At 67.3% G+C, this 226,297-nt stretch carries 219 protein-coding genes and 1 tRNA gene (2 of these 220 running past the window's edge); 92 read left to right on the top strand and 128 right to left on the bottom strand.

What is annotated here, in order from left to right; translation table 11 throughout:
- On the top strand, positions 1-1,351 hold the 3' portion of the coding sequence (locus BLU38_RS23115) for a GNAT family N-acetyltransferase (protein WP_091527820.1). It extends 299 nt beyond the left edge of the window; the window shows 1,351 of its 1,650 coding nt (coding positions 300-1,650); its start codon lies off the left edge, out of view; it ends in the stop codon at positions 1,349-1,351.
- Positions 1,348-2,352 carry an endonuclease/exonuclease/phosphatase family protein gene (locus BLU38_RS23110; RefSeq protein WP_157683637.1) on the top strand — a complete coding sequence of 335 codons (1,005 nt, stop codon included), beginning with the start codon at positions 1,348-1,350 and terminating at the stop codon, positions 2,350-2,352. The genes BLU38_RS23115 and BLU38_RS23110 overlap by 4 nt, the downstream gene beginning before the upstream one ends.
- 24 nt (positions 2,353-2,376) lie before the next feature.
- On the opposite strand, the gene BLU38_RS23105 is transcribed toward BLU38_RS23110, so the two are convergent.
- From BLU38_RS23105 to leuS, 4 genes are all read right to left on the bottom strand, one after another.
- Positions 2,377-3,078, bottom strand: coding sequence for a helix-turn-helix transcriptional regulator (locus tag BLU38_RS23105; RefSeq protein WP_091527814.1), 702 nt, complete (start codon positions 3,076-3,078; stop codon positions 2,377-2,379).
- Between the two features lie 36 nt (positions 3,079-3,114).
- Positions 3,115-3,474 carry a nuclear transport factor 2 family protein gene (locus BLU38_RS23100; RefSeq protein ID WP_157683636.1) on the bottom strand — a complete coding sequence of 120 codons (360 nt, stop codon included), beginning with the start codon at positions 3,472-3,474 and terminating at the stop codon, positions 3,115-3,117.
- Between the two features lie 121 nt (positions 3,475-3,595).
- Positions 3,596-3,889 (bottom strand): hypothetical protein, encoded by a 294-nt coding sequence (locus BLU38_RS23095; RefSeq protein ID WP_091527809.1) that lies wholly within the window; start codon positions 3,887-3,889, stop codon positions 3,596-3,598.
- A gap of 249 nt (positions 3,890-4,138) precedes the next feature.
- Positions 4,139-6,661, bottom strand: a complete 2,523-nt coding sequence (gene leuS / locus BLU38_RS23090) for a leucine--tRNA ligase (protein ID WP_197679823.1) — start codon at positions 6,659-6,661, stop codon at positions 4,139-4,141.
- Positions 6,662-6,917: 256 nt separating this feature from the next.
- On the opposite strand from leuS, the gene BLU38_RS23085 reads away from it, so the two are divergent.
- Positions 6,918-7,634, top strand: a complete 717-nt coding sequence (locus BLU38_RS23085) for an HAD family hydrolase (protein ID WP_157683635.1) — start codon at positions 6,918-6,920, stop codon at positions 7,632-7,634.
- Here BLU38_RS23085 and BLU38_RS23080 read toward each other — a convergent pair.
- The 5 genes from BLU38_RS23080 to BLU38_RS23060 form a co-directional block, all read right to left on the bottom strand.
- Entirely contained in the window at positions 7,600-8,544 is a 945-nt protein-coding gene (locus tag BLU38_RS23080; RefSeq protein ID WP_091527803.1) for a carbohydrate ABC transporter permease, read from the bottom strand. The two genes, BLU38_RS23085 and BLU38_RS23080, sit on opposite strands and share 35 nt — an antisense overlap.
- On the bottom strand, positions 8,541-9,413 hold the full coding sequence (locus BLU38_RS23075) for a carbohydrate ABC transporter permease (protein WP_091527800.1): 873 nt from the start codon (positions 9,411-9,413) through the stop codon (positions 8,541-8,543). Before BLU38_RS23075 ends, BLU38_RS23080 begins: the two co-directional genes overlap by 4 nt.
- Positions 9,414-9,471: 58 nt before the next feature.
- On the bottom strand, positions 9,472-10,800 hold the full coding sequence (locus tag BLU38_RS23070; RefSeq protein WP_091527798.1) for an ABC transporter substrate-binding protein: 1,329 nt from the start codon (positions 10,798-10,800) through the stop codon (positions 9,472-9,474).
- A gap of 87 nt (positions 10,801-10,887) precedes the next feature.
- Complete coding sequence (locus BLU38_RS23065) at positions 10,888-11,694, bottom strand: helix-turn-helix domain-containing protein (protein ID WP_091527796.1); 807 nt, start codon at positions 11,692-11,694, stop codon at positions 10,888-10,890.
- Positions 11,687-14,095, bottom strand: coding sequence for an FAD-dependent oxidoreductase (locus tag BLU38_RS23060; protein ID WP_091527794.1), 2,409 nt, complete (start codon positions 14,093-14,095; stop codon positions 11,687-11,689). The genes BLU38_RS23065 and BLU38_RS23060 overlap by 8 nt, the downstream gene beginning before the upstream one ends.
- Before the next feature lie 110 nt (positions 14,096-14,205).
- On the opposite strand from BLU38_RS23060, the gene BLU38_RS23055 reads away from it, so the two are divergent.
- The 3 genes from BLU38_RS23055 to BLU38_RS23045 are packed head-to-tail and all read left to right on the top strand — an operon-like array spanning position 14,206 to position 17,548.
- A complete protein-coding gene (locus tag BLU38_RS23055; RefSeq protein ID WP_091527793.1) occupies positions 14,206-15,624 on the top strand; it encodes an MFS transporter in 1,419 nt (472 codons plus the stop codon).
- Positions 15,621-16,388 carry an ArsR/SmtB family transcription factor gene (locus BLU38_RS23050; protein ID WP_231919999.1) on the top strand — a complete coding sequence of 256 codons (768 nt, stop codon included), beginning with the start codon at positions 15,621-15,623 and terminating at the stop codon, positions 16,386-16,388. The genes BLU38_RS23055 and BLU38_RS23050 overlap by 4 nt, the downstream gene beginning before the upstream one ends.
- Before the next feature lie 11 nt (positions 16,389-16,399).
- Complete coding sequence (locus BLU38_RS23045) at positions 16,400-17,548, top strand: winged helix DNA-binding domain-containing protein (protein ID WP_091527790.1); 1,149 nt, start codon at positions 16,400-16,402, stop codon at positions 17,546-17,548.
- Here BLU38_RS23045 and BLU38_RS23040 read toward each other — a convergent pair whose 3' ends face one another.
- Genes BLU38_RS23040 through BLU38_RS23025 form a run of 4 tightly spaced genes read right to left on the bottom strand, consistent with a single transcriptional unit; the run spans position 17,549 to position 22,430 of the window.
- Complete coding sequence (locus BLU38_RS23040) at positions 17,549-18,907, bottom strand: sulfatase-like hydrolase/transferase (RefSeq protein WP_091527788.1); 1,359 nt, start codon at positions 18,905-18,907, stop codon at positions 17,549-17,551.
- Between the two features lies 1 nt (position 18,908).
- Entirely contained in the window at positions 18,909-19,820 is a 912-nt protein-coding gene (locus BLU38_RS23035) for a carbohydrate ABC transporter permease (protein WP_091527786.1), read from the bottom strand.
- Positions 19,817-20,824 carry an ABC transporter permease gene (locus BLU38_RS23030; RefSeq protein WP_091527784.1) on the bottom strand — a complete coding sequence of 336 codons (1,008 nt, stop codon included), beginning with the start codon at positions 20,822-20,824 and terminating at the stop codon, positions 19,817-19,819. The genes BLU38_RS23035 and BLU38_RS23030 overlap by 4 nt, the downstream gene beginning before the upstream one ends.
- The gene (locus BLU38_RS23025; protein WP_091527781.1) at positions 20,811-22,430 is read right to left on the bottom strand and encodes an extracellular solute-binding protein; all 1,620 of its coding nucleotides are present in this window, start codon (positions 22,428-22,430) and stop codon (positions 20,811-20,813) included. Before BLU38_RS23025 ends, BLU38_RS23030 begins: the two co-directional genes overlap by 14 nt.
- 154 nt (positions 22,431-22,584) lie before the next feature.
- On the opposite strand from BLU38_RS23025, the gene BLU38_RS23020 reads away from it, so the two are divergent.
- The gene (locus BLU38_RS23020; RefSeq protein ID WP_231919998.1) at positions 22,585-23,349 is read left to right on the top strand and encodes a FadR/GntR family transcriptional regulator; all 765 of its coding nucleotides are present in this window, start codon (positions 22,585-22,587) and stop codon (positions 23,347-23,349) included.
- A 16-nt stretch (positions 23,350-23,365) separates the two neighbouring features.
- Here the strand turns inward: BLU38_RS23020 and BLU38_RS23015 are convergent, their stop codons facing one another.
- The gene (locus BLU38_RS23015; protein WP_091527779.1) at positions 23,366-24,340 is read right to left on the bottom strand and encodes an ArsR/SmtB family transcription factor; all 975 of its coding nucleotides are present in this window, start codon (positions 24,338-24,340) and stop codon (positions 23,366-23,368) included.
- A gap of 146 nt (positions 24,341-24,486) precedes the next feature.
- Here BLU38_RS23015 and BLU38_RS23010 point away from each other — a divergent pair, with 146 nt between their 5' ends.
- Together BLU38_RS23010 and BLU38_RS23005 are read left to right on the top strand one after the other, a co-directional pair.
- Positions 24,487-26,586 (top strand): dihydrodipicolinate synthase family protein, encoded by a 2,100-nt coding sequence (locus BLU38_RS23010; RefSeq protein ID WP_091527777.1) that lies wholly within the window; start codon positions 24,487-24,489, stop codon positions 26,584-26,586.
- Between the two features lie 58 nt (positions 26,587-26,644).
- Entirely contained in the window at positions 26,645-27,508 is an 864-nt protein-coding gene (locus BLU38_RS23005; RefSeq protein WP_091527775.1) for a sigma-70 family RNA polymerase sigma factor, read from the top strand.
- On the opposite strand, the gene BLU38_RS23000 is transcribed toward BLU38_RS23005, so the two are convergent.
- Complete coding sequence (locus BLU38_RS23000; protein ID WP_091527772.1) at positions 27,509-27,955, bottom strand: carboxymuconolactone decarboxylase family protein; 447 nt, start codon at positions 27,953-27,955, stop codon at positions 27,509-27,511. It lies immediately after the preceding gene.
- Positions 27,956-28,062: 107 nt separating this feature from the next.
- Here BLU38_RS23000 and galE point away from each other — a divergent pair, with 107 nt between their 5' ends.
- A complete protein-coding gene (gene galE, locus BLU38_RS22995) occupies positions 28,063-29,064 on the top strand; it encodes a UDP-glucose 4-epimerase GalE (RefSeq protein ID WP_091527769.1) in 1,002 nt (333 codons plus the stop codon).
- 2 nt (positions 29,065-29,066) lie between these two features.
- Entirely contained in the window at positions 29,067-29,570 is a 504-nt protein-coding gene (locus tag BLU38_RS22990; protein ID WP_091527767.1) for a GNAT family N-acetyltransferase, read from the top strand.
- A gap of 39 nt (positions 29,571-29,609) precedes the next feature.
- Here BLU38_RS22990 and BLU38_RS22985 read toward each other — a convergent pair whose 3' ends face one another.
- Positions 29,610-29,957, bottom strand: a complete 348-nt coding sequence (locus tag BLU38_RS22985) for a hypothetical protein (RefSeq protein ID WP_091527764.1) — start codon at positions 29,955-29,957, stop codon at positions 29,610-29,612.
- Positions 29,958-30,180: 223 nt separating this feature from the next.
- Between BLU38_RS22985 and BLU38_RS22980 the strand changes: the two genes are divergently transcribed.
- Positions 30,181-30,804 carry a peptide deformylase gene (locus tag BLU38_RS22980; RefSeq protein WP_091527761.1) on the top strand — a complete coding sequence of 208 codons (624 nt, stop codon included), beginning with the start codon at positions 30,181-30,183 and terminating at the stop codon, positions 30,802-30,804.
- Between the two features lie 65 nt (positions 30,805-30,869).
- On the opposite strand, the gene BLU38_RS22975 is transcribed toward BLU38_RS22980, so the two are convergent.
- A complete protein-coding gene (locus BLU38_RS22975) occupies positions 30,870-31,856 on the bottom strand; it encodes an arginase family protein (RefSeq protein WP_091527759.1) in 987 nt (328 codons plus the stop codon).
- The gene (locus BLU38_RS22970) at positions 31,853-33,184 is read right to left on the bottom strand and encodes an MFS transporter (protein WP_091527756.1); all 1,332 of its coding nucleotides are present in this window, start codon (positions 33,182-33,184) and stop codon (positions 31,853-31,855) included. The genes BLU38_RS22975 and BLU38_RS22970 overlap by 4 nt, the downstream gene beginning before the upstream one ends.
- A gap of 118 nt (positions 33,185-33,302) precedes the next feature.
- Here BLU38_RS22970 and BLU38_RS22965 point away from each other — a divergent pair, with 118 nt between their 5' ends.
- Together BLU38_RS22965 and BLU38_RS22960 are read left to right on the top strand one after the other, a co-directional pair.
- A complete protein-coding gene (locus BLU38_RS22965) occupies positions 33,303-34,082 on the top strand; it encodes an FCD domain-containing protein (RefSeq protein ID WP_172836204.1) in 780 nt (259 codons plus the stop codon).
- A gap of 216 nt (positions 34,083-34,298) precedes the next feature.
- Positions 34,299-35,033 (top strand): DUF4386 domain-containing protein, encoded by a 735-nt coding sequence (locus tag BLU38_RS22960; RefSeq protein WP_091527751.1) that lies wholly within the window; start codon positions 34,299-34,301, stop codon positions 35,031-35,033.
- A 19-nt stretch (positions 35,034-35,052) separates the two neighbouring features.
- On the opposite strand, the gene BLU38_RS22955 is transcribed toward BLU38_RS22960, so the two are convergent.
- Positions 35,053-35,670 carry a hypothetical protein gene (locus tag BLU38_RS22955; RefSeq protein ID WP_091527748.1) on the bottom strand — a complete coding sequence of 206 codons (618 nt, stop codon included), beginning with the start codon at positions 35,668-35,670 and terminating at the stop codon, positions 35,053-35,055.
- Positions 35,671-35,771: 101 nt separating this feature from the next.
- Between BLU38_RS22955 and BLU38_RS22950 the strand changes: the two genes are divergently transcribed.
- The 5 genes from BLU38_RS22950 (at position 35,772) to BLU38_RS22930 (ending at position 42,299) form a co-directional block, all read left to right on the top strand.
- Positions 35,772-36,335: a TetR/AcrR family transcriptional regulator gene (locus BLU38_RS22950; protein ID WP_091527746.1), complete on the top strand. Its 564-nt coding sequence runs from the start codon at positions 35,772-35,774 to the stop codon at positions 36,333-36,335.
- Positions 36,336-36,514: 179 nt separating this feature from the next.
- Entirely contained in the window at positions 36,515-37,894 is a 1,380-nt protein-coding gene (locus BLU38_RS22945; RefSeq protein WP_091527744.1) for an ammonium transporter, read from the top strand.
- Positions 37,891-38,229: a P-II family nitrogen regulator gene (locus BLU38_RS22940; protein ID WP_091527742.1), complete on the top strand. Its 339-nt coding sequence runs from the start codon at positions 37,891-37,893 to the stop codon at positions 38,227-38,229. The genes BLU38_RS22945 and BLU38_RS22940 overlap by 4 nt, the downstream gene beginning before the upstream one ends.
- Entirely contained in the window at positions 38,163-40,574 is a 2,412-nt protein-coding gene (locus tag BLU38_RS22935; RefSeq protein ID WP_197680269.1) for a [protein-PII] uridylyltransferase, read from the top strand. Before BLU38_RS22940 ends, BLU38_RS22935 begins: the two co-directional genes overlap by 67 nt.
- A gap of 114 nt (positions 40,575-40,688) precedes the next feature.
- Positions 40,689-42,299: a hypothetical protein gene (locus tag BLU38_RS22930; protein ID WP_091527736.1), complete on the top strand. Its 1,611-nt coding sequence runs from the start codon at positions 40,689-40,691 to the stop codon at positions 42,297-42,299.
- 71 nt (positions 42,300-42,370) lie between these two features.
- Here the strand turns inward: BLU38_RS22930 and BLU38_RS22925 are convergent, their stop codons facing one another.
- Positions 42,371-43,261 (bottom strand): class I SAM-dependent methyltransferase, encoded by an 891-nt coding sequence (locus BLU38_RS22925; protein ID WP_231919996.1) that lies wholly within the window; start codon positions 43,259-43,261, stop codon positions 42,371-42,373.
- A 70-nt stretch (positions 43,262-43,331) separates the two neighbouring features.
- On the opposite strand from BLU38_RS22925, the gene BLU38_RS22920 reads away from it, so the two are divergent.
- From BLU38_RS22920 to BLU38_RS22910, 3 genes are read left to right on the top strand one after another with little or no spacing between them, the layout of a single operon-like run.
- Positions 43,332-44,186, top strand: a complete 855-nt coding sequence (locus tag BLU38_RS22920; protein WP_091527733.1) for an HIT family protein — start codon at positions 43,332-43,334, stop codon at positions 44,184-44,186.
- A 56-nt stretch (positions 44,187-44,242) separates the two neighbouring features.
- Complete coding sequence (locus tag BLU38_RS22915; protein ID WP_091527731.1) at positions 44,243-45,340, top strand: glycoside hydrolase family 172 protein; 1,098 nt, start codon at positions 44,243-44,245, stop codon at positions 45,338-45,340.
- 56 nt (positions 45,341-45,396) lie between these two features.
- Positions 45,397-45,741 (top strand): cupin domain-containing protein, encoded by a 345-nt coding sequence (locus BLU38_RS22910; protein WP_091532990.1) that lies wholly within the window; start codon positions 45,397-45,399, stop codon positions 45,739-45,741.
- A gap of 6 nt (positions 45,742-45,747) precedes the next feature.
- Here BLU38_RS22910 and BLU38_RS22905 read toward each other — a convergent pair whose 3' ends face one another.
- Together BLU38_RS22905 and BLU38_RS22900 are read right to left on the bottom strand one after the other, a co-directional pair.
- The gene (locus BLU38_RS22905) at positions 45,748-46,770 is read right to left on the bottom strand and encodes a carbohydrate kinase family protein (protein ID WP_091527728.1); all 1,023 of its coding nucleotides are present in this window, start codon (positions 46,768-46,770) and stop codon (positions 45,748-45,750) included.
- 26 nt (positions 46,771-46,796) lie between these two features.
- Positions 46,797-47,906 carry a DUF4192 domain-containing protein gene (locus BLU38_RS22900; RefSeq protein WP_172836203.1) on the bottom strand — a complete coding sequence of 370 codons (1,110 nt, stop codon included), beginning with the start codon at positions 47,904-47,906 and terminating at the stop codon, positions 46,797-46,799.
- 165 nt (positions 47,907-48,071) lie between these two features.
- Here BLU38_RS22900 and BLU38_RS22895 point away from each other — a divergent pair, with 165 nt between their 5' ends.
- The 3 genes from BLU38_RS22895 to BLU38_RS22885 all read left to right on the top strand — a co-directional run bounded on the left by BLU38_RS22895 (position 48,072) and on the right by BLU38_RS22885 (position 51,217).
- Positions 48,072-48,746 carry a DUF4352 domain-containing protein gene (locus BLU38_RS22895; RefSeq protein WP_157683634.1) on the top strand — a complete coding sequence of 225 codons (675 nt, stop codon included), beginning with the start codon at positions 48,072-48,074 and terminating at the stop codon, positions 48,744-48,746.
- 63 nt (positions 48,747-48,809) lie between these two features.
- Complete coding sequence (locus BLU38_RS22890; protein ID WP_091527721.1) at positions 48,810-50,165, top strand: MFS transporter; 1,356 nt, start codon at positions 48,810-48,812, stop codon at positions 50,163-50,165.
- Positions 50,166-50,233: 68 nt separating this feature from the next.
- Positions 50,234-51,217: a DUF4432 family protein gene (locus BLU38_RS22885; RefSeq protein WP_091527718.1), complete on the top strand. Its 984-nt coding sequence runs from the start codon at positions 50,234-50,236 to the stop codon at positions 51,215-51,217.
- Positions 51,218-51,226: 9 nt separating this feature from the next.
- Here BLU38_RS22885 and crcB read toward each other — a convergent pair whose 3' ends face one another.
- Entirely contained in the window at positions 51,227-51,601 is a 375-nt protein-coding gene (crcB, locus tag BLU38_RS22880) for a fluoride efflux transporter CrcB (protein WP_172836202.1), read from the bottom strand.
- Positions 51,598-52,032, bottom strand: coding sequence for a fluoride efflux transporter FluC (locus BLU38_RS22875; RefSeq protein WP_091527716.1), 435 nt, complete (start codon positions 52,030-52,032; stop codon positions 51,598-51,600). The genes crcB and BLU38_RS22875 overlap by 4 nt, the downstream gene beginning before the upstream one ends.
- A gap of 183 nt (positions 52,033-52,215) precedes the next feature.
- Between BLU38_RS22875 and BLU38_RS22870 the strand changes: the two genes are divergently transcribed.
- Both BLU38_RS22870 and BLU38_RS22865 read left to right on the top strand, forming a co-directional pair.
- A complete protein-coding gene (locus BLU38_RS22870; RefSeq protein WP_091527713.1) occupies positions 52,216-52,602 on the top strand; it encodes a VOC family protein in 387 nt (128 codons plus the stop codon).
- Positions 52,603-52,610: 8 nt separating this feature from the next.
- Positions 52,611-53,159 carry a nucleoside/nucleotide kinase family protein gene (locus tag BLU38_RS22865; protein WP_157683633.1) on the top strand — a complete coding sequence of 183 codons (549 nt, stop codon included), beginning with the start codon at positions 52,611-52,613 and terminating at the stop codon, positions 53,157-53,159.
- Here BLU38_RS22865 and BLU38_RS22860 read toward each other — a convergent pair.
- Positions 53,140-53,565: a hypothetical protein gene (locus tag BLU38_RS22860; protein ID WP_091527707.1), complete on the bottom strand. Its 426-nt coding sequence runs from the start codon at positions 53,563-53,565 to the stop codon at positions 53,140-53,142. The two genes, BLU38_RS22865 and BLU38_RS22860, sit on opposite strands and share 20 nt — an antisense overlap.
- Before the next feature lie 37 nt (positions 53,566-53,602).
- Here BLU38_RS22860 and BLU38_RS22855 point away from each other — a divergent pair, with 37 nt between their 5' ends.
- Positions 53,603-54,754, top strand: a complete 1,152-nt coding sequence (locus tag BLU38_RS22855; RefSeq protein ID WP_157683632.1) for a phosphotransferase — start codon at positions 53,603-53,605, stop codon at positions 54,752-54,754.
- Here BLU38_RS22855 and BLU38_RS22850 read toward each other — a convergent pair.
- From BLU38_RS22850 to BLU38_RS22830, 5 genes are all read right to left on the bottom strand, one after another.
- Complete coding sequence (locus tag BLU38_RS22850) at positions 54,730-55,212, bottom strand: hypothetical protein (protein WP_091527702.1); 483 nt, start codon at positions 55,210-55,212, stop codon at positions 54,730-54,732. The two genes, BLU38_RS22855 and BLU38_RS22850, sit on opposite strands and share 25 nt — an antisense overlap.
- Positions 55,213-55,278: 66 nt before the next feature.
- A complete protein-coding gene (locus tag BLU38_RS22845) occupies positions 55,279-56,496 on the bottom strand; it encodes a Gfo/Idh/MocA family protein (RefSeq protein ID WP_091532986.1) in 1,218 nt (405 codons plus the stop codon).
- A gap of 71 nt (positions 56,497-56,567) precedes the next feature.
- Positions 56,568-57,590, bottom strand: a complete 1,023-nt coding sequence (locus tag BLU38_RS22840) for a Gfo/Idh/MocA family protein (protein ID WP_091527700.1) — start codon at positions 57,588-57,590, stop codon at positions 56,568-56,570.
- Positions 57,587-58,624, bottom strand: coding sequence for a Gfo/Idh/MocA family protein (locus BLU38_RS22835; protein WP_231919995.1), 1,038 nt, complete (start codon positions 58,622-58,624; stop codon positions 57,587-57,589). Before BLU38_RS22835 ends, BLU38_RS22840 begins: the two co-directional genes overlap by 4 nt.
- Positions 58,621-59,805: an ROK family transcriptional regulator gene (locus BLU38_RS22830; RefSeq protein WP_091527697.1), complete on the bottom strand. Its 1,185-nt coding sequence runs from the start codon at positions 59,803-59,805 to the stop codon at positions 58,621-58,623. Before BLU38_RS22830 ends, BLU38_RS22835 begins: the two co-directional genes overlap by 4 nt.
- Before the next feature lie 173 nt (positions 59,806-59,978).
- Between BLU38_RS22830 and folP the strand changes: the two genes are divergently transcribed.
- The 3 genes from folP (at position 59,979) to BLU38_RS22815 (ending at position 64,121) form a co-directional block, all read left to right on the top strand.
- Complete coding sequence (folP, locus tag BLU38_RS22825; protein ID WP_231919994.1) at positions 59,979-60,917, top strand: dihydropteroate synthase; 939 nt, start codon at positions 59,979-59,981, stop codon at positions 60,915-60,917.
- The gene (locus BLU38_RS22820) at positions 60,914-61,552 is read left to right on the top strand and encodes a class III extradiol ring-cleavage dioxygenase family protein (RefSeq protein ID WP_091527691.1); all 639 of its coding nucleotides are present in this window, start codon (positions 60,914-60,916) and stop codon (positions 61,550-61,552) included. The genes folP and BLU38_RS22820 overlap by 4 nt, the downstream gene beginning before the upstream one ends.
- Positions 61,553-61,751: 199 nt before the next feature.
- Positions 61,752-64,121, top strand: a complete 2,370-nt coding sequence (locus tag BLU38_RS22815) for a PA domain-containing protein (RefSeq protein ID WP_157683631.1) — start codon at positions 61,752-61,754, stop codon at positions 64,119-64,121.
- Here the strand turns inward: BLU38_RS22815 and BLU38_RS22810 are convergent.
- The 3 genes from BLU38_RS22810 to BLU38_RS22800 all read right to left on the bottom strand — a co-directional run bounded on the left by BLU38_RS22810 (position 64,080) and on the right by BLU38_RS22800 (position 66,593).
- A complete protein-coding gene (locus BLU38_RS22810; RefSeq protein WP_091527685.1) occupies positions 64,080-65,114 on the bottom strand; it encodes a helix-turn-helix domain-containing protein in 1,035 nt (344 codons plus the stop codon). The two genes, BLU38_RS22815 and BLU38_RS22810, sit on opposite strands and share 42 nt — an antisense overlap.
- 120 nt (positions 65,115-65,234) lie before the next feature.
- The gene (locus BLU38_RS22805) at positions 65,235-66,068 is read right to left on the bottom strand and encodes a phosphotransferase (RefSeq protein WP_157683630.1); all 834 of its coding nucleotides are present in this window, start codon (positions 66,066-66,068) and stop codon (positions 65,235-65,237) included.
- A gap of 252 nt (positions 66,069-66,320) precedes the next feature.
- Entirely contained in the window at positions 66,321-66,593 is a 273-nt protein-coding gene (locus BLU38_RS22800) for a type II toxin-antitoxin system PemK/MazF family toxin (RefSeq protein WP_157683629.1), read from the bottom strand.
- Positions 66,594-66,632: 39 nt separating this feature from the next.
- On the opposite strand from BLU38_RS22800, the gene BLU38_RS22795 reads away from it, so the two are divergent.
- Positions 66,633-67,289 (top strand): dihydrofolate reductase family protein, encoded by a 657-nt coding sequence (locus BLU38_RS22795; protein ID WP_091527678.1) that lies wholly within the window; start codon positions 66,633-66,635, stop codon positions 67,287-67,289.
- Between the two features lie 162 nt (positions 67,290-67,451).
- On the opposite strand, the gene BLU38_RS22790 is transcribed toward BLU38_RS22795, so the two are convergent.
- The 5 genes from BLU38_RS22790 to BLU38_RS22775 form a co-directional block, all read right to left on the bottom strand.
- Positions 67,452-68,579: a glycosyltransferase family 4 protein gene (locus BLU38_RS22790; protein ID WP_091527675.1), complete on the bottom strand. Its 1,128-nt coding sequence runs from the start codon at positions 68,577-68,579 to the stop codon at positions 67,452-67,454.
- Positions 68,580-68,606: 27 nt separating this feature from the next.
- Positions 68,607-69,794, bottom strand: coding sequence for a glycosyltransferase (locus BLU38_RS22785; protein WP_091527672.1), 1,188 nt, complete (start codon positions 69,792-69,794; stop codon positions 68,607-68,609).
- A complete protein-coding gene (locus BLU38_RS22780) occupies positions 69,791-70,867 on the bottom strand; it encodes a DMT family protein (RefSeq protein WP_157683628.1) in 1,077 nt (358 codons plus the stop codon). The genes BLU38_RS22785 and BLU38_RS22780 overlap by 4 nt, the downstream gene beginning before the upstream one ends.
- Positions 70,868-70,878: 11 nt before the next feature.
- Positions 70,879-71,019 (bottom strand): hypothetical protein, encoded by a 141-nt coding sequence (locus BLU38_RS31005; protein ID WP_157683627.1) that lies wholly within the window; start codon positions 71,017-71,019, stop codon positions 70,879-70,881.
- 240 nt (positions 71,020-71,259) lie between these two features.
- A complete protein-coding gene (locus BLU38_RS22775; protein WP_091527667.1) occupies positions 71,260-72,144 on the bottom strand; it encodes an alpha/beta fold hydrolase in 885 nt (294 codons plus the stop codon).
- A 63-nt stretch (positions 72,145-72,207) separates the two neighbouring features.
- On the opposite strand from BLU38_RS22775, the gene BLU38_RS22770 reads away from it, so the two are divergent.
- A complete protein-coding gene (locus tag BLU38_RS22770; protein ID WP_091527664.1) occupies positions 72,208-72,837 on the top strand; it encodes a rhomboid family intramembrane serine protease in 630 nt (209 codons plus the stop codon).
- A 51-nt stretch (positions 72,838-72,888) separates the two neighbouring features.
- Here the strand turns inward: BLU38_RS22770 and BLU38_RS22765 are convergent, their stop codons facing one another.
- Together BLU38_RS22765 and BLU38_RS22760 are read right to left on the bottom strand one after the other, a co-directional pair.
- Complete coding sequence (locus BLU38_RS22765) at positions 72,889-74,193, bottom strand: uracil-xanthine permease family protein (protein ID WP_091527661.1); 1,305 nt, start codon at positions 74,191-74,193, stop codon at positions 72,889-72,891.
- Positions 74,194-74,249: 56 nt separating this feature from the next.
- Positions 74,250-74,885: a lysoplasmalogenase family protein gene (locus tag BLU38_RS22760; protein WP_157683626.1), complete on the bottom strand. Its 636-nt coding sequence runs from the start codon at positions 74,883-74,885 to the stop codon at positions 74,250-74,252.
- Positions 74,886-75,077: 192 nt separating this feature from the next.
- Here BLU38_RS22760 and BLU38_RS22755 point away from each other — a divergent pair, with 192 nt between their 5' ends.
- Entirely contained in the window at positions 75,078-75,629 is a 552-nt protein-coding gene (locus BLU38_RS22755) for a gamma carbonic anhydrase family protein (RefSeq protein ID WP_091527656.1), read from the top strand.
- A 5-nt stretch (positions 75,630-75,634) separates the two neighbouring features.
- Entirely contained in the window at positions 75,635-76,135 is a 501-nt protein-coding gene (locus BLU38_RS22750; RefSeq protein ID WP_091527654.1) for a YbaK/EbsC family protein, read from the top strand.
- An 18-nt stretch (positions 76,136-76,153) separates the two neighbouring features.
- Here the strand turns inward: BLU38_RS22750 and BLU38_RS22745 are convergent, their stop codons facing one another.
- On the bottom strand, positions 76,154-76,645 hold the full coding sequence (locus tag BLU38_RS22745) for a sugar isomerase domain-containing protein (protein WP_269458196.1): 492 nt from the start codon (positions 76,643-76,645) through the stop codon (positions 76,154-76,156).
- Between the two features lie 23 nt (positions 76,646-76,668).
- Here BLU38_RS22745 and BLU38_RS31000 point away from each other — a divergent pair, with 23 nt between their 5' ends.
- Positions 76,669-76,842 (top strand): hypothetical protein, encoded by a 174-nt coding sequence (locus tag BLU38_RS31000; protein WP_157683624.1) that lies wholly within the window; start codon positions 76,669-76,671, stop codon positions 76,840-76,842.
- A 188-nt stretch (positions 76,843-77,030) separates the two neighbouring features.
- The gene (locus BLU38_RS22740; RefSeq protein ID WP_091527651.1) at positions 77,031-78,587 is read left to right on the top strand and encodes a hypothetical protein; all 1,557 of its coding nucleotides are present in this window, start codon (positions 77,031-77,033) and stop codon (positions 78,585-78,587) included.
- Positions 78,588-79,018: 431 nt separating this feature from the next.
- Here BLU38_RS22740 and BLU38_RS22735 read toward each other — a convergent pair whose 3' ends face one another.
- From BLU38_RS22735 to BLU38_RS22720, 4 genes are all read right to left on the bottom strand, one after another.
- The gene (locus tag BLU38_RS22735; protein WP_091527650.1) at positions 79,019-80,236 is read right to left on the bottom strand and encodes a sugar ABC transporter permease; all 1,218 of its coding nucleotides are present in this window, start codon (positions 80,234-80,236) and stop codon (positions 79,019-79,021) included.
- Positions 80,233-81,063 carry an ATP-binding cassette domain-containing protein gene (locus BLU38_RS22730; protein WP_091527649.1) on the bottom strand — a complete coding sequence of 277 codons (831 nt, stop codon included), beginning with the start codon at positions 81,061-81,063 and terminating at the stop codon, positions 80,233-80,235. The genes BLU38_RS22735 and BLU38_RS22730 overlap by 4 nt, the downstream gene beginning before the upstream one ends.
- A 118-nt stretch (positions 81,064-81,181) precedes the next feature.
- Positions 81,182-82,285: a substrate-binding domain-containing protein gene (locus tag BLU38_RS22725; RefSeq protein WP_091527648.1), complete on the bottom strand. Its 1,104-nt coding sequence runs from the start codon at positions 82,283-82,285 to the stop codon at positions 81,182-81,184.
- Positions 82,286-82,393: 108 nt separating this feature from the next.
- Entirely contained in the window at positions 82,394-83,410 is a 1,017-nt protein-coding gene (locus tag BLU38_RS22720; protein ID WP_091527647.1) for a LacI family DNA-binding transcriptional regulator, read from the bottom strand.
- A 148-nt stretch (positions 83,411-83,558) separates the two neighbouring features.
- Here BLU38_RS22720 and BLU38_RS22715 point away from each other — a divergent pair, with 148 nt between their 5' ends.
- Positions 83,559-84,464: a phosphotransferase enzyme family protein gene (locus BLU38_RS22715; protein WP_231919993.1), complete on the top strand. Its 906-nt coding sequence runs from the start codon at positions 83,559-83,561 to the stop codon at positions 84,462-84,464.
- 14 nt (positions 84,465-84,478) lie between these two features.
- Here BLU38_RS22715 and BLU38_RS22710 read toward each other — a convergent pair whose 3' ends face one another.
- From BLU38_RS22710 to BLU38_RS22700, 3 genes are read right to left on the bottom strand one after another with little or no spacing between them, the layout of a single operon-like run.
- Complete coding sequence (locus BLU38_RS22710) at positions 84,479-85,789, bottom strand: D-arabinono-1,4-lactone oxidase (RefSeq protein WP_091527645.1); 1,311 nt, start codon at positions 85,787-85,789, stop codon at positions 84,479-84,481.
- Positions 85,786-87,069, bottom strand: a complete 1,284-nt coding sequence (locus BLU38_RS22705; RefSeq protein ID WP_091527644.1) for an amino acid deaminase/aldolase — start codon at positions 87,067-87,069, stop codon at positions 85,786-85,788. The genes BLU38_RS22710 and BLU38_RS22705 overlap by 4 nt, the downstream gene beginning before the upstream one ends.
- 6 nt (positions 87,070-87,075) lie before the next feature.
- Positions 87,076-87,723, bottom strand: coding sequence for an FMN-dependent NADH-azoreductase (locus BLU38_RS22700; RefSeq protein ID WP_091527643.1), 648 nt, complete (start codon positions 87,721-87,723; stop codon positions 87,076-87,078).
- Positions 87,724-87,833: 110 nt separating this feature from the next.
- Between BLU38_RS22700 and BLU38_RS22695 the strand changes: the two genes are divergently transcribed.
- Positions 87,834-88,244, top strand: a complete 411-nt coding sequence (locus BLU38_RS22695; RefSeq protein ID WP_091532983.1) for a VOC family protein — start codon at positions 87,834-87,836, stop codon at positions 88,242-88,244.
- Positions 88,245-88,248: 4 nt separating this feature from the next.
- Here BLU38_RS22695 and BLU38_RS22690 read toward each other — a convergent pair whose 3' ends face one another.
- Positions 88,249-88,833: a TetR/AcrR family transcriptional regulator gene (locus tag BLU38_RS22690; RefSeq protein ID WP_157683623.1), complete on the bottom strand. Its 585-nt coding sequence runs from the start codon at positions 88,831-88,833 to the stop codon at positions 88,249-88,251.
- An 89-nt stretch (positions 88,834-88,922) separates the two neighbouring features.
- On the opposite strand from BLU38_RS22690, the gene BLU38_RS22685 reads away from it, so the two are divergent.
- Both BLU38_RS22685 and BLU38_RS22680 read left to right on the top strand, forming a co-directional pair.
- Complete coding sequence (locus BLU38_RS22685) at positions 88,923-89,876, top strand: DNA polymerase domain-containing protein (protein WP_091532980.1); 954 nt, start codon at positions 88,923-88,925, stop codon at positions 89,874-89,876.
- Positions 89,876-90,904 (top strand): DsbA family protein, encoded by a 1,029-nt coding sequence (locus BLU38_RS22680; RefSeq protein WP_091527641.1) that lies wholly within the window; start codon positions 89,876-89,878, stop codon positions 90,902-90,904. Before BLU38_RS22685 ends, BLU38_RS22680 begins: the two co-directional genes overlap by 1 nt.
- A gap of 9 nt (positions 90,905-90,913) precedes the next feature.
- On the opposite strand, the gene BLU38_RS22675 is transcribed toward BLU38_RS22680, so the two are convergent.
- On the bottom strand, positions 90,914-92,128 hold the full coding sequence (locus tag BLU38_RS22675) for an MFS transporter (protein WP_197679822.1): 1,215 nt from the start codon (positions 92,126-92,128) through the stop codon (positions 90,914-90,916).
- A 234-nt stretch (positions 92,129-92,362) separates the two neighbouring features.
- Here BLU38_RS22675 and BLU38_RS22670 point away from each other — a divergent pair, with 234 nt between their 5' ends.
- Both BLU38_RS22670 and BLU38_RS22665 read left to right on the top strand, forming a co-directional pair.
- The gene (locus BLU38_RS22670) at positions 92,363-93,187 is read left to right on the top strand and encodes an ankyrin repeat domain-containing protein (protein ID WP_091527639.1); all 825 of its coding nucleotides are present in this window, start codon (positions 92,363-92,365) and stop codon (positions 93,185-93,187) included.
- 34 nt (positions 93,188-93,221) lie between these two features.
- Positions 93,222-94,277 carry a hypothetical protein gene (locus tag BLU38_RS22665; RefSeq protein ID WP_197679821.1) on the top strand — a complete coding sequence of 352 codons (1,056 nt, stop codon included), beginning with the start codon at positions 93,222-93,224 and terminating at the stop codon, positions 94,275-94,277.
- Positions 94,278-94,293: 16 nt separating this feature from the next.
- On the opposite strand, the gene BLU38_RS22660 is transcribed toward BLU38_RS22665, so the two are convergent.
- The 5 genes from BLU38_RS22660 to BLU38_RS22640 all read right to left on the bottom strand — a co-directional run bounded on the left by BLU38_RS22660 (position 94,294) and on the right by BLU38_RS22640 (position 98,194).
- Positions 94,294-94,743 carry an SRPBCC family protein gene (locus BLU38_RS22660; protein ID WP_091532977.1) on the bottom strand — a complete coding sequence of 150 codons (450 nt, stop codon included), beginning with the start codon at positions 94,741-94,743 and terminating at the stop codon, positions 94,294-94,296.
- A 10-nt stretch (positions 94,744-94,753) separates the two neighbouring features.
- Positions 94,754-95,935, bottom strand: a complete 1,182-nt coding sequence (locus tag BLU38_RS22655) for an Nramp family divalent metal transporter (RefSeq protein ID WP_197680267.1) — start codon at positions 95,933-95,935, stop codon at positions 94,754-94,756.
- Between the two features lie 70 nt (positions 95,936-96,005).
- On the bottom strand, positions 96,006-96,614 hold the full coding sequence (locus tag BLU38_RS22650; RefSeq protein WP_091527637.1) for a ferritin-like domain-containing protein: 609 nt from the start codon (positions 96,612-96,614) through the stop codon (positions 96,006-96,008).
- Between the two features lie 24 nt (positions 96,615-96,638).
- Entirely contained in the window at positions 96,639-97,313 is a 675-nt protein-coding gene (locus BLU38_RS22645; RefSeq protein ID WP_091527636.1) for a ferritin-like domain-containing protein, read from the bottom strand.
- Positions 97,314-97,447: 134 nt separating this feature from the next.
- Positions 97,448-98,194 (bottom strand): sortase, encoded by a 747-nt coding sequence (locus tag BLU38_RS22640; RefSeq protein WP_091527635.1) that lies wholly within the window; start codon positions 98,192-98,194, stop codon positions 97,448-97,450.
- A gap of 253 nt (positions 98,195-98,447) precedes the next feature.
- Between BLU38_RS22640 and sigK the strand changes: the two genes are divergently transcribed.
- From sigK to BLU38_RS22620, 4 genes are all read left to right on the top strand, one after another.
- Positions 98,448-99,092 carry an ECF RNA polymerase sigma factor SigK gene (gene sigK, locus BLU38_RS22635; RefSeq protein WP_091527634.1) on the top strand — a complete coding sequence of 215 codons (645 nt, stop codon included), beginning with the start codon at positions 98,448-98,450 and terminating at the stop codon, positions 99,090-99,092.
- Positions 99,089-99,841 carry an anti-sigma factor gene (locus BLU38_RS22630; RefSeq protein ID WP_091527633.1) on the top strand — a complete coding sequence of 251 codons (753 nt, stop codon included), beginning with the start codon at positions 99,089-99,091 and terminating at the stop codon, positions 99,839-99,841. Before sigK ends, BLU38_RS22630 begins: the two co-directional genes overlap by 4 nt.
- Before the next feature lie 184 nt (positions 99,842-100,025).
- Positions 100,026-100,778: a 3-hydroxybutyrate dehydrogenase gene (locus BLU38_RS22625; protein ID WP_091527632.1), complete on the top strand. Its 753-nt coding sequence runs from the start codon at positions 100,026-100,028 to the stop codon at positions 100,776-100,778.
- 28 nt (positions 100,779-100,806) lie between these two features.
- Positions 100,807-101,202 carry a PRC-barrel domain-containing protein gene (locus BLU38_RS22620; RefSeq protein ID WP_331715049.1) on the top strand — a complete coding sequence of 132 codons (396 nt, stop codon included), beginning with the start codon at positions 100,807-100,809 and terminating at the stop codon, positions 101,200-101,202.
- A 42-nt stretch (positions 101,203-101,244) separates the two neighbouring features.
- On the opposite strand, the gene BLU38_RS22615 is transcribed toward BLU38_RS22620, so the two are convergent.
- Positions 101,245-102,261 (bottom strand): hypothetical protein, encoded by a 1,017-nt coding sequence (locus BLU38_RS22615; protein WP_231919992.1) that lies wholly within the window; start codon positions 102,259-102,261, stop codon positions 101,245-101,247.
- A 112-nt stretch (positions 102,262-102,373) separates the two neighbouring features.
- Here BLU38_RS22615 and BLU38_RS22610 point away from each other — a divergent pair, with 112 nt between their 5' ends.
- A complete protein-coding gene (locus tag BLU38_RS22610) occupies positions 102,374-103,021 on the top strand; it encodes a TetR/AcrR family transcriptional regulator (protein WP_197679819.1) in 648 nt (215 codons plus the stop codon).
- Positions 103,022-103,113: 92 nt separating this feature from the next.
- On the opposite strand, the gene BLU38_RS22605 is transcribed toward BLU38_RS22610, so the two are convergent.
- A tRNA-Ala gene (locus tag BLU38_RS22605) sits at positions 103,114-103,186 on the bottom strand.
- Positions 103,187-103,258: 72 nt separating this feature from the next.
- Here BLU38_RS22605 and BLU38_RS22600 point away from each other — a divergent pair.
- Positions 103,259-103,924, top strand: coding sequence for an SGNH/GDSL hydrolase family protein (locus BLU38_RS22600; protein WP_091527629.1), 666 nt, complete (start codon positions 103,259-103,261; stop codon positions 103,922-103,924).
- A 46-nt stretch (positions 103,925-103,970) separates the two neighbouring features.
- Here the strand turns inward: BLU38_RS22600 and BLU38_RS22595 are convergent, their stop codons facing one another.
- From BLU38_RS22595 to BLU38_RS22580, 5 genes are read right to left on the bottom strand one after another with little or no spacing between them, the layout of a single operon-like run.
- Positions 103,971-104,606: a histidine phosphatase family protein gene (locus BLU38_RS22595; RefSeq protein WP_157683622.1), complete on the bottom strand. Its 636-nt coding sequence runs from the start codon at positions 104,604-104,606 to the stop codon at positions 103,971-103,973.
- On the bottom strand, positions 104,603-104,971 hold the full coding sequence (gene rsfS / locus BLU38_RS22590) for a ribosome silencing factor (protein WP_091527627.1): 369 nt from the start codon (positions 104,969-104,971) through the stop codon (positions 104,603-104,605). The genes BLU38_RS22595 and rsfS overlap by 4 nt, the downstream gene beginning before the upstream one ends.
- A complete protein-coding gene (gene nadD / locus BLU38_RS22585; protein WP_407939622.1) occupies positions 104,968-105,732 on the bottom strand; it encodes a nicotinate-nucleotide adenylyltransferase in 765 nt (254 codons plus the stop codon). The genes rsfS and nadD overlap by 4 nt, the downstream gene beginning before the upstream one ends.
- A gap of 34 nt (positions 105,733-105,766) precedes the next feature.
- Positions 105,767-105,931, bottom strand: coding sequence for a hypothetical protein (locus BLU38_RS30995; RefSeq protein ID WP_157683621.1), 165 nt, complete (start codon positions 105,929-105,931; stop codon positions 105,767-105,769).
- 11 nt (positions 105,932-105,942) lie between these two features.
- Positions 105,943-106,545 (bottom strand): TetR/AcrR family transcriptional regulator, encoded by a 603-nt coding sequence (locus tag BLU38_RS22580; RefSeq protein WP_172836201.1) that lies wholly within the window; start codon positions 106,543-106,545, stop codon positions 105,943-105,945.
- Between the two features lie 46 nt (positions 106,546-106,591).
- Here BLU38_RS22580 and BLU38_RS22575 point away from each other — a divergent pair, with 46 nt between their 5' ends.
- Positions 106,592-107,800: a DUF418 domain-containing protein gene (locus tag BLU38_RS22575; RefSeq protein ID WP_091527625.1), complete on the top strand. Its 1,209-nt coding sequence runs from the start codon at positions 106,592-106,594 to the stop codon at positions 107,798-107,800.
- On the opposite strand, the gene BLU38_RS22570 is transcribed toward BLU38_RS22575, so the two are convergent.
- Entirely contained in the window at positions 107,775-109,028 is a 1,254-nt protein-coding gene (locus BLU38_RS22570; RefSeq protein WP_091527624.1) for a glutamate-5-semialdehyde dehydrogenase, read from the bottom strand. The two genes, BLU38_RS22575 and BLU38_RS22570, sit on opposite strands and share 26 nt — an antisense overlap.
- A 78-nt stretch (positions 109,029-109,106) precedes the next feature.
- Positions 109,107-109,793, bottom strand: coding sequence for a hypothetical protein (locus BLU38_RS22565; protein ID WP_091527623.1), 687 nt, complete (start codon positions 109,791-109,793; stop codon positions 109,107-109,109).
- Between the two features lie 571 nt (positions 109,794-110,364).
- On the opposite strand from BLU38_RS22565, the gene BLU38_RS22560 reads away from it, so the two are divergent.
- Positions 110,365-111,324, top strand: coding sequence for an ABC transporter substrate-binding protein (locus tag BLU38_RS22560; protein ID WP_157683620.1), 960 nt, complete (start codon positions 110,365-110,367; stop codon positions 111,322-111,324).
- Here the strand turns inward: BLU38_RS22560 and BLU38_RS22555 are convergent.
- The 7 genes from BLU38_RS22555 to BLU38_RS22525 all read right to left on the bottom strand — a co-directional run bounded on the left by BLU38_RS22555 (position 111,312) and on the right by BLU38_RS22525 (position 120,018).
- On the bottom strand, positions 111,312-113,549 hold the full coding sequence (locus BLU38_RS22555; protein ID WP_091527621.1) for an FAD-dependent oxidoreductase: 2,238 nt from the start codon (positions 113,547-113,549) through the stop codon (positions 111,312-111,314). The two genes, BLU38_RS22560 and BLU38_RS22555, sit on opposite strands and share 13 nt — an antisense overlap.
- Positions 113,550-113,554: 5 nt before the next feature.
- On the bottom strand, positions 113,555-114,541 hold the full coding sequence (locus tag BLU38_RS22550; protein ID WP_091527620.1) for a MurR/RpiR family transcriptional regulator: 987 nt from the start codon (positions 114,539-114,541) through the stop codon (positions 113,555-113,557).
- A gap of 14 nt (positions 114,542-114,555) precedes the next feature.
- On the bottom strand, positions 114,556-115,932 hold the full coding sequence (locus BLU38_RS22545; RefSeq protein ID WP_231919991.1) for a hypothetical protein: 1,377 nt from the start codon (positions 115,930-115,932) through the stop codon (positions 114,556-114,558).
- A gap of 38 nt (positions 115,933-115,970) precedes the next feature.
- Entirely contained in the window at positions 115,971-116,795 is an 825-nt protein-coding gene (locus BLU38_RS22540) for a carbohydrate ABC transporter permease (protein ID WP_091527618.1), read from the bottom strand.
- On the bottom strand, positions 116,788-117,741 hold the full coding sequence (locus BLU38_RS22535) for a carbohydrate ABC transporter permease (protein WP_091532972.1): 954 nt from the start codon (positions 117,739-117,741) through the stop codon (positions 116,788-116,790). The genes BLU38_RS22540 and BLU38_RS22535 overlap by 8 nt, the downstream gene beginning before the upstream one ends.
- A 2-nt stretch (positions 117,742-117,743) precedes the next feature.
- Positions 117,744-119,066: an ABC transporter substrate-binding protein gene (locus BLU38_RS22530; RefSeq protein ID WP_231919990.1), complete on the bottom strand. Its 1,323-nt coding sequence runs from the start codon at positions 119,064-119,066 to the stop codon at positions 117,744-117,746.
- Positions 119,067-119,169: 103 nt separating this feature from the next.
- Positions 119,170-120,018 carry a LysR family transcriptional regulator gene (locus BLU38_RS22525; protein WP_091527617.1) on the bottom strand — a complete coding sequence of 283 codons (849 nt, stop codon included), beginning with the start codon at positions 120,016-120,018 and terminating at the stop codon, positions 119,170-119,172.
- A gap of 105 nt (positions 120,019-120,123) precedes the next feature.
- Between BLU38_RS22525 and BLU38_RS22520 the strand changes: the two genes are divergently transcribed.
- The 3 genes from BLU38_RS22520 to BLU38_RS22505 all read left to right on the top strand — a co-directional run bounded on the left by BLU38_RS22520 (position 120,124) and on the right by BLU38_RS22505 (position 122,120).
- The gene (locus BLU38_RS22520) at positions 120,124-120,849 is read left to right on the top strand and encodes an SDR family oxidoreductase (protein WP_091532968.1); all 726 of its coding nucleotides are present in this window, start codon (positions 120,124-120,126) and stop codon (positions 120,847-120,849) included.
- Positions 120,850-120,910: 61 nt separating this feature from the next.
- The gene (locus BLU38_RS22515; protein WP_091527616.1) at positions 120,911-121,261 is read left to right on the top strand and encodes a VOC family protein; all 351 of its coding nucleotides are present in this window, start codon (positions 120,911-120,913) and stop codon (positions 121,259-121,261) included.
- A 136-nt stretch (positions 121,262-121,397) separates the two neighbouring features.
- A complete protein-coding gene (locus tag BLU38_RS22505) occupies positions 121,398-122,120 on the top strand; it encodes a hypothetical protein (RefSeq protein WP_231919989.1) in 723 nt (240 codons plus the stop codon).
- Between the two features lie 38 nt (positions 122,121-122,158).
- Here BLU38_RS22505 and BLU38_RS22500 read toward each other — a convergent pair whose 3' ends face one another.
- The 6 genes from BLU38_RS22500 to BLU38_RS22475 all read right to left on the bottom strand — a co-directional run bounded on the left by BLU38_RS22500 (position 122,159) and on the right by BLU38_RS22475 (position 130,670).
- A complete protein-coding gene (locus tag BLU38_RS22500; protein ID WP_172836200.1) occupies positions 122,159-125,338 on the bottom strand; it encodes a DEAD/DEAH box helicase in 3,180 nt (1,059 codons plus the stop codon).
- A 58-nt stretch (positions 125,339-125,396) separates the two neighbouring features.
- On the bottom strand, positions 125,397-126,608 hold the full coding sequence (locus BLU38_RS22495; protein ID WP_091527612.1) for an ADP-dependent glucokinase/phosphofructokinase: 1,212 nt from the start codon (positions 126,606-126,608) through the stop codon (positions 125,397-125,399).
- Positions 126,608-127,468 carry a ketose-bisphosphate aldolase gene (locus tag BLU38_RS22490; RefSeq protein WP_091527611.1) on the bottom strand — a complete coding sequence of 287 codons (861 nt, stop codon included), beginning with the start codon at positions 127,466-127,468 and terminating at the stop codon, positions 126,608-126,610. Before BLU38_RS22490 ends, BLU38_RS22495 begins: the two co-directional genes overlap by 1 nt.
- Before the next feature lie 96 nt (positions 127,469-127,564).
- Entirely contained in the window at positions 127,565-128,407 is an 843-nt protein-coding gene (locus BLU38_RS22485) for a carbohydrate ABC transporter permease (RefSeq protein ID WP_091527610.1), read from the bottom strand.
- Positions 128,404-129,354, bottom strand: a complete 951-nt coding sequence (locus BLU38_RS22480) for a carbohydrate ABC transporter permease (protein ID WP_091527609.1) — start codon at positions 129,352-129,354, stop codon at positions 128,404-128,406. Before BLU38_RS22480 ends, BLU38_RS22485 begins: the two co-directional genes overlap by 4 nt.
- A 17-nt stretch (positions 129,355-129,371) precedes the next feature.
- Complete coding sequence (locus tag BLU38_RS22475; protein WP_091527608.1) at positions 129,372-130,670, bottom strand: ABC transporter substrate-binding protein; 1,299 nt, start codon at positions 130,668-130,670, stop codon at positions 129,372-129,374.
- A 183-nt stretch (positions 130,671-130,853) separates the two neighbouring features.
- On the opposite strand from BLU38_RS22475, the gene BLU38_RS22470 reads away from it, so the two are divergent.
- Positions 130,854-131,663: a DeoR/GlpR family DNA-binding transcription regulator gene (locus BLU38_RS22470; protein WP_091527607.1), complete on the top strand. Its 810-nt coding sequence runs from the start codon at positions 130,854-130,856 to the stop codon at positions 131,661-131,663.
- A gap of 3 nt (positions 131,664-131,666) precedes the next feature.
- Here the strand turns inward: BLU38_RS22470 and BLU38_RS22465 are convergent, their stop codons facing one another.
- On the bottom strand, positions 131,667-132,161 hold the full coding sequence (locus BLU38_RS22465) for a methylated-DNA--[protein]-cysteine S-methyltransferase (RefSeq protein WP_091527606.1): 495 nt from the start codon (positions 132,159-132,161) through the stop codon (positions 131,667-131,669).
- A 231-nt stretch (positions 132,162-132,392) separates the two neighbouring features.
- On the opposite strand from BLU38_RS22465, the gene BLU38_RS22460 reads away from it, so the two are divergent.
- The 5 genes from BLU38_RS22460 to BLU38_RS22440 all read left to right on the top strand — a co-directional run bounded on the left by BLU38_RS22460 (position 132,393) and on the right by BLU38_RS22440 (position 139,170).
- A complete protein-coding gene (locus BLU38_RS22460; protein WP_231919988.1) occupies positions 132,393-133,994 on the top strand; it encodes an ABC transporter substrate-binding protein in 1,602 nt (533 codons plus the stop codon).
- A 91-nt stretch (positions 133,995-134,085) separates the two neighbouring features.
- Positions 134,086-135,171, top strand: coding sequence for an ABC transporter permease (locus tag BLU38_RS22455; protein ID WP_091527604.1), 1,086 nt, complete (start codon positions 134,086-134,088; stop codon positions 135,169-135,171).
- 14 nt (positions 135,172-135,185) lie between these two features.
- A complete protein-coding gene (locus BLU38_RS22450; protein WP_231919987.1) occupies positions 135,186-137,822 on the top strand; it encodes an ABC transporter ATP-binding protein/permease in 2,637 nt (878 codons plus the stop codon).
- 129 nt (positions 137,823-137,951) lie between these two features.
- Positions 137,952-138,362: a VOC family protein gene (locus tag BLU38_RS22445; RefSeq protein ID WP_091527603.1), complete on the top strand. Its 411-nt coding sequence runs from the start codon at positions 137,952-137,954 to the stop codon at positions 138,360-138,362.
- 178 nt (positions 138,363-138,540) lie between these two features.
- Positions 138,541-139,170, top strand: a complete 630-nt coding sequence (locus BLU38_RS22440; protein ID WP_231919986.1) for a TetR/AcrR family transcriptional regulator — start codon at positions 138,541-138,543, stop codon at positions 139,168-139,170.
- Positions 139,171-139,172: 2 nt separating this feature from the next.
- On the opposite strand, the gene BLU38_RS22435 is transcribed toward BLU38_RS22440, so the two are convergent.
- Entirely contained in the window at positions 139,173-140,855 is a 1,683-nt protein-coding gene (locus BLU38_RS22435) for a glycosyltransferase family protein (protein WP_157683618.1), read from the bottom strand.
- A gap of 174 nt (positions 140,856-141,029) precedes the next feature.
- Between BLU38_RS22435 and BLU38_RS22430 the strand changes: the two genes are divergently transcribed.
- Complete coding sequence (locus tag BLU38_RS22430; protein WP_091527601.1) at positions 141,030-142,505, top strand: mannitol dehydrogenase family protein; 1,476 nt, start codon at positions 141,030-141,032, stop codon at positions 142,503-142,505.
- A 10-nt stretch (positions 142,506-142,515) separates the two neighbouring features.
- On the opposite strand, the gene BLU38_RS22425 is transcribed toward BLU38_RS22430, so the two are convergent.
- From BLU38_RS22425 to rplU, 7 genes are all read right to left on the bottom strand, one after another.
- Positions 142,516-143,667: a mandelate racemase/muconate lactonizing enzyme family protein gene (locus BLU38_RS22425; protein WP_091527600.1), complete on the bottom strand. Its 1,152-nt coding sequence runs from the start codon at positions 143,665-143,667 to the stop codon at positions 142,516-142,518.
- A 74-nt stretch (positions 143,668-143,741) separates the two neighbouring features.
- Positions 143,742-144,665, bottom strand: coding sequence for an NADP-dependent oxidoreductase (locus tag BLU38_RS22420; protein ID WP_091527599.1), 924 nt, complete (start codon positions 144,663-144,665; stop codon positions 143,742-143,744).
- A gap of 30 nt (positions 144,666-144,695) precedes the next feature.
- The gene (locus BLU38_RS22415) at positions 144,696-145,634 is read right to left on the bottom strand and encodes a phosphotransferase (RefSeq protein WP_091527598.1); all 939 of its coding nucleotides are present in this window, start codon (positions 145,632-145,634) and stop codon (positions 144,696-144,698) included.
- 15 nt (positions 145,635-145,649) lie between these two features.
- A complete protein-coding gene (gene proB, locus BLU38_RS22410; protein ID WP_091527597.1) occupies positions 145,650-146,768 on the bottom strand; it encodes a glutamate 5-kinase in 1,119 nt (372 codons plus the stop codon).
- Positions 146,752-148,227, bottom strand: coding sequence for a GTPase ObgE (gene obgE / locus BLU38_RS22405; protein ID WP_091527596.1), 1,476 nt, complete (start codon positions 148,225-148,227; stop codon positions 146,752-146,754). Before obgE ends, proB begins: the two co-directional genes overlap by 17 nt.
- Positions 148,228-148,338: 111 nt before the next feature.
- Positions 148,339-148,620, bottom strand: coding sequence for a 50S ribosomal protein L27 (rpmA, locus tag BLU38_RS22400; RefSeq protein WP_091527595.1), 282 nt, complete (start codon positions 148,618-148,620; stop codon positions 148,339-148,341).
- Positions 148,621-148,630: 10 nt separating this feature from the next.
- The gene (gene rplU / locus BLU38_RS22395) at positions 148,631-148,939 is read right to left on the bottom strand and encodes a 50S ribosomal protein L21 (RefSeq protein ID WP_091527594.1); all 309 of its coding nucleotides are present in this window, start codon (positions 148,937-148,939) and stop codon (positions 148,631-148,633) included.
- 255 nt (positions 148,940-149,194) lie between these two features.
- Here rplU and BLU38_RS22390 point away from each other — a divergent pair, with 255 nt between their 5' ends.
- Entirely contained in the window at positions 149,195-152,716 is a 3,522-nt protein-coding gene (locus tag BLU38_RS22390; protein WP_231919985.1) for an ATP-binding cassette domain-containing protein, read from the top strand.
- Between the two features lie 54 nt (positions 152,717-152,770).
- On the opposite strand, the gene BLU38_RS22385 is transcribed toward BLU38_RS22390, so the two are convergent.
- On the bottom strand, positions 152,771-153,793 hold the full coding sequence (locus BLU38_RS22385; protein WP_091527592.1) for a glycoside hydrolase family 43 protein: 1,023 nt from the start codon (positions 153,791-153,793) through the stop codon (positions 152,771-152,773).
- 92 nt (positions 153,794-153,885) lie between these two features.
- Positions 153,886-155,418, bottom strand: coding sequence for an arylsulfatase (locus BLU38_RS22380; RefSeq protein WP_231919984.1), 1,533 nt, complete (start codon positions 155,416-155,418; stop codon positions 153,886-153,888).
- Between the two features lie 44 nt (positions 155,419-155,462).
- Here BLU38_RS22380 and BLU38_RS22375 point away from each other — a divergent pair, with 44 nt between their 5' ends.
- From BLU38_RS22375 to BLU38_RS22365, 3 genes are read left to right on the top strand one after another with little or no spacing between them, the layout of a single operon-like run.
- Complete coding sequence (locus BLU38_RS22375; protein ID WP_231919983.1) at positions 155,463-156,254, top strand: HipA family kinase; 792 nt, start codon at positions 155,463-155,465, stop codon at positions 156,252-156,254.
- Entirely contained in the window at positions 156,251-156,637 is a 387-nt protein-coding gene (locus BLU38_RS22370; RefSeq protein ID WP_091532959.1) for a DUF3037 domain-containing protein, read from the top strand. The genes BLU38_RS22375 and BLU38_RS22370 overlap by 4 nt, the downstream gene beginning before the upstream one ends.
- 56 nt (positions 156,638-156,693) lie before the next feature.
- Positions 156,694-157,728, top strand: coding sequence for a phosphotransferase enzyme family protein (locus tag BLU38_RS22365; protein WP_157683617.1), 1,035 nt, complete (start codon positions 156,694-156,696; stop codon positions 157,726-157,728).
- Positions 157,729-157,737: 9 nt separating this feature from the next.
- On the opposite strand, the gene BLU38_RS22360 is transcribed toward BLU38_RS22365, so the two are convergent.
- A complete protein-coding gene (locus tag BLU38_RS22360) occupies positions 157,738-158,991 on the bottom strand; it encodes a sodium:proton exchanger (protein ID WP_091527590.1) in 1,254 nt (417 codons plus the stop codon).
- 102 nt (positions 158,992-159,093) lie between these two features.
- Between BLU38_RS22360 and BLU38_RS22355 the strand changes: the two genes are divergently transcribed.
- On the top strand, positions 159,094-159,429 hold the full coding sequence (locus BLU38_RS22355) for an ArsR/SmtB family transcription factor (RefSeq protein WP_091527589.1): 336 nt from the start codon (positions 159,094-159,096) through the stop codon (positions 159,427-159,429).
- A 10-nt stretch (positions 159,430-159,439) separates the two neighbouring features.
- On the opposite strand, the gene BLU38_RS22350 is transcribed toward BLU38_RS22355, so the two are convergent.
- Positions 159,440-160,378 (bottom strand): AraC family transcriptional regulator, encoded by a 939-nt coding sequence (locus tag BLU38_RS22350; protein WP_091532957.1) that lies wholly within the window; start codon positions 160,376-160,378, stop codon positions 159,440-159,442.
- A 107-nt stretch (positions 160,379-160,485) separates the two neighbouring features.
- Between BLU38_RS22350 and BLU38_RS22345 the strand changes: the two genes are divergently transcribed.
- Complete coding sequence (locus tag BLU38_RS22345) at positions 160,486-161,319, top strand: NAD(P)H-binding protein (RefSeq protein ID WP_091527588.1); 834 nt, start codon at positions 160,486-160,488, stop codon at positions 161,317-161,319.
- The gene (locus BLU38_RS22340) at positions 161,316-161,768 is read left to right on the top strand and encodes an anthrone oxygenase family protein (RefSeq protein WP_091527587.1); all 453 of its coding nucleotides are present in this window, start codon (positions 161,316-161,318) and stop codon (positions 161,766-161,768) included. The genes BLU38_RS22345 and BLU38_RS22340 overlap by 4 nt, the downstream gene beginning before the upstream one ends.
- On the opposite strand, the gene BLU38_RS22335 is transcribed toward BLU38_RS22340, so the two are convergent.
- The 6 genes from BLU38_RS22335 to BLU38_RS22310 all read right to left on the bottom strand — a co-directional run bounded on the left by BLU38_RS22335 (position 161,762) and on the right by BLU38_RS22310 (position 169,564).
- Positions 161,762-163,159, bottom strand: a complete 1,398-nt coding sequence (locus BLU38_RS22335) for an FAD-dependent oxidoreductase (protein ID WP_091527586.1) — start codon at positions 163,157-163,159, stop codon at positions 161,762-161,764. The genes BLU38_RS22340 and BLU38_RS22335 overlap by 7 nt on opposite strands.
- A 121-nt stretch (positions 163,160-163,280) precedes the next feature.
- Positions 163,281-166,106, bottom strand: a complete 2,826-nt coding sequence (locus BLU38_RS22330; RefSeq protein ID WP_091527585.1) for an Rne/Rng family ribonuclease — start codon at positions 166,104-166,106, stop codon at positions 163,281-163,283.
- A 289-nt stretch (positions 166,107-166,395) separates the two neighbouring features.
- Positions 166,396-167,100, bottom strand: coding sequence for a TIGR03936 family radical SAM-associated protein (locus tag BLU38_RS22325; protein ID WP_091527584.1), 705 nt, complete (start codon positions 167,098-167,100; stop codon positions 166,396-166,398).
- A gap of 18 nt (positions 167,101-167,118) precedes the next feature.
- Positions 167,119-167,763, bottom strand: coding sequence for a pyridoxamine 5'-phosphate oxidase family protein (locus BLU38_RS22320; protein WP_091527583.1), 645 nt, complete (start codon positions 167,761-167,763; stop codon positions 167,119-167,121).
- 252 nt (positions 167,764-168,015) lie between these two features.
- Complete coding sequence (locus tag BLU38_RS22315; RefSeq protein WP_157683616.1) at positions 168,016-168,915, bottom strand: hypothetical protein; 900 nt, start codon at positions 168,913-168,915, stop codon at positions 168,016-168,018.
- A complete protein-coding gene (locus BLU38_RS22310) occupies positions 168,908-169,564 on the bottom strand; it encodes a DUF222 domain-containing protein (RefSeq protein ID WP_091527581.1) in 657 nt (218 codons plus the stop codon). Before BLU38_RS22310 ends, BLU38_RS22315 begins: the two co-directional genes overlap by 8 nt.
- 116 nt (positions 169,565-169,680) lie before the next feature.
- On the opposite strand from BLU38_RS22310, the gene BLU38_RS31455 reads away from it, so the two are divergent.
- On the top strand, positions 169,681-170,088 hold the full coding sequence (locus tag BLU38_RS31455) for a hypothetical protein (RefSeq protein WP_197679815.1): 408 nt from the start codon (positions 169,681-169,683) through the stop codon (positions 170,086-170,088).
- On the opposite strand, the gene BLU38_RS22300 is transcribed toward BLU38_RS31455, so the two are convergent.
- From BLU38_RS22300 to BLU38_RS22285, 4 genes are all read right to left on the bottom strand, one after another.
- Entirely contained in the window at positions 170,070-170,459 is a 390-nt protein-coding gene (locus BLU38_RS22300) for a tautomerase family protein (RefSeq protein ID WP_091527580.1), read from the bottom strand. The two genes, BLU38_RS31455 and BLU38_RS22300, sit on opposite strands and share 19 nt — an antisense overlap.
- A 24-nt stretch (positions 170,460-170,483) precedes the next feature.
- Complete coding sequence (locus tag BLU38_RS22295) at positions 170,484-171,251, bottom strand: SDR family NAD(P)-dependent oxidoreductase (RefSeq protein ID WP_197679814.1); 768 nt, start codon at positions 171,249-171,251, stop codon at positions 170,484-170,486.
- On the bottom strand, positions 171,232-172,707 hold the full coding sequence (locus tag BLU38_RS22290) for a cytosine permease (protein ID WP_091527579.1): 1,476 nt from the start codon (positions 172,705-172,707) through the stop codon (positions 171,232-171,234). Before BLU38_RS22290 ends, BLU38_RS22295 begins: the two co-directional genes overlap by 20 nt.
- A 189-nt stretch (positions 172,708-172,896) precedes the next feature.
- Entirely contained in the window at positions 172,897-173,691 is a 795-nt protein-coding gene (locus tag BLU38_RS22285) for a FadR/GntR family transcriptional regulator (RefSeq protein WP_157683615.1), read from the bottom strand.
- Positions 173,692-173,801: 110 nt separating this feature from the next.
- Here BLU38_RS22285 and BLU38_RS22280 point away from each other — a divergent pair, with 110 nt between their 5' ends.
- The 5 genes from BLU38_RS22280 (at position 173,802) to BLU38_RS22260 (ending at position 177,815) form a co-directional block, all read left to right on the top strand.
- Entirely contained in the window at positions 173,802-174,467 is a 666-nt protein-coding gene (locus BLU38_RS22280; protein WP_091527577.1) for an isochorismatase family protein, read from the top strand.
- Between the two features lie 6 nt (positions 174,468-174,473).
- Complete coding sequence (locus tag BLU38_RS22275) at positions 174,474-175,322, top strand: NAD-dependent epimerase/dehydratase family protein (RefSeq protein ID WP_091527576.1); 849 nt, start codon at positions 174,474-174,476, stop codon at positions 175,320-175,322.
- A complete protein-coding gene (locus BLU38_RS22270; protein ID WP_091527575.1) occupies positions 175,319-176,692 on the top strand; it encodes an amidohydrolase family protein in 1,374 nt (457 codons plus the stop codon). The genes BLU38_RS22275 and BLU38_RS22270 overlap by 4 nt, the downstream gene beginning before the upstream one ends.
- Positions 176,693-176,726: 34 nt before the next feature.
- Positions 176,727-177,104 carry a RidA family protein gene (locus tag BLU38_RS22265; RefSeq protein ID WP_197679813.1) on the top strand — a complete coding sequence of 126 codons (378 nt, stop codon included), beginning with the start codon at positions 176,727-176,729 and terminating at the stop codon, positions 177,102-177,104.
- Positions 177,105-177,170: 66 nt separating this feature from the next.
- Entirely contained in the window at positions 177,171-177,815 is a 645-nt protein-coding gene (locus tag BLU38_RS22260) for a LysE family translocator (RefSeq protein WP_091532952.1), read from the top strand.
- Between the two features lie 3 nt (positions 177,816-177,818).
- On the opposite strand, the gene BLU38_RS22255 is transcribed toward BLU38_RS22260, so the two are convergent.
- From BLU38_RS22255 to ndk, 11 genes are all read right to left on the bottom strand, one after another.
- Positions 177,819-179,780 (bottom strand): TIGR03960 family B12-binding radical SAM protein, encoded by a 1,962-nt coding sequence (locus BLU38_RS22255; protein ID WP_091527574.1) that lies wholly within the window; start codon positions 179,778-179,780, stop codon positions 177,819-177,821.
- 8 nt (positions 179,781-179,788) lie between these two features.
- Complete coding sequence (locus BLU38_RS22250; protein ID WP_091527573.1) at positions 179,789-180,709, bottom strand: hypothetical protein; 921 nt, start codon at positions 180,707-180,709, stop codon at positions 179,789-179,791.
- Positions 180,710-180,765: 56 nt separating this feature from the next.
- Positions 180,766-181,182 (bottom strand): monovalent cation/H(+) antiporter subunit G, encoded by a 417-nt coding sequence (gene mnhG / locus BLU38_RS22245; RefSeq protein WP_091527572.1) that lies wholly within the window; start codon positions 181,180-181,182, stop codon positions 180,766-180,768.
- Complete coding sequence (locus tag BLU38_RS22240; protein WP_091527571.1) at positions 181,157-181,480, bottom strand: monovalent cation/H+ antiporter complex subunit F; 324 nt, start codon at positions 181,478-181,480, stop codon at positions 181,157-181,159. The genes mnhG and BLU38_RS22240 overlap by 26 nt, the downstream gene beginning before the upstream one ends.
- Positions 181,477-182,028: a Na+/H+ antiporter subunit E gene (locus tag BLU38_RS22235; protein WP_091527570.1), complete on the bottom strand. Its 552-nt coding sequence runs from the start codon at positions 182,026-182,028 to the stop codon at positions 181,477-181,479. Before BLU38_RS22235 ends, BLU38_RS22240 begins: the two co-directional genes overlap by 4 nt.
- Positions 182,025-183,527: a Na+/H+ antiporter subunit D gene (locus tag BLU38_RS22230; protein ID WP_091527569.1), complete on the bottom strand. Its 1,503-nt coding sequence runs from the start codon at positions 183,525-183,527 to the stop codon at positions 182,025-182,027. Before BLU38_RS22230 ends, BLU38_RS22235 begins: the two co-directional genes overlap by 4 nt.
- The gene (locus BLU38_RS22225; protein WP_091527568.1) at positions 183,524-183,979 is read right to left on the bottom strand and encodes a Na(+)/H(+) antiporter subunit C; all 456 of its coding nucleotides are present in this window, start codon (positions 183,977-183,979) and stop codon (positions 183,524-183,526) included. The genes BLU38_RS22230 and BLU38_RS22225 overlap by 4 nt, the downstream gene beginning before the upstream one ends.
- Complete coding sequence (locus BLU38_RS22220; RefSeq protein WP_269458195.1) at positions 183,976-186,777, bottom strand: Na+/H+ antiporter subunit A; 2,802 nt, start codon at positions 186,775-186,777, stop codon at positions 183,976-183,978. The genes BLU38_RS22225 and BLU38_RS22220 overlap by 4 nt, the downstream gene beginning before the upstream one ends.
- Positions 186,778-186,864: 87 nt before the next feature.
- Complete coding sequence (locus BLU38_RS22215; protein ID WP_091527566.1) at positions 186,865-187,530, bottom strand: response regulator transcription factor; 666 nt, start codon at positions 187,528-187,530, stop codon at positions 186,865-186,867.
- A 1-nt stretch (position 187,531) separates the two neighbouring features.
- On the bottom strand, positions 187,532-188,809 hold the full coding sequence (locus BLU38_RS22210) for a sensor histidine kinase (RefSeq protein ID WP_091527565.1): 1,278 nt from the start codon (positions 188,807-188,809) through the stop codon (positions 187,532-187,534).
- A 5-nt stretch (positions 188,810-188,814) separates the two neighbouring features.
- Entirely contained in the window at positions 188,815-189,240 is a 426-nt protein-coding gene (gene ndk, locus BLU38_RS22205) for a nucleoside-diphosphate kinase (RefSeq protein WP_091527564.1), read from the bottom strand.
- Positions 189,241-189,459: 219 nt separating this feature from the next.
- Here ndk and BLU38_RS22200 point away from each other — a divergent pair, with 219 nt between their 5' ends.
- From BLU38_RS22200 to BLU38_RS22175, 6 genes are read left to right on the top strand one after another with little or no spacing between them, the layout of a single operon-like run.
- A complete protein-coding gene (locus tag BLU38_RS22200) occupies positions 189,460-190,623 on the top strand; it encodes an extracellular solute-binding protein (protein WP_091527563.1) in 1,164 nt (387 codons plus the stop codon).
- Positions 190,623-191,558, top strand: coding sequence for an ABC transporter permease (locus tag BLU38_RS22195; protein WP_091532950.1), 936 nt, complete (start codon positions 190,623-190,625; stop codon positions 191,556-191,558). Before BLU38_RS22200 ends, BLU38_RS22195 begins: the two co-directional genes overlap by 1 nt.
- A complete protein-coding gene (locus BLU38_RS22190) occupies positions 191,558-192,376 on the top strand; it encodes an ABC transporter permease (protein ID WP_091527562.1) in 819 nt (272 codons plus the stop codon). The genes BLU38_RS22195 and BLU38_RS22190 overlap by 1 nt, the downstream gene beginning before the upstream one ends.
- Positions 192,373-193,404 carry an ABC transporter ATP-binding protein gene (locus BLU38_RS22185; RefSeq protein ID WP_091527561.1) on the top strand — a complete coding sequence of 344 codons (1,032 nt, stop codon included), beginning with the start codon at positions 192,373-192,375 and terminating at the stop codon, positions 193,402-193,404. The genes BLU38_RS22190 and BLU38_RS22185 overlap by 4 nt, the downstream gene beginning before the upstream one ends.
- The gene (locus tag BLU38_RS22180) at positions 193,401-194,108 is read left to right on the top strand and encodes a glycerophosphodiester phosphodiesterase (protein WP_091527560.1); all 708 of its coding nucleotides are present in this window, start codon (positions 193,401-193,403) and stop codon (positions 194,106-194,108) included. Before BLU38_RS22185 ends, BLU38_RS22180 begins: the two co-directional genes overlap by 4 nt.
- Positions 194,105-194,746 (top strand): TetR/AcrR family transcriptional regulator, encoded by a 642-nt coding sequence (locus tag BLU38_RS22175; protein ID WP_091527559.1) that lies wholly within the window; start codon positions 194,105-194,107, stop codon positions 194,744-194,746. The genes BLU38_RS22180 and BLU38_RS22175 overlap by 4 nt, the downstream gene beginning before the upstream one ends.
- A 5-nt stretch (positions 194,747-194,751) precedes the next feature.
- Here the strand turns inward: BLU38_RS22175 and BLU38_RS22170 are convergent, their stop codons facing one another.
- Positions 194,752-195,582: an LLM class flavin-dependent oxidoreductase gene (locus BLU38_RS22170; RefSeq protein WP_091527558.1), complete on the bottom strand. Its 831-nt coding sequence runs from the start codon at positions 195,580-195,582 to the stop codon at positions 194,752-194,754.
- 80 nt (positions 195,583-195,662) lie between these two features.
- Here BLU38_RS22170 and BLU38_RS22165 point away from each other — a divergent pair, with 80 nt between their 5' ends.
- A complete protein-coding gene (locus BLU38_RS22165; RefSeq protein WP_091527557.1) occupies positions 195,663-196,493 on the top strand; it encodes an inositol monophosphatase family protein in 831 nt (276 codons plus the stop codon).
- Here BLU38_RS22165 and BLU38_RS22160 read toward each other — a convergent pair.
- Complete coding sequence (locus BLU38_RS22160) at positions 196,433-196,789, bottom strand: DUF4233 domain-containing protein (protein ID WP_091527556.1); 357 nt, start codon at positions 196,787-196,789, stop codon at positions 196,433-196,435. The two genes, BLU38_RS22165 and BLU38_RS22160, sit on opposite strands and share 61 nt — an antisense overlap.
- Positions 196,786-198,387 carry a bifunctional folylpolyglutamate synthase/dihydrofolate synthase gene (locus BLU38_RS22155; RefSeq protein WP_091527555.1) on the bottom strand — a complete coding sequence of 534 codons (1,602 nt, stop codon included), beginning with the start codon at positions 198,385-198,387 and terminating at the stop codon, positions 196,786-196,788. Before BLU38_RS22155 ends, BLU38_RS22160 begins: the two co-directional genes overlap by 4 nt.
- Positions 198,388-198,475: 88 nt before the next feature.
- Here BLU38_RS22155 and BLU38_RS22150 point away from each other — a divergent pair, with 88 nt between their 5' ends.
- Positions 198,476-199,021: a hypothetical protein gene (locus BLU38_RS22150; RefSeq protein ID WP_091527554.1), complete on the top strand. Its 546-nt coding sequence runs from the start codon at positions 198,476-198,478 to the stop codon at positions 199,019-199,021.
- Here the strand turns inward: BLU38_RS22150 and BLU38_RS22145 are convergent.
- Together BLU38_RS22145 and BLU38_RS22140 are read right to left on the bottom strand one after the other, a co-directional pair.
- Complete coding sequence (locus BLU38_RS22145) at positions 198,999-201,329, bottom strand: arylsulfatase (RefSeq protein WP_091527553.1); 2,331 nt, start codon at positions 201,327-201,329, stop codon at positions 198,999-199,001. The genes BLU38_RS22150 and BLU38_RS22145 overlap by 23 nt on opposite strands.
- Positions 201,330-201,451: 122 nt before the next feature.
- Positions 201,452-202,504, bottom strand: coding sequence for an iron-siderophore ABC transporter substrate-binding protein (locus tag BLU38_RS22140; protein WP_091527552.1), 1,053 nt, complete (start codon positions 202,502-202,504; stop codon positions 201,452-201,454).
- Between the two features lie 118 nt (positions 202,505-202,622).
- Between BLU38_RS22140 and valS the strand changes: the two genes are divergently transcribed.
- The 4 genes from valS (at position 202,623) to BLU38_RS22120 (ending at position 208,730) form a co-directional block, all read left to right on the top strand.
- The gene (valS, locus tag BLU38_RS22135; RefSeq protein ID WP_091527551.1) at positions 202,623-205,253 is read left to right on the top strand and encodes a valine--tRNA ligase; all 2,631 of its coding nucleotides are present in this window, start codon (positions 202,623-202,625) and stop codon (positions 205,251-205,253) included.
- Positions 205,254-205,504: 251 nt separating this feature from the next.
- Positions 205,505-206,476, top strand: coding sequence for a carbohydrate ABC transporter permease (locus tag BLU38_RS22130; protein WP_091527550.1), 972 nt, complete (start codon positions 205,505-205,507; stop codon positions 206,474-206,476).
- A complete protein-coding gene (locus BLU38_RS22125) occupies positions 206,473-207,324 on the top strand; it encodes a carbohydrate ABC transporter permease (protein ID WP_091527549.1) in 852 nt (283 codons plus the stop codon). Before BLU38_RS22130 ends, BLU38_RS22125 begins: the two co-directional genes overlap by 4 nt.
- 32 nt (positions 207,325-207,356) lie before the next feature.
- On the top strand, positions 207,357-208,730 hold the full coding sequence (locus tag BLU38_RS22120) for an ABC transporter substrate-binding protein (RefSeq protein ID WP_091527548.1): 1,374 nt from the start codon (positions 207,357-207,359) through the stop codon (positions 208,728-208,730).
- A gap of 15 nt (positions 208,731-208,745) precedes the next feature.
- Here the strand turns inward: BLU38_RS22120 and BLU38_RS22115 are convergent, their stop codons facing one another.
- Positions 208,746-209,432, bottom strand: coding sequence for an anti-sigma factor family protein (locus BLU38_RS22115; protein ID WP_157683614.1), 687 nt, complete (start codon positions 209,430-209,432; stop codon positions 208,746-208,748).
- Positions 209,429-209,959: a sigma-70 family RNA polymerase sigma factor gene (locus BLU38_RS22110; protein ID WP_091527546.1), complete on the bottom strand. Its 531-nt coding sequence runs from the start codon at positions 209,957-209,959 to the stop codon at positions 209,429-209,431. Before BLU38_RS22110 ends, BLU38_RS22115 begins: the two co-directional genes overlap by 4 nt.
- 167 nt (positions 209,960-210,126) lie before the next feature.
- On the opposite strand from BLU38_RS22110, the gene BLU38_RS22105 reads away from it, so the two are divergent.
- The gene (locus BLU38_RS22105; RefSeq protein WP_197679812.1) at positions 210,127-210,630 is read left to right on the top strand and encodes a COG4315 family predicted lipoprotein; all 504 of its coding nucleotides are present in this window, start codon (positions 210,127-210,129) and stop codon (positions 210,628-210,630) included.
- A gap of 15 nt (positions 210,631-210,645) precedes the next feature.
- Positions 210,646-211,101, top strand: a complete 456-nt coding sequence (locus BLU38_RS22100; protein WP_091527544.1) for a DUF2231 domain-containing protein — start codon at positions 210,646-210,648, stop codon at positions 211,099-211,101.
- A 13-nt stretch (positions 211,102-211,114) separates the two neighbouring features.
- On the opposite strand, the gene BLU38_RS22095 is transcribed toward BLU38_RS22100, so the two are convergent.
- Positions 211,115-211,567, bottom strand: a complete 453-nt coding sequence (locus BLU38_RS22095) for a DUF2000 domain-containing protein (RefSeq protein WP_091527543.1) — start codon at positions 211,565-211,567, stop codon at positions 211,115-211,117.
- Positions 211,568-211,586: 19 nt separating this feature from the next.
- Positions 211,587-212,453 carry an alpha/beta fold hydrolase gene (locus BLU38_RS22090; RefSeq protein WP_091532948.1) on the bottom strand — a complete coding sequence of 289 codons (867 nt, stop codon included), beginning with the start codon at positions 212,451-212,453 and terminating at the stop codon, positions 211,587-211,589.
- A gap of 90 nt (positions 212,454-212,543) precedes the next feature.
- On the opposite strand from BLU38_RS22090, the gene BLU38_RS22085 reads away from it, so the two are divergent.
- Positions 212,544-213,140, top strand: coding sequence for a TetR/AcrR family transcriptional regulator (locus tag BLU38_RS22085; protein ID WP_091527542.1), 597 nt, complete (start codon positions 212,544-212,546; stop codon positions 213,138-213,140).
- Positions 213,137-213,943, top strand: coding sequence for an AraC family transcriptional regulator (locus BLU38_RS22080; protein WP_091527541.1), 807 nt, complete (start codon positions 213,137-213,139; stop codon positions 213,941-213,943). The genes BLU38_RS22085 and BLU38_RS22080 overlap by 4 nt, the downstream gene beginning before the upstream one ends.
- Here BLU38_RS22080 and BLU38_RS22075 read toward each other — a convergent pair.
- Positions 213,913-214,881, bottom strand: coding sequence for an AraC family transcriptional regulator (locus BLU38_RS22075; RefSeq protein ID WP_197679811.1), 969 nt, complete (start codon positions 214,879-214,881; stop codon positions 213,913-213,915). The genes BLU38_RS22080 and BLU38_RS22075 overlap by 31 nt on opposite strands.
- A gap of 115 nt (positions 214,882-214,996) precedes the next feature.
- On the opposite strand from BLU38_RS22075, the gene BLU38_RS22070 reads away from it, so the two are divergent.
- On the top strand, positions 214,997-215,677 hold the full coding sequence (locus tag BLU38_RS22070) for a class I SAM-dependent methyltransferase (RefSeq protein ID WP_091527540.1): 681 nt from the start codon (positions 214,997-214,999) through the stop codon (positions 215,675-215,677).
- 65 nt (positions 215,678-215,742) lie between these two features.
- Positions 215,743-217,476, top strand: a complete 1,734-nt coding sequence (locus tag BLU38_RS32090) for an acyltransferase (protein ID WP_091527539.1) — start codon at positions 215,743-215,745, stop codon at positions 217,474-217,476.
- Here BLU38_RS32090 and BLU38_RS22060 read toward each other — a convergent pair.
- The 7 genes from BLU38_RS22060 to BLU38_RS22030 form a co-directional block, all read right to left on the bottom strand.
- A complete protein-coding gene (locus tag BLU38_RS22060) occupies positions 217,451-219,112 on the bottom strand; it encodes a DUF4091 domain-containing protein (protein WP_091527538.1) in 1,662 nt (553 codons plus the stop codon). The genes BLU38_RS32090 and BLU38_RS22060 overlap by 26 nt on opposite strands.
- Before the next feature lie 11 nt (positions 219,113-219,123).
- Positions 219,124-220,893, bottom strand: a complete 1,770-nt coding sequence (locus tag BLU38_RS22055; protein ID WP_157683613.1) for a DUF2264 domain-containing protein — start codon at positions 220,891-220,893, stop codon at positions 219,124-219,126.
- Positions 220,894-220,895: 2 nt separating this feature from the next.
- Positions 220,896-222,551 (bottom strand): extracellular solute-binding protein, encoded by a 1,656-nt coding sequence (locus BLU38_RS22050; protein ID WP_091527536.1) that lies wholly within the window; start codon positions 222,549-222,551, stop codon positions 220,896-220,898.
- Positions 222,552-222,642: 91 nt separating this feature from the next.
- A complete protein-coding gene (locus BLU38_RS22045) occupies positions 222,643-223,581 on the bottom strand; it encodes a carbohydrate ABC transporter permease (protein ID WP_231919981.1) in 939 nt (312 codons plus the stop codon).
- Positions 223,578-224,477, bottom strand: coding sequence for an ABC transporter permease subunit (locus BLU38_RS22040; protein ID WP_091532942.1), 900 nt, complete (start codon positions 224,475-224,477; stop codon positions 223,578-223,580). The genes BLU38_RS22045 and BLU38_RS22040 overlap by 4 nt, the downstream gene beginning before the upstream one ends.
- 279 nt (positions 224,478-224,756) lie before the next feature.
- Positions 224,757-225,632 carry a carbohydrate ABC transporter permease gene (locus tag BLU38_RS22035; protein WP_091527535.1) on the bottom strand — a complete coding sequence of 292 codons (876 nt, stop codon included), beginning with the start codon at positions 225,630-225,632 and terminating at the stop codon, positions 224,757-224,759.
- 1 nt (position 225,633) lies between these two features.
- Positions 225,634-226,297, bottom strand: partial view of a carbohydrate ABC transporter permease gene (locus BLU38_RS22030; RefSeq protein ID WP_091527534.1) — the 3' portion only. It continues 260 nt past the right edge of the window; only the last 664 of its 924 coding nucleotides appear in the window; its start codon lies off the right edge, out of view; the stop codon is at positions 225,634-225,636.

The following is a 226,297-nucleotide window of genomic DNA, read 5'->3' as shown; positions in this document are numbered from 1 at the left end:
CAGCGATCAGGCGACCAAGGACCAGGCAACCAAGGACCAGGCAACCAAGGACCAGCCGACCACGAAGTCCACGACGGACGCGCCGTTCAAGGCGCAGCCGGCCAACGAGGAGCCGGCACCCGCCGCTGCCCGAGACACCGCAGCCGACCCCGAGTCGGCCGACAACAGGACTGACGCCGCTGAGGAGAGCGAGTCCGAAGCCGGCGACGACACCGCCGAGATCGCGAAGGTCGCCGCCGGTGCGGGCGACCGAAGCTCGCAGACCGATGCCGGCGAGAGCGACGACGACACGGTCGTACCGTCCGGCGCCGACAACCCGAAGCCTGCCGAACAGGCCGCACCGAGCGTCCCGGTCGACCCGTCCGCGACCGAGCCCCGTCGGGTCTGGCGTTGTACCCGCAGCACGATCGTCCTGGTCATCGTCCTGATGGTGGTGATCGGCATCGCGATCCCGGCCGCGGCCGCACTCAGCCTCTGGCTCGGTGTGACCGGATTCGGCGACCAGCAGGTGCTGGTGCTGTCGGTGATCGGTGGGCTGGCGTTGCTGACCTTGTTCTTCGGCTGGCGGCTGGGGCTGCATCCCCGGTTGATCGCCGACGGCGCGGAACTCACCATCGTCAATCCCTTCCGTACCCATCGGCTGGACTTCGCCGACGTGACCCATTTCGCGCCCGGTGGTGACGGCCTGATGGTCGGGACAGCCGAGCAGGAGATCGACGCCTGGTGTATCCAGAAGCCGACCGGAGCGATCAAGGCGGAGCGACACACCCGGGCCGACAAGATCACCGAGGAGCTCTGGAGGATCCGCGACGGCTACCACCGGCCGGTCGAGCCCGCGGTCGACGAACCCCATCCGGCCGAGATCCGGTTCGCCCATCAGGACGATGCCGAACTGCTGACCCAACTCGAACGATCGGCCAGTCTTGCTCGGCTCGGTCACATCTTCCCGCCGGATCGCTACGGGTTCCCCGAGGACGACATTCGTGAACGGTGGCAGGCCGTGCTCGACGATCGCACCCGACAGACCATGATCGCCGAGGTCAACGGCGAACCGGCGGGCTACGTCAGCATCGGCATCGACACCATCCACCACATGGGGGTCGGCGAGGGTTATCAGCGTCAGGGCATCGGATCGGAGTTGATGGCGGCCGCCGAGGACGAGCTGTTCGCCGACGTCTCGACCCCGGAGATCGAGCTGTGGGTGCTGGAGGACAACGAGGTCGCCCGCGGCTTCTACCGGGCTCACGGGTGGACCGACACCGAGGACGAACGCGACGCCGAGTTCCCGCCCTACCCCAACGAGATCCGGATGCTCCGCCGCAACCCGCACCTGGCCCGTCGCGGCCGATGACGGGACCGCCCCCACCTGTCAGCGTCTACCGCTCGCCCGAGGCACGTCCACTGCAGTCGCTCTGGGTGTCGATCGGCATCCTCACGATCCTGCCCGGGATCGCCGCCGGATTCCTGTATCTGGTGCCGCCGGAGAACAACACCGCGGCGATGGTGGCGGCGTTCATCCCGTACGGCCTGGTGGCCGATCTGATCGCGACCGTCTGTTTTGCGATCGCTCTGGTGCGTGCACGCCGGCGACTCGCATTGGCGCTGTTGACCGGCGTCAGCGCGCTGCTGTTGATCATGCAGCTGATCTGGATCGGCCCACAGTTCGTCGCGGACCGGCGTCCGGCCCGGACGGCACCGTTCACGGTGGCCAGTCTCAACATGAAGATCGGGTCGGCCGATGTGGATCAGATCCGCAGCATCGCCGAGCGGGTCGACATCCTGATCCTGGTCGAGGTGACGCCGACCGCCTACACCGCAGTCCGGGACGCGACCGCCGACAGGTTGGACTCGGTGGTCCCGGCGGGTATCTCGTCGGGCAACCAGTCGATGATCCTGTCCCGGTTTACGTTGACCGACGCGAAGGAGTTGCGATCGACCAGCCCGCAGTGGTCGGCAACTGTGGCGGTGCCCGGTATCGGCCCGGTGAACCTGATCGCCGCCCATCCGTGCAATCCCTTCTGTGGCGGGGATCTGTGGGTCACCGAGCATCGGTCGCTGCTGAGCCGTGCTGAGCAGCTCGACGGTCGCCCCGAGGTGATTGCCGGTGACTTCAACGCCACCAGCGACCACCGGCCACTGCGCCGGCTCGAACGCCACGGTTTCGTCTCCGCCACCGACATCGTCGGCCGCGGCTGGCTGCCGACCTATCCGGCGAACGTGCGGCTGCTGCCACCGCTGATCCAGATCGATCATGTGTTGGTCAACCGACGACTCACCGTCACCGCGATCGACACCTTCCCGATCGACGGCACCGATCACCTCGGGCTGATCACCCGGTTGGCCGGCGCCTGAACAGCTGGTGACGTCCGGCAGTCCTCATCGGTCGTCGGCGAGATTGTGGGCTGCCCATCGCTCCAGGTCCGCGGCGATCACCGCCTCGGGTCGTTGCGGCGCATGCTCGTCAGTCACGTCGACCGACCGGATCCGATCGGTGCGGAAACCTCGTACTCCGCCCCGGGCGCGACACCAGCCGATCAGATACCACTGGTCGCCGCCGTGCAGCAGTCCGAGCGGCTCGACCGACCTCTCGGAGATCGCACCGTTCGCATCGCTGTAGCTGATCCACAGCACCGCGCCATCGACGATCGCCCGCGGCAGGACGCGATCCCGGGTGAGGAGGTCCCGCCCGGCCCCGATCAGATAGGTGCGGGACAACAGCTCTGTCGCCTTCCGGTGTCGGCGTTCGGGCAGCGCCGAGATGATCTTGTCGATCGCAGCCTGTGTCTCGCCGCCGAAGGGTGACCCGGCGAGCAGCGAGAGCCCGGCGATGATCGCCGTGGCTTCGGTCGCACTGAACTGCAGTGGGGGCAGCGAGAACTCCCGATCGATCACATAGCCTCCGGTGCGCCCCGGCTCGGCATAGATCGGGACTCCCGACTGCTGCAGGGCCAGGATGTCCCGTTCGATGGTCCGGACGGTCACCTCGAACGTGTCCGCCAGTGTCCGGCCCGGGATCGGGCGCGGCGACCGCGCGCGGAGATGATCGACAAGGGCGTACAACCGTTCCGAACGTTTCACCGCATCTCCGATCCTCGACTTCTGGGTCCGCCCGGATCAACCGGACATCGGACGCTGCCCGGTCACAGAGTAGACGTGGCTGATCAACCCGTCGTCGAAGTCGAAGACATCGATCCCACCGACATGGAGATCGTTCCGGTCGGCGTTCCAGATCGAGACACCATGATCACCGCCGTCGATCAGTCGGACGTGGCCGTAGCCCAAACCGGGGCGGTCCGCACGGAACGAGCCGATGAGTCGACGGAGTCCCGCTGGTGTCCTGATCGTGTCCGCCTCGTCAGCGATGCCCAGACCACCGAAGTGGATGCTGAAGTCCGGGCGGCAGATCTGCTCGGCCTGATCGAGATCGCCGTTCCACAGCCGGGTCCAACGGGCCAGGGTATCCAGATTGCTCATGATCATCTCCTCGGTTCCGGGCACGCTCGGTACGGGCCCGGAACCGATCCTGGCGTCCCGGGACGACAGCGGTATGTCGGTGTTTCTGACCCGCTTGTCAGTGGCTTCGGCCAGGCGATGATCACTTCAGCTTGGGGTACACCTCGGCGAGCGTTTCCTCGAAGGCGTCAGTGAAATCGTTCACGATGGCGCGCAGCAGCCGCGCCTTGTGCAGCGCATTGCGGGCGTCACCGACGTTGTAGGCGCTCAGATCGAGCGAGGTGACACGGGAGCAGTCGGCGATCGTCAGATCGGCGTCGACCGTGCGTTCGCCGGAGGTGTCCTTGAGGATCTGAAGGTCGGCGAGCACGTATGCGCCCGCGTGATAGCCCCGCCGGTTGAGGAACCGGCGGCGGTAGAAACGGCGAGTAGCCATGATGAAGCTCCTTCCGCCGACAAGGACTGTCGGCTAGATCGGGGACTTCATGGCCGATCGCCTCCTTCCCCCGATGTCGTTGGTCTGACGTTCCACAGCAGCCCACGACTGTACGCCGCTCCCCGTGCGCGTGCACCCGCTTTTGTGCGCGCAAAGCCAACAGCCGCACCGGTTCCGTACCTCCGCACCGGGTATACCTGGTGCGGACGTACGCAAATGGTGCGGCTGTTGGGAAGCAGGTCGGCCAGGCTAGGCGGGGACGATGCTGACCAGCTTGGGCGCCCGGACGATGATCTTGGCGATCTCACGGCCGTCCAGAGTGCGTTGGACGTTCTCGTCCGCCAGCGCCAGCTCGCGCAGGTCGTCCTCGCTGATCGTCGGGGAGACCTCCAGCCGGGCCCGGACCTTGCCCTTGACCTGGACCACGCAGGTGACCTGCTCGGTGACCAGCAGGCTCTGGTCGACCTCCGGCCAGCCGGAGTCCGCGACCGACGGCCGGTGTCCCAGCAGCTCCCACATCTCCTCGGTGACGTACGGCGCGAACAGGCTCAGCGCCTTGGTGATCATCTCGGCCGACTCACGAACGGCCGGATCGTCGCCCCCGGAACCGTTGTCGATCACCTTGCGGGTGGCGTTCACCAGCTCCATGATGCGGGCGATGGCGACGTTGAACCGCTGGCCCTCGATACAGTCGGTGATGTCGGCGAACAGCTTGTGCGCGGTCGACCGCAGGCCGGCGTCACCGGCCGCGAAGTCGACGCCCGGATCGCTGGTCACGTCGGCGGCCAGCCGGTACGCGCGCTGCAGGAAGCGCAGCGAACCACCAGGTGACACGTCGGCCCAGTCGACGTCCTCCTCCGGCGGGCTGGCGAAGACGACGGTCAGCCGGACGGCGTCGACACCGAATTCGTCGATCTGCGCACCCAGGTCGACCCCGTTGCCCAGCGACTTGCTCATCGACTTGCCCTTGTTGATCACCTGGCCCTGATTCAGCAGCCGCTTCATCGGTTCGGTGAAGGTGATCAGCCCCATGTCGTACAGCACCTTGGTGAAGAAGCGCATGTACAGCAGGTGCAGGATCGCGTGCTCGACGCCGCCGACGTACTGCGCGACCGGCATCCACCGGGCAACGGCCTCGGGGTCGAACGCCTGGTGATCATCGGTCGGCGAGCAGTAGCGGAAGAAGTACCAGGACGAGTCGACGAAGGTGTCCATCGTGTCGGTGTCCCGGGTCCCCGGTCCCCCGCATTGCGGGCAGTCGACATTCACCCAGTCGGTCGCCGCGGCCAGCGGCGAGGTTCCCTTGGGGTTGAGGTCCGTGCCCGTCAGATACGGCAACTCGACCGGCAGCTGATCTTCGGGCACGGGCACCTCCCCACACTTTTCGCAGTGGATGATCGGGATCGGGGCACCCCAGAACCGCTGTCGGCTCAGCAGCCAGTCCCGCAGCCGGTAGGTGATCGCTTCCCGACCGACGCCCTGCTCGGTCAGCGCCGAGATGATCTTGGCCACCCCGGTCGCCTTGTCGGTGATCCCTTCCAGGGCAGGAGAATTGACGTAACTTCCGTCGCCGGCGGTCGCGATCCCGGTCTCGTTGGGATCCGGCTCGCCGGTGTCGACCACAACGCGGACGTCGATGCCGAACTTCCGGGCGAACTCCAGGTCGCGTTGATCATGGGCCGGGACCGCCATCACCGCGCCGGTGCCGTAGTCGGCCAGCACGTAGTCGGCGGCGTAGACCGGGATCTGTTCGCCGTTGATCGGGTTGATCGCGTGCACGCCCAGGAAGACGCCGGTCTTCTCCCGGTCGGTGGACTGCCGCTCGATCTCGGTCTCCGACTTCGTCTTCTCCAGGTACGCCTCGAACTCGTCCCGTCGATCATCGGTGACGATCTGCGAGGCCAGCGCACCGTCGGGAGCGACGACGAAGAAGGTGGCGCCGTACAGGGTGTCGGGTCGGGTGGTGAACACCGTCACCGGCTCCTCCCGGCCCTCGATCCGGAAGTCGACATAGGCGCCGGAGGACCGGCCGATCCAGTTGCGCTGCATGGTCAGCACCCGCTCGGGCCAACCGCCTTCCAGCTGCTCCATGTCGTCCAACAGCCGGTCGGCGTACTGGGTGACCTTGAAGAACCACTGGGTCAGCTCGCGCTTGGTGACCTGGGTGCCGCAGCGCTCGCACAGCCCCTGGACGACCTGTTCGTTGGCCAGCACCGTCTGGTCCTTGGGGCACCAGTTGACGTAGCTCGCCTTGCGATAGGCCAGACCCTGCTCCCGGAACTTCAGGAACAGCCACTGGGTCCACCTGTAGTACTCCGGGTCGGAGGTGTGCAGCTCTCGGGACCAGTCCAGGCTCAGCCCGTAGCGCCGGAACGAGTTGGCCTGGGTGTCGATGTTGGCATAGGTCCACTCCGCCGGGTGCGAGTTGCGCTTGATCGCGGCATTCTCGGCCGGCAGCCCGAAGGAGTCCCAGCCGATCGGATGCATCACGTCGAAGCCGCGGAACCGCTGGTAGCGGGCGACCACGTCACCCATCGCGAACGCCTCGGCGTGCCCCATGTGCAGGTCACCGGACGGGTAGGGGAACATGTCGAGGACGTACCGGCGTTCCTTCGACCCGTCATCGCGGGCCTTGAACGTCTGGTGCTCGTCCCAGTACTGCTGCCAGCGTTCCTGGGCGGCACCGGCGTCGTACCGCGCTCGCTCGTCGGCAACCGCTCTCTCGTCGGCAACCGGACTCGCGGCGCCGGCTCCCTCTGCGACCTGCGTCACTGCTCTCACTCCTCGATCACTGCATCGTCCTCGACCATGAACCGCCGACCCTTCGAGGTCGGACTCCCAGACATGAAAAGACCCCTCGGCCCGAAGGCATGAGGGGCAGCCGCACAGACCGGGTCCGTGCGGCTAACTAAGGAGCTCCTGACGATACATAGCACTCATGCTACCGCAGCTCGGTACGGCGCCGCCCGCAGCTACGGCCTCGGCCACGGCTACGGTGGGCCCTGCCGTCCAGCGACCAGGAGTCCCGATGTCAGCGAGTTCGTCGAAGTCAGCGTTGTTGGTCGATGTCGGCGGCGTTCTGCTGCTGCTGAACCGCCGTGAGTTGGCGCCGGTGATCGCCGACTTCGGCGGCGTCCGGACGTCCGAGGACTTCTATCGTGCCCACTGTGCCGCGCACAATGCGGCGCACCCGGCGCACGGAGACTCTCGCGACTACTACGAGATCCTGCCCGAGTATGCCGGTGTGCCGGAGGATCGCCGATCGGAGTGCAGCCGCGCCTACCGGGCCGCCTGCGCCACCCGCAACATGTGGCACGACCCGGACCCGCAGTCGAAGGCCGCGCTGGCCGACTTCACCGCCGGCGGCGTGAAGGTGGCGATCGTCTCGCAGGCCGACGGTCGGATCGCCGACATGCTGCGGACGGCTCGGATGTGTCAACAGGGCCCCGGTCCCGGGGTCGAGGTCGACCAAGTGTTCGACAGCGCTGTGGTCGGATTGAACAAACCCGACCCGCGGTTCTTCCTGCACGCGACCACCGCTCTTGGCGTCACCCCGGACCAGGCCGTGCATGTCGGCGACACCGTGCCCGCCGACGTCGTCGGCGCCCGCAATGCGGGCATCCTGGCCGTGCACTACGACCCGTTCGACGACTGCGACGCCGCCGGCGACCATGATCATGTACGGGAGCTGGCCGAGATGTCGCGCTACCTCACTTCAGACCGGAGCTCGCCAGCGCCGCGATGAAGTGCCGCTGGAAGAGCAGGAAGATGATCATGATCGGGATCACCGAGGACACCGAGCCGGCCATCGCGTAGCCGGCGGACAGACCACCGTCGGCATCGACGAATCGGGTCAGCCCGAGCGGCACGGTGAACAGTTCCTTGTCCGACAGCATGATCAACGGGCTCTCGTAGTCGTTCCAGGATCCGACGAAGCTGATGATGCCCAGGGCGGCCAGCGTCGCCTTGGCCTGAGGCAGGTAGACCCGGGTGAAGACCCGCCACTCCCCTGCCCCGTCGATCCGGGCCGCCTCACCGTATTCGGCCGGCAGCGACAGGAACGTCTGCCGCATCAGGAAGGTGCCGAACACGGTGAAGATGCCGGGCAGGATCAGCGCCCACAGGGTGTTGTACAGGCCGACCTGCTGGAAGAACATGAACCGGGGCACCAGCAGCAACTGGTTGGGCACGATCGCCGTTGCCAGGTAGAGCAGGAACACCTTGTCCCGACCGGCGAAGCTGAGCCGGGCGAAGGCATAACCGGCCATCGCCGACGTCGTCAGGTCGCCGACCACGCCGAGCAGCGAGACGGTGATCGAGTTGGAGAAGAAGACCGCCATCGAGGGCGACCCGTTGAGCCACACCTCGGCGTAGTTCAGCCACTCCACCGGATGCGGCAACCACTGCATCGGGATCGCGAAGACCGCCAGGTTCTGCTTCAACGACGAGGAGAGCATCCAGACGAACGGCAGGATGAACAGCACCGCCAACAGCCACAACGCCACCGACTTGATCAGATAGCGGCGACGCGCTCGGCGCCGGCGCAGCGACAGCCGGGGCCGATTCTCCCCGACCGCGCCGGTCGAGACGCGACGCCGGTCGGCGGTTGCGTCCGACGTCGTCGACACTGCTTCGGGTGCGGTCGATGCGGTCATGAGTGCAGCCCCCTGCCGCGCTGGAACCGCCAGAACACCGCGCTGAGCAACAGCACGCCGACGAAGCTCATCATCCCCATCGCCGCCGCCGACCCGAACTGGTAGTTCTGGAAGCCGGTCTTGTACATCAGGTACGACAGCGTCGTCGATGACTCGCCGGGACCGCCCCGCGTCAGGAACGCGATCAGGCCGAATCCCTGCGAATGCCCAATCAACGACATGATGAACAGGAATGTCGTCGTCGGCATCAACGCCCGCCAGGTGATGGTCACGAACCGGGTCCAGCTGCCGGCGCCGTCGAGCTCGGCGGCCTCGTACAGCTCGGTCGGCATCGCCTGCAGTGCGGACAGGAAGATCACCGCGTGGAAGCCCATCCCGGCCCAGGACGTGATGAACACCAGGGAGATCAGGCTCCAGTCCTGCGACACCAACCAGGCCGGCGGATGCCCGAAGCCGACGGTCCGCAACACCAGATTGACCAGGCCGCTGGTCGGATGCAGCAGGATCAACCAGACGAACCCGAGCGCGATCGAGCTGACGATGTGCGGGATGAAGAAGATCACCCGCAGTGCTGCCCTGCCGAAGACCGGACCGTTGAGCAGCATCGCGAGCACCAACCCGCCGGCCATCGTCAGCGGGACGCCGACGCCGGCGTACACGATCGTCCGACCGACCGCGCGCCAGAAGGCACCGCTGTTGATCAACGCGACGAAATTGTCGAAGCCGACGAACTGGATACCGGACAGGCCGGACACGACATTCCAACTGGTGAAGGAGATCCCGACCCCACTGATCAGCGGCACCAGGGTGAAGGCGAGAAATCCGACCAGGTTGGGCAGGATGAACAACCAGCCCGCGCGGGTCGACATCCCGCCGGGACCGCGCGGCCGACCTCGGGTCCGCACCCCCGCCAACGCGACCGCCACCTCAGGCGCCCGCCTTCTTGATCGCCGCGTCGCTCTGCTTCACGGCCTGGCTCACCCAGGACTTGACGGTCCGATCACCGAGCAGCGTCTCGTCGTTCAGGTCCTTGATCAACAAGTCGATCTCGGTACCGGCGGTGAAGATCGTGTCCACCGGATACTTCACCGCGGGCCCGAGCAGCGCGTTCTTCCAGGACGGGACGTCGTACAGCGTGTCGGCCTTGTCGGTGAGCAGTTGCTTCAGGACGTCGTCCTCGCTGGTCGAGCCGGGCATGCTCGGCAGCCGGCCGCCCTTCACCATGTACTTGCCCGCGTTCCGCATCCAGAATTTGGTCAGCTCCCAGGCCTCGTCCTGGTGCTTCGACTTCGGGCTGATCGCCATCAGGTCACCGATCGAGCCGGTGTTCCAGCCCTGCTTCCCTTTCTCCGGCGACGGGATCGGCATCCCGACGGTGACGAAGTCGTGCGGGTAGCCCTTGGTGTCGTTGATCGATCGGATGATCTGTCCGGACGAGATCAACATCGCCACCCGTCCGGCGATGAACGGCGCCTGGCTGAAGACGTCCAACTTCTCGGCGATGATCGTCTGCTGATCCATCGCGATCTTCGACTTCTGCAGCTTGAGCGCCAACTCCAGTTCCTTGCTGAACCAGGGATCGGCGAAGTTGGAGGCCTTCCCACCGTCGGTGTAGCGGTAGTCCGGGCCGAGCGCGGGCCGGGCCAGCGACGGCGAGTTGAGCGTGCCGAACCGTCCCTTCCTGGTCAGTTCGGTGGCGACGTCGACGAACCCGTCGACGGTCCAGTTGTCGCCCAGCTTGATGCCCGCGTCGTCCAGCATCGACTTGTTGACGTAGACCGTCACCGGGGCCAGTGCCGCCGGAAGGCAATGCAGCTTGCCGTCGAAGACGAAGTTGCCCTGCGGCGATGCGTCTGCGGTGAACGGCGCCAGGTCCTTCTCGGCGTTGATCTTGTCGGTCAGGTCCAGGGCGAGACCGTTGTGCGCCCGCTGTGCCACCCGCTGCGGCGCGTAGCTGAAGTAGATGTCGATCGGCACACCGCCGCTCAGAGCCGTGTCCAGCTTGATGTTTCCGTCGTCGTCGTTGACATAGCGGGTGTAGGTCACCTTGATGTCGGGGTGTTCGGACATGAACGCCGCACACAGGTCGTCCGGACCGGTCTCGTTCGGCACCCCGCCCCAGACGTTGAGAGTCGTGCCCGAACCGCCACCTCCTCCCTTGGCGAGGTTGCATCCGCTCAGACCGGCAGCTCCGGCGGCGGTCGCGAGCGCTCCGCCGAGCATCCGACGTCGGCTGATGGTGGTTGGTTCGACCATGGTTCACTCCTCATCGAGCAACTGATGGGCATGCTTGCCTGGCCCCGTGGTTGGGCTGGGTGGCTTGTGGAGTTGTGGATGGGCTGATCAGCCTGTCTCGTCCGGTTCGACGAAGCTGCGTTCGATCCGTCGCCGGGCCTGATGCAGCAGCACCGTGAGTCGTTCCGGGGACAGCCGGCCGTCGTCGACCAGGGCGAGCGCCACCGGATGCGGTTCGGGTGTCTCGATCGCGATCGCGCCGCCGGTCAGCTGGGGTTCGTACCAGCCCTTCAGGATGATCACGTCGTCGACCAGCAGCCCTCGGGCGGCCTGCAGGGTCGCTTCCTCGGTCGCCGGTGCGACGCCAGGTCGCCCGCCCCAGCCGTGCCGGCGACGGGATGCGGCGAGGATCGCTCGGGCATCGGCGTCATCGAGGTCGACCAACAGGCGCAGGGCGGGGCTGGAGATGTTCAGCGGGAAGCCGCCGGACCAGTAGTAGTTCAACGGTTCGCCGCCGCTGCGGGCCCGGAGCAGGTAGATCATCTCGTCGCGCCAGAGCATGCACATCGAGACGCCGATCTGCGGATGCTCGGCGATCAACTCCTCGAACACCTTCCGCGGCCGACGCAGCAGCGGCATCCTCGTCGTGGCCGACGCCAGCGCGAGGACACCGTAGTCGGGAACGAAGCGCCCGGCGTCGTTCTTACGGACGTGTCCGGCCTCGGAGAGGGTCGCCAGGATCCGTGACACCGAGCTCTGGTGCAGGCCGACCCGCCTGGCGATCTCGGTCGCCGTCATCGGCGCCCCCTCGTCGACCAACATCCGCAGGATGTGCAGCCCGCGTGCCAGGGCTTGGCTGCCGGTGGTTGCCGGGACCGCTGCGGACTGGTCCTCGGCCGCGACCGGCTCAGCCATCGCCGTCCCGTTCCGGTCCGGCGGAGCGAAGGATCCGGCTGTCGGGATCGGCGTAGCAGCGGACGGCCATGATCGCGGCCGGCGCGTTCCCGTTGACGGCCTGCACGGTGATCACCACCTCCGACAGCAGCGTCGGCTGATCCAGCACCAGGGTGTAGGCGGACTGGTGATGATCATGGACCGCGCCGAGCACGCGTCCGTCGCCGAGGACGGTGAAGTCCCGGACGCACTGCGGCATCGGTGACTCGGGCTGGGTGTAGAGGACCGACTCCATCGCATGATCGAAATCGGTGTCGAACCGCAACTCGATCCGACCGATCCGCTGTGGACTCGGCCAGGTCAGTCGCAGCGTCGGGAGTTCGTCGTCGAGTGCTGCGATCCAGGCGTTGGTCCGGTCGGTCGGCCGGTCGAGTCCGTTGAGCACCGATGCTGCCGGTCCGGGCACGATCGGCGGGTCGAGGGTGAGAGCGAGATTGCGGCCCGCCGGCCGCCGGACCGGCGTCCAGAACTCCAGGCCCGGCCAGCCGATCGAGGGATCGGCCAGCTGGTCCTTGCTGTGCTGCAGCGGGATCAGCCCGGTGATGATCGTTTCCGTCGTGTGGACGCTCACCGCGTCGTTGGCCAGCAGGCAGAGCACGGTGTACGCGTCCTCGGTCAGCTCGGCGTCGAAGTCGAGTTTGATCAGTTGATCATCGCCGGGATCGAGCGGCACCCGGCAGTGGCCGAGGACTACGTCGGGTGTGTAGTCATCGGCGCGGGCGCCGCGCCGCAGTTCGGCCCGCAGCTCGGTCGCGGCGGTCACGTCGACCCGCAGCAGGACCTGCGGAACCGGCCCGGCCGGCAGCGGCAACAGTTGGCCGCGGTCGGTATCCAACCCGACCGGTCCCGATGCCGCGAGTGCCCCGAGGGAGAGTTCGGAGGAGGCACTGGCCGTCGCGGTCCGAGCAAGATCATCGGGATCGTCCAGCGATCGCTGCGGGATGTGCTGACCGGCGCGCAGCAAGGCCCGCTGCAGCTCCGCCATCGCCGTCGGGTCGAGCAACTCCGCAGGCCGTCTGCCGTCCCGCAGGCAGAGCGCGGCCGCCAGCGCCACGGCCTGAGCACCGTGTGCCGAGGTCGCCATCACCCTGGTCGAACCGAAGGCGACGTGGCTGGCGCTGATGATCCGGCCGGCGAAGAACAGATTCTGCACGTCCTTGCTGACCAGGCAGCGGTACGGGATCTGGTAGGTGCCGCGGGAGTGCAGGTGGGTGGAGCCGGGCTTCTCGCTGAACACGCCGTCGGCGGGATGCAGATCGATCGACCAGCCGCCGAATGCGACCGCATCGTCATGCTGAGCCTGATCGATGACGTCACTCTGCCGCAGCCGGTAGAGACCGTCGAAGCGGCGACTCTCCCGCTTGCCGGGGATGGTGCCCACCCACTCCAGGGTCAGGTTCTCCGCATCGGGGAACTCACCGGAATTCTTCAGGTGGTCCCAGACCCCGTAGACGACCTGCCAGAGCTTCCATTTGATCGTCTCGGTCTCGTGCACCGTGTCCAGCCGACCGCCCCACTCGATCCACCACAGCCGGCAGCCGTCCTCCTTGGTGTTGAAGCTGCGGGCTCGCGGGATGTCGCTCAGGTCGGACAGAGCGTAGGACGGCGCGACGAACTTCACCGGATGACCGACATCCTTGGTGTAGAAGTACATCGAGTGGCCCAGCAGGTCGCCGAACTCCTCGCTCGGAGCGAACAGTTCGCCGTACTCCGCTGACGCCTCGGCGCCCATCCGGAAACCGGCGCCGGCCAGGAACGCCAGCGCGCCGTCACCACTGGAGTCGAGGAACAGGTCGGCGCTGACCTCGTAACGGGTGGAGTTCTGGCTGCAGAACGCGGCCACCGCCCCGATCGCCCGCTCCTTCATCGTGACCTCGGTCAGCGCGGTGTTCAGCAACAGCCTGATATTGGGCTCCTGCACGACCTTCTCCAGCAGGATGGTGTCGAAGATCAACGGGTTGCCGTCGGGATTGCGGTAGGTGTTCTCGACCAGGATCTCGTCGACCACGCCACCTTCGCGGGCAAACCGATTGTTGTTGGTCATGTGGGCGGTCGCGCCGAGTACCCACAGCCGGACCTCGGAGGAGGAGTTGCCGCCGAGCACCGGACGATCCTGCACCAACACCACCTCGACGCCGGCCCGAGCAGCCGTGATCGCAGCACAAGTGCCTGCCAGACCACCGCCGACGATGGCCAGGCCGGCGGTGAGCTGCTCGGTCCGGTAGCTGCGGGAGCCGGTTGCCGGCTCCACCAGCAGCCGCGGGCGTCCCGGGTCCGAAACGTCGGTAGCTGGGGCGTCGATGGCGGGTGAGTCGGTGCCGGACGACTGAGATGCTGTCGACCGTCGTTGGTCAGTGCGCATGCAGGCAGTATGGCCATGCACATTATGCATAGTCAACCCTTCGATTCGGCATCGACTGTGCCCCGCTCGATTCGTCGGCCGACGAATCATTCCCGGTGCAGGCTGGCGCCATGCCGTACGACGCCACACCAGCAGCAGCCGAGGACGGGACCTCGATGGAGCCCGGGGGCCCGCCGGCCACCGGGGTGCTCCGGTCGACCGCACTGATCGCCCTGTCCCTCACCTTCGGGCTGGTGCAGTTCGACGCCACGGTCGTCAACGTCGCGTTGCCGACCCTGCGCCGCGACCTGGGCGGCAGCATCGGAGCCGCGCAGTGGGTGGTCGACGGCTACGCCGTACCGTTCGCGGCCTGCATGCTGGCCGCCGGCGCCTGGGGCGACCGCATCGGCCACCGGCGCAGCTGCCTGATCGGCTTCGGCCTCTTCGGACTGTCCTCGCTACTCTCCGGGCTGGCCGCCGGGTGGCAGTTGTTGATCATCGGCCGAGTACTGCAGGGGGTCGCAGCGGCGATCATGCTGCCACCGTCACTGGCGATGATCGGCCGACTCTATCCCGAGCGCCGGTCCCGTTCGCGGGCCCTGGGGATCTGGGGCGGGGTGGCGACCTCGGGCTTTGCCGCCGGTCCGATCGTCGGCGGTCTGTTGATCACACACGCCGGCTGGCCGGCGATCTTCTTGATCAACATCCCGATCGTGATCTTGGTCGGTGCGGCGATCGCGATCACCGCACCGCCGGACCGGCCTCGGCCGCGTCGACTCGATCCGGTCGGCACACTGCTCGGCACCGGAAGCCTTGCAGCGTTGGCCGGAGCCATCATCGAAAGCGGTCAGGGACGGCCGGCTGTCGGTCTCGGGCTGCTCGTCCTGGCGGTGATCACCGCCACCGGCTTCGTCGCCGTCGAACGCCGCAGCGCCGGTCCGACGATGCCGCCCGGCTTGTTCCGGCCAGCCGGGTTCCGTTGGGCGATCGTCACCGGCTTCGGCTTCAACTTCGCGATGTACGGCGCATTGTTGTGCGTATCGCTGGTGCTGCAGAGCGACTTCGGCTTCTCCGCCTTGGACGGCGGCCTGGCGGTGCTGCCGATGGCGCTGGTGGTGAGCATCGGGGCGACCGGCAGCGGCTTCCTCGCCGCCCGCCTCGGCCCGCGCCGACCGATGCTCGCCGGCTTCGGGCTCGCCGCCGCCGGCAGCGTCGTGATCGCGCTCGGCACCTGGCAGCGCTCACCGGTGTTGATCATCACCGGGCTGACCGTGATCGGCCTGTGTTCCCTGGCGATGCCGGCGATGACGTCGGTCGCGTTGAATGCAGCACCGGCGGATCATGCCGGGCTGGCCGGTGGCGCTCTGAACACTGCTCGACAACTCGGCGGCGCGATCGGTGTCGCGGTCCTCGGTGCGTTGCTGAATGCAGGCGGTCCCCGCGACGGCGCGACGGTTGCGCTGTTGGTGGGGACAATGGTGTGCGGGCTCGCCGTCGTCAGTGCGGTCCGGGCCACCACCGACGACGAATCCGCAGGGAGGGCACGATGATGACCGGCGACGCTGACCTGTCCCGGATCGGTGAACTCCTCGCCGATCGCGCCCGGAGCAGGATCCTGCTGGCCCTCAGTTCCGGACGCGAGCTGTCGGCCAGTCTGTTGGCCACCGAGGCCGGAGTCAGTCGGTCGACGGCCAGCGCCCACCTGCGCAGACTCACCGAGGGCGGACTGATCACCGTCCGCGCCGACGGACGGAACCGACATTTCCGGCTGGCCGGTCCGCAGGTGGCCGACATCCTGGAGCGGCTGACCCAACTCTCCCCTGCCGAGCCGATCACCTCCTTGCGATCCAGCACCCGCGCCGGCCAACTGCGCCTGGCCCGCACCTGCTACGACCACATCGCCGGCCGGGTCGGCGTCGGCATCATGCGCAGCATGCTGGATCGCGGTCTGATCGTCGGTGGCGACGGGACCTTCGACCGGCAGCACGCCGAGGCCGATCATCCGGCCGGGTCCGGTCAGGACATCGACTACGAACTCACCGCCGACGGGCGACGGTTCCTTGATCGACTTCGGATCACGTTGCCCGGCGGACGCCGCCGGCTGGTGCGCTACTGCGTCGACTGGACCGAGACCCGTCATCACTTGGCCGGCCAACTGGGACGCGGCATCCGGGACCGGTTCCTGGACGCCGGCTGGCTCGAACCACGCGACACCCATCGTGCGCTGCGCCTCACCGGCAGCGGGACGACCGTCCTCCGCACCGAATTCGGCCTGGACCTGCTCTCCGCACCCGACAGCGGTCGGGAACACTAGGGTTGTCGATCATGAAACTGACTCGGGAGCGGCTGGCTGGGATCACGCTGGGGCGGCAGTTCCCGACGATCCGAGGGCGAGGACGGGCAGCGGTCCGGGAGCTGTTCGATCGGGTCGGACCGATCCAGTCGCAGGTGCCACGGGCGCCGTTCCTGACTGCGGCCGCGCGGCTGCCCGGAGTGAGCTACGCGACCGTACGGGATGGGTTCGTCGACGGCGATCTGATCAAGACCACCAATCTCCGCGGCACCGTGCACACCAGTCGGCCGGCGCCGTTCGGTGCACTGGACGCGGTCTCCCGTCAGGCCCGGGCGGTCGATCTGCGGCGAGTCCTCGGGCTCACCGACGCGGGGCTGACCGTTCCGGATCTGATCACCGAGATCGAGGCATTCTGCACCGGTAACTGGCGGCCCCGCGCCGAGCTGACTGAGCAGATCTTCGGCTGGCTGGCCGACCGTGGAGCGTCCGTCCGACCGGGCGCCAGTTCCAGCCAGGCCGGCAATCTGATCTGGGGCCACAGTGGTCTGCTGCGACGGCCTCGTGATGACCACTGGGAACGACGCATCGACACCCTGCATCGGACCGCGATTGATGTCGTCGGACCGGAACTCGCGCCGCGTTCCGCTGAGCAGGCGATGATCGAGTTGGTCCGGGTCCACCTGTCCGCCTACGGCCCGGCCACCCGCCGGGACATCGCCTGGTGGGCCGGCAGTGCGTTGACACCGGTGGACCGCGCACTGGCGAGCATGACCGACGAGCTGGTTCGGCATCCGGTGTCGAACGGTGAGGACCTGATCGACCTGGCCGAGCTGCCGCAGCGTCGGGGCAGCGACCCAGGCCTCCGGCTGTTGCCCGAGTTCGACGGACTGCTGCTCGGCTATGCACCGGCCAACCGGGACCGCTTCATCGACCGCGAGCACCTGGACCGGATCTGGACCCGGGCCAACGGGATGTTCCTGCCGATGATCCTGCTGGACGGCCGGATCGTCGGCGGCTGGCGGACGATGCCCGGTCGCCCCTCCGCCGACACCGTGATCGAGTTGCGCCCCTTCACCGCCGGTTCGGGCCTGACCGCCGAACGCGCCTCCGAACAGATCACGGCCGCGGCCACCGCGCTCGATCTCACCGTCACCGACGTCCGGATCCTGCCGCCGGGGTGATCATCGTCGGGCGACGACGGTCCGCTCGGCCTGGTCCGCCCGGGCCCGTCGGTCGACCTCGTCGATGTCGATGATCATCGCCAATTCGGTCTGCAGCCGGTCCAACACCTCGGCGTAGGCAGCATCTCCGGCCAGGTCGGTCAGCTCCTCCGGATCATCGACGAGGTCGAAGAGTTGCGGCGATCGGCCCGCGTAGGCACACAGTTTGTAGCAACCGGAGCGCAGCATGAAGCCGCCGGTGAGCTGGCCCTGGGCGTGATACTCCGCGAAGACCGGGACCGGGGACAACGGACCCAGCAGGCTCCGCCCCGGCAGCTCCGGGTCGCCGGGCAGTCCGGCGAGATCACGAAGCGTCGGCAGTAGGTCGACGGTGCTGACCGGGGTGGACTCCCGTCGTCCCGCGCCATCGGGCGATCGGCCGTCGCGGATGATCATGGGCACCCGGACCGCCGGTTCGTAGAAGCACTGTTTCTGCCAGATCCCGTGCCGGCCCGCCATCTCACCATGATCACTGGTGTAGATCACGACCGTGGCGTCGGTCAGACCGGTGTTCTCCAGGGCAGCCAGCAGCAGCCCGATCTGATCGTCGAGGTGCGTGATCAACGCCCAGTAGGCGGCCGTTGCGGCACGCACCTGGTCCGCCGCGAGCGGCTCGTCGTTACGGAAGCTGTGTCGCAGTTGGGCAATCACCGGATGCTGCATTCGCACCGGAGTGTCCCATCCGGTCGGCAACGGTACCTGATCGGCGTCGTACAGATCGGCGTAGTCCGGCGGCACCACGAACGGGAAGTGGGGATGCATGTAGCCGACGTAGAGCAGGAACGGCGCCGCCCGCTGCCGACCCTGCAGGAAGTCGACCGCCGCCCGGGTGGTGGCCCGATCGCTGTCGGTGTGGTGATGTGGACCGACAGCGACCTCACTGACGTGGGAGTTGCTGCCCCGTTGCCAGTCCGCTGTCCGCGGCACCGGACGGCCACTGCTGGCCAGCCAGTCGGGATGATCATCGACCAGTCGCCCATCGAACCCGACCAGCCGGTCGTCGCCGTTGACGTGCGTTCGCCCGTCCAGCACGCTCCGGTAGCCGGCCGGCCGGAGATGATCACCCCAGGTCGGGAATTCCGGCGACGGACTGACCTCGTTGTCCCAGGCGCCGATCCGGTGCACGTAACGACCGGTCAGCATCGACAGCCGGGACGGCACACACATCGGGCTGGTGCAGTAGGCGTTGTCGAAGGTGACCCCCGATCGGCTGAGTCGGTCCAGCTGCGGTGTCCGGACCTGGGGGTGTCCGGCAAATCCTGCTGCATCGGCGGCGTGCTCGTCGGAGAGGATCACCACGATGTTCGGCGGGCCGTCCATCTCAGCCCTTCACCGCCCCGGTCAGCACACCCTTGGCGAAATGCCTTTGCAGCAAGGGGTAGACGATCAGGATCGGCACGATCGAGATGACCAGGATGGCCATCCTGATCGCCGGCTGTGGTGGCAGTTGCTCGGTCGCCAGCTCCGCGCTGCCCAGCGCGGTGTCGTTGACCACATAGGTGCGCAGCACCAGCTGCAGTGGCCAGAGTCGGGAGTCATTGAGGTAGAGCAGGGCATTGAAGAACGCGTTCCAGTAGCCCACCGCGTAGAACAGACCGACGACGGCCAGCACCGCCTTGGACAGTGGGAGCATGATCCGTCCGAAGATCTGCAACTCCCCTGCCCCGTCCACCCGGGCGCTCTCGGTGATCTCGGCCGGCACCCCGGTGAAGAAGGCCCGCAGCACCACCACGTTGAAGGCGTTCACCATGGTCGGGATGATCAGGGCCCAGAGGCTGTCCAGCAGTCCGGCCTGTTTGACGACCAGATAGGTCGGGATGATGCCCGGCGAGAACAGCATGCTGACCAGCACGATGATCAGGATCGGTCGGCCGGCGACGAACTGCCGACGGGACAACGCGTAGGCCAGCAGGCAGGAGACGGTCAGGCTCAGCACGGTGCCGACCACGGTGACCAGAACACTGACGATCAGGGCACGCGTCACCACGCCGCCGGCAAAGATCGACTCGTACGCCGTCAGCGTTACCGCTCGTGGCCAGAGCACCAGCCCACCGGATGCAGAGATCTGTTCGGCCGGAGCAATCGATGTGGCGAGCACACCGATGAACGGGAAGATCACCAGTAGGCAGGCGATCGCGAGCACGACTCCCTTGCCGATCCGCACCGGCCAAGGTGGTGCCTGTCGCAGGGACCGGGGCCGCCCCGGTCGTCGGGACAGCGCTTGAGTCGTCATCGCTGGTACACCCCTTCCTCACCGAAGATGTGGGCGATCTTGTTCGCGGTCAGCACCAGTACCACGCCGACGATCCCCTTGACCAGACCGACGGCGGCCGACGCTCCCCAGTCACCGGCGATGATGCCGTTGTTGTACACATAGGTGTCCAACACCTCCGAGACGTCCCGGCCGACCGCCTGCTGCTGCAGGATGATCTGCTCGAAGCCGACGGTCAGGGAGTCACCGAGCCGGAGGATGAAGAGCAAGATGATGATCGGTTTCAGCCCGGGCAGCGTGACGTGCCAGAGCTGTCGGGTGCGGCCGGCCCCGTCGACGCTGGCTGCTTCGTAGAGCTGTGCGTCGATCTGGGACAATGCCGCCAGGAACAGGATGGTCGCCCAGCCGGTGTCCTTCCAGATCACCTGCGAGGTCAGCAGGATCCGGAAGGTGTCGGGGTTGCCGATGATGCTCAGGGTGTCGAGATCATGCGCCCGGAGGAAATTGTTCAGTAGCCCGCTGCCGCCGAGCACGGACTGGAACAGGGCGACCACCATCACCCAGGACAGGAAGTGCGGCAGGTAGAGCACACTCTGCACGATCCGCTTGATCGACTCCGACAGCAGCGAGTTGAGCAGCAGGGCCAGCAGGATCGGCGCCGGAAAGACAAACACCGATTGCAGCGCTGTCAGGATCAGTGTGTTCTTCAGGGCGTTCAGGAACTGGGAATCGCCGCCGAAGATCACCGCAAAGTTGTCCAGTCCGGACCAGTCACTGCCGGCGATGCCGAGGAACGGCTGATAATCCTTGAAGGCGATGACGTTGCCCAGCAGCGGCAGGTAGTGGAAACCGATGATCACCGCCAACCCTGGTAGGCAGAACAAGATCAACACCCGATCCCGCCAGAGCTTGGACCAGACGCCGCGACGGCGGGCCGCGGTGGGCCGGCTCGCCGCGGGCGACGCTGTGACCGGGTCGTGATCGGGAGCCGAGGACCGCTCAACAGATCGGCTAGCCAGCGACATCGGCGTGGGCCTTCTGCAGCTCGGCGCGGATCCTTTCACCACCGCCGGCCAGCCAGTCCTGTACACCCTGTTTCCAGGCCGACACCGGTTTCCGGCCGGCGATGATCTGGGTCTGCAGGTCGTTCAGGGTGCCGTCGATCGTCGGCCCCGTCTTCGACATCGTCTCCGAGTACAGCCCGTACGACTCGTCGCGGACCAGTCGCGGCTTGACCGAACGCTGGCGCTGCTGCTGCTTCTTCGGCACCTCGGGCTTGCCGGCCAGGTAGAGCGCCATCCGGGAGTCGCAGATGTACTGCAATCCGATCCCGGTCTCCAGGACTCCCTTGGCGTTGGGGACCGGATCGCTGCCCTGCAAGGAAAAATCGGTGCCCGGCACGCCGTACTTGCGAAACAGGTATTCCTCGGTGCCGAACGGTGCGGCCATCCAGTCGGCCAACGCCAGCAGGGTGTCGATCTTGTGGTCGGATCCCTGGGTGAAGGCGGTCAGATTGTTCAGCGCAGCACCCATCCACGGCGTACCGTCGCCGCCGTCGAAGCCCGGTACGTCGAGCATGTTGACCTCGAATCCCTTCACCGAGGTGTTGTCGGCGTAGAACTGGTTCCAGGCGACGTAGGAGTCGTAGACGAAGCTGACGATCCCGCCGCCGAACCACTCCTTCTGTGCGCTGGCACCGGAGGTCAGGGCGTCGGGATTGATCAGATTGTCGGCGTACATCGTGCGCACCGCCTCCAACGCCTGCGGCACCTTGTCGGACTCGTTGGCGTGGGTGAAGGTGCCGCCCTTCTCGGTCCAGCCCGGCCCGATCCCCAGCATCTGCTTGACGTAGTTCGTCGGCGGCACTGCCCAGGACCAGCGGTTCCGTTTGGTGTCGGTCATCTCCACGCAGATGTCGCGGAAGGCGGCGAAGTCCTTCGGCGCCGGATCGGTGATGCCGTGTTCGGCCAGCAGATCCTCCCGGTACAGCGGTCCGGACGTACGCGACATCAACCGCACCACCGGCACTCCGTAGATCGCGCCGTTGAAGACACAGCCGCGCCATGCCTCGGTCGGGAGGTTGGCCAGATTCGGATACTTCTTGATCGCGTCCCCGCTGAGTTGCTCGGTCAGGTCGACACACTTGGCCTTGACCAGCGCCGGTAGCTGCGGCGTGGTGGTAGGGATGTTCAGGATGTCGGGAAGATCATCTCCGGCGATCCTGGTCGCGAACTTCTTCGGGTACTCGTCGTTGGAGGACATGCTGATCTGCAGCTCGCTGCCGAGCCGATCGTTGAGCTGCTGCCAGAACGCGTTCTTGTCCACCGACGGCGGGATGGCGCCGGGGATGTTGGTCATGAAGGTGATCGGTTTGCCGTCACCCATGGTGCCCTGCACCGACCGTCGGGGATCGGCGGGATAGGACAGGAATCCGTCCAGGATCACATCGTCGCCGGGCAGATCCGGCTTGACCGTCGACAACGGCCGATAGCTCGGCAACGTCACCTTGGCGTTGGCCACCGCCTGGTCGGACTTGCTGCTGGAACATCCGGTGAGGCCGCCGAGGCCGGCCACCGCCGCGATCGAGACACTGCCGGCGAGTGCGGTCCGGCGACTGAATGCATACGACATGAAAGACCATCTCCCTCGATGGAACGACGCCGACCTGTCGGTCTGCCTCGGCAGCATGACATAGTACGTCCTATGTCATCAACCCTTCGCCGTCGCAATTCGTCCGGCCCGGCAGCGCCAGCAGCACGGCGTCCGGTGTGCTAGAGGTGTCCCTGTGAGTCCACCGCCCGACAGTAAGCAGACCGCCGCAGAAACGGCCGAGACCTCCACCACCCGGAGCCGTCCGCGGACGGCGCTGGACAACCAGAACTTCATCAAGAAGCAGGTCAAGTCCCTGATCCTGACCGGCGATCTCGGGCCCGGCGACCCACTGCCCACCGAGCAACAGTTGATGAACCAGCTGGGTGTCGGCAGGCATCCGCTGCGGGAGGCGATGAAGGCGCTGGAAGCCGTCGGCATCGTCGAGATCAGACATGGTCACGGCACCTACGTCGGGACCCTCTCGCTGCGATCACTCGAGGACGGGCTCGCCTTCCGGATGACCCAGTCGATGGCCGGCGACCTCCGTGACGTCCGCGACGTGCTCGACGTCCGCGAAGCCCTCGAGGTCGGCCTGGCCGACCAGGTGATCGCGCATTATCGGGGCACCGGCTACGAGCGGCTCGCCGAGATCGTCGACACGATGGAGCAGATGGCCGCCCGGGGGCAGACCTTCGCCGAGCAGGATCTGGACTTCCACCGCACCCTGTACGCACCGTTGGACAACCGGCTGATCATCGACCTGCTGAGCGTCTTCTGGCGCACCTTCGCCGAGGTCAACGAGCGACTACCCGGTGATCATTACACGCCGGCCGACGCCGCCCGCTGGCATCGCAATCTGCTGGAAGCGATCAAGAAGAACTCGGCCGCTGACTTCACCCGCGCGATGAAAGATCATTTCACCGGCATCCGGGTCCGCTTCGACGCCACCGAGACGTGATCTCGGGCCGACGCTGTCAGTCCTGCGCACTGACCAGGGAACGCGCCAGCGCGGTCTGACTGTAGAGCACCGAACGACCTTGCCTGTTACTTTCCAGCAGGCCGCTGTCGCGCAGCAGTGTCAGGTGCTCGTTGACCGACCCGAGGCTCTGACCGAGCTCGCGGGCGAGCTGAGTTGTGTTGATCGGCAGGTCTGCTCGACGCAGGATCTCGGCCCTCGTCCGGCCGAGCAACAACGCCAGTTGATCACCGCCCAGCCTGGGCGCAGAATGCAATCCCTCCCAGGTCGTCGCCACTCCCTGGGCGCCGTAGATCAGCCCGAACCTGCCACGTTCGCCGTCCTGGATGATCAGGTTCGGCCAACCGAAGATCGACGGGGTCAACGTCATCGCCGAGGCGTGCAGCGTCTCCGGAGGCAGATGAGGTTTGTCGACGCGCATCGTCCCGTGCTCGACCGTGATCTCCGGGTGCACCCCCTCCAGCAACCGATACAGCCCGGCACCGGACAAGGCGACGCTGCGACGGCGGATGTCGGCCTCGAGGACGGCGAGCATCCGCGGCCAGACGTCACGCAGGACCCGTTCCCAATACTCGGCGAACCGGTCGGCCAGCCGGGCCGGCCCGTCGGAACCGGCGTCCACCAGGTCGCGGAGCCGCGGCGGCAACTGTGCACCCCAGACGAACCCCAGGTCGGCGGCCAGTATCGCCGGTTCGACCTTCACCAGATCGTCCAACTGGTCCTCGATCCGGGTCCGCGAGATCGGGGCCGGCGAGAGCAGGCAGTCGGCGAACCGCGGCCCCGGCGGGACGGCCGCCAACAACAGGGGTAGATCGAGGTCGGCGAGTCGATCACGCACCCTCGAGCGCCAGCGTGCGTGGATCGCGTCGTGCCGACGGCCGAGTTGGTGCAGACTCAAGGCCGCCTCGGCCAGTGGCGAGATCGTGAAGTAGGTCTGCCCGAGGACCTGCGGATCAAGAATGAAGTCGAGCACTCCGGTCCCCTTCCGACCCCCGATATTCGCTGCTCAGGATCCCACGACCCGGAGCAGGTGTCATCGGCATTGGCACGCGACGAGATTCCGTCGACGACGGGCGTCGTCCATTGTGGCCACCCGGGCGGCATGACATAGTACGTCCCATGTCATCGCCTCCGTTTGATCCCGCCGGCACCGACTACAACACCTTCCGGATCCCTGCCCTGCTGGCGATCCCGGCGCCCGGCGCCGGCGCCGATCCGCTGCTGCTGGCCTTCTGCGAGGGCCGGATCGAGTCCTCAGCCGATCACGGTCCGATCGAGCTGGTGTTGCGCCGGTCCGTGGACGGCGGACGGAGTTGGCAGCCGTTGCAGGTCGTGTGCCGGGTCGAGGCGAAGACCTGCGGCAATCCGGTGCCGATCCTCGACCCTGCCTCCGGTGACGTCGTGTTGGTCAGCACCCAGAACGGAGCCGGCACCCGGGAGTCGGCGATCGTCCAGGGCGCGGCCGATCCCGGGGACGCGCGCCGGGTCTATGTCCAGCGCAGCCCCGACCTCGGCCTGACCTGGACCGACCCGGTGGAGATCACCGACCAGGTCAGCCGACCGGACTGGGGCTGGTACGCGACCGGCCCCTGCCACGGCATCGCCCTGCAGCACGGCGCCCATCGCGGCCGCCTGGTGGTGCCGGCCAACCATTCGATCATCCCGGCCGACGGCGTCGTTCCCGACGACCGGGATGCGCTGTACGGCGGGCACTGCATCCTCAGCGACGACGGCGGACGCAGCTGGCGGATCGGCTTCGTCGCCGAGCATCAGGGTGATGCGATCAATCCCAACGAGACAACGGTTGCCGAGCTCGCCGACGGCCGGGTGATCTTCAACGCCCGCAACTACCACGGCACCCGCGGCCGCCGGGTGCAGGCCGTTTCGCAGGACGGCGGCGAGACCCTCGCCCACCGTTACACCGACTGCCGACGGGTCAGCGCCCCGGACATCCAGGGCAGTCTGATCAGCCCGGACGGTCGGCTGCTGCTGCTGAGCACGCCGGCCCGACAGTCCAGCCGCCAGGACCTGACGATCTTCGTCAGCGACGACGCATCGACCTGGCGCCGCGGTGCCATGATCAACTCCGGCTTCTCCGGCTACTCCGACCTCGCGCTGCTCGACCAGGATCGGGTCGCCGTCCTGTACGAGGCCGGCTCCGCGGCGTCGAATGAGGAGATCCGTTTCACCGTCCGGGCGACGGCCGATCTGATCACCGAAACCCCGAACGTCAACGAGGACGAAGAAGGTGATGCAGCGCAACGGATTCCGACGACCCCGCGGTTCGCCGGGGTGATCCCGCCCCTGGTCACGCCGCTGACCGACACCGGCGACCTCGACCACTCCTCGCTGAACCGGCTCGTTGATCATGTGTTCGACGGCGGGGCGAGTGGTGTCTTCGTGCTCGGCAGCACCGGCGAGGGCACCTCGTTCGGCGCGGGCCGACGAAGCGAACTGATCGGTGCGACCGTCCGGGCGGTCGCCGGCCGGGGACCTGTGCTGGTCGGCATCCTGGCACCGTCGACCGAGGCCGCGATCGAGCTCGCCACCGACGCGATCGCCGCCGGAGCCTCCGCGCTGGTGGCCACGGCTCCGTTCTACGTCGCGACGCACCCGGCCGAGATCGAACAGCATTTCCGGATGATCGCCGCCGCCATCGGCGATACTCCCCTGCTGGCGTACAACATCCCGTCCCGTTCCGGCACCAGAATCGCGCCGGAGCTGATGATCAAGCTGGCCGCCGACGGCGTGATCAGCGGGATCAAGGACTCCAGCGGATCCCTTCCCGACCTACGGCGATTGATCACCGGACGGACGGCGGCCGGCCTGACCGGGCTGTCGATCCTGACCGGTTCGGAGGTGACTGCGGACCTGTCGGTGCTGCTCGGCGTCGACGGCATCATCCCCGGGATCGCCAACGTCGACACCGCGATGTTCGTCACGATCATCGAGCAGGTCCGCAGCGGCAGGCTTGCCGAGGCACAGGCCGAGCAACAACGGGTGCTCGGCCTGTTCGAGATCCTTGGTGTCCCCGATCGCGGACGGATCAGCGCCAGCTCGTCCTCGATCGGCGCGGTCAAGGCGGCGCTGCGCTACCTCGGAGTGATCGATTCGGTCCGACCCGCACCGCCACTGATGCCTGTCGACGCCGAGGAGATCGCCCGGATCGGCAAACTTCTGGACGCCGTCGGGATCCGGCCGCGGAACGCCGACGACTGATCTTCCGCGGGGCCCAGTCTCGCTGTGCTGTCCGGCGCCACCGTGCGATCATCGGAGCATGACGGTCGTCGAGGTGCTCTCGGAGGAACGGCAGCGGCTGACCCGGATCGCCTACCGGATGCTCGGGTCCTGGAGCGATGCCGAAGATGTCATCGGTGACGTCGCCGTCGAGTCGATCCGTGGCGATCATGATCCGGACAATCCCGCCGGCTGGCTGACCACGATCACCATCCGCCGGTCGCTGGATCTGCTGCGTCGCCGGAAGCGGGAACGGCAGCACTACATCGGCCCCTGGCTGCCGGAGCCACGGATCGGCGACGACAGCACCGGTCCGGAGCGCGTCGCCGACCAACGCGCCGACCTGTCGATCGGCTTCCTCCGGCTGGCCGAATCGCTGACCCCGACCCAGCGAGCCGTGATCATCCTGCGATCCCTGGACTACTCCCACGACGAGATCAGTGCCCTGCTGGAGATCTCCGCAGCGGCCTCCCGGCAGCACGAGCACCGTGGCCGGCGACGGCTCGGCAGGACCTCCGACCCCACGGCACCCGACACCGACGATGATCAACAGCGGCTGACCCGCCGCTTGCTGGACAGCTTCCTGGTCGCAGCGGAGCACGGCGACAGCGCCGAGTTGATCAAGCTGCTACACGACGATGTCGTCTACTACTCCGACGGTGGTGGACGGGTCAAGGCAGCCCGCAACCCGATCATCGGGCCGGCCAAGATCGCCCGCTTCCTGGTCGGCATCGGCCGCCGCAACCGGTTGACCGCCGCCGGCATGATCACTGTCAACGACCGACCCGGCATCGAGATCACGTTGGCCGGAAATCGGCATCTGATCACCCTCGACGTCGAAGGTGATCAGATCATCGCGATCTACGACCTGTCCAACCCCGACAAGCTGCCGGCGGAAAGGTGATCAGCCGGCCAAGGCCGGCGGATTCGGCTCGGCCTGGGTGCTGACCATCAGCCGGTTCCACACGTTGATGGTCGCGATCGCGATCAACAAGTTGGCCAGCTCGGTCTCGTCGAAGACCTCCGCCGCAGCGTTCCACACGTCGTCGGGGACACCGCCGGGCAACAGCGTGACCTGCTCGGCAAGCTCCAGCGCAGCCCGTTCCCGGTCGCTGAACCAGCCGACCTCACGCCATGCCGCCACCGAGTTGATCTTGCGGAACGGCACGCCGCTCTCCAGCATCTGGCTGCCGTGCATGTCGACGCAGAACGCACACCCGTTGAGCTGGGAGGACCGGAGCTTGATCAGGTGATAGATCTCCGACTCGACATGTTCGGAGGAGAATTTCTCCAGTCCGTACACCGCCCGGTAACCCTCGGCAGAGGTCTTGCTCAGATTGAGACGAGGCATTCGTCTTTCCTTCCGGTTCGTTTGAGCACTCCATCGGATTCGTCGAACTGTCGGACCCGGGCGTGACGGGTCCGCGTGTGGTGTCGGTCACCCGATAAGTTGGTGCCATGACTGTTCTGGTGACCGGCGGCGCCGGCTATATCGGTGCCCATGTCGTTCGGCTGCTGCGGGATCGGGGCGACGATGTCGTGGTCGTGGACGACCTGAGCAGCGGTGTCGCGGCCAACGTCGGCGACACCCCCTTGATGGAGCTCGACCTGTCCGTGCCCGAGGTGGTCGAGCCGCTGGAGAAGTTGATCGATGAGTACGGCGTGCAGTCGGTGATCCACATCGCCGCCAAGAAGCAGGTCGGCGAATCGGCCGAGCGACCTGCCTGGTACTACCTGCAGAACGTCGGTGGCATGGCCAACCTGCTGCTGGCGATGCAGCATGCCGGCGTGGACAAGCTGATGTTCTCCTCTTCCGCCGCCACCTACGGCAATCCCGACGTTCCGGCCGGATCGTTGATGCGGGAGGACGGCCCGAGCACACCGATCAGCCCGTACGGGGAGACCAAGCTGGTCTGCGAATGGCTGATGCGCGATGCTGCGGCAGCCTGGGGACTGCGGGGCGTCGGGCTGCGCTACTTCAACGTCGCCGGGGCCGGCTGGCCGGAGCTCGGCGACCCGACCGCGTTCAACCTGATCCCGATCGCATTGCGAGCGCTGACCAGCGGCAAGCAGCCGGTCATCTACGGCAACGACTATCCCACCGCGGACGGGACCTGCATCCGCGACTACATCCATGTGCTGGATCTTGCCGAGGCCCATCTCGCCGCGCTGGACCACCTGAGTCAGGACGACCGCCCGCACGATGTCTTCAACGTCGGCACCGGCACCGGGTCGTCGGTCAGCGAGGTGCTGGCCCAGATCGGCCGTTCGACCGGCTACGCCGTCGAGCCGACCATCGGTGACCGCCGGCCCGGCGACCCGGCGAACCTGGTCGCGGACTCCTCTCGGATCCGCGACACCCTCGGGTGGTCGGCGACCCGTGATCTTGCCGCGATGGTCGACTCGGCCTGGCAGGCCTGGGAACCGACCCATGGCACACCCGAGGTGCCGCCGCACTGATCATGCCCGACGCGACATCGGTGATCCCGGTGACCCCGGAGGTCCGACTTCGCCCGGTCGGTCCGTCGGACCTGCACGACGACCTGCTGCACGAGCTGTTGGTTTGGTATCGGGATCGTGACACCGTCCGGATGGTCGACGGTCCCGGCGCCGAGCTGTACGACCTGGGCAGGCTGAAGGCGATGGTTCGGTACCTGAGCGAGCACGGCGAGCTCTACCTGATCGAACGGTTGACCGCCGATCAACGGTGGGCCCCGATCGGCGACGCCGGCCTGCAGACCCGGGCGATGCCGATCGTGTTGGCGCCGGCCCATCGCGGCGGCGGCATCGGCCGGGCCGTGATCGGCGCATTGATCGAGCGGGCCCGCGCATTGGGTTGGCCCTCGGTCGAAGTCAGTGAGATCTTCCACGACAATCTGGCATCTCGCCGGGCCTACGAATCGGCGGGGTTCATGATCGTCGGCGAAACCGAGCACGGTCACAGCTATCGACTCCCGCTGGCCTGATCCGCCGCTGGGGCCGCGCAGGTCTGCTGTCAGCCTCGGTCAGCAGCCGGAACGGGCCGGCCGCAGCGGCAGCTCGGCGCCGGTCAACGAGTGCAGCACCGGACCGCTGCTGCCGTCATGATCCACGAATCCGACCCGCAGGAACGGATTGGCGACATTGGCGCCGTGCGGCGGGCTGGCCAGCCAGCCGTCGCCGACCGCGCGTGAGATGGCAGGAGCATCGGAGACGAAGCGTCCGCAGACATCAGGTCGCAGCACCGTGATCGATGACGAGACCACGAAATAGCCGACCAGGAGCACGGCTGCCGCGCCGACCGCCAGTGCGGCACGCAGCGATGGATGTCGGCCATGCTGCTGCAGCACGGCACCACCGTTCACGACGGCCATATGCGCTCACCCCTCCGATCAACGTTGATCCGAGCGGCCAGAGTAGCCCCCGTTCGGCCGAGCTGCCAACGGGACGGGAAAATTCGGCGCAACCCCCGCCTGCGGCTTCCCGATCTGCGGCAGATCGCCACTGGAATGGCAAATATCCCCGCCTGGAGGCCCCGACGGCACCCAACGAACACCGGACGACACGCGCGGGCCGTCGACCCATTATTCTCGCCCCGTGGACACCGCAACGATCACCGATCGGATCAGGGAACTGCTGCAGCAGCCGGAGCGCCCGCCGATCACGCGGGCCGGTGATCCGGTGCTGCGCCGGCGGGCCGCCGATGTCCCGGAGGACCTGGATCGCGGGCTGCTCGGCGAGCTGTTGGCCATGATGCGGGAGGTGATGATCGCCGCGCCGGGTGTCGGGTTGGCGGCACCGCAGATCGGTCTCGGACTGCGGCTGGCCGTCCTGGAGGATGCCGCCGAGGTCCCGGCCGAGATCGGCTCCGTCCGCGACCGCCGGCCACTGCCGTACACGGTGATCATCAATCCGCGCTACCGCCAGGTCGGTCACGACATGGCCACCTGGTACGAGGGTTGTCTGTCGGTTCCCGGCTATCAGGCCGCGACCGAACGGGCCGTGACCATCGAGTTGGTCTGCCGGGACGAGGACTTCGCACCGGTCTGTGAACGCTTCACCGGCTGGCAGGCCCGGATCGTGCAACACGAGACCGACCACACCGAGGGCACCCTGTATCTGGATCGAGCAATCATCCGTTCGCTGACCACTGATGATCAATATCTGCGACACTGGTCCGGCCCGGACCTCGACCCGGCGCGCGCCGGACTCGGCTACTGACTCGTACTTCCCTTACCAGCAAGGACAACTCGGCCCGCTGCCCCACGGGCCGGCGTCGGACGCGGCTACTGCGCCGTTCTGCCCTTGCGAGCAAGGTAAGCAGGCTGCTCGACGACCCGACCGATCGTCTCCACCGCCAGTTGCGCCCCCAACAACGACGTGTTGTTGGAACGCACGTCGAGCATCGGATTGATCTCCACCACGTCCAGACCGACGACGTCGGCATGTCGAGCGATGGCGAACAGCATCTGCCGCATCTCCTCGAACCGGAAGCCTTCCGGTTCGGCCGACGCACAGCCCGGCACCAGGGGCAGGTCGAGGACGTCGATATCGATGCTGACGTAGACCTTTCCACCGGCCGGCAGATGCCGCAGGATGCCGTCGACTCCTTGATCACGAAAGCCGTTCACGGTGACCACGTCGTTGCCGCGGTCGAGCGATTCCTGCAGCGCGGCCTTGCTGGTCCGGATGCTGCGGGTGCCGACCTGCACCATCTGTCGGACATGGGGCAGCTTGCCGATCTTGAGCATCGGACTACCGTTGGCGTATTCCACACCGTGGACGAACGGCCGATAGTCCAGATGCGCATCGAAATGCACCACCGACACGGGTTCCTCGTAGGCCCGCACGACGCCGTAGCTGACGGCATGATCACCACCGAAGACGACCGGGATGGCACCGGCCTGCAGGATGTCGGAAGTGGCGTCGCTGATGTTGGCGAACGTCCCCGCCGGGTTGGTGTAGAGGATGTCGACATCGCCGCAGTCGACGATCCGTTCGTTGCGGCGTTCGTATTGCAGGTAATGCTTGTCGGTGTCGATGTCGTAGATCCCGGCGGCCTGTTGGACCGCGCCGTATTCGGCGAAACGGACCGACATCTCCCGGACCACCCGCGGCGCCATCCGGGCACCCGGATACCAGGGCGACCCCTCGTCACTGGGGATCCCGAGGAACGCGATGTCGGCGTCCAGGTTCTTCAGATCGGTCCGGATCGGCGACCTCAGGAAGGTCGGGATGCCGACGAAGGGCAGGTTGAGTCGATCTTCGTTCATGAAGCGGCGGGTTCCTTTCGGTCCATGGGTCGGATCGGTCCGACCACGATGAGGTAGACGACGCAGCCGGCGACGGCGACGAAGGCGGCCGAGGCCAGGCCCCAGCCGAAGCTGCCGGTGAGGCCGTACAGGGCGCCGATGACGGCGGGGCTGGCGATCCCGGCGAGGTTGGCGATGCCGTTCTGGAAACCCTGGATCGAGCCGGCCATCGACGCGCCCGACGTCGGCGCCACGTCGGCCGGCAGCGCGACGATCGACGACGTGGCGAAGGTGACGCAGCCGAACGAGAACGACAGCAGCACCAGGGCGAGCACGGCGCTGGGCACCAAGCCGACGAATCCGATCACCGCCGAGCCGAGCATGCCGGCGATGATGCAACTCTTGCGGGCGACGGTGACGCTGTGGCCACGTCGCACCAGCGCATCGGAAACCCATCCACCAAGGAAGTTGCCCAGGAAGGCGACGAAACCCGGCACGGTCCCCCAAATCCCCAACTCCAGCAGCGAGAAGTGCCGCTCCTCGACCAGGTAGGACGGAAACCAGGTGATGAAGAAGTAGATCACGTAGCTCTGGCAGCCGAAGCCGATCGCCATTCCCCACACCGTCCGGTTGGTGAACAGGTCACGCCAACGCACGGCCGGCCGATCATGATCGACTTCTTGCTGGTCCGGGTCGACGCGGGCACCACCGGCCTTGATGTAGGCGAGCTCGGCCTCGGAGATCCAGCGGTGCTTGATCGGACTGTGATAGGCCCACAACCAGATGATCACCCAGACCAGCCCCAGGCTGCCGGTGACGATGAAGGACCCCTTCCAGCCGAGCGCCGCGATCAGGGCGGTCACGATCGGGATCGACAGCAGGGTGCCTCCCCGGGCGCCACTGTCGTAGATCCCCGAGGCGATGCCACGTTCCCTGCGAGGGAACCACTCCTCGACCATCTTGGTCGCTGCCGGAAACGCACCGGCCTCGCCGACGCCGAGCAGCAGCCGCAGCCCGAACAGCGATCCGAAGCCACGCGCCAGCACGGTGGCCGCGGTGAAGATCGACCACCACGCAACGGCGGCAGCGAACATCGTCCGGGCGCCGAGCCGGTCGACCAGCCAGCCCAGCGGCAGCTGGCACAGCGCATAGGTCCAGAAGAAGGCGCCGAGCACGAGCCCGGAGGCAGCCGGATCGAGGCCCAGATCCTTGTCCATATAGGGCAACGCGACCGACAGGTTGGCCCGGTCGATGTAGTTGATCGCGATCGCGGCGAACGCCAGGCCGATCAGGATCCAGCGGACTCTGCCGCGACGAGGAACGGGTGGTGAGATCTCGGGCCGACTCATGGACGATTCCTTTCGTTGCCCGGCCGGACGGTCGGTGCGGCCTCCGGTCCGCGTCATGGTTGTGGCTCGACCCTCGTTTGTCAAGAGTGACGAACGTTCGTCCTCTATGCTTGGTGCCGTGACTCCGCGATCCGACCTCACTTCGGCGGTTCTTGCCGTGATCGGCGCCGGCCAGGGCCCGATCGGCGCCCGGGACATCCGCCGGGCACTGGCCGAACAGGGGCTCTCGGTCTCCGAGGCGACGATCAGCCGGAAGCTCCGCGACCTCGACGGCCGGCAGCTGACCACGCCCGTCGAGCGCAAGGGCCGGGTGCTGGGCGCCGCGGGCCGGCAACTGCTGCGGTCCAGCCTGCGGCGACAGGAGCAGTCGGAGATGCTGAGCCGTCTGGACCGGGTGCATACCGTCACCGACGTCATCCACCTGCTTCGCGCGCGGCGGATCATCGAGCCCGAAGCCGTACGAGGCGGTGCGGCCGGGGTGGACCAGGCCGCAGTGCGGCGGTTGACCCGGATGGTTGCCGACCACGACACGGCGTTGGCCGGAGACGGAGACGAGATCCCTCGGGCCCTGGTGCTGGACTTCCACCGGACGATCACCTCCTTCACCGACAATCCGGTGATCGCGACGATGGCCGGGATCGCGCTCGCTCCCGGTCTCGACCACGTCGAGGCGATGCTCGACGTCATTCTGCAGACCCGCCACATCAGCCGAGCCAGTGTTGCCGAGCACGCCCGGATCTGCGAGTACTTCGTCGCCGGCGACGCCGACGCGGCCGCCGAGGCGATGCAAGATCATCTTGATCGACTGACGGACGAGACGATCGCCTTCACCAGCAGCCATGGCGAGGAACTGGCGAACCGACTGCTGGCGGCCGAACGGTCCCGACACGAGGCGTGACCTTCGCCTCTATCCGCACCCGACAACCGCTGGCAACCTGAGCTTGTGCCCATGTGTTCGGCCATGATCGGCATCATGATCAGCGGATGCGGATCCTCGATTCCTCAGACGATCAGCTATACCGACAACCATCGTCGTCTTTCCTGACGCCCGGAGCCCCCGGCGGAACGTCGCCCGCGCATCAGTGATGCGCACCGATCCACCGTGAGGGGCCGCATGACCACCATCGCCCGCAGGACGGCATCACAACCTGCCGCCACGAACAATCTGAGACGGACCGCCCTGACCGCCGGCGTGTTCTACGTGATCACCTTCGCCTCGATACCCACCCTGGCGCTGTACGGGCCGATCCATGATGCGGACTACATCGCAGGCACGGGATCGGCGAACGCGGTCGTCGCCGGCGGGGTCCTCGAGGTGATCGTGGCTCTTGCCGGAATCGGCACCGCCGTCGCGCTGTATCCGGTGATCAAAAGACAGGGCGAAGCCCGCGCACTCGGCCTCGTCGGCTCACGGGTGCTGGAGGCCGCCGCGATCTTCGTCGGCGTCGCGAGCCTGCTGACGATCATCGAACTGCGCCGATCGGGAATCGGTGCCGACGGGTTGATCATCGGTCGGGCCCTGATCGGCTTCTACGACTCGATCTTCATCATCAGCCAGGGCTTCATTCCGGCCGTCAATGCCCTGCTGCTCGGTTCGCTGCTGTATCAGTCACGGCTGGTGCCCCGCTCGCTTCCGGTCCTCGGATTCGTCGGAGCGACCGCGATCGTCATCTCCGATGCCGGCGTGCTGTTCGACCTGTGGGACAGGCTCTCCGTGGTGCCGGCGATCGCCACCGTCCCGATCGCCGTCTGGGAGTTCTCCCTCGGGGTGTACCTGATCGCCAAGGGTTTCAGGCCGACCCCGCTGACAGCAGAAATGACGGCGCCGGACGGTTCCTCGCACACGTGACGATTGTCCGAACAGCACCTCACGCGGCGCCGAGAACGAGTGGCATCAGGAGGTGGATCTCGGCGACCTCATAGATCGCGCCGATCACGAACAGGACGAGCGCCGGCAGCCAGGTCCACCCCAGGGCGCGCAAGCCGGCCAGGTAGCCCTGCCGGTGTGTCGGCGCCCCGACCGCTACCGGGCGGATCCACGCCCGACCGAGCAGCCACACTCCGAAGATCACCCACACGTAGGCCTGGAACTCGATCAGGAGCGTCAGCGAGTGCGGGATCAGTGTCAGCGCGCCGACCCGGTCGACGGGCGCGAGGATGATGCCCATGTCGATCGTCTTGATCCCGAAGACGACCAGCCCTGCGAATGGGATCACCAGTGACGGCAGGACGATCAGCAGCACCGCCGTGCGCAGCACGTTGACCACGAGGATGGTCCCGGTGAACAGCAACGGATCGCGGAACACCGCGAGCAGCAGATCACCTTGCGACCTGGTGAACCCGTCCGCTCGCGCCGCGTGCAGTTCGGGGAAGAGCATCCCGATCGCCATCCCGAGAAGCACGGCACCGTAGACGCAGGCATTGATGACGAGGTAGGCCCGACGGTGGGTGCGAATCAACTGGCAGGGCTTCGTACGACCGCTCATGATTTGTGTCCGTTCGAGGTCTCGAGGGTGTGGCTCGGAGACACTATTCAACCATTTTGGTCGGTTTTCTACCAACCTGGTCGGGGAGATAGCATCGGGCCATGCCGCGCCAGACGAGGGACCAGGTCGACGCCGAGATCTTGGACCGTGCCTGTGGACTGTTCGCCCGGCAGGGTGTCGCCAGGACCTCGTTGCAACAGGTCGCCGACGAGGTCGGATACTCCAAGGCCGGGCTGTTGCACCACTTCCCCAGCAAGGAAGCGATCGCCGAGGCGGCGATCGCCGCAGCGGGCCGGACCAATACCGAGCTCGTCGAGCGAGCGGCCCAGGTCCCACCCGGCATCGAACGGGATGCACTGCTCATCGAGGCGCTGGTCGAGAACGCCTTCCGCTGGCCCGGGACCGCCGCATTCCTGAGCTCCGCGGCCTCGGCCGATCCGGCGTCGGCGCCACCGGCACTGGTGCAGGCCGGACTGGACCTGATCGAGGCATTCGGGCTCGGGAGCGGGCGGGCCGATGACCCGCGGCCGGTGCAGGTGATCAGCGCCTGCGCCGGTATCCAGGTGGCAACCGAAGCGGCCGTACGGTCTCAGAAGACCCACGCCTGGCGGCCGCACATCATCGCCACCGCGATGGCTGCCCTCGGCCACCGCCCGGCGAGCTGATGCCCGGGGTCCCTGACGGGCCCGTCACGCGAACGTCACCTGGCACGCGGCTTTGAAACATCGGTGTAATACGACGGACCAGCCCTGCAACAACCGTCCAGCAGAGTGAACGACAACCTCGATGAGCCTTCCAGCGGCCCATCGTTCCGGCAAGGTTCCGTTCACCGAAGGACACGCGTATGACTGTCTTGGAAGTCAATTCGGGCGACACCGCCTGGATCCTGACCTCGGCTGCCCTGGTGTTGTTGATGACACCCGGACTGGCCCTGTTCTACGGCGGCATGGTGCGCGCCAAGACCGTGCTCAACATGATGATGATGAGCTTCGGCGCGCTCTGCCTGATCGCCGTCACCTGGGTGCTGTACGGCTACTCGATCGCGTTCGGCAACGACGTCGGCGGCGGCCTGCTCGGCAACCCCTTCGAATACCTCGGCCTGCACGGCCTGATGGCCGACACCGGTGATTCGCTGCCGGTGATGGCCTTCGTCGGTTTCCAGGCGGTCTTCGCGATCATCACCGTCGCCCTGATCTCCGGGGCCATCGCTGACCGGGCGAAATTCGGCACCTGGATGATCTTCGCCCTGATCTGGTCGACCATCGTCTACTTCCCGGTCGCGCACTGGGTCTTCGACTTCACCGTGACCGACGATGCCGGCAAGGTGCTGCACGCCGGCGGCTGGATCGCCAACAGCCTGAAGGCGGTCGACTTCGCCGGCGGCACCGCGGTGCACATCAATGCCGGTGCCGCCGGCCTGGCCCTGGCTCTGGTGCTGGGCAAGCGGATCGGCTGGCGGCGAGACCCGATGCGACCGCACAACCTGCCGCTGGTGATGCTCGGCGCAGGCCTGCTGTGGTTCGGCTGGTTCGGCTTCAACGCCGGTTCGGCGCTGCAGGCCGGCAACAGTGCGGCAGTGGTCTGGGTCAACACCTTGACCGCAACCGGAGCCGCCGCTCTCGGCTGGCTGCTGGTGGAACGCATCCGGGACAAGCACGCCACCTCACTCGGCGCCGCCTCCGGCGTCGTCGCGGGCCTGGTCGCGATCACTCCGTCCTGCTCCGCGGTCAGCCCGATCGGCGCGATCCTGCTCGGCGCCATCGCCGGTGTGCTCTGCGCGCTGGCCGTCGGCTTGAAGTACAAGCTCGGTTTCGACGACTCGCTCGATGTCGTCGGCGTACACCTGGTCGGCGGCCTGTGGGGCACGATCGCCGTCGGCTTCTTCGCCACCAAGGCGGCGCCGGCACAGGTCGCCGGACTCTTCTACGGCGGCGGATTCGATCAGCTCTGGCGGCAGGTCGTCGGCGCGGTGTCGGTGTTGGTGTTCAGCTTCGTGCTGACCTACGTGATCGCCACGATCCTGAACAAGACGATCGGCTTCCGGGTCAGTGAGGACACCGAACGCAGCGGGGTCGACGAGATCGAACACGCCGAGTCGGCGTACGATCTGGCCAATCTGGGTGGAGGTCTGCGCGCCTTCTCGACCGGTCCGGCGCCGAGCCGGCCGCCGGAGGACGACAACTCGGGTAGCAGCAAGTCCCATGATCAGGAGGTGACGGCATGAAGCTGGTGACCGCGATCATCAAGCCCCACATGTTGGACGAAGTGAAGACCGCTCTCGAAGCATTCGGCATCGAAGGTATGACGGTCAGCGAGGCCAGCGGCTTCGGCCGCCAGCGTGGCCACACCGAGGTGTACCGCGGCGCGGAGTACACCGTCGACCTGGTGCCGAAGCTCCGACTTGAGGTGCTGGTCGACGACGGCGACGCGAGTGACATCGTCGACGTGTTGGTCAAGAGCGCACGGACCGGCCGCATCGGTGACGGCAAGGTCTGGACCACCGGGGTGGACGAGGTCGTACGCGTCCGCACCGGGGAGCGCGGGCTGGACGCGCTCTGACGCGCAACCTGACCACCGAGCGCCTCAACGTCGCGATCCGGTCCTCCTGGGATACCCAGGCGGGGCCGGATCGTCGGCGTTGGGTCACCGACGTCGTGGAGACAGCCCTGGTCCAGCTGTACGCCTCCGCCGGCGGACCGGACACCGGTGTCGCCCTGGCCAGTGTCGGCAGCCTGGCCCGCCGCGAGCTCGGCCCACAGTCCGATGTTGATCTTGTACTGCTGCACGACGGTCGGCGATCCGACCTGAACGCGATTGCGGAGCGACTCTGGTATCCGTTGTGGGACTCGGGAGTACGGCTCGACCACTCGGTCCGCACACCCGCGGAGTGCACCGAGGTCGCCGGCAAGGAGCTGACCGCCGGCGTCGGCCTGTTGGACCTCCGGGTGATCGCCGGCGACGCTGCGATGACCGCAGCGGCACGGACCAGCCTGCTCGATGCCTGGCGCGGCGGTGCCCGGAAGCGGATCGAGGAGTTGATCACCGCGATCACCGATCGCGCCGACAGCTTCGGCGACGCCGCCTACCTGCTGGAACCGGATCTGAAAGAATGCCGGGGCGGCTTCCGGGACATGACGATGCTGCGGGCACTGGCGGCGACTTGGCTCACCGACCGACCGCACGACAGCGTCCGGGCGCCGTACTCCTTCCTGCTCGACGTCCGCGATGCGTTGCACGTGACCAGTGGTCGCAACCTGGATCGCTTGCTGGCAAGCGAAGCCGCCGATGTCGCCGACCGGCTGGGTGTCGAGTCCACCGATGCGCTGCATCGGCAGGTGTCACTGGCCGCGCGCCGGATCGGACACGCGGTCGACCTGACCGTGCGGGCCGCACGACAGGTGGTGCCGGCCCGACGCGTGATCAGCTTCGCCCGGCGGCAGCGACGGCCGGTGCTGGACCGCGCACCGCACGGTCTGATCGTGCACGGCGGTGAGGTGAGCCTGGATCGATCGACGCCGCCGAGCGGTCCGCTGATCGGATTGCGTGCCGGCGCGCTGGCGGCACAGCGCGGGCTGGTGCTGTCCCCTGTCACCGCCGAGCATCTCGGCAGTTTCGCCCCACCGCTGACGGAGCCCTGGCCGTCCGAGGCCCTGGAGGCACTGCTGGAGATGTTGTCGTCGGGGCGTTCCCTGCCGCCGGTGTGGGAGGCGTTGGAACTGAACGGTTGCATCACCCGGTGGATCCCGTCCTGGGATCTGATCAGGGCTGAACCCCAGCACAACCCGATCCATCGACACACCGTGGACCGGCATTCGGTGCAGACCGCGGTGGAGGCACAGCGATTCCTCAGCTCCGTCGATCGACCGGACATCCTGCTGCTGGCCTGCCTGCTGCACGACATCGGCAAGGGGCTGCGGGGGCAGGGTGTCGCCGGAGTCGATCATGCTGCCGGCGGCGCCCCGAAGGCCCGCGAGATCGTGCTGGCGATGGGCGTGTCCGAGGTCGACGCCGATCTGATCGAGCTGTTGGTCCGCGAACATCTGACACTCGCCGAGTTGGCGACGCGTCGTGATCATGCCGATCCGGCCACCGTCGACGCGCTGGTGGCCGCGGTCAACGGACGGGCCGAGACGCTGCGACTGCTGCTCGCGCTGACCGAGGCGGACGCCCGGGCCGCCGGCCCCAATGCCTGGTCGCCGTGGCGGGCTCAGTTGATCACTGCGCTGGCCGAGCGGGTGATGTTGCAGTTGGAGGGCGAGGAGGTGCCCGACGACGTCCGCTCCGAGCTCGGCGTCGGACTGGCCCGCTCAGTGTTGCTGGACGGACGGCCACGGATCAGGATCGAGCAGCAGGCCGGTGGCTGGGCATTGATCATCGCCTGCCGGGACCGGCTCGGGCTCTTCTCCGACACCGCCGGGTTGTTGGCCGCGCACCAGGTGACGGTGCGATCGGCCCTGGTCAGCACCGTCGACCGGATCGCGGTGAACACCTGGCGGGTGGATGCGGCGTCACCGGTCGACCTGCCCGACCCCGCCTACCTGACCGGCGAACTGCAGCGGCTCGGTGATCATGATCAACGGGTCCTGGCCCCGATCCGGCGGCGCGAGTCGCGGCCCCGGCATCATGATCACCCGCCCTATGTGCAGCTGTTCACCGGCGCCAGCCGCACCGCGGCGGTGATCGAGGTCCGGGTCGCCGACCGCAGCGGACTGCTGTACGCCCTCGGTGCAGCCCTGGCCGATGCGAGGCTGTCCATCCGGTCGGCGCACGTCACCACCCTCGCCGGGCAGGCGATCGACACCTTCTACGTCACCGAACCCGACGACACCTTGCCGTCGCAGGACCGTCGCGCCGAGGCGGTCCGGATCCTCACCCGAGCCGCGACCGGCCCGGTCGCAGAATAGCAGCGGTGAACGGGACGTCGGTCCCAGCGAGGAGATCGATCAACGCCGAAGTCTCTTGTGACGTTGGGATCCTGGCCGATCAAGACTGTCAGTGGCCACGTCTAGTGTGAAGACATGATCGATGGCAGCGGGCTGATGCAAACGGCCCAGAAGGCGGCGGGTCTCGACCCGTCCTGCCTGGCCACCGACCAACTCCTGCACCAAGTCACCGCCATCGACTGGCTCGTCCGCGCCACCACCAACGCCAAACTCTGCCTCGCAGCCGCCTTCGCCGACCGCTTCCCCACCGACAGCATCGCCGCCCACCAGCTGGCCATCCCTGGCGGCGACCGGCCCATCCGACCCGGCGGGGACGGCACACCCGCGCTGACCCGGTTCTGCGTCACCGACCTCGCCGCCACCCTGCACAAATCCACCGGCACCGCGGAGCGAATCATCGCCGACGCCCTCGACCTGCGCCACCGTCTTCCCTGCCTGTGGCATCGACTCTGCAACAACGAAGTCGACGCCCTGGACTGTCAGACCATCGCCCGCCAAACCCGGCACCTGAGCCTGGAGCAGGCCCTGGAGGTCGACCGGTCGATCGCGCCGATGGTCGGACGCTGGTCCTGGAACAAACTGCTCGCCCAACTCGAAGCCACGATCATCCGCGTCGACGCCGAAAACATCAAGAAGCTCGCCGAAGAAGCCGGCAAGGAGGTCGGCGTCTTCATCAACCAGAGCAACGAACACGGCATCAAAGGCATCTACATCCTCACCGACACACCAGCCGGCATCCGGTTCTACGCCCAAGTCAGCCGGATCGCCGACATCCTCGCCCGCCGCGGACACACCGGCACCAAGAACGAACGCATGGCCGCCGCCATCGACGTCCTGGCCAACCCCCTCGACGCGGTCCGGATGATCGCCGAAGACACCGAACCCACCCTCTTCGACCCCGACGCCGACGACGACTCCCTCTTCCCCAAGCCGGCGACCTGTGACGCCGACACCTGCGAAACCAGCGCATTCCCGCCCGCAGCCGCGGCCGCGGCGTCCGGCGTGGATGATGATCACGACTCCGAGGACGAGCCGCCACCCGACCCCCTGGATGACGACGGCACCACCGACCGCTTCCCCCGCGTTGATCAAGACCGCCGGCTCGCCGAGCTCGCCCTTCGCGCCATCAGCAAGATCGATCCCGCGAAGTTCCGACCCAACGCCACGCTCTACGTCCACATCGCCAAAGAAACCCTCGACACCGGACTCGGCGTCACCCGGGTCGAAGACATCGGCCCCATGATCAGCAGCCTCGTCGCCGACTGGCTCGGCCACTGCAACATCACCCTCAAACCCGTCATCGACCTGACGGTGGATATGACACCGGTGGATTCCTACGAGATCCCACGGGCGATGCGAGAACGCATGTTCCTGAAATATCCCGGCAGCATGTTCCCCTTCTCCGGAGCGGTCGGGCGTCACCTTGACCTTGACCACAACATCCCGTTCGTCGAAGGGCTCCCGGCACAGACCCGGGAGGACAACCTCTCCCCCAACGGTCGCCGGGAACACAACGTGATCACCCACGGACTGTGGAAACGCCGACGACCCGAGCCCGGAACGTTCTTGTTCCGGGCGCCGGAAGGCAGAGTGTTTCTGGTCGACGCGACCGGCAGCCATGACCTCGGTTGTGGACAGTTCGCCCAACACCTCTGGAAATCCGCCGCGCCCACACCTCGACACTGATCCACGGAGCCGATCTGCTGCCGCAGAGCGTGGCTATGAGTTCATGCTTGCTCTCGATGGCCGCCGCCGCGCTACTGCCCCACTCGCTCGGCTGCGACGAATCGCTCGATCTCCATCGCCTGCAGTCGGCGGCCGGCCGGTGCGAAGTAGCGTTCGGCGTAGTCCTCGGGTCCGATGTCCTCGGCGGCGGTCCAGCCGAATTCTGCCAGTAGCGGGGTTACGTCGGCCGGTTCCAGGCCGAAATGCCAGATCGGGTTCTTGGCCACGAAGCGTCGATACAGACTGTCGGCGCCGTGCAGATCGGTTCCCTGGATGAGGGACCGCAGGATATAGGTGAAGATCAGCCGGCTGCCCGGTGCGGCCGACGCCAACGCGGTCAGGGTGGCCCGCACCGCAGGCTGGGTCAGATACTGGGTCACGCCTTCCCAGACGAACATCGCCGGCGCCGCCGGATCGAAGCCGGCGCCGGTCAACGTCTCGATCAGGTCGTCGGCCTCGAAGTCGATCGGGACCAGATGCAGACCGGCCGGCAGTCGACCGAGTGCGGCTTCCAGCCGGGAGCGCTTGGCCGCCGAATTGCGGGGCAGGTCGACCTCGTAGGAGGCGACCTGGTTCGGATCTGGCAGACGTGCCGCGCGGGTGTCGAGTCCGGCGCCGAGCACCACGAGTTGGCCGATACCGGCCCCGGTCGCGGCGGTGACGGCGTCGTCGGCATAGCGCTTGCGGGCCAGGAAACCACCCCACGATCCGGGCATGATCCGCTCGGTGGTGTTGATCAAGAGGTGTCGCAGCGGCGCCGGCCGGAGTGCGCGGACCAGAATGCGCTGGGCAGCCGGCAGCATCCGCGCCGCCAACGGGTCGTCGACGATCCGATGGTCGCGGTCCTCGTACTGCTCCAGAGCGACGATCAGCATCGGTCCCTGCGCCGTCTGTTGGACTTGTCGCATCGCGTCGTCAGCCACGACTCGATCATCGTCCTCCGCATCGTCAAGATCAACCGGAATGAACCACCCGATCCCGTAGGGTCGACAGATGCCGACAGCGCTGTGGAGCAGCACCTACTGGCAGGTCGCACTGCCCGACCGGCCGCTGACGACGGCGCACCTGGTGATCATGGCGACCGCACCGGAGATGGCGCTGGGATCGGTTTCGGCAGCCGAATTGATCACTGCCTATCGCCGGACACGCTCTGCGCTGTGGACGGTCGGCGGTTGTCAGGGCTTTCAGATCAACTTCGCCGTCGGGTGGTCCCCCACCCCGGGTGCGGTCGGTGAGCCCGACCCGCTCGCAGGTCATGATCGGGTGATCCACGTCTTCGGCAGGGGTGGCTCGGATCACACCTCCCCCGCCCGGGCGATGGCCCTGCCACCAGCGGAACGTCGGTATGCAGCATCCGACCCGGCGCGAACGGAATCGCTGGCGGCGGCGCTGGCGGCGCCGGTCGAGATCGACGTGCCGGCACCGCCGGATACCGAATGCGACGGTTGCGCCGGTGCCGTGCTGACCGACCAGGAACGCTGGCGGCGCGACGGGGTCCGGGTGATCCGTCCGCATCGGGTGATGATCGACTCCCAGGTCCTGCTGCTCCCGCTGCGACACGTGCCCAGCATCGGCGACCTGACCCCCGCCGAGATCGTGGCGCTGTCCACCGAGTTGGCTGAGGTGCGGGAACAGTTCGCACTCGCCTCCGGGACGACCGGCCTGAGCTGTTTCGGCAACGACGGCACCGCCGCACGGCAGGAGACCCCACACGTCCATCTGCATGTCTTCGGCCGATCTCGCGACGAGCAGGAGAATCCGTTCGCCTTGCTGGCTGCTCGACTGCCCGCGGAGGAGGTCTCCCGTGCCGCTCGGCGAGACGGCGGTGGGCCACCCGACGCAAGTTGATCAACGCCCAACCACCATGATGGGTCGCAGCAATGCTCCTGCGATGAAGGGTTGTCATGCTCGATCTGTGGAACGATCCCGGCCTTGCCGGCGGCGTACGGAGCCGGTCGATCAATGCCGAGAATCCCGACGGTGCGCCAGGTTCGGCGGCGACGGCGGCTTCGGCTCTGGGGCCCGGCCGGAAGGGATCTGCGTGCCTGCCGTTGGCGGCCGGCCAGACGCTGACTCTGGCCCGGATCGACGGGCCGGGCGTCATCCGGCACATCTGGATCACCGTCCCGGACCGTACCTCGGCGGGGCCGTTCGTGCTCCGCGATCTGATCTTGAAAATGTACTGGGACGACGAGGAGCACCCCTCGGTGGAGGTGCCGTTGGGCGACTTCTTCTGCAACGGCTTCGGCACCCGGGCACTGGTCACCTCGATTCCGATCGTGGTCGCCCCGACCGGCGGGATGAACTGCTACTTCACGATGCCGTTCCGCAGTTCTGCGCGGATCGAACTGGTCAGCGAGCACGCCGGCGACGTGGCCGCGGTGTTCTACCAGATCGACTACACCGTCGGCGACGAGATCGGTGGCCGGGCACCGTACTTCCATGCCCAGTGGCGCCGGTCCGATGCCGACACCGAGGCCGGCGAGGATCATGTGATCGTCGACGGGATCACTGGCAGCGGTCGCTATCTCGGCAGTTACATCGCGCTGGCTTCGCTGCAACGCTTCTGGTGGGGCGAGGGCGAGGTCAAGTTCTTCATCGACGGCGACGACGAACATCCGACCCTGTGCAGCACCGGCTTGGAGGACTACGCCGGCGGCGCCTGGGCCTTCCAGGACGAACTGCGCAACGATCCGGAGCCGACGGTGATCAACTTCTCCGCGCCCTACTGCGGCTACCCCTTCACCAGCAGTGCCGACCGGACCAAGGCCTCACCGTTCGCCACCGCGACCGCGCCGATGCACGGGCTCTACCGCTGGCATCTGCCGGACCCGATCTACTTCGCCGAATCGCTGCGGGTCACCCTGCAGCAGATCGGCGCCTGGGACCACGGACTGTTCGAACGGGTGGACGACATCTCCAGTACCGCCTACTGGTATCAGACCGAGCCACACCAGGTGTTTCCCGATCTGCCCGGCCGGACCCAGCGCACACCCCGCTGATCGTGAGAGTCTGGCTGCAGCCGGACGAACCGGACGCGTACGCAGATGGGAGCACCATGCAGAAGCTGTCCCTTCAAGCCCTGGCCCGAGAGCTGACCGCCGACGCGGGACGCCGTACCGCATCGCGCGCAGCCCGGACGGTCTTCGGTGGCCACGAGCACGCCTTGCGGCAGACCGTGATCGCGCTGGCTGCCGATGCCGCACTGGACGAACACGAGAATCCCGGCGAGGCCACCGTCCTGGTGCTCTCGGGCAAGGTCGAACTCCGGGTCGGCGACGACAGCTGGCGCGGCGCCCAGGGAGACCTGCTGATCGTCCCGGACGCGCCGCATTCGCTGCACGCGTCGGAGGACTCCGCCGTCCTGCTCACCGCCGTGCCGCGGGGCCAGCTCCGCGACTGACGGTGATCATCGCAGGAACGCGTCGACCTCCGCCGCGGTCGGCGGCTGCGCGCCCTGCCGTGAGCAGACGATGGACGCGGCCGCGGCACCCCTGCGCAAGGCGTCGGGCAGCTCGGCGCCGAGCCGCAGGTGGCCGTCCAGGAAGCCGGCCATGAAGGTGTCGCCGGCGCCGACGGTGTCGACGACCTCGGTCGGGAAACCGGGCACCTCGACCCAGTCCGCCGCCGGCGCGAGCGCTGCCGCGCCACCCTCACCACGGGTGATCACGACCATCTTCAGCCCGTACGTCTGCAGCCACCGTTCGGCGACCTGACGCCAGGCGCCGGACACGGTCTCGGCCGCCCCGCCGGCATCGATCCGACCGCCGGGGCTGCTCAACCGTTCGGGCGGCACCGTCGGCACGGCCAGTGCGCGAGCCAGGAACTCGACGTCCTCGTCGCTGGCCTTGACGATGCCGTTGCCGCCCAACGCCTGCAGCCACGGCTCGATCCGACGCCAGTACTCGTCGGGGTCGCTGATCACCGAGGACCGTACGTTGATGTCGATCGAGATCGGTGCCTCGACCCGGCGAACCCACTCCAGCAACACGTCGGCACCCGGCCGGACGACCAGCGCCAGCGACCCCAGATGCAGCCAGTCCTGTGCGTTCAGGGTCGGCAGCTCCTCGGCCCGCCAGTCGAAGTTGGCCGTCTGGTCGAAGTGGAACGCATAGGACGCCTTGCCCTGCTCGTCGAGGCTGACCACCGCCAACGAGGTGAACTGCTCGCTGGTCACGGCAAGATCCAGTCCGACCCCGGCCTTGTCCATGTGGCCGGTCAGCTGCCGGCCGAATTCGTCGGTGGACACCCGCCCCAGGAAGTGACTGTCGGCCCCGAGCATCGCCAGGGCGACGGAGGTGTTCATCGGGCCACCGGCCGACAGGGCCTGCCAGCCGCTGGAGAAGGTGTCGCCCGGCGCATCCTCGTCCCTGACCAGATCGATCAAGGTCTCGCCACACACCACGAACCGTCGCCCAGGGTCAGCCGTCATGACGACAATCTATCGATCCGGTCAGCTCAGGCTGCACCCCGCTTGGGCCGACGTCCGGTCCGACGATGCGGACCGATCGCCGTCGGCCGGGCATCGGTCCCCGTCCCGGCGCCGATCACGTCGTCGTCGATCGCCCCCGCCACGCCGCTGCGGATCGACTCCCAGAAGGTCGGCGGGAGTGCCCGGTCGTTGATGTCGTCCAGAATGTCGATCAGGCTGTAGTTGGTGTCGAGCTGACGAGCACGCTCGATGCAGCAGACCTGCAGGGTGCCCTGCCCGGAGATCCAGGCGGCCATCCCCAGCATCCCCAACGCGGGCACGTCCAGCGGGGAGACGGCATGCGACACCACCTGCTGCCACAGCTCGACGTGGACCCAGGCGTCCTGCCGGCGCATCAGCGCCCACGCCTCGTCCCGGACCGGGACATCGACGATCAGGCAGGCCAACCGGACCAGCTCACGCTCGGTCGGCTGCACCGCCAACCCCTCCAGTCGGCGACGTACGTGAGCCGACACCCAGCCGGCGATCTCACGTCGCCGCTCGTCCTGGGAACGGGCGAACACGTCCTCGATCACCTGCTCGGTCAGGGCCGAGAGCTCCGGCCGGCGCTCGGCCGGCGGCCCCTGGACGAGCTCGGCGATCGCCGCACGATCGGTCTGCCGACTCATCCCCTGGAAGACGGCCTCGGCAGCCAGTCGGTTGGTGTCCAACCGATAGGGAATGCCTTCGGGTGGGCAGCAGTCGGCGTTGCAGATCCGCGACCATCGTCGCTGTCCGTCGGTGTAGATCGCGTCGATCACGCCGACCGTCTGCAGCCGGTCGATCATCGGCAACAGCAACCGATCCGCCCGTGCAGCCTCGTCGCTGTAGGCGACCAACAGCACCCCACTGGCGTGATTGTTCGTCGCGATCTCGGCCAGCCGGTCCGAGACGAGGTCCGGGTCCTCCGCCAGGTCCACCCGGACGCAGACCGCGATCACCTTGTCGCAGACGGCGGCCATCACCAACGATTCGCTCGGTTGGTAGCCGAGCAGGAACGGCAGCACTGCCAGCAGGTCGTCGGGATCCTCGGCCTTCAGCCGGCGCGGCTCCGCTCCGGAGTTCCCCGGATCGGGCGGCGGTGGTGCGGTGGGCATCGGTGAAGTCGTCATATGGTGATCTACCCGAAAAAGGACAGAGCTGGCCAAGCCTGTGGACAATGCTCGGAGATGGTGCGCCGCATCGTCCGGGTTGTGGATAACTCGGGTCGCCCGACGACGGCACGGCGTCGGACGACTCCGCGGGGTTGTATTTTGGAGCTGATGAGTTCCCAACCGCCTGAGCTCGGACCGACCCGCCGCGGCCCCGAGTTCGTGCGACCGTCGGCCGACGGTTCGCAGCAGCCCGGCCCCGGCCGGCCGTTCGTCGGTCCCGGCGCGCCGTACGGGAACGGTCGGCAGCCCGGCGGGCCACAACCCGAACGCCCGCCGAACAGCCGGCTCCCGTTGGTCATCACCATCGGGGTGATCGCCCTGGTCGCCGTCATCGTGCTGGTCGCCAGCCTGCGTCCCGATCCCGCTGTCCAGCGCGAGACCGGCAACGTCCCGCCGACTCCGACCACCAGCGCGGCGCCGCAGGACACCTCGACATCGATCGGTTTCACCTCCAGCGAAGGCAGCGGCCGGTTGAGCCTGCTGTCCCATCGCTGGACCGGTCAGGGTGCCGCCAACGGGGCCTATCTGCAGCTCGAGGTGAAGATCGAGGCCACCGACGGCCGGCTCAGCTTCGGACCGCAGTACTTCCAGACCTTCGACTCCAGGAGTGACCTCTACCAGTCGACCGAGGTCGGAGCCCGCCCGCCGCTGCTGGGCAACGGCTATCTGCGAGCGGGTGAGACCGTCGACGGCGGGATCGCCTTCGACATGCCTCGCGGTGAGGTCACCCTGCTGATGAGCAATGCGAGGCTGGAGTCGGTCACCGCGCTGCGCATCTCCTGACCGCCCATCGGCAGTTGCCGACTCGTATCACCGTAGGGAATAGTCACGTCCGATAGTCGACCGATGGATCTCGACGGAGAGGCGTACTCGATGACCGAGCAGGAACCTCGCGTGTCCGAGCAGCAGCAGGGTCCGCTGCAGGCCGGTCTGAACCCCGGCTCCCGATCGATCATTCCGCGCGGTCACGGTCTGAGCTGGGCGACCCTGGTGATCACCACCCTGGCGATCCTGATGACCTCGGTCGACGCCGGGATCCTTCCCGCCGTGTTGCCGGCGATCAAGGACGACTTCTCGCTGAACAACGCCCAGGCCGGCTGGATCAACTCGGTATTCTTCGGCGGCACCTTGGTCGGCGCGGTCGCCTTCGGCCTGCTGTCGGACCGGATCGGGACCGGCTACCGCCGCAGCTGGACCTGGAACATCGCCATGTTGATCGGCATCATCGGCGGTGCCCTCACCTTCGGCTTCGCCGGCAGCTTCATCGCCTTCTTCCTGTTGCGGATCCCGATGGGGATCAGCCGGGGCGGATCGGAGACGGTCAATGTCGCCCTGGTCAGCGAATGGTGGCCCAAGGAGCACCGCGGATTCGCCGTCGGCGTGCACCACACCGGCTTCCCGCTCGGCCAGTTCCTGACCGGTGCGTTGATCGCGGTGGTGTTGGATGCCGCTGGCTGGCGGGAGGCGTTCCTGATCATCCCGCTGCTCGGAATCCCGATCATCATCGGACAGATCTTCGTCGGCACCCGGCGTAACCAGGAACGGGTCTATGAGTGGATCGACCTGCACAAGCTGACCCGGCCGCTGCCCGAGCTGACCACCAGCACCCGGACCAGCATGGAGCCGATCAAGGCAGCACTGACCAACCGGAACGTGCTGATGTCGGTGGTCCTGATGTTCCTGTTCCTGTGGTGCGAGGCGGGCTCGACCACCTTCCTGACGACCCAGCTCGTCGGGCACGGCGTCAGCCAGTCCCAGGCCGCACTGATCGCCGGCGCCTCCGGCCTGACCGGCTGGATCGGTCAGGTCGTCTGGGGCACCTGGTCGGACCGGTCCGGCCGCAAGTTCGCGATGCGGTTCCTGATCATCGGCTGGGTGCTGTCGCTGCTGGCGATGATCTTCATCACCGGCGCAACGAGCGGATGGATCGTGCTGATCTTCTGGGGATTGTTCCGCAACGCGCCGTTCCCGGTCACCTATGCGCTGCTGATCGACTCGCTGCCCAAGTACGCCGGCTCGGCCATGGGCATCATGATCGGCATCGCGTTCGCGCTGTCCGGACTGCTCGCGACACCGGTCTCCGGCTTCATCATCGATCACTTCGGCTTCACCGCCCAGTACGTCTTCCTGGCCGCGATCTGCCTGATCGGCCTGATCCCGCTGGCCCGGATCACCGAATCGGTCCGGGTGCATCACGCCTGACGCGGCCGATTGCGTAGGCTCTGCACGGGCCACGCCCCGGTGAGGGCGCACGAAGTGGAGGACGATCGATGACGGAGCAGCAGTTGGTGTCCCGCCGTGGATGGCAGGCGGTCAGGCTGACCTCGGACAGCCTCGCGGTCGAGGTGGTGCCCGGTTTCGGCGGGACGATCTGCTCGATCCGGCGACTCGAGGACGACCTGGAGCTGCTGCACCAGAGCCCGTGGGGACTGCCTCCGCACGGGTCGATCACGCTGGGTGGGACGGCGGAGGTGCTGCGCCACGACCTCGATCCGGGTGGCTGGCAGACACTGTTCCCCAACGGTGGTGATACCGCGACCGTGAACGGCGCCGAGCAGGGATTCGACGGTGAGGCCCGGATCGCCCATTTCGACATCGAGCAGACCCCGGACTCCCCCGCCGGGACGCTACGACTACGCACTCGGCTTCGACGCAGCCCGTTCGAGCTCACCAAGATCATCACCGTCGACGGCCCGGCGGTCACGGTCACCGAGACCGTGCGCAATGTCGGGCTCGGGGAACGCGAGGTGATGTGGGGCAACCGGATCCAGCTCGGCACCCCGTTGGTCGGTCCGGACACCGAGGTGGAAGCACCGGCCGGGCTGGTCCATCCCGATGCCACTCACCTGTACGACGTCGACTACGACGACGTCAACCCGTGGCCACGGACCCCGGGCTCGTCGTCCATGATCAACTTGCGATTCCTGCCGGAGCCGGGCTCGGAGAATCGGGTCGCCTACCTGACCGACCTGGCCGAGGGGACGGCGACCGTCAGCAACCCGACGGCCCGGTGTGCGGTCACCCTGGAATGGGACGTCGAGCAGTTGCCGCACTGCTGGTACGAACTGGAAGCCGGCGAGACCGATGATCATCCCTGGTTCGGTCGCGGCTACTTCCTGACGCTGACTCCGAGCAGCAGTTGGCCCGCCCACGGTCTGCACGACGCCCGCCGGATCTCCTCCAGCACGGTGACCTTGGACACCGACGAGGAACGCACAGCCGCGGTCACGCTGCGGGTCGGCCGCCCCGGCTGATCCGCCGGTTCAGCCGAGCACACCACCGAGCAGGAATCCCACCAGGGCAAGGATTGTCGCCAGCACGACCGTTCCGAGACCGTACCCGACCGCGGACCGGAAGCGCCGCTCCTGGAGTAACCGTACGGTCTCCACCGACGCCGAGCTGAAGGTCGTGTAGCCACCGAGGAAACCGCTCCCCAACACCGTCTGCAGGTGCGGCGACAGTCCGCTGCCGACGAGACCCGCGAGAAGTCCGAGCAGCAGCGATCCACTCAGATTGATGATCATGGTCCCGGCCGGGAAAGCACCCGTCGTCCGGTGCCGGATCAGCCCGTCCAGCACGAATCGGGTGATCGCGCCGAAGCCGCCGGCGAGAGCTACCAGCAGCGTGCTGATGATCATGGGCGCCGGCCTGTCCGGCGGTGCAACCGGCCCGCGATCACGATGCCGACAGCAGCGGCGACCACGCCGAGCAGCACGCTACCCAGCGCATAGCCGATCATGAGCAGTGGCTGTCCCGCACGAAGAAAGGCAGCAGCGTCGAGGGCGAGGGTGCTGTAGGTGGTGAACCCGCCGAGCACGCCGGTGCCCAGCAACAACCGCAGCATCCGCCGCGGGCCGACATCCGGACCACGGCAGGCCCACGCCTCCAACAGCACACCGAGCAACAATGCACCGCCCAGATTGATGAGGAAGGTCGCCGACGGCGCAGACAGCACCGGTGCGGCCGACTCGGTGATGACGTACCGGGCAGCAGCTCCGAATGCTCCGCCGGCTCCGACGATCACCAGATAGCTCGGGCGCAGATGCGGTGGGATGGTGCGGGATTCCATGATCAACTCCTCTGACGGCGCAGCCGACCACTGCCGTCCGCGCGGCAGCGTCCAACAGGTATCCGGTCAGGAGCCATCAGCGACATTGCGGTTCGGGCCGTCCGTCGCGGCCCCGGCGGGGTCCATCACCGACGCACATCATAGCGGTAGGTATCGCCGAGGCCCGGCTTCTACACTGCTGCCGTGCCCCTCGAACTGGTCAGCCTGATCGTCGACGACTACGACCGCGCCATCGAATTCTGCACCGAGGTCCTCGACTTCGAGGTCGTCGCCGATGAGCCGGCGCTGACGACCGACGGGCGCAGCAAACGCTGGGTGGTGGTCCGACCTGCCGACGGTGGCACCGGGCTGGTGTTGGCTCGCGCCGACGGCAACAGTCAGAGCGCGGCGATGGGCCGACAGTTCGCCGGTCGCGTCGGTCTGTTCCTGCGGGTCTCGGATTTCGACGCGTCGTTGGCGCGGATAAGCTCAGCGGGCTGCGAGATCGTCCGCCCACCGCGATCGGAGTCCTACGGACGAGTCGCGGTCTTCGGTGATCCGTGGGGCAATCTGTGGGACCTGCTGGGATGATCGTCTGCGTGATGGGCCCGTCGGGCGCCGGCAAGTCGACGTTGGCCAAACGGCTGGAAGAGTCCCGGCCCGACCTGTTCGCCCGGGTGCCGGTGGACTTCTTCTTCGTGCCGCGCGGCGACGAGGTATCGGTCGCGGAGTATCTGTCCGCAGCTTTCGGCTACGACTGGGATGCCGTCGATCGGGTCCTGACCTGTTCCGGCGAGGAACGCAGCACACCGGACTGCGATTTCGAGAGCTTCCGGTGGCGAGCTCCGTACGGGGGTCTCCCGGTGGCCGAGGCACCCGTGCTGGTGCTGGACGGGATGCGGCCGCATCCGCGCTGCGATCTGTTGATCATGCTCGAGCTCGACAGCGTGACCCAGACCGAGCGGTTGACCGCTCGTGACCGCCGTTGGGGCACCGCCGTCGCCGACCGCCGCGCTCATCTCGCTGCGACGTTCTCCCAGGGCTGCCGCGAACTGCCCCGCGAGCCGGACCTGAGGTTGGACGCCGCGGCCACGGTCGAGGACAACCTCGGGGCGATCGTCGGATTGGTCAGCCGAGCCCGTCGGTGACGGCGATCGCGTCGAAGAGATGGTCCGGCAGCACCCGGACGGAGATCGACGATCGACCGGTGACGCTCGCCTTCAGCAGTCGGTGGATGCCGTCCAAGATCACCAACCGACCGTCGGAGCGCCGATAGCCGTCCAGCGCAAACCCGAGATCGGCAGCCTGGGTCCGTTCCCACTGCTGCCGATGAGTCACCGGGTCGGTGGCCACCTCCGCCGGACTGACCCGGAACGGCTCCCCGTCCACGGCCCAGAACGGCAGGGCGAGGTGCCAATCCAGATCGGCGATCGGGACGACGCTGGTCGGCAACGCGAGCGCGTGCAGCCGGTCGGCGTCCCAGTGGAAATCGAGAATGATGCCATGCAGCTGCGCCGGCAGTTGATCGAGCAGTGGGAACGGAGCACGACTCATCAGGGCATCATGCCCGATCGGCGGTAACGTGCCGACGGTGCCCGTTCACCCGCTCACCGATGACGGTCGTGATCTGATCATTGCCGCCCTGTCCCGAATCGCCGGCCGCCCGATCGCCGTCATCGACCAGCAGCACGTCGGTCACGATCACGCGCCGGTGACGCGGCTCCGTCTCGACCAGGACCTGGCCGGAGTCGGTGACAGCGTGATGATCAAGACCCGTCGCACCGACGGTGCCGGGCACGGCGGTCCGCCGTTCCTTCGTCGCGAGGCTGCCGGGCTGCTGACCGCGGCCGACAGCGGCGTCACACCGCGGCTGCTGCATTTCGACGATCGTGCCGGGCTGGCGATCCAGACCGATGTCGGGACCTGGCCCACCTTGCAGGAGCTCTTGCTGGGCAGCGATCCCGACGCCGCCGCCGCGGGCATGATCGCGACCGGCGAAGCTCTCGGTCGGCTGCACGCCACGACCATCGATCGGGAGGACGAGCACCGCCGGACGCTGCAGGGCTTTGCCGCCGATACCGATTCCGATGCCGGCTACGTGCACACCGGCGAGCACTGGCAGCAGCTCGAAGCCGCCTGTCGTGATCTTGATCTGCCGGCCGCCGAGCCGGCGCGTGCCGAAGCGCTCGCCCTGTTCGCCCGCGCCGCGGATCCGCAGCCCGGCACTCTGATCCATGTCGATCCCAATCCGACCAACGTCCTGATCACCGCCGACGGCGCCCGGCTGGTCGACTTCGAGGGCTGCCGATTCGGCCATCCGGGGATCGACGCTGCGTTCCTGATCTACCCGTTCCCCCATCACAGTCACCCGTGGGGTCTGCTGCCCGGACCACTGGTCGACGAGGTCGAGGACAGCTATCGCCGGACCTTGGCGGCTGCCGGCACGGACCGGATGCTGGCCGACGACACCGGCATGCTCACCGACGGCGCGGCGATCACCCTGATCGGGCGGGTCCGCAGGCTCCGGCTGATCGCGGCGTCCGGTCAGCAGCCGCTGGAGAGTTGGCGCCGACGTGGTCAGGTCGTCCAACAGGTCGCGACCTTCGCCCGGCTGGCCGAGCGATCCCGTACGCTGCCGGAGCTGACCGAGTGGCTGACTCGACTGGCCGCGGCGATGGTCCGACGTTGGCCGGATGCGACCGATCCCCCGGCGCCGCTCTACCCGGCATTCGACAGCCGCTGAACGCGCCGGACGCGGCGGCTGCCGAGGAATCCGCAGACGGCTGCGGTCGCGAGCGCCGCAATACCCAGCAGCCAGACGAGCGCGCCGGCCACCGGCTCACCACGTTCCATGCCCCCGGTCGGGCGGCCCTGATCGTCGACTCCGCCCCAGATCAGGGTCGGCGGATCGGTGATCAGCTGGGCCCCGAGTGCCACCAGCGCGATGGTGACGAGCACCGCCACAACCGACCACCAGGTGAGCGAGCGCAGCAGCCACACCGTCACCGCGCAGCCAAGGATGCCGATCCAGGCGAGCACGAACGGCAGTTCGATCCCAGCCAGGTCGAACGGATCACCACCGAGGCTGGTGACCACGATCCTCGGCCCGTGGCCGTTGCCGCTGTCCAGGACGGGCAGCGCCAGGGTGATCAGCCACGCCACGACGGTGATCAGCGGAAGAAACCGGGCGATGTTGATCACCCGGACACGATAACGGCCGGCCGGGTCTGTCTGCGCTCGGCAAAGCAGACCGCGGCCGGCTCGAGATCACCAGTTCGGGTTGTCCGGCCCGTCGCCGAAGTCAGGGACGGCGATCCGGGCGCCACCCTGTTGCGCCGACTCGTACGCCGCGACGCCCGGCAGGGTGAAGCGAGCGGCCTTCCAGGCGTTGACCGGCGGCTGCGTCTTGGTGGTCACCGCACGGGCGAAGTCGTCGGCCAGGAAGTGGTGCGATCCCTCGTGCCCGTTGTGTGCACCCTCGAACTCCTTCGGCAACCGGCTGCGGTCCTGCACCCTCGCGTTACCGGAGGCGAAGCTCTGCATCAGCGCCGGGTCGACGTCGCCGAAGCCCTCCGGAAGCTGCTTACTGCGGGTGACGAACTCCTCGCTGATGTCGAGGGTCTTGCCCTTGGCGTAGTTCTCACCCTCGGTCTTGACGCTGTACGTCGCTCCGTGGCCGGACTGCTCCATCACGGCCTCGGTCCCGTAGAACCGGAACCGCGACTCGTGCCCGTTCCAGTAGCCGACCCGGCGGAACTCGTTGGTCCGCATGGTGCCGCCGTCAGCCAGCTCGAACAGTGCGGTCATGTTGGAGAATTCGTTGCCCCACAAGGAAACGTCCTTGTCGAACACCCCGTCGCCGCGGTCGTCCTTGATGCCGATGCAACTGACGCTGGTCGCGTACGACGGCACCGCTCCGAGCACGCCGCCGACGGCGTGGGTCGGGTACAGCATCGGCGGGTAGCTGGCGGTCTTCTTCCAGTCGTCACCGCCGCTGTACTGATAGGCGGCGTAGAACCCGTTGTCCATGTCGTGGACGTAATCGCCCTCGGAGTAGAACACCCGGCCGAGCTCGCCCTCGGCGATCTTGCCCCGGGCCCAGACCACGGCCGGGTTGTAGTAGCTGGTCTCGCCCATCATGTAGATCAGGCCGGTCTCCTCGACCTTCTTCACGATGGCGCCGATCTCCTCGGCGCTGATCGCCATCGGCACGGCCGAGTACACGTTCTTGCCGGCCTCCAGCGCCTGCAACACCAACGGACCATGGGTCCACCGCTGGGTCAGGATCGCGACCGAGTCGATGTCGGACTCCAGCGCGTCCTCGAAGGTGTCGAACGTCCCGGCGAGGTTGTACTTCTCCGCGTGCTCCTTGGCCCTCTCCGGCACGACGTCACAGGCATACACCTCCTCGACGTCGGGATGCAGCTGCCACAACGAGATGAAGCTGCGAGCAAATTGTCCTGTACCGATCACACCGATCTTCATGGAGATCATCCTCTCAGGGTCGCGACCCCGGCGGGCAAGTACCGTCCCACCCGCCGGGATCGCTGCCGGTATCAGAGGTTGACGGTCTTCCCGGTCCGGACCGACTCGTAGGCGGCCTGCACGATCCGTACGGTGCGCAGGCCGGAACGGCCGTCGGGATGCGGCGCCCGCTGCTCCGCGATCGAGTCCAGGAATTCGTTGATCAACGCCTGGTCGGCACTGACCCCGTACGGGAACCAGACGCCGTTCCTGGTCTTCTCCGACTGACCGCCGACCCGAGCGTTGAACGCGTCCATGTCGGCGATCCCGTCCGAGCCGATCAGCTGCAGGGTCAGCCCGCCCCAGGTCGGGTAGGAGTCCGGCTTGGACCAGCTGCAGTCGATGGTGGCGACCACGCCATTGCGATAGCCGATGGACACCAGACCGCTGGTCTCCACCTCGACCTCGTCGGCATGCAGGATCTTGTTGCTGGTGGCGTAGACGGTCTCCACCTCCTCGCCGTCGAACAGGCTGTCCAGCAGGTCGGCGACGTGCACGGTGTGGTCGGTGATCGAACCGCCACCGGCCAACTCCTTGTCGGCGAACCACTTCCGGACCCCGATCGGCAGCTGGCCGTTGTTGGTGCCGAGCACGGATCTGACCGTTCCGACCACGCCGGCGTCGTAGGCGGCCTTCAGGTCGGCGAAGGCAGTGGAGAATCGCACCGGGTGCGCGATCATCAGGTTGACCCCGGCCCGTTCGCAGGCCGCGACCATCGCCTCGGCATCGGCCACCGAGGTCGCCAGCGGCTTCTCACACAGCGCATGGGCGCCGTGCGCCGCGGCCGCTTCGACCAACGGCCGGTGCCGGGAGTTCTCCGAGCAGATGATCACCGCGTCCGGACCCCAGTCCCAGACCGCGTCGTAGTCGTCGACGTAGGTGACCCCCATCTGCTGGGCAAGTTCCGGCCCGCCGCTCTCCCCCTCCGGCCGGGTCGCATGATCGGGATCGGTGGCCACCAGCTCGATGTCGGATCGTGCCGACAGCGCCTGCAGGTAGGACATCGCGTGCAGATGCGCGAAGGAGAGTACGGCGATCTTCAGCGGTGTGGTCATGCGGAGACTCCTGTCCGGGTGGCACCTGTGATGTTGGGGTCGCCGACCGCGACCGGTTGCCCGGTCCGCAGCGAGTCGATCGCGGCCTCGGCGATCAGGATGGCGGCAAGGCCGTCCTCGGCAGCCACCCGGGGCGCCGGCCCGCCGGCGAAGGCCCGGGCGAACTCACCGATCTCGGTGCTGAACGGGCTGACCCCGTGCACAGCGGGCAACAGTCCGGTCCCTTCCTCACTGCGTGCCCCGCCGTCGATGACGACCGGCTTGTACTGGGTGGAGTCGTGGGTCAGCAGGCCGCCGGTACCGGCGACCTCGAAAGTGGTCCGGAACGCGGTGCCCTGACGCGCCCAGGTGCCGCCGACGTAGGAGATCGCACCGTCGACGTGGGTCAGCACGACCTGTGCGCTGATCACCGCATCCAGACCGTCGCCGGTCGCGGTCTGCCGAGCGAAAGCGGTCCGCACCTCGCCGGCGTTCCAGCGGGCGAAGTCAAGATCATGGATCATCTGATCCAGGATGATGCCGCCGGACTGTTCCTCGTCGGCGTACCACGCCTTCACCGGCCGCGAGCCGGTGCGGGTGAAACGCTGGACCGCGATCGTGCCCACCGTGCCGGCCGCGACCTCGCGATGCATCGTTTCGTACTCGCTGAAGAACCGGACCACATGCCCGGGATACAGCTGGACACCGGCTGCCGCACAGGCGTCGATGGCTGCCCGGGCATCGGCGGAGGTACGGCCCAGCGGCTTCTCGCTGACGACGTGTTTGCCGGCTGCGGCCGCCGCCTCGATGTATTCGCGGTGGAACGGCGTCGGGGTGCAGACGTCGACGATGTCGACCCGGCCGAGCAACTCGTCCAACGAATCGACCGGTGTGCCGCCGATCTCGGCGGCGATCTCCGAGGCGCCCTCGAGGGAGTAGATGATCACCTCCGCTCCGTGCTCGAGCCAGGCCGGCAGGTGCGCGTGCGCGATGCCGCCGGCACCGATCATGCCGACCCGCAGCGGCTGCGCCGCGGGCGGAAGGTTCTGGGTCACGGTCTCTCCTCAACTTGCCGATTCGTGGTGTCGTACTGGTCTTCGGGTACCGCAGATGCGGTTGTCGGCACCGAGATGATCGACCCGAACAGCGGGTCGTTCTCGGCGGCCATCAGTTGGGCCTGTCGGACGCCGCCGAGCGCGACGGCGGTGTCACCGAGCGTTGAAGCGACCACCGGGGTACGGCGCTGCGCCGGCTCGAGATGATCATGAACTCCGGCGATGATCTGCTCACCGGCGGCCGACAGCCCGCCACCGATCACCACCAACTCGGGGTCCAGCACGGTGATCAGGAAGCGGAGGGTGCGGGCCAGCTCGGCGCAGAAGCGTCGCACCCGTTCGACGCCGTCCTGATCTCCGGCGCGCGCGGCGGCGAAGACCTCGGCGACCCTGGTGCTGTCGGCGGTCTGCTCCCCGAGCAGCACCTGCGGGGTGTCGAAGAACAGTTCCGGGACCGAGCCGACCTCACCGGCCTCGCCGTGCCGTCCGGTCAGCACACTGCGGTTGATCATGATCGCCGCCCGGGTCCGGCGACCGGCCAGGATGTAGATCACGTCCCGACACATCCGAGCCGCTCCGAGCCATTGTTCGGCCAGTGCCGCCAGGTTGGCGTCGTTGCCGATCGCGATCGGCACGTCGACCCAGTCCCGGATCGCACCCGCAACGTCGAAGCCACTCCACTGCGGCACCACCACCGAACGGGTGATCCGGCCGGTGCTGTCGACGACACCGGGCACGCCGACAGCGATCGCCCGCAACTGCCCGACCGGGATCGGGACGGCTGCCGCCGCCTCGGTCACCGTCCGGCGCAACAGCGACAACAGGTCAGGCCCGGCGATCTCCGCCGGCACCTCGGCCCGCCGCTCGACCCGGACGGCGCCGGTCAGGTCGGCGATGCTGACCAGGATCTTGTGTCGTCCGACATCCACCCCGGCGAGGAAGCCGGCATCGGCGTTGATCAGATAGCTGCGCGCCGGTCGGCCGGCACCCGTGCGGCCGACCCGATCCGGTTCCTCCGCCAGGACCAGCCCGTCGGCGAGCAGGCTGCCGACGATCGCGTCCAGGGTCGGCCGGGACAATCCGGTCAACGCGCGCAGCTCGGAAACGCTGGCGGCCCCCTGGCCGGACAGCGCCCGCAGAACGGCGGCCGTATTGGCCTGCCGATGAAGATCATGCGACATCGGAGAATATGCTAACCAGTTTTACATAATTACGGCAAGGGTCTGCGCCCTTCCGGTCAGGTGATTCGCCGGAGTCGCCGACCGCCTTCGGCCAACGGGCTTCCGCCGCAGGTACCCGACCGGCGGGTGGCCCTCGCGGCGCAGCACATCCGGCCACCTGCGACACTCGTCCGGTGCACCGCGGCGAAGATCATCACACTCCGACGGATGGACCACCAGATCAGGGCAGCCGGGCGCTGCCCACCGACGGCGTGCTCCGGTTTCGCGACAAGTCCTTCCCGGCCGGCAGCCAACTCGTGATGGCGATCGTCAACCGGACCGCGGACTCCTTCTATGATCACGGTGCGACCTGGGACCCGGGGCGGGCCTCCGCCCGGGTCGACGAGGTGATCGCTCAGGGTGCCGACATCCTGGACATCGGCGGGGTGAAGGCCGGACCGGGCGAGACGATCGACGAGGCGGAGGAGATCCGGCGGACGGTCGACTTCATCGCGGCCGTCCGGGATCGCCATCCGCGGATCGTGATCAGCATCGACACCTGGCGTTCGACGGTTGCGGCGTTGGCGCTGGAGGCCGGCGCTGATCTGATCAACGATGTCTGGGGTGCCCACGATCGAGGAATCATCGAGGTCGCAGCCCGCTATGACGCCGCCCTCGTCTGTGCGCACACCGGCGGGCTGGCACCGCGGACCGGGCCCTTCCGGGTGGAGTATGACGATGTGGTCGCCGACGCGATCACCGCGATCACCGGACTGGCCGAGACCGCGCGGCGGACCGGGGTGGCGACCGAGTCCATCATCATCGATCCGGCGCACGATTTCGGGAAGAACACCTGGCACTCGTTGGAGATCACCCGTCGGCTGGCCGAACTGGTCGACACCGGCTGGCCGGTGCTGGTGTCGGTGTCCAACAAGGACTTCCTCGGTGAGACGCTCGACCTGCCGGTCTCCGAACGGGTCCCGGCGACACTCGCGGCGACCGCCGTCTGCGCCTGGCAGGGTGCGACGATCCATCGCGTGCATCAGGTTGCCGAGGTCCGCCAGGTCGTCGACTTCGTCGCCGCGGCCCGCGGTGATCGCGACCCGGCACGCACCGTACGGGGATTGGTATGAGACTGCTCAATCTGCCAGGCGCGCCGATCCTGCTGCCACGGGTCGGCGGCCGGACCGATCCTGCTGCCGCCCTCCGTGCCGTCTGCCTCCGCGCGGTCGATGAGGTGCTGGACGACAGCATCCGCCGCGTGATCGTCCTCGCCGCCGGCGACGAGACCGCGGACTGGTCCTCCGACCTTCCCGACCCGATCGGCCGGCTCACCGGCGCCGCCGGATCCGAGCCGTCGCTTCCACTGCCGCTCGCCGTCGGTCGCCGTCTCGTCGGCCACCGCTCGGAACCGCAAGCAGCGCCGGAGTTGATCTTGCGGACGGTCGCCGGCTCGGACCGAGCCGATGACGACGCCGACCTGATCATCGGCATCGCCGACGGCAGCGCACTCGCCCATCCGGGCGGCCCGGCAGCGGTGCATCCGCGGGCCGACGATTTCGATCGTCAGCTGGTCCGGGCCTGGCGGTCCGGCGACCCCGCGACCTTGGCGGCTCTGGACCGGCAGCTGGCGACGGAGGTGATGGCCACCGGCGGGCCCGTCTGGCAGCAGCTCGCACGGTCCGCCGGCGGGTCCGACTATCAGACCAAGATCAACTTCGCTGATGCACCGTTCGGGGTCTTCTACCTGGTCGCCAACTGGACCTGAACCGAGCACCCGCATCGCGCCGGGCCCGGGGTCGACGATGGCGGACAGCCGCCAATGCCGAAACGCGCCACCGAACGCCCTGTCGCTGGTCCCGGTCGATGCAGTAGGAAAGCACCTGACGTCGCGCGGCCGGCGACATCATCTCTCCCGTTCCCCACCTCTCTCCCCCGCCCGAACCGGCCGAACCACGGAGTTTCCCATGCCTGCCTCCCCGCCCACCCGCCCTATCCGCCGGCCGCGATCGGCTGCAGCGATCGCCGGCTCGTTGATCCTGATGATCACCGCCGGCACCGTCCCAGCGACAGCTCGACCCAACGACGCACAGCTCGGCTTCCGTGCCGATGGGCCGACGACCACCGCCATCTCCCTCGGCGCCGGCGACAGCATCTCCACCAGCACCTCCGACGGACGGACCACGGTCCTTCCGCTCCCCCGGGCCGACGGCAGCGACCCGGGCCTGTTGCTGTCCAGCAGTGCGGGATCGACAACGGTCCAGGCCACCGACACCGACGCCGCACCGACGGTGCTCAGCGGACATCCGGAGACCATGATCACCCGTGCCGCGGAGCCGGTCGAGCTGCACCTGAAGGCAATCGGTCGGGACGGCCGACAGGCCGGTGCCCATGTCAGCATCTTCGACGTCACCGGCGGCGAGGTCCAGGCCAGTCGCCAACTCACCGAGGGCCTCAGCCACGACTGCACCGCCGCCAACTGGGCGGTCAGCGACTGTGTGCTGCTGCCCGCGGGGACGTACTCGATCATGGCGTTCGTGCAGACCAATCCCGCTGGGACCGCTCCGCTGGCCGACTCCCGGACCGCCCAGAGTGTTGCGCTGGTCGGCGACCCGGAGACCAAGATCACCGGTGACGACAGCTTCACCTTCGATGCACGGACCGCGAAGCCGATCACCGTCGACACTCCTGGGCACCGCACCAAGATCAATCCCGGAGGTGCGATGCAACTCGGCTACCGGCGAACCGCCGCCGACGGACAACAGCTCGCCCTCGACTACCGGCCCTCGTCGCTGATCGATGAGACCTTCTACCTGCAGCCGAGCGCACCGGTGACGGTCGGAGAGCTGGACACCCTCACCCGGCTCCGGCTCGAGGCACCGGACATCACGATGCGGACGGTCGGCCTGCGGCCGAAGACGTTGCATCCCGCCTACTACGACCCGGTCTGGTTCTCCGACTTCGCCTCCGACTGGCCGACCTTCGACGGAGCGGCCCTGCGTCGGGTGGTGGATGTCGGTCGGGCCGACACCACCGATCTTGCCGGCCGTCAGCTCCATGGAGCGATAGCGGTCGCCGAACGCTCCGATGATCTGTCGGTCGCCGAACAGTCCAACGCCGCCGCGGGCGCCGGCGCCTCCATGATCGTAATCTACAACGACGGGCCGGGCGACAACGACGACCCGAACGGCACCGGTGTCAAGATCAGTATCCCGACGCTGCGGGTCGACCACGCCGAGGGCAAAGCCTTGACCCGGATGTCGATCCTGGATCGGGTCGCCGTCTCCGGTGAGGACGCCAGCCCGTACCTGTACGACCTGGTGATCAAGGAGCACGATCGGATCCCGCGGGACCAGCACTACCGGTACGGTCCCGGTGACCTCACCACTCAGCGGCGGGAGATCCATGGGCAACCGTCGATCGACTCCACCTTCTCCGAAGCGTCGTATCAGTTCCAGCCCGAGGACACCTTCTCGATCTCCACGGTGTTCCCGTTCCGCGACGGGCCACGCAGCCGCACCGAATACCGGCTGCCCGACCCGGACACCGCCTGGAGCTACTCGGCTGTCACCCCGGAATCGTCGTACAACGCCCTGTTCCCGCACGAGGACGTCCTGCCGATGCTGTTGAGCGATCCGCAACGCGTTGCGTACCGCCCGCACCAGCGGGTGGACAAGCCGATCGGTACGGCGCCGATCACGGCGTCGCCGAACGTACCGGTCCAACGCGCCGGTGATCAGATGCGGATCGTGATCAACGGATTCGCCGACGCGGACGGCAACAGAGGTCAGTCCTACAGCACCGACAGCGGCATGAGCACCCTGCTGCAGATCAAGGCCGACGACCAGTTGATCGGCGAGACGACCCACCTGCCCAGCGGGGTCGCGCAGTTACCCGCCAGAAGTTCGAAGATCAACATCTCGTTCCGCTCGGACAATCCACAGCCGTGGGCCCAATTGTCCAGCCACACCGAGACCAGCTGGACCTTCGAGTCCGACAGCACCGACGGCACCGTACGGACCGAACCGCTGATCCTGACCGACTACGACGTCGCCACCGATCTCCGCAACCGGCTCGGCAAGCGCTCCTTCGAACTCGGCCTGCTGCATCAGGACGGCTCGACAGCCGCCCCGTTCACGACCGTGGAGCTGGATGCCAGCTACGACGACGGCGACAGCTGGGCACCGGTCAAGATCAGCAAGCTGCACGCCGGCACGGACCGCTATCGGATCACCCTGCCTGCCGGAAACGGCCCGGTGTCCCTGCGGCTGCATGCCGAGGATGCCGAAGGGTCGTCACTGGACCAGACCACGATCCGGGCCTTCTGGGTCCGGTGACAGCCACCCCAGGCCGGCGGCTCGGGCGCCGGCCTGGAACCTGGTCCGGACGTGCAGGTTGTCCATCAGCTGGGAGATCCGGCGGCTGAGGGTCCGCGGGCTGGTGCCGAGATGCCGCGCGATCACGTCGTCCTTGGCCCCGGAACCCAGCAGTGCCGCGAGTTCCCGGTCGCTGCGGTCGGAGTCGGTCGGCTCGTGGTCGGAATCGGGTACGACGATCGGCGTGGCCAGCTGCCAGAGCAGGTCGAACAGCTGGGCCAGTGCGTCCAGCAACACCGACGGTCGGATGCACAACGCCGCCTCGACCGCCTCGTCGGCGCCGACCGGCATGATCGCCAGCTCCCGGTCGCTGATCGCCAGCTTCATGCCGATCGCGGGATGCACCCGGGACTGCTCGCCTGATCGGATCGCGTCCTGGACCGCCTGCAGAGCACCGGGCTCCTCGATCGCCTCCGGCGCATAGATGCCCCGCACGGTGACCTCGTCGCGGAGCAGCGACTTGACCGTCGACTCGGCGCGAGCGCTGTCGGTCACGTACGGCGGCCGGTCCAGCACCAGCAGTTCGTCCCGGGTTCGGTCCAGTAACTGCTCGAACCGGGCGGCGATCGCCGACGGACCGACCACCACCTCGACGATGTCCTCGGGTCGGTGCCGTTCGGCGGGTGGAATCAGGGTCAGCAGCTGCCGGGAGGCCAGTTGCACGCGGGCCAGTTCCTGCTGCCGACGCGAGACCAACACCTCGAGCGCGACGTCGGGTCGGGCCGCACGCATCCGGAGCGGACGACCTGGCATCCGATTGACCAGCCCGAGACCCTCCAGATCGGACAGCAGTCCGGTCACCTCGGCCGGCGTGCGTTGCAACTCCTCGACCAGGTCGTCGGTGGTCGCCTGGCTCCGGGAGAGCAGCGCTCGGTAGACGGCTTCGGCCGCCGGTGAAATCCCCAGCGCCTGCAGGCTGGGAGCCGCCGTCGTCTCGGAGGTTTCGTCAGGCATTCGATCATGGTCCCAGTTGGACCGGTCAGCCGTACACCGGGGCGCGCTGCCCGGGCAGATCGATGACGATGCCGAACGCGTCCACAGTCCGGAGCCCCCTGGTCCTTCAGACTGCCCGGCCTATCGGGCATGGTCTGTCGATATCAACGCTTCGGCGTAGCCAGCATGCCGTTGCAGCTCGCTGTACGGCATGTACGGAATCAGCTGGTGCCATGAGTTGTACCGGTGCAGCTGGGCGACGGTCATCGCCGGCTCAACCAGGCGGCGCAGGTCGTGAATCGGTGCCGTCGCTGTCCATCCGTCGAGGTAGCTGTCGACCAGGTAGTTGATGCGGTGGTCGTCGATCGAGCAGTTCCATGCGCTGGCAGCTCGGTAACGCGCCACGTTGAGAACACAGAACGGATGACTCCAGACCGCGTCGGCGAAGTCGAAGAACCGCGGGCCACCCTCGCGGGGTACGAACGCGTTGCTCGGTTGGAGGTCGTTGTGCTGCACGGTGTCCGGTAGCGGGATCATCGCGAGCTGACTGGTCGCATTGCCCACAATGGTGCGAAGCTTGGCCGCGCGGGTGATCACGTCGTTGTCCAGACGGAGCGGATGCCCCACCGGTAGTCGCCGGAGATACCGCAGTTGTTGCTCGAAGCGTTCGCATGCCCGGGCTGCCGGTACTACCGGCAGACCTGTTGCGATCACTTCGGCACGGTGATCGGCCACAGCTCGTTGTACGCAGCCGAACCCCGCGAGGGTGCGTCCGAATGCGTCGGTGGATGCCCGTGATTCGTCCAGTGTCGCGCCACCGTCAGGGGTCAGCATTCGCCCGTGATCAAGATCAATTGCCAGCGGTTCCAGCACCTGCCCCGGCACCAGCTGGCACAACGTCGCAACGAGGCCGACCTCGAACCGCAGCGCCGGACAGTTCTCCTTCAACCAGAAGCGGCCCTGATCCGTCGGCACGACCAGATGCGTGGACCACGGCTTGAGTCGCACCTGCTCCGCCGGTCCGATCGCGGCGATCCCAGCCCGGCTGAGCCGGGACCGAATCCACTGCTCCGCTTCCGTTCGCCAGGGATCGCTTCGCCAAACAGTCAGGAGATCCTGGCCTGACTCCCCTGGCGCGGCCTCCATCTGCCCGATACTGCCAGACTTCAGAACCGCCGACGTGTGTCGCACAAGGGATCCTCGACCGCACACCGATGTGTCCGAATGTCAGGCGGCAGCCAACTCCATGGCCAGGTCGAGCTCCCGACGCTTCTCCGACGAACAGACGCCGATCCGCTCGATCAGAAACTCATCGCTGATGCTCATGCCCCAGGTACAGCAGATCCTCCCGTCCTCCGGGAGCTCGACCCGCACGACGCCTTCCGCTGCCGGTCCCTCCGCGCCGCTGAACCGGACCTCGATCCCGACCGCCTGGACCGGACCTGCCTCGGCAAGGATCTGGCGTCGATCGGCGGCGTCGACCGCCTGGTCAGATGACATGCTGATATCCGACGGCACCACATCGAGAGGATCATGCTGATGTCCGAGGTACGCATCCACAATCTGTCGATCTCGTTGGACGGCTTCGCCACCGGCGAACCCCAGACCCTCGAGGCCCCGTTCGGTCACGCCGGCGAACGTCTCCATGGATGGATGTTCGCCACTCGGTCCTGGCACGGGGCCGGCGGTTCCGAGGGCGCCGATCACGCGTTCGCGGCGCGGAACGACCATGGCATCGGCGCCGAGATCATGGGCGCCAACAAGTTCGGTCCCCCCGGTTGGCAGGACGACCCGGACTGGAAGGGCTGGTGGGGACCGAACCCGCCGTTCCACACGCCGACGTTCGTGCTCACCCACCGGCCGCGGCCGTCCGTCGAGATGGAGGGCGGCACCACGTACCACTTTCTCGACGCCACGCCGAGTGAGGTGCTCGGCCAGGCACGTGCGGCCGCCAACGGGCGGGACGTGCGGATCGGCGGCGGCGCAACCGTCGTACGGGACTTTGTCGCCGCCGGCTTGGTCGACCATATGCACCTGGTTCAGGTTCCGATCGTGCTCGGCCGCGGTGTCCGGGTGTGGGACGGCTTGGAAGCCCTCGAAGAGAGATACGACATCGAGGCGACCTCGACGCCGAGTGGCGTCACCCACCTGACCTTCACCGCGAAGCAACGATCTGACCAACCGGATGAGGGATGATCATCACGCAGATGACCTTGGAGATGTTCGCCGCCGAGCAGACGCCTGTCCAACAGTCCGACACCCGTAGAAAGCGGCTGCCGCGACGGCATCGACGGCAATCGGACGTTGCGAGTGTGCACCGAACCAACGTCGATCAGATCGCGAATCCGCGGAGCGATGTCAGGAGACGGCGCGCAGGGGTGTCACGTTGTCGGGCAGCGAGGGCGTGCCGGCCACCGCATCCACGGCTTCCAGCAACGCTCGCGCCGAGCCCTCCCAGCTGAAGGTCACTGCCTGCCGTCGAGCGGCGGCCGAGCGAGTCTCCCACTCCCCCGGGTCGTCCAGTTCGCGGATCGCCCGCGCGAATCCGGCGGCGTCGCCGATCGGCACGTACTGCCCGGCTGCTCCGGCCACCTCACGGAACACCGGGATGTCGGTGACCACCACCGGCGTGCCGACCGACATCGCTTCCACCAGGGGAATGCCGAAGCCCTCGTCCCGGGAGGCCGACACCAGCGCCGTCGCTCCGCGGAGCACCCGGCGGTAGGTGTCGTCGTCGGCGCCGTTGTGGAAGACCAGCCGGGCGTGCGGTGCCAGCGCGGTCAGCCGTTCCCGCTGCTCCGAACTGATCTTGCTCATCAGATGCAGCGTGTGCCCGGGCAACATCTCCGCCGCCCGGACCAGCACCTCCACCCCCTTGTAGGGCATGAAGGATCCCATGTAGACAAGGGATCTGGTCGCCGGCAGCCGGCCGCCATCGGGTGCCGGATCGGCGGCGTTAGAGACCACCGTCACCGGTCGCCGAGTCAACCGGTGCCGTTGGATCGAGCGCTCCGTGGTGTGCGAAACCGTGATCACCCGATCGGCCCGGTTGAGCAACAACCGTTGCGGCCACCAGGCCAGGTGGAACAGCCGCCAGAGCAGTCTGATCGGGGCGGCGAACTCCGGCGGTGGTGTCCGCTGCCGGTAGTAGATCAGGTCATGCAGGGTGAGCAGCAGTCGATAGTCCCGCCCGATCGAACCGACCGTCTGCATCGGGCTGAACATCACATCCGGTCGGATCCGTCGCACCCGCAGGCCGACCAGCGGTTCCAGCGGGCTGGTCGGGTCGTTGGCAAGATGCCACCGCAGCCCGGTCGGCAACTGATCCAGTTGACGACGATCACTGATCAACAGCTCGACCTCGAGCGGCGCACCGGCCGGGGTGCAGTTGATCTTGCTCAGGGCACCGACCAGCCCGGCGGTGAAGCGGCTGATCCCGTCATGTCGTCCGATCCGGACGTAACGGCAATCGACGAGGAGTCTCATGCCGACCCGATCTCGTAGCTGATCATCTCAGGCCACCGAACGGAGCTGGCCACGGACGGCCGCGCCGGCCGAGGCGTAGATCTCGGTGAAGGTGTCCAGCGTCGCCTCGAAGTCGTGATGGCTGACCATCGTCCGGCTGTGCTGCCCCATCCGCTCCCGCAGCCGCGGGTCGGCCACCAGGGTGGACAGCCGGAGGGCGAGCTCACCGATGTCACCGGGGGTATACAACCAGCCATTGTGGCCGGACTGCACCAGATGCGGCAGGGCCATTGCATTCGCCGCGACGACCGGCTTGCCGGCCGACATGGCCTCCAGCGTGACCAGGCTCTGCAACTCGGCCACGCCCGGCATGCAGAAGATCGACGCCCGCCCGTACGCGGCCAGCAGTTCCTCGTCACTGACCTGACCGAGGAACGACACGCGATCGTCGACCCCCAGCTCGGCAGCAAAACCAACCAGGGCGTCGAACTGATCGCCGCCCCCGACGATCTCCAGTCGGGCACCTGTCTCGGCCGGGATCCGGGCGAAGGCCGCGATCAGTTCGTCGACCCGCTTCTCCTGGTCGAGCCGGCCGACGAACAAGATCACCGGACCGGCCTGCGGGTCGGCGTTCAGTTCGGCCTGCCGGGCGGCTTCCTGGTAGCGCTGGACGTCGATTCCGTTGGAGACGGCCTCTCCGGACAATCCGGTCGCCTCGGTCAACAGCGACACCGCCAACGGGGTCGGCGCGGTGATCACGTCGGCTTGACCGAAGACCCGGGCAAGATCACGCCAGGCCATGCGTCCCGCCGGACCGTGGAACCGGCGCGGCAGGAACGGGACGTAACCGAAGACGTTCTCCGGGACGAAGTGGTTGGTGGCCACCAGCGGGATCCCCAGTCGATCCGCGGCGTTGGCGACGGCGCGGCCGACCACCATGTGTGACTGGACGTGGACGACATCGGGCTGCAACTGCTCCAGCAGATCCCTGGCGTCGGGGCCGGCCAGCCACGGCAGGCAGACCCGCATCGTCGCGTGCCAGCGATAACGGATCGACCGCATCCGATGGATGGTGACCGCACCGTCGTGCTCGAGTTGCTCCGGTCCCTCGGTCGACGCGGACACGACATGCACCTCGTGTCCGCGGGCGGCCAAGCCCCGAGCCAGCCGGCCGGCGAACCGGGCGGCGCCATTGATGTCCGGCGCATAACTGTCGGCCCCGATCACGATCTTCATGGTCGTCCTTTCACCAGAGTCTCGACCCGTCCGCTGTGGTCAGGCCGCATCGTTGAAGAGTTCATTGGTCTGTCGTAGGAGCTGTCGCTCGTCGTCGCCGTCCCGGTCAGCGCCGGTGCGACGTCCCGGCCGGCCCGGCGAGCTGCCACCTCCGGATGGGTCCGCGCCAGCACGATCACTCCGGCGACCGAGGCCGCGGCGCAGATGATCATGCCGATCATGGCCGGCCCGGGCAGTGCGGCTCCCTCGCCCAACAGCACCAGACCGATCAGGACGGCGATCATCGGATCGACCACCGTCAGACTGGCGAGCACCACCTCGGCGGGCCCACTGGCGTAGGCCTGCTGCACCATGGCGCCGCCGACGACGGCGTTCAGGATCAGCAGTCCGACCATCGCGAGGGTGACCGGATCAACGAGCCGACCAAGATCAACTCCGTTGGCACCAGCCTGCACGTTCTGGGCGATCGCCCGCATCAGGGCAGCCACCATGCCGACCCCGAGAGCACCCGCAATCGCACTGATCAGGCAACGCCGCCAGCCCTCGATCCGTCGGGTGATCCCGAAGGCGATTCCGATCACCGCGAGCAGCACGGCCTCGGCGATCAACAGGGCCCCGATCGGGACGTCGTCGGCGGTCGACACCTGCTTGGCTGCGACCGCGACGAAGGCGCCGACGCTGACCACGCAGAGCAGGATCGGCACTGCGGTCGCCTTGGACGGCCGCTGCCCGGCGAGTTTGGCGGCGAGCAGCACCGCGATCGGTACGCCGAGGATGCCGATCGGCTGGATCACCGAGACCGGCGCGATCACCAGCGCCACCGCATGCAGGCAACTGCCGAGCAGCATCAGCCCTACGCCGCCGAGCCATCCGGGTTGTTTGGGCAGTGCCAGCAGGCCGCGCAGACTGAGCCGGTGGTGCCGCGGATGCAGGTCGCTGAGATCGTCGGTGCCGTTGCTGCCGGAGAAACCGTCGGATACGGTGCGCCGGACGGCCCGCTGCTGATAGACGGCCGCTGCGGCGAAACAGATCGAGTCGATCACGGCAAGCGCGATCGCAATGACGGTCCACATGCCTTCACCGATCATCGGTGCCCCGCGTGACGACCGGCGTCGGCCGGGTGACTGTCGTCGGAACCTTCGATGAACACGGCGCGTGCGCGGCCACCCATCGGACCGGGCTCGGTGGCCCGGAGGTCGATCGCGATCGCGCTGCTCCTGTTCACGTCATAACCGTGTCATGAGCGGAGCTGCCGATCCATCAGGGAGACCACCTTCTCCACTGTAGGGTTAACCAGAGCAGACCCTGGGTGGATCGCCCAACAGCACGCGTAGTCCTCAGGTCTGACGTCGGCCGGTTCACGACATTCGCAGCCGACGTTCAGGTGTCGCTCAGCCTTGGAGTGTTCAGCCTGGATCCACCGATGTGCCGCGTAGCGAGCGGCACCAGACGGGTGGATCGAGGCTCAGGCCTTCTGCAGCAGGAATTCGTCGATCCAGCCGGCTGCGGCGGCGGGCTGCTCGTAGTGGATCAGGTGACCGACCGGACCCAAGATCACCAGCCGTGCATCGGCGAGTCGACGAGCCAGCCGCTGTTGCGCCGCGATCGGCACGATGTCGTCGCGGTCTCCCCCGATCAGCAGGGTCGGGACCAGCAACCGGTCGGTGTACTCGCCGATGTGGTGGGATACCGATGCTTCGAACGCCTCGACCACCACCCGGCGGTCGGCGTACCCGGAGAAATACCGGTGATGTTGATCATGGATCCAGCTGCGCAGATCCGGATCGTCGGTGGTCGCCATCACCTCGCTGAGTCCGCGGACGATCAGTCGGCTGCTGAGCAGCGGCCCGCCGATCGGTTCCGGCAGCGCCCGGCCGACGCGGTAGTAGCCGACCGCCAACCGGGACAGGAAGCCGCGCGGACCTTCCAGCGCCGGAGCGGCGATCGGATTGATCAACACCAGTCGGTCGACCGACAGCCCGTCGGCGACCGCTGCGGAGCTGATCACCGAGCCGAACGAGTGTCCCAGCAGCACCAGCCGGCCGGTTGCCCCGGGCGGGCGGACCTCGGCACAGAAGCGGTCCAGCCAACCGGCGTAACCGGCGATGTCGTGTCGGCGATCGTCAAAGGGTGGGCTGGCGCCGAAACCCGGCAGATCGGGCGTCAGCACCCGATGATGTCCGAGCCGCGCGACGATCGGCAGCAGCCCGTGATGGTCACCGCGGAATCCGTGCACGGCAACGATGGTGGTGGCGGCATCCGGGTCGCCCCATTGCCAGTAACGCGTGCCGTCGGCGGTGCTCGCCTCGGCAACCGGCACCGGATCGGGATGCACATCTACCGACGTCATGACCGCGAGCGTAGTGCAGCTGCCGAAGCGGCCCCTTGGCACGGCTGCGTATTCTCGGAGGGCATGAGCTGGACCTCACCTCCTGCCGCAACCGGCCCGTACCGTGCTCCGAGCACTCCGTCGAGCCGGCGGATGGGGCCGCTGTCGGCGGCGTTGCTGATCGGCGGCCTGCTGGCGCTGATGTGGGTGCTGGAGTTGTTCGACCAGTCCACCGGCGGCTGGCTCGACCAGTACGGGATCCATGCCCGAGAGCTGGACGGTCTGCCGGAGATCTTCTCCGCCCCGCTGCTGCACGCCGGTTTCGATCACCTGATCGGCAACTCGGTGCCGTTCGCGGTCTTCGGTTTCATCATCGCCCTGGGTGGCTTCGCCCGCTGGCTCGGCTCGACCCTGATCAGTGTGGTGGTGTCCGGTCTGACCGCCTGGCTGCTGACACCGGCCAACACCATCGTGCTCGGCGCCAGCGGCCTGATCATGGGCTGGCTGACCTACCTGATCGCGCGCGGCGCGTTCGACCGTCGCCCGATCCAGATCATCATCGGTGTCGCGGTACTGCTGCTCTACGGCGGGATGATCTGGGGTGTGCTGCCGACCGAGGCGGGTGTCTCCTGGCAGGCTCACCTCGGCGGTGCCATCGGCGGCGTGATCGCCGCCCGCTGGCTGCACGGCCGCGCCGCCCGCCCAACCCGCTGACCCGTCAGTTTCTCCCCGACACGCCGGGCGTGTCGGGGAGAAACTGACGGGTCACGGGGTCGCGGGTCCGCTGGATGTGCCGCGCCAGTGGGCCACCAGGCTCATCAGGTGGTAGACCACGATCGCGGCAATGCTGCCGACGGCGATTCCGCCCAGGGTGATCTGACCGGCGTGGAAGGTCAGGTCGGAGATCCCGATGATCAGCGCGATAGCCGCGGTGAACTGATTCTGCGGCTTGGAGAAGTCGACCTTGTTGTCCAGCCAGATCTTCACCCCGATGATGCCGATCAGCCCGTACAGCGCTGTGGTGACACCGCCGAGCACACCGGCCGGGATGGTGTTGATCGCGGCGCCGATCTTGGGTGACAGTCCGAGCGCGATCGCCACGATCGCGGCCACCCAGTAGGCAGCCGTGGAGTAGACCCGGGTGGCCGCCATCACCCCGATGTTCTCCCCGTAGGTGGTGGTGCCGGAGCCACCGCCGGACCCGGCGATCACGGTTGCCACACCGTCGGCGATCAGCGCTCGACCGGTCAGCTTGTTGACGCTCGGATCGGTCAACTGGGCGACACCGCGGACGTGCCCGACGTTTTCGGCGACCAGCGCAAGCACCAGCGGCAGGAAGGCCGGCAGGATCCCCCACAGCTGCGGATGGGTGAACGGATTGGTCGGCGCGGTGAAGTCGGGCAACCCGATCCACGGCGCATCCCGGACCGCCTGGAAGTCGACCGCTCGGGCGATCAACGCGGCGATGTAGCCGATGAGCACGCCGATGAAGATCGACAACCGGCCGAGCAGACCGCGGAACAGGACGGCGCAGAGCACCACGGCGGCCAGGGTGATCACCGCGATCACCGGCTGCTTGACGAAGTTGTCCTTGGCCGCCGACGCGAGGTTGAGGCCGATCAGGGCGACGATCGCACCGGCCACAACCGGCGGCATCAGCACCTGCAGCCACCGGGTGCCGGTCAGTTGGACGACGACGCCGATCAGTGCCAGCAGCAGTCCGACGGCGATGATGCCGACCAGCACACCGGAACGACCGTGGGATGCCGTCAGCGCCGTGATCGGGGCGATGAAGGCGAACGAGGATCCCAGATAGCTGGGCAGCCGGTTGCCGGTGATCAGCAGGAACAGGATCGTCCCGATCCCGGAGAAGAAGAGGGTGGTGCTGGGCGGGAAGCCGGTCAGCAGCGGTACCAGGAAGGTGGCACCGAACATCGCGACGACATGCTGGGCGCCGATCCCGATCGTACGAGGCCAACTGAGCCGCTCGCCGGGGCCGACGATCTGATCGGCACCGACGTTCTTGCCGTCGCCCTTCAGCTTCCAGGGCCCGAGGCCGTTGAAGGACATCCACTACTCCGATCCGACGCCGACATTGCGCCGCATCGTAGCGATCCCCGCCCGGTCTATCCCAGTGACCGTCTCCGCTGATCGGCGCGGATCACACCCCAGACCAGCAGCCCCTGCGCAGTCAGGTAGGTGAGCATGATCAGGAAGTCGAGGATGTTGTCCGACACCGGGTGGTAGAACCAACTGAGCCCGAGCAGCGAGTCGCTGATCACGAACAGCAGCCCGCCGACACCGGCACGCCGGCTGATGCCGGTGGCCAGGATGGCCATCGTGACCAGGCTCAGACCGTAGATCGCGATCGGCACCGCCAGGTCGCCGGCCTTGCTGATCAGCGCGACGGCGATCACACCGGCCAACGCCACATAGACCAGCACCGCCCACCGACGTCTCAGCAGACTGTGTCGCCGGTGCGGCCAGAAGGCGGCGATGAAGAAGAACTGGGCGACCAGGAACAGCACGATCTTGGCCAGGTTGCTGGCGCCGCCCGCGGTGTCACCGAGCCAGGACAGCACCAGCGCACCGAGAACCAGCACGACCGTGCGGCTGAGTGCCGGTCGGGCGGCCAGCAGCACACCGATCAACAGCGGCATCGCCAGCAACCGGAGGAAGAAGGCGGCGCCGTCCAGCCCCAGCGCCTCAGCGACCAGATCGAGGATCGAACACACCACGAACGCCGCGGTCAGGACCCACATCGGCACCCTCCGAGTCCGCCCGAACGTCCCAGGCGGACCGGATGCCTCAGGCGGGGTCGAGGGGTCCAGGGCGGTCATGGCGGCAAGCGTAATGGGCGCCGGTGACACAATCTGTCGTCCTCCAGGATGACTTTTCAACCGGCCCGACAGCCGACGATCGACGCGACCGGCGGCGTGACAGGATGGGGCGCCATGGCGACCAACGATGCGAGATCCCGCTCAGCCGCCGGTTCGGCACTGATCCTGCCGTACGCCGGCACGGCACCGACCATCGACCCGCAGGCCTGGGTCGCGCCGAACGCCACCGTGATCGGTGCCGCCACCCTGGAGGCGGAATCGTCGGTCTACTACGGTGCGGTCATCCGGGCCGACATGGCCGAGGTCAGGCTCGGTGTGGGCAGCAATCTCCAGGACAACGTCGTGGTGCACACCGACACCGGGCACCCGAGCCTGATCGGCGCCGGCGTCAGTGTCGGCCACCTGGCGGTGGTGCACGGCTGCACGATCGCCGACAACGTGTTGATCGGGATGGGGGCAACCATCCTGAACGGCGCCCAGATCGGCACCGGTTCGCTGGTCGCTGCCGGCACGGTCGTGCTGGAAGGCACGGTGATCCCGCCCCGATCGCTGGTCGCCGGGGTGCCAGGAAAGGTCCGCCGCGAGCTGTCCGACGCCGAGGTGGACAAGGTGATCGCCAACGCTCAGGAATACCTGCAGCTGACCGCCGAACACCGGCAGCTCTGAGCCTGATGAGCACCATCGAGGAGCTGCCCGAACGTAGCCGTACCGTCCAGCAGGCTCTGGCGGCGGCCGACTTGGACGCCGAGATCATCACCCTGCCGTCCTCGGCCCGGACCGCCGCCGAGGCTGCCGCGGCGCTGGACTGTGAGGTCGGAGCGATCGCCAACAGCCTGGTTTTCGTCAGCGTCGATGCCGACGGCAACCGCAACCCGCTGCTGGTGATGACCAGCGGTCGGCACCGGGTCGACACCACGGCGCTGGCGGCCACCCTCGGCCACGGCGCCATCGACCGGGCCCGGGCCGAGGAGGTCCGGGCGGCGACCGGTCAGGTGATCGGCGGCGTCGCCCCGGTCGGCCATCCGGCCCCGTTGCCGACCGTGATCGACATCGCCCTGGCCGACTACCCGCAACTCTGGGCCGCCGGCGGCACCCCGCACACCCTGTTCGCGATGACCTACGACGAGCTGATCGCGATCACCGGCGGCCGTGTCGAACAGGTCGGCGACTGAGTCCGGCCGGATCGGTGACTAGGGCTCGATCGGTCGGACCCGGCCGCGGTAGTGGGCTTCCAGGGCGGCGTTGGCCTGGTCGCTGCCGGGGACGTTCATCGATCGGTAGACCGGTGGGGTACGGCCCCGGTCGAGCAGCCGCCTGCAGACGCCTTCGGTGATCATCTGGACCGCGGTGACGCCGACCAGTGACGAGGTGGCGCCGACGACGATCGCGTCACCGATCGGCAGCCCGGCGTCGCCGAGCGGTGTGCCGGTGTCGATCACCACGTCGGCGAGTTCGTACAGCTTCGCGCCCGAGGGGTGTCGGGAGGCGACCTGACGGCTGTGGCCCAGGGAGGTGATCGCGATCAGCCGATGACCATGATCACGAACGATCCTGGCCATCTCCACCACCGAGCCGTTGATGCCGGAGTTGGAGGCGATCAGGAAGCAGTCGGTGTCCCGCGGTGCCGCCAGGGCGTAGATGTCGCCGGCCAACGACGGATCGCGTTCCAGAGTCGGCTCCAGCAGCGTCTCGGCGGCTCGGCCTGGTGGATGCCGAGGCGGTCGGTCAGCAACAGTACGAGGCGTTCAGCAGCCTGTTCGATGCCGCCGGCGCGGACACCATCGTCGCGGCATGCGGGCGTCTGCTCACCAGAGCGAAGGACCCTGAGCCTGTCGAAGGGTCGGTGACTCTCGATTCGCCAGATTCCGTTACTGGCTGAGGAATCCGCAGCCCAAGAACTGTCAGACCCTGGCCTTAGTGTGAATACATGATCGACGGCAGCGGGCTGATGCACACAGCCCAGACGACGGCGGGCATCGATCCGTCCTGCCTGGCCACCGACCAACTCCTGCACCACGTCGCGCCATCGACTGGCTCGTCCGCGCCACCACCAACGCCAGGCTCTGCGTGGCAGCAACCTGGGCCGACCGCTTCCCCGCCGACAGCATCGCCGCCTACCAGCTGGCGATCCCCGGCGGCGACCGCCCGATCCGACCCGGCGGCGACGGCACCCCCGAACTCAGCCGATTCTGCGTCACCGATCTCGCCGCCACCCTGCACAAGTCCACCGGCTCTGCCGAGCGGATCATCGCCGACGCGCTCGATCTTCGCCACCGTCTGCCCTGCCTGTGGCGGCGGCTCTGTAGGAATGAGGTCGACGCTCTGGACTGTCAGACCATCGCCCGCCAAACTCGGCATCTGACCTTGGAGCAGGCGTTGGAGGTGGATCGGTCGATCGCGTCGATGGTCGGCCGCTGGTCCTGGAACAAGCTGCTCGCGCAACTCGAGGCCACGATCATCCGGGTCGACGCCGAGAACGTGAAGAAGCTCGCCGAGGAAGCCGGCAAGGAGGTCGGCGTCTTCATCAATCAGAGCAACGAACACGGCATCAAGGGCATCTACATCCTCACCGACTCACCAGCGGGGATCCGGTTCTACGCCCAGGTCAGCCGGATCGCCGACATCCTGGCCCGCCGCGGCCACACCGGCGCCAAGAACGAACGGATGGCCGCCGCCATCGACGTCCTGGCCAACCCCCTCGACGCGGTCCGGATGATCGCCGAAGACACCGAACCCACCCTCTTCGACCCCGACCCCGACCCCGACCCCGACGACTCTCTCTTCCCGAAACCGACGAACGACGCCGACACGTGGACGGCCGGGCCGCACGCGTCCGCATCATCGGCGCTCGGCGAGGATGTCGACCAGGACCAGCCCGCCGAGACCGCGACGCCCGCACCGGGCCAACAGCCGCATGATCACGACAGGGCGCGTGAGCCGCAACCCGATGATCACGACTCCGAGGACGAACCGCCACCGGATCCCCTGGACGACGGCGCAACCGGCCGCTTCCCCCGTGTTGGTCAAGACCGCAGGCTGGCCGAGCTCGCGATCCGCGCGATCGGCAAGATCGACCCCGCCACGTTCCGACCCAACGCCACCCTCTACGTCCACATCGCCAAAGAAACCCTGGACACCGGACTCGGGGTGACCCGGGTCGAGGACATCGGCCCCATGATCAGCAGCCTGGTCGCCGACTGGCTCGGCCACTGCAACATCACCCTCAAACCCGTCATCGACCTATCAGTCGACCTGACACCCGTCGACTCCTACGAAATCCCGCGCGCGATGCGGGAACGCCTGTTCCTCAAACACCCCGGCAGCATGTTCCCCTTCTCCGGGGCGGTCGGCAGCCATCTTGATCTTGACCACAACATCCCCTACGTCGAGGGCGTCCCGGCCCAGACCCGGGAGGGCAACCTGTCCCCCGACGGGCGCCGGGAGCACAATGTGATCACCCACGGACTGTGGAAACGGCGACGACCCGAGCCCGGAACGTTGGTGTTCCGGGCGCCGGAAGGCAGAGTGTTCCTGGTCAACGCGACCGGCAGCTACGACCTCGGACGTGGCCGTTTCGCCCAACACATCTGGCAGACCAGCGCGCCCGAACCTGACGCCGCCTGACTTTCTCCGCAACCGAAGCCCGAACTTGGCGACTCCTGTGCGTCCGCTTCGAGTTCGTTGACCGGCGATCAGCCGGCGGGCAGCGTTTGCAACCTCCAGGTCATGTCGAGCCCCGTCCCCTGTCAGGCGTCGTGCGATGCCCGTCCGGCCGAGCAGGACTGTGATGTCCTCGATGCGGCGGCCGCTGCATCGACCGTCCAGCGGACCAAGACGCCTGGCCGAACGCCGCGGAGCTCTCAATGGAGTCTTCCTGCTTCAGCGTCCTCGCGATCAACGGCCGGTCGGCGGACCCGCCGCACAACTACGCGGGAGCGGTGTCGATCAGTTCCGACGGGTCTGGTAACTGCCTGCAGACCACGACGGGCGGGACCGAGCCTCGATCTGGAGACCCGATCCCGCCCATGGTGGCGATTGCGTACAGGAGCCTGGCGTCAGCGACCCACGTTGCGCTGGCCACGCCGGGACAGCGCGTCCAGCACGACGGCGGCGAGCAGCACCAGGGCGGTGATGATCTGCTGGGCGTCGGAGTTGAAGCCGATCAGATACAGCCCGTTGTTGATCGAGCCGACCACCAGCGCACCGAGGATCGGGGCCCAGGCCGAGCCACGACCACCGAACAGCGAGGTACCGCCGATGACGGCAGCGGCGATCGCGTTCAGCAGGTCCTGAGTGCCGACCAGGGTGGATCCGGCGTTGGTGGTGACGCCGGCCTTGATCAGGCCGAAGAAGGCGGCCAACAGGCCGGCGATCATGAAGACGCTGATCCGGACGGCGGTGACCCGGATACCGGACCGGCGGGCGGCCTCGGCGTTGCCGCCGACGGCGTAGATCGCCCGTCCGTATCGGGTCTTGCGCAGCATCAGGTCAGCGGCGATCGCCACCACTCCGAGCGCGAAGAACGGCAGTGCCAGACCGAAGTCGTAGTTGACCGCGATCAGGAACCCGAACAGCACCGCGGCCAGGATGACGCTGCGGACGATGATCGGGATGTACGAACCGGTGGTCAGTCCGGCGCGCCGGCGACGGATCAGCCCGACGACCTGGGCTACGACGTAGACACCGATCACGATCACCCCGAAGGTGTAGGCGATCGGCGCCGGGAAGTAGTAGTTGGCGAAGTCGGCAACGAAGGTGTCCGACATCGACAGGTTCTTCTGCTGCCCCAAGGTGGTCAGCGTCAGACCGGTGTAGGCCAGCAGACCGGCCAGCGTGACGACGAAGGCAGGGATCCCCACCACGGCGAAGAACCAGCCCTGGACCAGCCCGACCACGATGCCGAAGACGAGCATGATCACCACGGCGAGCAGCGGATTGACCCCCTGTCGCAACATCAGGACGCCGAGGATCGATGCCGACAGGCCTCCGAGCTGGGCCAACGACAGGTCGATCTCACCGAGCAGCAGGATGAAGTTGATCGCCAACGCCAGCATCCCGACGTAGGCGACCTGGGTGGACAGATTGACCAGGTTGGACGGCGAGACGAAGTTGTGGTTGATCGACTGGAAGACGATCACGATCACGACCAGGGCGAAGATCACCGGGATGAAGCCCAGCTGGCCTTCACGCATCCGACGCCCGAACGCCGCGACCGGGTTCAGCCGCTGCACTCGCTCGTCGGTCGCGATCGGTGATGCGGTTGGCGTGCTCATCGTCCGGACTCCTCTCCTGCTGGGGTGCCCGGAAGCACATCGTCGATGGCGTCGGCCCCGTGCCGCCGAGCTGCACGTTGGCTGACCACGTTGTCCGACGCACCGGTGATCGCGGCGACCAGGGTCTCCGAGCTGGTGTCACCGGGGAAGTCGCCGCCGTCGCGGCCCAGCCGGAGCACGTGGATGGTGTCACAGACCGCCTGCACGTCGGCCATGTTGTGGCTGACCAGCAGCACACCGAGGCCCTGCTCGCGGAGGCGTTCGATCAGGTTCAGCACCTCGGCCGTCTGCGCAACACCCAACGCCGCCGTCGGTTCGTCCAACATCACCAATGCCGGCTGTCCGAGCAGCGAGCGGGCGATCGCGACGGTCTGCCGCTGACCGCCGGACAGTGCAGCGATCGGGATCCGCACGCTCGGGATCTTGGCCGACAAGGCTCGCAACAACTCCCAGGAGCGGCGTTCCATGGCGACCTCGTCCAGCATGAGGCCGCCCACCATCGCTTCCTGACCGAGGAAGAGATTGGCGACAACGTCCAGGTTGTCGCACAACGCCAGGTCCTGGAAGACGGTGGCGATGCCGCCCTTCTGGGATGCCTGCGGGGTGGCAAAGCTGACCGATTGACCGCGGACCAGCATCTCGCCGGTGTCCGCGGTGTGAACCCCTGCGATCACCTTGATCAGTGTCGACTTGCCGGCGCCGTTGTCGCCGACCAGACCGACCACCTCACCGGCGTGCACCGTGAGATTGACGTCGGTCAGTGCCTGCACTGCTCCGAACCGCTTGTGAATACCGGTCAGTTCCAACACCGGTTGTTGTTCGGACACCCGAACTCCTCGTCCTCGTCCTGCTGCTCCGCCCGAGCCGTACTTTGTTGATCATGAGTGTTTGATCACGGCCGGCAGCCCGAATCGGGCAGCCGGCCGTGATCACGACATCAAGAGGTCACTCCGACGTGTCGACGCCGGCTTCCTTGCACAGCTTCTTCATCGCTGCGTTGTTGCAGACGTCGCTGGCCTTGGTCTGGCCCCCGCTGAACACCTTGTCGATGTTGTCCTTGGTGATCACGTCGGCCTCGACGAAGTCGGTCGGCGTGTTCTTGTAGGTGTCCTTGGCGTCCGGCTTCTTACCCTTCGCCAGCGCGACGGCCGCGGTGGCCGCGTACTTCGCCTGCGGCGCGTAGGACTTGTAGATGGTGGCGTACTGATCACCCTTGAGGATGTTCTGCAAGCCGTCCACCTCGCCGTCCTGACCGGTCACCACCGGATCGACACCGGCCTTGCTGGCCGCGGCGATCACGCCGCCGGCGGTGCCGTCGTTGGCCGAGTAGATCGCGATCGGCTTCTTCTTGCCACCCTGCAGCTGGCCGGCCACCCACTGGCGGGCATCGTCGGGGTTCCAGTCCAGGGTGTCGTGCGATCCGGCGATGTCGACGCCCGCGCCCTTCAGCACCTTGGTGGCGCCCTTCTTGAAGTCGGCCGCGTTCGGGTCCTTCGGATCGCCGTTGACCATCCACACCGGCCCGGACTTCGGGTCGACGCCCTTGGCCTTCAGCCCGTCGAGCACGGCCTGGCCCTGCAGTTCGCCGATCTTCTCGTTGTCGAACGAGGTGTAATACGCCGCGCCCTCGAAGAACCGGTCGTAGGAGATCACCGGAACATCCTTGGCCTTGGCCTTGGCCAGCACCGAACCCAGCGACGACGCGTCCACCGGGTCGAGCACGATCACCTTCGCCCCATCGGTCAACGCGGCCTCGACCTGCTGTTGCTGCTGGGTCGCGTCCTGGTTGGCGTTGTTGTACAGAATGGTGGCCTTGGGGTCCAGGGCCTTGACATCCTTCTCGAAATTCGGCCGGTCCTGAGACTCGTACCGGGTGGTTTTGTTCTCCGGCAACAGGAGAGCGATCTTGGCCGGACCATCGCCGCCGGATCCGCCGTTGGACCCACCCTCGTTGCCCTGACCCTTCTGATTGCCGCAACCGGCGAATGCCGCAACGGCTGCCAGGGCGACTGCACCAGCAGCCAGCCCGCGAATGGCTCGGATACGCATCTACGCACTACCTCTCTGACATCGTTGTCATATCAATGACCTGGCCCACTGTGCGCGGAGATCAGGGCTTTGTCAAGATTTCGTGACCGGACAGACATCGAATGCGCCTCAGACCAACTCGTAGCGACGCCCGGAGCCGCGGTCGATCAGCCGACACGGAATCACCACGGTCTGCGGCGGCTGCTCGGCATCGGCCAGTCGGGACAGCAGCAACCGGGCACCCTCCCGGGCCAGTTCGGAGACGTCGTGGGTGATCACGCTGATCCCCAGCACCTCGGCCAGTTCGAAGTCGTCGAAGCCGATCAACGCCGCCGACCTGTTCAGCCGCTGGAAGGCGTTGATCGCCCCCATCGTGATCAGACTCCCGGTGCTCAGCAGCGCAGTGGGCGGCAACCCTCGCGACATCACTGCGGCAACGACGTTCTTCGCGGTCCGGGCGGTGTGCGGCTCGTCGCGGACGTAGCACTCGACGTCGGCGATGCCGCCCTCGCGCAGGGCCTCGGTGAAGCCCCGCATCCGTTCCTGATGAGTCGCCAGCTGGCCGCGATCGCCGATCACCGCAATCCGCCGATGCCCAGCCTGCAAGACGTTTCGTACCGCCATCCGAGCGCCGGCACGATCGTCGAGCATCACCATGTCGGCTGACACACCGGTCTTCGGACGGTCGAGGAAGATCACCGGTACGCCGGCGGAATTGGCCAGGTAGCGATGGTGTTCGCTCGCCGATGAGGCCACCACGAGTCCGGCCACCCGGCGCTCCAGGAACTCCTCCACCAGCCGCTCCTCCGCACCCGCATCGGTCTCGCTGGTGGCAGTGATCAACTGGTAGCCGGCCGTCCGCAACTCCCGCTCCAGGACACTGGCGACCCGAGCATAGAAGGGGTTGGCGAGATCGCCGGTGACCATCCCGATCAACGTCGAGCGGGAGCCCCGACGCAGTTCGCGGGCGATCCGGTTGGGCCGGAATCCGAGCATGCTGGCAGCGCGCTGCACCTTTTCGGTGGTCGCCTCGGCGACATAGCGCTCCCCGTTGAAGACGCGCGAGGCCGTCTTGACACTGACACCGGCTAGCTTGGCTACCTGAGCCAGTGTCGGCGCGGCCTGCGCTCCTGGCGATCTGCTCATCTGTTTCTCGGCCGAACGCCGGTCCCCTCTCTGACATCGTTGTCATGCCGTCAGCCGAGAGTAGGCCGGAACCGGACAACCGTCAATGTCGGTGGTGACAGCGGAAATTGGACGGCGCCCGCGGACCACAGGGACGATAATCGTCGCCGTGTCCGATCAGCCGCAGACGCCCCGTCCGATCGTCGAATCGGTACTGCGGTCGGTCTGTGCCGCCGACGTCGAGCGGCTCACGCCTCTGAGCGGCGGCGGGATGAACGAGAGCTACCGCGCCGTATTGCACCAGCACCCTCCGGTCGTGGTCCGGATCGCGCGCCAACCTGTGCCCTGGTTCATCGACGAGGCCGAGCTGATGACACGTGCCGCCGGTGCCGGGGTGCCGATCGCCGAGGTGCTCGGCCTGGAGCAACACCGGCACAACGGTCAGTTGCTGTCGTTCTCGGTACAGCGGTTCGTGCCCGGTCGGTCGATGGACGACGTCCTGCCCGGGTTGCCGCCGACCGACCGTGAACGCCTCGTGGTGGACGGTGGCGAGCTACTCGCCCGGGTGCACAGCGTCGCGGCGTCCCGGGGTTTGCGTCACGTGCCGGAAGCGCCCGACGCCGCCGCGTTGGCGCGAGCCGTACGCATTGTCGCCGAGCAGTTCGGCCCGGACGCCGCCGCGATCGTCCGGCGCGGCGCCGACTTCCTGGCCGATCAGGTGATCAATCTGCCGACGCCGTCGGATGCACTGGCCCACGGCGACTTCATGCCGAAGAATCTGCTGGTCGATCGCGGAGCGATCGTCGGAGTCATCGACTGGGAGTTCGCCGGCCCGGCATCGCCGGCATTCGATCTGGCCCGCTGGGAGGTGTCGGCCGGCCCTCTGGTGCATGATCGGACCGACCTGTTGCGCCGCGGCTACGCCCGGGTCGCCGATCCCGAACGGGCAGCCGCCGGCCTGGTGCCGGTCTTCGCCGTCGACTGGGCTCTGGAGAAGCTCGGCTGGCAGAACCCCGCCGGCCCGCCCTATCTGCGGCGCTGTGTCGAGGTGATCGACCGCTACGCGCCGGGCTGACCTGCCGGTCGTCGTCAGTCGAGCACCCGATCAAGATAGTCATTGCCGAACACGCGCTGCGGATCGAGGTCCTCCCGGACCGTCCTGAAATCGTCGAACCGTGGGTAGCAGGCAGCCAGTCGCCGGGCGGTCAGGCCGTGCAACTTCCCCCAGTGCGGGCGGCCGTCGTGCTCGAGCATGATCCGCTCGACGGCATCGAAGTACGGCGCGGTGTCGGCGTCCCGCCAGTAGCGGTGGACCGCGATGTAGCCCGTCTCCCGGCCGTGAGCGGTGGACAGCCAGATCGGGTCGGCGGCTGCCGATCTGACCTCGATCGGGAAGGAGATCCGCATTCCCCGATCGGTGATCAGCCGAGCCACCGCACGCAGAGCATCCGGCACCGCCGATCGCGGCAGTGCGTACTCCATCTCGCGGAACCGGACCCGCCGGCTGGTGGTGAACACCCGATGCGAGAGGTCGGTGAACGACCGGTTGCCGGTCACCCGGCCCGCCGTGCGATTGATCGACGGCGTGATCGCCGGCAGCCTCGCCTGGACCGCACAGAGCAACCGCAACAACTCGTTGGCGACGAGGGTGTCATCGATGAACCGTCTGGCCGGAGGCAGCGGGGCGAGTTCGCTGCCGGCCGGCAGCCGGGTGTTGATCTTGGTCAGCGCCGTCGTGGTGTGCGGGAACCAGTAGAACTCGAAGTGGTCGGCGCCGTCGCATCGGCCGGCGAAGGTGTCCAGTACCTCGTCCAGCGGCTCCGGTCGTTCCTGCGCGGCCAGCACGAAGGCCGGCACACACTGCAGTGTCACCGCGGTGAGCACCCCCAGTGCGCCCAACCCGACCCGGGCCGCGTCCAACAGCTCCGGATGATCTGCCTCGGAGATCGTGATCATCTCGCCGGTGCCGGTGATCATCTCCATCGCCACCACCTGGGTCGCCAATCCGCCGAACCGGCTGCCGGTGCCGTGGGTGCCGGTGGAGATGGCACCGGCAACGGTCTGCCGATCGATGTCGCCGAGGTTGGTCATCGCCAGCCCGTACGGGCCGATCAGTGCCGGTACATCGGCCAGCCGGGTCCCCGCGCCGAGAGTCACCCGCCGTTGATCGACATCGACCGCGAACAACCCCGAGAGTCGGCACAGATCCAGCTGGATCCCTGTGGTGACAGCGATCGGCGTGAAGCTGTGCCCGGCACCGACCGGCTTGACCGTGCCACCCCGGAAGGCTGCTCGACCGACGATGTCGACGATCGCCGCGGCGTCAGCCGGCGCGATGATCGCCGACGGTGTGGCCCGCTCGGTGCGACCCCAGGTCCGCCAGCCGGTCGTCGCGCTCACAGGAACGTCCGCCCCTCGCCACGGTAGGTGGGGAGTCGGTCGATGATCGTCCAATCCCCCGACTCGCTACCGTCGATGATCATCAACGAGTCGACGTGCTCGCTGATCTCGCCTGCCTTGCTGTGCCGGAACCAGACGCGGTCACCGATCGCGAGTCGGTCGGCGTTGGGTCCGCGCAACGGTGTCTGCACCTCGCCGGCGCCTTCGGTGCCGATCAACGACAGTCCGGTCGGCCACACCGGCAGCGGCGACCGGTCCGCTCCCGGTGGTCCTGATGCGATCCAGCCACCGCCCTGGACAGTGGCGATTCCCGGTCGAGGCCGGCGGACGACCGACAAGGCAAAACCGACCGCCGGTGCCGGCGTGAAGTCCCGGTAGCCGTCGAACAGGTGTGAGCCGAAGATCCCACTACCAGCAGCGATCTCGGTCACCGAGCCGTCGGCGGTGGTCGACTCGATCGAGCCGGTCCCGCCCCCGTTGACGAACTCCAGATCGGGCCGGCCAGCCGCGGCCAGCAACTCGCGGATCGCTCGCACCGCCCTGCCCCGCCGTTGCGCCAGTTCGCCGGCCGACCGCTGTTGCATCCGACGGACGACGGCGGACCGCGCAGGACGTCCCGGCACCGCGTTGCCCAGCCCGGCGATCTGGGCCTCGTACGCCATCAGCCCGACCAACCGGAATCCCCGACGGCACAGCACCTGCCGGGCCAGCGCCAGCACGGCCTCGGGAGTGTGCAGCGGCGACCGGTAGACACCCAGATGCCGGCCGGCCAGGTCGAGCGAGGCATCCAGCTCCAGGCAGACAGCGATCTCGGGACGGCGCGACGGTGCGGCGATGGCGTCGATCAGATCCAGCTGTGCAGGGTCGTCGATCATGATCGTCACCCGTCGGCAGATCTCGGCATCGGCGATCAGTGCCGCGATCGCGGTCCGGTCGACACTCGGGTAGCCGACCACGACATCGTCGACGGTCCCGGCCAGCCAGATCGCCTCGGCCAGGGTGTAGGCCAGGACGCCGCGGACGCCGGGCACCCGCTGACAGTCCTCGACCAATCCACGGACCCGCAGGGATTTGCTGGCGATCCGGATCGGCTTACCCGCCGCTCGCCTGATCAACTCCGCCAGGTTGTGCCGCAGCGCCGGCAGGTGGCCGACCGCGAACGGCGGGTCCTGATCGGCGGTCGCCCCGCTGATCGACGGCCAGTAGCGTTCCGGCCGGTGCCACGGCGGCGCAGATCCACGGACCGCACTCGGATCGGTGCGGAGGCTGAGATCGGACATCAGAGGTCAGCTGCTGCCGGCAGCGACCGCCAGTTCGACGGCACGGCGATGCGCCGCATCGAGTTCGGCGGCCGCCCGATCGGCCTCCGCGGCCAGTCCCGGAACAACGGCGGACAACGTACGACTGGCCGTGATCACCGACACCTCCATCCCGAGTGCGTCACCGAGGATGATCTGCAGCGGCGGCACGGTGTGATCCCAACCGTCGTTGGCGGTGCCGGGATCGTAGATGCCGCCCCGGCTGCTGATGATCACGGCCGGACGGCCCGCCATCGGCTGGCTGTCATCGTCGAAGGGCGTGGTCACACCGGGTACGTGGATGTAGTCGATCCAGGCCTTCAGTGTGGAGGGCAGCGAGTAGTTGTACATCGGCGCACCGACCACGACCGCGTCGGCGGCGATCAGTTCGTCGATGATCTGCCGCTGCAGGGCCTCGGCGTCGGCCGGTGGGTTCGCGTCGGCCGAGCGCAGCCGCGGCGGCCAGTGCAGCGCGGCGTCGGCCAGGTGCGGCAGCGGATCGGTGTGCAGATCACGCCGGACCACCCGATGGTCGGGGCTGAGTCCGCGCCAGGCATCGACGAAGCTGGCCGTGACCGCGCGGGACACCGAGTTGTCGAGGTCGGCGGAGGAGTCGAGTTGCAGCAGCGTTGGCATGGCGGCACCGTAGCCGACCGATTTCGCCGATCGCTCCCGTGGCCACTCCGACAGCAGCAGAATGGTGCTGGAGCACGGTCACGGCAGCCCCGATCAAGGAGGATCATCCGATGGCGACAAGTCTCGATCCGTACCTGTCCTTCGGCGACAATGCCCGAGAGGCGATGGAGTTCTACCAGGGGGTGTTCGGCGGTGAGCTGACCGTCTCGACGTTCGGCGACTTCCAGCTCAGCGACAATCCCGCCGACACCGACAAGGTGATGCATTCACAGTTGGTCTCCCCCGGCGGCCTGACCCTGATGGGCGCCGACACCCCGACCGGGATGCCGGGCGGGCAGTCCAACGGGACACTCTCACTGAGCGGACCGGATGAGGCGGAGTTGCGGGGATTCTGGGACAAGTTGAGCGACGGCGGCGAGGTGACGATGCCGTTGGAGCCGGCGCCCTGGGGCGACATCTTCGGGATGTGCACCGACAAGTACGGCGTGTCCTGGATGGTGGACATCACCCAACAGGCGTGAGCTTTCAGCCGCGGACCGGCGCGATCAGATCCCACGCCTGCTCGGCGGTCCGCCCCGACTCGCCGTCGGCGCCGAGCAGCATCCTGGTCAGACCGCCCGCGACATAGTCGGCGTGCACGGTCGCCGGGACGGTGTCGAAGCCGTCCGGGCGGGCGCCTGCACCGAAGCGGGCCGCGAGCCGTGCCGACAGCAGTTCGGTCAGGCGTGCGGCAAGCAGGCCGCGGTCTGCGGCCCCGAGCCGATTGAGTGCGGGGCGATGGTCTGCGGCGGCCGCGAACATGTCGACGAATTCGCCGGGCACCGGGCCGGCGCCGTCGAGCCGGCAACGGTCCAACGGCTCGGCGATCGCGGCCAGTTCACCGGCCACCGCGTCGGCGACCAACTCGTGCCGGCTGCCGTAATGCTGATGCACCGTGCTGCGGTTGACGTCCGCCGCGGAGGCGACCTGGGCGAAGGTCAACCGCGCGGGATCGGTGTCGTCGAGCAGCCGGAGGGTCGCCGCGCAGATCTGCGCGCGAGTACGACGGAATCGCGGATCGTCGCGATTGGCGACGGGCCGGATCCGGCGTACGGCTGGCTTGACGGGCACACCGAAGAGCCTATCCGCGTGCCCGCGACCCGACAAACGTCGGTTTGCCGCCCGACGCGACGAGTACGATCAGCGGCGAGGAGGCCACCATGCCGAAGAGCCGTGTGGTCGAGGTCCGCGACGATGTCGAGTTGACCAATCTCGACCAGCCGATCCTCGACGGGTCCGACATCACCAAACGCCGCTTGGTCGACTACCTGGACGGCGTGGCCGATCGCTTGCTGCCGGGCTTGGCCGAGCGCGCTCTGTCGGTGATCCGGGCCCGCCCCGGCCAGCGACCGTTCATGCAGAAGAATCTGCCCGATTACGCGCCGGACTGGATTCCGCACATCGACGTCTGGTCCGAGACCTCGCACCGGACCGTGCACTATCCCCTCTGCCAGGACCGCAGAACGCTGCTCTGGTTGGCCAATCAACGGGCGGTGGAGTATCACCCGGCGCTGCTGGACGACGTCGGCAGGCAGTCGGTCCTGGTCATCGACCTCGATCCACCGGAGGGCGCAGACTTCACCGCCGTGATCACCGTCGCCCAGGCGGTGCACGAGGTGCTCGACCGTTGCGGACTGGCCGCGGCGGTCAAGACCAGCGGCTCCAAGGGGGTGCACATCGTCGTCCCGGTCGACCGTTCGCACGCCGTCGACGACATCGCCGCTGCGACCCGCGCGCTGGCGGCCCGGACCGCGGACCTGGATCCCGATCATGCGACGGTCGCCTACGTCAAGGACGAACGGGAGGGCAAGGTGTTCGTCGATTCCACCCGCGCCGGTGGCGCGACCGTGGTGGCCGCGTACAGTCCGCGGGCCCGACCCGGACTACCGGTGTCCTTTCCGGTCGGCTGGTCGGAGTTGCCCGACGTCCGGCCGGCGGACTTCACCGTCGAGACGGCTCTGGATCGACTGGCCGGTGGGGATCCGTGGAAGCAGCTGATGCCGGCCGACCAGACGCTCCCGGCGGAGTTGATCACGGAGGGGAATCAGATCCCGATCGCCCGCGTTGCGGCGATGCACGAGGGCAAACGACGCAAGCGAGCACAGGAGACGTGATGATCATCGAGTTGTACGGCGACATCGTGTCGCCGTGGGCCTTCCTCGGCAGCCGTCAACTGGAGCTGGCCCTGGAACGGGTCGCACAATCCCCCGACGATCCGGTCGAGGTCGTCTGGCGTCCGTTGCTGGTGGACCCGACGGCCCCGAGCCCGTCGGTCGACCTGGCAACCGCGTCGCTGGACGAGGCCGTCGATGCCGCACTGCAGCAGACGACACCCGGGCTGGAGGCCGGGATCCGCCGGATCGAGGCCGGACAGCTCGCCGCCGAGCTCGGATACCAGCCATGGGCGCCGGCCTGGCGAGCCAGCAGTTGGGCGGCGCTGCGGATGATCACCGCCGCTGTTGATCATGGTCCCGGTGTCCAACGCGAGGTGGTCCGGGCGATCGGCACCGCCCATTTCGTCGACGGTGTCGACATCAACACGCTGCCCTTCCTGCGTTCGATCGCCGAACGGTTCGACCTCCCCGACCCGGTCGGACTGGACGGAACCGATGCCGCTCCGGCCTACCTGCAGCCCGGTTTCCCGGCCGACGATCCGGTCGAGCGAGCGACCCGCGAGGCACAGTTGTTCGGGCAGGCGCTCGGTCTCACGATCTCGCCGACCGTGGTGCTGAACGATCAGGTGATCGGTGTCGGCCCGCAGTCGCCGGACGAACTGGCCGAGCTGATCACCACAGCTCTGGCCGACCCGCCACGGCCGGTGCCCGACGAGGTTCGCAGCTTCCGCGCTGCGCGCACCCTGATCGAGGAACGTAACCCGCGCGGAGCCCTGTATCTGTTGGAATCCCTGCGTCCGGAGTACGACGGTGTCCGAGGCTTCGAGACCCTGGTCGCACGAGCGCTGGCGGCCACCGCAAGCCTGGAACCGGCCCGGGCCAAACTGGAGGAACTGATCAGCCGGCATCCCGACGATGCCTACCTGCAACTCCTGATGGGCAAGACGTTGCGGCGGATGCAGGATCCGCGGGCGGACAAGCACCTGGCCCTGGCCGCCGCGATGAATCCGGAGTACCTGGACTTCTGATCCGTCGACTCAGACCGGCCGGGTCGGAGTCAGGAACCGGTTGACCAAGCCCGCGCCGGCGATCACCACAGCGGCTGCCAACGGTGCCAGCATGGCGGCATCGGTACCGACCTGCTCGGCCAGCCGGCCGGTGATCGCCGATGCGGTCGCCTGGCCGACGACGACGCCCGAGCCGACCGTCGTCATGACGGTGGCCGACCGGCCGCGCGGACTGCGCTCGGCGGCAAGACTGAACTGGGTCACCAGAGTCGGACCGATCCCGACGCCGAGCACCAGCAGCACAACGATCGCCGCCGGCACCGTCCTCACCCCGGCAAAGGCGACGGCTCCCAGCACCATGATCATCGCGAACACCAACCAGCGCGCCCGCAGAGTGAACCGCAACGGGAAGGTGCCCGCTGCCAGCGCCAGCGAAGCGGACCCGATCCCCATCACACCGTAGACCAGACCGGCGCGCTCGGCCTGTCCGAGATCGGCCATCAGCGAGGTCAGGGAGGTGAGGGTGGTGCCGAAGAACAGACCGATACCGAAGACGCCGACCAGGACGGTGATCAACGCCGGTCTGATCATCTCCGAGAGCGGCGCCCGATCGGCGTCTTGCCCGGACGACACCGTCACGACGGCTGCACTCCGATGCAGGGCGAACGCCGAGACGAAGATCAACGCGAGCCCCGAAGCGCCGATCACCGCGGCGGCCGGACCGATCGCCGCAGCCAGTACGCCGACGATCATCGGGCCGAAGACGAAGATCATCTCGTCGGCAGCCGACTCATAGGCCATCGTGCCGCTGAATACCCTGGCCCGGCATTCCGGGTCGATCTTGGTGCTGATGATGCCCACCAGACGGCTGCGCGACATCGGTGACACCTGGGGCGCCGTCGCACCGATCAGGAAGGCCAGAGCGAGCAGCACGGCGTTCGGCAGCGGGCCGTAGACGACCAGTGTCATGATCAACAGCACCAGACTGTTGCTGACCCCGGCGACCAGCACGACCCTGCGCTGTCCGAGCCGGTCGGCCGCCGCCCCGATCAGTGGACCGAAGATCGCTGTGCCGAGCCCGGCGACGGCCGAGGTGAGCCCGCCGAGTCCGAGCGACCCACGGGCCGCGACCACCAGGGTCAGCACGCCGACCACCATCATCGCGTACGGGAGTCGCGCGACCAGCGCGATCGGGAAATAGGACCGGCCGACGGCGGCCACCAGGCCGGCGGAGGTCTCAGCCACGGCCTGGGCCGGCTGAGTCCCAGAGCTTCGGGTGATTGGCATCGTGTGCTGCCTCCCGCAGCGGACCCGCAGATTTCACGTGCCGCCTTGGGCCGTCGACGCCGACCGGACCAGGTAGATACACACTGTCGCCCGTCCAGGGTAATGCCCCCTGCGACGGGGCAGCGAATTTGGAGACGTTTGGTATACCAATTGCAGAGGTTCCACCGATCTATCCGCACGAAAGGCCAGCCGATGGCGATTCGACCGCTCCTGACCCCGGCCCTGGCCGCACTGGCGCTGCTGGTCGCCGGCTGTTCCGCCACCGATCCGAGCGGCTCCGGCGCAACCTCACCGACAGCGGCACCCTCGAGTTCGTCCCCTGCGAGTTCAACCCCGCCGAGTTCAACCCCAGCGAGTTCAACCCCGTCGAGTTCGGCGGCCGCGAGTTCGGCGCCGTCGACGTCTCGCCCGGACGGTGTCAGCAGGACAGAGGCCGGACGGGCACTGCTCCGGGCCACCCGCGACGGCGACCGTGCCGGCGTCCGGGCCGCGATCGCCGACGGCGCGGACCTGGAGGTTCGCGGCGATGCACGACGCACCCCGCTGATCATCGCCACCCGGGCGAACGAGATCGACATCGCCCGGACCTTGCTGAAGCACGGCGCCGACCCCGATGCCAAGGACGCGATCGAGGATTCGGCGTTCCTGTACGCCGGCGCCGAGGGTCTGGACGAGATCCTGCGGGCGACGATCGAGCACGGCGCCGATGTCGACAGCCTCAACCGCTACGGCGGGACCGCGCTGATCCCGGCCGGCGAGCATGCGCATCTGTCGACGATGCGCATCCTGATCGATGCCGGCGTGCCGCTGGATCACGTCAACGACCTCGGCTGGACCGCACTGCACGAGACGATCGTCCTGGGTGACGGTTCGCAGCGTCACGTCCGGGCTGCCCGGATGCTGCTGGAGGCCGGTGCCGACCCGGAGCTGCCCGACCGTCACGGGACCTCGCCGCGCCGGCTGGCCGAGACCCGTGGCTTCACCGAGATCGTCCGCGTGATCGACGAGTATCGCTGATTTTCGTATACCACCAGCCGACTACCATGGCCCGGTGGCAAGACCCGCGTTCCGTGCCGGCATCGGTGCGCTGTTGATCAGCTGCGCGACGATGCTCACCGGTTGCACCGATTGGACGGCTCCGGCCGCCGAGCTGCCGACGGCCGAGGTCTATCACCATGCTCCGAGCAACGAGGTGTCCGTGGCGACCGCGGTACCCGCCGGTACCGCGCGCCGGCTGACTGCTCCGTTGGTCGCCGACGGATGGTTCTGCGCCCAGGTCCGTCGCAACAGCGACGGCCGGGCGGTCTGGTGCCGGACCAGTCGACTGACCGATGGTTGGCGCACCGTCCAGGTGGCTCAGTTCCTGATGGACGACCAAGATCAACTGGTCTGGGCCTGGTTTCCCGAGCCCGACGAGCCGGCCGATCGGGACCCCGGTGATGCGGTGACCCGGGCCGCCGTGGCGAGCCTGCGGACGGCGTGGCTGAAGCCTCGGCTCGCCGTCGCCACCGAGGTCGACGAGTACTACAGCCGACTGCGGCAACGCCGGGGCGAACCCGAGGCCGACGGTGTAGCGAGCCGGACCTGGTCCGATCGCCACGCCGGCTACTCCTATTCGAGCCTGAACGGCCTGATCGTCTCCGTACGCGGCCGATCCGTCGACAGCTGGCCGTTCGGCGCCGAGCACTACGCGACAACGATGAGCGCGGCGGTCGGCGACCTGCTGGACGGTGGCTACGACTGCCACTATCCACCACAACAGATCTGCAACCGCCCGCAGTCCAACGGCTCCTTTCAGGTCACGCTGCACGGTGACCAGATCGTCTCGGCGCGGTTCAGCACCGGTAGCCGGATCGAGCACGGCCGGCAACAGCATCTACTGACCGAAGAATTCCCGCACGGGCTGACCTTCGTCTCAGCGGCCGTCCGGCGGGCGGTCACCGATCGGCTGGAGCGATCCCGCGCCGACGGCACCAGCTTTGCCGGAGTCGTCGACGGCACCGTGGTGATCATCGACGCCGACCGGGCCCCGGCGACCGGTCGTGACTTCGCCACTCCGCTGACGGTGCAGATCGGTGCGCCGCTGCTCGGCACGCTGCCGATCTGACCCGGCGGTCGCCGGCTCACTCCACCTCGGCGCGGATCCGTTCCAGGGTGGCCCGCATATCGCGCAGGTTGGTTCGTGTCCGGGCCCGTCCGACGATCGCCCAGTAGACGTTCAGGAGCCGGGACGGCACCGCGGCGAAGTACTCCCGGACGTCGGTCCCGTCGGCGGTCGGTGTCAGTTCGTATCCCCACCGGATGACCGGCCGATCGGCACGCCCGACGGCGAATTCGAAGCGTCGACCGGGTACGGAGTCGGTCACCACACACGGCGTCCAGTAGACCGGCCCGCGGCCGTTGCGCCGGACGTGCCCGCGGAACCGGGCGCCGACCTCCGGCCCGGTGGACCCGTGGGTCCACTCCCCTTCGAAGGTCTCGGGGCTGTAGCGACCGATTCGGGTCGGGTCGCTGAGCAACGCCCAGATCTTGTCGGCATCGGCCCGCATCGGCACTGTCACTGATCCTTGCATCCGGTGCACCCTAGAGCGTCAGGACGATCAGGACCACATTGAGTGCGGTCAGCGCGAGTCCGCTGACCCCTCCGGCGATCATCGTCGGTCGGCGGTTACGCAGCCGTCCCATCAGGCTCCGTTGCGAGGTCAGCCAGAGCAGCGGCAGCAGGGCGAACGGGATGCCGAAGGACAACAACACCTGGCTGAGCACCAGGGCTTTTGTCGGATCCAGTCCCGCGCCGAGGATGATCATCGCCGGAACAGCGGTGATCAACCGGCGCGTCAGCACGCCGAGCCGGATCCGGAGCAGGCTCTGCATCACCTCACCGCCGGCGTATCCACCGACGGCGGTGGAGGCCAGCCCGGACGCCAGCAGTCCGATCGCGAAGATCATCGCGATGACCGGCCCGGCGCCTTCCCGGATCGCGGCGAACGCCCCGGGGAGCGAGTCGGTGCCCTGCTGGCCGCGGAGCAGCGTGCCCGCGGAGACGAGGATGGCCAGGTTGACGCCGCCGGCGATGACCAGCGCGATCGTGACGTCCCAGCGGGCGGCTCGCAGGGTCTGCCGGATGCTGCCCGGCGCATTGTGCCCGGCATAGCGATCACGAGCGAGAGCCGAGTGGGCGTAGATCGCGTGCGGCATCACGGTCGCCCCGAGGATCGAGGCAGCCAGCAGCAGGGACCCCGTCCCGTCGAGCCGCGGGACCAGTCCGCCGACGACGACGGTCGGCGACGGCGGGCGTACGAACAGGCTGGCGGTGAATCCGATCACGATCATCAGCAGCAGTCCGATGATCACCCGTTCGAAGAACCGTTGTCGGCCGGCCGACCGGATTCCTAGCAGGAGAAGGGAAACGACGGCGGTGATCGCACCTCCGACCAGCAGCGGGAGGCTGAAGAGCAGATCGAGGGCGACCGCGCCACCGATCACCTCGGCGACATCGGTGGCCATCGTGACCAGTTCGGCCTGCAGCCAGTAGAGCCGTCGCGGCCACCGGCCACGGATCCGCTCGGCCAACAGGTCCGCCAGGCTGCGGTCGGCGGCCAGCCCCAGCTTGGCCGCCAGATACTGCACCAGCCAGGCGATCAGGTTGGCCAGCACCACCACCCACACCAACAGGAATCCGTACCGGGCTCCGGCGGTCATGTTGGCCGCGACGTTCCCCGGGTCCAGATAGGCGATCCCGGCGACCAGCGCGGGGCCGAGCATCCCCACCAGCCGGCGGCGGGCCGGTCGCGCTGCCGTGGCGGGGAGCTCGGTGATCACCATCGCGGTGTGCCTACAGCGTCTGTGCCGAGACGATGAACGGACTCGCGGCCTGCAGTACCTTGCTCTTGGTCTGCGGGGTCTCGAAGGCGCCCTTGTACACGCCGCCCTCCGCCTCGCGCTTCTGCAGCACTCCGATGATCGCGGCATGCCGCGCCTCGACACCGAAGATGCTGGCCGCTGCGGTCAACAACTCCTTCTCCTGGAACAGCGACGGTGCCGCGCCGAGATAGGCCTGCACCCCCAGGTTCTCGAAGGTGTAGGCCGCATCCAGGAAACTGTGCTTGGACTTGAACGATGCTCCGAAGTCGACCTCCGGCGCCGGCATCACCGAGCCGCCGAGCTTCTTGATCGTGTCCTGGATGGCCATCACATGTGCCTCTTCGTCGGTCTGTACCGTCTCGAGGTACTTCTTCGCCCTGCCGTGGAGCAGCTCGTGTCCGTTGCCCTGCCGGTAGAACTCGGCCTCCAGGTATTCCAAGGTGAGTGCGTAGTTCAGCACATCCATCGGACCGTCGAAGTCGTTGTCGTCGGCGAAGGCCCATTTGGTGCCGAGCATCTCCAGCGCGATGCCGGCCGGAATGACGGCCGCGGCGCCCTTGATCAGATCGCGTCGTTTCATTGCTTCCTCCTCAGATTTCCGCGGTCAGCTCTTGATGAACGGCTTCGCCGCGGCCAGCACCTGGTCCATGGTCATCCGCTTTTCGAACGGCTCCGGGAACGGGTCGCCCTCGATCAGGTAGGCCAGAACTGCGGCATGTCGGGACTCGACGCCCGCGATCGACGCGGCAGCGGCAAGGATGTCGCCGTCCTTCACTCGGGCGACCTGACCGTGGTAAGCCGTGACACCGAGCTCTTCGAAGGTCGAGGCCGTCTTCAGGAACTTCGATCGACTGGTGAACGTCCCTTCGGGATACTTGAACTTCGGTTTGTCGACGGCCTTACCACCGAGGTCCTTGATCGTCGCCTTGACCGCCTTCACGTGCTCCTGCTCGTGATCACGGATCGGCTTGATCAGCTCCAGCGCCCGGCCGGACAACGCGTCGCCCTGAATCCCCTGGGTGTAGAAGTCGGCTTCCAGGTATTCCAGCGTGAGCGCGTAGTTGAGGATGTCCAGATCGTTGGTCTTGGAATCACCCCAGGCCCGCGAATCCATCCGGGTCGCGGCTGCGAGGGTCGATCCCGCACCGATCACCGCGGCGGTCTTGAGGAACCGCCGGCGCACGTCGTTGTCACGGAAATTGATCACCGGCTTGCCGTCGAAGACTTCCGGCGGCCCGTCCTGCGGTGATCCGCCCGCAGCGCTTACTTGATCAGTCATGTCAAACAACTTCCTCTTCGTGTGTACGGATCCTGATGTTCGGATCTGGACCATCTGTGGTCCGATTGCCAGCACCTGCGCGCTCGGTGGTCACCCCCTTCTTTGTCCCCGTACGGTCCGCGTCGCGTCGGTGGTCACTCGGCCTCAGCTCGGACGACGATGCGGTAGATAGGATTGCCCTCCGGATGACAGGCGAACAAGGTGATCTGCTTCGCGTTGTCGTCACTGGGCTGCTCGACGACGAAGTCCTTGAACTTCGCCTCCGGGACGATGGTGGTCTTCTGCACCCGGTAGCTGACCGGGTCCTCCTTGCCGTAGGTCGAGATGATCTTGTTCCCCGGCTTCAGCAGGTTGAGGTACTTGAACGGTTGGGTGTGGGTGTTGCGGTGACCGGAGATCACGGCATTGCCCCGATGGCCCGGCATCGGCGTCCCCGGCCAGTGCCCGGGCCCCTTCTCCAGCGTTTTGGCGAAAACGCCTTCTCCGTAAGGGACATCGAGGTTGATCGCCGGCACCCGGAGCCGGCCGAGTTTGACGTACGGCCCCGGTTTGGTCTTGACGGCGGAAAGATCCGCGGGCGAGACCGGTAGGTCGTAGCCGATGCTGCCCTGCGACGACATCCTCTCGGTCACGTCCCGGACGGCCTGATCGTCCGGCGCCTCGTCCGCCGGTGACGCCGCGCGGCTCGAGCCGCTGTCCGGACCGGGCGACTCCAACTGCCGCAACACGGTGGGCTGTTGGGCGTCGGCACGTCCGGTGATCGAGTCCCACGGAATCAGCCACGGGCCGACGGCGACGACGGCCAGGATCGGTCCGCCGATGAGGATCCGCTTCCACCACCGTGGTCGGCGCTGGTTCGGTTGGGGACTGTCGATCGACATCTGCGGCTCCTCCGGGTCGGAACGGTGTCTGCGTGTCCGTGCCTTCTGGGAGCTGTTCGGTGACGACGGTCGACCGGATTGGTCGGCTTTCCGGGCAATCCGAATCCGCCTCCGTGGCGAACACCTGGCGAGTGCCGTTCGGGATGGAGGTGACCGTGAGGTGCAACAGTCGGGACCGACCGCGGCATCGCGCCACAGAGCAGGCCGTACGATGCCCCCTGACGTTGATGTCGACGGACAGGGTTCGGGGACGATGAACCTGTTCGTTGTTCCGGATGGCCCGCCCGATCCCGACAGCGGTGCGGCCGATGCCGATCGGGCCCGCCGGCCCGAGGCTGGAGGCCGGATGGATGAGGACCTGCTCGCCGACCTGGTACGGCGGTCAGCACTCGGGCACGAGGACGCCTTCGCCGAGCTGTACGACCTGACCGCGTCCCGGGTCTACGGAGTGATCCTGCGGGTGCTGCGGTCGTCGGATCAGGCGGCGGAGGTGACCCAGGAGGTGTTCGTGGAGATCTGGCGGACCTGCACTCGCTATCGCCTCGACCGGGGCACCGTGCTGACCTGGATGCTGACGATCGCGCATCGCCGCGGTGTCGACCGGATCCGCTCGGCTCAGAGTCGGACCGACCGCGAGGAGCGCTACTCCCGGCAGACGATGGCCGAGCCGCGGGATGATGTTGCCGAGTCGGTCGAACAGCGGTGGGACACCGATCGGGTCCGGGCCGGGTTGGCGCAGCTGACCGAGTTGCAGCGTGAGGCCGTCACGTTGGCCTACTTCGGTGGCTACAGCCAGAGCCAGATCGCCGGCCTGTTGGAGATACCGCTCGGCACGGTGAAGACGAGAATGAGAGATGGCTTGATCAAACTTCGAGACGCGCTGGAGGTGCGAGCATGACCGATCATGATCCGCACCAGCTGCTGTCCGGATATGCGTTGGACGCCCTCGACCCCGAGGATCGCGCCCGTTTCGAGGAGCACCTGGACTCCTGTGACGACTGTCGTCGCGAACTCAGCGAATTCGGCCCGGCGATCTCGGAGTTGTCCGCGCTGAGCGACACCGCCCCGCCGCCGCAGCTGCGGACCGACGTGCTGACAGCGATCGGCCAGGTCCGGCAGGAGGACCCGGTCCCGGCGCACGGCGAGCAGCCCGTCCCGTTGAACCGGGCACGGCCGGGCCGCGGCCGGTTGGTCCGTTCGGTGACGGCACTGATCGGTGCTGCCGCTCTGGTGGCGGCGGTGGCCCTCGGTGGTTGGGCGTGGGGCCGGCACCGACTCGCCGAGCAGCAGCGAGCCGACGGTGTGGCGATCTCCCGGGTGCTGTCCGCACCCGATGCGCGCACCTACCGGCAGACCGCTCCGAACGGGATGCGGATGACCTACATCGTCTCCGAACAGCGCAACGCCGCGCTGGCCGTACCGTCGGAGGTCACCGCCCCGGGGGTGGACCGCACCTATCAGCTCTGGACGGTGACGGTTCGCGGGGGCGACAAGGTCTTTCGCCCGGATCGGACGTTCGCTGCCGACGCAGGTCCGATCCTGCTGACCGGGGACATCCGCTCGACGGCGGCGGTCGGTGTCACACTCGAACCGGAGGGTGGGTCCTCGACGCCGACCGGCGATCCGTTCGCGGTGCAGTCCTTGTGAGCCGGATGGCCTGAGCCGGGACAAGAATTCGGCCTCCTCCGAAACCCCGAGGAGGCCGAACCCCTTGCGGCGGTCGCGGGCTGTCGCCCGTATCGCTTGCAATGCTTCACCACCGGCCAGTGGCGCGTCTAAGGCTTAGTGTGTCCCTCCTCACAACGAACGTCAAGAGTGCGAAGGAGACCCGATGGCATCCCGAGGACTGGCCGAGCGGACGGCAGTGGTGACCGGCGGTGCGAGCGGTATCGGAGCCGCGATCGCCACCGCCTTTGCCGATGCCGGCGCCCGGGTGACGGTGGCCGACATCGACGGCGATGCTGCGGAGGCGATGGCAGCCACGATCGGCGGCACGCCGTGGCGGATCGACCTCTCCGCGACCGAGGCGCTGGAGGATCTGCACCTGGATTGCGACATCCTGGTCAACAATGCGGGTATCCAGCGGGTCAGCCCGATCGAGGAGTTCGATCCGGCGATGTTCCGTCGGATCATCACGATCATGCTGGAGGCACCGTTCCTGCTGGTCCGGGCCGCGCTGCCGGCGATGTACGCCCGGGGTCACGGTCGAGTGATCAACATCTCCAGCGTGCACGGCCTGCGAGCCTCGGCCTACAAGTCGGCGTACGTCGCCGCCAAGCACGGTCTGGAAGGAATGTCGAAGGTGACCGCCCTGGAGGGCGGGCCGCACGGGGTGACCAGTAACTGCATCAACCCCGGCTACGTCCGGACTCCGCTGGTCGAGGGCCAGATCGCCGATCAGGCCCGGCAGCATGGCATCGCCGAGTCCGACGTGCTGGAACGGGTGATGCTCACCGAGTCCAGTATCAAACGGCTGGTCGAGCCGACCGAGGTCGCGTCGCTGGCGGTATGGCTGGCCGGGCCGGATGCGGGCATGGTGACCGGAGCGTCCTACACCATGGACGGTGGCTGGAGTGCTCGCTGATCCCAGATGAGCCGGGTTGCTGAGTACGATGCGAAATCATCGGGGATCCGTCGAACAAGGGAATCAGATGTTTGAAGCAGATGACATCCGCGACTGGAGAGGTGAGCCCGTCGTGGACGAAGACGGCTCCAAGATCGGCAACCTGGAGGGTGTCTACTACGACACCGCAACCCAGCAGGCATCTTTTGCCACGGTCAAGGTCGGATTCCCCGGCGGTGGACGACTGATCTTCGTCCCCCTCGACGGCGCGCGGGTGTCGCCCAAACATGTCCGGGTGCTGACCGACAAGAAGACTGCCAAGGACGCTCCGGCGATCGACACCGACGGCGAACTCGATGCCGCCCTGGAGCCGGAGATCTTCTCCCACTACGGGATCGCCTACCAACCCGGCGCGTCCGGTGAGCGCCGTCTCGGACGCCGCTGAGCGAACCCGTCGCAGGACCGGCCCGAGCTGGCCGGCGCCTGCTCAACCCTGAGCGTAGAACTCGGCAACCGCGGCGAAGGCAGCTTTGGGTTCCCACGGCATCCCCGGATAGCTGCTACCGGTCCGTTCCTCGAGGACTTTGACGATGCCGAAGCTGGCGAGATCCAGGTCGTCGCGCGGGTCGCCGTCGGGACGATGCGGAAGGTTGTCGAGGGCGAAGAGGAAGACGAAGGCACTGTCCACTCCCTCGCTGTCGAAGATCGCCAGCAGTTCACCGAGGTAGCCCGCCTGACCGGCCTCGTCGCGTTCGACGACGTCGCTCAGTCGGGTCGGTGCCCCGGTCTCGGGATCGTTCTCGATGATCTCCATGCTGCGCGGAGCCAGGTCGCCGGCGCCTCGCCAGGTGGCGGCGCCGAAGCCGGTGATGGCGACAGGTTTCGAACTCTGCGCAACCAGGGTGCGCACACCGGATCGGAAGATGTCGGCGACGGCTGCGGAGCGGATGAGTTCCACCGTCACGACGTCGAACGGGTCCCAGTCGACGGCTTCGAACTGGATGGCGGCGTAACTGACCGGCCCACGGAAATACTCTCTGACGGCCGTCACAGCTTCGGCGAGAAAGGCATTGAGTCGCCGACTCACTCCGGCGAGCCGCTCGGCTCGCCCTTCGGCAGTGGCCAGCAGCGTGGACAGCCGCGCGTTGACACCGTCGCCGTCGATGAACCCACGATTCATCACGCTCAGCTCGACACCGGCGACGAACACGATGTCCGCGCCGGCCACCCGAAGCCGCTCGGCTCGCTCGGCGCAGTCGGTGAAAAGGTCGAGGATCTGGTCGGTGGTCTGCTCCAGTGGGTACGGGGAGAACCAGACCTCCATCCCGAGTTCTGCCGCGAAACCGGCCGCGATCTCCAAACGTTCCGGGTCGCCGCCGACGAGCTGAACGGCGTTGCAGTTCAGATCGTTGCGGATGATCCTCAGTTCCTCCTCGACCCGTGCTGCGTCGAAGACCTCCCGGGAGTTGCTGCCGTGACGGACAAAGCCCGTGTCGTAGGTCATGCCCCTGCCTCGCATCTCGTGATGCTCCTTCCGTCGAGTGGTGCCACGACTCTACACAAAACTGCGCGCACGCAAATTTGCTGGCGCGCATGTGGGCTGCGACACTGAGGACGTGACCGAGGACGACATCGGACTGCGGGAGCGGAAGAAGCAGGCCACCCGTGTGGCACTGCGCGACGCCGCGCTGCGCCTCGCGCTGGAACGTGGCCCCGACAACGTCCGTGTCCACGACATCGCCGAAGCGAGTGGCGTCTCGCCGAGGACGTACAACAACTACTTCTCGAGTCGGGAGCAGGCGATCGTCGCCGCCATCACCGCGGACCGGGAACAGCGCATCGTGACCGCGATTGCCACCCGGCCGGACGAGATCAGCCTGTCCGAGGCGGTGATCAGCGCGATCGTCGAGCAATACGCCGACCCCGGGGATCAGGCACGGGACGTGCTGTTGATGATCACCACCAGTCCCGCTCTCCGAGAGTCGTATGCAGACAGCGTCGCGATCAGCGAGCGGCCGCTGGCAGACGCGCTCATAGAGCGCGCACCCGACATCGATCCACTGACCGCACGGGTGCTCGCTGCCGGCGTCGGTGCGGCCGCACGAGTGGCCATTCACGACTGGCTGACATCGGTTGCGGTATCCGCATCGAGCACCGGATTCGTCGTCCCCGCCGGCTCATTGGCCGAGCGGATGCGGGCCGCCTTGCTGCCACTCGCGCCAGCATTCGAGGCTGCCGTGAAACGGGCGAGTCTGCCGCACTGACCCGATTCCGACATCGTCTCCGACACCCCGACAGAACGAAGGAGCCCCGCCTCGCGATAACGCGAGACAGGGCTCGAACCTCGACTCTCCTGTGGAGCTTAGGGGATTCGAACCCCTGACCTTTTCCATGCCATGGAAACGCGCTACCAACTGCGCCAAAGCCCCTTGAACAGCGGATGCGATCTTAGCGTGCACCTGCCGCGGATGCGAAATCGGGGTGACCGGTAGCGTACGGACATGGCCGACGACGTACGCAGGATCATGTGTTTCGGGGATTCCCTGACCTGGGGCTGGGTGCCGGTGCCGGGTGGGGCGCCGAGCGAGCGCTACTCCCCCGACGTCCGCTGGACCGGTGTGCTGAGCCGCGAACTCGGCGCCGACACCGTGATCATCGAGGAAGGACTGAGCGGGCGGACCGTCGCCGGTGATCACACCGACGACCGACTGGCCGCCGCCGACTATCTGCCGGCTGCGCTGGCCAGTCAACTGCCGCTCGATCTGGTGATCATGATGCTCGGCACCAACGACACCAAGGCCTTCTTGCATCGGGAGCCGATCGACATCGCCGCGGCGATGTCGATCCTGGTCGGCCAGATACAGGGCTCGACCGGCGGTGTCGGCACCGAGTATCCGGCACCGAAGCTGCTGCTGGTGGCGCCACCGCCGCTGACCGAGATCCCGCATCCGTGGTTCGAGGCGATCTGGGTCGGCGGCCGGCAGAAGACCGAGGCGCTGTCCGGTCTGTACGCGGCGCTCGCCGACTTCACCGGCGTCCATTTCTTCGACGCCGGCAGTGTGATCAGCACCGACGGCGTCGACGGGATCCACTTCACCGAGCAGAACAATCGCGATCTCGGAGTTGCCCTCGCTCCGGTGGTCCGGGAGTTGCTGTCCGGAGGTTGAGTTCGGCCGTTCGACAGGCTCCGGGACCTTCGACAGGCCCAGGGAGCTAGGCGACGCGGTCGTCGTCGGGGACGCTGAGTTCGGCCTGCAGGTTGTAGTTGGCGATGTACCAGTGCCCGAGCGGGTGCCGGTCCAGGATCACCCAGGCGCAATTGCGCAGCCCACCGAGGGCGGTGTGGTCGATGCCGAGGAATTCGGCGATGCCGACCCGCCCGGCCAAGCCGTGCATGGTGGCGACCACCACCGCCTCGTCGTCGGCCCGCTCGACGATCTCACTGAACGCTGCCGCGACTCGTGCCGCGACCTCACTGGTCAGCTCGCCGGTCGGTGAGCGCCGGACGTCCAAGCCCTTGGCCACCGCCTCGACCGATTCGGGGTCAACCTCGCGGGCCTGGTCGACGGTCAGCCCTTCCCAGCTGCCGACGTGGATCTCCCGGAGCCGTTGATCATGGACCACCGTGAGGCCGGTCTCGGCAGCCAGGGCCTGCGCGGTGGCCGCGGCTCGAGACAGGTCGCTGGCGACGATCGCGGTCGGCTCCAGGTCCTTGATCATCTTCGCCGCAGCGGCGGCCTGCCGCTGACCGAGTTCGTCCAGCGGGATGTCGGCCTGCCCCTGGTAGCGGCCGGTCGCGTTCCATTCGGTCCGGCCATGCCGCCAGACGATCAGCCGGCGGGCGGTCACTGCTGCTCCTCGAGATCGAGATCGATCTCCGGGCAGTCGTGCCAGATCCGTTCCAGGGCATAGAAGGTGCGTTCCTCGACATGCTGCACGTGCACCACGACATCGAGGTAGTCCAGCAGCACCCAGCGCAGTTCGCGGTCACCTTCGCGGCGGACCGGTTTGGCGTCCAGGTCGCGGAGCCGCTCCTCGATTCCGTCGACGATCGCGCCGACCTGCCGTTCGTTGGTCGCACTGACGACCAGGAAGACGTCGGTGATCGCCAGTTGGTCCGACACGTCGTAGGCGACGATGTTGGCGCCGAGCTTGTCCGAGGCCGCTGCCGCGGCCGCCTTGGCCAGTTCGATGGCGCGTTCGGTGGCAGTCAGAGTATTCCCCCTCGTTCGGTGCCCGATGCTCGTTCGATGTCGGGTAGGCGATTGGCCGGCAGACCAGAGCCGCCACCGGCCGGCGCCGTCTGATGGCCGGCATGGTCGGGCTCGTCGTCGTGGTAGAGCCCGCGCTTGGCGATGTACTGGACGATCCCGTCCGGCACCAGATACCAGATCGGGTCACCCTCGGAGACACGATCCCGACAGCCCGTGGACGAGATGGACAGCGCTGGCACCTCCATCAGGGTGAGCCGCCCCTCCGGCACCTGCTCCTTCGGCGGCACGCTCAGCTCGTGCCCCGGCCGGGTGACGCCGACGAAGTGCGCGAGCCCGAAGAGTTCCTCGACGCCGCGCCAGGTGAGGATGGCCGACAGCGCGTCGGCGCCGGTGATGAAGAAGAAGTCGACATCGTCGCCGCGTTCGGTGCGCAGGTCACGCAGCGTGTCCACGGTGTAGGTCGGCCCGGGTCGGTCGATGTCCACCCGGCTGACGGTGAAGCGCGGATTGGACGCCGTGGCGATCACCGTCATCAGGTAACGGTCCTCGGCCTCGGACACTTCGCGGGCGTCCTTCTGCCACGGACGTCCGGTCGGGACGAAGACGACCTCGTCCAGGGCGAACCGTCGAGCCACCTCGCTGGCGGCGACCAGGTGGCCGTGGTGGATCGGGTCGAAGGTGCCACCCATCACCCCGAGGCGATAGCGGTGGCGCGGCGGGCGGTTGCGATCTCGTGCCAGCCCTGCGGTGCGTTCGGTCACGTATGTACGGCGATGGTGCGCCGAGCCCGAGGGCTCAGCTGTGCGGCCGGCCCTTCCCGATCGAGAGGACGACGGCCAACATCGCCAGCAGGCAGAGGAAGGCGATCAGTCCGAAGATGATGGGGTGGACTGGCAGTTCGGTCTCCATCGCGGCGATCTGCAGCGCGATGGGGGTGGTGAGGGCCGAGCCGAGCGTCATAGCTGGACAGCCTACCGTCCCGTACCGAGGACTTCGCGCAGGCGTCGGTCGAGCAGCCGTTCGGCCCGGTCCCGCGGCATCCGGTCCGGCTCGGTGACCAGGGCCGCCGCCAACCCGTCCAGCAGGCCCAGCAGGTCGGCGGCCATGTCCTGGCGCCAGTTCGGTTCGCTGTCCGGCCGACACTGCCGCAGCAGTTCGGCGATCAGTGCTTCGATGTCCCGCCAGTCCTTGGCGTGCGCTGCGGCCGCCTGCTCGTCGACGGCGGCCCGGGCCAGCCGCTGCAGCCAGATCACCGTCCCAGGGCGCCGTTCCTCCCCGGCGCCGAGCAACTCGGTGAGGACCGCGCGCAGCAGCAGCTCCGGATCCTGCTGGCCCTCGGCGTTGCACTGCAGGCGAGCGGTGAACTGGTCAGAGACCCGGTCCATCGCGGCCGCCAGCATCGCCGACTTCGTCGGGAAATGGTGTTGCACCGCGCCGATCGACACCCCGGCAGCGGTGGCGACCCGCCGGACGCTGACGCCCTCGAACCCGTCGGCCAGCATCAGCTCGACGACGGCATCGAGCAGCCGGTCCCGGGGAGCGGCAGTCGATTCGGGCTTGGATGCGTCGGGCATGGGCCAGATCCTCTCACCAATACGGTCGTATTGTACGCTGGATGTCATGACGCCTCCTGCACAGCGCCTCCGTTCCCTCGACGTCCTGCGCGGCCTGGCGATTCTCGGCACCCTCGGCACCAATGTCTGGCTCTTCACCAATCCGTACGGCCTGCTCGGCTACCTTGCCGCACCGATCCCGCCGGGCACGCCGGCCGGCTGGGCAGCGATCGGCCAGGTGCTGCAGCAACTCGCCCAGGGCAAGTTCCTCGGGCTGCTCACCCTGATGTTCGGGATCGGACTGGAGATCCAGCGGCGGTCGGCGATACGGCGCGGTCGGCCCTGGCCGGGCCGCTATCCGTGGCGGGCGGCGCTGCTGTTGTTGGACGGGGTGCTGCACTACGTCCTGGTGGTCGAGTTCGACGTCCTGATGGGATACGCGGTCACCGGTGCGGTCGTCTCCTATCTGGTGGTGACCAGTGATCGAGCTCAGCGGACCTGGATGATCGTCACCGGATCGGTGCACGTGCTGGTGATCAGTGCCTTGACGGTCCTGTTGATCACCCAGCCCGGAACTGCCGCTTATCCCCCGATGCGGACCAACGTCTACGCCGAGGGCAGCTGGTGGGACCTGCTGCTGCTCCGGGTCCAGAACCCGGGGATCTTCCGACTCGAGCCGATCCTGATCACCGGCTATTCGATCTTCATGTTCCTGCTCGGCGCGCGGCTGCTCCGCGCCGGCGTCCTGGAGCCGGCCGGCGCGATGCTCCGTCGGCGACTGATGATCATCGGCGGTGCCGGCTTCGTCGTCGACTTCGTGATCCAGGTGGTCGGCGGCTCGGACGGCGTACTCTTCGGTCGATACACGACGGCCGCCCTGGTCTCGCTCGGGCTGCTCGCGCTGGTCACCGAGATCGTGCTGCGGACCCGGGCCGGTTGGTTCAGCCGCCGCCTCGAGCAGATCGGCCGGATGGCCCTGAGCAGCTACGTCGCCCAGAACCTGATCGCGTCGATCCTCTGCTACGGCTGGGGATTCGGCCTGGCGACCAGGATGTCGGACGAGTGGCGGGTCCCGGGGACGATGATCATCTTCGCCGCCACCGCGGTCCTGATCGCACTGTTCGCAGCACTCTGGCAGCTGCGCTTCGCCCGTGGTCCGGTCGAGCTTGCCTGGACCTGGTGCTACGACAAGATCAACAGTGGGTTGGACCGGGTGCTGTCGAAGCCGCAGCCGGAGCGCGAAGCCGTCGTCAGCGGATCTGACCGGCTCCGCTGACGACGAATTTGGTGCTGGTCATCTCCGGCAGCCCCATCGGTCCCCGGGCATGCAGCTTCTGGGTGGAGATGCCGATCTCGGCGCCGAACCCGAATTCGCCGCCGTCGACGAATCGGCTGGAGGCGTTGACCAGCACCGCGGCCGCGTCGATCTCGGCGACGAACCGGGCGGCCGCCGACTGGGAGTCGGTGACGATGGTCTCCGAGTGCCCGGTGCTGTAGCGCCGGATGTGGTCGATCGCGTCATCCAGGGAGTCGACCTCGGCGGCGGCGAGATCGAGGGAGTTGTATTCGGTGCCGAAGTCCTCGTCGGTGACCGGGACAACGGTGCCGTAGCCGGCCACCCGTTCATCACCGTGCACCGTGACGCCGGCCTCGGCGAGCCGGCGCAGCGCTGCCGGCAGGAAGTCCTCGGCGATCTCCCGATGCACCAGCAGCGTCTCGATCGCATTGCAGACGCTCGGCCGCTGCACCTTGGCGTTGATCATGATCTCCAGCGCCATCTCGGTGTCGGCGTCGGCATCGACATACAGATGACAGTTGCCGACCCCGGTCTCGATCACCGGCACCCGGCTGTTGCCGACGACGTGATCGATCAGCCCTGCACCTCCCCGCGGGATCAGCACATCGACCAGGCCACGGGCCGCCATCAGCTCATCGGTCACCGTTCGCGGCCCTGGCACCAGTTGGACGACGTCGGCGGGCAGGCCGGTGGCCCGGATCCCACTGCGCAGCGCGGTCACCACGGCGGCATTGGAAGCGGCGGCCGAGGACGAGCCGCGGAGCAGCACGGTGTTACCCGACTTCAGACAGATCCCGGCCGCGTCGGCGGTCACGTTGGGACGGGCCTCGTAGATGATGCCGACCACCCCGAGCGGGACCCGGACCTGTCGCACCTGGACGCCGTTCGGATTGGTCCAGCCGCGCACGACGTCACCGATCGGATCGGGCAGCCCGGCCAACGCGCGGAGTCCGTCGGCCATCCCACCGACCCGCCCCGGGTCCAGTCGCAGCCGGTCGACCAGCCCCGGTGCCGTCCCTGCCTGCTCGGCGGCGGCGACATCGGACTCGTTGGCCGCCAGGACCGCGTCCTCGGCCTTGGCCAACGCATCGGCCATGGCGTGCAGCGCGCGGTCCTTGACACCGCGATTCGCGCCGGCCAGCGAACGGCCGGCGATCCGGGACCTGCGGGCGAGATCGGCAACGGCGGCCGGGTTCTGTTCGGTCACCCGACAATTATCACCGTCCGACACCGCTCGGCAGCAAACTCCCCCGAGTTGTCAGGCGGTCGTTGCGCGATGGCCCACCTACGTTCTGACAACTCTGGTGGCGAACGGCCTCGGCCGTACGCCGGAGCGGCGCAGCGCGTAGCAGCCCAGGTTTGCCGTGGTCAGCACGATCAGGAAGCCGGCGACCAGCTGGTTGGAGATGTCGTCGGCAAGCAGTCCCCAGCTGAACCAGAGCAGCTGGCCGATCACCCCCATCGCCAGGTACGGCACCGAGATGGCGGAGATGTCGCGGCAGACCATCAGGCTGCGCAGCTGCAGCAACTGAGCGACCGACGCGGCGATGAAGACCGCAACCGCGAACGCCAACGACCCGACGGTCGCCGCCAGCGTGAGGGCGACCAGCGCGGCCGCCGCCGGCAGGCAGAAGGTGCGGATGATCGCACCGCCGTCCAGTCCCCCGAACCGGCGGCGGACCACGCCGCCGGACAGCGGGCGACGATCCCGTTCGATCATGATCAACATGCCGGCCGCGCAGACCGAGACCAACAGACACGGCAGCCAGAGATTGATGTGGTGGGTGATGGCGCCGTAGGACACCCAGGACAGGTTGCTGGCCAGGCTGGACTGCCAGGAGAGTCGGGAGATTCCGGCGGTGGAGCGGGTCCGGGCGACCCGCGCGATCAGCGGCAGGGCGACGCAGGCGCCATAGACACCGGCCGTCCAACCAAGGACATCGACGATCACTTCGATCTTGCTTTCTGCCACCCCCGGTGGCCGACGAACACTCTGCTGGGCTGTGAAGTTGGGCCCGTCCCGGTCGCGTTCACATCGGCTTCGACGAGGGCGCAGTTGATCATGGGCGCACCGTGCGGAGCGTCCTGGATGATCATGGTGAGCAGGGCGCACGGACCCGTGCCGTGGCGCGCAAGAGCGCGCGACGGCATAGCTGTGTGCACTGCCCGTTCCGGGCTGGGAAATGTGGTTCTCCGGGTAGCCCGGAGGGATGTGGGGTCGGCGCGAGCGCCGGGTTTCGTCGCCCCGTTTTCGGAGAACCCGATCGATTTCGACGTCGAAATAGTAGGGCCGCGACAGCCGGCGGATCAAATCGGATCCGGCCGATGTCGTGCACATCACATCGGGCCGTCGATCCCTGTGTCAACAGGGATCTGGGCCGTCATCGTCGGCCTTGCCACCGGTTGCCGGCAGCGGCTGCCGGCTGCTCGATCCCGATTGTCGAACACGCCACCCACGGCCACTCGTATCATGCTAACTTAGGCTGACCTAAGTTGATCTTGTCTGGGGGTTCATGGTGAAGCGACGGCAGATGGTCGGGCTGATGTCGGGAATCGTCTTGCTGACGGCAGGCTGCAGCAGCGGGGCCGGTTCGGAGACCCCGCAGACAGCCACCGGATCGGCGGGTGGCGGATTCCCGGTGACGCTGCCGTCGGTCAACGGACCGATCACGATCGACAAGCAGCCACAGCGGGTGGTGCTGCTCAACGACCAGTTGGTGGAGACCGCGGCCGCGATCGGACTCACCCCGATCGGCGGGCCGAAGCCCGGCACACCCTTGGGCCCGTGGGCCGACGGGAAGATCGACCAGCAGAACAGCGCCGTGTACGCGATCCCACCGTTCGACGGCATCCCGGCCGAGAAGGTCGCCGGCTATACACCTGACCTGATCATCGGCAGCGACTACCAGGTCGACGCAGCGACCTATGCCAAGCTGAAGAAGATCGCGCCGACCGTGGTGCTGGCGCTGAACACCGACGACAACGCCGAGGTGCCCACCTGGCAGTCCAGCGCACTGACCATCGGCAAGGCGACCGGCCGCGCCGACCGGGCCCGGCAGGTCGTCGACCAGGTGCTGGCGAAGATCGCCCGGGTCAAGCGCGACAACCCGCAGATCGCCGGCAAGACCGTGCAGCTGGGCAACTTCCTCAGCTCCTCGGAATTCGTCTGCACCAACAGCGACAGCGCGTCCTCGGCACTGTTCCTGCGCAGCCTCGGACTGAGGCTGGCCAAGCTACCCGGAGCCGGCTCCGAGCCCCGGGTCGTGCTGTCCAAGGAACGCTTCACCGATCTGAACGACGTCGACCTGGTGATCATGGGATCGAGCAGCCCCGAGCTGGCCGCGAAACTGGCCAAGGATCCGATCTTCAGTCGACTGACACCGGTGCGGAAGAAGACCGCCGACCAGGTCGACCTGACCTGGGTGACGGCCTACAACATTCCTACCGTGCTGAGCATCCCTGCCCTGTTGGACGACCTCGAGCCGTACCTTCAGCGGCTCTGACCGTAGGCGCGGATCGCCACCACGTGCGCCTGGTCGGCGCCGTTGGTCGCACTGACGACCACCCGGATCCGATCGGTACCGATCGGATCGGCGAACCGGTGCCGTCCGTGCCGGCGATGGTTGCCCTCGACCGACGCGACCGACTGCCACCGGCCGTCGACCCGAGCCTCGACCCGATAGTCGCGGACGACGCTGGGCAGTGCATCGAACGGCGTCCGATGGTGATGCAGGTTGATCAGGTCCTCCTCGACGTCGTCATCGAAGATGATCACCAGCTCGGCGATGCTCTGTGGTTGGTCCCAGCCCAACTCGATCCACGGTTCGGGATCGAGCGCGAGCGATTCCGAGGACCACAGCTGCGGGCCGCCGTAGGGACGGGCGTAGCCGCCGATCACCTGCTCCGGTTCGAACACGTCGGTCGGCTCGAGCAGCCGGTGACACAGGCCCTGGCGATGCAGCACCTGCTTCCAGCTGCGGAACTGCTCGGTGTACTGCTCGTCGGCAGCCGGCTCGCGATGCCCCAGCAGGATGCTGCCGGTGACCCTCTGTTCGGCGGTGTGCACCGAGATCGCGGGGTTGGCGGCGAAGACCAGGAACGCGTTCTGCGGCTGCTCGGGGGTCCAGTCGAGCTCGAAGCGGACCCACTGCTTCTCCCCCGCCGGGACAGCAACGGTGGTCTTCTCGATGAGCTTCAGCGGCAGGTAGTTCTGCGGCTTGAGCGGATCGTGCAGCTGACAGCCGAGCTCGGTGTCCTCGTCGGCGTCCAGCAGCACCTCGATCCCGCCGAACCGTCCCCCTACCGGCACCACCATCCCGAGCGCGGCGTCCAACCGATACCGGTCGGCGGGCTCCTCCACCGACACCCGGCGCAGCACCGACGACGCCGACGCACGAGCGGTCAGGGCAAGATCATCGGGATCGTCGTTGCGGACCCCGAGGGTGGACGCATCGGCCCGCAGCATGGCCCGACGGACGCGGTAGAACTCTTCGTGCCCGAGCTGCCGCGGGGTGAACCCGTCCCGGGCTGCGACCGAGGCGCCGATGCCGGCGGCCTCGCCGATCACCGCACAGGTCGCCATCACCCGCGTGGTGCCGAAGGCGACATGCGAGGCGCTGATGTTGCGGCCGGCCATCCACAGGTTGCCGACATTGATCGAATACAGGCTCCGCAACGGGATGTGGTAGTTGCCGTCCGGGTGCCAGTGCTTGGATCCGCGTTCGGTGGCGTAGACACCGCCGGGCGGGTGCAGATCGATCGACCAGCCGCCGAAGGCGACCCGGTCTTCGAAGGGGGTCTGTCCCAGCACATCGGCCTGGGTCAGCACATGATCACCGATGAAACGGCGATACTCCCGTTTGCCGGGCACCGAACCGATCCACTCCAGGGTGAGATTGTCGGCATCGAACTCGCCGGAGTTCTTGATGTAGTCCCAGATCCCGTACACCACGCCTTGCAGTTCGTCGCGGACCTGTTCGTTGTCATCGACGACGTCGTACTCGCCGCCCCACTCGATCCACCAGAAGGCGCAGCCGTTCATGTCGGTGCGGATCACCCGGTGCTCGGGGATGCCGGCGGCCACGATGTCCTTGGCGAAGGACGGCGGGACGAACTTCGACGGCTGGCCGATGTCCTTGCTGTAGAAGAGGATCGTGCTGCCCAGCGTATTGTTGTCCGGCACCTCCGGCGCCCAGGACTCGTCGTAGACGGAACGGGCTTCACGGCCGGTGCGATACTCCGCGCCGGCCAGCAGGCCGATCAGACCGTCACCGCTGCAGTCGATGAACTGGTCACTGGTGAAGGTGATCAACTTCTCCGAGCCCATCTGCCAGCCGGTGACGGAGTTGATCACCCGCGCATCGTCGGGGCCGTCGGCGGCGACTTCGCGGACGTCGGTGTTCAGGTAGAGCGTGATCCTCGGCTCGGCCCGGACCGCCTCCAAGACCGTCAGATCCCAGTAGTACGGATTGCCTTCGGGATTGACGAACTGGTTCTCCACGAAGAGTTCGCCCATCACGCCGGTCTCCCGGGCGAAGTGTTGCACCCCGTGGGCGGTGGCACCGCAGACCCAGACGCGGACCTCGCTGGACGAGTTGCCGCCCAGCACCGGCCGATTCTGGATCAGCGCGACCTCGGATCCGTTGCGGGCTGCTCCGATGGCGGCGCAGACGCCGGCCAGGCCGCCGCCGATCACGGTGATGTCGCTGTGTACGGACTCGGTCTTCATCGTTGTCATCTCCGGTCGGTCGGAAGGGGTTCGTCGATCTCCACCCGCAAGGTCTGCGGCAGAGTTGTCGGCAGGTCGTCGATGCCGGTCTGGCCGGCAGCCGGGCCGGCGAACGGGTGCTCGGGGCCATACGGGTTGTGAGCGGCGACCCGATCGGGAACTCGCTGGGCGACCAGCACGAAGAGCAGTCCGGCGGTCAACACGTCACTGGCACGGCCGGCGAAGAACTCGGTCCAGATCCGCCCGTTGCGGGTGCCGGTGAACAGCACGATGTCGCCGGCCCCGGCCACCGCGGAATCGACCTCGCCGGTGATCACCACGGTGGTCGCCCCCTGTGCCGACGCCAGCCGGACGAATTCCTCGGCGATCGGGTCGTTTCCGGACCGAGCCACCACGATGCCGACGTCGCCGGTGGACAGCAGCCCGGCTCCGATCCGAGAGGACTGGTTGCCATCGTGGAACCAGACCGGGACCCCGATCCTCAGCAGCCGGATGGACAGCTCCTGCGCCGGGATGGCGTCGCCCCACTCGCCGTAGACGTGCACCCGCTCGGCCGCCGCGATCGCATCGGCCGCCCGCTCGACCGCCGCCAGGTCGATCGAGGCCAAAGCATTGCGGAGTGCGTTCACCTCGGTACTGGCCAGCACATTGAGGACCTTGTCGGCCGGATCGCCCGGTGCGATCGCCGAGCCGATGTCGGATTCCCAGGCCGATTGGGCGGCCCGTCCCGATTCCCGCGCGATCGCTGCCCGGAGAGCCGGGTAGCCGTCGAAGCCGAGGTGGGTGGCGAGCCGGGTGACGGTTGCCGGCGCGGTGTCGGCGGCCGCCGCCAACCGGGTGATCGAACCAGCAGCGATCTCGTCGGGAGAGGTGAGGATCGTCCGCGCCACCCGTGCGGTGCCACCGCGCAGCCGTGGCAACGCGTCGGTGATCAACTGCAACGGGTTCGCCGGCTGCGCTCTGGTCTCCGACCCCGGTGTGTGCTTGGCCACCCTGCCTCCTGTGATCAGGTGTAGATGAATTGTGCCGTTGCGACGGTGTCGGTGTCACTGACCAGTCGCACCCAATGAGCACTGAATCCGGCCGGAAACACGTGGCTCGCCGTCCGTCCGGGAGGGACGACCAGGTCCTCGGTCCGGCCGAACCGACCGTGTCCGGCGAAGTCGATCTCGATCGTGATCGTCGCGGCCAGGTCTCCGAGGTTCTCCACGTGCAGGCACTTGTTGTCGAAGCCCGTCATCAGGTACGGGTCGGAGGGCACACCGGCCCGCACCTCCGCCTGCCACCATGGTCCGCCCCACCCACTCGGCTTGCCGTAGCCCCACAGGTCATCGGTCTTGCCGAACCAGAGACCGGACTGTGGCTCGGCGGTGTACGGATTGAGCCCATGACTGGGTGAGGCGTTGTCGGCACCGAGCACCAGCATCCCTTGCCAGGAACAGAAATCACCGAGCACACTGAGGTGGGTGGAGATCGGCCGGACACCCCAGACCCGACCGCCGTAGGCCCACGGCGACAGCTCGTAGAACATCCCGTGGTGATCCATCAACAGCCGTTCGTGCTCGGTCTCCCGGATCCGCGGCCACTCCGTCTGCCATTTGTGGTCGAAGCAGTGTGAGGCCTTCGGCAGCCGATAACGCGTCCAGCTCAGGTCGGCTTCGGTGAACACCTCCAGGATGGCCGACGCCTGGTCCCAGCCGGTGGCGAAGATCGTCCCGCCGAACTCGTGCCGGCCGCCGATCGCGGTGAACGGCAATCGCTCGATGATCGTCCAGCGGCTGCCGTCGTACTCGGCCAGCCGGCCGCGGCTCTGCCGGCCGGCCCATTCATCCTCGCCGTACTCGTTGGAGCAGATCACCAACCGCCCGAAGCTGGTGTAGCAGTCCTTGTAGTGCACCTTGAACTCACCCTCGGTGCCGAGCTCGTCGTTCAGATCCCACAGTTGGGTGGCGGTGTAGTCGATCAGGTCGAGTTCGAAGATCTCTCCCTCCATCGCCAGGACGTAGACCCGGGTGTCGGGATCGGTCAGGTGCCGCGCGGTACCGCAGAGTCGGTGCGGCACCAGTTCGTCGATGGTGATGATCTTGTGCTCGGCGGTGATCACGTGCGGCCCGAGGACGAGTTGCGAGGTCGGGAAATGCACGAACCGGTTGGTGTAGGTGCCGTCCACACCGAGCGTCTCGGGAACCACCTCCATCGTCAGGTCCGCGGCGATCCGGCGCAGGCTCACCCCGCTGCCGCTGTCGGCCTTGTGGGAGTTGTAGTTCTGGACGTAGAGGTAGCTGTTCCAGGGGATCAGGGAACCGACGCCGATCTCACTACGCGGCGGACCGAAGTCGCCGACCTGGGCGACCGACGGCACGATTCCGGAGAAGTTGAGCACGCAGCTTCCTTTCGCGGGTGACGATGAGGCCGAGGTCATCATTTGATTCCGGTGTGAGTCATGGCAGCGACGAACCTGCGTTGCAGCAGGACGAAGACGATCAGCACCGGGACGATCGAGACGACCGAGGCGGCCATCGACAGTCCTGGATCCATCTGTCCCTGCTCGTCGACGAAGTTGGTCAGGCTGAGCGGCAGCGTGTACACGTCGGGGTTGCTGATCAACACCAGCGGGGACTCGTAGTCGTTCCAGGACCAGACGAAGGCCAGGATGCCGAGCGCGCTCATCACTGGCGCGGCCAGCGGCAGATAGATGGAGGCGAAGATCCGGAACTCGCCGGCACCGTCCATCCGAGCCGCTTCGGCGAATTCGGCCGGCTGGCTGATGAAGAACTGCCGCATCAGGAAGGTGCCGAGCACGGTGAACATACCGGGCAGGATCAGCGACCAGAGGGTGTCGTAGAGGCCGATCTTCTGGAAGTAGATGAACCGTGGCACCAGCAACAGCTGGGACGGGATGATCGCGGTGGCCAGATAGAGCAGGAAGATCTTCTCCCGACCGCGGAAGCGGATCCGGGCGAAGGCGTAGCCGGCCATCGTCGCCGTGATCAGTTCACCGCCCACCCGCATGAACGCGACGAAGATCGAGTTCAGGAACGCCGGCAGCACCGAGGTCTCGCCGACCAGCACCTCGGCGTAGTTCTTCCACTCCGCAGGCTTCGGGATCCACTCCATCGGGATCCGGTAGGCATCGACACTCTGTTTCAGCGATGTGGACAGCATCCAGGCGAACGGTGCCAGAAAGGCCAACGCCAGGATCCACAGCGGGATCCCCCACAGCCAACGGCGTTTGCGGTCAGTCATGGAGTGCCTTCCCGCGTTGGGCCCGCCAGGTCAGCAGGGTGAGGACGAGCACCCCGGCGAAGGTCACCAGGCCGATCGCCGAGGCATAGCCGAACCGGTAGAACTGGAAGCCGTTCTGATACATGTAATAGGACAAAGTGGTCGTCGAGTTGCCCGGACCGCCGGAGGTGATCAGGGCGATCACGCCGAAGCCCTGGGACGCGCCGATGAACAGGGTGACCAGCAGGAAGACCGTGGTCGGCAACATCGCCGGCCAGGTGATCATCCGGAATTTCGCCCAGACGCCTGCCCCGTCGACGTCGGCGGCCTCGTACAACTGGGTCGGTGCGTCCTGCAGAGCCGACAGATAGATCAGCGAGGCATAGCCGACACTCCCCCAGATCGCCATCAGGATCAGGGCGGGCAGCGCCCAGTGCGAGGAGGCGAACCAGCCGGGGAGATGTTGCAGACCGAAGAACGACAGCACCTGGTTGATCAGTCCGGCCCGAGGGTTCATGATCATCAGCCAGGTCATGCCGATCGCCACCACACTGACGATGTAAGGCATGAAGAAGATCGCCCGCAGGGCTGCGCGACCGGGCAGGTCCCGATTCAGCGCCAGCGCGAGGAACAGTCCGAGCACAACCGTCACCGGGACGCTGACACCGGCGTAGATCACCGTCAGCAGCAGCGCGTTCCAGAAGCCGGGGTCGCGGGCGATGCTGACGAAGTTCTGCAGGCCGATGAAGTGGATCCCGTCGATGCCGGAGACCACGTTCCAGTCGGTGAAGGCCAGCACCACAACCGAGACCAACGGAATGATCGTGAAGGCGAGCACCCCGATCAGGTTCGGCGCGATGAAGGCCAATCCGACCCAACCACTGGGCTCGGAACGATTCCGACGCGACCGGTCGGCGGGACCGGCGGTGTCGACCGATGTCGGGCGAACGGCTGTGGAGGCGACCATGATCACTCCGTCCCGATGTCGCGTCGGATCGCGGCGTCGGCGAGCTTCTCGGCCTCGGCGATCGCCGCCTCGGGTGCCTTTTCCTCCAGCCAGCACAGGTCGCGCTGTTGGGAGTAGGCGAGCTCGATCTCCGGATAACCGGACAGCTCGGTATCCATCACCAGCTTGGGGTGCTGGTCGACCAGCACCCGATGGAAGGAGTCGACATCGAAGTGCTTGTCGGGCTGCTGGCCGAGCAGCCCGGTCAGCACCGTCTCGGGGTCGACCGTGTCCAAGGCAGGCATCTTGCCGGCAGTGATCATCGGGGCTGCTCCTTCGGTGACCCAGTGCCGGGCGAACTCCCAGGCCAGGTCCTGGCGACGCGATGTCGGATTGATCATGATGAAGTTGCCGTAGGTCCCGGTATCCCAGTCACCGCCACCCGACACGGTCGGCACCGGTGCACAGCTGACCCGGAAGTCGTGGGCGTATTCCTCGTCGTCGTTCAGGTAGCGCAGGTTGAACGGCGCCGTCGGCCAGATCGCGAAGTCGCCGGCCAGGAAGGCATTCTGCTGATAGGCATCCAGTTGCCGGGCCAGCACTTCGCGCCACGGATAGAGACTGCCCTCGGCGATCATCTGCTGGCCGAGTCGCAGCCCCTGCAGGAAGTGCGGGTCGCCGAAGTTGGATCTGCCGTCAGCGGTGTACCAGTAGTCCGAACCGAGGGCGATCCGCGCGACATCGGGAACCGTGTAGGCGCCGGCCGTCCGATCGGTGGTCAGTCGTCGGGCATAATCCCGGTAGTCCTCGATCGTCCAGGCGGTCGGCAGCTCGGCGCCGGCCCGTCGACGCAGCTTCTCGTTGATCAACACGAAGTTGGGTTCCCGGGTCGTCGCGAGTCCGTGGATGCGGTCGCCGGACCAGAATGCGCGCGGCTGTCGCCGATCCAGGAACGGTGCCAATTCGGGGTCCGCCCGAACGCGGTCGGTGAGGTCGGCGGTCAGCCCGGATTCCGAGCGCAGTGCCAGTGAGGCGGGCAGGTAGGTGAAGTAGATGTCGATGTCGACTCCGCCCTGCAGCGCGGAGTCCAGCTTCAGGTTGCCACGTTCGTCGTTGACGTAGCGGGTGTAGTTGATCTTGGTGCCGGGGTGGCTCCGCTCGAAGTCCTTGATCAGATCCGCCGGACCGGACTCCGCCGGCACACCGCCCCAGACCTGGAGCGGTCCGTCACCGGACGGTGTCCTCCTGCCACAGGCCGGCAGCACGCCGGCCGCTGCGGCGGCACCGGTGGCCGCCAGCAACCGTCGCCGGCTCAGTCGGCCGGAGCCGGTACGCGGTGTCGCCATCGTGATCCCCCTCGACCGGTCGCCCACACGTCTGCAAGACATTAGCTAGATCATCGGAGAATTCCAACCCAAAACGCAAATCTTTTGCAGCGTGACACGGCACTCAGAGTCGGGTGGCGGTCCGGACCAGTCCGGCAACGGCGGTCGACCGGCTTTGCGGGGGCCAGGCGATCACGGTCGTGACGGTCGGTGCATCGATCACCGGCACCGACACCAGGTCCTCGCCCAAATGCGAGCGCACCGACTCCGGCAGCAGCGCGGCGGCCCGACCGAGGGCGATCAACTGGAGCAGTTGGGAATGCTCGCGCACCTGCGGTCCCGGCCCGTCGGGATAGCTGCCGTCCGTGCGCGGCCATCGAGCCATCGGCGGGGCGGTCAGTGCAGCGACGTCGGCCATCCGGAGATCGGTCCGGCCGGTCAGCGGGTGGCCGGCAGGCAACACCAGCAGCTGACTCTCGGACCCGAGATCCTCGGTGTCGAAACCGGCCGTGCCGTCGAACGGCCGATGCAACAACGCGACGTCTGCTCGGCCGTCCCGGAGCAACTGTTCCTGCTCACCGATCCCGCAGAGCACGACCTCGACGCTGACCGCACCGGGTTCGGCGGCGTAGACGTCGAGCAGCTTGGACAACAGTCCGTTGGAGGCACCGGCCTTCGTCGCGAGCACCACGCCAGGGTCGCCCGTGGGCGCAAGGGCGGCCCGCCGGGTGCGCCGCTCCGCGGCGTCGACCGCATCCAGTGCCGTCCGACTCTCCCGCAACAGGACCACGCCCGCCTCGGTCAGCCCGACCGAGCGACTGGTGCGTTCCAGCAGCGGCGCGCCCAGTCGCCGTTCGAGTTGCCTGATCGCCCGGGACAACGGCGGCTGAGCGATCCCGAGCCGCTCGGCGGCCCTGCCGAAGTGCAGCTCCTCGGCCACCGCAACGAAGTAGCGCAACTCCCGCGTCTCCATGATCGCAAACGCTACTTCCACTCCGCCGCAACCGATACCCCTGGGGTATCGCTAGACACCCGATCGGTGTTGGTCCGAGCACCACCACGGAGCAGCATGGGCGCCATGACAGAACAGACGATCGCGCTGGTCACCGGCGCGAACAAAGGCATCGGATACGAGATCGCCGCCGGCCTGGGCAAGCTCGGCTGGCAGGTCGGCGTCGGCGCTCGTGATGACGGTCGCCGTGCGGAGGCCGTGGCGAAACTACGGGCGGGCGGAGCCGACGCGTTCGGGGTGCCGCTGGACGTCACAGACGAAGCCAGCGTCGCTGCCGCCGCACAACAGCTCGAGGCACGTGCCGGCCGGCTCGACGTGTTGATCAACAACGCCGGCATCACAGGTGGCCCGCTGCAACAGCCGACCGCCGCCGACCTGCCGACCATCCGGGCCGTGCTCGAGACCAACGTGCTCGGCGTGATCAGCCTGACCAACGCCGTGTTGCCGCTACTGCGCCGTTCGACGTCACCGCGGATCGTGAACATGTCCAGCAGCGTCGGCTCGTTGACCCGGCAGACCGATCCGGAAGGGCAGACCGGACCGATCTCGATCGCCTACTCCCCGTCCAAGTCGTTGCTGAACGCGGTCACCATCCAGTACGTCAAGGAACTCGCCGACACCAACATCCTGATCAATGCCGGCTGCCCCGGCTTCGTCGCCACCGATCTGAACGGCTTCCGCGGCCACCGCACCCCCGAGCAGGGCGCGGCGATCGCGATCAAGCTCGCCACCCTGCCCGACGACGGCCCGACCGGCGGCTTCTTCGAGGATGCCGGCGTCGTGCCCTGGTGATCGAGCACTTCGAGGAACTCGCTCCCGGCGCTTGTCAGGGCGTCCGGCTAGGGTTCGATCCATGATCGGACGACTGCACGGCATCGTCATCGACTGCCCCGACCCGGAGTCGCTGGCGACCTTCTACCAAGATCTGCTCGGCATGATCAGAGTGCAGGACTCCCCGATCGTGATCGGCGATTCCGCCGATCGGCCCGGCCTGTGCTTCCGGCAGGTCGACAACTACCGACCACCGACCTGGCCGACCGGCGAACGCCCGCAGTTCCTGCATCTGGACGCGAGAGTCGATGATCTTGCCGAGGCGACGCTGCGGGCCGTCCAGCTGGGCGCCACCCGACTGGACGGCGGTGGTGACAACTTCACCGTTCTGGCCGACCCCATCGGCCACCCGTTCTGCCTGGTCCAGTTCTAGCCCCCACAGCCCCACTGCCCTTCGACAACCTCAGGGACCTTATTCGAGCTTGATCGAAGTTCCCGCCAGATCCCCTTCCGGGTCGCTACCGTGATGCGCCGTCACAGGACAGCACGATCACCGAAGGAGACGTCGGGTGAGGACTACCCATCGGCCGCGGGTCGGCAGGACTCGGCCGCGCGGTCCCGCCGTTGTCGCGGGAATGATCGCCGCCCTGGCCCTGTTCGGAGCGTGCGGGACACCGGACGCGCAGTCGACGTCGGACGTGCAATCGACGTCGACCCCCGAGCCCACCTCGGTGACAAGTCACCCGGCGACACCGTCGACGAAGCCACCACGGCCGAGTTCGTCATCCTCCGAGGTGCCCTCGGACTGGCAACCGGTGACGTACGGGCACCTGCGCTACTACGTTCCACCAGACTGGAAGATCCGCACCGTGCAGCGCGGTAACACGACGGTCCCGAGGCCGACGTATGCCCAGGGGTTCTGCACGTCCAACCCGAGCGAGTCGCTCGGCATGGTTGTGCTCACGCAGAAGCGGCACGCCAAGAACGCGCGGAAGACGGTACGGGCCGAGGTGCAGCACTCGGCCGACGAGTTCTACTCCGACCGTTCACACCAGCTGAAGATCGGTCAGGACGACGCCAAGGGCGGCACCGCGGCGCTTTCCGCGCGCATCGACCTCGCACCGTCGGACGATCCCTGCGACGGAGAGGCGGCGGTGATCGCCATTCTCGGATGGTCCGATTCCGAGGGCGGCGTCACGATGTTGATCGCCGTCGGAGAAGTCGGCCTCCGACAGTCCCCGGACCCCGGTGACCTCGCGCGGATCGTCAACAGTGTCGAGGATGCCGATTGACCCGCGGCGATCGCCCCGGCCGCGTGACCTTCCTCGGGTCAGGCGATCAGGGACCGGATCTCGGCCGCGGAAAGCCGCGAGCCGGACGCGGCAGCGCCGTCCATCACGCTGGCGAAGAGTTTGGCCTTGTCGGCCTTCAACGCCATCACCTTCTCCTCGATGGTGTCCTTGGCGACGAGCCGGTAGACCATGACATTGCGGGTCTGCCCGATCCGGTGGATCCGGTCGATGGCCTGCTGCTCGGAGGCCGGGTTCCACCAGGGGTCGAGCAGGATGCAGTAGTCGGCCTCGGTCAGGTTGAGACCGAAGCCGCCGGCCTTCAGGCTGATCAGGAAGATCGGCACCGCACCGCGTTTGAAGGTGTCGATCACTTCGGGCCGGTTCTTGGTCCGCCCGTCCAGGTAGGCGTAGTCGATGCCTGCGGCGGTGAGTTGCTCGGCGACCTTGGTGAGGAATCCGGTGAACTGACTGAAGATCAACAACCGGTGTTCCTCGGCGAGGATCTCGGTGACCAGATCCGCCAGCGCCTCGAGCTTCGTGGACGGCACGTCGGCGTACTGGTCGTCGTGCAGTGAGGCGTCCAGGCTGAGTTGCCGCAGCAGGGTCAGTGAGCGGAACACCTCGAAACGGTTGGCATCAAGATCATCGAGCAGGCCGAGGATCTTCTGCCGTTCGCGGTGCAGATGGGTCTGGTAGACCTTGCGATGTTTGGGCAGCAGATCCAGGGCGATCACCTGTTCCTGCCGCGGCGGCAGTTCCGCTGCCACTTGTTCCTTGGTCCGCCGCAGCATGAACGGGCGCACCCGGCTACGCAGCCGGTCCAGCAGAGTTTGATCATGGTTGCGTTCGATCGGCTTGGCGTAGTCGTCCCGGAACGCTGTCGGGCCGGGGAACAGACCCGGCGCGGTGATGGAGAACATCGACCAGAGCTCCATCAGGTTGTTCTCCATCGGCGTCCCGGTGATCGCCACCTTGAACGGCGCGTCGATCATCCGGACGCACTGGTAGGCCCGGGACTGATGGTTCTTCACGAACTGCGCCTCGTCCAACATCATCCCGGCCCAGCGCAGCGCGGCATAGTTGTCGAAGTCGATCCGCAACAGCGTGTACGAGGTGAGCACCAGATCGGCGCCGGCCACGGCATCGGGGAGCGCGACGCCGGACTTGCCTTCGGTCTCGGTGATCGCGACCACCTTCAGGTCGGGAGCGAACCGGGAGGCTTCGGCAGCCCAGTTGCCGACCACGCTGGTCGGCGCGACCACGAGGTAGGGCTCGGATCCGCCGGTCCCCCGCTCCCGGGCGTGACAGATCAGGGCCAGGGTCTGCAACGTCTTGCCCAGTCCCATGTCGTCGGCGAGCACCCCGCCCAGCCCGTGATCATGAAGATAGGCCAGCCAGTCCAGGCCGTCGCGCTGGTAGTCGCGCAGGGTCGCGGTGAACCCGGCGGGTGGTTCGATCCGCTCCACCTCACCGGCGCTGCGCAATCCGCTGATCGCCGACCGCCACTCGGCCGCCTGCTCCAGATCGACGCCGAGCTTCTCGATCTCTTCCCACCAGTCGACCTGGAAGCGGCTGACCGTCACACCGTCGGCCGTCGGTTCGCCGATCGCCCTGGCCTCGGCGATCAGATCGGCCAGCTGCCGGAACTCCGGGCGGTTCAACCGGAAGTAGGTGCCGCTGGGCAGCACCAACATGGGTTCGCCCTTGGCCAGCGCCTTGAACAGGGTGGCGAACTCCACCCGTTCACCGTCGACCTCGACGGTCACCGACAGCTCGAACCAATCCCGTTCGCCACGGATGTGCTCGGTCTTGACCTTGATCATCGGCGGCCGGGAGGCTTCGGAGTATTCCGGCAGCTGACCCTCGAAGATGATCATCAAGCCAGCCTGCCCGTCCAACTGCGGCAGCACCTCGGAAACGAAGTGGATCATGTCCTCGGTGCCGAGCTTGTTGCGGGCCAGCAGCGAACGCGAGACCGAGCTGTCCAACAGCACGTCGAAGCGTTTGAGGTCCAGCCGGGTCAGGATCTCCTGCTCGGCGGGCAGATCACGATTCTGCGATCCAGCGCCGACGACCAGCGAGAACCGTTCACCCGGATCGTCCTCACCCCGTCGATACCACCAGTCCCAGCGCAACTCCATCTGGTGATCCGACCGAGGCCTGAGCTCCAGCGCCAGCACCGGCTCGCGGCGGGCAGGTGGTACGAAACTGTGGTCACTGGAGCGGACCGCGATGGTGGTCCGAAGACGCGGGAAGTAGTCGTCCAGGAACTTCTGCTCGTCCTCCCCGGGCACCACCAGCGACTGACCGCTGATCAGCAGCCGGCTGATCGCCGGATCGAGTGGCTGCTCCAGCATCGCGAACCGGAGTCCGCCGTCGTCGTCGCGGCGGGCCAACAGCTGCTGCGGTACGCCGACCACGGTGGTCTTGGTCGGATCGAAGGTCTCCCCCTGTTGTTCGAAGACCGGCGCCAACGTGAGTCCGTCGTCGTCACGGTGGGCCTCGAGCCAGACCCGGACCGGCTCGTCGTCGATCAGCACCGGGGCTCCGCTGTCGTCACCGATCAGGGTCAGTCCGGAGCGCCGGACGTCGCCGAGCAGGGCCCACAGTGCCGAACTGGAGACGTCGTCGAGCCGCTTCCAGTTCTGCTGATGGGACCATTGATCGCGGCCGAGCCCTCGGATCGCGGCCAGCAGCTGGTGGTGCCCGGGGTCGAAGTCTCCGGCCGGCGAGGATGTGCCGAACAGCTGCCAGCCGACGTCGCCGCGGATCCACCGTCCGCTCTTGCCCTTGACCACCGGCCGGGCCCGCAGTGGCTCGGGTGAGGACGAGCGCAGGTCGAGTTGCAGTGCCACCGCCGTGACCGGCGCAGTGTTGTGCCGGACCAACGGCTCCAGCATCCGACGCCACGACGTCGACCCGGCGTCGTCTTCGGACGGCTGCCGAGCGCCGATCAGGGTGGCGGCGACGTGTTTGCAGTTGATGTGCATCGGGCACGAACAGACCCCGACCGTCGGCCGGGAGGTCCGACCGCCGTTGAACAGGATGTTCACCCGATAGGGCTGAGGTCGGGAACCGGAGACCACACCGTCCAGCACACTCTGCCCCTGCGACCAGTTGACCCGCTCGACGCGCCCGGACGCCGCATACTCCACACCGCGGTAGAGGGTGTTCCAACCGACCAGGTTGCCGATGGCGTCGTCGGACAGGTCGATCATCGCCCACCCCTCACGGCACCCAGTAGATCTGCGGTCGGTCATCGGACCGACCACCAGACTAGAGACCACCACCCACATCGGCGCCCACCGGCACGACGGCGGACAGGAATCCGCCGACGAAGGTGTCGCCGAGCCCGATCGTCGTCGGATGCTCGACGTCCAGTCGAGCGGCGGGCCGGCACACCAGTCCCGGACCCCACCGACGCTCCAGGCCCTCGGCGAACGTGACCGCCTGCGGCTGCCGCAGGCCCCGGCGGACCCGGTCGAGCTGGTCGTCGGTGCAGTCGTCGCCGTAGGCGTACCGGGCGCCGGCATGGGTGACACCGGCGTCGAGTGCGGCTCGCCAGTCAGCGGCCCGCTCCCCGACCGCCGCGGCCCAGTGGGCGGTGTGCACGACGAGGGTCCTGGCCGGCACGATGGTCCGCACCTGACGCAGGGCGGTCAGCATGTGATCGGCCGACAGCAGGTCGACCCGTCGACCGAGATAGCTCTGCAGCTCGTCCTCGTTGAGCCCGAACACGTCGATCCGGTCGAGCAGGGCGCGCTGCACGATCGGCTTGAACTCCTCGACGTGGAAGCCGGCGTCCTCGTAGTAGACCAGTGCCTCCGGCGGCAGCCGGGACAGCGCCCGGCGCAGGGTGGCGAGCCGGTCCTGCAGCAGGTCGCTGCGCCGGATCCCGTTCAGTCCGGCGAACATGAAGACCCGTGCTCGGGACAGCAGATCACCGAGGTCGTCGCGCAGCACCATCTCCTCGTTGGGCGGGTCGTTGACGTAGATCAACCGGTTGGCCCGGGCCGCCGTGAGTTCCCGCTCTCCGACCCGGACCCGGAGGCCGCGTTCGTATTGCGCGATCAGGTGCGGGTAGCTGCTGTCCTCGGTCCCGCTGCAGACGTAGTGACAGTTCGCCGGCAGCAGCCGCCGAAGATGATCATTGACGGTGACCAAATGCAGGGTCGGGTCGATCCCCGATCTGCTCAACACCAACCCCGCCCGGACCGACGAACCACCGAGCGTGATCCTGCGCGGCATCCGCGCGGCGAAGGTGGTGATCACCTCGGGGTCGACGACGAAGTGCTCGCCACCTTCACCGTGCCTGAGGTGATCCAGGATCGAGATCACCAGATCACGTTCGGTGCGGATCTCCGCGCGCCGATCGAGTTCGTCGGCACCGATCCGGTACTCCTCGACCAGCGCGTCCAGGACCGGCGCGGACAGCGTCAGCTCGTAGTCGATGCCGCCGCCGAGACCGAGTACGACGTCGGAGCGCATCAGTAGAGCGCACCGCGTCCGGCTGCGTCGAAGAGGGAGATCTTCTGGGCGGCGACCACCTTCATCGCCTGCACCGCAGCCGGTTGGATGACGTTCGGTTCGCGCAGCGCCGGATCCTTCAGCACCTCGCGCAACGCATCGTGGTAGGCGACCTTGATGTCGCTGGAGATGTTGATCTTGTTGATGCCGAGCTTGACGGCCTGACCGATCTCGTCGTCGGGATTGTTCGACCCGCCGTGCAGCACCAGCGGCAGCTCGACCCGTTCCTTGATCTCACGCAGCAGGTCCAGCTTGAGTTCCGGCTTCAGGGTCGAGGGGTAGATGCCGTGGTAGGTCCCGATCGCCACCGCCAGACTGTCCACTCCGGACCGCTTGACGAAGTCGACCGCGTCGGTCGGATCGGTGTAGATGATCGACGACGTGCCGGCCTCGGCCTGGGTATCGGTCTGTCCGATCGTTCCGAGCTCGGCCTCGACCGAGACGCCGACCGCGTGCGCTGCCTCGACCACCTTCGACGATACGGCGATGTTGTCCTCGAAAGGCAGCATCGACCCGTCGATCATCACCGAGGTGAAGCCGGTCTTGATCGCGGTGATGATCTCGGCATAGCTCGCCCCGTGGTCCCAGTGCACTGCGATCGGGACCGACGACCGATGGGCGCGCTGGGCGATGGCGGCATTCACGTCCGGGCCGATGTGAGCGACCTCGCTGGGATGGATCGCCACGATCAGTGGGGCGTCCAGCTCCTCGCTCACGTCGACGATGCCGTTGAACATGGCGTAGTCACTGATGTTGAAGGCCGGGACGGCGAAGTTGTGCTCGTTGGCGACATCGAGAATGGCCTTACCGGTGGTGAGCATGGGACGTCTTTCTCCTTGGTCGAATTGATCTTGGGGTCGGATTGATCTTGGGGTCGAATTGATCTTGGTCTGTCGGGTTGCAGTCGGTGCGCCGGCTCAGGCCTTGACCGCTCCTGCAGTCAGCCCGCCGATGAAGCGACGTTGGAAGATCAGGAAAACGATCAGCACCGGGACGGAACCGAGGATGCTCATCGCCATCATCTGGTTCCATTCATAGGAGTGCTGCCCCATCAGCAGCTGGATACCGATCGGCACGGTGCGCATGTCGTCGGTCCGGGTCAGGGTCAGTGCGAACAGGTACTCGTTCCAGCTGATCATGAAGGTGTAGACGCCGACGGCGATCAGGCCGGGCACCGAGATCGGCACCAGCACCCGCCAGAGCGCTCCCCAGCCGCCACCGCCGTCGACCTTCACCGACTCGTCCAGCTCCCGCGGCAACCGGTTGAAGTAGGCGGTGATCATGATGATGGCGTAAGGCAGCGTGAACACCATGTGGGTCAGGATCAGGCCGGGATAGGTGTTGTACAGCCCGAGGGCGACCACCAACCCGAAGTACGGGATCACCAGAGTCATCGGCGGCACCGCCTGGACCGCGATGATGATCACGTTGATGCTGGATTTGAAACGGAACTCGTGTCGGCTGAAGCCGTATCCGGCGAGGACCGCCACCAGCAGCGTCAGCACCGTCACACAGCCGGCGACGATGTAGCTGTTGGCGAAGAACCGCAGCTGGGACGGGTTGCCCAGGATCGCAGCGTAGGCGTCGAAGGAGAAATGCCTGGTGATCAACCTCGGGGGCAGCGCGAACACCTCACCGTTGGTCTTGAACGAGGTGGACAGCATCCAGACCACCGGCAGCGCGGCGAAGGCGGCGCCGAGCAGCAGACCGGCGATCAGGCCGATCCTCATCAGCAGCACGCGCGCGGGTGATGTCCTCATCGTGTCACCTCCCGTTGCGAACGGACGTAGCACAGCGCGAGGATCAGACTCAACCCGAGGACGATCACCGCACTGGCCGACGCGGTGGCGAACTCGTAGCTGCTGAAGGCCTGCTTGTAGGTGTAGGTGCTGAGCATCTCGGTGACATTCAGTGGCCCGCCGCCGGTGGTCATCCAGATCAGGGCGAACTGCTGGGAGGTCCAGATCAGGTCGAGCACCGTCATGCTCAGCAGAATCGGCTTCAGCTGCGGGATCGTGACGTGGAAGAACTGGCTGACCCCACCGGCACCGTCGACGGCGGCGGCCTCGTAGAGCTCCGGCGAGATGCCCTGCAGCCCGGCCAGCAGGCTGATCATGAAGAACGGATAGCCGGACCAGATGTTGACGAACGTCACCGCCCACAGGGCGAGCGACGGATCGGCCAGCCAGTCCACCCCGTGCTGCAGAATGCCGATCGTCTGCAGCACGTAGTTGACCACACCGTACGGGTCCAGCAACAGCCGCCAGATCACCGCCACCACGGCGATCGTGAACAGCCACGGCAGGATGTAGACCAGCCGGAAGATCGCCTTCGCCAGACCACCCAGCAGCGGCGAGTTCAACATCCTGGCGAAGGTCAGCCCGAGAAACAGGTGGGCCGCTGTACTGATCATGATGAACGCGACCGTGTGCCGGAGCGCGGCCAGGAAGTTCGGGTCGGTCAGCACCTTGACGTAGTTGGCCAGCCCGGCGAACACCGGGTTGGGCTCGACGATCACGTTGTCGGCGAAGGAGTAGCCGATCACCATCACGATCGGGATCACCATCAGTACGATGATCAACAACGCTGTCGGCGACAGGTAGCCGTACGGGACCAGCCGATGCAGACGACGGCGACGACGCACCGGGGCGGGCCGCACCGGGCCGGGCGTCGACACCGGCGACGCGGGCCCGGACCGAGTGGGCATCTCGAGCGTCGATCTCATCAGGACCCCGAGATGGCCGTCGTCCAGCTCTGTTGAGCGGTTGCCAGTGCGGCATCGGGCTTCTTCTTGCCGGTCATCGTCTGTTGCAGTTGCTCGTCGAAGCTGCGCATCAGATCCTCCGACTTCGGCATCCCGACGAATTCGTTGGTGATCTTGCTCTTCCGGTAGATGCCGTAGGCGGTGCGGAACAGCGGATCACTCTCGCTGAGGTCGGGCTTGGCGGTCTTGTTGCCCGGGAATCCGTTGGCCAGTGTGCTCAACTCACCGTTGGCCTTCTTGCTGAGCAGGAACTGGACGAACTTGAACGCTTCTTCCTTGTGCTCCGACGATTCGGCGATACCGATCCCCCAGGACGCGTACGGCAGCCCGCGTTTGCCGGTGTAGCCGTCGACCGCCGGGATCGGGGCGACGGTGAAGTTGAGCTCCGGATTGTTCTTCCGGATCAGGTTGATGTGAGCCAGCGTGTCGATCGCCATCCCGACCTGTCCGGTGGTGAACTTCTCGACCTTGTCCTGTTCCTTCATCGTCAGGTAGCCCGGGGAGATCACGCCGGCGGCGTTCAGCTCGTTGAGGTACTGCACGACGCTGGTCACCTGCGGCCCGGTGAGGTCGGGTTTGCCGTCCGGGGTGAGCATGCTGCCGCCGGAGGCCCACGCCCAGGACATCACGTCATTGCCGACACCGACCGGGACCGAGGAGTCCAGTGGCAGTGCCCAGCCCTTGACGTTGCCACCGAGCTTGCTGATCTTGATCGCGGCTCGCTTGAACTCACTCCGTGTCGAGGGCACCTTCGACACACCGGCCTTCTTCAGCAGGTCCTTGTTGACGAACATCGGGTAGACGAAGTTGACCACCGGGATCATCGTCGTCTTGCCGTCGACCTTGACCTGGCTGGCGAGCTGGCTCGGGTCGTACTTCGCCTGGGTCATCAGCTCCGACAGGTCGGCGATCGCGTGCTGGCGGGTGAAGTCGTTGACCCAGGAGCCGTCCAGGCCCATCACGTCGGGCAGCGTCCGGGACGCCGCACCGGAGATCAACTGTTGTTTTGTGGAGGCGAAGGGTGCGGTCAGCAACTTGATCTTGATCCCCGGGTTCTGCGACTCGAACTCGGTGACCAGCTTCGCCAACGCGCCGTCGGGCAGTTCGGCCGCCCACCACTGGGCGAACTCGAGGGTCACCGGTCCGTCGTCGGATCCGGAGTCCGAACTGCAGCCGGGCAGTACGGCGAGGATCGTCGCGGCGACCAGCACGGTCACCAGCCGGGTCGCGCGGCGCAGCAGCCTGCGAGGCACTGTCATCGTCAACTCCCTTGTTCAGATGAATACCGATCTGTGCCGGTTTGTGCAGGTTAATGCGCTTCTCTGCGGCATCGCAAGAGGCACGCACCGCAGTTTGCTGCGTTTACTGCGCTTCTGTGCGACACCTGCCGAGAAGTTGCGATAGTCTGCAGCTCCTGAACGGATCCGAGCGCAAGGAGCACCATGCCCGCAGCCGGCGACGACGGGCAGCGCCAACTGCCGGCCGGTCGGAAGGCACGCCTGCTGGCCCACCTCGACGAGGTCGGCCAGGTGACCGTCGGGTCACTCGCCGAGCGCTTCGGCGTCTCGATCGACACCATCCGTCGCGATCTGGACCGACTCAGCGCCGACGGCCGATTGGTCCGCACCTACGGCGGGGCCGTCAGCTCGGCCGCCGCCCGCCAGCTGGATCGAGCGGTCGACGTCCGGCTGACCGAGCAGGAGGCGGAGAAGGGCCGGATCGCCGAGGTCGCGGCCCGGCTGGTCGACAACGGCTCGACGATCATCATGAACGGCGGCACCACGGTGCTCGCGGTGGCGCGCGCCCTGCGCGACCACCACGACCTCACCGTCGCCACCAACAACCTGCTGGTGCCACCGGCGTTCGGTTCGTCGGTGGTGCGCGAGGTGTACATGTTCGGCGGCGCGGTCCGGGCCACCACCCTGGCCACCATCGGGCCGGTCAGCTTCCGCGACGCCGGCGGCAACGAACTCGACATCAACGGCGACCTGGCGCTGATCGGCGTCGGAGCCGTCTCGGCCGACGCCGGCTTCACCACCAGCAACCTCGCGGAGGCGGCGATGATGCGGGAGATGATGAACTGCGCCGAACGAGTGGCCGTGCTGGCCGACGCGCAGAAGTTCGGCCGTCGGCTGTTCGCCAAGATCTCCGACCTCGCAGCGGCCGACTACCTGGTCACCGACGCGCCGCCCGCACCGCCGTTGGCCGAGGCCCTGGACGCGGCAGGTGTCGAGGTGCTGCTGCCCGACTGAACCTCAGATCAGGGCCGGCGGCAGCGCGCCCTCATGCTCCAGCAACCACACCTTGGTCTGTCGACCCTGCCCCGGCTCGCCGCCGGAATAGCCACCCAATCCGTCGGCGGCCACGACGCGGTGGCAGCCGATCACGATCGGCAGCGGGTTGCTGCCCATGATCGAGCCGATCGCCCGGGCCGGAACCGACGAGCCGCTGCGGGCGGCGAGCTCGCCGTAGGTGACGGTCTCGCCGTAGCCGACGGTGTCCTTCAGGGCGGTCAGCACCGCCGTGCTGGCGGCCCCGAGCCCGGTCAGGTCGACCGGCAGCTCGAAGCTGCTCCGCTCGCCGGCGAAGTACTCCTCCAGTTGCCGCACCGCCTGCTCGGCGATACCAGCGGCTTCGGGCGACCCCGGCTGTTCGGTGTCCGCTCCCCAGTGCACAGATCGCAGACCCGCATCGTCGGCCTCGACGGTCAGGGTGCCGACCTGGGTGCGCAGACTTCTGACGGCGTTCATGGATAACAGTCTGACTGTCATTACCGACAGAACGCAGCGAATTCGGCAGCGGAAATCGGACATCACGATCAAACTTGTGCCGTTGCCGCCGATCCCCGAGCGACCAGCATGAATGCGTCCTGCGGGCTCGCAAGTGTTAAGGTCCCGTCCAGCATACGGACATGCCGTTGTTCGGGACCCCCGGTCGACCAGCGGCGACCAGAACGAGGACCCGACTTCAGGAGAACCGAGTTGAATCGCAAGCGCGCAGCAGCCCTCGTCGCGGGGCTCGGATCGCTGACCCTGGCCATTGCCGGTTGCGGCGCCGGCAACCCCGGAAACAGTGGCGGCGGTGGCGAGGGCGGCAATGCAGCCGCCGTCATCGTCGGAACGACGGACAAGGTGGTCTCGATCGACCCCGCCGGTTCGTATGACAACGGCTCACTCAACGTGCAGACCCAGGTCTATTCCTACCTGCTGAACTTCCCAGAGGGCGAGACCACCCCGCAGCCCGACGCGGCCAAGAGCTGCGACTTCACCAAGCCCACCGTCTACACCTGCGAGATGAAGGACGGGCTGAAGTTCGCCAACGGCCACGAGCTGAGCGCGTCCGACGTCGCCTTCTCGTTCAACCGGATCCGCAAGATCAACGACCCGAACGGTCCGGCCGCCCTGTTGGGCGCGATGAAGTCGGTGAAGGCCGAGGGCAACAAGGTCGTCTTCACCCTCAAGTCGCCCAACGATCAGACCTTCCCGCAGGTGTTGGTCACCTCCGCCGGTCCGATCGTCGACGAGGAGAGCTACCCGGCCGACAAGGTGCTCAGCGATGACGAGGTGGTGAAGTCCAAGGGCACCTCGGGGCCGTACACGATCACCAGCTACCAGAAGAACCAGCTGGCCGAGTTCAAGGCCAATCCGGACTACAACGGCACCTACGGCAAGCCGAAGCTGGATGCAGTGACGATGAAGTACTACGCCGACGCCAACAACCTCAAGCTGGACATCCAGAACAAGGACATCGACGTCGCCTACCGGTCGCTGACCCCGACCGACATCGCCAACCTGAAGGGTGTCGACGGCCTGACCGTGCACACCGGCCCGGGCGGCGAGTCGCGCTACCTGGTGTTCAACCTGAAGACGATGCCGGGCGACAACGACAAGCAGAAGCTGGCGATCCGGCAGGCGATGGCGTCCTCGGTCGACCGGCAGGCGATCGCCGACGAGGTCTACAAGGGCACCGTGACCCCGGAGTGGTCCCCGATTCCCGAGGGCCAGCTGGCCGCCGCGACCCCGTTCAAGGATCTGTACGGCGAGAAGCCCGACAAGGCCAAGGCCGCCAAGTATCTGAAGGATGCCGGAGTGAAGGCACCGGTCAACCTCGACCTGTGGTACAACCCGGATCACTACGGTTCCAGCTCGGCCGACGAGTACAACGCGATCAAGCGGCAGCTGGAGGCCACCGGCCTGTTCACGGTCAAGCTGCAGTCGGCGGAGTGGACCACCTACAACGCCGAGCGGGTCAAGGACAGCTACCCGATCTACCAGCTCGGCTGGTTCCCCGACTTCCCTGATTCCGACAACTACCTGACGCCGTTCTTCGCGCCGGACAACTTCGTGGACAACCATTACGAGAACCCGGCGATGACCAAGCTGCTGGACTCCGAGGTCACCGACTCCGATGAGGCCAGCCGCAAGAAGACCCTGGTCAAGATCCAGGATCTGTCGGCCAAGGAGGTCTCGATCCTGCCGCTGCTGACCGGGTCGCAGGTCGCGGTCGCCAAGAATGAGGTCAAGGGTGTGAAGAACACCCTCGACCCGAGCTTCAAGTTCCGTTTCACCTCACTGTCGAAGTGACGTCCCGAACCCGAACGACCACGCCATAGTCAGCGACAACGGCGGGCCAGCCCTGTGCTCGGCCCGCCGTTGGCCTGCGAGGGGAAATCACATGGCAACCACCGAACTTCTGGCCCCGACCGAGCCGCCCGCCGCGCCGGTGACCCGCGGTCGCCGCGGGATGCCGCCGCTGCTGCGCTACATGCTGGTCCGGATCGGGCTGGTGATCCCGATGTTGTGGATCCTGGTCACCCTGGTCTTCCTGCTGATGCGGGTGATCGGCGATCCGATCAGCGCAGCGCTGGGCGGCAAGATGAGCCCGGAACAGATCGCGTTGCGCAAGGCCGAGGCGGGCCTGGACCGGCCGCTGATCGTGCAGTACGGCGAATACCTGGGCGGCATCGTCCGGCTCGACTTCGGCACCACCCTGACCGATCACCGGGCGATCAGTGAGATCCTCAAGGTCAACGGTGCGGCGACCTTCGAGTTGTCGGTGTATGCCTTGATCGTCGCGTTCCTGATCGGGATTCCGCTGGGCCGGATCGCAGCCCGCTACCGGGATCGGTTGCCCGACGTCGCCCTCCGGCTGTTCGCGATCCTGGTTTACGCGGCACCGGTCTTCTTCCTCGGACTGCTGCTCAAGCTGGCGTTCGCGCCGTTCGGCTGGCCGGTCGCCGGCCGGGCGAGTACCGCCACCGAGTTGACCCTGCAACACGTCCAGCCGCGCACCCACATCATGCTCGTCGACGCGGTCCTGTGGGGAGACCCCAAGCTGATCACCGACGTGCTGCAACATGCGGTGCTGCCCGCGGTCGCCCTCGGCCTGTTGACCGGCGGGGTCTTCCTGCGACTGGTCCGGGTCAATCTGCTGCAGACGTTGCGGATGGACTACGTGATCGCCGCCCGGGCCCGCGGCATCAACGAACGCCGGGTGCTCAACAAGCACGCCTTCCGCAACGCCCTGGTGCCGGTCGTCACCGTGATGGGCATGCAGATCGCGATGATGCTCGGTGGCGCATTGTTGACCGAGACCACCTTCGAGTGGCAGGGCCTGGGTTACACGCTCGGCCAGTACCTGCTCAAACGCGACTTCATCGCCGTCCAGGGCATCGTCACGGTGTTCGCGATCATCGTCGCGTTGGTGTCGGTGTTGATCGATTTCATCGTCGCACTCGTCGACCCCCGCGTCCGGTTCTGAGGGAGTAGTTGATCATGCTTTCCACTATCCGGATGACCCGCGGACTGCAGCGCTTCATGCTGTTCGCCGGCTTCGCCATCGTCGCCTTCTTCATCCTGCTGGCGATCTTCGCCCCACTGATCGCCCCGTACGGCTTCAACGCCGACCGGATCGGCAGCGCCGTCTTCGGCACCCAGCAACACCCGTCCGCAGCGCACTGGTTCGGCACCACGGTCGGTGGCCAGGACGTACTCTCCCGGGTCGTCTACGGTGCCCGCACTGCAGTGATCGTGATCATCGTCGCGGTGATCATCTCGATCGTCGTCGGGGTCCCGCTGGGTCTGATCTCCGGATACCTCGGCGGACCGGTCGACCGCGTACTGGTGTTGATCATGGACGCGATGTACAGCTTCCCCTCGCTACTGCTGGCGATCGTGGTGTCGATCATCGTCGGCGGCGGCCAGAGCGGGCTGGTCACCGGCATCCTGGCCGCGGCGATCTCGATCACCGTGGTGTTCATCCCGCAGTATTTCCGGGTGGTGCGCAACGCCACCGTCTCGGTCAAGGTGGAGCCCTACGTCGACGCCGCTCGGGTCGTCGGCGCCCGGACTCCGCGGATCCTGTTCAAGCACATCCTGTCCAATGTCGCCGGCACGTTGCCGGTGATCGCCACCCTGAATGCCTCCGAAGCCATCCTCACCCTTGCCGGCTTGGGGTTCCTCGGCCTGGGCATCGAGCCGTCGGCCGCGGCCGAGTGGGGTTACGACCTCAATCGGGCGATGTCCGATGCCACCAACGGAATCTGGTGGACCGGGATCTTCCCGGGGCTGGCGATCGTGTTGATGGTGCTCGGCGTGACCCTGGTCGGCGAGAGCCTGAACGACGTCCTCAATCCGCTGCTGCGGACCCGTTCCGGCGGTGGCTCGGCCGACGAGCAGGAAGTCGCATCCGAGTTCGAGTCCACGGTCGGTACCGACGCCAAGATCACCGAACCGGTGGTGATCGACGACAAGGAGCGGAAGAAGGTCGCCACCCTCAGCCTGCAGGATCTGACCGTCCGTTTCGACACCGACGCCGGCATCGTGAACGCGGTCAACGGGGTGAGCTTCGCCGTCGATCCCGGCGAGGTGGTCGCGGTGGTCGGCGAATCCGGGTCCGGTAAGTCGGTCAGCACCCGAGCCGTCCTCGGCCTGCTGCCGTCGACCGCGCATGCAGCAGGGTCGGCCAAACTTCGCGACCGTGAATTGCTGGGCCTGTCCTCGGGTGCGCTCCGGCCGGTCCGAGGGGACCAGATCTCGATGATCTTCCAGGAGCCGTCGACGGCGCTGAACCCGGTCTACACGGTCGGCTGGCAGCTGGCCGAAGGGATCCGGGCCCATCGCAAGATCAGCCGCAAGGACGCCCGTGCCCGCGCGATCGAGCTGTTGGATCTGGTCGGTCTGCCCGACCCGGAGCGTCGGGTCGACTACTACCCGCATCAGCTGTCCGGCGGCCAGAAGCAGCGGGTGGTGATCGCGATGGCGATCGCCTGCGAACCCGATGTGATCATCGCCGATGAGCCGACCACCGCCCTCGATGTCACCGTCCAGGCAGCGATCCTGGAGCTGCTGCTGTCGCTGCGCGACCGGCTCGGCACGGCGATCGTGTTGATCACCCACAACATGGGTGTGGTCGCCGACATCGCCGACCGGGTGGTGGTGATGTATCGCGGCAACGTCGTGGAGGAGGCTCCGGTCGAGTCACTGTTCGACACCCCGCAGCATCCCTACACCCAGCGGTTGCTGGAGGCTGTTCCGCACCTGGGCCGCGGCACCGGCACCACACCGGCCGGCGACAAGGCCGACCAACTCGTGCTGACCGTTGACGATCTGGTGGTGGAGTTCCCCGGCCGGATCGGCCAGCCGTCGTTCCGGGCCGTCGATCGGGTCGGGTTCGAGATCCACCGCGGCGAGGTCCTCGGCCTGGTCGGCGAGTCCGGCTCGGGCAAGTCGACCGTCGGCCGGACCTGCGTCGGCCTGCAGAAGCCGACCTCCGGATCGGTGACCGTCAGCGGCACCGAGATCTCCGAGCTGACCGACGCCCAGCTGCGCAGCCATCGGGGACGGTTCGGCTTCGTCTTCCAGGACCCGGCCGCTTCGCTGAACCCCCACCTGACGATCGCCGACTGCATCGCCGAGCCGTTGCACGTCCAGAGTCCGCTGTCGGCCGCCGATCAGAGGGCCAAGGTTCAGCAGCTGCTGGATCGGGTCCAGCTGCCCGGCAACTACGCCGGCCGCTATCCGCACGAGCTCTCCGGTGGCCAACGGCAACGGGTCAGCCTGGCCCGAGCCCTTGCCCTCGATCCCGATCTGCTGATCGCCGACGAACCCACTTCCGCCCTGGACGTGTCGGTCCAGGCCCGGGTGCTGGAGCTCTTCGACGAGCTGCAGGCCGAACTGCAGTTCGCCTGCCTGTTCATCAGCCACGACCTGGCCGTCGTCGACTCGCTGGCCCATCGGGTCGCGGTGATGCAGCACGGTGAGCTGGTCGAGATCGGCGATCGCCAGCAGGTGCTGAACAAGCCGCAGCAGGACTACACCAAGCGACTGATCGCTGCTGTCCCGGTGCCCGATCCGGCCGAGCAGCACCGCCGTCGCGAGGCCCGCGGCAAGCTGCTCACCGACGTCAGCTGAGCTCCAGGAGGTCGACCGGACGGCTGGGACGCCTGGGGCTGCGACGAGTCGACGCCGACCTGGCATCGGCACGCCACGTCGGCGAGTAGCGGACGAGACCTGTCCTGAAGACCTCGTAGCGTCGCAGCCATGAGACTCAACTCGATCCGCATCATCACCGCCGACGTGCCACGACTCGTCACCTTCTACGAGCAGCTGACCGAGGGGACGGCCGCCTGGGCCAGCCCGCTGTTCGCCGAGATCCGGACGCCGGGGGCTGTGCTGGCGATCGGAAGCGACCGGACGGTGAGCCTGTTCGCCGAGGGCAGTGCCGAGCCGGCCGCCAACCGGAGCGCGATCGTGGAGTATCTGGTCGATGACGTCGACGCCGAATACCGGCGTCTGAAGGATCTGGAGACCGAGGTGGTCACCGAGCCGACGGACATGCCATGGGGCAACCGTGCGCTGCTGCTTCGGGATCCGGACGGCAATCTGATCAATCTCTTCACGCCCGTCACCGACGATGCTCGATATCGGAGCCGACCCGTACCAGAAGCGTAGAACCGATCGCAGGACGCCGGACTGTGGTTCGGGGGCTACCAAGCAGCGTCGCACCGCTATCGGTATCACCATTGGCACGGGCGGCCCGATATCCCTCCACCGTGCACCATAATTGGACAATCGTCAAGAGAACCGTCCGGCAATCGTCCACCCAGACCGTGAGAGGTACGGTGATCAGGTGACGACCAGGCCCGAGGCGGACTCCCCCGTCGTCGCCGACGCGGTCACCAAGGCGATGGCGCGACGCGACGAGCTGGCGACGGCTGCCCTGCGCACGTTGGGTGAGCGTGGCTACGCCAACACCTCGATCCGCGACGTCGCCCAGAATTCGGAGTACTCGCACGGCGTCCTGCACTACTACTTCGCCGACAAGACCGATCTGATCAGCCACTGCGTTCGGCTCTACAAGCGACGCTGCGTGCGGCGCTACGACCACGTCACCGACGCGACCACCGCCGATGAGGTCGCGGCCAACTTCATCGCTGCGCTGTTGCTGACCCTGCACGACGACACGTCGGAGCAACGGCTCTGGTACGACATGCGTTCGGAGAGCCTGTTCGAGCCGGCCTTCCGTGCCGACGTCGCCGCCATCGACGACGAACTACGGGCCATGGTCTGGCGGATCATCGGCCGTTACGCCGAGCTGGCCGGCCAGGAACTGATCCCCGACCCCGACACTGCCTATGCGGTCTTCGACGGGGTCTTCCAGCGGGCCGTCCAGTCCGAGGTCGCCGGTGACCCGGAGGCCGGCACCGTCCTGGAGCAACGGATCCGGTTGCTGCTGCCCCAGCTGTTGCGCAACCGCTGACCTCACTCGGTCTCAGGGAGCGTCGGCGAGTAGGCGCGACGCGACCGGGCCAGCCGGCTCTTCACCGTGACCCGGAAGCCGAGGTAGCGCCGGACGACCAGCCGTAGCTGGACCTCCAGTGCCGGCAGCGACAAGAACAGCGGCAGCAGCACCGGGAGCAGCAACCACTCGGCACCGAGTTTGAGATAAGCCAGCCGCGACCGGCCGGTCGGCCGGGTCGGCAGCATGGCCAGCGAGATCGCCATCCCGATGATCATCGACAGTCCGCCGACGAACGGCGTCCAGGCGTGCAGCCAGCCGGCCAGATCGGTCAGCCGGCTCCCCTCGACCGTCAACGGGATCGCCAACTGGTCGACGATCCGGCTGGCCACGAAGAGCAACACCGGAGTGATCGCCCACTTGTGGAAGTTGGACAGCTGCCGCAGCGTCTGCCAGGCGCGGCGCGGCAACGGGATCGACGGTGTGGTCACGTTGCGGCCCATGATGTAGGGGAAGTCGATCACGCCGTAGGACCAGCGGCGGATCTGCAGATACTGCTCGACGAGGGTCCGCAGGTATCCCTTGCCCTGCACGGCATCCAGATAGACCGGCACATGCAGCGGCCGGGTCGAGGATCGTCCATCGGTGCCGTAGTAGAGCCGCCAGTACTGTCGCGAGTCGTCGGGCACCACGTTGATCGCCCAGAAGTCGACCCGGACCAACGCCCGCATCCCGATCGCGTGCGAGGAGAAGATCCGCATCCGCCGCGGCTGGGTCGAATCCGCCATCGTCCACATCGTCGCCAGGTGACCGATCAGCCGCGAGACCGCGGGTACCTGCCACACGTTGTTGTGGAACAGCAGGATCGGCTGATAGGCGTTCACATCCCGATCCGGATCGGTGAGATAGGTCCAGGCCAACACGGTGAAGTAGTCGACCGACGCCCGGGTGTCACAGTCGAACGCCGACACCACCACCTGCTCGTCGTCGATGCCGGCTTGCAGCAGCGCCATCCTCGCCTGCCTGGTCGCCCAGGTGATGTTGGCACCCTTCACCCTGGCCTCACCGGGCAACCCGTCGGGATGACGGAGCGTCAGCAGCATCGCGAACCGGTCCCGGTACGGCGCCGCCAACCGGGCGATCGCCTCGTCGTCCCAGTCCCGGCAACGGGCCTCGAAGGACAGACAGACCACCAGCCGCCGGTGGTCATAGTCCACGGCCAGCAACGCGTCCAGGGTCTGTTCGAGGATCTCGGAGCTCTCGTTGGCCACCGGGAGCACGACCAGATGCCAGAGTCCGTTCGGACCGGGTGCGTCGGCGCCGGCGTGGATCCAGCGCAGCAACCCGGCCCGTTCCTCACTGACGTTGCGGCTGAGCCTGGGCAGTCGGGCGATCTGTTCCAACCGTTCGTACGGGTTGTTCAGTGCGGCGAGTCTGCTCCGCCAGTCGACCCGGCCGAGTCGCCGCAGCCGGACGAACTCCAGTGCCTGCCGCGCCGCCATGTCGATCGAGAGCACGGCCAGGTAGATCAGATAGCCGCAGAGCACGAGGTAGGCCAGCTGGGCCGAGAATGCCCAGAGCAGCAGCGGCAGCGGAATCGTCACCAGCAGCAGTGCCGCTGGAACGCACTCCAGCACCCGCTGCCGGCGGTAGTGCGATCGGCTGGCGAGTGGCCCCTCGGCGCTGAGGAAACTGTCGGGTGTCACGAGATGCTTGGAAATGGCAGAGTCCTCACTCGTCATCTTCAGGCGGCATCACCGGACTGGTCAACAGTGACCAGAACACGGTGAGGAGCGTAGTCGACGACCGGTCCCGTCCCGGCGACGAATCGCCCGCACCCTACGATGGGCCCAGCACCATCTCGAGGAGGATGACGCACCGTGATCGATCTCACCGCTCCGTTGCCGGAGTCTGCCGAACCCATCGCCTTGCCGACCTATGATCGGACCAAGCTCAAGCCGGCCATCGTGCACTTCGGGGTCGGCGGGTTCCACCGCGCACACCAGGCCATGTACCTCGATCGGCTGCTGCGCGACGGCAAGACCGACTGGGCGATCTGCGGGGTGGGCGCGCTCCCCCACGACGCCAAGATGCGCGACGTGATGAAGGCGCAGGATTGCCTGTACACGTTGGTCGAACGGCCTCCGCACGGCACCGAGAACGTGATCGTGATCGGTTCGATCATCGACTACCTGTTCGCCCCGGACGATCCGGATGCGGTGATCGAGAAGATGGCCGACGAGCAGACCAAGATCGTTTCGTTGACGATCACCGAGGGCGGCTACAACATCGACGCGGTGACCGGCGAATTCGACGCCGAGAATCCCGACCTGGTGGCCGAAACCAGCTCCGACGATCCGCCGAAGAGTGTGTACGGGTTGGTCGTCGAGGCGTTACGCCGTCGTCGCGAACGCGGTATCGAACCGTTCACCGTGATGTCATGTGACAACATCCAGGGCAACGGGCATGTCGCCCAGGGCACCTTCACCGCGTACGCGAAGATGAGGGACCCCGAGCTGGCCCAGTGGATCACCGACAACGTCGCCTTCCCGAATTCGATGGTCGACCGGATCACCCCGGCCACCACCGGTGACGACATCGCCGCCATCGAGAAGGATCATGGCGTCAAGGACGGCTGGCCGGTGGTCTGCGAGGACTTCGACCAATGGGTGCTGCAAGATCTTTTCCCGCTCGGCCGTCCGCCGTACGAGGAAGCCGGGGTGCAGGTCGTCGACGACGTACTGCCGTACGAACTGATGAAGCTCCGGCTCTTGAACGCCGGCCATCAGGCGCTCGGCTACTTCGGCTATCTGTCCGGCTACCGACTGGTGCACGAGGCCGCCCAGGACGAGAAACTGGCTCGCTATGTCCGTGCCTACATGGACAACGAGGGCACCCCGACGCTGCAGCCGGTGCCCGGCGTCGACCTCGACGAGTACAAGGATTCGTTGCTCGAACGGTTCGCCAACCCGCATGTCCGGGACCAGGTGCAGCGGCTCTGCCTGGAGGCCTCCGACCGGATCCCGAAGTTCGTGCTGCCGGTGGTCCGTGACCAGCTGGCCGCCGGCCGCGAGGTTCGGCTGGCCGCCGCGATCGTCGCTTCGCTGGCCCGCTACTGCGAGGCCATCGACGAGGACGGCCAACCGATCGAGATCAACGACCGGATCGCCGACACCCTCAAGGAGTACGCCGCCAAGCAGGTCGGCAGCGACGCCGACGAGCTCGCCTTCCTGACCAACCACCAGTTGTTCGGCAAGCTGATCGAGGACCAACGCTTCACCGAGCCCTATCTGGAGGTGCTGCGCTCGCTGCACCGCGACGGCGCGAAGGCGACCATCGCCCGGCTCGTCGGCTGAGCGACTCCGATCAGCGTTCGATCCCGTCCAGCAGCAGCCGCAATCCGGCTCGGGACGGGCGGCGGTGCGGACCGCTCGGGTCGGCCCAGCCGGCGCCGGGCGGGTCGCCGATGATCTTGCCTTCGGTGAGGCTGATCCCTGCCCCGGGCGCCTGTCCGAGCAGGATGCCGCCGTCGCCGATCTCCTGATCGACGACCACACCGGGTGCCCAGGTCAAGGCCTGCACCTCGGTGGTGAGGTGATTGGGAACGGCCGCGGCGGCATGTGCGACCGCGGGGTTGGCGTTGTGACCGACGATGCTGATCGGCAGGTCATGCAGGTCCGCGGCGTAGGCCAACCGGAGGAAATGGGTCACGCCCCAGACCGCACCGGCCTGCACGATGTCGACCGCTCCGGCCTCGATCAGACCTCGGAACTGGTCGACACCGGTCAGGTTCTCGCCGGTCGCGACAGCGGCTCGGACCGCCCGGCTGAGCCGAGCGTGACCGGCCGCATCCCAACGACGCAACGGTTCCTCGACCCAGGTCAGGTCGAAGTGTTCCTCCAATGCCGACAGATGGCGGACGGCCTGCTTCAGCTGCCAGGACTCGTTGGCGTCGATCATCAGGCCCGGATGATCGGTGTGCGCCGACAGCGCGTCAGCGACGATCCCGAGCCGCCGCTGGTCCGCGGCCAGATCAAGTCCGCCCTTCAGCTTGCCGGCGACGAACCCGAGGTCGGCGTAGTCGGCGTAGAAGCGATGCAGGTCCTCGTCGTCCAGGGCGATGTCCAGCCCGGAGGCATAGCCCGGGACGAACCGGTCCCGACCGCCGAGCAGCCGCCACAGCGGCTCGTCGGCGGCCTTGGCCTTCAGATCCCAGATCGCCGAGTCCAGCGCCGCGATCCCGCCGTAGGTCGCACCGGCGTGACCACTCTTGAAGACCTGGGCGAGCATCCGGTCGTACAGCGCCGAAGCAGCACGTGGGTCCTCACCTTCGACCGCCGGGAACAGCCGATCGAGATCGGCGTGCGACCCGATCCCGATGCCCTCCAGTCCGGTGTCGGTCTCGACGATCACCACCGGTACCGCGGTGACCGCGTCCGGCAGCGATCCGTTGGCGTCCCCGATCGCCCGCTGCCACGGGAAGTGGGTGGTCAGGGTGCGATAGCCGGTGATCTTCATCGGGTCCTCCGGTCGTCGGGTGCGGGTCGAGGGCCGATCCGCATCGCATCTCCGCCTTCGACGAGGAGATCCTGTCAGACGGTGACGACGACCTTGCCGCGGGTGTGTCCGGACTCGACCGCCCGATGCGCGTCGGCGGCGTGTTCGAGGTCGAAGGTCTGTGCGATCTCGACGTTGATCGTTCCGCTCGCCACCAGTCCGGCCAGCTCGGCAAGGTCGTGGCTGTCGGGACGGACCCAGACATACTGGCCACCGAAATCGTCGCGAGCCCGGGCGTCCAGGATCGACGTCACGTTACCGCCGGTCTTCAGCAGGTCCGGCACCGTGTCCATCGCCCCGACACCGGCGAAATCCAAGATCACGTCGAAGCCGTCCGGTGCGATCCGTCGGGCAGCTGAGACGAGATCACCGTGGTAGTCGATCGGCCGGACTCCCAAGCCGGCCAGGAAATCGTGATTGCCCGGCGATGCGGTGCCGACCACCGTCGCCCCGGCATGCACGGCCAGCTGCGCGCCGAATGCGCCGACCCCACCGGCAGCGCCGTGGATCAGCACCGTCGACGATGCCCCCAACCCGGATCGGCGGACCGACTGGAACGCGGTCAGCCCGGCCAACGGCAATGCAGCAGCCTGTTCGAAGCTCAGTCCGGCGGGCTTGTGCGCAGCCGTCCGCACCGGGACCGCCGCGTATTCGGCCAGCGTGCCGCCGGAGACGAGGTCGGCCCGAGCGTAGGCGAGGATCTCGTCTCCGGCTTGGAATTCAGGTGTGTCCAGACCCGGCTGCTCGACGACGCCGGCGACATCCCAGCCGGGCACCACCGGGAACCGGACGTCGAGCAGCCCCTCCAGGTAACCCTGCCTGATCTTGTAGTCCACCGGGTTCACCCCGGCGGCCTTGACCTTGACCAGCAGCGTGTCGGGTCCGATGTGCGGCGTCGGCAGGTCGGTCGGCTGCAGCACGTCGGCCGAACCGAATTCCTGGTAGGCGATTGCTCTCATATCCGTTGCCAACTCCTCGGTCGGCGACGATTATTCCCCGGCGAACCGGCGGCAGATCGCGACACAGCCCTGCCAGCCGAGTTCGGTGTCCGCGGTCCGCCGGTGTCGGCCGGCGAACCAGCTGCTGTAGCTGCCCAGATCCTCCAGGTCCCACCGCAGCCGATAGAGGTCGAGCTCCTCTGACACTATCGTCCGGCCGGTCGATCGGGTGTAGTCCTGGACGCCGCCGGTCATCCACAGATCACGGGCCGCCGGGGCGAGCCGGACGGTGTCCCAGTCGATCAGCATCGGGCCGGCTGCGGTGATCATCGTGTTGTTGGGCTTCGGCTCGCCGTGGGTGACCACCCAGTCCGAGCGGTCCCCCGCAGTCTCCGACACCATCGCGTCATAGCGGTCGAACGCCGCCGTGATCGGCTGCCGGTACCGATCGACGAGTGCGGCGAAATCGCCGGCGTACGGGCCGGTGTCGCCGATCGATCCCGGATCGGCGATCGCCGCCTGCAGGATGTCGCGGCCGTCCACCGCGAAGTCGTCGATCGGGGCGACGTCGACGAGCCGCGACGTCGCGGCGTGGATGCCGGCCACCATCGTGATCAACTGCCCGGTATCGGCGCCGTCATCGCAGGATCGTTCCAGATAAGGGTAGAGCGCGACGGCATAGCCGCCGGTGACGACCTGGAGTTGATCATCACGACCGACCAGCGGCGCGACCACGAAGTCCAGAGCGCAGTCGTGCCGGAGCCGGTAGGCGGTCCGCAGTGCGGCCGCCAGCCGACGACCGCGGACCTGATCATCGGCCACCCGGTCCGCGGTGACGAACCAAGTCTTCTGCGACGGATCGGTGGCGACCCAGTGATGACTGCCGAAGCCGATCAGCGCCGGCTCGATCCGGTCGACGTCGATCGACCAGTGCTCGGCGACCGCGGTGGCGATCTCTTCGTCGGTGATGTCCTCGGGGTGAGACCGCATGATCGGACCGGCGCCTCAGACCAGGACGATCAGCGCGTCGCGATGCACCACCGTACGGTCGTAGCCCTCGCCGAGCTCGGCGAGCAGCTCGTCGGTGTGCCGTCCGAGCAGATCGGGCAGCTCCGCGGAATCGTAATTGGCCAGCCCGCGGGCGATCAGCACACCGTCCGGTCCGACCAGGTTGACCGGGTCACCGGCGCTGAAGTCGCCGCGGACCTCGGTGACACCGGCCGGCAGCAACGACGCCTTGCGCCGCAGCACGGCATCGACGGCACCGGCGTCCAAGATCAACTCACCGCTGGCGTCGGTGGCGTGCGCCAACCACAGCAGCCGGGAGGGTCGGCGTTTGCCGGTCGGGTGGAAGTAGGTGCCGACCGGCTTGCCGGCCAACGCCTCGGCCGCGACGTCGGCGGCCGCGAGCACCACCGGAATCCCTGCCGAGGTGGCGATCTGGGCTGCGTTGATCTTGGTCGCCATTCCGCCGGTGCCGACCCCGGAGGCGCCGGCGGCGGTGACGTCGATACCGGCGAGGTCCTCCGGGCCGCTCACCTCCAGCACCCGGTGAGCTCCGGGCTGGGACGGATTGGACGTGTAGAGCGAGTCGACGTCGCTGAGCAGCAGCAGCGCATCGGCGTGCACCAGATGCGCCACCAGGGCAGCCAGCCGGTCGTTGTCGCCGAACCGGATCTCATGGGTGGCGACGGTGTCGTTCTCGTTCACGATCGGTACCACGCCGAGCTCGAGCAACCGCGCGAACGTCTGCGAGGCGTTGCGATAGTGGCTCTTGCGGGTCACGTCGTCTACGGTCAGCAACACCTGGCCGACGGTCAGCTCGGCGGCCGCGAAACGACTCGCGTATTCCTGCACCAGCAGGCCCTGACCGACCGACGCCGCGGCCTGCTGCGTGGCGAGATCGCGCGGACGGGTGCGCAACGTCAGCGGTGCCAGCCCGGCCGCGATCGCACCGGACGACACCAGGACGATCTCCCGACCGGATGTCCGGACCGAGACCAGCGCGTCGACAAGATCACCGACCCGGCGCGGATCCAGACCACCGGTGGCGGTCGTCAACGACGACGACCCGACCTTGATCACGATCCGTCGGGCGTCCAGCAGATCAGTCCGATTGATCATCGTCGTTCTCACCGAACATCCGATAGGGCTGAAGCTCACCGGCCTCCTTGGCGCGGTGGTATTCCTCGTCCCTGGCCTTGCGGCGTTGGGCTGCCGGCCGGTCGGCCAGCAGCCGCTGGTCCTCGCCTCGACGGCTGAGGATCTCCGCGCCGACCTCCACCTGCGGGGAGAAGTCGAAAACCACCGCGTCCTCGCCACCGATGGCCACTCCGTCGCCGGGGACGGCCCCGAGCTCCAGCAACTCGACCTCGATGCCGATCCGATTCAGCCGATCGGCCAGATAGCCGACCGCCTCGTCGTTGGCGAAATCGGTCTGCCGCACCCAGCGTTCGGGCTTCTCACCACGGACCCGCCACAGCTCACCCTCGCGCTTGATGGTGAATTCGGGTCCACCGCCGACCGGCTTCGGCCGCAGCACGATCCGGGCCGGCTCGGCCGCCGGTGCCGCCGCCCGGCGGTCGGCGACCAACTGCGCGCAGGCGAAGATCAACTGTTGCAGACCGTCACCGCTCTTGGTGGAGATGTCGAACACCGGCCAGCCACGTTCGGCGACATCGGCGTGCACGATCTCGGCCAGCTCCCGGGCGTCGGGGATGTCGATCTTGTTCAGCGCGACCATCCGCGGGCGATCCGCCAGCCCGCCGTACGCGGCGAGCTCGCGCTCGATCACGTCCAGGTCGGTGATCGGGTCCCGGCCCGGTTCATAGGTGGCACAGTCGATCACGTGCACGATCGCCCAGCAGCGTTCGATGTGGCGCAGGAACTCGTGGCCGAGACCGCGGCCGTCGCTGGCGCCTTCGATCAAACCCGGTACGTCGGCGACGGTGAAGGTGGTCTCGCCGGCCACCACCACACCGAGATTGGGCACCAGGGTGGTGAACGGGTAATCCGCGATCTTCGGCCGGGCCCTGGAGATCGCCGCAATCAGGGACGACTTGCCGGCGCTGGGAAATCCGACCAGGCCGATGTCGGCGACGACCTTCAACTCCAGCCGGACGGTGCGGGCCTCACCCTCCTCGCCGAGCAGGGCGAAGCCGGGCGCCTTCCGCGCCGCGGAAGCCAACGCCGCATTGCCCAGACCGCCGCGCCCGCCCTCGGCGATCACCAATCGGCTGCCGGCCCCGGTCAGGTCGGCCAGCACCTCGCCGCTTCCGGCGTCGGTGACCGTGGTGCCCTCCGGGACCGTCAGCACGATGTCCTCGCCGACGGCGCCGTTCTGGTGATCACCCTTGCCCGGCTGGCCATTGGTGGCGACCCGACGGGACTGCCGGTGATACTCCACCAACGTCGTCAGACCGGGATCGACCTCCAGCACCACCGAACCGCCGTGGCCGCCGTTGCCGCCGTCCGGGCCGCCCAGCGGCTTGAACTTCTCCCGGTGCACCGAGGCGCACCCGTTGCCGCCCTTGCCGCCGGCCACCTGCAGGGTGACGGTGTCGACGAAACTGGGAATCGCCATTCCGCACCGTCTCTCTGATCAGATCGTGAACTACTCGGATACAAGAAACAGGGGTGGCCCCGACACGAAGTCCGGGCCACCCCTGCGAAAAATCTTGCTGGAACTACCAGCTCATTCAGCCGCGGCCACGGCCTCGGCTGGCTGGTCGGCGACGATGTTGATCACTCGGCGACCGCGCTTGGTGCCGAACTGCACCGCGCCCGGGACCAGAGCGAACAGGGTGTCGTCGCCACCGCGGCCGACGCCGTCGCCCGGGTGGAAGTGGGTGCCGCGCTGGCGGATGATGATCTCGCCGGCGTTGACCTGCTGGCCGCCGAACCGCTTCACACCGAGCCGCTGGGAATTGGAGTCACGACCGTTACGGGTCGAGGACGCGCCCTTCTTGTGTGCCATCTCGCCTACCTCAGCTCTCGATCCCGGTGACCTTGACCTGGGTGTACTTCTGACGATGCCCCTGGCGCTTGCGGTATCCGGTCTTGTTCTTGAACTTGATGATCTTGATCTTCGGGCCCTTGGTGCCGCCGACGACCTCGGCCGTCACCGATGCAGCATCGAGCTTGGTCTTGTCGCTGGTGACGGTCTCGCCGTCGACAAGCAGCAGCGGCTTCAGCGCAACGCTCGCGCCCGCCTCGTCGTCGATCTTGTCGATCTCGATGACATCACCGACGGCGACCTTGTGCTGGCGGCCACCACTCCGCACGATCGCGTACACGCCTGACCTACTCTCTTCGCTGTTCTCGGGCTCGGGTGACAAACACTGACGTCACCGCGGGAATCGGTGCGCAGCTATGAACGTGAGCACACCGAGGGTCAAGATTACGCGGCGGCCGCCAAGGGGTCAAACCGAGGCCGATCGGACCGCCGGACGAGGGATGGGAAAACCGGAGGATCCTGTCAGCGGCAACGCCTAATCTCAACGGTGATGACCGAGACGCTTGCTCCCCGCTCCCCTGCTCCGGGAGCAACGATGCCACGCCCGCCGGATGATCCGAGCCGTCGGGTGGATTGGCGGCGCCTGCGCGGGCCGGTCTCGGTGGTCGCGCTGACCGCCGCCGCCGTCGCGGCGGTCGCCGCCACCCTGGGCACCGTCGTCGCGGGCCGGTTGGCCGAGCGTCCGAGCTGGGCGCTGATCGGCCTGCTGGCGATCTGCGTCGTCGGTGCCGCGGTGATCGATTCGGCCGGCAAGATCGCCTGGGTCGGCGTCGCCGACCGGGCCGAGGGCAAGCTCCGCGGTGACGTGCTGCGAGCCGCGCTGCGGCAGCCGCTGGCCGTGCTCAACGAGCAGGCCGTCGGGGAGATCCTGGACCGGGTCGACGACGATTCCCACGAGGTCGGCAACCTGCTGCGCTGGCAGCTGTGGATGCTGTTCCGCAGCATCTTCGGGACGATCCCGATGTGGATCGTCGCCGGCGTCACCTGGTGGCCGTCATTCATCCTGTTCCCGATCCTGGCGGCGGTGACCTGGCTGGCGATCCGCAAGCTGTTGGGCGAGATCGCCCGGCGCAAGGTCGTGGAGGAGATGGCCTGGACCGATCACGCCGCGGTGCTCGAGGAGGGCATCGCCGGCCGCGACGACCTGCGGACCAGCCTGGGGCAGGCGCACGTGATCGCCCGAGTGGCCCAACTCTCCGCGACAGTGCACCAGAAGTTCGGTGCTGTCGTCGACATCGAGAGCCGGCTCGGCCGACGTGCCGGGCTGCTGCTGCATTCCTTGCTGGCCGCGATCGGGATCGTCGGTGTGGCGTTGGCCGCCAGTGGCGACATCTCGGTCGCCCGGCTGGTGACGCTGTTCCTGGTCACCTCGACCTTCGTCGGCCAGATCGCGATGCTGGCCAATCACCTGCCCGACCTGCAGGCCGGTCTCGGCGCCGTCATCCGGCTGCGTCAGATGCTGTCCGCCGAACCGGAGCCGGAGGGTGGTCTCGACCTGCCTGACGACGCGATCGGGCTGGAGATCCGTGACCTCGACTTCTCCTACGCAGAGGGCAGCTTTGCCTTGCAGCAGGTCGATCTGCGGGTTCCGGCCGGTCAGACGATCGCGCTGGTCGGACGCACCGGATCGGGCAAGTCGACGTTGGCCGCGCTGATCTCGCGCGCGGTCGAGCCGCCGCCGGGCACGGTGTTCCTCGGCGGCCGCGACGTCGGTGACCTCGATCTGCAACGGCTGCGCGGCGCTGTCGGCGTGGTCACCCAGAAGACGGAGATCCTGGCCGGGACGCTGGCCGACAACATCGCCCTGTTCGACGACGAACTCCCCCGGTCGGTGATCGACGACGCCGTCGTCGAACTCGGTCTGACCACCTGGGTCGCCGGACTGCCGGACGGCATCGACACCCTGCTCGGCCCCGGTGGCACGTCGCTGTCGGCCGGTGAGGAGCAACTGGTCGCCTTCGCCCGACTGCTGGTCCGCAACGTCCGGGTGGTGATCCTGGACGAGGCCACGGCGCGGATGGATCCGCTCACCGAACGGCTTGTCGTCGCCGCCTCCGACCGGTTGCTGTCCGGCCGGACCGGGGTACTGATCGCGCACCGGTTGTCGACGATCAATCGCGCTCCGCTGGTGGCGGTGCTTGATCACGGCCGGGTGATCCAGCAGGGTGCGCGGGCGGAGTTGGCGAGTGTGCCCGGACCGTTCCGCGACCTGCTGCAGGCGAGCCGCGAGGCCGGCACCATCGACGAGCAGCCGGCGGAGGAGGCGCCGCCGGCGGATCATGCGACGTTGGATCACGCGACGCTGGATCAGGTCGGGGCCGGAGTCGGTGGCCGACGCCGTACGGGCCCGCCGCCCGCGCTGGCCGAGGTCGGCACCGGTCCGAGCCTGGCTCGCGGCATCGCGCACGCGTTGCTGATCCGGCCGGAGTGGGGCGTCCTGGGCGCGGTGCTGTTCCTGCTGGCCGCGATGACCGGTGCCCAGGGTGCGGTCACCGGTCTGATCTGGGGCCGGATCGTGGAGTCCCTGGAGCACACCGGCAGCCCGTTGTGGCTGGTGATCGCGCTGGTCGGCAGCCTGCTGGCGGCTCCGGTGATGCTGGCGGTCGCGGTCTGGCTGTATCCGCGCTGGTGGATCGAGGTGATGCTGCGGGCCCGGATGGCGGTGCTGTACGGCCAGACCAGGCAGCGCCGGCTGCCCCGGACTCCGCCCGGTGAGGTGGTCGCTCGTTCGATGGACGCCGACCGGTACGCCCGCTACGGCGACCGCTGGGTCGACTTCATCAACGGTCTGGTGATCGCCGTCGTCACCGCCCTGCTGGGCGGCACGCTGCTGGCCGGCGCGGTGCTGCTGGCGGTGATGGTGGCCTCCGCGCTGGCCTCGACCCTCGGTCGGCCGATCGCGGGCCGGTCCGCAGCGGCCGCTTCGGCGGCGCGGGCGCGGTTCGGCCGGGCCCTGGTGTCGGCCCTGGAATCGGCTCGGACGGTCAAGCTCGCCGCGGCGACCCCGCAGGTGCACGATCACCTCCGGCGGGTGGACGGCGGTCGGGTCGAGGCCGCGGTGCAGGAGCACCGGGTCCAGGCGTTCCTGGACGGCGTGCCGGTCGTCATGGTGCAGGTCGGCGTGGTCGCCGCCTGGGCGGCCTACATGGGCGACGTCTGGGGACTGGCGACCGCGCTGCTGGTGGCCAACGCGGTCAACGGGTTCGACTGGTTCGGTCGGGTCGCGGGCTCGGTGGTCACCGAGGCACCCGGGACCAGGGCCTGGCAGCGGGAGACCAGCCGGTTCGCCGGCGGCGGTGACCTGATGGATCTGCCGCCCGGCGTCGATCTGGTCGCCGGGACGGCACCGCAGCCGGTCGCGACCGAGCGGGTGCGGCTGGACGAGATCTCGCTGACCGACTTCGCCGCGATCCACGACGACGGGACGATCGGCGTCACCGGTGTCGACCTGACGGTCCGGTCCGGCGAGTTGGTGCTGCTGGTCGGGCAGGTCGGATCCGGCAAGTCGAGCCTGCTGTCGGCGCTGGCCGGGCTGATCGAGCATCGCGGCCAGATCCGCTGGAACGGTCGACCGGTCGAGGATGCCCAGATCTTCCTCCGGCCGGGTCAGGTCGGCTACGTCGCCCAGGTCCCGCGGGTGCTGTCCGGCACCTTTGCCGACAACGTCCGGCTCGGCCACGAGCGAGCCTTCGATGCTCCGGTCGCTGATGCCCGGCTGAGCTCCGACGTCGCCGACGCCGGCGGCCGGGACGCCCTCGTCGGGCACCGCGGTGTCCGGCTGTCCGGTGGCCAGGTGCAGCGGGTCGCGCTGGCCCGGGCGTTGGCCACCGACGCGGAGTTGCTGCTCGCCGACGACGTGTCCAGTGCGCTCGACGCCAGCACCGAGATCGAGTTGTGGACCGCGTTGCGGCAGCGGCACGCCACCGTCATCGGGGCCACCTCGAAGCGGGCGGCGTTGGCCCAGGCCGACCGGGTGGTCGTCCTGGTCGACGGTCGTGCGGTCGCGACCGGGACCTGGGCGGCACTGTCGCCGGCCTGGGGCCATCTGGCGGGCTGAGCCTGACCGCGCTTTGGGCCTTCCCGCGCTTTGGGCCTGACCGCGCTTTGGGCCTTACCGCGCTTTGGGTGTGAGCGGGTTCTGCACCGTCGGCCCGTCGATCACCGGGCCGTCGTCGGTGAACTTCAGCCGGGACAGCCAGACCAGCCGGCCGGACGGCTCACCGCTGGGCTGCCAGGCGTGGTAGACGTACCACCAGTGCGGACCGACCTTGATCGGCATCCCGTGTCCGGGACCGGAGGCGACGTCGTTGGCGATGAGGATCGGCCCGTCGCCGCCCTTGGTCCATGGACCGGTGATGCTCGGTGCCGACGCCCAGCAGACGCCGTAGCTCTCGTTCCAGTATTCGCCGGTCGAGTAGAGGCAGTAGTAGACGCCGTCGACGATCACCACCGACGCGCCCTCGATGGTGTACTTCTCGTACGGCCGGTCCATCCCGATGATCCGCTGCGGCTCACCCTGCAACTGCAGACCGTCGTCGGTCAGCCGTTGCAGGTAGATGTAGGACGGCAGCCCTTTGGCGTTGCCGTCGTTCTTCCACAGCAGCCACAGCGATCCGTCGGCGTCGCGGAACGGCGAGGCATCGATGCTGCCGCCCTCATCGGTCTGTGCGACCAGCGGCTCGGTCCGCTCGTCGACGAACGGCCCGCTCGGCGAGTCGGCGACCGACACCGACACCGCCTGTTGATCAAGATCTCCGCGACGGGCGGTGTAGTAGGAGTGATAGCCGCCGTTCACCTCGATCACCTCGGGCGCCCAGTGCCGCCCCGGCACCGACCAGGAGGCGATCACCGGCATCCCGTTGCCGACCTCGGTCCAGTTGATCAGGTCTGGTGAGGTCAGCACCGGCATCGCGCCCATGCTGCCGGCAGTCGAGTAGAGGTAGAACGCGCCGTCGGCGTACAGCACCGCCGGGTCGGGATGGTTGGTCGGCTCGACCGGATTCTGATAGCCGGCTGCGGCGGCTGCGTGCACCGAGCCGCCGAGTGCGGTGAACGCCAGCGCGCCACCGGTGACTCCCAGCACCGCCCTTCGGCTGATCGGGTGGGCCGGACGGGACGGGGGTACATGCGTCATGTCTTCTCCTGTGAAGGCATCGAGAGGGGTACGCGCAGAGAGACCTTCTCACGTTGTAAAGCGCTCTGGCAAGGCCCGACGTCGCCGGTTGGTCACCCACCGATCAGCGCTGTGATGTCGGACCGTTCGGTCTGCACCGGTCGGCCGACAACCAGTTCGCCGTCGCGAACGAAGCCTTCCTCGCGTCCGTCGAGATAATCGATCAGCCGACCGCGCCAGTCGGCGATCTCCGCCGCCCGGGACGGATCGTCGATCAGGTTGTGCAGCTCCCGCGGATCGGCCTGGAGATCGAAGAACTGCTCGATCCCCTTCTCCGAGGCCCACAGGTATTTCCGCTTGCCGTCGGTCACCCACTGCAGCGACTGCGCAAAATGCGTGTGTTCGCCGTGGATCTCACGGCGCCAGTCGGCCGGGCGACGGCCCGAGACGTACGGCAACAGACTTGCCCCGTCGACGGCGTCCGGGACGGACACGGCGGCCGCCTCCAGCACGGTCGGCATGATGTCGCGCAGCTCGGTGACTTCGGTGATCACCTGGCCCTTCGGCGCATCGGGGCTGAAGCGTGGCGCCGGCCGGATGATCATCGGCACGTGTGCACTGCCTTCGTAGCCCACCGACTTCCGGTACATGTCGTGATCACCCATCATGTCGCCATGATCGGAGACGAAGATGATCATCGTGTCGTCCAGAAGTTCATGATCGGCCAAACCTTCGATCAGCCGGTTGATCTGCAGGTCGATGTGGCTGATCAATCCGTAGTAGCCGCTGGTGGTCCGGTGATGGGACTCGGGATCGAGCCGGCCCATCACGGTCTGGTGATAGTTGTCCCGGCGGAAGTCGGCGAAGTCGTCGATCCAGTCGCCGCGCGGCGGCTCCACCCGCGGACCGTGAACGTACTGGTCGAAGGCCCACGGCGGCGGGTTGAACGGCGCGTGCGGCCGATGGAACGACACGTAGGAGAAGAACGGCACGGTGGGGTCCCGGCGTTGCAGCCAGTCCAGGGTTTCGTGCACCACCCAGTTGGTCGGATGCAGGTATTCGTCGCGGGTCCACGGGATGGAGACCATCGAGTTGCAGCCGACGCCGTCGTCGAAGTAGTCGGCGTGGGCGTCCATCCCGGGCTGCCGGCGCAGCCAGGTCAGATAGTCGTCGTTCGCCTCCAGGTGGCGGCCGCCGGCCCGGCGGCCGAAGTGCAGGAAGCCGTCGTGCAGCCGGACGTCGTCGAAGCCGCAGCGGGAGCGTTCGGGAAAGACGTGCATCTTGCCGATGGCCTGCGTCTGGTAGCCGTTGTCCCGCAGCACGCCCTGCAAGGTCACCGGATGGGCCTCGGAGAACGGGATGCCGTCCCGGTAGCCGGTGCGACCGTGCCGTTCCGGGGACTGGCCGGTGAACAGCGCCACCCGCGCGGGGACGCAGGTCGGCGTCGCCGAGTAGGCCCGGGCGAACCGTGTCCCCTGACCGGCGATCTCATCCAGATGTGGGGTCTTGACGATCGGGTGCCCGGCGCCGGACATCGCGTCGCCACGCATCTGATCAACACAGATCAGCATCACATTGGGGCGATCATGCTTGCGGGCTCGGCTGCCGGAGGCACGGGAACTCGGGGCGTAGGGCTGGTTGCTCACGGGTCAACTCCTGTGTCGATTCAAGATCATCGTAGGCTGAGGCCGTGAGCTCACCGTCCGTGCCTGCCGTGCAGTCGCTGCTGCCGTCGGTCCGCGCGATCACCTACCTGACGCCGTTGCGTGAGGGTGGATCGTTGCCGGCGATCATGGAGGCCGACGACCTCGGCACCTACGTCGTCAAGTTCACCGGCGCCGGCCAGGGCGCCAAGGCGTTGGTGGCCGAGATCATCGTCGGGGAGCTGGCCCGTGCGGTGGGGATCCGGACGCCGGACCTCGCCCTGATCGAGGTCGCCGGCGAACTCGGCCGATCCGAGCCCGATTTCGAGGTGCAGGAGCTGGTGCTGGCCAGCGCGGGGGTCAACCTCGCCGTGGACTATCTACCCGGCTCCATCGGCTTCGACGCCAGCATCAGTGTGCCGGCCGAGGAAGCATCCCGGATCGTCTGGCTGGACGCCCTGGTGGCCAACGTCGACCGCAGCGCACGGAACACCAACCTGCTGCTGTGGCATCGGGATCTGTGGGCGATCGATCACGGCGCCTGCCTGCGTTTCCATCACGCCTGGGGTGACCCGCAGCGCTTCGCTCGTTCGGCCTACCGCTACGACGACCACGTGTTGGCAGCCGTCGGCGATCCGCGCAGCGTCCATGATCAACTCAGTTCCGTGATCACCGGTGAACTGCTGGACACGATCACCGCTCTGGTCCCGGACGCCTGGCTCTCCCCCGACGCCGACCGCCCCGATCCGAATGCTCCTGCCGACGCCGACGCGGCCCGGGTCGCCTACCGCGATTATCTGCTGGCCCGGCTGGACAGCGCGACGGAGTGGTTGCCGTGAGCCTGTATCCCTACAGCTACGCGATCCTGCGTGCCGTTCCTCGAGTGGAACGTGGTGAGTTCGTCAACGTCGGAGTGATCATCTACTGCCAGCAGCTGGACTTCCTCCGTGCGGCCGCGGCGATCGACCCGGACCGGATCCGCGCTCTTGATCATGGAGCCGACATCGCCACCATCGAACGAGCCGTCGACGCCGTCCTCGCTGCGTGCGAGCAGAGCACCGGCAGCAATCGGGAGAACTCCGGGCTGGTCACCCGCTTCGGCATGCTGACCGCTCCACGCAGCACGGTCGTACAACCCTCGCCGGTGCACGTCGGCCTGACCTCCGATCCGCAAGCCACGCTGGAACAATTGATCGACCGGCTCGTCCGCGCGCCGCGCTGAACCGGTACACCGAAATCGGATTGGCCTGCCGGCTGCCGGCGCCTACCCTCGGCACCGTGATCGACGACGACCCGTACGAGAGATGTCTGCCGACGGCGGAGCTTGCCGTGGAGATCGGCCACCGGTACGGTCTCGGTCGTCCCGACCGGTGGCGGGATCTCGGCGGCAGCTTCACCACCAACGTGCTGCTCGAGTTCGGTGAGACGGCGCGGGTCGCGCGGATCCATCGGGACTGGACGACACCGGAGCGACTGGCCGCGTTGCAGGGCGCCCGCCGGGCGATCGCGGCGGCCGGCATTCCGACCGTGACACCACTACCGGATCCGACCGGCGACACAATGATCACCGTGGACAACGGCCGGCTGGTCGAGCTCGAACCGTTTGTCACCTGGAACCGCCGGATGAACACCCCCGACCTGCTGCGCGTCGGCTTCGGCGCCCTCGCGCGTGTCCATGACTCACTTCGCACGGCCGACCTGCCCGCGGCGGCCGACACCGTCGCGTACGCCAACCATCTGTCCTCGGCCGACGCGGCGGCGCTGACCCGCGCGGGCGCCGAGCGGATGAGATCCTGGCAGGACCCGATGCTCGGGGACTATCCCGACGCCGTCGTCCGACATGTCGACACGGTCACTGCGCTGGAGTCCGAACTGGCCGACGTTCAACGTCGACAGCTCGTGCACGGCGACTTCTGGGACAACAACGTGTTGTTTGCCGATGATCAACTCGCCGCGGTGATCGACGTCGACTTCATGGCCGAACGGTGGCGGATCGATGATCTTGCGTTGACGATCTGGTTCTTCCTGCTGGAGCCGGGACGCGGCCTACCGGACGCCGGCGACCGCCGGATGGTCCGCGAACTTCTGGACCGCTACGACGCGGCAACGACCGAACCCTTGTCGCGGGCCGAGCGGTTGGCGTTGCCGCTGGCGGTCGCGCGCCAGCCTGCCTGGTCCGCCGGCCGCTGGATCCGGGATCTGGACGACGACGGGGCCCGCAAGCATGCCGTTGCCGCAGTCGGCGAACTACCGGTCGCACAGGCCGTCCTGCAGGACCTGGAGCTGTGGCGGCAGGACCTGACAGCGAACTGAAGCTGCCGATCAGCCCACCGATGCCCGATCCCGGACCGGTTCCGGCTCGTGGGCCACGATCGCGGCTTCCCGCCGGAAGGGAGCGAGCAACGTCGGGATCAGCTGCCGGCGATGCATGATCATCGCACCGATCGCCAGCACACCGTAGACCGCGGAGAGGATCAGCCGGCCCTCGGTGCCAGGGATCAGGAATTGCACGACGAACAGGCCGAACAGCGTCCACGCCAGCACCCGGGAGAACCGCAGACTCAGCAGGGCCGCGATGCCGAGCAGCGTCTGCGCGGCGGTGAGGACGAACTCCTCCACCTGACGTCCGTCCATCGGCAGCGCGACCGAGCCGCCGCCGGCGAGATAGGCCACCGGCAGGCTGCCGACCAGCAGCGTCCATTGGTTGACCTTGGCCGAGATCAGCATGCCGATCGCGGGAGCAGCCTTGCCGCGGACGGCGAAGATCACTGCGACGATCAGCTCGGGAGCCTCCGAGGCCAGCGGCGCCAGCCACTGCACCAGCAGGAACTGGTCGATGCCGAGCACGGTGCCGCTGTCCACCAGCGCGTTGGCGAACGGTTCGGCGCAGAACAGGATCAGCCCGGCGGCCACCACGAAGAGTCCGATCACCAGGCCACGGCGCTGCGCCGTGGGCAGGTCGCCGATCCGGGCGGCGGGGCCGACCAGGTCCAGCTCGTCGTCGGACTCCCCCTGCGCGGCGCGCACGAGATAGAACACGAACAGGCCGAGCAGCGCGATCCCGAGGACCAGGTGGATCCGGCCGCTGATCGGGATGAGGAACGACAGGATCGAGGCGATCGCCAGGAAGCCGAGCTCGAGTCGGTACCCGGTGTCCAGCACCACGGCCTTGACCGGGCGGCCGGAACGCTTGCCGGCCACGGCGAGCGCGACGATCACCACCACCGCCCAACCGACGCCGAGCAGCAACCGGTTGGAGCCGGTCATGTTGGCAGCCGCATAAGCGACGTGCTCGGGGTTGCTGCCCGCGGTGTAGGCGAAATAGAGGTCGACCGCGTACTCCGGCAGCACCACGATCACCGCCAGGATCGCGATCGCCAGTCCACCGGAGATGTCGTGCTCGGCAGCCTCGGCGGCCCAGGCCAGCATGAACGAGGCTGCGACCACCGCAGCACCGAAGACCAGCAGCGCAACCGGTGCCGGCAACTCGACGCCGAGCAGCCGAAGCACGACCGCCGGCGCAGCGACGGCCAGGCAGATCAGCACGGGGCGTAGAGCTCGAAGCACGAGGCCCATCCTGCCTTCATTTTGATACTTACGCAAATGAAGAAGTGACGAAACGGGCGGACACGGCGAAATCTCGCCGCAGCGAGTCCGGATCAGAGGGAAGATGACCCAGTGATCCCCGACCCGACCGGCCCGCAGCTCGAAACGGCGGCCCGCACCTTCGCGCTATTGGCGGCGCCCGTGCGGCTGCATCTGGTGGCGCTGGCCTCGGAGGGCGAGTACGACGTCGGCACGCTGTCCGAGCGGGTCGGTGTCTCGATCGCCACCGCGAGTCAGCACCTGTCCAAGTTGCGGTTGTCCGGGGTGATCAGTGCCCGCCGGGACGGGCGCCGGCAGATCTACACCGTCGACGACCCGCACGTGATCACCATGGTCGAGCAGATCTTCGAACACATCGCACCGGACGGCACCCTGGCTCCCGACCCTCCGATGCCGGACCGACGCTAGGCGTTTCTCCTCAAGCGGCGTTCGCCCGGTAGTCCCGCGGGCTCACGCCGTGCTCACGTTTGAAGGCGGTGCTCAACGCGAAGGCGCTGCCGTAGCCGACCCGGCGAGCGATCGTCTCCAGGGTGAGGTCCGGTTCGCGCAACAGATCCGCGGCCAACGCGAGACGCCAGCCCGTCAGGTAGCTCATCGGCGACTCTCCCACCATCGAGCCGAAGCGACGGGCCAGCGCCGCGCGCGACACACCGACCTCGGCCGCCAGCACGCTGACCGTCCACGGCCGATCCGGATGATCATGGATCAGCCCGAGCACCCGACCGATCTGAGGATCGGCCGACGCCCGATACCATCCCGGCGCGCTCTCGGTGTGCCGGGTGAACCAGTTGCGCAGCACCGCGATCAGCAGCAGATCCAGCAGTCGGTCCAGCACCGCGGTCTGTCCTGGCTCATCCTTGATCATCTCTGCCGACAGCACGTCGACGAAGGCCTCGGGTTGGTCGGCGGCCGGCAGCACCAGCAACCCTGGCAGGGATTCCAGCAGTCTGCGGCTGACGGCCTCGGGACGCTGATAGGTGCCGATCAACATGACGGACTCGGGGTCGGCACTGTTCCCCCAGCTGCGGACTCCGAGGCTCATCCGCTCACTGACATCGGCACCGCTGAGGTCGACGCAGCGGTCACCGGGCAAGATCAACACCTGCGGTGCTCGGCCCGGGCGATCAGCGGCCAGATACGGCGTGGCGCCGAGCGCGACGACGGCGTCGCCCTGCTCCAGGAACACCGGCTCGTCGGCCCCGTCGGGCGTGATCGTCGCAGTCCCCTCGACCATCACCAGCACGGCCAACGGAGCACGATCCTCGATCCGCAACGCCCACGGGGGTGTCATCTGCATCCGCAACAGGTGGGCTTCCCGCGCCTGCGGACCGGCCAACAGACTGCTCAGCGCGTCCATGGCACAGCAGCGTACGTCGTCCGGCGCCGTCGGGCCGAGCGTTTCGGACATCACCGTGAGCGGTCCGACCATGGTGCGGCGATCGCCGCCGCGGTTGGGTTTGAGCCATGACCACGACAACTGTTCTCGTCCTCGGCGGCACCGGCAAGACCGGCCGCCGGATCGCCGACCGCCTCGATCGCCGCAACGACGTGACCGTCCGGATCGGCTCCCGGTCGGCGCCCGTCCCCTTCGACTGGACCGATGCCGGCACCTGGGCCGCGGCACTCGCGGGTGTCGACGCGGTCTACCTCAGCTATCAGCCCGATCTGGCGGTGCCGGGCGCCGAGCGGGTCATCGGCGACTTCTGCGACCTGGCCGTCGCGGCCGGCGTCCGGCGGATCGTCCTGCTGTCCGGTCGCGGCGAGAACGAGGCCGAAGCCTGCGAGCGGATCGTCCAGCAGACCGGCCTGCAGACAACGGTGCTGCGCTGCAGCTGGTTCGATCAGAACTTCAGCGAGGACTACATGATCGACGGAATCCTGGACGGTGAGCTGGTGCTTCCGGTCGGCGACGTGCCGGACCCGTTCATCGACGCCGAGGACATCGCCGATGTCGCCACGGCTGCCCTGCTGGACGGACGGCATGCCGGTCAGGTCTACGAACTGACCGGCCCACGGTCGATCAGCTTTGCCGATGCGGTCAAGGAGATCTCTCGTGCGACGGGCCGGGAGATCACCTTCAGCACGGTCGCCGTCGACGCCTATCTGGCGGCACTCCGGGACCAGCAGGTGCCCACCGAGGTGGTGGATCTGCTCGGCTACCTGTTCCGTACGGTGCTGGACGGTCGCAATTCCGAGGTCGCGGACGGCGTCCAGCGGGCCCTCGGTCGGGAGCCGGCCGACTTCGCCGACTTTGCCGAGCGCACCGCGGCCGCCGACGGCTGGCAGCAGCGATCATGATCATCGCGACCATGATCATCCTGCTGCTGGCGACGGTGACATCGGGACTGACCGCCGGACTGTTCTGGGCCTTCGGTTACGCGGTGATGCCGGCGCTACGGCGGACCGACGACCGCACCTTCGCCGAGGTGATGAACCAGATCAACGTCGTCATCCTGAACGGCTGGTTCGCCCTGTGTTTCGGCGGTGCTGCGATCTTCGGTGTGTTGGCGGTGATCGTGGTCGCGGTCGGCGGATCGGCGGCGCTGCCCTGGACGATCACGGCGGTCGCCGTCTACGCAGCCTCGCTGATCATCACGTTCGCGGTGAACATCCCGCTGAACAATGCGCTGGCCTCGACCTCGCAGCGTGCCGCGTTCGAGGGTCGCTGGAATCGAGCCAACGTGCTGCGGGCGACCGGGCACACGATCGCCTTCGTGGCCTTCGGGACCGCGTTGCTGGTCTACTGATCGTCGGCTGCGGCGGCCAGCAACTCGGATCGATGAGCGATGGTCGTCCGGTCCCGGCCGTGTCCCTGACCGCGGGACACCTCGGCGGCGTCGATCCGATGCCAGTCGGCCATCCCCAGCGGCGTCACACCGCGAGCAGCCAGCAGGTCGGTGAGTTCGTCGATGCTGTGGCCGGCGGACAGCGCCTCGTCGGCGACGTCGTGCAACAGCGCCTGCACTGTCTCCACTGCGTCGGATTTGTTGGTGCCGATCACGCCGGTCGGCCCCCGCTTGATCCAGCCGGTCACGTATTCGTCGGGTGAGAAGGTGCCGTCCCGGAGCACGTGGCCGGCCGCATGCGGCACCCGTCCGGTGCCCTCGTCGTACGGGACGCCGTCCAGGGCGGTGCCGCGGTAGCCGACCGAGCGCACCACCAACTGGGCCTCGATCGCCGGCAGGTCCCCGGCCGACTCCAGCCGGCCCTCGCCGTTCAATCTGGTCCGTTCGATCTCGACCGCACCGACAGCCGCCGGATCGTCGGAACTGTTGATCTTGGTCGGCCGGGTCCAGAAGTGCAGATGGATCCGCCGCGAGGCGCCGGACGGTTCACGCTGCAGCCAGTCCTCCATCGCCGCCAGGTTGCGTGCGGCGACCTTGTCGGCGGCGACCACCGCGCGGTCCACCTCGTTGAGCTCGAAGTCGGCCGGCTCCAGGACGAGGTCCACATCGGTCAGTTTGCCGAGCTCACGGAGTTCCTTGGTGGTGAACGCCGTGTAGGCCGGTCCGCGACGGGCCAGCAGGTGCACATCGGTGACCGACTTGTCGGCCAGCACCGCCAGTACCTCGTCGGCCATGTCGGTGTCGTCCAGCTCGTCGTTGTTCTTGATCAGCACCCGGACCACGTCCAGGGCGACATTGCCGGCGCCGACGACCACCGCCTCCCGGGTCCGGGTGATCAACTCCTCGACCGGGTTGTGCTGCTGCTGATCATGGATGCTGGTCTCGGGATGGACGTCGGGATTGCCGCAATACCAGGCGACCAGGTCGGGGGCGGCGATACTACCGGTCAGCTCCTCGCCGGTCACCCCGAGATGCCGGTCACTGGCGGCTCCATAGGCATAGATCACCGCATCGGTTGCGCCGCGCAGTTCCTCGACGCTCAGGTCGCGACCGATCGCGACGTTGCCGAAGAAGCGGACGTCCTCCCGCTCCAGCGTTCGTTCCAGGGTGTTGCGGATCGACCGGATGCTCGGGTGGTCCGGCGCGACGCCGTATCGGACCAGCCCGAACGGCACCGGCAACTTGTCGATGACGGCGACATTGATCGGGATCTCCGACTGCTGGATCAACGCCTCAGCGGCGTAGATGCCGGACGGACCGGCTCCGACGACAGCAACCACCAGCGGCTTCATGGACCCCACGGTAGTGTCTGGCCGAATCGGACCTGCTCGTGCCCGCCCCATCGCACGACACCCGGGCCAACAACGATGATCGCCCCAGCCGGCCGACCGGCTGGGGCGACATCACATCGGTTCAGCTGACGGGTGCCTTCTCGCTGTTCGCTTCCTTGGAGCTGGAGTCGTCGCCACCGTTGCCGTTGTCGGAATTGCCGTTGTCGGAATTGTTGTCCCGACCGCCGCCGCGCCGACCGCGGTTGCGCCGTCCACCGCGTCCGCTGCGACCGCCGCCGCTGTTCTGCTCGTCGCGGCTGCCGCCGTCGGAGAGCTTGGCGTCGGCGACCGGCATCTCGTGCAGTTCGACCCCACGACCGTGGCAATGCGGGCACTCGGTGCTGAACGCCTCCAGCAGGCCGGTGCCGATCCGCTTCCGGGTCATCTGCACCAGGCCGAGGCTGGTCACCTCCGCGACCTGATGTCTGGTCCGGTCACGACCGAGGCACTCGACCAACCGCCGCAGCAGAAGCTCCCGGTTGCTGGGCAGCACCATGTCGATGAAGTCGATCACGATGATGCCGCCGATGTCCCGCAGCCGGAGCTGACGGACGATCTCCTCGGCCGCCTCCAGGTTGTTGGAGGTGATGGTGGCCTCGAGGTTGCCGCCGCTGCCGGTGAACTTGCCGGTGTTGACGTCGATCACGGTCATCGCCTCGGTGCGGTCGATGATCAGCGAGCCACCCGACGGCAGGAACACCTTGCGCTCCAGCCCCTTGGCGATCTGCTCGTCCAGCCGGTAGCTGCCGAACAGATCACCGGCGGACTCGGCGTCCCAACGCTTCATCCGGTCGACGAGGTGCGGCGCGACGTGCTGGACGTAGCCCTCGATCGCGTCGAAGGCGTCGGTGGTGGAGCCGTTGCCCTGGATGATCAGCTCGGCGAAGTCCTCGGTGAAGAGGTCCCGGACGATCCGGAGGGTCAGGTCGGGCTCGGCATACAGCTGCTGCGGTGCCGAACCGCTCTTGACCTTCTTCTCGATGTCCTCCCACTGTGCCTTCAGCCGGTTGACGTCGCGGGTCAGCTCCTCCTCGCTCGCACCCTCAGCAGCGGTGCGGACGATCACGCTGGCCGTCTCGCCGACGGCTTCGTCGAGGATCTCCTTCAGCCGCTTGCGCTCGGTGTCGGGCAGCTTGCGGGAGATTCCGGACAGATGGCCGCCGGGTGCGTACACGACGTAGCGGCCCGGGATCGAGACGTGGTTGGTGAGCCGGGCACCCTTGGCGCCGACCGGGTCCTTGGTGACCTGGACCAGGACGGTCTGGCCGGACTTCAGCACCTTCTCGACCTTGCGGTCCGGTCCGTTCGCACCGAACGAGTCCCAGTCGACCTCGCCGGCATACAGCACGGCGTTGCGTCCGCGGCCGATGTCGATGAACGCTGCTTCCATCGAGGGCAGCACGTTCTGCACCCGGCCGAGGTAGACATTGCCGATCAGCGAGTTGGCGCTCTCCCGGTCGACATAATGCTCGACCAGGATGCCGTCCTCGAGGACCGCGATCTGGGCCAGATCGTCGCGCTGCCGGATGACCATCTTGCGGTTGACCGACTCGCGGCGAGCCAGGAACTCGGCCTCGCTGATGATCGGTGCCCGACGACGGCCGGCCTCGCGGCCCTCCCGCCGACGCTGCCGCTTGGCCTCCATCCGGGTCGAGCCGTCGATGCCGGTGACCTGGTCGGACGCCTTCCGCGGCTCCCGGACCCGGACGACGACATCGCTCGGATCGTCAGCCGAACCGCCGGTGTCCTCGCCACGACGACGGCGCCGACGCCGCCGACGCCGACGGCCCCCGTCCTCACCCGAGTCGCCGTCATCGTCGGACTTGTTGTCGTCGGACTTGTTGTCGTCGGCCTTCTTGTTGTCGGCCTGGTCCTTGGTCGCTTCGGACTGCTTGTCGTCGGCGGAGGTGTCGGAGTGCTGTGAGTCGGCGTTGTCGGAGGACTCGGAGTCGTCGTCACGATCCCGACCGCGGCGGCGTCGGCGGCCACCACGACGCCGACGGCGACGCCGGGAGCCGCCCTCGGACTGCCCCTCGGGCGATTCGTCGGAATCGTCCGAATCGTCTGAGTTGTCGGACTCCGCAGAGTCCTGCGCGTCATCGGTCTCGTCGCCGGAGTCCTGCTCGGCGCGGGCAGCGGCGTTCATGGCGGACTGGATCGCCGCCTCGATCGCGGCGTCGGTCTCGGCGGGCTCCACAACCGGCTCGGCGGCAGCTTCAACCGGCTCGGCGGCAGCTTCAACCGGCTCGGCAGCGGTCTCAACGGGGGCAACCGGCTCACCGGGGCCAACCGGCTCACCGGGACCAACCGGCTCACCGGGACCAACCGGCTCACCGGGACCAACCGGCTCAACGGGGGTGTCAACGGGCTCCGCGGGAGCCGTCTCGACGCTCTCCGGCTCCGACTCCTGCTCGCTCGCGGCCGTCTTACGCGTCGTCCTCTTGCGCGTCGTCGTCTTCTTCGCGGCAGCCTTCTTCGCCGTCTTCTTCGCCGGCGTCTTCTTCGCCGGGGCCTTGGCGGCGGGCTCGTCGACCGGTTCGACCGAGTCCAGGGTCGGCTGCTCGGCCGGCTCGGCTTCGGCCGTCATGGTGGCGGCCGCCGCCTTCTTCGTGGTGGTCTTCTTCGCCGCGGTCTTCTTCGCCGCGGTCTTCTTGGCGGTGGTCTTCTTGGCCGGCGCCTTTTTCGCGGTGCTCTTCTTGGCAGCCGCCTTCTTGGCCGGAGCCTTTTTGGCGGTCGTCTTCTTCGCCGGCTCCGTCGTTTCAGCGGCGGCGTCCTCGGCCGGGCTGGTCGGGGTCTCGACCGTCCGCGGCGGCCCGGCCGGTCGGCTTGCTGCGCGGCGGCGGGTGGGTGGCGTCTGTGCGGCAGCCGAATCGGCGCCGGTGTTGTTCTCGGGCTCTGAATCGAGCATCCAGGATCCTCCACGGCGCGTGACAAACGCGCCGAATGTCGTACGCGACACGAGGTCGCAAAGCCTTATCCGGTGCAGAACGAGCCACGCGATCCTGCCGCGGTCGAGCTGCCGTCAGCCGGCGTTCCCTCGTCGCGGTCCTGGTCGCGCGTGTCCCGGCAGCGAGCTGTCACCCCGCTCGGGACTGTCCTGCAGATCGACGGCGGACTACCTCTCACTGGTGATGTCCTCGTCTGGACCCAGTATCCCACAGAGTGGGTAGCCGCCCGACCATTGCCCCGGCAAACACTCAGAAGGGCTCGACGATGTCTCCTGTGGTGTGATTGACCTCACCTTGGCGCAACCGGGTGATCAGTGGCTGCGACGGCGCGAAGGCCGGCAGCAGCCTGGTCATCGCCCCGAGGACGTCATCCGGCCTGACCAGCGGCGTCAGGTGTCGGGTGACCAGCTCCATCCCCTGATCGTCGGCGACCAAACGAAGCACCGACTCCCGGGCATCGAAGGTGCGCAGACCGTTCTTGGTCATCCGCTCGGCCGGAGCGCTATCGGCCGCCAGGAACGTCGTGACCGCCGCGCTGATCACGTCGGGTGCGACTCCTGGCAACTCGATCCGCCAGGCCGATCCGGTCAGCCGGTCGGCGAGCGACGACCCGTCGGATTCCACGACGCCGAGCACGTCCAGACCCGGTGGCAGTGCGCGATCCAGCTCCGACTTCACCAACTCGGGTACACACACCTGGGCCAGGGCGATCTCCAGGTACTCCGCTTCGCTGGCCGCGCCGGTCGGCGAGGCCGTCGAATAGGAGATCCGCGGGTGCGGGGAGAACCCCGACGAGTACGCCATCGGGATGCCGGCCCGTCGCAGTGCGCGTTCGAAGGCACGGCCGAAGTCGCGATGGCTGGTGAACCGCAACCGGCCGCGCTTGGCGTAACGGATCCGGAGCCGCTGCACGGGCGGCGCCTGTTGTTCTGGTTGCCGGGTCTTGCTTGCCACGACCCGAACCCTAGCCCGCTAGGCCTGGTAAAGCTTCTTGGCGTAGTTCGCCTCGTCGTAGTAGGTCCGCAGCTCGTCGAGATCGGCGTCCTTCTTGTCCAGCTTCTTGGCCAGCTCCGCACGGGACGGAACGGCGTCGAGCTTCCAACTGTCCGGCTGCCACAGCTTGGACCGCAGGAACGCCTTCGCACAGTGATGGAAGATCGTGTCGATCTCGACGACGACCGCCAGCACCGGCCGATGCCCCTTGACGATCATCGCGTCGAAGAACGGCGCATCGCGCACCAGCCGAGCCCGGCCGTTGATCCGCAGGGTGTCGCCCCGACCCGGGATCAGGAAGATCAATCCGACATGCGGGTTGGACAGGATGTTGTGATAGCCATCGGCCCGGCGGTTGCCCGGACGTTCGGCGATCGCGATCGTCCGATCGTCGATCACGTACGCCAACTGACCGGCCGGATCGCCCTTGGGCGAGGCGTCGACATTGCCCTCGGCGTCGGAGGTGGCCACAACACAGAACGGCGACGCCGCCAGCCACTGCACATCAAGATCATCCAGCCGGTCGCGTTCCTTGTTGCGGACCGCCGGCAGCGCTTCCCCGATCACCTCGGTCAGCTGATCGGCATCGGTGATCTCGGTGTACTCATGGACGCTCGTCGTCATATCACAGATGATATGGCGCAGACCTCAGCCGTGTCTCGGACCATTTGTCGGCTGGTATGCGTCAGTCAGCCGCTCCGTGGAGTTGCTCATTGTCTCCTGGTGTCCGGCATCACGGGTGATCGCCTGGCCAGGATCTCCAACCAGGTAGGTCTGCGGCGCTCCAGCTGACCTGGGCGTGATTCAGCGTCAGGCATTCCGTGGTCGGGGCACAACGCGATCACACGATTCGCGCTGTGCCCGCGGGCGAAGGCCTCAGGATTGCTGCGTGTTTGCGAGCAGCCCGCAGTGTTTGACTGCTTCCCAGATGGTGTCGGGAAAACTGCCGGTGCCGAGATCGTGGGTGCCGGCCGGGTTGGTGATGATCACCCGTCCATAATCGGTGCGCCACACGAAGACTCCGGGCTGTGGCTGCCTGACACGAACGATGAGGAAGGTCTTACCTCGGAGTTCGGGTCGGTTCAGAAGTCCGAGACTGTGAACGCCGGTCTGACCCGGCGGACCCTCCGGTGGCGGGACGTAGGAGATCGTGTGATCATGATCAAGATTGCGACCCAGAGAGCTGGACCACGGGAAGACACTGCCCGGTGACCGGGTGAAGATCGCCTCGGCTATCCGCGGCGGCGTCTCGTAGCTGTCAACGGGTTGGATGTTGTCGGGGTCGATCACCGGCTGCACGGTCACCCGGCTGCCGTCCAGCCACTTGCGCACGGAGGCTGCCACCATCGGACGGAGCCCTTCGGTGCGGGCCGGATGCTGATCGGGATTCATCAACGCGTCAGCGCAGACGTGGACATGCAGCACGCGCCGTGGTGCGAGTCTGTTCGGATCGATCCGCCTCGCGAGCTCGGTGAAGAGTCGTTCGCGCTCGGCCTGGGACAACGCCGCCGGGATGATCGAGTTCGCGACGCGGCTCGGTGGTTGGGCGGCCGGTTCATGATCATCAATGTCAGGGGTCGGTCCTTCGACAGGCTCAGGAGCTTCGAGGTCCGTGAAGAGGTCGGGCCGGTCGGCGGCGGTCAGGATCTGCAGCACCAATGCCGGTTGCGACATCAGCCAGCCGGCGACCGCTCGCCACTCCCCCTTCGTCGTCGCGCCGCGATCGGAAATTCCCTCGGGCAGGAGCGTCGGGTCCTTGAACAGGACGTCAGCCACGTGATCGGCCGTGCCGTACACGTCGCCCGCGTCGGGGGGCGTCCAGCAGCATCGACACCTCTTGCTGGCCGTACTCGTTGGGCCGGCGCAGCCTCACGTCCCGATCGGTCGCCGCCTTCTCCGCTGCCCGGGCGAATCCTTCGGGATCGACGCGGATCAGTTCGGCCATGATCTTGTTCTCCAACCGGCCCGCCGACACCTTGCCGACGAAAGGAGCCAGCCGCTCATCCACCAGACCGGCCTGCTCCAGGCTCAACGTCCGGGTCCGGTAGGCGATCCGGCGGGTCTGCCAGGCAGGCACGTTGCCGTGCCGCACTCGACTCCACAACCGGGGTAGCCGATGCCGGAGATCGAGCGCATCGGCGACCAGCGCCTGGGACTGGGCCGGATTCAGCCCGATCTCCAGCCCCAGCTTGGCCGGGGCGAACTCGGCGACATCCGGGGTGCCCTCGCCACCGAACCGCATCGTCCGCTCACCGGCCATGGCCAGCGGCGTCCGCTGATGAAACAGCCCGTCGGCCGGATGCCGATCGGCCCACACGGCCGCCACCTGCAGCATCCGGCAACCGGCCGCAACCTCGGCATCCCGATTGGTCACGGCTGTATCAACCAGGCCGCGATCATCGAGATCTTCGAGGGCGTCTTCCATGATCAAATACTACCCGGACAGACCGACAGAATCACCAGCACGTTCGAATCTGTGGATAACTTCTCCCCCGTGAAGAGGAGCTGGTCGGCCGGCCCGAGTCGGTGGTGGATGGAGGCATGGCCAACGGAGACGACAGCCCACGCGAACCGTTGGTGATCATCAGCCGTCGCCCCTCGACGTGCGCCGGCTGCGGAGATGATCACGAACAGGGCGGGTTCCTGACGATGGACGACGTCGGGTCGCTCTGTATGGACTGCGCCGACTTCGGCCAGCTCGACTTCCTTCCACGTGGTGATACCGCCCTCACCCGCCGGGCTCGCAAGGCCGGCAAGCTGTCCGTAGTGGTGGTCGAGTGGAGTCGTACTCGGAAACGGTACGAGCGCCAAGGCGTCTTGGCCGAGCCCGACGCGATCGACGAGCAGAGCAGGAATGTCTGGCCGACGCCGACCGAAGATTCGCCGTACCGTCGACAAGGTTCTGACCTCCTGGCGGGCCGGCTGACCAGTCACACCTCGACGTCGTAGTTCAGCTGCAGGTCCGCCGCGTTCTGGCCACGGATGCCCCAGTTCACCCGGGGCGTCTCGGTGATCGTGATCTCCACACTGTGCGGCGCGATCCCGGCCTGGTCCGCCAGCCGATCGAACAGTTCCTTGATCAGCTCCCGACGGGCTCGCTCGGACCGTCCTTCGAAGATCGAGATCTCGATGATCAGGTAGTCCGATCCACGATCGGCGGGGTGGACGAAATCGTCCTCGTCGAGCAGGACGAAGCGTTGGAAGCACTTCTCCGGTGGATAGTCCAGGGCTTCCATGATCGCGCCGTGCACCGCTCGGCTGACCACATCGCGCCGGTCCGCCAGTGCGGCGCGGTGCCCCCAGATCACAACCTGTGCCATACACACGAATCTATCGGTCCATGGTCACAGCATCACGTCGCCGGAGTTCGGTCCGAGCGTCTGACCGGTGTACAGGTTCCCGCCAGGATCCGAAGCCAGGAAAAGAACCGACGGAACGACCTCGGACGGTTCGCCGAAGCGTGGCAGCACCAGTTCGCTGAGCTTCTGATCCCTCCATTCCTGGGACACATTCCGCATCAACCGCGTGTTCAGCGGGCCGGGCGCGACGCAGTTCGCCGTGATCCCGAAGTCGGCGACCTCACGGGCGATCGACTTGGTGAAGGCGATCACACCGGCCTTGGCTGCTGCGTAATGGCCGTGCTCGACGGCACCCTTCTGCCCGACCTGTGAAGCGATGTTCACGATCCGGCCGGACCGTTGCCGGCGCATCGGGCCGAGCGCCGCGCGGGTGGTGAGGAACACGCTGGTGAGATTGACGTCGATGGTGCGTTGCCACCGTTCCAGCGACATCTCATGACACAGTGTCGGCGTCGAGATCGACGCATTGTTGACCAGGACGTCAACCCGCTCGTATCGGGATTCCGCCGTGGCGACGAGTTCCTGGGCGACCTGCTCGGTCGAGATGTCGCCGACCACCACCGCCGGCTCACACCCCAACGGCCGAAGCTCCGACAGCAGCTGGTCGAGGTCGGACTCCGATTCCTGATAGCTGTTGATCGTGAGTTCTGCGCCGCTGCGGGCGAAGGCCAGCGGCAGTTCGTATCCCAGCCCCGGCCCGCCGCCGACGCCGGTGATCACGACCGACTGCCGATCACCCTTGTTGTTCACCACTGCTACGTCTCCCCTCGTCTTGTCGGACTCCCACTCCGGGGCGCCAGGTCAGCGCCAGATACACCACACCACCGACGAATACGCCGACGAACCAGTTGAATTGGTACAACACCGCCAACCCCGGAATGACGGCCCCGCAACCGGCCACAATGGTGCCCAGTGTCAGGGACACGATCGCCGCATGATTCCAGCCGTTGCGGTAGGAGTAGATGCCGGTCGTGGTGTACAGGGCAGGGATGTCGATCTGGCGACGCCGCAGGATGTAGTAGTCAGCGATCATGATGCCGAAGATCGGCCCCATCACGACCCCGAGGAATCCGTAGAAGATCGTCGTGAACTGGCCGATGCCGTACCAGAGCCAGGGCACCGCGAACAGTCCGATGACCAACGCGACGGTCGTGGCCCGGCGGAAGTTCAGATGCCGCGGGAACAGCGCAGCGAAGTCGAAGCCGGCGGCCACGGCGTTCGTTGCCGCGTTCAGCGACAGCGTGGAAGAGGCGATGATCAGACTGCCGATCACGACGACGATCGGGTTGTCGAACTCACCGAAGATCTTGATCGGGTCCTGGATGATGTGCCCGAACGCGAATTTGGTTCCTGCCGTCGCAACGATCGTCACCGCAGAGAAGACGGCGAACATGATCGGGACACCGATACCCTGTCCCAAGAGCTGGGACTTCTGTGACCGCGCGAACCGAGCAAGATCAGGATTGTTGACGACCAAGCTCGACATCGAGCCGATCAGGCCTGCGATGGAAAGGAAGAAGAGGCCCCAGAACTCGGTTCCGTGCACGGTGGCAGGCATCGACGCGATCGGGCCGAAGCCGCCGGCCACCACGACAGCCCAGATGAAGAGACCGATCGCCAGCGCCATGATCAACGGACCGGCGATCAGCTCGAACTTCCGCACCCGTTCGATGCCGTGGGTCACGATCACCAGGTGCAGGACGAACGCGATCACATATCCCACAGCGTCGGTACCGCGCATCCCGACGATCGAGACCGCATCGAAGCCGGCGAATCCCGGAATTGCTGCCTTGAGGGTCATCGCGATGCCCTCGCCGGTGACGTAGACGAACACTCCGAGCTGGGCAACGCCGGACAGGCTACGCAGGATGATCGGGATGTAGGCACCCCATTCGCCGAAGATCGCGCGGACGATCGGCGGAAACGCGAGTCCGTGTCGGGCACCGATCGAACCGCTCAGGATGATCGCCACGTACACCACGCCGAAGGAGATCACGACCGCGGCGCCGGCTTGCCACACCGACATCCCCGCAGCGAGCATGGCGGCCACCAGGATCCATTGGTTCACGTTGTGGGCGATCCCCATCCAGACGGCCGCAAAGCTCCAGGCACCCCATCGGCGGTCCTCGGGCTTCGTCGGACTGAGGTCCGGATTGTTGAGGATCGCTGCGCCGCCACGCGCAGGAATCTCTTCTGTCACTCGCGCCATTGCAAACACCTTCGCTCGTTGACCGGCACGGTCAGGTGTGCCTCGATCCGGGGCAGAACGGCTTCCCTCTGATTTGCTATTCCCCCGTGCTTGATGAGGTTAGTTCCTCATATTTGAGGGACAGTACAGGCAGTCGGCACTGCGCGCAAGGACTTCGCCCGGTCGATCGACAGCGAGCAGCTGCTCAGCTCAATTCACGCCGACCGAGTCGTCGACGAGCCCGAGCGCGCTGGTCAGCAGGTTGTTCGTCTCCTGACTGAACTGCTCGACCTCTCGCTCCATCCGGGCGAGATGATCGTGCATCAGGGTGCGTGCCGCATCGGGCGACTTGGCGGTGATCGCGGCCAGCAGGCGTCGATGATCATCAGCGGAGTCGGCGATGGTGCCACGCGCTGCGAGGATCATGTCGAGAGTCTGTTCGACCGCCACCGCACGCGGCGCGATCAGACTTTCGATCAACGCCTGGAAGACCGGGCTGTCCGCAGCCTCCGCCAACAGGCGATGGAAATCCATACCGACGATCCTGAAGCCGAGCCGGCCGACCTGTGCCGCATGTTCGTGCGCTGCAACGGCCTCCCCCATCCGGTCGACCATCTCCGGCTGGACGCGAAGGGCGGCGAGATATGCCGCTTCGCTCTCGATTGCCCGCCGGGCCCGGAGCCAGTCCAGCACCTCAGCGACCGTCCGCAGCTCCAATGCACGTTCGAAGCTCTCGGACCGACGAGCCCGCGACCGCCGGGCCTGAACCACCGCACGCCCGTGCGGGGTCAACACCCGCCCCTTGCGTCCGACCTGCGTCGTCAACCCGAGACCGTCCAGCTTGCCGAGCATTCGCGACACACTCGCCTCGCTGGACCGGACACCGGCTTCGGTCAACGCCCGCAGCGCCAGCCGTGCCCCGACGGGATGCGGCGACTCCCCGATCGCCATCACAAGCACGACCTCGTCGGGGAGGAGTTCATCCAAGGGATCGGTGACGGTCATGAATCCTTTGCCTCTGAGCATCGACCAGCAGGGCTGGCTAACTTGCTCGACACATTGTAAGCTCTCCCGCTGTTGAGATACGTTTATCAAAATTGAGGAATGGAGACCGTGTGACTCAGAACAACACGACCCACAGCCTGGACAACCGCGAGCTGGTGGACTTTTACCGCCAGGCAGGCTTCGGGGGCCGCGTCGGCTGGGGTTCCCGGCCGGCCGTCCTGGTGATCGACATGGCGGGCAATTGGACCGAGCCCGAGGCCATGATCGGCTCCGACCTCGGCGGCGTGACCCAGCAGATCAGCAGGGTCCTGACGTCCGCCCGCGACAACAGCGTTCCGGTGCTGTTCACGACCATGGCCTACGACGCCGCCATGTCGGATGTGAGCCGGGTCAGCAGGCTGAAAACCCCACACGCGGAGAAGATGATCCGTGGCGAGCAGGCGACCCAGGTCATCGCCGAGCTCGAGCGGCGCGCCGACGAGCCGCTGATCGAGAAGCCACGAGCGAGCGCCTTCCTGAACACCAACCTGATCAGCATCCTGGTCGATCGAGGCATCGACACCGTGGTGATCGTCGGATGCTCGACGAGTGGCTGCATCCGAGCCACCTCCGAGAGCGCTCTCGACCTCGGCTTCCACGCCATCGTGCCGGCCGAGGCAGTGGGCGATCGCTCCCCCTCGGCTCACACTGCGAACCTGTTCGACATCGACCAGCGGTATGCCGATGTGGTGCCGGTCGAGGACGTGATCCAGCATTTTGCCTCCGGGCAGGCCTGACATCCGATGCGGGTCGTCGTCACCGGCGCGGACGGCTTCCTGGGCCGGACGGTCGTCGATCACCTGAACGAGGCCGGCGAAGACGTTCTGGGGATCGACTTGGATGTCGATCTGCGTGATGCGGAGCGGGTGCGAGCCGTCATCGCGGACCACGAACCGTCCGCAGTGGTTCATCTCGGAGGCATCTCCGGCCCGATGGTCGCTGCCGATGATGCACCGTTGGTGACCGCGGTGAACGCAACCGGAACAGTCCATCTGCTGGATGCCTGCGAGCGGCTCGAACCGCGGCCGTACGTCGTCGTCGCCTCGAGCGTCGCCGCTGTCGAGCAGATCGGGAGCCGCCGGCCCACGACCGTCTATGCCGCAACCAAACGGTTCGGCGAGGATCTCGTCGAGGTCTACCGATCGCGGGGGATGCCGGCCGTGGCAGTCCGGATCGGGTCGCTCTACGGTCCCGGCCGGCGGACCGACCACATCATCACCGGCATCGCCGATGATCTTCTGGCGAACGGCCGGGTCCGGCTGGGACGGGACGCGCGCGAGCCGCTGGTACACGTCCAGGATGCGGCGAGGTTCCTGGCCGAGCTCGTTCACCGTCGCGCGCTCGGTGATCATCCCTATCACCTCGTGCAAGCAGAAGTTGATCATCGGGAGATCGCACGTCTGGTGGCCACCGCGATCGGAATCCCGTTGCAGATCGAGCAGACCGACGGCCCGCAGCCGTCCTGGTCCGAGGAACTGGACAACCGAAGCCTGTTGGCCGAGACGGCGCTCGACTTCTCCGTGCCGATCGCCACCGGGATCGTCGATCTGACACAACAGGTGTACCCAACAGAGAGGAGGGGCTCACAATGACTGAGCCCGATACCCGTCCGCAGCAGGTGATCCGCGGTGGCCACGTGGTGACCGCACACGACGAAGGTGCCTTCGATGTCGGCATCACCGACGGCCGGATCGTCGCGATCGGTGCACCCGGAACGGTGACTGCCGACCGGGTCCTGGATGCGCGTGGCTGCATCGTGATGCCCGGCGGAATCGACCCGCACACTCATATCGCCTGGCCGTTGGCAAGTGGCGGGACCGGGCACGACGACTTCGGATCGGCGACCGCGCGGGCGGCAGCGTGGGGCACCACGGCCGTGATCGACTTCGTTCCGGGACGGCAGGGATCATTGATCGCGGCAGCCGAGGAGCGACTCGAACAGGCCGGCGCGTCGGTGATCGACTACACCCTTCACCCGGTGATCACGGAACTGAACGCCGAGCGGAATGCTGAGATCGCGCAACTGATCTCGATGGGGCTGAGTTCCTTCAAGGTCTACACCACCTACGACTCCCGGATGGAGACTGCCGACATCCGCCGGTTCATCCGGGTGGCTGCCGAAGCGGGCGGACTCCCCGGGTTCCACGCCGAGCATCATGCCCTGCTGACCGATGCGTTGGCGGCCACGCGCACCCACGGGCCGACGACGATCCCCCGTTTCCCGCAGAGCCGACCGGGCCATACCGAGCGGGCTTCGATCCGTGAGATCGTCGGCTTCGCCGAGGAGTTCGACTCACCGGTGTACATCTACCACGTGTCCGGTCTGGACGCGTTCGGCCAGATCCAGGAGGCCAGGTCCGTCGGCGTCGATGTCCGAGCCGAGACCTGCGCCCACTACCTCGTCCATGACGACAGCGCCTATCAGCGCAAGGACGGCTGGAAGTACGTGATCACTCCCCCGATCCGCAGCCAGCACGATCGTGACGGACTGTGGCAGGCGGTCGCCGACGGGACCCTGAACGCGGTGGCCAGCGATCACTGCTGCTACAGCCTGGCGGACAAATCCGCCGGCTTCCAGGACTTCACCGCAATGGAACCCGGTGCTCCCGGGATCGCCTCCCGGATGCCGATGTTGTGGAACTTCGGCGTCAACAGCGGCCGGTTGACCACCCGGCAGTTCGTCGACATCAATTCCCGGATCCCGGCCGAGACGTTCGGGCTCGGCGACAAGGGCCGGATCGAGATCGGTGCCGACGCCGACATCGTGGTCTGGGATCCGGATGCGAGCTGGACCTGGAGCGTCGGCGAGCCGGAGACCGCGAACGGCTCGGACTACGACATCTACGACGGCATCGCCGGACACGGGCGCCCGCGTTACACGCTCAGCCGTGGCCGGACGGTCTTCGGCCCCGAGGTATCCGGCGCCGGCCACGGACAGTTCATCGCACAACGGATCCGATGAAGCCCGGCAACGACTCCCAGGAGGAAGCAATTCGATGATCGAACCGACGATGATCAACACCACCGACGCCGCTCAGCCTGGCGCGTCATACTCCCAGGCCTACGATCTCGGCAACCTGGTGATCACGGCCGGTCAGATCGGCGCTACCCCGAACGGCCGTCTTGGCACCACCCTGCAGCAGCAGGTCGAACTCGGCATCGACAATCTCGAGGCGGTGCTGCGGGCCGCCGGCAGCACCTTGGACCAGGTCGTCAAGACCACGTGCTTCCTGGCCGACGTCGCCGACTTCGCTGAGTTCGACAGGCTCTACCGCGCCCGCTTCGGTGATCGTCTTCCGGCTCGGTCCACCATCGGTGCGTCCTTCGGCAACCCCGAGATCCTGGTTGAGATCGAGGCGATCGCCACCAAGTGACCGACCGGTCCACCGGTCGACCGGTGGCTCTTGTCCGGCGAGATTGCTGCTGACACGATGCCGGGCATGATCACATGGGCCGCCGCCGGCGGTATCGCATTGGCCGCGCTGGTGATGGTGCTGACACCGGGACCGAACATGATCTACCTGGTGTCCCGCAGCATCAGCCAGGGACGGGTCGCCGGGCTGGTGTCGTTGATCGGGACCGGGCTCGGCTTCGTGGTCTACATGACGATGGCCAACGTCGGGCTGGCGTTCGTCTTCGTCGCGGTCCCGTGGCTCTACATCGGGCTCAAGGCAGTCGGGGTGGTCTACCTGGGCTACCTTGCCTGGCAGGCATTGCGGCCGGGTGGACGCGGTGTCTTCGAAGCCCGCACGCTGCAGCCGGACTCCCGGTTCAGACTGTTCCGGATGGGCTTGATCACGAACCTGCTCAACCCCAAGGCTGCGGTCATGTACCTCGCCTTGATCCCGCAGTTCATCGATCCGGCGGCCGGGCACACCGCCGCCCAGGGCTTCGTCCTCGGCGGCATCCAGATCGCCGTCAGCATGGTCGTCAACGCATTGATCATCTGCGGTGCCGGAACGGTCGCCGGCTTCCTGGCTGCACGACCGACGTGGGCTACTTGGCAGCGGCGGATCACCGGGACCCTGCTCGGGCTGGTGGCGATCACTCTGGCCCGCGAGGTGCCGGAACGGGCTCGGGTCTGAGCGTCAGGCGGTCACCGTGTGCTTCACCTCGGCGATCGGCAGCAACTGTTTGCCGGTCGGGCCGATCTGGATCGAGGTGTCCATCTCCGGGCAGACGCCGCAGTCGAAGCACGGGGTCCAGCGGCAGTCGTCGAGCTCGACCTCGTCCAAGGCGTCCTGATAGTCCTCCCACAACCAGTCCCGGTCCAGGCCGGCATCCAGGTGATCCCAGGGCAGCACCTCGGCGTAATCCCGTTCCCGGACGGTGTACCAGTCAAGATCAACACCGGTGCCGTCCAGCGCCTCGGCTGCAGCCGAGGTCCACCGCTCGTAGGAGAAGTGTTCGTTCCAGCCGTCGAACCGGCCGCCGTCGCGCCACACCGTCTCGATGATCTTGCCGACCCGGCGATCACCGCGGCTGAGCAGCCCTTCGATCGCTCCTGGCTTCCCGTCGTGGTAACGGAAGCCGATCGCCTTGCCGAAGCGACGATCGGACCGGACGGCCTCCCGCAGCTTGCGGAGCCGGCTGTCGATGGTCTCGTGATCAGTCTGCCCCACCCATTGGAACGGGGTGTGCGGCTTGGGTACGAAGCCGCCGATGCTCACCGTGCACCGGATGTCGCGGCGGCCGCTCACCGTCCGGCCGGTCTCGATCACCTTCTTGGCCAGCTCGGCGATCTCCAGCACATCCTCGTCGGTCTCGGTCGGCAGCCCGCACATGAAGTAGAGCTTGACCTGACGCCAGCCGTTGCCGAAGGCGGTGCTGACGGTGTTGATCAGATCCTCTTCGCTGACCATCTTGTTGATCACCTTGCGGATCCGTTCCGACCCGCCCTCGGGGGCGAAGGTCAGACCGGACCGGCGACCGTTGCGGGACAGTTCGTTGGCCAGATCGATGTTGAACGCGTCCACCCGGGTGCTGGGCAGCGACAGCGACACGTTGCTGCCCTCGTACCGATCCGCGAGCTGTTTGGTGACCTCGCCGATCTCGGAGTGGTCGGCACTGGACAGGCTGAGCAGACCCACTTCCTCCAGTCCGGACTTGTCAATCCCGTTCTGCACCATCGCGCCGATGGTCTCGATGTTGCGTTCCCGGACCGGTCGGGTGATCATCCCGGCCTGGCAGAACCGGCAGCCGCGGGTGCAGCCGCGGAAGATCTCCACCGAGAAGCGTTCGTGCACCGTCTCGGCCAGCGGCACCAACGGGTTCTTCGGGTACGGCCAAGCATCCAGATCCATCACGGTGTGCTTGGCGATCCGGAACGGCACCCCGCTGCGGTTCGGCGCGACACGCTGGATCCGGCCGTCGGGCAGGTAGTCCACGGTGTAGAACTTCGGCACGTAGACACCGCCGGTGGCAGCCAACCGGAGCAGCAGCCCGTCCCGGCCACCCGGCCGATCCTCGTCCTTCCACTCCCGGATCACGTCGCTGATCTTGAGCGCGATCTCCTCGCCGTCACCCAGCACAGCGGCGTCGATGAAGTCGGCGATCGGTTCCGGATTGAACGCGGCGTGACCGCCGGCCAGCACGATCGGATCCTGCTCGCGACGGTCGACGGCATGCAGCGGCAGTTGAGCGAGATCGATCGCGTTCAGCAGATTGGTGTACCCGAGCTCGGTGGCGAAACTGACCCCGAGCACGTCGAACCGACCGACCGGTCGGTGACTGTCGACGCTGAACTGCGGCAGCCGTTGTTCGCGCATCTTGGCCTCCAGGTCCGGCCAGACCGCATAGGTCCGCTCGGCCAGGATCCAGTCCCGCTCGTTCAGCACCTCGTACAGGATCTGGACGCCCTGGTTGGGCAGCCCGACCTCGTAGGCGTCGGGATACATCAAGCACCACCGCACGCTGGTCGTTGCCCAGTCCTTGACGACGCTGTTCAGCTCGCCGCCGACGTACTGGATCGGCTTGCCGACCTGTCCCAGCAGCGGCTCCAGCCGCGGGAAGACCGATTCGGGGACGGACGTGATCTGTTCGGTGCTCATAACAGGACTCAGCGTAACGACTCCAGCGCCACGAGTCCCTCCGTGGACAGACAGGAGATCAGGCAGCGCTCCTTCCGATCGGCCAACAGCCGGGCCGTCCAATCGGTGAACCCGCCGTCGCCGAGCTCCACACCGTCGGCGTGGATCAGCAGCGCCCCGGAGCTGTAATAGTGACGCGCCCTGGCCCGGTCGTGATCGGCGATCCATTCGACCCGCTCCCCCGCACCCGAGCGCAGCGCAGGCAACACGGTGTCGGCATAGCGCTCCCGCAGGGCGGGTTCGAAGCCGGCATAGCGGATCTCGGCCGGGCGCCCGGGCAGCATCGCCTCCAGCACGGACGTCCAGTAGCGCAGGTGGGCGGCCAGGAGGTCGGCCTCGGTCCGCGCCGACCCGCGGTCGCGGTCGCTGGAGACCAACGCGAACAGCTCGAAGTGGCTGGCCCCGGCCGCGAATTGCTGGCTGCGCAGGACGCGGTGGCAGGCTGCCAGATGCACCGGTGCGCCGCGATCGGTCCGTCGACGGGTCGCTGCCTCCAGTGCGAGCACATTGGTCAGGTCACTGACCACCTCGCTGGTCCGGGTGGTGCTGAGCACCCGGTTCTGATCGACGGCGGCCATCGCCGAGCAGGTCCCCAGCGGAGTCACCGGCGCCAGCTCGATGCCCTCGAATTGCGCCGGGAGCAGCTGCCACAGTCGGGCGACGACGGCCGACAACCGCCGTGGATCGCTGCCGGCGGGCCGGACGAATCGGTCCGATCGCCAGCGCTGCATCAGCCGCGCCGGGGTGACCTCGGCCGCACGACTGCCGGCAACGTCGATCAGCAGGCTCTGCAGGTCGGTCGGCGACAGGCCCTCGGCCAGCTCCTGGTGCACCTCGGCCGGCAGCAGCGACCAGATCCTCGCTGACGAATCGTGATCCGCGGGCACCATGGCGACAACCGTAGCCACCCGCCGGGGACGCTGTCGCGCCCATTCACCGAGCCGGGTCAGTCGGCCGCTGATTCGTCGACGTCGTCTCCCTCGTCCTCGTCGTGTCGGGTGACCAGCCGGAAGCCGGCGCGGGACAGGTCGGCGTCCAGTTCGTCGGGTTCGGTCAGGTCGGTGCGGAACTGTCGGGTCCGGTACGCGGTCCGGGCGACCAGGTGCGCCGAGATCGGTGCGGTCAGCAGCTGCAGCGCGCCGATCACGACCAGCAGCCCGACGAGTCGCCAGTCCCGCAGCGACATCCCCAGCCCGGTCAGCAGCACCAGCAGCCCGAGGGTCTGCGGCTTGGTCGCCGCGTGCATCCGACTGAGTACGTCGGGCAGCCGGATCAGGCCGATTGCGGCGATCAGGCAGAGCAGGATGCCGACCACCACCAGGGCCGCGCCGATCAGGTCAAGAATCGTCGCCTCGCCGGTCATCCTTCACCTCCAATCGGGGTCCTTCCCTGGCCGCCACCTGGCGGGCGATGCTCACCGCGCCGGCGAAGCCGACCACCGACAGCACCAACATCACCGGCAGCGTGCTGCTGTGCCGGTTGACGACCTCCTCCAGCACCAGGCCGGCGATCACCACCGCGATCAGCACGTCGGTGGCCACCGCCCGGTCCAGGATGCTCGGGCCGCGCGCGATCCGGATGATCGCCAGCAGTGCCGCCGTGCCGAGGGCGACGATCCCGATCGCGGCGACGATCTGATGCAGCAGTTGCAGGCTGATCATCGGTCCACCCCCGGCATCGGATCACCGGACCGCAGTGCAGCGATCTCTGCCCGGGTGCCGAAGGCCCGGATCACCCGGGCCTCGGCGGTGTGCACCATGGTGCGAGCCGCGGCACGTTCCTCGGCGCTGCTGACGTCGAGCATGTGGACATAGATGGTGCAGTTCGTCGGCCGGGCCTCGACCACCAGACTGCCGGGGGTCAGCGAGATCAGTTCGGCGGTCTGGGTGAGGTACAGCTCGTTGCGGGTCCGCAGCTGGACACCGAGGATCGCGTTACGTGGGCGACGGCCCCTGCGCAGCACCACCCGCGCCACGCCGATGCTGGACCGGACCAGGTCGACCAGCAGCGCAGCGATCAGCCGGAGCAGACCGATCGGATGCACCGTGGCCGACCCGATGATCGGTGGCATCGGGAAGACCAGACCGATCAGCAGTCCGAGCAGCGCACCGGCCACCAGGTTGAAGATCGACAGCTGGCCCCACAACAGTGTCCAGATCACGGCGCAGACGATGATCATGAACGGCTGCACCCGGGAACGAAGTCTCATCGAATCCCCCTCGGCAACACGGCGGCGATGTAATGCGCCTTGTCCAGCAGCTCGGCGGCCGCCTGGTCGGCGTAGCTGTAGAGCGGACCGGCGACGGCGGTCAGCCCGACCCCCAGTGCGACCAGGACACCGGCGGTGATCATGTTGCTCCGCGGCGGGCCCTCGACCCTGCGTACGGGTTCGGGTGCGGCTCGCCAGAACGCACGATTCCACACCTTGGCCATCGCGTACAGGGTCAGCAGGCTGGTCAGCACGGCGCCGCCGACCAGCAACCAGCTCAGCCAACTCCCCTGCTCGATGCCGGCCCGCAGCAGCCCCACCTTGCCGACGAAACCGGACAGCGGTGGGATGCCGGCCAGGTTCATCGCCGGAATGAAGAACAGCACCCCGATCGCCGGTGCCACCGCGGCCAAACCGCCGAGCTCGTTCAGCGACGTGCTGCCACCCCGGTCCTCGATCAGGCCGGTGACCAGGAACAGCGTGGTCTGGATGGTGATGTGGTGCACGGTGTAGAAGATCGCGCCGGCCAGGCCGGCCTGGCTGGCCAACGCGATGCCGAAGATCATGTAGCCGATGTGACTGACCAGGGTGAAGGACAGCATCCGCTTGATCTCGGTCTGGGCGACCGCACCGAGGATGCCGATGATCATGGTCAGCAGGGCTGCCACCGACAGCAGATCGGTCAGGTGCCGGTCCGGGAACAGCAGGGTCTGGGTGCGGATGATCGCGTACACACCGACCTTGGTCAGCAATCCGGCGAACACCGCGGTCACCGGCGCCGGAGCCGTCGGGTAGGAGTCCGGCAACCAGGCCGACATCGGGAACACCGCCGCCTTGATCGCGAACACGATCAGCAGCAGCAGTTGCAGCAGTGCCTGGAGATTGTCGGGCAGCTCACCGAGGCGGATCGACAGGTGTGCCAGGTTGACCGTGCCGGTCGCTGCGTAGATCACCGCGAGCGCGATCAGGAACAGCGTCGAGGACAGCAGATTGACCACCAGATAGGTGGTGCCGGCGCGGACCCGTTCGCCGGTCCCGCCCAAGGTGATCAACACGTACGACGCGAACAGCAGCATCTCGAAGCCGACGAACAGATTGAACAGATCGCCGGCCAGGAAGGCGTTGGTGACGCCGGCACTGAGCACCAGGAAGGTCGGGTGGAACACCGACACCGGTGCCCGTCGATCCCGTTCGGCCTGGTCGGCGCTGACCGAGAAGACCAGCACCGCCAGGGTGATCACCGCCGACGTGAGCAGCATGATCGCCGACAGCCGGTCGGCGACCAGGGCGATGCCGAGCGGCCGTTCCCAGTCCCCGACCCAGAGCACGACGGTGTCTCGGGTGGACGTCAGATAGACCAGCGTCGCCGCGATCAGCACCGCGGCACTGAGCACCGAGATCGACGCCACCCGCTGCGCCCTCGGCCGATGACTGAGCACCAGGGTCAGCGCGGCACCGAACAGCGGCAGCAGCACCGGCAGGGCAAGGATGTTGTTCACTCCTCCTGCCCTTCCGACTCGACGATCCGGCCTTCCTCGTCGGTCAGTTCGGTGCCACCCTCGTCGTAGCTGTCCGATGCTTCGTCCTGCTCCGCGAGGCGCCGGATCCGGGCGTCCTCGACGTCGTCCTGCACCTCGTCATGTCCGTTCAGCTGGAAGCTCCGATACGCCATGGTCAGCAGGAAGGCCACGGTGCCGAGGGTGATCACGATCGCGGTCAGCACCATCGCCTGCGGCAGCGGGTCACTCATGCCGCCCTTCTCCGCCCCACCGTCACCGAGGATCGGCGCGCTGCCGGCCGCACCGGCCGCGACCAGGAACAGCACGCTCACGCCGTTGGAACTGAGCAGCACTCCGAGCAGGATCCGGGTCATCGCCCGTTCGGTGAGCAGATAGGTGCCGGCCGCGATCAGCGCGCCGGCGACGACGATCAAGGTCAGATTGGCGGTCATGATCGACTCGCCTCCAACGTCTGCCGGTCCACGCCGGCGCCGAGACTGCGGATCAGGTCCAGCATCACCCCGACCACGACCAGGTAGACGCCGATGTCGAAGAACATCGAGGTCACCAGGTGGACGTCGCCGAGCACCCCGAGGTGCAGATCGACGGCGTAGCTCTCCAGGATCCGGCCGCCGAACGGCATCGGGGCCACCGCGCTGAGCACGCTCACCACCAGACCCAGACCGAGCACCTTGCCGGCATCCACCGGGGCGGCCTCGACCAGTTCGCCGGCGCCGCCCGCCAGATAGCGGACGGCGAGCGCGAGACCGGTGATCAACCCGGCGGCGAAGCCACCGCCGGGCGCGTTGTGTCCGGTGAACAGCAGGTACAACGAGCACAGGATCATCACCGGGAACAGCAGTCTGGTCATCACCTCGAAGACCACCGAGCGGCTGTACGGCGACAGGCTGTGCTGGCCGCGCAGCCAGGTGGTGTGTTCCTCCCCCGGCTCGACCGGCCGCCGCCGCGGCCGCGACACCGGCTGCCGGATGCCGAGGAAGATCAGGCTGGCGACACCGGTGGCGGCCACCATCAGCACCGAGATCTCGCCCAGCGTGTCCCAGGCCCGGATGTCGACCAGGGTCACGTTGACGACGTTCTTGCCGTAGCCGAACTCGTAGGCGAACTTGGCGAATCGGGCCGAGACCGGTTCGGCGGTACGGTTCGAAGCGGCCACCAGCCCGGCCAGCGCCGCGACCGACCCGACCCCCAGCGACAGGATCAGCCGCCACCACCGGGTCGATGCCAGCGGACGGTCGGAGAAGTACGGGCCGAGCTTGCGCAGCACCAGCGCCAGCACGATCAGGGTCACGGTCTCGACCAGCACCTGGGTCAGCGCCAGATCCGGCGCACCGTGCAGCAGGAACAGGAAGGCCACCCCGTAGCCGGTGACGCCGACCAGCAGGATCGCCTTCATCCGACCGCGCGCCCGGCCGGCCAGCACGACGGCGACGATGATCAATCCGCCGACCACCACCTGGGCGGGATTGTCGAACGGCCGGACCGAACGCGGCAGATCGGCGGCCATGATCAACGCCGACCCCGGGAACACCACGAACACCAACGCGATCGCACCGAGGTAGACCGGCAGCGAGCCACGCTGAGCCAGAGCCGTGATCTCCACCGCGGCCCGGTCCACACCACGCATCGCCTTGGCGTACAACGCACCGGCGTCCCCCAGCCCTGGCAGTGTCCGCTGCAGCGCCGCGAAGCGTCGCCGGTCGACGAAGATCGCGATCCCGAGCCCGATCGCCAGGGCCGACAGACCCAGCTGCGGCGTCAGACCGTGCCAGAGCACCAGTTCCCCGGGTTCTCCCTGGGGCACGGTGTGGGCGTAACCGTCCAGCAGATGTCCGGTCGGGCCGGAGACGAATCCGAGCAGCAGCCCGAGGACCGCCGGGATGGCGGGCATCAGCCAGAAGCCGAGAGCCGGCGCCGGGAACCTGGTCGGCTCGATGTGATGGTCGGTGTCCTTCTTCGTCGCGAAGGTGCCCCAGACGAAGCGCAGGCTGTAACCGACGGTCAGCACCGATCCGACCACGATCGCCACCAGCACCGCCACGCCGGCCGAGCCGCCCAGATGGAGCAGCGCCCCCAGAGCGCCCTCCTTGGCCACGAAGCCGAAGGTCGGCGGGATCCCGGCCATCGATGCCGCGGCGAGGATCGTGACCACGGCCAGCGCCGGCCGCTGCCGCCCGACGCCGGACAACGCACGCAGGTCACGGGTGCCGGCCTGATGGTCGACGATGCCGACGATCATGAACAGCGCCGACTTGAACAGCGCGTGGCCGATCAGGACCGCACAGCCGGCCAGCGCGGCTTCCTGGGTCCCGATGCCGACAATGGTGATCATGAAGCCGAGCTGACTGACCGTGCCGAAGGCGAGCAGCAGCTTGATGTCGTGCTGCCGCAACGCCCGCCAGCCGCCGAGCAGCATGGTCAGCGGGCCGATGATCAGCAGCACCGGCCGCCACAGCGGCACGGTTGCGAACGCCGGTGCCAGCAGCGCGACCAGGTAGACGCCGGCCTTCACCATCGCAGCAGCGTGCAGGTAGGCGCTGACGGGTGTCGGTGCCGCCATCGCGCCGGGCAGCCAGAAGTGGAACGGCAGCTGGGCCGACTTCGACAGCGCGCCGACCAACAGCAGCGCCACGGCGGCGCTGACTGCCGCCCCCGAGGGCGGCCGGGACAGGATCGCCTGCAGGGAGAAGGTGCCGGCGACCGAACCGAGCAGCAGGATCCCGACCAGCATCGCCAGACCGCCGACGGTGGTCACCACCAACGCGGTCATCGCGGCCCGCCGGTTGGCCTCGTTGGCCGGATTGTGCCCGACCAGCAGATAGGAGAAGACGGTGGTGAGTTCCCAGAAGACGTAGAGCAGGATCAGATCGTCACAGGTGACCAGCCCGAGCATCGCGCCGGCGAAGGCGAGCAGGATGGCCGCGGTCCGGACCGGGATGCCGGAGGCGAAATACCATCGGCAGTAGAGCAGCACCAATGTCCCGATGCCGCTGACGACGAGGCCGAGGACCCATTGCAGGGTGCCGATCGAGAACGAGACCCGGAGGTCGAAGGTCCCGATCCAGGTGACCTGCTGGGTGATGGCATGTCCGGCCAGGATCGTCGGCAGCTCGGTCGCCAACACGATGAACGTGATCAGCGGTGGCAGGGCGAGGACGTAGAACGTCCGCAGTCGCAGCCAGCGCGCGAGCAGCGGAGCGCACACGGCGACACCGAAATGCACGGCGATCAGCGGCAGTAACAGGGTGGTGCCTCTCGTTATTCACGGGACGCGGAATTGAACCCTACCGGAACCGCTGAGCCGAACCTGAGAGAGCTACCCGGTCGGCCGGACCAGACCGGTGCGATAGGCCAGCACGACCAGCGCGACCCGGTCCCGCAGCCCGGTCTTGGCCAGGATCCGGCCGACGTGGGTCTTGACCGTGGCCTCGCTGACGAAGAACTTGGCGGCGATCTCGGAGTTGCTCAGGCCGTTGGCGATCTCCAACATCACCTCCCGTTCCCGGTCGGTGAGGTCGGCCAACTGGGAGGTGTCGGCGGCGTGCGGCTCGGGAACCTCGTCGACGAAGCGTTCGATCAGCCGTTTGGTGGTGCTCGGTGCGACGACCGAGTCGCCGTCGTGCACGGTCCGGATCGACTCCAGCAACCGGTCCGGCGGGGTGTCCTTGAGCAGAAATCCTGCCGCACCGGCCCGCAGCGCGGAGAAGGCGTGTTCGTCCAGATCGAAGGTGGTCAGTACGATCACCTTCGGCCCGTCCGGATACCGCTCGGTGATGATCTTGGTTGCCGCGACCCCGTCCATCCGGGGCATCCGGACGTCCATGATCACCACATCGACAGCGGTCACGGCGAGCTGATCGACCGCGTCGGCACCGTTGCTCGCTTGCCCGACCACCTCCATATCGGGCTGCGAACCGATCACCATGGCGAAACCGGCACGGACCAGCTCCTGATCATCGACCAGATACACCTTGATCGTCATCTCAGCTCTCTCCTGCCGTCGGTTCTGCTGGCGCCACGGTAGCGGGAAGATGCGGCAACCAGGCGTGAACCTCGAATCCGTCCGCCTGCGGACCGGTGGTCAGCCGACCGCCGACCGCACCGACCCGCTCCTTCATGCCCTGCAGGCCATGCCCCGGTTCGCCGGTCTGCAGCCTCTTGTCGGTGTCGGCGACACTGTTGATCACCCGCAGGTCGGTGCCGTCGGCGCCGAAGTCGATCACCAGCCGGACCTGGTCACCGCCGTGCTTGCGGGCGTTGGTCAGGCTCTCCTGCACCAGCCGGTAGATCGTCAGGCCGGTCATCTCGGCCACCTTGTCGGCATTGCCGGTCTGCTCCAACGTCACCGTCAGTCCGGTCGCGCCGGCCTGCTCCACCAGCTGGGGCAGCTGCTCCACGCCCGGCTGCGGCACCGCCGCACGGCTCGGGTCGTCCTCGCCCTCCCGGAGCAGCCCGAGCAGACCACGCATCTGGGTCAGCGAGTCCCGGCCGGTGCCGGAGATCCGTTCCAATGCGGTCTTCGCCGTCGCGGGGCTGCTGTCGATCACGTACGCAGCACCGTCGGCCTGGGCGATCATCACCGACAGCGCGTGCGCGATCACGTCGTGCATCTCGCGCGCGATCCGGGCCCGTTCGGCGGCCGCCGCGATCCTGGACTGCTGCTCCCGTTCTCGTTCGAGTTGCTCGGCGCGATCGGTCAGCGCCACCTGCCCCATCCGAGCCGACCGCAGCCGCTCACCCGAGGCCCACGCGGCGAAGACCAGTGCGATCATCCCGGCGGTGGTGGCGACCCTGGTCAGCAGGCTGGGCGTGGTGGAGAAGGCCTTGGAGAGTTGATCATCGACGAAACCCCACCAGTCGTTGACCGCCCCGGAGAAGGCCACCACCAACAGCACCGCCAACCCGTAGAGGCCGGTCCGCCGATTGGTGAAACCGACCAGGGAATAGAGCGAGAACAGCAGCGCCCCGTCATGCAGGCCGATCGGGCTCGGCCACCAGACCTGGAACAGCCCGAAGACCTGGCAGAGCACGAACGAGATCCGCGGCAACCTGCGCCGCAACATCAACGGCAGGCAGACCAACGCGACGAACGCCGCATCGATCGGGCGCCACTGCGCAAAGAACAGCGGCAGGAACGCCGACCCACAGGCGAAGAACACCCCGGCGAGCAGGCAGTCGAAGATCAGGCTCCGGGTCGGCAGCTCGGCACCGACCCCGGTCCCTTCGCTGGCCCGCAGCAGGCCCGCCAGGTGGGTCGGCATCGTCGTCAGCTGTGCTCGGGGAACCAGAGGGCGATCTCGCGGGCGGCCGACTCCGGCGAATCGGATCCGTGCACCAGATTTTCCCGGTTGGACAGCGACAGGTCACCGCGAATGGTGCCCGGAGCGGCCTTCCGTCCGTCGGTGGCACCGTTCAGCGCGCGGACCACCTCGATCGCCTCGTCACCCTCCACGATCATCGCGATCGACGGGCCGGAGGTGATGAACTCCCGCAGCGGCGGGTAGAAGTCCCGCTCGACGTGCTCGGCGTAATGCTGATCGGAGAGCTCTCCGTCGACCTGCCGCAGCTGCAGCGCCACGATCGACAAACCCTTGGCCTCGAACCGGCTCAGCACCGACCCCACCAGGCCGCGCCGTACGGCGTCGGGCTTGAGCAGGACGAAGGAACGCTGAACCGGGGTGCTTGCTGTCATGGATCAGACACTATTACGCGCGTGCGCTCGCGCGGGAATCGACCGTCTCCACCGGCGACCCGCGCGGTAGTTGATCTTGAGCTGAATTCGACCTTCCCGTCCGTACTGCGTTCACGCTACGCTCACCTGTGCGTCGCTGTCACCGGCCCGATGGCGCCTAGGTTCTGAACCGCTCCGGTCACCGTCGCCCGGCAGTCACTCATCACGGGGAGGACCATCATGGATCGACGTAGGTTCATTGCGTTCGGAATCGCTGCAGCCGCCGGCACCGCCGGCCTGACTGCCTGCCAGGGCAACGGCCCGGGCGCGACCACTGCCGGCGGCGGAAGCGGCGGGGGCGGTGCGAAGAACGCGCTGACCGTCTACTGCGGAGCCGACACCAACATCCAGGATCTGTGGACCAAGACCCTGATTCCCGGCTTCGAGAAGGCCAACCAGGGCACCAAGATCACCTTCCAGTTCGACCTGCACGGCCAGAACTCCGATCAGGTGCTGAACAAGATCGCCGCCGCCACCCAGCAGAAGAAGGATCCGGGCATCGACTTCCTGGAGTCGATGGGCGACCGGGCCGGCGAGGCCGGGCTGCTCGCCGACCCGTCCGGCAAGGTCGCCAACCTGACCGGCGTGCTGCCCGACCTGCAGGCGGCCGCGGCGAAGAACTCCATCCCCTACCGCGGCTCCTCGGTGCTGCTGGCCTACCTGCCGGACAAGGTGGGGACGCCGCCGAAGTCGCTGGACGAACTGCTCGTCTGGATCAAGAAGAACCCCGGCAAGTTCGCCTACAACTCGCCCGACACCGGCGGTGCCGGTGATTCCTTCGTGCAGACCGTGCTCACCAAATACCTGTCCGCGGCCGATCTGAAGACGATGACCACCGGCTACCACAAGGACCTGGAGGGCAAGTGGGACAAGGGTTTCGCGACCCTCGCCGGACTGAACACGTCGATGTATCAGAAGGGCGTCTACCCCAACGGCAACAACGGCACCCTGGAACTCCTGCTGCAGAAGGAGATCTGGATGTGCCCGGCCTGGAGCGATCAGTTCATCAGCGGCCGCAAGTCCGGGGTCGTACCGAAGGAGGCCGAGGCTCTGCAGATCACCGACCCGAGCTTCACCGGCGGCGGCACCTACGCCGGCGTGTTGTCCGCATCGACCAAGCAGGATGCTGCCTTCAAACTGGCGAACTGGCTGTTGGAACCCACCCAGCAGGCCGCCATCGCGACCGCGATCGCCGGCTACCCGGCGATCGCGATGGACAAACTCCCGGGGACGGTGAAGTCCGAGTTCGCCGACGCCGACCCGGGCAACCTGCGGCCGGGCTTCAACTCCGACATGGACGCCGACATGAAGAACCTGTGGCAGCAGAAGGTGCCCGGCAACTGATGTCGCGGCAACGCAAGCGGTCCAGCGGGTCGTCCGCCCTGCTCGGTTTGGCACTGGCCAGTCCGCCGATCATTGTCGCGGCGATCTTCGTCGGGTTCCCGATCTTGGTCGCGATCGCGTACAGCTTGGGCCATGTCGGCGGGCTGAACCAGACGATCGCCACCATCGCCCGCGGCCAACACACGGTTTCTTCCTGGTATCAGCAGACGCTCGGCGCCTACCGGGACGTGTTCACCGATCCGCGCTTCCGCAAGGATCTGCTGGTGACCGTGGTGATCACGTTGATCTCCACGCTGGCAGTGGTGGTGTTGGCCTGGGTGATCGCGATCTATCTGCGGACCAGTCCGGAGGACCAGAAGCTGCGTTCGGCGGTGGCCAAGCTGGTCTCCGGGCTGGCCGTGGTGCCGATGTTCATCCCGGTGGTGATCGCCTCCTGGGCGATGCTCACCTTCTACGCCCGGGACGGCTTCGTCCGGTCGATCTGTGCCCATCTCGGGCTGGAGGGACCGACCTGGGGCTACACCATGGTCTGCGTGACGATCGGGTTGGTCTGGACGCATCTGCCGTTCGCGACGCTGATGATCACCTCCGGGGTGCAGGGAGTACCGGATTCGCTGTTGGAGGCAGCGCGGGACGCCGGCGCGGGTCTGATCACGATCGTCCGGACGGTGGTCGCACCACTGACCCTGGTGCCGACGGTGATCGCTCTGACCTTCACCGCGATCGGCACCCTGGGCGCCTTCACGGTGCCCTACTTCACCGGCCCGAACGCCCCCAGCATGCTCGGCGTCGACATGGTGTCCTACTTCCAGTCCTTCAATCGACCGCAGCAGTCGGTGGTGATGGCGGTGGTGGTGTTCGCGGTGGCTGCCGTCTTCGGCGCCTTCTACGTCTGGGCGAACTTCCGGTCCGCCCGCGATGCCGGACGGGTCTGATGACGGGCATCGCTGCGGTGGTCCGACGGATCCTGACCGTGATCTTCATCGTCGCTCTGCTGATCTTCATCGTCGGGCCGTTGCTCTGGTTGGCGATCCGGGCCTTCGCGACCAGCTGGACCTATCCCCACCTGTTGCCCGACGGCTGGACACTGAAGTGGTGGCGGACGGTGTTCGCCAATCCGCAGCTGTTCTCCTCGATGCGGCTGAGTGTCGCCTTCGCCGTCACCACGTTGCTGGTCTCCAGCGCGATCTGCCTGCCGGCGGCGTACGCCTTCGCCCGCTTCGACTTTCCCGGCCGGAGGATCTTCCTGATCGGGCTGTTCGCCACCAACGCCTTCCCCAAGACCGGCCTGTTCGTCGCGCTGGCCGCACTGTTCTACGCGTTCAACCTGATGAGCACGTTCGCCGGCGTGGTGATCGTGCACCTGCTCGGCACCATCGTCTTCATGACCTGGATCCCGGCGGCGGCGTTCGCGTCGGTGCCACGCAGCCTGGAGGAGGCGGCCCGGGACGCCGGCGCGAGCCGCTTCAGGGTGTTCTTCACGATCACCTTGCCGATGGCGCTGCCGGGCATCCTGGTGGCGTTGATCATGAGCTTCCTGGCCTCCTTCGACGAAGCACAAGGCACCTATCTGGTCGGCGCGCCGGTGTTCTATACGATGCCGACGACGATGTACTCCTTGGTGCTGAACTATCCACGCCAGGTGGCGGCGGTGTTCTCGATCCTGCTGTCCATCCCCTCGGTGATCTTGCTGATGCTGGTTCGCAAGCATGTGATGGGCGGCCAATTGGCAGAAGGGTTCCAGATCCGATGACAACCCACGATCAAGGCCTGGTGCTGGCCGGGATCGGCAAGGATCTCGGCGGCCGGACGATCGTCGACGATCTCGACCTGACCGTGGCCACGGGCGAGCTGGTCTGCCTGCTCGGACCGTCCGGCTGCGGCAAGACGACGACATTGCGAATGATCGCCGGGTTCCTGACCCCCGACCTCGGCACGGTCACCATCGACGGCAGCGACGTCACCCGGGTGCCGCCGGAGAAGCGGCCGACCGCAATGGTCTTCCAGAACTACGCCCTCTGGCCGCACATGACAGTCTTCGACAACGTCGCCTACGCGTTGCGGTTGCGCAAGACCCCGAAGGCCGAGCTGACCGAGCGGGTGCACGAGATGCTCGAGTTGGTCAACCTGATGCACCACGTGAAGAGTCGGCCGGCCCGGATCTCCGGCGGTGAACAGCAGCGGGTGGCGCTGGCCCGTGCCCTGGTGCAACGACCGGCGGTACTGCTGCTGGACGAACCGTTGAGCAACCTGGACGCCAAGCTGCGGGTGCGAGTCCGGGAGGACATCCGTGAGATCCAGCAGCGACTCGGCATCACCACGGTAGTGGTCACCCACGATCAGGACGAGGCGCTCAGCATCTCCGATCGGGTGGCGGTGATGAACGCGGGCCGGATCGAGCAGTATTCCGAGCCGGTCCAGCTCTACCGGCACCCGGCGACCCGGTTCGTCGGTGGCTTCGTCGGTGCGATGAACACCTTCGACGCCGAGCTGCTCGCCGGGATCCCCGTGGATCGACCGGTCCCGCCGGGTGACGGACCGCGCACGGTCGGGGTCCGCCCCGAGAATGTGATCATCGTCGGTGCCGGCGAGACCGGAACGAGCGCAACAATCACCCGGACCATTCCACGTGGGCACTTCACCGAGCTGGTGTTGGAGGTCTCCGGAGATCTGTCGCTGCGAGCCTTCGCCGCAACGACCGCCGAGCATGCCGTCGGCGACACCGTCGGTCTCCGGTTGTCCTCGGTGTTGATCTACGACGAGACCGGAGCACTGGCATGACCTCGCTGACACCCGGCGGGCCGTTCCGCGCGATCGCCCACCGCGGAGAGCCGATCGGGCACCGGGAGAACACGCTGCCCGGCGTCGCCGCCGCTCTGCAGGCCGGCGCCGACATCGTCGAGATCGACGTCAAGGTCACCGCCGACGGTCAGGTGGTGCTCCTGCACGATCTGACCCTGGACCGGCTGTGGAACGATCCGCGCACGGTCACCGAGGTCGACCATGATCAGATCGAGCAGATCCCGTCACTGGCAGCAGCACTGGAGTTGATCGGACCGTCGGGCAAGGCCCTGTTGATCGACATGGACTCTGAGGACTGGGCCGAACCGAGCCGGCTGGTGGTCGCCGAAGCGGTCCGATCCGGGGTGATCACTGTCGACCAGGCGATCTGGTGCGGTCGGTTCGACTCGTTGCGGGTGATCCGGGAGGCAGATCCGCAGGCCCGGATCATCTTCTCCTGGGACGAAGGTGATCAGGACGGCCGGTTGCCGTCCGATGCGATGGTCGCCGACCTGGCGCCGGAGGCGTTCAATCCGCATTGGCCGATGGTGGACGACGCCGTCCTGGGCTGGATCGCCGATCATGGACTGGCCAGCTGCTGCTGGACCGTCGACGACGAGGCGGTGATGCGGCAGTTACTGGATCGCGGTGTGACCGCGATGATCACCAACCGGATCGGACTGCTGCAGGAACTCCGCCGATGACGACAGCCCCACGACGTCGCGGTCCCGATCCGGCCAAACAGCAGGCCGTCCTCGATGCATCGTTGTCGGTGTTCAGCGAACTGGGCTATGCCGCGGCGAGCATCGAGCTGATCGCCGCCCGAGCCGATGTCTCGACCCGAACGATCTACAACCATTTCGACGGCAAGGCAGCCCTGCTCCAGGCAACCATCGCCGACAGCGCGGCCCGCGTGGCCGCAGCACAGGTCGAGATCATCGACCGACACCTCGGTCAGGCATCCGAGCACCGGGACGACCTCACTGCAGCGCTGATCGCGTTCGCGACCGACTGGACCCGTCCGTTGCCTGATCAGGCCGAGCATCACGCGCTGGTCGAGCAGATGCGTGCCGAGATCGGTCGGATCCCGCCGAACGCCCTCGACGCCTGGCAGGAGGCCGGCCCGCTGCACGTCCGCCGAGCGCTGGCACGAGCCTTCGCCGCTCTGGCCGACCGCGGCAGCTTACGGGTCGAGGATCCCGATCTCGCGGCCCTGCACTTCACCCGACTCGTCACGATCACCGATCCACTGCGCCCCGGGCGACGGGTGACCAGGAAGCAGGCTGCGGCAATGATCACCGCCGGCGTCGAGGCCTTCCTGCACGGCTACTCCCGCGACTGACTGAGTCAGTCGCCGACGACGAGCGGCACGATCTCCCGGGCGAACTGCTCACGGGCGCGGCTGTCGGTCAGTCCGGCGACCACGAAGGTGTCGAAACCCAGCGCGGCGATGTCCCGGAGCTGCCGGACGGTCGTCCCGGCGTCACCGGAGCCGACCTGGATGTTGCAGGCGTAGCTCAGATCGCCCGGATGCCGGCCGGCCGACACCGCCGCTTCGTCGACCGCCTTCTTCATGGCTGCGGCCTGGTCCGGTTCGAGCCGCTGGATCGAGGGCAGCCAGCCGTCGGCCAGAGCCCCGGTCTGGGCCAGTGCCTTCGGTCCGTACGAACCGACCCAGATCGGGATCGGGTGCTCCGGGGGTGGCGCGATCACGGCGTCAGTCAGCCGGTAGTGCTCCCCGTCCGACGTCGTCGCTCGGCCCGACCAGAGCGCGCGCAGGATCTCGATCGCCTCCCCCAGCGCGGCCACCTTCTGTCCCGGTGTCCGCGTTGCCAGCCCGAACGCCGCGAACTCCGGCTCGTAGCCACCGTTGCCCAGTCCGAGGATCAGCCGTCCGCCGGACAGCCGGTCCAGCGTCTCGGCCATCTTGGCCAGCACCGGCGGCTCCCGGTAGGGCAACCCGAGCACGTCGGTGAGCACCGCGATCCGCTCCGTCGCCGCAGCGGCCCACGTCAACGCGGTCCATGGCTCGAGAGTCGGTCGACTGCCGTGCAGATGATCACTGAGGGCGAAGATGTCGAACCCCAGCGCCTCGGCCTGACGCGCCTGGTCGGCGACATCGGCATCGTCGGTCCCGAGCACGCCGAACCGAAGCCGGCGTCGCTCACCCGGTGTCATGAGATCTCCCCTCCGTGGAACGATCCGCGATCAAAATACAATTATGATTGTACTTTACGATTGTCGCTAGGGTACGGGCCATGACTGAGCCGATGGCCGCCGCGGACCTGGAGAGATCGATCAACACCGCCAGACGGGCCGCCGACGAGGCGATCCGGATCACCCGCGAGATGCCGCTGGGAGAGATCAGGACCAAGAAGCATGCGGCAGATGTGGTGACGGCGGTGGACACGGCCGTCGAACGAGCGGTGCGAGCGATCGTCGCCGAGGAATTGCCCGATCACGTCGTGGTCGGCGAGGAGTACGGCGGCACCGCAGGCGACGGCCCGACCTGGTATTGCGACCCGGTGGACGGCACCACCAATCTCGCGGCCGGCATCCCGTGGACGTCGTTCTCGCTGTCGATGGCGATCGGCGACCGTCCGCTGGTCGCTGTGGTCGCCGATCCGTGGCGCCGCGAGGTGCTGTCGGCTGTTGCCGGACGCGGAACCTTCCTCGGCGATACCCCGATGCGACTCGATGCCGGACCGGAGACGCTGACCGGCGGAGTGGTCGGCAGCGAGTGGGCAGGCTACCAACCATGGCCGGGGATGGACGGGTTGCTGGCCGCCCTGGCCGAGCGGCTCTGCACGACCCGGGTGATGGGATCGGGCACTCTGACCCTGGCCCAGCCGTCGGCCGGCCGAACCTCCGGCGCGGTGATCGGCGAATTCCATCCCGAAGATCATCTGGCCGCCGCCCTGCTGTGTCAGGAAGCCGGGCTGGCGGTGCTGGACGAGTCCGGGGCGCAGAACCCCTTCCCCGCAGCCGGCGGAATCATGGTCGCCCGGCGCGGGGTTGCCGACGAGCTCTACGCGCTCTGGACCGAGGCGTTGTCGATCTTCTTGCCCAGCACGAAGGCCAGCAGGTAGACCGCAAGGAAGATGCCGCCGACCACGAACATCACGCCGACCACGAAGCCGAGCGCCAGCCCGGCCACCTGAGCCAGCCAGCCGAGCGGGTAGCCGACCGGCGTCCGGAATGCCCCGCCGGCGACCAGGCAGAGGGCTGCTGCACCGCCGGCGGTGGCGACGGCGGTCACGGTCGGGATGCCGGCGAGCTGGGTCATCACCGGGATCGCCAGAGCGAAGGCGATCAGCTGCAGGAACAGGGTCACCATCATCGCCCGGCCCATCGGATTGCCGGCCCGCAGGCTCAGTGCCTTCATCGCGGATCGTCCTCGGCCAGCGGACCGTAGGCCGCGGAGTTGTCGGTCGCCCGCTCGTCCCTCACCGGGGCCTCGTCCTCGTCGTCCTCGGTCAGCTGCTCGCCGTACTCCGGGCCGTAGCTGTAGTCCTTCTCGTCGTCCTCGTCCTCGTCGTCGGGATCGAGGTAGACCCCGTCGACGATCGGCGCTGCGGACGCGTCCAGGATCCCCTCGCCGGTCACCGCCGCGGCGCTGGCCGGGGTCGGCCGCTCGGCGCCGACCAGCAGCGTCCGGGCCTCACCGACGGCGATCACCGAACCGGTGATCACGACACCGGGGGTGGTCGCCCCGTCGGCCTCGGCCTCGGCGATCGCTGCCTCGATGGCGTCGTCCATCCGCGGCACGGCACGGACCCGGTCCGCTCCGAAGATGCCGGCGGCGAGCTCGGCCAGATCGTCGGCCGGCAAGCCACGATCGGTGGAAGCGACCTGGGTGGTGATCACCGAGCTGAACAGATCGGCGTAGGCACGCAGCACGCCCTCGGCATCCTTGTCCTTCATGATCGCCAGCACGCCGACCAGCGGCGTGAAGTCGAAGGATTCTCCGATCGCCGCTGCCGTCGCGCGGGCGCCGTGCGGGTTGTGTGCCGCATCCAGAACGATCGGCGGCGAACGTCGGACGATCTCCAGCCGGCCCTCGGCCTCGACACCGGCGAATCCCTCCCGGACGATGTCGGGGTCGATCCCCTTCAGTCCGACGAACGCCTCGGCCGCGGCCAGCGCGACCGCGGCGTTCTCGGCCTGATGGGCACCGTAGAGCGGCAGGAAGATGTCCTCGATCGGGCCTGCTGCGGAGTCCAGCCGCAACTGCTGGCCGCCGACCCCGAGCACCCGGTCCAGGACGCCGAACTCGAGCCCTTCGCGTTGCACGGTGGCGCCGACCTCGGCGGCCCGCTGCAGCAGGATCCTGGCCACTTCGGGCTGCTGACCGGCCAGCACCGCCTGCGCGCCGGCCTTGATGATGCCGGACTTCTCGGCGGCGATGCTGGTGACGTCATCGCCGAGCAGATGGGTGTGATCGAGATCGATCGGCGTGATCACCGCAACCTTCGCGTCGGCCACGCTGGTGGCGTCCCAACTGCCACCCAGACCGACCTCGACGATCGCCACGTCGACCGGGGCGTCGGCGAATGCGGCGTAGGCCATCCCGGTGATGATCTCGAAGAAGGTCATCGCCACGCCGTCGATCTGCTGCTGGTCGACCAGGTCGACATACGGCTCGACCTCGGCCCAGATCTCATCGAACCGGTCGGCCGCCAGCGGCTCGCCGTCGATCCGGATCCGTTCGCCGATGTCGGTCAGATGCGGGCTGCTGAAGCGCCCGGTCCGCAATCCGACCGAGCGCAGCAGGGCGTCGATCATCGCGGCGGTGCTGCCCTTGCCGTTCGTACCGGTGATCTGGATCACCGGGTAGGCGTGCTGTGGGTCGCCGAGCAGCTCGGTCAGCGCCGCGATCCGGCCCAGGCTCGGCGCGACCCGGTGCTCGGGCCAGCGGGCGGTCAGCGCTGCGACGATGGCGGCATGCGACGGGGTTTCGGCATCGGTGGGGATCTCAGACATGGCGGTGCGAGTCTACGCGGTACGACGTAGTCGGGATACTTCATCGAGCGGACGACCGGAGCGGCCACGCTGTCTAGCGTCGGACGACATGACGACCATCAGCGGCACGCCCCGTTCCACCGTTCGCCTCCGGCTGCCCCGCGGCCTGCGCAGGGGCATCGTGCTGGCGCACATCGTCACGTCGATCAGTTGGCTCGGCATCGACATCGTGATGGCTGTGTTGATCTTCACCGCGCTGTTCACCGACGACCCCTATCTGCGATTGATCAGCTACGGCGCACTCGGTCGAGCGATCTTCTGGCCGCTGATCTGCACAGCGGTGCTGTCCCTGATCAGCGGTCTGCTGCTCGGCTGGAGCAGCAAATACGGTGTGGTCCGCTACACCTGGGTGCTGATCAAGTTGATCTTGAATGTCGTGCTCGGCACCCTGCTGATCATCTCCCTGAACCCGGGCCTGATCGAGTTGGCCGAGGCAGGCCGACAGATCTTCGCCGGGCGGCCGACCGGTGATCTCGATCTGCAGACCTTGATCTTTCCGCCGATCGTGTCGACCAGTTGCCTGCTGTTCGCCGGCTTCCTGGCTGTTTTCAAGCCCTGGGGACGGGTCGGGGTCAGTCGTCGGCGAGCGTCATGACGCGCCGCCGCTGGCTGTCGATCCGGCGGTCCGGCGGGGCGAGCTCGACCCGGACAGTGCCGATCCTTCCGCTGAACCGGTTGTCGATCGCCGGGTAGGCATCGGTGACCGGGCTGCCGCGGTCGACGCCGACGTTGAACGTCTCGTCGAAGGCGAAGTAGAAGGCGGTGCTCCGGGACAGCTCGCCACTGCCGACGAGTTGATCATCGATCGTCAGACCGATCTCTGCCGGTCCGCCCGGTTCGCTGCCGCGGAACGTCCAGTCCACGGCGACCCGTCGACGACCGGCCGGCACCCGGCGATCGGCGGTGACCGTGGTCAGCTCTTGTCCGTAACAGTTGTAGGCGTAGCCGAGCACACCGTCCACGCAGTACAGCGACCAGCCGCCGAATCGTCCGCCCTGGGCGACCAGCACCCCGCTGTCGACGCCGTCGGTGTCCAGTTCGACGGTGATCCGATGGCTGCGGTTCTTGACGTTGGGCGCGACCTCCTCGCCGAGCCGACCGGTGGTCGGGCCGAAGTCGAGCACCTCGCGGCCCTGCTGCAACTCGATCCGACCGGCCAACTGCGGGTTCTCCCGTTCGGTCACCCGGTCGTCCAGCGGCAGCACCTGATGTCGCTCCGCTTCGGTGTCGAACATCTGTTGCAGGGTTGCCAGGCGTTCGGGTTCGGTGTCGGCGAGATCGTGCGCCTGGGTCCAGTCGGTGCCGGTGTCGTACAACTCCCAGACGTCCTCGGCGAACGGCCGATGCGGCCCGACCATCCGCCAGGGCACGCTGTGCTGGGCGACCGCCGTCCAGCCCTCGTGGTAGATCGCGCGGTTGCCCACCATCTCGAAATACTGCGTCCGGCGCCGGTCCGGTGCTGCCGGGTCGTCGAAGCTGTACCGCATGCTGGTGCCCTCGATCGGCTGCTGCGGTACGCCGCCGACCGTGACCGGCTCCGGCACACCGGCGACGTCGAGAACCGTCGGCAGGATGTCGATCAGGTGGTGCCATTGGCTGCGGATCTCACCGCGGGCGGCGATCCCCTGCGGCCAGCTGACGATCATCCCGTCCCGGGTGCCGCCGTAGTGGGAGGCGACCTGCTTGGTCCATTGATACGGGGTGTTCATCGCCAGCGCCCAGCCGACCGGATACAGGCCGTAGCTGTGCGGTCCGCCGAGTCGATCCAGGTGCCGGTCCATCCACGCGACGTCGTCGGCGATGCCGTGTCCGACCAGGTGCTCCCGCATCGTTCCCTCGATGCCGCCCTCACCGGAGGCGCCGTTGTCGCCGAGGATCAGCACCACCACGGTGTCGTCCAGCACACCGGCGGTTTCAAGATCATCCAGTAGTCGGCCGATCTGGGCGTCGGTGTGTTCGGCGAAGCCGGCGTAGGTCTCCATGAACCGGGCGGCAACCCGGCGTTGTTGATCATCGAGATCGGCCCAGTGCGGGATCTCCTCCACCCAGGGGGCCAGCTCGGCATCCTCGGGCACGATGCCGAGCCGTTTCTGCTCGGCCAGCGTCCGGTTCCGCTGCTCGTCCCATCCATGATCGAAAGCACCGGCGTAGCGCTGCTGCCATTCCTGGCCGACATGGAACGGTGCGTGGGTGGCACCGAATGCGAGATAGCAGAACGTGGGTTTGTCCGGTGTCACTTCGTGCTGCCGCCGGATCCAGTCCGATGCATGATCAACAAGGTCTTCGGACAGGTGATAGCCGTCCTCCGGCCGACGATCGGGTTCGACCGGGGTGGTGCCCTCGTAGAGCTGCGGATACCAGTGGTTCATCTCCGCACCCATGAAGCCGTAGAAATGGTCGAACCCTTCCCCCGTCGGCCAGCGGGTGAACGGCCCGGACGGGCCGGTCTCCGGCGGCGGGGTCTGGTGCCACTTGCCGAACGCGGCCGTGCTGTAGCCGTTGCCGGACAGGATCTGCGCCATCGTCGCCGCGCTCGCCGGTCGGAAGCCGCTGTAGCCGGGCTGGCTTGTTGCCATCTCGGTGGTGACGCCCATCCCGACCGAGTGATGATTGCGGCCGGTCATCAACGCCTGTCGACTCGGCGAGCACAGCGCCGTCACGTGGAACCGGTTGTAGCGCAACCCGGCCTCGGCCAACCGCTCGGCGTTCGGCATCCGGCACGGGCCGCCGAACGGACTGGATGCGCCGAATCCCATGTCGTCGATCAGGATCACCAAGACATTCGGTGCGCCGGCGGGCGGACGGACCGGGCGGACGGGGCTCCCGGCCGGCAGCGCTCCTGACGTCGGCGTGGCGACATCGATCGGGAGTCGGCTGCGGTCGGGGGTGGTCGGATCAGTCACGCCGCCATTCGATCACGGGCTCGAGCGGGGCGGTCATCAGGCTCCCGCACCGAACAGATCGCTTGACCGTGGGCCGGCGGGCTGCGGAGTCGCCGGCCTCGACCTTCGTCCGCGGGTTCGGGTCACCGGCCGGTTGACGGGTCGCCGTCCACCGCTGCGGCCAGCTTCGGCACCAGGTCGGTCAACACGAACGGGATGCTCAACACGGTGCAGAAGTTGAAGGCGTTGTCCAGGTCGGACAGTGCCTCGATGGTGATCGCCCGGCCCTCACGGACGACCCGGAGTTTGCGGTAGAGCTTGTCGGTCGACAACTTCTTGAAGTCGCCGTTGCTCGGCGAGACCAACCAGATCAGGGCGTCGGTGTCGATCAGCTCGATCTTCTCGGTGCTGATGCTGGCGCCGAACTCCTTCCCGGTGATCTCGGCCAGGCCGGCCGGCAATTCGAACCCGAGTTCACTGATCAGCCGTGACCGGGGATCCTGCGGTCCGTAGAGGTAGATGCCCTCGTAGAGGGTGGCCACCAGACCGGAACTGCCGGCGAACTCCGGATGACCATCGGCGGCCTTGCTGATCTTGGTCTTCACGTCGTCGACGAGTCGCCGCATCTGTTTCGGCCGGCCGACAGCCTTGCCGACGGTCAGGGCCTGCTGCTGCCACCCGATCCCGTAGCCGACCAGTCCCTTCGGCGCCGCGACGACCGGTGCCAGCCTGGACAGCTTGTCGTAGTCGGACTGCTCGAGGCCGGCGTAGAGCGCCAGGATCAGGTCCGGCCGCAGCCCGGCGATCTTCTCGAACTGGATCCCGTCGTCCTGACTCAGGACGGTGATGTCGGTCTCCAGGCTGTCGCTGCGAGCCTTGTCCTGGGCCCAGCTGCCCAGCACCTTCCCCTCACCGAAATCCAGCCATTGGGTTGCCCCGACCGGCATCAGCCCGAGCGCGAGCAGGTCGTCCTGCTCCTTCAGCCCGACGCAGACGATGCGTTGCGGCGCGCTCTTCACCGTCGTGCTGCCGAACTGGTGCTCGATGGTGACCGGCAGTGCTCCGGGCTCGGCGGCTCCGGTCGGGGTCGCGCCATCGGCGGCAGATTCGCCGCTGTCGGCGCATCCGACGAGAGCGAGGCCGGTGGCCCCCAGCCCGGCGGCTCCCAGCCCGGTGAGCAGTGTCCGACGATCCATGGTTCCCGAGACTCCTCAAAGTTAGGTTGCCCTAACCTTGACGCATGGACGTCTTCACGGCAACTCCGCCCGGCTATCGATGTGCGAGCACCCCGTCGGTGTTCGTAGGATTCGGTGCATGACGACACTTGACTCCGGCCCCCGGGCCAGTTCGACACGTTCCGACGCTCCGACCTCCGGCGCGCCGAACGTACCGGACCGGCCCGCGCTGGAAGGCCTGGAGTCGAAGTGGCTGGAGAACTGGCAGTCCGGCGGGGTCTACGCCTTCACCCGCCCGGAGGGTGACCCGACCCAGGCCCGCGAACAGGTGTTCAGCATCGACACCCCGCCGCCGACGGTGTCCGGCTCGCTGCACGTCGGTCACGTGTTCTCCTACACCCACACCGATCTGATCGCCCGCTACCAGCGGATGCGCGGCAAGCACGTCTACTACCCGATCGGCTGGGACGACAACGGGCTGCCGACCGAGCGCCGGGTGCAGAACTTCTACGGCGTGCGGTGCGACCCGAGCGTCCCGTACGACCCGGACTTCAGCCCGCCGGCCAAGCCGGACCCGAAGCGGCAGCTGCCGATCAGCCGTCGCAACTTCATCGACCTGTGTCACGAGCTGACCAAGGTCGACGAGAAGGTGTTCGAGGATCTGTGGCGCCGGGTCGGTCTGAGTGTCGACTGGTCGACGCTCTACTCGACGATCTCCGACGACGCGATCACCGTTGCTCAGAAGGCTTTCCTGCGCAATGTCACCCGTGGCGAGGCCTATCTGGCCGAGGCCCCGACGATGTGGGACGTGACCTTCCAGACCGCGGTGGCGCAGGCCGAGGTCGAAGCCCGGGACTACCCCGGCGCCTACCACAAGGTCCAGTTCCATCGCAGTGCCGGCGAGCCGGTGATCATCGAGACCACCCGGCCCGAACTGATCGGCGCCTGCGTGGCGTTGATCGTCCATCCCGACGACGAGCGGTACACCGACCTGATCGGTAGCACGGTGACCAGTCCGGTCTTCGGCGTCGAGCTGCCGGTGCACGCCCACCCTGCGGCCGAGCAGGACAAGGGATCCGGCGTGGTGATGTGTTGCACCTTCGGCGACCAGACCGACGTCACCTGGTGGCGGGAGCTGCAGCTGCCGGCCCGGGTGATCATCGGCCGGGACGGCCGGATCCTCCGCGACCGTCCGGAGTGGATCACCGACGGTCCGGCCGCCGAGGCCTACGACCAGCTGGCCGGCAAGACCACCTTCAGCGCCCGCGAGGCGATGGTGGCACTGCTCCGCGAGTCCGGTGACCTGATCGGCGAGCCGACCCCGACCCAGCGGATGGCCAACTTCTACGAGAAGGGCGACAAGCCGCTGGAGGTGATCTCCACCAGACAGTGGTACATCACCAATGGCGGCCGCAGCACCGAGCTGAAGAAGCAGTTCCTGGCCCGCGGCGAGGAACTGGGCTGGGTGCCCGAGCACATGAAGCACCGCTACGACAACTGGGTCAACGGCCTGAACGGCGACTGGCTGATCTCCCGACAGCGGTTCTTCGGCGTCGCCTTCCCGGTCTGGTATCCGTTGACCGACGAGGGCGAACCCGACTACGCCCACCCGATCACCCCGAGTGAGGACGTGCTGCCGGTCGATCCGAGCTCGGACCTGCCCCCGGGCTACACCGCCGCCCAACGTGGCGTTCCCGGCGGCTTCATCGGCGATCCCGATGTGATGGACACCTGGGCGATCTCTTCGCTGACTCCGCAGATCGTCTGCGGCTGGGAACGAGACCCGGGGCTGTTCGAGCTGACCTTCCCGATGGACCTGAATGCTCAGTCCCACGACATCATCCGGACCTGGCTCTACGACCGGGTGGTGCGGGCCCAGTTCGAGAACGGAACGCTGCCCTGGAAGCGATCGCAGATCAGCGGCTTCGTGATGGACCCGGACCGTAAGAAGATGAGCAAGTCCAAGGGCAACGTCGTGGTGCCGACCGAGATCCTCGAACGCTACGGCTCCGACGCGGTCCGCTGGCGGGCCGCGAAGGCCCGGCCAGGTCTGGACTCCCCCTTCGACGAACGGGAGATGAAGGTCGGTCGCCGGCTGGCGCTGAAGGTGCTGAACGCGAGCAAATTCGTGCTGTCCTACGGCGTCCCGGCCGCCGGCACGCCGATCACCGAGCCGGTCGACCTGGCTCTGCTGGCCGCGCTCCGGGCGGTGATCATCGAGGCCACCGAGGCCTTCGACCGGTACGACTACACCAGCGCACTGGACGTCACCGAACGGTTCTTCTGGTCCTTCTGCGACGACTACCTCGAACTGGTGAAGGAACGCGCCTACGGTTCGGCCGGCGAGGACGCGGCGCGATCGGCGCACGCAGCCCTGTCCATCGCGCTGGACGCCACGCTGCGGATGCTGGCGCCGTTCATCCCGTTCGCCACCGAGGAAGTGTGGTCCTGGTGGCAGACCGGTTCGATCCACCGCAGTTCCTGGCCGACCGCCGAGGAGATCCCCGCCGCGGACGGCGATGCCCTGCTGCTCGAGGACGTCGCCACCGCACTGATCGCGGTCCGTGGCGCCAAGTCCAGCGCCAAGGTGTCGATGAAGACCGAGGTCAGTCGCGCCGACTTCGCCGGCAAGGGCGAGGTGCTGGAACGCCTGAAGCAGGTCGAGAGCGACCTGCGAGCCGTCGGTCGGATCACCGGTGAGGTGCTCTGGGCCGAGTCCGACACCGACCTCACCGTCGATGTCGAGTTGGTGGAGCAGCCGACCGCCTGACGTTCGTCCAGCAGAAGGGCCCCGAGCACGACCGCTCGGGGCCCTTCTGCGTTCCCGAAGATAACTATTTGGACTGCCCTAGTTAACATTCTGGCCACCTCGCTCTATGTTAATCTTCACAACCTTGGGAGAGGATCACAGCCGAGCGCGACGCCGCGGCAGGCTCCGCTCTTCCCGGGCCTGCGATGACGCGTGCTCACTGTTCGTCAGCGCAGACGACTAGCCACACATGACGTCGTAGTTGGGGGTACATGTCCACGACCGCAACCCGCCCGACCTCGCGAAGGCCCGGATCCAGCGCATCCGCGGGGGCAGCTGCCGCCACCGCGTCACGACCGCGACGACGTCGGCATGTCTGGCGCTCGACCCTGCTCTTCTTCGCGCTGATCGCACCCAACCTGTTGGCGATCTTGATCTTCAGCTACTGGCCGACGCTCTACAACATCTACCTGAGCCTGACCAGCTGGGACATGGTGGCGCCGATGCCCACCTTCGTCGGGCTGCAGAACTACGCCTCCATGTTGACCGATCCGGAGTTCGGCCAAGCACTGTTGAAGACCGCGATCTTCACCGGTGTCAGCACCGTCGGCAGTCTGGTCGGCGGCCTGGCGATGGGCATGCTGCTGGCGAGCAAGCTGCGTTTCTCCGGCTTCGTCCGGACATTGACCTTCGCTCCGCACATGCTCCCCGGTGCCGCCGTCGGTGTGCTCTGGTTGTTCATGTTCGATCCGACCTACGGTCTGTCCCGGGTGGTCTTCGACGTGTTCGGTGCGGACTCGCCACGCTGGACGACCACCTCGGACTGGTCGATCTGGGCGATCACCCTGGCCTACCTGTGGCAGCGGCTCGGCTTCGTCACGATCATCTACTACACAGCGATCCTGGACCTGCCCAAGGACGTCTACGAGGCGGCGGCGCTGGACGGTGCGACCGGCTGGCGGTTGCAGCGGAACATGACACTCCCGCTGGTCTCGCCGGTGACGCTGTTCCTGTCGATCACCGGTCTGATCAGTGCCGCGCAGGCCTTCGACATCATCGCCACCCTGACCGGTGGCGGGCCGGGCGACTCCAGTACGACGCTGAGCTGGCTGATCTACACCGAGGCGTTCAAGAACTTCGACGTCGGCCGGTCGGCGACGGCGGCGACGGTGATGTTCGTGCTGCTGTTGATCTTGACCTTCATCCAACTCCGGATCGGTGATCGGAAGGTGCATTACGAGTGAGCACCCTCAGCAACAGCGTCCGCGGCAAGGGTTTCCGGCCCAGCCGAGCGCTCGCCTATGCGTGTTTGTTGGTCACCCTGTTGATCTTCGCCATCCCGTTGTACTGGCTGTTCAGTACGGCACTGAAGCGGCCGGAACAGGTCTATCAGTTCCCGGTGCAGTGGATCCCGACCTCGTTGCACTGGCAGAACTTCGTCGAGGCCTGGACCTCGGTCCCGTTCGCCCGGTTCTTCCTCAACTCGGTGATCACCACAACGGTGGGCACCGCGTTGGAGTTGATCTTCGCGATCCTCAGCGCCTACGCCTTCGCCTTCGTGCCGTTCCGCTTCAAGCAGCCGATGTTGATCTTGATGCTCGGATCGATGATGCTCCCCGGCCACGTCACGCTGCTGGTCAACTACATCACGATCGGCAACCTCGGCTGGATCAACACCTACGCCGGACTGATCCTGCCCGGTATCGGCACCGCCTTCGCGATGTTCCTGCTACTGCAGCAGATGCGCCGGATCTCCGGTGAGCTGGTCGACGCGATGACGATCGACGGTGCCGGCCACTTCTATCGGCTGATCCACCTGGTGCTGCCGATGAGCAAGCCGATGCTGGTCACCTCGGGGCTGATCGTGATGATCGGCAAATGGAACGACTTCGTCTGGCCGTTGATCGTCACCAGCACCGAGGACATGCGCACCCTGCCGATCGGCCTGATGTCCTTGCGGGCCGAGGAAGGAATGACCAACTGGGGTTCGGTGATGGCCGGCACCGCGATGACCGCGCTGCCGATGTTGATCATCTTCTTCGTCGCTCAGAAACGCATCATCGGCGGGCTCGCCGCCGGCGCACTGCGTTGACCTACCCACCCACCATCGAACTGGAGTCACCCATGACCGACCTTTCTGCTGGTCTGTTGCAGAGCGGCTTGTCCCGCCGCGCCCTGTTGTCCGTGCTCGGCATGGCCGGTGCCGGAGCTGCCCTCGCCGGCTGCGGTGCGCCCGGTGGCGGCGGCGCAGCCTCCCTGCAACAGGCCGACATGAGGATCCCGGACCAGTACAAGACGCGCACCCCGGTGCTGTTCTGGGCGCCCTGGACCAAGGAACCGCTGGCCGCACTGCAGCGGCTGATCGACAAGTTCAACCAGTCCCAGGAAGACATCGTGGTGGTGATCGAGTCCCAGGAGTCCTACGCCACGTTGAACACCAAGCTGTCCGCGGCCGTCCAGGCCAAGCGGGTCCCGGATGTCGTCTGCTTCCCCGAATACCAGTGGCTGCAGTTCTACTTCGCCGACCTGTTCGTCCAGCTGGATCCCTACTTCGACGACAGCTTCAAGCTGGACAACTACCTGGACGCCTTCCTCGAACAGTGCCAGGCAGCCGGGAAGACGTACCTGGTGCCGTTCGCCCGATCCACACCGCTCTTCTACTACAACAAGACCGCCTACCAGAAGGCCGGACTGCCCGAGACCGGCCCGAAGACCTGGGACGACCTGGCCGACTACGCCCCCGAACTGGCCAAGATCAAGGTCGCCGGCAAGCCGTTGAAGGCGTTCGCGTTCGGTCCGGAGGACGAGTGGTTCGGCCAGGCCACCGTCTGGGGCTGGGGTGGGAAATTCTCCGACGGCTACGACATCACCGTCGACGCCGACCCGGTCAACCAGTGGCTGGACTGGCAGCGCAACTTCATCCACGGCGACAAGTTCGGCTACCTCGCCGAGGAGGCGATGACCGACTACCAGGGTGGGCTCTCGGCCGGCGCGCACGGCTCGACCGCTTCGCTGACCGCGGCCACCACGCTGTCCAAGTTCGATGTCGGCACCGCCTTCATGCTCGGCAAGACCGGCGAGACCGAGGTTCCCACCGGCGGCTCCGGTCTGTCGGCGATCAAGTCCGATTCCAAGGAGCGGCAGGATGCCGCGGTCGAACTGTTCAAGTTCCTGGGCAAGCCGGAGCAGTCGGCGCAGTGGCACAAGGACACCGGCTACGTTCCGATCGTGAAGGCCTCGGCCGACACCAAGATCGTCAAGGACCTGCAGGCCTCCGACCCGAACTACAAGGTCGCCCTTGACCAGCTGAAGAACGCCAAGACCGCTGACCGGATCGTCTGGTTCCAGGCCGCGGTGACCGAGATCAACGCCGGGATGGCCAGGGTGTACGGCGACAACACCCCGGCCAAGGACGTGACCGGTGAGCTGAAGTCCAAGCTGGAAGCGATCATGGAGAAGAACAAACCCAACCTGGAGAAGGTCGTCCAGCAGGACTGAGCTGCGGACCCGGCATCACAGGGTTGCCCGCATCACCGGCTTCCCGGAATCGGCGTAGTCGATCTCCAGCGCCTCGATCTCCGACAACGGCAGCGCGACGTTCGCCCGCGCCGACCTGCGGTCTCCCGGCCCGGCACTCCACCTGGTGCCGGGCCGGCGCCGCCCGTCTTTGCCGACCACCGTGAGGGCATAGTCAACGGTGCGGGTGTAGCTGCCGCCGGCGGCGTACTGGCAGTCGATCGTGATCTCGGTCCGATCACCGGTTCGGAGCAGGTCGGCCACCGCGATCATCGGTGTCGGATGGAGCGGGCTGAACGCGACCCGGACCGCGGACGGCGGTGGCGTGCGGGTGACGAGGTAGCCGCCGACCGCTCCGATCCCCACCCCGACCACCAAGGCCACCAGCACGGCGAGCAGCAGCGGCAACCGGAGCCGTCCGAAGCGTCGCGGAGTCCGCATCCGAGCGACCGAGGTCGGTAGATCGGCAGCACCCGGCTCGGGCTGGGTGTGATCGCCGAGGGCCACGGCGTCCGCTGCCGGCAGCCCGGCCAGCAGACCGGGCATCCCGGCCAACTCGGTGACCGCGGTCCGACATTGTGGGCACTCGGCGAGATGTTCCTCATAGACCCGCCGATCGGCGACCGACAACGCACCCAGGACATAGGCGGCATCCCACTGGCTGAACGGATCCGGCGCGTTCACGATCGGGTCACCCCCTTCTCCTGCAAGATCATCCGCAGATGCCGCAGTCCGTAGTGCAGGCGCGATTTCACAGTCCCCTCGGCAATCTCCAGTCGGCCCGCGATGTCGGCGGTGGTCCGGCCCTCGTAGTAGGCGGCGATCAACACCGCGCGGTGGTCCTCGGTCAGGTCGGTCAACGCATCGGCGATCAGCCAGCGGTCGAGCAGTTCATCGGTACGGTCCTGCCGGTCACCGGCCGGCGCAGACACCTCGATGCGTTCCTCGCTGGCGTCGGGAACCTCTCGCCGGACCGGGGCACTGCGCCAGCGGTCGATCACCAACCGGCGGGCGACCGTGAACAGCCAGGCCCGGGTGGCCGACTCGTCGCGGTGAGCGAGGTCATCGGCCCGCCAGGCACGCAGCAGCACCTCCTGGACGATGTCCTCGGCGACCTGTCGATCCCGGGTCAGGGACAACGTGAAGCGCCACAGCTCGGCAGCATGTCGGTCGTGGAGCTGCTGCCACTCCGACTCCTGTAGTCCGGTCACCGTCCTCCCATCCCCCGTCGGGACTACGGTCCCCGGGCCGAGATGGTTCAACGCTTCTCAGCATGGCATTGAACCGGACGCCCGGCTGTCTCGTCATCCGGTTGACCCATCCATTCACGACCCCGGGGGTAACGATGCCGGTTCCGCACTCAGTCAGGCTCGCCGTGTTGGGGTTGCCGCTGCTGCTGGCGGCATGCAGCTCGGCCCAGCAGCCCGCCGCAACCAAGCCGGCTCCCTCCAGCCCGGCTGCTTCCACCCCGGCCGCTTCCACCCCGGCCCCGAAGGCACAGGGTTCGGCGTCGATCATGACCGGCTCGGTGTCACAGGGCACGGTGGTCGTCGACGGCAAGGGGATGACCGCCTACATCTTCACCAAGGACAAGCAGGGGTCGGACAAGAGCAACTGCACCGGCGACTGCCTGGCCGCCTGGCCGCCGATCACCAGCAAGACCGCCGACCCGACGGCCGAGGGCGTCACGGGCACCGTCGACACGATCCGATCGTTGGACGGGACGTATCAGGTGACCGTCGACGGTTGGCCGCTCTACACCTACGTGAAGGACAAGGCCGCCGGCGACAGCACCGGCCAAGGCGTCGGCGGGGTCTGGTACATGATCAAACCCGACGGCAGCAGGATCAGTGGCTCCGAACCGGACCTCGGCGGCTACTGACGACAGGAGACGACCATGATCACCGTCAACGGCCTACCGATCCATCCACTGTTGGTGCACTTCGTGTTGGTGCTGTTGCCGGGTGCCTCACTGTTGGCGATCCTGGGATCGGTCTGGCCGGCAGCCCAGCGCAAGTTCACCTTCCTGACCCCACTGCTGGCGCTGGTCGGGTTGATCCTGGTGCCGATCACTGTCACGGCCGGTGAGAATCTCGCCGATCACATGGGAATCGGTGCAGCGATCAACGAACACGCGACACTGGCCCGTCGGATCCTGCCCTTCGCCATCGGCCTGTTCGTCACCAGCGCCGGGCAATGGGCCTACCTGCGGTTCGTCCGGCGCCGGACCTGGATGACGGTGCTCATCGCGCTGCTGGTGATCGCCGCGGCGATCGCGACCACGGTGCAGGTGGTGCTGACCGGTGACGCCGGTGCGCACGCCGTCTGGGGCGGCATCGGCGGGGCGAAGTGACAGTGCCGGGTCGTCAGGGATGGAGCCTGGCGCCCTTGACGGTCCGGTCGACGGCGTTCCGCGGGCCGTGCACGGCGATGCCGACCAGATCGAGGGCCGCGGTGCCGACCCGTGCCACCGCCGCCCGATTGTCCACGTCGTTGCCGGTGTGGAACAGGTCGGCGGTGAAGACGGCCATCGCCAACTCCCTGCGCAGTGCACGTTGGTGCGCGTTCTTGATCATCTCGGCGTCGCCCTCGAAGACCAGCACCGGTTGCCGCAGCATCGGGAGGTAGTTGACGTGGTCGGCGTCCACGTACGGCTCGCCCATCAGCTCGGAGTTGCTGCCGGCTATCGCGCTGATCAGGAACGCTGTCGCGTTCAGCCGTTGCCAGGTCGGTAGGTCGTCGCGGAGCAGCACCGCGACCTTGGTGTCGAAGCGCAGCCGACGGTCCAGCGGTTGATCATGGTCCAGGACGGTGCTCATGGACTCAACCCTGCCGGACTCAGTCGGACCGGTCTTGTACGTTCCTGACCTGCCGGGTCACCGGACGACCGGAGGCGAAGTCGGCCAACAGTGCGGCGAGTTGTTCGGGCTGATCCTCGGGCACCAGGGTGGCCGAGTCCCGGATCAGCACCAGCTCGGCGTTCGGATAGTGCGCGGCCAGCCGCGGCCCGTGCTCAGCCGGCATCAGCGGATCGTGGTCCGCCCAGACCACCAGCACCGGCCGGGTAAACCGCTGCCACTGCTCCGCCCAGGAACGCAACGTCGATCGGCGAGGGCTGCCGGCGGCGAACTTGGCGAAGTCACGACGGATCCGGCGATCGGCCGCCGCCGGGCGGAACCAGTCGACCAACAGCTCGTCGGGCAGCCCGCGGACCGACATGCCGCCATAACCACCCCGCATCCGGCGGAACGGCCGCCATCCCATCAGTGTGACGAGCAGCCACATCCCACCCGGGACGGCGCCGGCGACACGCAGCAGCTGCACCGGTGGGAAGTTGTCGAAGGCCTCGCAGGCAACCAGCGCAAGCCGTCCGATCCGATCGGTGCGGCCCTCGTTGATCATGAACTGGCCGCCACCCCAGTCGTTGAGCACCAGGGTGACGTCGGTCAGCTCGAGCGCATCAAGGAAGTCCGCCAGGATGGTGGCCATCCCGCGCTGGGACAGGTCTGCTTCGGCGTTCATCGGTCGACGGTGGCCGCCCATCGGCAGCGTCGGCGCGATGCACCGATAGCCGTCCAGCAGCGGTATCACCTTGCGCCAGGCCCGATGGTCCATCGGCGGCCCGTGCCCGAACACGATGGCCGGCCCGGTGCCGCCGGAATCCTGATAGTCGATCGGCCCGGCGGGCAGGTGCACGCTCGGCATGGAGACTCCTCGATCGCGCTTCGACATCGACTTGAGCTCGACACTCATTTGATAGATCGTTCTACTGACTCCGACCCTAGACTGTGGTGCATGACGAAGGCAAGGGATGAACCGGACACCAGGAGCCGGATCCGAGCGGCGTCGGCCGAGCTGTTCGCACGGCATGGCTATGCCGGCACCGGGCTGAAACACGTGTCCAGCGCGGCACGGGCGCCGTTCGGTTCGATCTACCACTTCTTCCCCGGCGGCAAGGACGATCTGGCCGAGGACATGATCCGGACCTCCGGCCCCCAGTTCATGCAGCTGGTGCTGGACACCCTGGCCGAGCGTGACGATCCGGCAGCGGCACTGGACCACGCCTTCGGTGTTGCCGCGGACAACCTGGTCGCCGGCGACTACGCCGACGGCTGCCCGATTGCGACGATGGCGCTGGACGTCGCCAGCAGCAACGAACGCCTCCGGTCGGCGGCGGCAGAGGTGTTCGCCGACTGGCTGGAGCACGGGACGGCCTGGTTCGCCGGCTTCGTCGACGACCCGGCCCGCGCCCGTGATCTGGCGAACACCCTGATCATGATCACCGAGGGCGCCTTCCTGCTCAGTCGGGCCGGCCGCGACCCCGAGCCGCTGTACGCCGCCGGCCGCAGCATGGTGACCCTGGTGCGGTCGGTTGTACCGTCGAACGGGTGACGACCTCGGATCGCGTGTCGGCATGGCAACCGGGCGTGCCCGGGATCCGCGAAGTCTTCCATGCCCGCTTCGCCGAGCACGCCTACCCGCTGCACACCCACGACACCTGGACGCTGCTGATCGTCGATGACGGCGCGGTCCGCTACGACCTGGATCACCGTGAGCACGGTGCATTGCAGTCGATGATCACACTGCTGCCACCACAGGTCGCCCACGACGGCCGTCCGGCGCGCAGCGGCGGATTCCGTAAGCGGGTGATCTACCTGGACCCCGATGTGATCGGGGCCGGCCTGATCGGTCGTGCCGTCGACCGTCCGGAGTTCACCGATCCCCGGCTGCGGCTCCGGATCGACCAACTGCATGCCGTCCTGGGCTCCGCCACCGACCCCCTGCAGGCGGAGTCCCGGTTGGCGTTGATCACCGATCGGCTGCAGTGGCATCTCCGGGATCGGCCGGAGCTTCCGGAGCGGCGCTCGGATCGCCCGCTGGCGGCACGGATGCGGGACCTGCTCGACGATCATCTGGTGGATGGTCTGGACCTGGCTGCGGCGGCCGGCCAACTCGGCGTCAGCAGCACCCATCTGATCCGCTCGTTCACCGATGCCTTCGGTCTGCCGCCACATCGTTACCTGACCGGTCGCCGGATCGAGCGGGCGCGAGAACTGCTGCTGGCCGGGATGGCGATCTCCGAGGTGGCGGTCCGTACCGGCTTCTACGATCAGGCGCACCTGACCCGGCACCTGCGTCGGATGATCGGCACCACCCCGGCCGCCTATCGGTCCGGTCGGCGGATCATCGCCTGACGCCACTGCAACGGCGTACTGCCGTAGCGATCGCGGAACCGGCGTGTCAGGTACTCGCCGTCGCGGTGACCGGTCCGAGTCGCGATCGCCCGGACCGACAGGTCGGTCTCGGCGAGGAGGCGGCGCACTTCACCCATCCGTCGCTCGGTGATCCAGTCCAGCACTGTGCGGCCCGTTCGTTCCCGGATCATCGTCGTCAGATGGCCTGCCGTGTATCCGAGCTCGTCGGCGACGTCCCGGGTGGAGATCGGCTCGGCGTAGCGAGCCTCGATCACTTCGAAGACCCGGGTCACCAGCGGGTCGATCGGGGCCGCGCCGCTCGGATTCGGATCGAGTCGGCTCGCGGCCACCAGCAGCCTGGTCAGCGTTGCGATGGTTGCCTGGGCGGCGCCCAGCCGACCGGGTTCGGCGAGCTCGGCCTGCAGGTCGGCGTACCATCGCGACCAGTCGGCACGCAGCGCCGCCGGGACCGTGAGGATCCCGGCGGCAGGCGATCGCCCAGGGGCGAAGAGTGACAGCAGCGGATGCCGGCTCCAGTGCAACGGCGACCCGGCGTCGCCGCCGATCACCGCGTCGGCGGTGAAGAACACCGCCCAGGCGCTGCAGCGACTGATCGCCGTCGGCGTGCCGGATCCGAGCACCTGCCCGGCCGGAACGGCGTACACGTCGCCCGGCCCCAGGATCTGCTGACGCCCGTCGATCCGCGCCTCGCCGTCGCCGGACTCGATGAAGATCAGGACCAGGAAGTCGTGCGCATGCCGGTGACCGGCAGGCCCGTCGGCCAGATGATCGTCGTCGAACCGGACGACACCGATCGGTGGCATCCCGGGCCGCGGTTGATAGCGGTAGACCGGTGTGCCGTCGGCCCGGACGGTGCGCAATTGGGTGCCATGCCTGCGATGCCGGCCGGGGTGGCCGTCCGACGAACGTCCTGTCATCACCGACTTCCGTCCTGGTCGTCCGCTCGGCTGCGACCGACCCTTGAGTCGAACCGTCAGGACCCTATCTCCTGCTGGACGGTTTAGCACGAATGACCCAACGGATTGGACAATCATGACCCGAACGACCGATGGTCCCCGCCTGATCGACGACGCCCCGCAAGGCACCGAGCGGCCCTTCCTGCCGGGCATGGGCAAGCCGTGGCTGATGCGCTTCTACGACCCGCTCGCCGTGGCGGTCGGCATGGGCCGGCGGTACCGGCGGCTGGTCGAGCTGGCCGAGCTCACGCCCGGGCAACGGCTGCTCGATGTCGGTTGCGGCACCGGCACCGTGCTGCAGACCGTGGCCAGGACCGTTCCCGGTCTCGATCTCGCCGGATTGGACCCGGACCGGCGGGCGCTGGCCCGGGCCGCCCGCAAGCTTCGGCGCGCGCAGGCGAACTCGACCCTGATCCACGGGTACGCCGACCGGCTGCCCTTCGAGGACGGATCGTTGGACCGGATCGTCAGCAGCCTGGCGCTGCATCATCTGCAGGCCGCCGACCGGGAACGGTTCGCGGCCGAGGCGTTACGCGTCCTGCGGCCCGGAGGAACGGTGACCGTGCTGGAGATCGCGGGTGGAGCCACCGAGCATGATCATCAACGGCACCAGCACCATCAGCCGGCCTGGCAGAGCCTGGTCGACGTGTCGCTGCCGCAGCTCTTCTCCGACGCCGGTTTCAACGACGCGCGGGAGATCGATCATGAGACCAGCAGACTGGGGCCGCTGATCTACCTCCGAGCCGATCGTCGGTGATCCGGGGTATCAAAACCGGAAGACGGATCGGTCCGCCGACGTCGGTCGACGTAGGGTTGTCTTCCGTGACTACCGACGTCGACGCCGCCGCACTGGACCAGTCCTACTTCGACTTCTCACCCTGGGGATTCTGGTCCCGAGCCGATGACCGGGCTCGGGACCGCCAGCTGGATCACCAGCGGCGTTTGACGGCAGCACATCCGGACTGGCAGTTCGGTGAGCGCTGCTTCGTCAGTGAAGCCGCCGCGGTGCAGAACGACGTGCTGCGGCTCGGCGACCGTTCCTACATCGCCGGCCACGCCTACCTGTCCGGCGAGGTGATCATGGGCCGGGACTGCACGATCAACACGTTCACCGTGGTCCGGGGCAAGATCACCATGGGCGACGCTGTCCGGATCGGTGCCCATACGTCGATCCTGGGCTTCAACCACACCATGTCCGATCCCGACACCGAGGTCTTCCGGCAGCCGATCTCCACCGTCGGCGTCAACATCGGCTCCGACGTCTGGATCGGCTCCCAGGTGGTGATCGTGGACGGCGTCACCATCGGTGACAAGGCGATGATCGCCGCCGGCGCCGTGGTGGTCAAGGACGTACCGGCCGGCGCCGTGGTCGGTGGCAATCCGGCACGACTGCTGCGCTGGCGGGTGCCGCCCGTCGAGGAGGCGAACGAGCAGCCGACGCCGACCGCCAGCGGTGATCTTGCCGGTCGGGTGAAGGCGTTCGCCGAACGGGCTCGTTCGGAGGCGGCCGCCGTCCTGGATCGCTACTGGGACGGCGATTCCGGTTGGTTCACCGACAAACCGGGTGGCCCGATCAAGGTCCGTCCGCAGTGTGACGCGATCGAGGTCGCCGATCTGCTGACCGGCGCGGCACCATCCCAACTTCCGGCAGCCGACCAACTCGATCGGCTGCGAAGGCTGCAGGATCCGGACTCCGGGCTGCTGCCCGAGATCGAGCCCGACGGCAGGCCGGGGCCCGCCCCGCGGTCGGGACTGGTCGGGCTCTGGGACCGCGACAGCGCCTACCACATCCTGGCTGTCGGCTACGCCCTGGACGTGCTCGGCTCCGGCTTCGAACACCCCGTACGGGCGGTCGCCGACGCGGAGCCGGCGGAACTGCTGGAATTCCTGGATTCCCTTCCCTGGCAGGAGAAGGCCTGGAGTGCGGGACACTACATCGATGCGCTCGGCACCGCACTGCGGTGGAATCTGACGCGCGACGAGCGAGGTCGCCCCGGAACGGTCGAGGCGCTCTGGGGTGCACTGGCCCTTCGGGTCGACCCGCGCACCGGGATGTGGGGCGGACGCGACGGCGAAGACCTGTTGCAGGTCGTCAACGGCTTCTACCGCGCGTCCCGTGGCACCTACGCACAGTTCGGGCTGCCGTTGCCGCATCCGGAGCGGGTGATCGACACCGTCCTCACCCATGCCCGGGTGCAGCGCTACTTCGCGCGCGACCGGCAGAACGCCTGCAACGTGCTGGACGTCATCCATCCGCTCTGGTTGGCCGGCCGGCAGACCGACTACCGACGCGAGGACGTGGTCGCCCTGGCCTCGTCCTTGCTGTCCGATGCGCTCGGGCACTGGACTCCCGAGCAGGGCTTCGGATTCCAGGCACCCTCACCGGCGGCCGCATCGGCGCCGGCGACCGTTCCCGGTCTGCAGGGCACCGAGATGTGGCTGAGCATCATCTGGCTGTTGTCCGACACCGTCGGCGTGGCCGGTGAACTCGGCTACAAGCCGCGGGGGGTGCACCGACCGGAGCCGGCGGTCAGCGGCGTCGTACGGCCTCGTTGATCCGTTCCCGGGTCGCCAGGTAGTGATCGGCATCGGTCGGATACTCGGTCAGGCTGAGGGTCCGATCGGGATCGATCAACTCCAGCGCGGCTGCACGGCCGAGTTGATCACGCACCAGCTGCAGCGCCCGATGATCGTTGATCGCCTGCGCGGCGACCCGATGCCGGGTCGACTCGCGGACCTGCCGATCCGGTCCGGGGTAGACGATGAACGGATCGCCGGCCGGGAACGCGTTGTCGGCGCAGGTGTCGGCGTACGGGTTGACCGCTGACCGCGAATGCTGGCTGTTGTAGAAGTTGAAGCCCCAGTGCAGGAACCCGCCGGCGTCGGCGGCGAACAGCTGCTGCCCGATCACCCGATGCCGGGCCGGTGGCATCGCGATGAACCGGTTGGCGACGATCTTGTTCTGGCTGACGCAGTAATACAGCCACGGGCGTCGTACGCCGCCGGCCAGGAACGGCTCGGCGTGGTTGGTGGCGACGATCGGCTGCTTGACCACACCCTGGGTGTAGAAGTCGTAGTCGCTCAACGCGTCGGCGATCAGGCAACCGACCAGCAGGTCCTCCACGACCGCGCGGGCGGCACGGTAGTCGTCGAGATGATCACGGGACGGCTCGTCGGAGATGTGATAGATCACCTTGGCCGGATCCCAGCGATCGGTTAGCAGCTGCTGCAACGCCGGGATGAACTGCTCCAGGAAGTGCCGATAGGACGGATCGGTGGCCCGGACGTCCCAGCCGAAGATCTGGCGGAGTTCGCCGTCCACCTCCGCGTCGATGGCGGGGGTCGCTCGGGCACCCCACTGGGTGAACAGGTGGGCCAGCTCGACGTACTCGATGCCGTGCCGGGCCAGGATCTCCAACCAGCGTTCGAGATCGGTGAAGTCGAAGGTGTAGTCCTCGCCCCGTCGGCTGATGCCGACCAGCTGGACCGGCGTGCGCCGGGTGCCGACCGCGGTGTCCAGCGGCGGTGTCCAGATCGGGGTCAGCAGGCCGTTGATGCCCATCCTGGCCGCGCTGCCGACGAACGAGTCGATCGCCCGCCAGTGATCATCGTCGAAGGCGCTGCCGCCGTAGTAGTCGAGCAGACAGTCGGCGTGCAACCACTGGGTGTTGACGATGTCCAGGGCCGGAAGGCGTTGGTTGATCACGGTGACCGTCAACTCGTCGCGATACAGCTGCTCGTCGCTGCCGGCGTGCTGCACCGTCAGCCGGAGATCCAGATCCGCGGCATCGGTGACCGATCGCGGGAGCTCGTCCACCCGCACGTCGAACCAGACGCTGCGCCAGTGCCCGACCAGCGGCTCCACGAGGCCGTCGGTCGATACGACCAACGGATCGGGATACAGGCCGGGGCTGTCGAACAGGTAGTTATCGTCATGATCGGGAAAGGCCGGCAGGGTGGCCGGCACCAGGTCGACGGCATACAAGGTGGTGTGCTCGGCAGCGGCACCGGCCACCGTGATCTTGATCGCGTCACTGGTCCGGCGCGCCGTCGCCGGCGGCCGGAACGCCAGCTGGAAGGAGTAGGTCTCGGCCAAGAACACCGAGCGGGAGATGTCGCGATTGATCGGACGCGGTTCGACGGTCGGTCGAACGGTTTCCAGGGAGTCGGCGAGGACGAAGTTCCAGGACATGATCGCCCAACCTACCCGACCACGGTGACCCGATCCTGCCAGGTCAGGTGGAGCCGTTGGTCGTCGGAGATCGCGGCTGTCGGCCAGGCCGGCTCCTCGGTGGACTCGGTCAGCGATACCGCTACCACGTACCAGCGGTCCGGCTCGGGATCTTCGATCGCGAGGTAGTTGATCATCAGCCCCGAGCCGAACGCGTTGGCCCCGGAGTGGATGACCGTCCGCGCCGAGACGTCGCCCAGCAGGCTGCGGACCTCGGACCGCAGCTGCTGCCGGGCGCCGGGCTGTGGATACTGCGGAATCGCATAGCCGGAGATCACCAAGCGTTGACCGGTCAGATCGGCCGTCGCCGCCAACCGGACCGCCCGCACCTCGACGCCCGAGTCGATCACCGACCAGCAGCTGATCGGGCCCCAACTGCTACCTGCTATCCCCTGTTCGGCGTCGAAGTCGAGTCGCTCGAAGCCGACCCGGGTGGTCGCGCCGGCGGGACCGGTCAGCATCACCTGGTTGTCGGCCACGTCGGCCGCGGACTCGACCGGAGCGGTCGCGGTCGAATAGGCCAGCCGGTTGTAGAGCGGATCCTCACGGTCACCGCCATGATCAACACCGTGATTGGCGATCCGGACGATGCCGTCGGCCCGGGTGCCGGAGACCAGCCAGCCTGGCTGAGCGATCACATCGGTGGTGTCCCCTTGATCGACCGGCAGTGGTTCGTCAGGAGCTGACCAGAAGGAATCGTCGGCCGGTAGTACCAGGCCCGCCAGCCCGTGACTCGCCCAGTACGGCGATCCCGGACCGGAGTAGGGCTGACGCATCGATTCGTGGCGGCCGAGCCAGCCCATGCTGAGCAGTCCGCTGTCGTCGAAGGCGCCCCGGTCGGCGAAGTAGCGGACCGTCTGCAACCCCAGCCGCCGCAACCGTCCGGCACCCACGGTGGCCGCATCGAAGATCGCGCCCGCCCAGGCCGCGCCGGCGGTCGCGTAGCGGTAGATCAGCGATCTTCCCTGGAACAACGGCGCACCGTCGCCGCCCCACAGTCCCGGCAGCCGGTCGACGTAGTCGGACAACCGGGGCCGATAGCGTTCCAGCAGTGCCTCGACCCCGGGCTCACCGGCCGACATCCGGCAATACCACAATGAGAACAGCTGCATCACCCAGCCGTTGTACCAATCGACGGTCCCCTGCGGTCCGTCTCGATACCAACCGCCGCGGCCGTCCACATCGCCGAGATACCAGCTGTCCAGCCGGGCGATGTTGTCGTCGATCAGCTGTTGGTCGTACGGTCCACCGACCGATCGCAGGAACGCCTGGGTGACGTTGCAGAACCACAACCAGTTGTTGTCGCCGTAGCGCACGGTGGCGCTCGGCGCCAGCCAGTCCACGATCCGTTGCCGGGCGCCGTCGTCGAGCCGATCCCAGATCCATGATCGACTCTCGTGCAGCGCGATCGCGATCGCGGCCGCTTCGACACGGGACTGGGCGATCTCGGTCAGCGCAGGCCAGCGTTCAGCCGAATCCGGGTCGGTGCCGGCGATCAGGCCCGCGGCATACCAGCCGGCATGATCGTGATCATCACCGCCCGGCTGGTCCGGATCGACTCCGGCCAGCCGGTAGCCGACCCCGAGGAAGGACCGGGCGAACGCCTCCAGTCCGTCACTGATCGGCCCGGCATGGGACGACGGGCCGGGCAGCTCGAACCGAGCATGCCCGGCCGTCGCGAACGGTCGCAGCGCCAGGAACGCCTTGTCGGCAAAGGATTCCAGCTGCTGTCTGTCATCCACGGTCAGCTCGGCCCGCCGTTCTTCTGCAGCTGGTCCTGGTATTCCTTGCGCATCTCATCACCGCCGCCGGACTTCCAGGCGCTCAACAGGCTGTCCAGCTCGGACAGCGGCTTGCGACCCTGGATGACCTGGTTGATGCCGTCGTTGAAGTTCTTGTCGATGGTGGCATTCTTGCTGGCCTTGGCGTTGGAGAACAGCCCGACGGTCGGATTGGAGATGCCGGTCGGGATCTCCAGCGACTGGTACTTGTGTTGGGTGTCGGCGTCCTGCGGCCGACCGGGCACGTAGATCGTGTACGGCGCATCGGCGAGATAACGCACCGGGATCACCGTGTTGGCGGTCCCTGTCTTGGTCAGCACCGGGTTGCCGTCCTTCATCGTGTGGTCGACACCTTCCTTGCCGTACAGCCGGTAGAGGTACTCCTCGGTGCCGAACGGAGCCGCCAGGTAATTCAGCATCCGCAGGATCGTCTTGATCTTGTCCGGGCTGTCCTGCTTCTTCAGCGCGGTGAACGAGTAGACGCCGGAGCCGAAATCCCAATGTGCCAGCTCGGAGCCGTCCCGGTTGTAGACCGGCATCAGCCCCAACTTGAAGCCCGGAGTCGATTCATTGTCCAGGATGTACTGGATCCAGCCCGGGTAGCCGTCGTGAGCATTGATCGCACAGGTGCCGGCATTGAACAGCTGCTTGAACGGCTGCGCGGTGTCGAAGGCGTCGGGGTGGATGACGCCGCTCTTCCACATTGCGATCAGATCGGTGACGGTCTGCTTGTACTCTTCGGTCTCGTAGGTGTTGGTGAGCTTGTCGTTCTCGTAACGCCAGCCGTTCGGCTCACCGTTCATCCGGCCGAGGACCTGCCGCGGCTGGTTGATCAGGCTGAACGCCCATCGGCGCTTCTTCGGGTCGGTGAGTTCCTTCGTGACCTTGATGAATTCGTCGTAACCCTTCGGGTCACTCGGCAGCCCCTTGGCGTCGAACAGATCCTGACGGATGAAGTTGTAGCTGCCGATCGCGCCGCGCGGGATCGGGATGCCGTAGATCTTGCCGTTGTAGATCGCCGACTTCCAGGTCCGGGTGGGAATGTTCGCCAGGTTCGGATACTCCTTGATGGCATCCCCAGCGAGGTGTTCGTCCAGCGGCGTGAAGCGCTTGTCCAGCAGGGAAGGGAAGTTGGCCACTTCCAGCATCCGGAGCACATCCGGAAGCTCCGAGCCGGCGATCGTGGTGGCGAACTTCTGACTGTAGTCGGCGTTGCCGACCATCTGGATCTTGAGGTCGATGCCCATCCGCTCGTTCAGGCCCGCCCAGTAGCTGTTCTTGTCCGGGCCGGGCGGCACCGCGTAGTAGATGTCGGCCATCGCTGACAGCGACTCCTTGCCGGTGCCCGGCTTCTCCGGCACCGACTTCGGATTGTCGGTCGGCCAGGTCCGGAACGCGTTGTCGACGCCTTCCTTGGTGCCCGGCAGGTCCGGCTTGATCGCCGTGTACGGGATGTAGCTGGGCAGCTTCACCGCCTCGTTCTTGGCCGCGGTGTTGTTCTCAGCTGTCTTGCTCGCGCCGCAACCGCTGAGGGATCCACTGCCCGCCAACAGCGCTGCGCCGCCGGTGGCCGCCAACAGCGATCGGCGGGTGACCCGGGGCTTGGTGAAGATCGACACAATTCCTCCTTGAACTGTCCGTCGGTGCACTCCGACGGGGTGAAGCAGGTTTTCGCGCACGGCACCCGACGCCGTTGCGCGTCGCACAGGATCAGCCCTTGACCGCGCCGATCATCACGCCCTTGGCGAAGTGCCGCTGCAGGAACGGGTAGACGATCAGGATCGGCACGATCGCGATCACCAGGATCGCCATCTGCAGCGGCAACTGCGGCGGCATCACCTCCGACATCCCGACCTGATCACCGCCGATCGTCGTCTGATTGACCACGAAGGTCCGCAGCACCAACGCCATCGGCCACTTGTCGGTGGTCTGGATGTACAGCAGCGCATTGAAAAACGCGTTCCAGTAGGCGACCGCGTAGAACAACCCGATCACCGCGAGCACCGCCTTCGACAGCGGCAGCACGATCCGGGACAGGATCGTCAGACTGGACGCCCCGTCGATCGCCGCGGACTCGAACAGCTCCTGCGGCAACTCCTGGAAGAAGGCGCGCATCACGATCACGTTGAACGCGTTCACCATCACCGGCAGGATCAGCGACCACCAGGAGTCCAGCAGTCCGAACTGCTTGACCACCAGATAACTGGGGATCAGACCCGGGCTGAACAGCACCGCGCCCAGCACCAGCAACAACACCGGTTTGGAACCGAACGACTTCCGGGACAGCCAGTAGGCCAGCCCGGCGGTGGCGGCCAGCGACAGCAGCGTGCCAACCACAGTGATCGCGATCGAGATGATCATCGCCCGGGTCACCACACCGCCGCCCAAGACCGCCTTGTACGCCGCCAGCGACGGCGAACTGGTCCACATCACCATCCCGCCGGCGGACTTGTTGATCGTGGCCTGATCGGCGAACGACGTCGCCAGCACCGACCAGAACGGGATGATCACCAACAACACCGAGATCCCCAACGCGATCGCCTTGGCGATCTGCACCAGCGGATTCGGGCTCTCCATCCACGGTGGACGCTTGCTGCGCTTGCGCGACGCCTGCCCGGCTTCGTGTTCGGCTGCCTCGATGGTGGTCACTTCTCGTACACCCCCCGCTCTCCGAAGACGTGGGCCAACTTGTTCGCACCGATCACCAACAGCACACCGACCACGCTCTTCACCAGACCAGCGGCCGCCGACATGCCCCAATTGCCGCCGATGATGCCGTTGTTGTAGACCCAGGTGTCCAGCACCTCACTGGCCTCCAACCCGACCGGACCCTGCTGCAGGATGATCTGCTCGAAGCCGACCGACAGGCTGTTGCCCAACCGCAGGATCAGCAGCAGGATGAACAGCCCCTTCAAGGCCGGCAGTGTCACGTGCCACAGCCGCTTCCACGGCCCGGCTCCGTCGACGGCGGCCGCCTCGTACAGCTGCTGGTCGACCTGGGACAGCGCGGCCAGGAAGATGATGGTCCCCCAGCCGGCGTCCTTCCAGATCGCCTGGGTCGTGATCAGACCCTTGAACAACTCCGGGACGCCGATCACGTGGAACTGCGGCAACCCGTTCTGGATCAGGAACGTGTTCAACATGCCCGCGTTGCCCAGCATCTGCTGGAACAGCGCGACCACGATCACCCAGCTCAAGAAGTGCGGAAGATAGAGGATCGACTGCAACAGCCGCTTCAGATTCTCACCGGCAAGACTGTTCAGCAGCAACGCCAGCACCAGCGGGACCGGGAACACCAACACCGTCTGGATCACCGTCAGCACCAGCGTGTTCAGCAACGCGTTCAGGAACGCGGCATTGCCGTCCCAGAGGAACGAGAAGTTCGCCAACCCGACGAACGGCGCCTCGGTGATCCCCAGATACGGCTGATAGTCCTGGAACGCGATCACATTGCCCAGCAGCGGAAGATACTGGAACGCGATCAGCACCAGAGCGCCCGGCAACCCGATCCCGACCAGCAACTTGTCCCGCGACAGCCGGTGCATCAGGCGACGGAAGCGACTGCCGGTCGGAGTGTCCGCCGAGTCCTCCGAGGCGGCGGTAACCGCTTCCCGAACGGGCTGGGTCACACTTGTCTGGCCCACCTGACCACCTGCTCCCTCGAAGGTGCAAACCGACCGAAATCTGCTTGTTTCACACACAAAACGGCGCATCGATGCGCTCCGCTCGTCATACGATGACCGGCAGCCGCGCGTTTGGCAAGGGTTTGCCCGAATTTTCCAGGACCGCTGGAGAAACCGTTATCCGAACAAGGCCGGGAGTGCTCAGCCCTTCACGCCGACGTTCGCCATCCCCTCGACGAACCGGCGCTGGGCGATGACGAACATCACGATCATCGGCAGCGTGGCGAGCGTGGTGCCGGCCATCAGGTAGGGCCACTGGATGTTGGATGGGTCCTGGGTGAAGGTCGCCAGTCCGAGCTGCAGCGGGCGCAGCGAGTCGGAGGTGGTGATCATCAGGGGCCACAGGAACCCGTTCCAGGCCGCCTCGACCTGGAACACGGCGATGGTGATCAGTGCCGGTTTGATCAGCGGGGTCATGATCCGCAGGAAGATGCCGAACTCGCCCAGGCCGTCCACCCGTGCCGCCTGGGCGAGCTCACCGGGCAGCGACACGTAGAACTGGCGCGCCAGGAAGGTGAACAGCGGCGCCGCGCCGAGCGGGATGATCAGACCCCACCAGGAGTTGAGCCAGCCGATCCCGCCCTGTCCGAGCAGATTGTTGCCGCCGGCCAGCGGTATCGATTTCACCACCATGAACAGCGGCACCAGGATGATCTGGAACGGAACGGTCATCAGCGCGATGAAGTAGGCCAGCAGCCCCTTCGCCCCCTTGATCGGCAGCTTGGCCAGTGCGTAGCCGGCCATCGTGCAGATCACCAGGGTGAACGCGGTTTCGCCGAGCGCGATGATCAGGCTGTTGCGGAAGTAGCGAGCGAACGGCGCGGTCTGCATCGCCTCCACGTAGTTGTGCCAGCGCAGCTGATCGGGCAGCCAGCTGAAGGTCGCGACCTCGCCCTCACTCTTCAGCGAGGTCAGCACCATCCAGATGAACGGCGTGATCATCGCCAGTCCACCCAGCGCCAACACGACGTAGAGAACGATCCGGCCGGCGGTCGGCCGGTTGCGTTGTGTTGCCATCTCAGTTGTCCCTCTGGCTCAGCCGGCCGATCATGATGAACGCCCCGATCAAGATCATCATCATCACCGTCTCGGCGGCCGCCATGCCGAGCTGCAACGATTGGAAGGCCCTGGTGTAGATGTCGAAGACCAACACCCGGGTCGCCGTGCCGGGTCCGCCCTGGGTGGTGACATACACCAGATCGAACACTTGGAAGGTGCCGACGATCGAGGTGACCAGGACGAAGAACTGGACCGGCGCCAGTGACGGCCAGGTGACATTGCGGAAGCGCTGCCAGCGGCCGGCACCATCCAGGTTCGCCGCCTCCATCAGGTCGCTGGAAACACCCTGCAGGGCGGCCAGATAGATGATCATCTTTGCGCCGAGCCCCTGCCAGATGCCGATGATCATCAGCGATGGCAGTGCCGAGTCGGGGCCGGCCAGCCATTGCGCCGGCGCCAGACCGAACAGGCTCAGCACGCCGTTGGCCAGACCGGATCCCGGATTGAAGATCCACATCCAGATGGTCGCGACGGCAACGGTGGCGGTGACGGTCGGGATGTAGAAGGCGGTCCGAAAGATCGCCAGCCCGCGGATCTTCTGATTCAGCCCGATCGCGATGATCAGCGCCAGCGCCATCGAAATCGGGACGACGACGATCGAGTAGACGACGGTGTGCCACAGC

Origin of the sequence: Microlunatus soli (genome assembly GCF_900105385.1) — a bacterium.
GTDB lineage: Bacteria > Actinomycetota > Actinomycetes > Propionibacteriales > Propionibacteriaceae > Microlunatus > Microlunatus soli.
The sequence above is the reverse complement of the archived record's forward strand: the minus strand, read 5'-3'. Positions and strand labels throughout refer to the sequence as shown.

What these genes read in the sequence shown, in the direction of transcription:
- BLU38_RS22465 (WP_091527606.1), bottom strand. Translation starts at nt 132,161, where the DNA reads ATGAACGCCGTCAGAAGTCTGCGCACCCAGGTCGGCACCCTGACCGTC.
- BLU38_RS22185 (WP_091527561.1), top strand. Translation starts at nt 192,373, where the DNA reads ATGACAACCCACGATCAAGGCCTGGTGCTGGCCGGGATCGGCAAGGAT.
- BLU38_RS22975 (WP_091527759.1), bottom strand. Translation starts at nt 31,856, where the DNA reads ATGAACGAAGATCGACTCAACCTGCCCTTCGTCGGCATCCCGACCTTC.
- BLU38_RS23080 (WP_091527803.1), bottom strand. Translation starts at nt 8,544, where the DNA reads ATGACCGCATCGACCGCACCCGAAGCAGTGTCGACGACGTCGGACGCA.
- BLU38_RS22780 (WP_157683628.1), bottom strand. Translation starts at nt 70,867, where the DNA reads ATGTGGACCGTCATTGCGATCGCGCTTGCCGTGATCGACTCGATCTGT.
- BLU38_RS22385 (WP_091527592.1), bottom strand. Translation starts at nt 153,793, where the DNA reads ATGACGCATGTACCCCCGTCCCGTCCGGCCCACCCGATCAGCCGAAGG.
- BLU38_RS22830 (WP_091527697.1), bottom strand. Translation starts at nt 59,805, where the DNA reads ATGTCGCATGATCTTCATCGGCAGGCCAATACGGCCGCCGTTCTGCGG.
- BLU38_RS23060 (WP_091527794.1), bottom strand. Translation starts at nt 14,095, where the DNA reads ATGCGCACTGACCAACGACGGTCGACAGCATCTCAGTCGTCCGGCACC.
- BLU38_RS22265 (WP_197679813.1), top strand. Translation starts at nt 176,727, where the DNA reads ATGATCGAACCGACGATGATCAACACCACCGACGCCGCTCAGCCTGGC.
- BLU38_RS22190 (WP_091527562.1), top strand. Translation starts at nt 191,558, where the DNA reads ATGACGGGCATCGCTGCGGTGGTCCGACGGATCCTGACCGTGATCTTC.
- BLU38_RS22655 (WP_197680267.1), bottom strand. Translation starts at nt 95,935, where the DNA reads ATGCTCGGCCCCGCGCTGGTCGCCGGGATCGCCTATCTGGACCCGGGG.
- BLU38_RS22845 (WP_091532986.1), bottom strand. Translation starts at nt 56,496, where the DNA reads ATGAAGATCGGTGTGATCGGTACAGGACAATTTGCTCGCAGCTTCATC.
- BLU38_RS22525 (WP_091527617.1), bottom strand. Translation starts at nt 120,018, where the DNA reads ATGGAGACGCGGGAGTTGCGCTACTTCGTTGCGGTGGCCGAGGAGCTG.
- BLU38_RS22040 (WP_091532942.1), bottom strand. Translation starts at nt 224,477, where the DNA reads ATGCACCGGCTGTCGCGGGACAAGTTGCTGGTCGGGATCGGGTTGCCG.
- BLU38_RS22910 (WP_091532990.1), top strand. Translation starts at nt 45,397, where the DNA reads ATGCAGAAGCTGTCCCTTCAAGCCCTGGCCCGAGAGCTGACCGCCGAC.
- BLU38_RS22165 (WP_091527557.1), top strand. Translation starts at nt 195,663, where the DNA reads ATGACTGAGCCGATGGCCGCCGCGGACCTGGAGAGATCGATCAACACC.
- BLU38_RS22480 (WP_091527609.1), bottom strand. Translation starts at nt 129,354, where the DNA reads ATGCCCACTCGGTCCGGGCCCGCGTCGCCGGTGTCGACGCCCGGCCCG.
- BLU38_RS30995 (WP_157683621.1), bottom strand. Translation starts at nt 105,931, where the DNA reads ATGACGCTCGGCTCGGCCCTCACCACCCCCATCGCGCTGCAGATCGCC.
- BLU38_RS22360 (WP_091527590.1), bottom strand. Translation starts at nt 158,991, where the DNA reads ATGGGCCTCGTGCTTCGAGCTCTACGCCCCGTGCTGATCTGCCTGGCC.
- BLU38_RS22270 (WP_091527575.1), top strand. Translation starts at nt 175,319, where the DNA reads ATGACTGAGCCCGATACCCGTCCGCAGCAGGTGATCCGCGGTGGCCAC.
- BLU38_RS22160 (WP_091527556.1), bottom strand. Translation starts at nt 196,789, where the DNA reads ATGAAGGCACTGAGCCTGCGGGCCGGCAATCCGATGGGCCGGGCGATG.
- crcB (WP_172836202.1), bottom strand. Translation starts at nt 51,601, where the DNA reads ATGATCATCAGCACGCTGCTGGTAGCTCTCGCCGGCGGCTTCGGCGCG.
- BLU38_RS22320 (WP_091527583.1), bottom strand. Translation starts at nt 167,763, where the DNA reads ATGACGACGAGCGTCCATGAGTACACCGAGATCACCGATGCCGATCAG.
- BLU38_RS23095 (WP_091527809.1), bottom strand. Translation starts at nt 3,889, where the DNA reads ATGGCTACTCGCCGTTTCTACCGCCGCCGGTTCCTCAACCGGCGGGGC.
- BLU38_RS22770 (WP_091527664.1), top strand. Translation starts at nt 72,208, where the DNA reads ATGAGCTGGACCTCACCTCCTGCCGCAACCGGCCCGTACCGTGCTCCG.
- BLU38_RS22785 (WP_091527672.1), bottom strand. Translation starts at nt 69,794, where the DNA reads ATGAAGATCGTGATCGGGGCCGACAGTTATGCGCCGGACATCAATGGC.
- BLU38_RS22130 (WP_091527550.1), top strand. Translation starts at nt 205,505, where the DNA reads ATGTCCACGACCGCAACCCGCCCGACCTCGCGAAGGCCCGGATCCAGC.
- BLU38_RS22415 (WP_091527598.1), bottom strand. Translation starts at nt 145,634, where the DNA reads ATGCGGTCTCACCCCGAGGACATCACCGACGAAGAGATCGCCACCGCG.
- BLU38_RS22175 (WP_091527559.1), top strand. Translation starts at nt 194,105, where the DNA reads ATGACGACAGCCCCACGACGTCGCGGTCCCGATCCGGCCAAACAGCAG.
- BLU38_RS22140 (WP_091527552.1), bottom strand. Translation starts at nt 202,504, where the DNA reads ATGGATCGTCGGACACTGCTCACCGGGCTGGGAGCCGCCGGGCTGGGG.
- BLU38_RS22530 (WP_231919990.1), bottom strand. Translation starts at nt 119,066, where the DNA reads ATGGCGACACCGCGTACCGGCTCCGGCCGACTGAGCCGGCGACGGTTG.
- BLU38_RS22240 (WP_091527571.1), bottom strand. Translation starts at nt 181,480, where the DNA reads ATGATCAGCCTGCAACTGCTGCATCAGATCGTCGCCGCGATCGGGATC.
- BLU38_RS22945 (WP_091527744.1), top strand. Translation starts at nt 36,515, where the DNA reads ATGACTGTCTTGGAAGTCAATTCGGGCGACACCGCCTGGATCCTGACC.
- BLU38_RS23010 (WP_091527777.1), top strand. Translation starts at nt 24,487, where the DNA reads ATGTCATCGCCTCCGTTTGATCCCGCCGGCACCGACTACAACACCTTC.
- BLU38_RS22960 (WP_091527751.1), top strand. Translation starts at nt 34,299, where the DNA reads ATGACCACCATCGCCCGCAGGACGGCATCACAACCTGCCGCCACGAAC.
- BLU38_RS22700 (WP_091527643.1), bottom strand. Translation starts at nt 87,723, where the DNA reads ATGCCAACGCTGCTGCAACTCGACTCCTCCGCCGACCTCGACAACTCG.
- BLU38_RS22335 (WP_091527586.1), bottom strand. Translation starts at nt 163,159, where the DNA reads ATGAAGCCGCTGGTGGTTGCTGTCGTCGGAGCCGGTCCGTCCGGCATC.
- BLU38_RS22260 (WP_091532952.1), top strand. Translation starts at nt 177,171, where the DNA reads ATGATCACATGGGCCGCCGCCGGCGGTATCGCATTGGCCGCGCTGGTG.
- BLU38_RS22225 (WP_091527568.1), bottom strand. Translation starts at nt 183,979, where the DNA reads ATGACCGCCAATCTGACCTTGATCGTCGTCGCCGGCGCGCTGATCGCG.
- BLU38_RS23025 (WP_091527781.1), bottom strand. Translation starts at nt 22,430, where the DNA reads ATGTCGTATGCATTCAGTCGCCGGACCGCACTCGCCGGCAGTGTCTCG.
- BLU38_RS22445 (WP_091527603.1), top strand. Translation starts at nt 137,952, where the DNA reads ATGAGACTCAACTCGATCCGCATCATCACCGCCGACGTGCCACGACTC.
- BLU38_RS23085 (WP_157683635.1), top strand. Translation starts at nt 6,918, where the DNA reads ATGTCAGCGAGTTCGTCGAAGTCAGCGTTGTTGGTCGATGTCGGCGGC.
- BLU38_RS22035 (WP_091527535.1), bottom strand. Translation starts at nt 225,632, where the DNA reads ATGGCAACACAACGCAACCGGCCGACCGCCGGCCGGATCGTTCTCTAC.
- BLU38_RS22705 (WP_091527644.1), bottom strand. Translation starts at nt 87,069, where the DNA reads ATGTCCGATCTCAGCCTCCGCACCGATCCGAGTGCGGTCCGTGGATCT.
- BLU38_RS22455 (WP_091527604.1), top strand. Translation starts at nt 134,086, where the DNA reads ATGGCAACCACCGAACTTCTGGCCCCGACCGAGCCGCCCGCCGCGCCG.
- BLU38_RS22625 (WP_091527632.1), top strand. Translation starts at nt 100,026, where the DNA reads ATGGCATCCCGAGGACTGGCCGAGCGGACGGCAGTGGTGACCGGCGGT.
- BLU38_RS22810 (WP_091527685.1), bottom strand. Translation starts at nt 65,114, where the DNA reads ATGCCTGACGAAACCTCCGAGACGACGGCGGCTCCCAGCCTGCAGGCG.
- BLU38_RS22350 (WP_091532957.1), bottom strand. Translation starts at nt 160,378, where the DNA reads ATGGACGCGCTGAGCAGTCTGTTGGCCGGTCCGCAGGCGCGGGAAGCC.
- sigK (WP_091527634.1), top strand. Translation starts at nt 98,448, where the DNA reads ATGAACCTGTTCGTTGTTCCGGATGGCCCGCCCGATCCCGACAGCGGT.
- BLU38_RS22670 (WP_091527639.1), top strand. Translation starts at nt 92,363, where the DNA reads ATGGCGATTCGACCGCTCCTGACCCCGGCCCTGGCCGCACTGGCGCTG.
- BLU38_RS22790 (WP_091527675.1), bottom strand. Translation starts at nt 68,579, where the DNA reads ATGAGACTCCTCGTCGATTGCCGTTACGTCCGGATCGGACGACATGAC.
- BLU38_RS22735 (WP_091527650.1), bottom strand. Translation starts at nt 80,236, where the DNA reads ATGAGCACGCCAACCGCATCACCGATCGCGACCGACGAGCGAGTGCAG.
- BLU38_RS23100 (WP_157683636.1), bottom strand. Translation starts at nt 3,474, where the DNA reads ATGAGCAATCTGGATACCCTGGCCCGTTGGACCCGGCTGTGGAACGGC.
- BLU38_RS22775 (WP_091527667.1), bottom strand. Translation starts at nt 72,144, where the DNA reads ATGACGTCGGTAGATGTGCATCCCGATCCGGTGCCGGTTGCCGAGGCG.
- BLU38_RS22600 (WP_091527629.1), top strand. Translation starts at nt 103,259, where the DNA reads ATGGCCGACGACGTACGCAGGATCATGTGTTTCGGGGATTCCCTGACC.
- BLU38_RS22420 (WP_091527599.1), bottom strand. Translation starts at nt 144,665, where the DNA reads ATGAGAGCAATCGCCTACCAGGAATTCGGTTCGGCCGACGTGCTGCAG.
- BLU38_RS22535 (WP_091532972.1), bottom strand. Translation starts at nt 117,741, where the DNA reads ATGGTCGCCTCCACAGCCGTTCGCCCGACATCGGTCGACACCGCCGGT.
- BLU38_RS22085 (WP_091527542.1), top strand. Translation starts at nt 212,544, where the DNA reads ATGACGAAGGCAAGGGATGAACCGGACACCAGGAGCCGGATCCGAGCG.
- BLU38_RS22310 (WP_091527581.1), bottom strand. Translation starts at nt 169,564, where the DNA reads ATGGAAGACGCCCTCGAAGATCTCGATGATCGCGGCCTGGTTGATACA.
- BLU38_RS22290 (WP_091527579.1), bottom strand. Translation starts at nt 172,707, where the DNA reads ATGGCGCGAGTGACAGAAGAGATTCCTGCGCGTGGCGGCGCAGCGATC.
- BLU38_RS22760 (WP_157683626.1), bottom strand. Translation starts at nt 74,885, where the DNA reads ATGTGGGTCCTGACCGCGGCGTTCGTGGTGTGTTCGATCCTCGATCTG.
- BLU38_RS22170 (WP_091527558.1), bottom strand. Translation starts at nt 195,582, where the DNA reads ATGACACCGGGTGAGCGACGCCGGCTTCGGTTCGGCGTGCTCGGGACC.
- mnhG (WP_091527572.1), bottom strand. Translation starts at nt 181,182, where the DNA reads ATGACCGGCGAGGCGACGATTCTTGACCTGATCGGCGCGGCCCTGGTG.
- BLU38_RS22215 (WP_091527566.1), bottom strand. Translation starts at nt 187,530, where the DNA reads ATGACGATCAAGGTGTATCTGGTCGATGATCAGGAGCTGGTCCGTGCC.
- BLU38_RS22060 (WP_091527538.1), bottom strand. Translation starts at nt 219,112, where the DNA reads ATGTCCTGGAACTTCGTCCTCGCCGACTCCCTGGAAACCGTTCGACCG.
- BLU38_RS22450 (WP_231919987.1), top strand. Translation starts at nt 135,186, where the DNA reads ATGCTTTCCACTATCCGGATGACCCGCGGACTGCAGCGCTTCATGCTG.
- BLU38_RS22560 (WP_157683620.1), top strand. Translation starts at nt 110,365, where the DNA reads ATGTCGGGAATCGTCTTGCTGACGGCAGGCTGCAGCAGCGGGGCCGGT.
- BLU38_RS23035 (WP_091527786.1), bottom strand. Translation starts at nt 19,820, where the DNA reads ATGACGACTCAAGCGCTGTCCCGACGACCGGGGCGGCCCCGGTCCCTG.
- BLU38_RS22755 (WP_091527656.1), top strand. Translation starts at nt 75,078, where the DNA reads ATGGCGACCAACGATGCGAGATCCCGCTCAGCCGCCGGTTCGGCACTG.
- BLU38_RS22070 (WP_091527540.1), top strand. Translation starts at nt 214,997, where the DNA reads ATGACCCGAACGACCGATGGTCCCCGCCTGATCGACGACGCCCCGCAA.
- BLU38_RS22345 (WP_091527588.1), top strand. Translation starts at nt 160,486, where the DNA reads ATGACCACGACAACTGTTCTCGTCCTCGGCGGCACCGGCAAGACCGGC.
- BLU38_RS22685 (WP_091532980.1), top strand. Translation starts at nt 88,923, where the DNA reads ATGCCGAAGAGCCGTGTGGTCGAGGTCCGCGACGATGTCGAGTTGACC.
- BLU38_RS22540 (WP_091527618.1), bottom strand. Translation starts at nt 116,795, where the DNA reads ATGACTGACCGCAAACGCCGTTGGCTGTGGGGGATCCCGCTGTGGATC.
- BLU38_RS22235 (WP_091527570.1), bottom strand. Translation starts at nt 182,028, where the DNA reads ATGAGACTTCGTTCCCGGGTGCAGCCGTTCATGATCATCGTCTGCGCC.
- BLU38_RS22155 (WP_091527555.1), bottom strand. Translation starts at nt 198,387, where the DNA reads ATGTCTGAGATCCCCACCGATGCCGAAACCCCGTCGCATGCCGCCATC.
- BLU38_RS22815 (WP_157683631.1), top strand. Translation starts at nt 61,752, where the DNA reads ATGCCTGCCTCCCCGCCCACCCGCCCTATCCGCCGGCCGCGATCGGCT.
- BLU38_RS22250 (WP_091527573.1), bottom strand. Translation starts at nt 180,709, where the DNA reads ATGGTGCCCGCGGATCACGATTCGTCAGCGAGGATCTGGTCGCTGCTG.
- BLU38_RS22795 (WP_091527678.1), top strand. Translation starts at nt 66,633, where the DNA reads ATGTCCGAGGTACGCATCCACAATCTGTCGATCTCGTTGGACGGCTTC.
- BLU38_RS22575 (WP_091527625.1), top strand. Translation starts at nt 106,592, where the DNA reads ATGACGCCTCCTGCACAGCGCCTCCGTTCCCTCGACGTCCTGCGCGGC.
- BLU38_RS22990 (WP_091527767.1), top strand. Translation starts at nt 29,067, where the DNA reads ATGCCCGACGCGACATCGGTGATCCCGGTGACCCCGGAGGTCCGACTT.
- BLU38_RS23075 (WP_091527800.1), bottom strand. Translation starts at nt 9,413, where the DNA reads ATGTCGACCCGCGCGGGCTGGTTGTTCATCCTGCCCAACCTGGTCGGA.
- BLU38_RS22500 (WP_172836200.1), bottom strand. Translation starts at nt 125,338, where the DNA reads ATGATCGACCTGTCCGACGACGCCATCGGCAACCTGGTCGGTTGGAAC.
- BLU38_RS23050 (WP_231919999.1), top strand. Translation starts at nt 15,621, where the DNA reads ATGATGACCGGCGACGCTGACCTGTCCCGGATCGGTGAACTCCTCGCC.
- BLU38_RS22725 (WP_091527648.1), bottom strand. Translation starts at nt 82,285, where the DNA reads ATGCGTATCCGAGCCATTCGCGGGCTGGCTGCTGGTGCAGTCGCCCTG.
- BLU38_RS22650 (WP_091527637.1), bottom strand. Translation starts at nt 96,614, where the DNA reads ATGAAACGACGCGATCTGATCAAGGGCGCCGCGGCCGTCATTCCGGCC.
- BLU38_RS22680 (WP_091527641.1), top strand. Translation starts at nt 89,876, where the DNA reads ATGATCATCGAGTTGTACGGCGACATCGTGTCGCCGTGGGCCTTCCTC.
- rpmA (WP_091527595.1), bottom strand. Translation starts at nt 148,620, where the DNA reads ATGGCACACAAGAAGGGCGCGTCCTCGACCCGTAACGGTCGTGACTCC.
- valS (WP_091527551.1), top strand. Translation starts at nt 202,623, where the DNA reads ATGACGACACTTGACTCCGGCCCCCGGGCCAGTTCGACACGTTCCGAC.
- BLU38_RS22750 (WP_091527654.1), top strand. Translation starts at nt 75,635, where the DNA reads ATGAGCACCATCGAGGAGCTGCCCGAACGTAGCCGTACCGTCCAGCAG.
- BLU38_RS22955 (WP_091527748.1), bottom strand. Translation starts at nt 35,670, where the DNA reads ATGAGCGGTCGTACGAAGCCCTGCCAGTTGATTCGCACCCACCGTCGG.
- BLU38_RS22195 (WP_091532950.1), top strand. Translation starts at nt 190,623, where the DNA reads ATGTCGCGGCAACGCAAGCGGTCCAGCGGGTCGTCCGCCCTGCTCGGT.
- BLU38_RS22820 (WP_091527691.1), top strand. Translation starts at nt 60,914, where the DNA reads ATGAGACTGCTCAATCTGCCAGGCGCGCCGATCCTGCTGCCACGGGTC.
- BLU38_RS22120 (WP_091527548.1), top strand. Translation starts at nt 207,357, where the DNA reads ATGACCGACCTTTCTGCTGGTCTGTTGCAGAGCGGCTTGTCCCGCCGC.
- BLU38_RS22390 (WP_231919985.1), top strand. Translation starts at nt 149,195, where the DNA reads ATGCCACGCCCGCCGGATGATCCGAGCCGTCGGGTGGATTGGCGGCGC.
- BLU38_RS22515 (WP_091527616.1), top strand. Translation starts at nt 120,911, where the DNA reads ATGATCGGACGACTGCACGGCATCGTCATCGACTGCCCCGACCCGGAG.
- ndk (WP_091527564.1), bottom strand. Translation starts at nt 189,240, where the DNA reads ATGACAGCAAGCACCCCGGTTCAGCGTTCCTTCGTCCTGCTCAAGCCC.
- BLU38_RS22150 (WP_091527554.1), top strand. Translation starts at nt 198,476, where the DNA reads ATGACGACCATCAGCGGCACGCCCCGTTCCACCGTTCGCCTCCGGCTG.
- BLU38_RS22090 (WP_091532948.1), bottom strand. Translation starts at nt 212,453, where the DNA reads ATGCCGAGCGTGCACCTGCCCGCCGGGCCGATCGACTATCAGGATTCC.
- BLU38_RS22475 (WP_091527608.1), bottom strand. Translation starts at nt 130,670, where the DNA reads ATGACAGTGCCTCGCAGGCTGCTGCGCCGCGCGACCCGGCTGGTGACC.
- BLU38_RS22490 (WP_091527611.1), bottom strand. Translation starts at nt 127,468, where the DNA reads ATGCTCACCACCGGTAAGGCCATTCTCGATGTCGCCAACGAGCACAAC.
- BLU38_RS23000 (WP_091527772.1), bottom strand. Translation starts at nt 27,955, where the DNA reads ATGCCTCGTCTCAATCTGAGCAAGACCTCTGCCGAGGGTTACCGGGCG.
- BLU38_RS22580 (WP_172836201.1), bottom strand. Translation starts at nt 106,545, where the DNA reads ATGCCCGACGCATCCAAGCCCGAATCGACTGCCGCTCCCCGGGACCGG.
- BLU38_RS22840 (WP_091527700.1), bottom strand. Translation starts at nt 57,590, where the DNA reads ATGACCACACCGCTGAAGATCGCCGTACTCTCCTTCGCGCATCTGCAC.
- BLU38_RS22695 (WP_091532983.1), top strand. Translation starts at nt 87,834, where the DNA reads ATGGCGACAAGTCTCGATCCGTACCTGTCCTTCGGCGACAATGCCCGA.
- BLU38_RS22720 (WP_091527647.1), bottom strand. Translation starts at nt 83,410, where the DNA reads ATGAGCAGATCGCCAGGAGCGCAGGCCGCGCCGACACTGGCTCAGGTA.
- BLU38_RS22200 (WP_091527563.1), top strand. Translation starts at nt 189,460, where the DNA reads ATGGATCGACGTAGGTTCATTGCGTTCGGAATCGCTGCAGCCGCCGGC.
- BLU38_RS22940 (WP_091527742.1), top strand. Translation starts at nt 37,891, where the DNA reads ATGAAGCTGGTGACCGCGATCATCAAGCCCCACATGTTGGACGAAGTG.
- BLU38_RS22255 (WP_091527574.1), bottom strand. Translation starts at nt 179,780, where the DNA reads ATGAGCACCGAACAGATCACGTCCGTCCCCGAATCGGTCTTCCCGCGG.
- BLU38_RS22765 (WP_091527661.1), bottom strand. Translation starts at nt 74,193, where the DNA reads ATGTCCTTCAACGGCCTCGGGCCCTGGAAGCTGAAGGGCGACGGCAAG.
- BLU38_RS22900 (WP_172836203.1), bottom strand. Translation starts at nt 47,906, where the DNA reads ATGCCCACCGCACCACCGCCGCCCGATCCGGGGAACTCCGGAGCGGAG.
- BLU38_RS22555 (WP_091527621.1), bottom strand. Translation starts at nt 113,549, where the DNA reads ATGAAGACCGAGTCCGTACACAGCGACATCACCGTGATCGGCGGCGGC.
- BLU38_RS22495 (WP_091527612.1), bottom strand. Translation starts at nt 126,608, where the DNA reads ATGCGCTCCGACGTCGTACTCGGTCTCGGCGGCGGCATCGACTACGAG.
- BLU38_RS23055 (WP_091527793.1), top strand. Translation starts at nt 14,206, where the DNA reads ATGCCGTACGACGCCACACCAGCAGCAGCCGAGGACGGGACCTCGATG.
- BLU38_RS22645 (WP_091527636.1), bottom strand. Translation starts at nt 97,313, where the DNA reads ATGACTGATCAAGTAAGCGCTGCGGGCGGATCACCGCAGGACGGGCCG.
- BLU38_RS22275 (WP_091527576.1), top strand. Translation starts at nt 174,474, where the DNA reads ATGCGGGTCGTCGTCACCGGCGCGGACGGCTTCCTGGGCCGGACGGTC.
- BLU38_RS22100 (WP_091527544.1), top strand. Translation starts at nt 210,646, where the DNA reads ATGATCACCGTCAACGGCCTACCGATCCATCCACTGTTGGTGCACTTC.
- BLU38_RS22630 (WP_091527633.1), top strand. Translation starts at nt 99,089, where the DNA reads ATGACCGATCATGATCCGCACCAGCTGCTGTCCGGATATGCGTTGGAC.
- BLU38_RS22875 (WP_091527716.1), bottom strand. Translation starts at nt 52,032, where the DNA reads ATGGAATCCCGCACCATCCCACCGCATCTGCGCCCGAGCTATCTGGTG.
- BLU38_RS22075 (WP_197679811.1), bottom strand. Translation starts at nt 214,881, where the DNA reads ATGACAGGACGTTCGTCGGACGGCCACCCCGGCCGGCATCGCAGGCAT.
- BLU38_RS22095 (WP_091527543.1), bottom strand. Translation starts at nt 211,567, where the DNA reads ATGAGCACCGTCCTGGACCATGATCAACCGCTGGACCGTCGGCTGCGC.
- BLU38_RS22285 (WP_157683615.1), bottom strand. Translation starts at nt 173,691, where the DNA reads ATGACCGTCACCGATCCCTTGGATGAACTCCTCCCCGACGAGGTCGTG.
- BLU38_RS23065 (WP_091527796.1), bottom strand. Translation starts at nt 11,694, where the DNA reads ATGGCTGAGCCGGTCGCGGCCGAGGACCAGTCCGCAGCGGTCCCGGCA.
- BLU38_RS23045 (WP_091527790.1), top strand. Translation starts at nt 16,400, where the DNA reads ATGAAACTGACTCGGGAGCGGCTGGCTGGGATCACGCTGGGGCGGCAG.
- BLU38_RS22800 (WP_157683629.1), bottom strand. Translation starts at nt 66,593, where the DNA reads ATGTCATCTGACCAGGCGGTCGACGCCGCCGATCGACGCCAGATCCTT.
- galE (WP_091527769.1), top strand. Translation starts at nt 28,063, where the DNA reads ATGACTGTTCTGGTGACCGGCGGCGCCGGCTATATCGGTGCCCATGTC.
- BLU38_RS22340 (WP_091527587.1), top strand. Translation starts at nt 161,316, where the DNA reads ATGATCATCGCGACCATGATCATCCTGCTGCTGGCGACGGTGACATCG.
- BLU38_RS22485 (WP_091527610.1), bottom strand. Translation starts at nt 128,407, where the DNA reads ATGAGGACATCACCCGCGCGCGTGCTGCTGATGAGGATCGGCCTGATC.
- BLU38_RS22180 (WP_091527560.1), top strand. Translation starts at nt 193,401, where the DNA reads ATGACCTCGCTGACACCCGGCGGGCCGTTCCGCGCGATCGCCCACCGC.
- proB (WP_091527597.1), bottom strand. Translation starts at nt 146,768, where the DNA reads ATGATCAATCGGACTGATCTGCTGGACGCCCGACGGATCGTGATCAAG.
- BLU38_RS22915 (WP_091527731.1), top strand. Translation starts at nt 44,243, where the DNA reads ATGCTCGATCTGTGGAACGATCCCGGCCTTGCCGGCGGCGTACGGAGC.
- BLU38_RS22660 (WP_091532977.1), bottom strand. Translation starts at nt 94,743, where the DNA reads ATGCAAGGATCAGTGACAGTGCCGATGCGGGCCGATGCCGACAAGATC.
- BLU38_RS22620 (WP_331715049.1), top strand. Translation starts at nt 100,807, where the DNA reads ATGCGAAATCATCGGGGATCCGTCGAACAAGGGAATCAGATGTTTGAA.
- BLU38_RS23070 (WP_091527798.1), bottom strand. Translation starts at nt 10,800, where the DNA reads ATGGTCGAACCAACCACCATCAGCCGACGTCGGATGCTCGGCGGAGCG.
- BLU38_RS22920 (WP_091527733.1), top strand. Translation starts at nt 43,332, where the DNA reads ATGCCGACAGCGCTGTGGAGCAGCACCTACTGGCAGGTCGCACTGCCC.
- BLU38_RS22640 (WP_091527635.1), bottom strand. Translation starts at nt 98,194, where the DNA reads ATGTCGATCGACAGTCCCCAACCGAACCAGCGCCGACCACGGTGGTGG.
- BLU38_RS22520 (WP_091532968.1), top strand. Translation starts at nt 120,124, where the DNA reads ATGACAGAACAGACGATCGCGCTGGTCACCGGCGCGAACAAAGGCATC.
- BLU38_RS22615 (WP_231919992.1), bottom strand. Translation starts at nt 102,261, where the DNA reads ATGACCTACGACACGGGCTTTGTCCGTCACGGCAGCAACTCCCGGGAG.
- BLU38_RS22470 (WP_091527607.1), top strand. Translation starts at nt 130,854, where the DNA reads ATGCCCGCAGCCGGCGACGACGGGCAGCGCCAACTGCCGGCCGGTCGG.
- BLU38_RS22895 (WP_157683634.1), top strand. Translation starts at nt 48,072, where the DNA reads ATGAGTTCCCAACCGCCTGAGCTCGGACCGACCCGCCGCGGCCCCGAG.
- obgE (WP_091527596.1), bottom strand. Translation starts at nt 148,227, where the DNA reads ATGGCGATTCCCAGTTTCGTCGACACCGTCACCCTGCAGGTGGCCGGC.
- BLU38_RS22950 (WP_091527746.1), top strand. Translation starts at nt 35,772, where the DNA reads ATGCCGCGCCAGACGAGGGACCAGGTCGACGCCGAGATCTTGGACCGT.
- BLU38_RS22890 (WP_091527721.1), top strand. Translation starts at nt 48,810, where the DNA reads ATGGATCTCGACGGAGAGGCGTACTCGATGACCGAGCAGGAACCTCGC.
- BLU38_RS22930 (WP_091527736.1), top strand. Translation starts at nt 40,689, where the DNA reads ATGATCGATGGCAGCGGGCTGATGCAAACGGCCCAGAAGGCGGCGGGT.
- BLU38_RS22970 (WP_091527756.1), bottom strand. Translation starts at nt 33,184, where the DNA reads ATGAGTCGGCCCGAGATCTCACCACCCGTTCCTCGTCGCGGCAGAGTC.
- BLU38_RS22425 (WP_091527600.1), bottom strand. Translation starts at nt 143,667, where the DNA reads ATGAAGATCACCGGCTATCGCACCCTGACCACCCACTTCCCGTGGCAG.
- BLU38_RS22210 (WP_091527565.1), bottom strand. Translation starts at nt 188,809, where the DNA reads ATGCCGACCCACCTGGCGGGCCTGCTGCGGGCCAGCGAAGGGACCGGG.
- BLU38_RS22885 (WP_091527718.1), top strand. Translation starts at nt 50,234, where the DNA reads ATGACGGAGCAGCAGTTGGTGTCCCGCCGTGGATGGCAGGCGGTCAGG.
- BLU38_RS22300 (WP_091527580.1), bottom strand. Translation starts at nt 170,459, where the DNA reads ATGGCACAGGTTGTGATCTGGGGGCACCGCGCCGCACTGGCGGACCGG.
- BLU38_RS22905 (WP_091527728.1), bottom strand. Translation starts at nt 46,770, where the DNA reads ATGACGGCTGACCCTGGGCGACGGTTCGTGGTGTGTGGCGAGACCTTG.
- BLU38_RS22860 (WP_091527707.1), bottom strand. Translation starts at nt 53,565, where the DNA reads ATGAGTCGTGCTCCGTTCCCACTGCTCGATCAACTGCCGGCGCAGCTG.
- BLU38_RS22330 (WP_091527585.1), bottom strand. Translation starts at nt 166,106, where the DNA reads ATGCTCGATTCAGAGCCCGAGAACAACACCGGCGCCGATTCGGCTGCC.
- BLU38_RS31455 (WP_197679815.1), top strand. Translation starts at nt 169,681, where the DNA reads ATGGCCAACGGAGACGACAGCCCACGCGAACCGTTGGTGATCATCAGC.
- BLU38_RS23005 (WP_091527775.1), top strand. Translation starts at nt 26,645, where the DNA reads ATGACGGTCGTCGAGGTGCTCTCGGAGGAACGGCAGCGGCTGACCCGG.
- BLU38_RS23110 (WP_157683637.1), top strand. Translation starts at nt 1,348, where the DNA reads ATGACGGGACCGCCCCCACCTGTCAGCGTCTACCGCTCGCCCGAGGCA.
- BLU38_RS23040 (WP_091527788.1), bottom strand. Translation starts at nt 18,907, where the DNA reads ATGGACGGCCCGCCGAACATCGTGGTGATCCTCTCCGACGAGCACGCC.
- BLU38_RS22985 (WP_091527764.1), bottom strand. Translation starts at nt 29,957, where the DNA reads ATGGCCGTCGTGAACGGTGGTGCCGTGCTGCAGCAGCATGGCCGACAT.
- BLU38_RS23030 (WP_091527784.1), bottom strand. Translation starts at nt 20,824, where the DNA reads ATGTCGCTGGCTAGCCGATCTGTTGAGCGGTCCTCGGCTCCCGATCAC.